The following is a 230,686-nucleotide window of genomic DNA, read 5'->3' as shown; positions in this document are numbered from 1 at the left end:
TAACATGCTTAGACATAATAAAAGGACTTACTAAATCTACCTTTAAAACTTGTTCAAAATCCTCTACTTCCATATCTTCGAGAGGTGTTCTCTTAATTATGCCAGCATTATTTACAAGGATATCAATGGCACCAACTTCCTTTTCAATTTTAGTGATGTTAGTTATCACTTTAGACTCATCTGTTACATCAAACAAATATCCAAAAGCATTTAAACCTTCGGCTTTATATTTTGCTATGGCCTTATCTAATTTGTCTTGCGAGGATGCTCCATTGATGACCAAAGTTGCTCCAGCTTTACCAAGACCCATTGCCATTGCCATTCCTAAACCATGAGTTCCGCCAGTAATTAAGGCAACTTTGCCTGATAAGTCGAATAATTGTATAGACATAATTGAATTATCTTAATTCGTTAATCTTGCAGACGTCCATATCTCCATAGTCTAAATTTTCACCTGCCATTCCCCAAATAAATGAGTAGCTAGACGTCCCAGAACCTGAGTGAATAGACCAAGGTGGTGAAATTACTGCTTCTCCATTTGCCATCCAAATATGACGTGTTTCTTGAGGTTGTCCCATAAAATGACAAACGGCTTGGTCTTCTGGTACTTCAAAATAAAAATAAACTTCCATACGTCTGTCGTGCACGTGTGCTGGCATCGTGTTCCAGCTACTACCTGTTTTAATGGTCGTCATACCCATTTGTAATTGGCAAACATCCACGACGCTGTTAACGATGTATTTTCTTAATGTTCTAGCATTTGCCGTTTCTGGTGCACCTAATTGTATAACTTCAACATCATTAGTTCCTATTTTTTTATTAGGAAACTTTTTATGAGCTGGTGTTGAGTTTAAGTAAAATTGAGCAGGATTATCTGATGATGTACTTGCAAACACCACGTCTTTATTGCCTTGACCTAAATATAGTGCTTCTTTGTGCTCAAGGTTGTAAGTTTCTCCGTCTGCTGTAATAATACCAGAACCACCAATATTAATTATGCCTAGTTCTCTACGTTCTAAAAAGAAACTGGCTTTTAAGGGGTCTATTGTGTCTAAAGCTACCGATTTGTTTATGGGCATAACACCTGCTGTCATAAACCTATCGTAATGCGAATAGACCCATTCTAGTTCGTCTTTTTTTAAAACGTTTTTAATAAGGAATTCATCACGTAATTCTTGGGTATTATAGTTTTTTACAGAATCTGGATTTGATGCGTATCTTGTTGTATATTTTGACATAATTATTTTAAATTGTAATCGATTACACAAATATATATAATTTATTTTAAAGCGTGAAAATTAAAAATAATTGATTTTTATTAATTCGTGCAGAAAAACTAATTTCTAGCCCACATTATATTCAGTATCAATTTAATAATATTAGAATAAATATTCAGTAAACTAACGTATTATTTTGAATTAAAATTTAGTAAAGATATAATGTATTCCATAAAAAAACCTCGAACTTAATATTCGAGGTTTTTAAATTAAAATATGGTTAAAAAGTTTTATCCATTCATAGAAATTAAAAACTCTTCGTTGTTTTTTGTTTGTTTAAATCGATCATTAATAAATTCCATAGCTTCAACAGGATTCATGTCTGCTAAGTATTTACGCATCACCCACATTCTTTGAATTGTTGTTTCATCTAATAGAATATCATCACGTCTTGTACTAGATGATGTTAAATCGATAGCTGGGAAAATACGACGATTAGATATTTTACGATCTAACTGTAATTCCATATTACCAGTTCCTTTGAATTCTTCGAAGATAACTTCATCCATTTTAGAACCTGTTTCGGTCAATGCAGTTGCAATAATCGTTAAAGAACCACCATTTTCTATGTTACGCGCGGCACCAAAGAAACGCTTTGGTTTGTGTAATGCATTAGCATCAACACCACCAGAAAGTATCTTTCCAGATGCTGGTTGTACAGTGTTATATGCTCTTGCTAAACGTGTAATAGAATCTAATAAAATAACTACATCATGTCCACACTCAACTAAACGTTTTGCTTTTTCTAAAACAATATTAGCAATCTTAACATGCTCGTGAGCCTCTTTATCAAAAGTAGAAGCAATAACTTCACCACGAACATTACGTTGCATGTCAGTTACCTCTTCAGGACGTTCATCAATTAATAAAATCATTTGATAAACTTCTGGATGATTTGCTGCAATGGCATTAGCAACGTCCTTTAGTAACATTGTTTTACCAGTTTTTGGTTGCGATACAATCATACCACGTTGTCCTTTACCTATAGGAGCAAACAAATCCATAATACGTGTAGAAATAGTCGCTTGCTTTTCGGCTATATTGAATTTTTCTTGTGGAAATAAAGGTGTTAAATGTTCAAACGCAACTCTATCTCTAACAACATTAGGATTCTGACCATTAATTTTACTCACCTTAATTAAAGGGAAGTATTTTTCACCTTCTTTAGGAGGTCTTACATGTCCTAGAACAGTATCACCTGTTTTTAAACCAAATAGTCTAATCTGGGATTGCGATACATAAATATCGTCTGGAGAGGTTAAGTAATTATAATCCGATGATCTTAAAAATCCATAACCATCTTGCATAATATCTAAGACACCTTCACTTTCGATAATGGCATCAAATTCAAAATCTGGCTCACGGTAACGATTTCTATTATCCTTATTGCCGTTATTTTTTTGATTGTTATTGCGATTTCCGTCCTTAGAGCGGTTTTGTCTATTATCGTTGTTCTGATTGTTGTTAGAACGTCTATTATCGTCTTTACGGTCGTTAGACTTATTGTCATTACCTTTTTTATTCTGATTGTCTTTATTAGACTTTTCAGTATGAGACTTGCGCTCTTGAGGTTTACGCTCTTGGGGTTTACGTTCTTGAGGCTTTGTGTTAGTTTCTTCTTTTTTATCAGAAAATTCTAAAGTCTTTTGTTCTTTGTTTTCTTTTGGTTTTTGTTGAACCCTTGTTCTTTTTTGAGGTGGTTTGTTTTGTTGTTTTGGTTCTGAAGGAGTTTCAGATTCCACCTTGCCTTTTATAGCATCTGGATTGGCAGCTTGGTAATCTAAAATTTGATAAACCAAGTCTAATTTTTTCTGTGTACGGTATTTTGGTACCTTTAGTTGTTTCGCTATGTCCTGCAATTCAGGAAGCTTCTTAGCTTTTAACTGTGAAATTTCAAACATTCGTATGTAGTATAATGTATTATAATGTTGATATTATTAATTCAATGTTTTCTAGATGATTTAAAAAAAGAAAAAAAGTGAAATTAATTTGGAAGATTAGAAAGATACAACTCAGTGCGTTATGCCTTTCTATTGCAATAATACGATTTTATTTTAAAACAATTTCTATCTTTTTAAAAAATAAACTACTAATTTTGCAATGCTTTTTTAGTAAAAGATATGATTCAACGGATACAAACACTTTATTTAATTTTAGCAGCTGGTATTTCAGCAGGTCTAATATTCGTGTTTCATTTATGGACAAACACTGAAGGTGCTAAAGTATTTGCTTTAGATAACTATATGTATTTAAGTCTATTTATGGGTTCTGCCTTGCTGTCATTAATTTCAATATTTAGTTTTAAAAATAGAAAGTCTCAATTTGTAATGGGACGACTTAATATCTTATTAAACTTTGTTTTACTAGGAATCTTTGTTTATCAATCTCTAAATGTATCTGGAGAAACTAACGTTTCTGAGAAAGGTATTGGGATTCTTCTTCCTATTTTTTCTATTGTGTGTTTAGTCTTGGCTAACAAGGCTATTAAAAAGGATGAAGATCTTGTAAAATCTGTAGATCGATTACGATGAACCTAAAATCTTAGTATATTAGTGTGAAAAACCCAGACGCTGCCGTCTGGGTTTTTTATTTTATCTTTTTTCAAATTCAATAACTTCCAAATCCTTTATTTGCTTTCCGTCAATTTTAAATCGTAGCATTGTTCTTACTTTATGAAATCCATGTTTGCCAGCGGCTCCTGGATTCATGTGTAATAAATTCAGTTTTTTATCTGGCATTACTTTAAGAATGTGAGAATGTCCAGTAATAAAAATATCGGGAGGATTAGATTGTAATTCTTCTCTAACACGATTATTGTATTTAGGAGGATAACCACCAATATGTGTAATCCATACATCAACTTCTTCGCATTTAAATCTATTATGAAGCGGAAATTCTGTTCTTACTTCGGCATTATCAATGTTACCATAAACTGCCTTTAAAGGTTTAAGCTTCTTAATACTGTCTGTTACTTTTAAATCGCCAATATCACCAGCATGCCAAACTTCATCTGCTTGTTTTACATACTTTAGTATAGCATCGTCTATATAACTATGCGTATCTGATAATAAGAGTATTTTTTTCAAATGTAAACGCTTTAGCGATTATTAGTTTAATTTTTTTGTAAACGTGATTCCTGCCTTATTCATAATCTATTAATTTTAAGTTAAGGTATTCATGAATCTTCGATTTCACAGGAATAAGCCTATCTTTGTGCTTTTACAAAAGTAAGATTTCTATTGCGATATTTCATTGAACTTTCATATAACGGTAAAGCGTATCATGGTTGGCAAATTCAGCCTAATGCTATTTCTGTACAAGAAGTTATAGAAAAGGCTTTGAGTACTATTTTGAAAGTTAAAATTTCTATTATGGGAGCTGGTAGAACAGATACAGGAGTGCACGCTTCTCAAATGTTTGCTCATTTTGATTTTGAAGGTAATTTTGAAGTCAATAATTTAGTAAATAAACTAAATTCTATATTGCCAAAAGACATTGCAATTGCAGCTATTTTTGAGGTTAAGCCCGAAATTCATGCAAGGTTTTATGCTAAAAGTAGAACGTACCATTATAAGATTTCAACTTCAAAAAATGTGTTTGATTATGATTTTGCTTATCTGGTACAATTACCTTTAGATCTTAAGGCTATGAATGAAGCTTGCAAAATCTTATTAGAGTATAAAGATTTTCAATGCTTTTCTAAAAGTAATACAGATGTAAAAACGTATAATTGTGATATAAAAGAGGCTTTTTGGACTCAGAATTCTAATCAGCTTATATTTACAATTACAGCAGATCGTTTTTTACGTAATATGGTAAGGGCTATTGTTGGTACAATGGTTAATATTGGCTTTGGAAAAATAAAGCCAAAAGATTTGCATAAAATTATTGCTTCTAAGAATAGAAGTGAAGCAGGGTTTTCAGTTCCCGCACATGGACTATATTTGGTTAATATTGTTTATCCAGATACAATTAAGAATTAATAAGTTAAAAATTTCCGTTTTCGCGGAAAGTGAGCATGGCAGAAGAGAAGAAAAAAATATTTGATGTTACGCTTTTTAAGCGACTATTACAGTACATAAAACCTTATCGTACGGTATTTGTTATTTCTCTATTTTGTGTTATTGGTTTGGCAGTGTTTGGAGCGTTAAGACCTTATGTGCTTCAACAAGCAATTGATACGCAAATCGCAGAAAAAAAGTATGATGGTTTCGTTATCTACATAGTTTTAATGCTTGCACTCCTTATTGTAGAAGTGATTTGTCAATTGTTATTTATTTATTATGCAAGTTGGTTAGGGCAATCGGTGGTTAAAGACATACGTGTTAAGTTATTTAACCATATGCTTAAATTTAAAATGACTTATTTTGATAAGTCTTCAGTAGGGGTTTTAATTACAAGAGCCGTAACTGATATGGAGCGAATTGCAGACATTTTTGGTCAAGGTCTTTTTATGATATTTAGCGATATTTTAAAAATGGCCGTAGTTGCCGGATTTATGCTATTTATGAATTGGAAGTTGACACTTATAGTGCTCGTAACTATGCCAATAATAGTCATTGCAACCAAGATTTTTCAAAAATATATGAAACGTGCATTTGAAGATGTACGTACGGAAGTATCTAACTTAAATTCCTTTGTGCAAGAGCGTGTTACTGGTATGAAGATACTACAGTTATTCACTCGTGAAACGACGGAGTATAAGAAATTTAAGACTATAAATGAACGTCATAAAAAAGGTTGGTTAAAAACTGTTTGGTATAATTCTATCTTCTTTCCTATTGCAGAATTTGTGTCATCATTGACCATGGGAGCAGTTATATGGATTGGTGGTTTAAATACTGTCGTAGGGCAAACAGCATCTTTAGGTGATTTAATTGCTTTTACCATGTTCATCCCAATGTTATTTAGACCATTGTATCAAATTGCAAATAAGTTTAATACGTTGCAAATGGGAATGGTCGCTGCAGACCGTGTCTTTAAAGTATTAGATACAAATTCTAATATTGACGATGCTGGTACCATTGAAGCCAGTCATTTTAAAGGTGATATAGAATTTAATAATGTAAGATTCTCTTATATTAAAGATGAAGAGGTTTTAAAAGGGATTTCTTTTCGGGTAAAATCTGGTGAAACTATAGCAATAGTAGGGGCAACAGGTGCCGGAAAATCAACTATTATAAATCTATTGAATCGTTTTTATGAAATTAATTCTGGCACCATAAGGATAGATGGTACTGATATAAAAGATACCACTTTAAGTTCACTTAGAAATCAAATAGCAGTGGTTTTACAAGATGTGTTCCTTTTTGCTGATACCATACTTAATAACATTACATTAAATAATGATGCTATTACGGAAGCAGATGTCATAAAAGCAGCTAAAGCTATTGGTATTCACGAATTTATTTCGAGTTTACCAGGTGGTTATCACTACAATGTAAAAGAGCGTGGAGTTATGTTATCTTCTGGTCAACGTCAGTTAATTTCATTTTTACGAGCTTACGTAACTAATCCAAGTATTTTAATTTTAGATGAAGCTACTTCTTCAGTAGATTCGTATTCAGAGCAGTTGATACAAGACGCTACAGATAAGATTACAGAAGGTAGAACCTCAATTGTTATAGCTCATAGATTAGCTACAATACAGCAAGCAGATAAAATTATTGTTATGGATGCTGGTGAAATTGTAGAAATGGGTACACACAAATCACTCCTTGAAAAAGAAAGTGGTTACTACAAAAATCTTTATGAAGTCCAGTTTTTAAAGGCTGAATCTGCCTAACTACTTTTTGGTTTAAAATTATTGAGATCAAAAGTGCCTGTAATTAAACCTATTACAAAAGATATTATTCCAAATATAATATAACAAATAATAAAAAGTACTAGGAACAAAAAGGTTTTTAAAATTGTTTCGGAAAAGCTTAATTTAAATAGGCGTTTGAGTAAAAAACAATGATATAGTAGTATTACTGGATAACTTAAAAATACAAATGAAATATAATAGTTTGGTATAATTAAGAGGATTAATTGACCAATAATTATACTCAGTATAGAATATAATGACATACTGTATAAATAAATTACAATATGCTCAGTAAGATTATACTTTTTATCATAAAAAACTATCCAAGACAAAAGAGCAAAAACAGGTATTATGGCAGAAAAAATTAACGAACTATATTCCATAGAGTCGCTAGTAGAGTAGTTGGCCAAGGCTTGCTGAGCAGCTTCATTCGAAAATATTTCGAGATTCATCATCCAAGCTTGCAAGTCAAAGTATTCTAGATAAAATTTCTTTATTAAAAAAATTGAAATACCAGCAAGAGTAAGAGAAAGACCAAAAAAACTAATAGGATTAACAAATCGTTTTCTAACACCTTCAACATAACTACTAATAACAGTTTCTGGTTTTGTGATTAAAGAAACTATGGTTCTTAATAACTTATTATCGTAATTAAAAAACGTCTCGCTTAGGTGTGTAAAAAGATTCTTTAGCGTTAATCGGTTTCTAATCACTTTTCCGCCACATTTTAAGCAGTAGTCGTCTTGTTCTTGTAATTCGGTTTGGCAGTTTTTACAATTCATTTATTAAGGTAAATTACCATTCCTATTATTAAACCAACTATTAGCATCATCAATATAAATGCAAAAATATAAACTAACATTACCAAAATAAATTTTGCTGTGGTTTCCCAAAAACCTTCTTTAAAAAGACGCTTTAAAACATACCAAAAATAGATAAAAGTAGGAATGGTGATTATTGTTGAAACTATTAAGTAATTTAATCCAAAGATTAAAAATAGGATACTTAAAATAGCAGTAATTATTATAATTTGAGCAGAGTAATATAAATTAAGCACCAAATGCTCAGTAAAATTATAGCGTTTATCACCTAAGAAATAATAAACAATCCAAGAGCCAATTGCAGAGAAAGGCACCATGACGATATATATAAGACCTTGATATTTGCTTGTGCTTTCAAAATCTGAGTTTAAAAAAGGATTGTTTTCATTACCAGGAGCCTCTGCAATTGTATTGAGAAATTCTGACTCAAAATCTAAAGCATCTCTAAAAAAGGTGGTCATTAGAAATACTTGGATACCTGCCAAAGTTAATGAGATGGCAAAATACTGTAGCACATCTATATATTTCTTTCTTGTACCATGAATGTATCCATCGATTACTTCTTCAGGTTTCTTAAAAAGGTCTATAAAAGTGCGTAAGAACTTGTTGTCAATAGATATAAATTGCTCATTTACTTGAGCGGCTAAGACTTTAGGAGTTAAACGATTTTGTATCACTTTTGCCCCACATTCATCACAGAATCTTTGAGTATTATTAAGTACTTTATGACAGTTTTTGCAATTCACTAGCCTAAATCTTCTTTTATTTTTTTTGTAAGCTCATCAGTATCTTTAAACATTACAAATTCACCACCTTTTATATAAGAAATTTGACCCGTTTCTTCACTTACACAAAGTGCTAATGCATCTGTTTTTTCAGTGATACCAACTGCAGCTCTATGACGTAAACCAAAACGTTCTGGAATGTTTTTTTCGTTATTTACAGGTAGAATAACACGTGTTGCTTTTACCACATTATTATCTATTATTATGGCACCATCGTGTAAAGGACTATTTTTAAAAAAGATACTTTCTATTATTGGTTGAGAAACGAGGATATTCATTTCATCACCTGTATTTGTAAGAAAATCTAAATTGTTATTACGTTCTATGACAATTAAAGCGCCAGTATTAGTAGCTCCCATTTTATTGCAAGCATTAATGATAGCATCAACATCAGTAGAAGTTTGGTCGTCGTTTTTAAGAAACTTAAAGTTTTTAAATAAGCTTTTCTTTCCACCTATATTGGTAGAGCCAACCATTAATAGAAACTTACGTATTTCTGGTTGAAAGACAACAATTAAGGCAATAATACCAACTTTCATAAAACCATCGAAAATGCTATAAAGCATATGCATTTCTAGGTAATCGGTCAATCTCCATGCAAAATAAATGATAAGAATACCAATAAAAATATTGATAGCCACTGTACCTTTTACAAGTTTATAGATATAATACAAAAGAATGGCAACTAAGAAAACATCCACGAAGTCTATAAATCTAAAATCCCAAAGTTGTAAGTTTTCCAAGTAGTAAGTGTTTTTGCTAATTTAGTAATTAAAGTTAATAAATGAATTCGTTGGTGTCAATAATGATTTTATCAGTTTTGATTTTTAGTAATTCTGATTTCAAGGAAATGTAGTCTTGAAAGCTTAATTTTTGATTGAAGTTTAGAATTAATTTAATTGTATCATTTTTTATGAAACCAGTTATGGTTTCTACTATTTCTTTACTTTTTGATTTCTCTTGAATAGATTCAGTAATAATTCCTTCAATAAAAATATCATTTTCGTTAATGTAGTGTATTTCAATATGATTTCTTGACCATAAATGACGTTTCCCAGTCCAATAGTTACTTGAGTCTTTTTTAGCATAATTCACATCCGTAAACTCCAAAAACCCCAAACTACCAATACTAGTATCATTACAAGTAAAATAATTCTTAGCATTTTCATTCTTATGCATTTTAGCATTTCGCTTTTTTTCTTGTAAGAATTTAATATGCGGAATGGCTTGTCTCAAAGTTAAACGCTTGTCCACATTAACCAACCAGTTGGTTGTACTGATTAAGTTTTTTCGGTTTAATAAGGCGGAATCTGGTTGTGTTTCATCATAAAAGATATAAGCAGGAGACACATCTAGAACTTCCGTGACTTCTGCATTTTCAATTTCGGGAAGTAATAACACACGTTCGTTATTACAGCTAAAACAGCATAAGATAAAAAGTAAATAGATATAACGCATAGTTTAGTTGGCAGTTAGTTGATTATAGAGTGTTATACATTCCATGGCCTCTTTTACATCATGTGCACGTAAAATGGAAGCTCCTTTCTGTAAAGCAACCATATGTAATGCAGTTGTTCCGTTTAAGGCTTGGTCTGGTGTTGCTTTCAAGGTTTTGTAAATCATGGATTTTCTAGATACACCAGCTAGCATAGGTTTATCTAACATTTGCAGTAATTCCATGTGATTAAGAAGTTCATAATTCTGTTCTGTGGTTTTAGAAAAACCAAAACCAGGATCTATAATTATATCATTAATTTTTTCGGCATGTGCATTAGCGATTCGTTCAGCAAAATAAGAAATCACTTCTTTTACTAAGTCGACATAGTTTGTTTGTTGTTGCATAGTTTTAGGATTCCCTTTCATGTGCATCATAATGTACGGGATGCCTAATTTCCCAATGGTAGCTAACATGTTATCATCTAGTTTTCCGGCAGAAATATCATTGATGAGAGCTGCTCCAGCAGTTATACTTTGCTCTGCTACTTTACTTCGAAACGTGTCAACAGAAATTAAAGTTTCAGGAAAATGTTTCAGGATAAACTCTACAATTGGTATGACACGTTTTAGTTCTTGGTCTACAGAAACGAAATCGGCACCTGGTCGCGAACTGTAACCACCTACATCAATAAAAGTAGCACCTTGTACTAGCATTGTGTCTACCTTATTAAGGATTTCTGATTCATCTTTGTACTTTCCGCCATCAAAAAAAGAATCTGGTGTTACATTAAGAATACCCATCACTTTAGGTGACGACAAATCTATCAATTCACCTTTGCAGTTTATTGTCATATTAATTGTAAAAAAAGTGTTTAGAAAACTTTAAACCCTAAACTTTGAACTTCTAATTTATTTATGCGAAATTTACGGAAATTTTAACGGAACTTAATGCAAGATACATCAAAACAATACGATGCTGTAGTGGCGAAATGTAGAGCGCTTTTTGTGAATAAGATGAGTGATTATGGTAGCGCATGGCGAATTTTAAGACTGCCATCTCTTACAGATCAAATATTTATAAAAGCACAGCGCATAAGAGGTTTGCAACAAAATGCTGTTAGAAAAGTAGATGAAGGAGAAGTAAGTGAGTTTATTGGTATAATTAATTATTGTGTGATGGCACTTATTCAATTAGAAAAAGGTGTTGTTGAACAGCCAGATATGAATACTGAAGAGGCAACTAAACTATATGACGAAAAAGTGGCTTTGACTAAACAGTTGATGCTAGATAAAAATCACGATTACGGAGAAGCCTGGCGAGATATGCGTGTGAGTTCGTTAACGGATTTAATCCTTCAGAAATTATTGCGTGTAAAGCAGATTGAAGATAATGCAGGCAAAACAATTGTTAGTGAAGGCATTGATGCCAATTATCAAGACATGATAAATTATGCGGTTTTTGCTATGATTCATTTGGGTGAAAGTTAATAAATTCCAAATCACAAAAACTAAATTCCAAGAAATTTGGGAAACGATAAGATTTATAATTTAGAAGAGAGAACCTTTGTTTTTGCAAGAGATTGTCGTTTTTTGGTTCGAGATTTAAAAAATACAATTTCTAATATAGAAGATGGTAAACAATTGGTGAAATCTTCAGGTTCTGTTGGCGCAAATTATATTGAAGGAAATGAAAAACTAGGAGATAAAGATTTAAAGTTTAGATTAAAAATCTCAAGAAAAGAAGCTAAGGAGAGTGAGTATTGGTTAAGGCTATTAAAAGAGTTAAACGAAAGCGAAAACGATAGGATTGAAAATTTAAGACGGGAGGCTAATGAAATTAGAAAAATACTCTCGGCTATTATTAATAAGTTAAAATAAAAGAAAAAGTTGAATTTTTAATTAATTGTTTGGAATTTAGTTTTTGATTTTTGGAATTTAATATTTATGAAATACTTAGTACACATAAGCAGACTTTTAGTAGGCGTTTTATTCATCATTTCAGGATTTATAAAACTGAACGATCCACTAGGGTTTTCTTATAAATTACAAGAATATTTTGGGTCTGATGTTTTAAAGATCGAATTTCTAATTCCGTATGCATTAGGCATTTCAGTTATTGTTGTTGTTTTTGAAGTCGTTTTAGGTGTATTCTTGCTTATTGGTTATAAGCCCAAATTCACTATTTGGAGTCTTTTGGCAATGATTGTATTTTTTACATTCTTAACGTTCTATTCGGCCTATTTCGATAAAGTAAAAGATTGTGGTTGCTTTGGTGATGCACTTAAGCTAACACCTTGGGAAAGCTTTACTAAAGATGTAATTTTGCTAGTTTTAATTCTCATTTTATTCTTTGGAATTAAACATATTAAGCCCATATTTTCAAAACTACCAACTACTATAATTGCATTATTGAGTTTTGTATTGTCTTTGTGGTTTGGCTATCATGTTTTAATGCATTTACCATCAATAGATTTTAGAGCGTATGCTATTGGTAAGAATATTCAAGAAGGCATGACTGTTCCAGAAGACGCTCAAAAACCTGTTTTAGAATACACTTGGACGTTTAATGTTAACGGTGAAGAACAAGAGTTTGTAACCAACGGAAGTTACCCAAAAGTAGATGGTGAGTATGTTGGTGTAGAAACGAAGACTATAGATGAAGGCTATATTCCTCCAATTCAAGATTTTTCAATCGAATCTGATGACGAAGATTTAACATCGCAATTTTTGGAAGAAGAGAATTTAATTATTGTTGCAATGTATGATATTACTAAAGGTGAAGCCGATGGTAAATCAAAATTAAAATCGTTTACTGACAACGCCATAAAAAAGGGCTACACTGTAATAGGTTTAACTTCTTCTGGATCTAATGATAAGCTGCAAATAAAAGAAGACTACAATCTTAATTTCGATTTTTATCTATGTGATGAAAAAGTGATTAAAACCATTGTAAGATCAAATCCTGGTATTGTAGTTTTAAAGAAGGGAACTGTAATGAATAAGACTCATTGGAACGATATCGATGATATAAAATTGTAATTTGATTAGGTACCTCTTAAATAAACTATTTTACGCCTTTATCACCTTAATTGGTGTCATTACTGTTATTTTCTTTTTATTTACCATACTGCCAGGTGATCCTGCAAAAATGATGTTGGGACAAAATCAAACGGCCGAACAGGTAAAAGCTGTTAAACAAAAATATGGGTTTGATAAGCCTCTAAGTACGCAGTTTTTGTATTATCTAAATGACTTGTCTCCAATTTCTTTTCATTCTAATACACCAAAAGATTATACGTATTTAAGTAAGAATAAATATTCGGCTGCAGAATTATTTACTGTTGGTAATACAACGACAGTAATTAAGGCTCCATATTTGCGAGAATCTTTTACTAAACAAGGGAAAAAAGTCACGGAAGTTATTGGTGAAACATTACCTAATACATTCGTTTTAGCGGTTTCTGCAATTATAATAGCGATTATACTAGGTATTATTTTCGGAATTATTTCTGCATTATACAAAGATACGTGGATAGATAAATCTATTCAAATTCTTAGTACATTAGGTATGAGTGTGCCATCCTTTTTTAGCGCAATACTCTTCGCATGGCTATTTGGTTTTGTTCTGCATAAATATACTAACTTAGAAATGACAGGTAGTTTGTACGAACTTGATGATTTTGGGGAAAAAATAACCATAAAATGGAAAAATTTAATTCTACCAGCCATCGTTTTAGGTATTAGACCACTAGCCGTTGTAATTCAGTTAATGCGAAATTCATTGCTAGAAGTAATGAACCAAGATTTTATTAGAACAGCAAGGGCAAAAGGATTAAGCGAGTATCAAGTAATAAAAAACCATGCGGTTAAAAACGCATTAAATCCTGTGGTTACGGCGATTTCTGGTTGGTTTGCTTCAATGCTTGCAGGTGCTGTTTTTGTAGAATATATTTTTGGCTGGAATGGCTTAGGTAAAGAAATTGTAAACGCACTTAATACATTAGATTTGCCTGTAATTATGGGAGCAGTCTTGGTGATTGCCATTATATTTATAACAATTAATATTTTTGTAGATATTATATATGCTTGGCTCGATCCTAGAGTAAAGTTGTCCTAATTATTTAAGTGTTATAAGAATTAAGAGCATATAAATTTTTTTATCCTCTTCTATAACGTTTTCGCTTATTTTTCATGCTTTTAGAGAAGTTAGGTATGTCTTTTTTACCTTATTTTTGTATTTCAAAATTTAATATTAATTAATAAAATTCCCTTTCCTTTGGAAAGGGTAAGGGATAGGATGAGAAAAAATATAGTAGCAGGTAATTGGAAAATGAACAATGATTTAGCGCAAACTGAAACATTGATTACCGACTTATTAAAGCAAACTAAAACTTCAGATGCTGAGGTTATGATAGCACCAACGTTTACGAATCTTTGGCATGCTTTTCAGTCATTAAGACAAGAAAATATAGAAGTTATTGCTCAGAATATGCATTTTGCAGAGAATGGTGCTTATACAGGCGAAATTAGTGCAAGCATGCTTAAAAGTATTGGTATACAAACTGTAATCTTAGGACATAGTGAAAGACGTGCCTATTTTAATGAGACAGATGCATCTCTTGCTAAGAAAGTTGATGCAGCTTTAGCTAATGATATGCGTACCATTTTTTGTTTCGGTGAAGAATTAGCAGACAGAAAAGCAGGAATTGAAGAAGCGGTTGTAGAAAGCCAAATAAAAAATGCACTATTTCATTTAGATGCAGAGGCTTTTAAAAATATTGTTTTGGCATACGAGCCAGTATGGGCAATTGGTACAGGCGAAACTGCAAGTCCGGAACAAGCACAAGATATGCACGCTTTTATCAGAAAAACGTTAGCTAATAAATACGGAAATGCTGTTTCAGATTCTGTTTCTATCCTATATGGTGGAAGTGTTAAGCCAAATAACGCCAAGGAAATATTTGGTAAGCCAGATGTGGATGGTGGACTTATTGGTGGTGCAGCTTTAAAGGCTGAAGATTTTTATGCTATTGTAAACGCGTTTTAATTGTCATTTTGAACGAATTGAAGTATCTATAGTTTAAACTTCGATTTCAATTGCAACTTTATATAAGGGTATTCCCTAGTTTTTAGAAACTAGAGAATGCCCTTAATTATTTGATTTTAATTGTAGTTAGCTTGCAATCAGCTATTTATTAATTAAAATCTTAGATTATGGAATCTTTAAAACTACTCACAATTTTCTTTTTATTATCAGTATCAATTTCATTTGCACAAGCACCTCCAAATGATGAGTGTGCTAATAGAGAAACGATAACAATTGGCACATCTGATTATATTCAATATAGCGTCTCAATGACAGATGCTACTGAAAGCCTAAATGCTTCCTGTGAAAATTCAGCAGATACAAATAAAGATGTTTGGTATGAGTTTGTAATGCCTTTAGATGGCATACTTTTTATTAGTAATTTAAATTCTTTAAACTACGTGTCTCTATACGATAGTTGTGGTGGTATGGAAATAGATTGCGGAAGTGATGAAACCTCATTCAGTGGTCTTACTTCTGGAACAACCTATATTCTAAGACTTTCATATAGATTTAATGGCAATGTAAATTTTAGAGTACAAGCTTTTGAAGCAGCAGCAAATGACGAATGTGCAGATAGAGAAACTATCTCTGTAAGCACATCAAACTATACGCAATATACTATAGATTCAAGATTAGCTACCGAAAGTATGGATGCTTCTTGCGATACTGCTACTAATGATAATTTAGATCTTTGGTACGAATTTGTAATGCCAGTAAATGGAAATATTGAAATAAAGGAAGCGCAACAATTTCAATATCAAACGTATACTTTATTTGACTCTTGTGGAGGTAGTGAGTTAGGTTGTGTTTATGATAGAGGTTTCTTTTTAAATCTAACAGCAGGTGACACATATATTTTAAGAATTAGTGATAGAGAGGATAGAGCTGGTCCTATTAATTTTAGAATTCAGGCATTTGAGTTTCTTACTAATAATGAGTGCGCAGATAGCCAAAATATTACAGTTGAAACTGCTAATTCTATTGACTATACTATAAATTTTAGAGCGGCTTACGAGAGTTTCAACTCTTCATGTGAAACAGAATCTAACGAGAATTTCGATTTATGGTACGACTTTATAATGCCTGTAAATGGAAATTTGAGCTTAAAACAGCTTGGCGCGGAAGTAGTAACGCTTTACGATGCATGTTCTGGTAACGAAATATCATGTAAAACAGGTGCGCAATTTATTTATGGATTAGCGTCTGGTGTTAGCTATAAATTGCGCTTTTCATCTACTGTATTAGTATCTAGAAATGTAAGAATTCAAGCCTTTGAAGAAGCATTAAATGATGACTGTATTAATAGTGAAATAATAACTGTAGAAACCGCAACTCCTTCTAGTTATACTATCGATACCAGGCGTGCTACGGAAAGTATCAATGCTTCTTGCGAAAATGCTGCTAACGACAACCTCGATTTATGGTACGAATTTGTAATGCCAGTAAATGGGAATATTCAGTTGACAGGTTTGGTCACTAATAAAGATTATAGTGTTTTGTTTAATAGTTGTACAGGGGAAGAATTAGACTGTATCTCTGGAAATGGTACTTTTTTTAATTTAAATTCTAATACAACGTACAAATTGCGCTTTGGGCAATCTACGTCTAATGCCATAACTAGAAATATGAGCATTCAGGCTTTTGAAGTATTAACTAATGACGAATGCTCTAATGCTCAATCTATGTCTGTAGAAACATCTCAGATTAATACTTACAGTGTTAACCTAGCAGCTGCAACTGAGAGTATAGATGCTAGTTGTAATTCGGCAACCTTTAATAACCTAGATGTCTGGTATAGTTTTACAATGCCTGTTAACGGAAATTTGCAAATCACTAATGTAGAAAGTAGTCAGAGTTTTTCAATATTTGATGCTTGTGGAGGCAATGAACTGCAATGTTTTACAAATGATGGCTCATTTACAGGATTATTAGCTGCAACAGATTATATTTTAAGAGTTAGTGAACCAGAAACACAATCTGGAGTTATTAATTTTTCGGTGCAAGCCTTTGAAGTTGTATTGAATGACGAATGTGCTAATGCCGAAAATATAACGGTAGATACCACGCAAACCAATACAGTTACCATAAATTTAGCATCGGCTACAGAGAGCCTTGATGTTAGTTGTGAGACTTCATCAAATAATAATTTAGATGTATGGTATCAATTTAGTATGCCAGTAAATGGCAATGTTCAAATATTAAATTCGGATAATGCACAACGATTTACACTATTCGATGTATGTAGTGGAAATGAGATAGATTGCTTTTCTGGAAATGGATTATTCTTAGATTTGGCCGCCAATACCAATTATGTGTTACGTGTTGCCGAAAACGATAGTACTGCAGGTTTAATTTCGTTTGATATACAAGCTTTAGAAAAAGCTATAAATGACGAATGTTTTGACGCTGTAATGTTATCAATTGAGTCTGCCGAACCAACGAGTTATAGTGTTAATATAGCTTCAGCTACAGAAAGTATAGATGCTAGTTGTGATACCGCTTCTAATACAAACTTAGATGTTTGGTACACTATAGAACCAACAATTGATGGTAGTTTGGTGATTACAGGCGCAGAGAATGGTGATGGTTTTTCATTATTTAATGCCTGTGAAGAACCAGGTACTGATGGAACATTGAATATAGAATTAGGTTGTTTTAATGGTAATGGAAGTTTCGATAACCTTATTGCAAATACAACCTATATCTTAAGAATTAAAAAGAACGTACTATTTCCGACACCAGTTAATTTTGATATAAAAGTAGTACCTAATTTAAATGTCTTAGATAATGAATTAGAGCACCTCATGGTTTTTCCTAATCCTGCGAAAGATTCAATTGTTATCAAAAATCCTACTGGAGCAGTATTAGAGTATGCAGAAATTTATGATTTAAGAGGAAGGAAAGTAAAAAGTATAAATCTCACACTGACAAATGAAAATATCCTTATTGATATTTCAGAATTACAAAGCTCAATGTATGTATTACTTATAAGTAGCGAAAATGGAACTATAACTAAACGTATATTAAAACAGTAGAGGGATTTTGTATCTTTAAATAATAGATTCTCTTATGACGCGAAATTGCATATTAACGTTTCTCTTTCTATTTACAGTGTGCACAATGTATGCTGTTCAAGAAAAGCCTACTGAAAGATCCGCAGATAGTATAGAAATTATCTCGCTACTAGATTTAGGATATAGTGAAGAAGCACAAACACCAAATAAAGCAATTGCAACATATAAAAAAGCCGCTAGATTAAGTGAGTCTAGCGGTTTTGATTTAGGTAGTTTTAGAGCTAACAGTTATGTAGCCATTGTGTTTAACGATTTAGCGGTTTATGATTCTGCTATATATTATAACCGTTTAGCATTGCCTTTTGCAGAAAAATTAAACTATAAAAAGGGGATTGCGGCCACTTATATTAATTTAGGAAATACCTACCAATTCTATGGAGAGTATGATAAGGTGGTGGAAAATTATATTAACGGAATTAACATTTTTAAAAGTACAAAAGACAGTGTAAATGCTTCAAGATCATATCAAAATTTAGCGTCACTTTTTAGTAGTATCGGTCAACATGATAAAGAATTAGAATATTTAAAATTAGCATTATTAACTAATCCTAATGAAAATATTGAGCAAAACGGCATGGTTTACGGAGATTTAGGATTGGCGTATTCTAAATTAGATCAATTACCTAAAGCATTGTCGTTTTTTCAGAAAGCAGATAGTGTTTCAAAAAAAGTTTCAAATAAGCGACTCGATTTTTTTGTAGCGAGAAATTTTGGAGAATATCACATGCTAAATAATACATACAATAAGGCAATTCCATTTTATCTTAAAGCTCTTCAATTAAATGATAGTTTGAATGAAAAATACTATAGAGCAGACTTGCTTCGAAATTTAGGTGAAGCATATTCTAAAACTTCAAATTTCACTCAAGCCACGACATATTTAGAACAAGCATTAGCATTTGCAAAAGCCAATAATATTAAAGAACTACAAGAAAAGATATATTTAGAATTAGCCTTGATGAATGCAGCACAGGGTAATTATAAAAAGGCTTATGAATACAAAAATTTAAGTGAAATATTTTCAGATTCATTGAAAAATGAAAACCATATAAAGCAAATAAATAGACTAGAAAAGCAATTTGAAACCAAAAATAAAGACAACGAAATTACGGTTCAGAAACTTAAATTAGAACAACAAGAAAGCCAACTTCAAAAAAGAAAGATGCAAACAAATTATGCAATTGCAATAGCTATTTTTTCTCTAATAACTATGATTGGTCTTTGGATGTATTATAAACAGCGACAAAGACGAAAAAACCAAGAGTTATTAGTCTTAAAGAATGAAGCTCAAATTAATTCCTTAGAGTCGTTAATTGAAGGTGAAGAACGTGAGCGATTTAGAATAGCTAAAGAGTTGCACGATGGTGTAAATGGTGATTTATCTGCCATAAAGCATAAACTAAATACATTGCTAGAACTTAATAATAAAACCATAAAAGAGGCAGTAGTTATGATAGATAAATCGTGCGAACAAGTAAGAGCAATATCTCATAACCTTGTACCACCTGCTTTAGAGAATTTTGATTTGCAAACGGCTACATCAGATTATTGTACTAATATGAATAATATACATCCACCAAAGATTACTTTTAATTATTTGGGTGATGACGTTGTACTCCCTAAGATTGTAGAAATTAATATCTTTAGAATTATTCAAGAGTTAGTAACCAACAGCATTAAACATGCTAATGCTAGTAAAATTGATGTACAATTGAGTATTAGAGATAATAGCATACAGTTAGCTGTTGAAGATGATGGAACTGGCTTTGACCTTGAGAATACAGAATCGGATGGCATAGGCATATCTAATTTAAAACATAGAGTATCGTTTTTAAATGGTGAGATGGATATTTCGTCTAATAGTGAAGGTACTTTTGTAAACATATTTATGGATAAAACTCGATTTAATGACTATTAAGGTATCAATAACAGACGATCATTTTGTTGTGCTAAAAGGAATAGAGTTCCTATTAGAAGATGAAAAACATATCGAAGTAATTTCTATTCAAGAAAATGGACAGAGCACCTTAGATGCATTAGTACAAACACAACCAGATATTCTGTTTTTAGATATTAACCTTCCCGATATTAATGGTATTGTATTAACAAAAACCATTACAAAGCTATATCCAAAAGTGCGGATCATAGCACTTACAAATCACGAAGATGTATCCTTTGTAAAACGAATGCTAGATCATGGTGCTTATGGTTATCTACTTAAAAATGCCCATAAAGAAGAATTACTCCAAGCCATAGATACCGTTTACAAGGGTGAGAAGTATCTTCAAGAATCCATTAAGAAAAAAATCCTAAATCAGTCTTTAGGCAGGCAAGAAGACGCTGCATTTCAACCAAAACTTACGCGTAGAGAAACGGAGGTTTTAAAAGCAATTTCCGAGGAATTAACAACTCAAGAAATTTCAGAAAAACTTTTTATTAGCCCAAAAACGGTAGAAGCACATCGTATGAATATTATGAGTAAACTAGGTGCCAAAAATAGTGTAGGGATAATTAAAATAGCCATAGAGAAGCAGCTATTGTAAATGCATATAAAAAATACAGATCAAGCATTAACTTTAAAAATTACCTTTAACTTTGTAGTCTAAATAGGCTACATGTCAGACTCAATATACATAGGATACGAATTTAAGATAGAACCATTACAACCAGGTTCTGAAATTCTAATTGCAGAACTTGGTTATGCTGGTTTCGAAAGTTTTGTAGAAACCGAAGAAGGTGTTACGGCCTACATACAAAAGGACGATTGGAATGACAATATCTTAGAAGATATTCAAATATTAAATTCAGATGAGTTTAAAATAACTTATGAGTTTAATGAAATAGAACAAACCAACTGGAACGAGGAATGGGAGAAAAACTTTAATCCAATAATTGTAGACGACCTAGTTTCCGTAAGAGCTCCTTTTCATGATAAGCCAGACACCAAGTACGATTTAGTTATAGAGCCCAAAATGAGTTTTGGTACAGGTCATCATGAAACTACACACATGATGATTCAGCATATCTTGAAGAATGATTTTAATGGAAAGTCTGTTTTAGATATGGGATGTGGTACAGGTGTCTTGGCAATCTTAGCAGAAAAAGTAGGAGCCACTCAACTAGATGCTATTGATATAGATAATTGGTGTTATCTCAATAGTCTAGAAAATGTTAAGCGAAATAATTGCAAGCATATTTCAGTATACGAAGGAGATGTATCTCTTCTTCAGAATCAAAAATACGACATCATTATTGCCAATATTAACAGAAATATATTGTTGGCAGATATACCTACTTACTCTAATCATCTAAATAAAAATGGAATCCTCTTTTTGAGCGGTTTTTATGTAGAAGATCTAGAAATCATTAAATCAAAATGTCTTGACAATGGACTTGTTTTTAATGATAAAATTCTAAAAAACCGTTGGTTAGCTGTAAAATTTATTTTAAGTAATGTTTAAAATTACAGTCTAAAAACTGATTATATCGTAATTTATTATGATAAATTATCATAAAAAATTAAAAATATGCGGTTTTCCCGTAATCCTATCTTATAGTTTCATCGTATATTTGATGTAAATAATATTATTTTAATTGTAGTGATTTTGTGTTGATATTCATGTTAATATTAGCCTAGAACAACCTACGCCTTAGTTTACGTAAGCGATTAAAACAAATCATTAATTTTAACACATTTAAAATGAAAAATACAATTAAATATTGGGCATTTGCCTTATCAATATTTGGACTTATGTTCACAGCTTGTGAAAAAGATAATGTACAAGATGAAACTCTCAGTTTAGAGGAAGAAGTTATTATAAATATGAATGAATTAGGGAGTAGAACCTTAATTACTGATACCGATTTAATTAATTCAATAAAATCCTTAGATATTGATGCAGGAATTGTGTCTGTTGGAGATTTTCACCTTCCAGATGGTGCAGTAGAAGAGAGAATCTATATTGGTAGTGATATTAGTTTTACAAGAAAGGAGTTAAATAAACTAATTGAAGCGCATTCTAGCTCCGAAAAACAATATAGAACGTTCAATCTAGTAACAGGCAATAATCAAACTATTAATATTTTAGGATATACAGGTGGAAGCCAAGCATTATCTAGTAAAGCACAAACAGCATTAACTAGAGCAGTTGCTAACTACAATAATATTAATAATATGACTTTGCAGTTTAATTTAACCTTTGGTACAAATTACCAAGCTGCAGATATGGTTGTATACGATAACTCTGTTAATACACCTGGTGGAACAGGTGGAGTTGCTGGTTTCCCAAATTCTAGTGGTCAGGCAAATAAATTTGTTCAGATTTATGGTATTGAGCAATTTTCTACTAACGTAAATGAACATGTAATTACGCATGAGATAGGACATTCTATCGGTTTTCGTCATTCAGATTGGTTCGACCGTTTAAGTTGTCCTTCTTCTGCACAAGGTAACGAAGGTTCTGGTTCAGATGGAGCAGTACATATACCTGGTACTCCAACAGGCAGAGATTTATCTTCTGTTATGCAAGCTTGTTTTTCTACAAGTGTAAGCGGAAACTTCAATAGTAATGATATAACAGCTTTACTAGCTATGTATCCTGCTAGTTCAAGTCCTTGTGCTGGAGTTTCAGAATGGCAAAGTGGTGTTAGTTATCCTATTGGTGCGCGTGTAACCTATTTTGGTAATTTATATGAGCGTGTAAGTGGTGGCTGGACATTTATAGGATCTTGTTAAGAGCTATCATTGCAAATAATTAATTTATCTTTAAAAGATTAATTTAAAATGGACTGTTTAAATATTTTTGAACAGTCCATTTGTGTTTTCTCAGTTTTAAGCCAATTAAATAATAAAATCCAATAAGCGTTGATATCTTTTTTTTTGAAAAGAAATGCTTGGATTAAACTCATAATTTAACAAACACATGTTAAAATTTAAGGAAACTATACAAAAATGGTCGCGCGTTTCGTTAAAATTTATAAATTAGTAAAGCTTTTATAAGTTTGTAAAATGTAATAGGCTTGTATTAGTAAGCTATTAACCGAGATTCCTCAAATCCGTTAAAACAATGACAAAAGAAAAATATTCTGAAGAGCTACTTCTTGAAGAAGAATTATTAAACCAAAATGAAATTGTATTATTTAATGACGACGTAAATACTTTCGATCATGTAATAGATACATTAATATATGCTTGCGACCATATGCCAGAACAAGCAGAGCAATGTGCAATATTAGTACATTACAAAGGAAAGTGTACAGTAAAAACTGGTTCTTACGAGGACTTAGAACCACGATGTTCTAAGCTTTTACAAGCTGGCCTAAGTGCTGAAATTATTTAACAAAAAAAGAGCCCACTCACAGTGGGCTTTTTTTTAATAAATTAATGACTATTTAGTCATTCTACCAACCGCACAACTTACAAAAGATTTTGCCTTTTTAGGTAATGGGTTGGCTTCACCAACAATTGGATATCCTAAATGAGATAATTTTTCTTTTACTAAGTCTATTTTAGTGTCATCAATTGCATTAAAACTTACTTCGTCGGTATCATTATTTACATTAACTTCAGAAATACCGTCGAGCTTCAATAGCTGAGTTACTATTGTATTTGCACAACCTCCACATTTTAGGTTTTGTATTTGTATGGTATTTTTCATAATTATAATGTTGATGGACAAACAAAATTTGTAGTTGGTAAATCTGTATTTTTTATTGCACCAAAACCACCAGCTATATCTATAAGCTTATCGAATCCTCTAGCTTTTAAAATGGAAGCTGCAATTACGGAACGATAACCACCAGCACAATGTACATAGTAGGTTTTGTCTTTACTAACTTCATTCATTTTGTCATTTATAAAATCTAGAGAGAAGTGTTGTGCATTTTCTAAATGCTGAGATTGGTATTCTCCATCCTTACGCACATCTAATATGTTTATATCAGCAGCTTTTGCTCTGCTGGCAAATTCTTCAGCAGAAATAGATTCTAAAGTTTCTATATCTCTTCTAGATGCTTTCCATGCGTCCATTCCGCCTTCTAAATAGCCTAGTGTGTTGTCATAGCCAACTCTAGATAATCTTGTTACGGCTTCAGCAGATTTTCCTTCGGGTATTACCAATATAATAGGTTGCTTAATGTCCGTGATTAAAGCTCCGACCCAAGGAGCAAAACTACCATTTAATCCTATAAATATTGAATTTGGGATGTGTCCTTTTATAAAGTCAGATTGTGGTCTTACATCTAAAACTAACGCAGATTCATGATTGGCTAAGGCTTCAAATTCTTCAGGACTTAGCGGAACATCACCAGTTTTTAATACGGTATCAAATGCATCATAACCCATTTTATTCATCATAGCGTTTTTTGCAAAATATTGTGGAGGTGGAGCAATACCATCGAGCACTTCTTTTACAAATTCAGCTTTGGTCATATCTGCGCGTAAAGCATAATTGGTTTTCTTTTGTTCACCTAAAACACCTACGGTTTCTTTACTTAAGTTTTTTCCGCAAGCAGAACCTGCACCATGAGCTGGGTAAACTATAACATCATCTGCTAGAGGCATAATTTTATTTCGAAGCGAATCGAATAACATGCCAGCTAGATCTTCTTTTGTTAAATCAGATTTTATGGCTAAATCTGGTCTACCTACATCACCTAAAAATAAAGTGTCACCAGAAAAAATAGCATGGTCTTTTCCATCTTCATCTATTAATAAATACGTAGCAGATTCTAAAGTATGACCAGGAGTATGCAAAACTTTTATAGTTACTTTTCCTAACTTAAGTTCTTCTCCATCTATTGCAGAATGTATATCATAATCTGTGGATGCTCCTGGACCGAAAACAATAGTAGCGCCACTTTGTTTCGCTAAATCTACATGGCCAGATACAAAATCTGCATGGAAATGCGTTTCTAAAATATATTTGATTTTAGCATTATTCGTTTTTGCCTTATCTATATATTGCTGAATTTCTCGTAAAGGATCGATTATAGCAACTTCCCCTTCAGACTCAATATAATAAGCTCCTTGTGCTAAACATCCTGTATATAATTGTTCAATCTTCATTTTTTTATTTTTTGAGTGATGCAAAGTTACAAAACTTCACTTTTTTGAAATGTGATAATTATCATAAAGCTTTTAAAAAAGTTCTTTAAATAAGATATAAACAGCCATAATTATAGTGAAATATCCAAACCCTCTTTTTAAACCTTTAGCGCTAATTTTTTTAGAAATTGCCAGACCTATAAAAATACCTAAAATAGAAATAGCAGTAAAAGATAATAGAAAATGCCAATCTATATCTAAAGTTTTTATATCTCCTAAAAAACCTATTAAAGATTGAATAGCTATTATAAATAAAGAAGTGCTTATTGCTTTTTTTATAGGTAGCTTTACAATGAGCACTAACGCTGGTACTATTAAAAAACCACCGCCAGCACCAACCAATCCTGCTAAAAGACCAATACCAATTGCCTGTGTGCCAATTGCGAAATAGTGGTTGCTATCAAATTTTTTAATTACAGTTTCATCTTGGATTTCTTTAGACTTTATCATAGACCAACCAGCCAATAGCATTATAACTGCAAATAATAGCATTATAAACAGTGAGTTGGTAAGTTTAAAACTACCAATAGAAAAGAGAATTTCTGGTAAATTAGGGATAACTAAACTCCGAACCATAAAAACAGTAATGATGGACGGAATTGCAAAAACAATCGCAGTTTTAAAGTCTATATAATTATGTCTTATGTTTTTTAGAGTACCAACTGATGCAGCACTACCAACTACAAAAAGAGAATAAGCTGTAGCTACTATTGGACTAAAATTTAAAAAATAAACTAATATTGGAACGGTTAAAATAGAACCACCTCCGCCAATAAGCCCTAGGACCAATCCAACAATTAATGCTCCAAAATACCCTAAAATTTCAGTCATTTCCATTTAATGAGGTAGTTTATCTTTTAGTATGCCATAAGTGTAAGTCCCTAGCAATGCAGCTGCAATAACTATAAGAATAGTGAATACGCCTGTACCTACTAAAATATACATAGGTCCTGGGCAAGCACCACAAAGTGCCCAACCGAGCCCGAAAATTGTGCCACCAATGATATATCTTGTAAAACCGCGTTCTTTTAAAGGTACGCTTAGTGGTGAGCCTTCAACTGTTTTTACCTTTATAAATTTAGAGAGTAATAATAACACAATACCTGTACCAACTGCCGTTCCTATAATACCATACATATGAAACGATTGAAACTTAAACATTTCAAATATACGATACCATGAAACTGCTTCGGATTTTACCAATACAATTCCGAAGAAAATACCGACTAAAAAAAACTTAATATACCTTCCCATAATTTAAAATAGTATTGGATAAATAAGATGAATCATAACTAAGCCTCCTAAGAAAAATCCAATTACAGCAATTAGTGATGGCAATTGCAAACTACTTAGGCCTGTAATGGCATGTCCAGAAGTACAACCACCAGCATAACGTGTTCCAAAACCTACGAGAAAACCGCCTATTACTAATATTAATAACCCTTTTATGCTAAAAGCTGCGTCCCAACTAAATAGTTCTGGTGGTAAGAGACTTTGTCCAATATTTTCAAAACCGAGTATTTTTAAATCTTCAACCGTATTTTGACTAAGTGCTATATCTGTAGGGTTAGATAAAAAATTATGTGCAATAAAGCCTCCAACAATGGCACCAAGTACTACAACTAAGTTCCATCTCTGACTTTTCCAGTCGAATTTAAAAAATGCTACACGTTTTCCTGCTCCGCCAATTGCACAAAGTGTTCTAAGGTTAGATGACATGCCAAAAGTTCTGCCAAAATATAGTAGCAAAAACATTACAATTGCTATAAGTGGTCCAGAAACATACCAAGGCCAAGGTTGTAGTATTATATATTCCATAGTTTTAATTTGATGCAAAAATAGAGCTCTAACGTATACTTAAGGTTACAAAAGTTACTAAAAGTCTAGAACTGTAATTTTATTTCTTCCTAATTCAATTTTATGTTCGCGTTCTAATTGCTTTAAAAGTCTAGAAATAACCACTCTAGAGGTGTTTAAGTCTTCCGCAATTTCTTGATGTGTAATTTCTAAGTTAGTTGATGCGGTTAGTTTTACATGATCTGTAAGATATTTAAATAATCGCTCATCCATTTTCATAAAAGCAAGCGTATCTATAGTCTCTAACATTTCATCAAAACGAACTTGATAGCTATTTAGGATAAAGCTTCTCCAACTCTCATTAGAATTAAACCACTTAGTCATATAAGCAATCGGTATCATAATGACTTTAACATCTTCATCTGCAATGGCACGTATTTTACTCATAGATTTAGCCATACAACATGTTAAAGACATTGCGCAGGTATCACCCGATTCTAAGACATATAATAGTAATTCGTGACCATCATTATCCTCTCTAAGCACTTTGATGTTACCTTCAATAAGTATTGGAATATGCGTTAGGTCTTGCCCAATATCAATAATAATATCGTTTTTTTTGAACGTTTTTAATTGTGCAATATTAGAAATATCATTGATGATGGTATCATCAAATAAATAACTAAATTGCTGAAGGGTTTCTTTAGAAATCATGACTCAAAAATAAACAATTACAATTTTGAAATAAATTGTTTGGTAGGTTTTTAATTTATGTAGTATATTTGCATCCCAATTAAAAGGCCTCGTGGCGCAACTGAATAGCGCACTTGATTACGGCTCAAGAGGTTACAGGTTTGAATCCTGTCGAGGTCACTAAACGGGAATTTTCAATATTATTTTGAAAGTTCCCGTTTTTATTTTCTCCTAACTTATCTGATAAACAGGCGATTTGAGCAAAAATAGAGTTCACTCTAAAAGTTTGAACTCTCTTGTTTTTGAAGTCATACCCTAAACCGTCTGGAAAGACCATATATTGAAGTTTTCTTTTTACTTCAATATCTCCTGAACTCCATAATAGCGGTAGATTGAGTGCATACTTCAATGCAATATTTATCGACTTCTTAAGGTTTGAACTATCGAAGCTATGTTTTGATAAATTTTTCTTTTTTTGATTAACTTCTGCTACCAACTTAGTTCTGAATCTATCATATTGAGACTTATTTATTTCTTCAAAAACATAACGTTCTTCTAAACGATCTAACTTCATTTCAATAGCGACTATACCACTTGATAGTTCTTTGGTCTCTTTAATGGCTTCTTCATTCATACTTACAAAAGTGTCGTAAACCATTTCCTTTAATGGTGCTACAAACTTCTTATCCTTTAGCTTGTAGGTCTCTAAAAGCTCTAAAAACTCTTGATGTAGTTTCTTAGCACTTCTATTCTCCTTACTTCCCTTACGACGATTCTTATAATAGTAGAGCCCTTTTTTCTTTACGATAAACCCTGTGTAAGGAGTTCCACAAGTTGTGGACTTCAGGAAAGTTTTTAGAGGCAGGTTTTCATCATCTACGCAGTATTTTCTGGTCTCAGTTCCTGTATTCAATAGGTTATGAATTTTAAGAAATAACTCTTTAGTAATCATAGGCTGATGATTGCCTTCAATAACTTCTCCTGGTATGAGGCTATTAACTATAAGTCCACAATAGAATGGATTTCTAAATAAAACGCTCAATCTCTTATCATTTATTTTAAGCCCTTTCTCCTGTAATTTATTTGCGATTTCAACGTGAGACATATTGCTGTTTGCTTTCCACAAGAAAGCCTGCTTCAATAGCCTTCCTTCTTTAGTAATAACAAATTTGGGAGTTTTTCCTTTTCCTGGATTGGCATTTGTGTAGCCAAACGGATATGCGCCTGTCCAATGTCCTTTGCGAAGTTTCTCTTGCATTCCAGACACAGATTTATCTCTTCTCAATTCATTATCAAACTGAGAAAACATATAATAAAGATTTTGTTGGAATGATCCTGCACTTGTAGAAGTATCGACCTCTTGGGTAGCTGATATTGTGACAATACCTTGTCTTTTTAACTGATCACTTATGTAAGCACCATTTGCTCCAGTTCTTGAAAATCTATCGTAAGAATAGACAATGATATAGCCTACGTTACTTCTTCGCTTTACATAATTAAGCATCTTTTGAAATTCCTTACGCTCATCACTTTTAGCTGACTCATAGGTTCCTCCGAAATATTCACTTACCTCAAGTCCTTTTTTATTTGCAAGCTCCTTACAGTACTTTAATTGAGTTTCTAAACTGGCGTTGTTCTCTGCTTGTTCTTTGGTAGATACTCTTGTGTATATAACAGCTTTACCATCTGTTCGTAATTTTTGTCCTTTACCTTTTTTGGCAAACTGATAAAATATTGTTTGGTCTTTCATATGCTTAACTACTATTTTGAAGATGCTCACAAAGTACTTTTGCAAATTCTTCTAATTGGTTTATTGTCTCTTCTGCTTTCTTATCTGAATAATCTTCGAAGCCATCAAACTTTTGAAGCCATTCAGCATCATATTTCTTAAAAGTAGGTTTTTCTTCTACTGCAATTGAGTTAGACATCTTATTTTTCTTATCAATCGCTCCATTACTTATTGGTTACAGTTGAATCTGAAATAGTGATCCTTATGATCTCGTGGTATAGCTTCGGTATTTCCGATGACTATACTCAGTTGCTTTAATTGGTTTACTTAACCTTTGTTTTTACTGTTCTGTTAATCAAGACGATTCTGCCATCGCTTTGCTTAATTTCAATATTCTGATAATCGTGTTGTTTAAGGATATCTACTATTTTAGTTCTGTCCTCAATACGTTCAACTCCTTCAATCATATCTATTCGACCGTCACGTTTTACGATTCTCAATGATTGAAACTTTTGATTTCTTGTCATTTCAATTAACCGAAGTTCTTCTGGACTAAAATCATCTAATGACTTTGAATCCTTCTCTTCTATAATTAAGCTCATTTCCTTTCGTTTAATAGCTCTCTCAATAAATCCACTTCTCTTTTAAGAGAAATATCAAGTTTCTCACGCGTTTCTTTAAGCTCTTCTCTTAGCTCTCCCATTTCTTCTTTAAATGAAATACGCATTTCTTTTATTTCTTCTGATTTCTCAATTAAAATACGTTCTAATTTTTCAGATGAAGATTTGCTCTCCACTTGTATTTTTGATATAATAGTCAAGAACTGTTTTACTCGTTCACCATCTATTTGAGATATAAAGTTGTTAATCATTGTATTGACTTCGACAACTTCTACTAAGGTGTTTTTTGAGCCAGCCTCAGCATTATTAATCCCTTTTATCTTTCCCTTACCCGCGTGAATGTTAGTAGCATTATTTCCTGTACTACTTATTCCGTTCTTCTTTACAGTAATATTTGTGATAGTTGGTGGCTGATATTGTAACGGTGTTTCATTGTAGAAGTAATTCATATCCACATTAAAACGCTTAGCAAAATTGATGAGAGCTAAATGCGGAATATGTTTGGATCTACTTCTTACTGCAGAAACTATACTTCTATTAGTGGGATATACCTCTTTGCCGATTGAGCTATCATTGTTGGGTTTAATGCCTAATTCAGAATTCACAGCAATCACTTCATCTACTGCATTTACAAATTTGAGATCTATCTCGTCATACTGGGGATTTTCTTTCATCTATATCTATCTATTTATCAATACGTTATTTACTTTATTGTTTTTAAAACAACATTATTTTAGATTATTATGTTAATTGAAATGCAATATTAAGTATATTTGGCATCAAATAAAGTATAAATGATGTTTTATTTGCATTTTATTTACAATATGTTGTCAATTAATTTATTAAATATTTAATTAATGTACCTAACAGAAGATATTAAAAAGGTGGTTCTCAGGATGGAGAAGCTTTATGATAGTCCCGTGAACGTCATAAAGAGCAAAACACAATTATCACGTCCCACGATTACCAAGTTTTTTAGACTACAATCTATCAGACCCAGTAGTGTAGAAATTATTTATGAATTGTGTCTTGATCTTATTGAAGAAAAAGAAGAAAAGCGATCTTCTATTAAGAAACGAACAGAGATACTATTCAACGAGGCTTAAAAATTAAGATGCTCAAACGGGCACTTCACTCAAATTACCAGTACAGACAGCAAAAAAGCTGATTACTGGCTATTGTCTCAACAATGGCCATCATACAATACTCAACCGCATTTAATGCTTTAGAAGGTTACGTTAACCAGCATAATGCAAGCACTAAAGACCTTTCTTCGCATATAAGACAGGCAATGATCTTAACCACTCAAGAGATCATCAAGATTTATTCTATATCCTTACTGAAGGCAAACAGTATAGCTGCGATAGATTTACAGAACTTACCTCCATTAAAGACGAATAACGTGCAATTGGCAAAACGTGCCAAAGCAAGCACAAGAACCATCCAGCGACATCTTAAACGCCTTATAGAAGCTAATATCATCACTAAAAAGATATGGCACGGTTCCAACTCTGGATACGAGCTTTTTATCAACCCAAACATCTTGTTAATAGGTGGTGCAAAAGCCGTTAATAAGCCTAAAAAAGCGCTTCAAACTGAAAAATCAAAAACTACTGATAATCAGTTTTTTAAAAATATTAAAACGACAACTTGTCCTCATACAGATACTAGTAACAATGGTTACATAAATAATATAATAATAGGCGTTGATAAGTTGAAGACTAAAGCGAGTTCGTCACCACTCACGAACGGTTATGAGTCACGCAACGCTACTAGTAACACTTTTACAGGATACACAGGAAAAATAGACCCCAAAAAAAATAATGATGCAGGGGAAATAGAGCGGAAATCACGAGCCACAGATCAAACCAGCGCCGAAATTTCAGGCGTTGATCAGGCTCGTTCCGCTTCCCTATCATTTTATGTCAAGTCCTTCTGGAAACTGGCGCGAAACACCATCTACAAGGATCATTATCTTACTCAAAGTCAAGAGGAAACCGCGCTGAAACTGCTCCATTTGTGGTACGAGCCTGTCTCTGACAAACAATTACAAAACGTTCACGAAGTTTATATAAGTCGCTTAGGAATTGTACAAAAATACCTTGCAAAAGACCCAACAAAACGATACGTCCAGCTTCCAGACAAATACTTTGACCCAAAAAATCCATCAGGTTTTACAGGAACGAGAATCTGGTACCAAAAGCAGAAGAAAAGAGAGTACGAGGTTCGGTTAAAACTGATTTTACAAGCCCAAATTCGTCGTTTTCTCAACAATGAGAAAAAAGAAACTGCAAAACAAAAACCTCGACTTGAGCTATTTAGATCTTGCGAAACCAGAATCAGCAAATTAGGTCAACCAGAGTTGTTGAACACTTTTCACGCTTCTGTTTTGAATCATTCTGCACACAAATATTTACAACTTAATACTTAAAAAATGAACCCATTTAAAAAAAATGATGCGTCTTTGAGCAAAAAACTCAAAGGTGCATTAACCGATTTGACGGTTGATATTTTTGGTTACGAAAAGATGGTAACTAAAAATATCACTAACCGCACCAACTACATTTCCAACAGACTTCAAATTCCAAAGGATCGACTCTACATCAGGATTTTTCAAAAAGATCACATCATACGCTCATTTCTCTATAACCAAAGTAAACCTGTAAGCGCTATACCTACACAAGAGCTCACATATTTCTTTATGGAAGAGCAATTGGCACAATTGGATAACGTACAAAATAAAGTAGCCTTCAGCATCAAACAATACCTGAAAGAGTTTGCAGAAGCGAATCGCATTGATGAAGAAAGCGTCCGTATTTGGATTCATCTCAAGGACGATAAAGTCCAGGTTAGGGCTTTTCAAAATGAAGAGTTCATCAAACAAATCCCACTTAATTCACTAATTAAATATTTCAAATAATGGCACAAAGTAAAGGATGGAAACTAGGACAAGATTCATTTACAAAAATGATTGTCTGGTTTAAAGACGGTAACGTAAGAACAATGTATTCAATAGATTGGAAGCATAAATTGTCAAGAACACGCAGCAAAGAAACTGGTATGGAACGTTTCAGAAAAAAGATAAAACAATATGGTCCGCTGGCTGGTACCATTGAGATATATGACAAAACAACTGGACAGCGTATCGCCAAGTTTTATGAAGGCATTGAGAAATCACTTGAAACTACGTAATGAGGACAATCAAAGAATTACAAACAAGGCTCAATCCTAAAAACATTTTTGACAAGCGATATAACATAGAGGCAGATGATAAAATTCATCTGCTTTATGTGAGTCCCAAACTCAATGCGACAGGTTATTACAGGATGATAACACCTGCATTAGAAATCAATAAAACAGATACGCATAAGGCGATTATTACCAGTATCGAGACTAATGACTTCTCGAGGAAGCTCTCTGATTTTGTAAATCAGCTGGATGAGCGTTTAATTGCCTGGGCAGATTACATTATTTTCCCTTCACTGTTTAGTGATGTCAGCTATTTGATGCAGGCCATTAAAACGCTTAATCCCTCGGTTCAATTGGTAATGGATTTAGACAGAAATTATTTTGCAATACCTGTTTCAATTCCGCTTTCGCGAAAGCTGAAAACAGAAAAGCTAAAGAGTCTTGAAAATAATTTGGGTCTCATGGATATCGTGACTGTTGCAAATGAAACTTTTCAAAAGTTCTTGCAGCGATTCATTGACAACCGCTTAGAAAATGCAAATACATTTGTGCAATACCTTCCCAGTTTAGTTTCGAGATATGGCTATGAAGAAATGCCACCATTATCTAAAAACGCATCTAAGAAACTGCGTATAGGTTTGATAAAACCAACCGAAGAAGACTTGCTATCTCTTAAGGAAGTTCTTTTTAAAATGAGAAAAACTTTTGGAGATCAAATTGAGTTTATTTACTTCGGGAAGCCCTATTCTGTATGGGAAGTAGAAAAACTTTTTAAAGATTATAAAGTAGAAATACATCCTACCGTTTCATTCTTAGATTATTTTGAAAAGTTGAACAGCTTACAACTCGATGGAGTTTTACTACCTGCTTTAGAATGTCTTTTTAATAGGCATCAAAACCATCAGCTTTTTATGGAGCTTTCAACGTTTGGGATTCCTGTAATTGCATCATCTCACTATCCAGTTAAGAAATGGATTAACAATGGAGAAAATGGATTTTTAGCGAGTGAAGCTCCAGAGTGGTTAGAAGCTCTTGAAACACTTGTGAAATATAACAAAGAGAAAAACTTTTCTTCTAGTCTCATAAAGAATATCTGGAATAATAACAGCTTTACAAAGACATCTATTGATAAAATAACTTCCTTATATATTTAATCAATCAATATCCCTGAACTTAAAATGAAAGTTTGGACTTGCAACAAAAAACTGGACAATTAGTTGAATGACTAAGCTGCTAGTTCATGATTATACATATCTAATTCAAATTCTTTGATAGTTTTGTTCCCTAAAAAGGAATGTCTTCGTTTATTATTGTACCATGTTTCTATCCACTGAAAGATAGATAATTCAGCTTCAGATTTTCGTTTATAATTGTGCCTATATACCCATTCTACTTTTAAGGATTTAAAAAAGGATTCTGCCACCGCGTTATCCCAACAGTTTCCTTTACGACTCATAGATTGCTTAACTAGGCCATCATAGTTTTTAATGATAGAGGTGAATTTTTGACTAGCATATTGTATACCTCTATCAGAATGAAAAATCAGAGGTTCCAGCAAAGTTGTGTTCTTTATAGCCATATTCCAAGCTCTTACAATAGTGTTGTCTGCAGTGAGGTCTTCACTTAAAGACCATCCAACCACTTTTCTGTTAAATAAATCAATAATTACAGTGAGGTATAACCAGCCTTGTTTGGTCTGAATATAAGTGATATCACTTACCCAAACTTGGTTTTTCTGCTTAACATCAAAGCATTGGTTGAGTAAATTAGGAGCTATTGGATAATTGTGGCTACTCTCCGTGGTTGTTTTAAACCTCCGCTTTCTTTTAGCAAATAAATAATTAGCTCGCATAATACGGGCTACTCTAGGTTTAGATACCTTATACCCTAATGCTTCCAACTCTGATTTTATCCTTGGAGCACCATAGCTTTGAAAACTAACATCAAATATGGTTTTAATAAGAGAGCTTATCTTTTGGTTTTCTATCCACAACTTACTTGGCCCCGATCGTAACCAGAAATAATAACCGCTTTTACTTACTTTTAATACTTTGCACATCGCCTCAACAGGAAACCTCATAAGGTGTTGTTTTATAAACCTATATTTTTCTTGTCGCTCACGGAGAAGATGCCAATCGCCTTTTTTAAAATATCACGCTCTAATTCAGCTTCTTTTAAAGCTTTTCGTAAACGGTCTATCTCCTTTTCTTCATCAGTCATTTTGGGCTTACCTCGACCTGGAAAACTGTTTTTACCGTAGTCTTTTAACTCTTTTCGCCATCGATAAAGCACGGATGGAATAATGTCTAAGTCTTCACATACTTGCCTTACATTGTCTTTGGCATAACTTAGTTCTACAGCTTTTTGCTTAAATTCTAATGTGTAATGTTTTGCTTTACTTCTCATAATTGCTAAAATAATAACTAGCAAACAAATTCTCTCAACTTAATGTCTAGTCTAATGTAGTAATTCCAGTTCTTCTATATTCAGTTCACTAAACTGCTTTTTGAAAGAATCAAGAGAATTTTCAAATTTTACTTTAGTCTCTTTACTATCTTTTTTTAAGGATGATAGAAGTTTTCCTAAAGTTTCTAAATTTTCCTCCTTTTGTTTTATTGTCCCTTTAGATGTCTTATGCTTTGATTCTAGCCTTTGATAATCTGAATATTTACTTGATACTTGTTTAGAAAAGGAAGATAATTGAACATCAATATCTTCATCTGTAATTAGAATCGGTATTTGTAATCTTAGATTTTCTAGCACATTAAATGAGGCAGTGAGACTATCCTTATCTTTTGTGATTTTTGAAGCAAGTTTTTTTGATATACTCATCCCTTCTTTCGAGGATTCATAAAGAGAAAAATCTTTCAAATCTTTATTAATATTCTTTAAAGCCTCAATCAAAGATGAATCATAGGAATCTCCCTGCTCAAATTTCTGAATCTCTATAAGTTCGGCTTGAATCGATGCAATTTCATTATTTAATGCTATCTGTTTTTTAGCTTTAGCATCCTTCATTTCAGAAGTGTCTGCAAAAATTTGATTTTCTTCAGAGTAAGGGACAAAAGTCTGTAGTTTGCCGACCTTAAACCAGTAACCAGAATTGACTTTATCTTCTCTAATATTTGCTTCTTCTATCAGAGTGATGTCAGTTGTAAATTGCGAGTCCCTTATTGGGTTATCAGGTTCTTTCCAAGACACTTTTTTAAGTAATCCAAATAGAACGGTTTCTTGTGCTTTCGTCAAATTATTCCCTTCTTTTACGATTTGAGCTATTAATGAACCTTCATCACCAGCATCTAAAATTCGATGTAGTGTTTGCAATTCATCCAAGCTCTTATTCTTTTCGGACTTATAGAGGTCTATTTTTTCAATTTGTGATTGAGTTTTACTTCTTAAATTTTCTATACTTTCATATTTATCTATTACGCCGTTTAAATTTTCGATTTTTTCAATAATTAAGTCGTTACCATAGTTATCGATATTTATGTCATAAATATTGGAATGATCAATAGTAGGCAGCTCTATTTTTTGAAGCGCGTCAAGGTTTTTTAATTGTTGCGATCTTTCTTTTAAAACATCCTTATACTCATTGAAAGGTTTAAGGGCTTTGGAAAAGGATTGATGTTCTTCTTCCATTGATTTCATTTCTTTTTTTACTTCTGGAAGTGCCTTTTTGAGTATATCGATTTTATTTGTTTCGTCCTTGATCTTTTTTTCTGTTGAATCATATTCAGAAGCAACTTTTTCATAGCTCTCATAGTTCAAATGATACGTTGCAGTGAGATAATTTATCTGCGCCGTATCTTTTAGTAGCTGTAGCTCTTTTAGGTTGCCCAATACTTTTTGTTTGAGCTCAATCGTTTTTATATCTTCATCAAGCTCATTGTACTCATCTATAAGTTTTTCTAGTTTCTCTTTGTTCGACTTGTATTTGGACTGTAGTGTTTCAAGGCTATTTTCAAATAAGAAATCTTTTAAGATTTTATCGCTTTCGGTATCTAATGAATTAGCTTTTGAAAAGGATTGTATCACTTTCGCGAAAGCGTCAAGGTTTTCATTGATGGCAAGATTAATAGGAATTAATTCATTTTTATATAAAAACTCATAGTAATCTTTTTTATCATCTAAGTCTGTAAAGGATTTTAAGTAGCCCTTTTTATTATTTCTTAAGTGTTTTGCAAGCTGCTGTATAGGTAGGAAATGACCATCTTTCAAAAAATCTTTGCTATAAGCTAGCTGATCAGCATTTAGAGAAAGTGCTTCGAGTTCTTTTTTATCATTTTCATTGTATGCCTGATTGAGAATCCAAAAGGATTTTAATGGCCTACTGCGCTTATTACCAATATTGGTTCCTATAGTTATAAACTCTCCTTCCTTAAATTCTATGTGGATAAATACATAGGCATCGTCAGTTTTGTAAGGTAAAGTGTGTATGTGCCTGTCTTTATTTTTGAAACTTTCTGTTCCAAAATTTATTTTGCTCTTTTGACCTATAAAAATGAGTTGAAATAAATCTGCGATTAATGATTTACCGATACCATTGTTTCCGGTAAAATCCGTTCTTACACGATGTAGTAAATAGTCCTGATTGTAATGCTGTCTAACTCCGACTGTGGATAAGGAAAAAATTCTTGGATATTCTATCATTGGATCTGACTAAGGTATTTCTCACTGAATTGAGTGAAGTTTGTAATTTCATCTTCATATAGTTTTTGGAATCTGATTATGGGCTCTCTCAATTCAAAATGAATTTCTTCACCATCTTCAATGCCTAAGTTAGTAATCCAACCTAACTTATTAAAGTCCCTTAAAACACTCTTAAACGGCTTAATCACTTTAATAGACCAGTCTCCCTCAGTATAATCATCTTGCACTTTATTGAAGAAAAGTTTTTTGTACAAAATGTTATTGTCACTTTCTTTAATCTCCTTTTTTATATCAACGAAACGTACTTCTTTTTTATTTTCAAAATATTTCTCGTAATACATATTGAGTAAAATAATGCCTACTAATGTTTGTTTTGGAGTTAATTTTTTGTGGCGAGAAGTATGAGAAAGTGCTCCTTTGGAATCTTCCGGATAGTCAACATAATAGTATTTAGAATTCTCTCTGGTTTCTATTATCAGCTCAAGACCATAGAGTTTTTCATAATAGAATGATAACTCGTTATAATAATCTTTAAGTAATTTATATAGATAGAAACGGTCTTTCTGTATGTGTCTTCCAGAGAGTAATTCTATGTTTAAGTCTGCAAAGTGCTCTTGTACATCAGAATTTTCTAAAAAAGTAAAATTGTGTTTTATCTTTTTATTATTTTCATCTTCCATAATGCTATATTTTCTGATTTTGAGGACTCTGGTAATTCTCTATCAATTTCAATTTTGTACTCATTATCTTGCCTCGCAAATGCTATAAGTTCAAATCCCACCTTAAGTGCAATAAGGGAGTCTTTCTCTTTTGCAGCGATATCATAAAAATGTTTACTAAAATCGATTTCTTCATTCTGAAGCAAACGCTCTTTAAAATGACTAATCCATTTTGCAGTATTTTCTTGTCTAGTTAATTCTTCATTAAGTTTAAGCATCTGCGAGTTCAGATGTTTCTGATTGATCTGAGGCTTAATCACATAGCTCTTTTGGATTCCAAATTCTTCGTAATATTCAAGCCCAATGTGTTTAAAACGCTCAGCTACCATAGACTTGATGGGGAATATCACAGGTAGTTTGACACCTTCTTTTTTTGAAAAGCTTGCTTGTTCCAATGTGAATTTTAAAAATCGCTTTAAATTTACTCTAATTACAGATTTGTTTTTAAAGTTATCTTGAACAGTAATTAGCTGCGTACTTGCATATGCAGACCTATCTAAAAGCTGACCTAATTTATATTCTACTTCGACAAAAAATTCATCTACCTTCTTTTTTATCGATACAGACGTATTATAGTCTTCCTTAAAAACTTTATGCGTTTCGCGTTGTTCGTTCGTTTTAAAATCAGGTAGGCTATTTTTCCTCTCAAGAAAATAAGTGACTACTTTTTCTATTTCCTCGTCTAGCCTATTACTTATGAGCAACGTGTCTTTTATTTCATCACTTTTAGCTGTGATTTTTTCAAATAAAACTGAAACATTTTCAGCTGTTTCAAGCGCTGAGTCCTCATCTTGGTTAATATATGCATTAAGCTCTTCGATAGCTCTGTTTACATAGTCTTTAAGTGATTCTAAATGGTCAAGGATTACGGTGCCACTGTTTCCTTCAAAATTAAATTCGTACCACCTATTAAAATCATCTATAGTAATAATTTCAATAGCTTCGAAATCTGCAAGCTTTTTGAATGTATCACGTAAGGGGAATTTAGCATAAGGACTATAAAGCCTGTTATCTATGAGTTTTATAAACTTTTGCGCAAAATCAGTCAATGCGTATTTAAAACGTTCCTCTCTGGGATGTTCTAAATAGTATTTTAGTAAACCATTTACAATTGCATCCGTATGAGGTGTAGCCTTTAAGTCCAACTCAGATGCTTCTTTTATACATCTCTCTATTTCTTTATAACTAAAATGTTTATCGATTTGCTTTTCAATAACTTTTTTGTGTAAAAGATAAATCGTTATGCCCTCAACTTTTTTAGGTATTAAGCTGGAGTATGATGAGTGTATGTCTGTTAAATCGAAATCTATAATTGGTTAATTTTAATGATTTTAAGCTTACTAAGTTAAAAGAAATTCATTATGATAGGCGTCTGACTAAGCATAAAAATTAAGATTATTATAGTATTCCTTGTTATCTTATGACATTAAGATTTGCAATCCATTATGTTACACGCAGTAAAAGAAATTGAACAATTATTTGAACAAGCTATTGAAACCAGTGAGTTCGATGTCGTACTCACGCTTATAAACTATAAGGGTATAAGTTCACAAAACCTTAATTCCAATTTACTAGAATTTTTTGATGCTATCCCTTTTTATACGAAGTTATACAGAGAACTAGAAGGCAAGGAAAAAGCGAGAATGGGTTTGCAGCTATATTCAACATTTTTTGAAAACAGTGATTTCTATAATATGATAGGTAGCCTTTGTCGTATCACGCTTGGGTATAAAGGATCTTCTTATCTTTTTTGGAAAACTCGTAAATACGAAAGACTATTAGGTATAGGGGAAAAGCAAGATTTCTTAATGGAATTGTTTGCAGATACCGAGAAGCAAAGTTTAATTAACTTTTACGAGACTGTTCATTTTAAGGAAATCAGAAATTCATTTTTTCATTCAGCTTATTCTATAGAAGAGAATGAATACGTTATGCACGATACAGAACCTATGTTAGTAGATGGGATGAATAAAATGTCTTTTGATATTCCATCATTCTTTTATCCCAAAGTAGAAGCAGTAATACTATTATTTGATGCTTTTAAAAAGTGCTATTGGGATTTGTGGAATGGGTATAATGAAGACAAGATTGTAGACGCTTATTTCCCTAACCCATGTAAGGCAACAATTATTGGTTTAGATGAAGGACTCAAGGGATTTAGAATAAAAGATTCTGTAAGCCTTTATGGTAAACTTCACGACTCTGGTATTTGGTATGATGAAGAATACAAATTCTGGTCAGGACGTAATATCCAAATGAATATGGCTCGTATCGAGGAAATAGAAATAGACGACCAGCTAAAACGTTATGAAAGCAAAGAGAACATTGTAAAAAACGATAAGGACTTCTTTAACCTTGTAGATATGATAAGAGAGAAACAAGATCCTAAAACTTTGCGTCGAGCAACAATTTTACTTCTTAAATAGGGTGATTTTAAAAAGGATCAAATGGAAGCCGAAGAAAATCCATACAAGAAGAAGAGCTTTCCTAATATAATATTACCCTATTATAGATTGGCTATGGAAATAGGAGGTCAATTTTTTAAAGATATTGATAAATTCAACAAAACCATCAAGTCTTTAGAAACCGATAGTTAAGGTAGTTTACACTGGTGCTTAAATTTATTAATGATGATTAGGGTTATATCCTGATTTAAAAAGTTCGAACTCTGTCCCATTTTTATTTACTCTTAAGTTATATGAAATTGAGTTGATTGCGCTAAAATTTAACTATTACTCAACCTCAACCAATATTTTGAATAGTATGGATAATTAAATTCCAACGATCTATAATAGTTTTTCCTTTTTTAAAGTTTCTTTAAGTATTTTATGTTTTTCCCAAAATTGCACTTCTATTTTCTCAATAGTTTCGTCGTATCTTGGATGATTCTGCAACTGGTTCAATAGAGGGTCTTCCTTCATAAATAAAAGCACCCAATATTGGAAACCATCTTGTGAACTAAATTTATCGTAGGCTTCTATAGCTTTATCTGGTATATTTTCATAAAGATACAGCATAGCTAAACTTGCCTCTCTGTAAATTGACTCATCTTCTTCCAAATAATCTTTATATTTCTGAATATATTTTTCTGCTTTATTAGGAAGACCCAATTTTTTATAGGTGTAGGCTATTTTTATGTTCTCTGCTGGATACAAGTCAATTTTATCAGTAGTAAGTATACTAATATATTTCTCGTAATAAACCAATGATTTTTCGTAATCTTCCTGAAAATAATATGTTTTGGCTAATTCTTGAGTGATATCAGCGCGAGTAGTATCTTTACGCCACTCTATGAGCATTTTTTTTCTTAAGGATTCTAAATCTTTATTATTCGCATAATCTATAAAATTTTTTAAGTAGGTACTATATTGATTTTTAGGATTATACTTCAGAGATTCTTCAATGTATTTTGAAGCCTCTTTAGCAAACCCATTTTGGACTAATGCATTACTCAGGTTTAGATAGATAAAACTTTTAGATACACTATCGTTAGCTTCAATATTTAATTTAATTCCTTTTAATGCATAAGTGAGATACTTTTTTGTATCTGGAACAACTCTAGCATAGATATCAGATAAAATTAGCACTACAGAAGAAGCATTTGGATTATAATCTAGTGCTTTTTCCAAGTAAGGTATCGCTAACCTAAATTCGTTTGCGTTTATATAATACAGCGCTTTTGCAATCAAAGATAATTCTGAAGTTGAATCATATAACAAGGAATTGTCTGCGTATTCATTTAATTTGTCTAAATATTTCTTTTCAATTTTATTTACATCTAAATAATAGTAGCAAATTGCAACCTGAGCATAAGCGAGTGCAAATTTCGAGTCGTTTTCTATCGCTTTTTCAAATGAACTTATGGCGGCTTGCAAACCCTCCTCTGTCTTTGTTTGTAGGGCTTCAAGTCCTTTTAAATAATAGTCATATGCTAATACGTTTTCTGTTGGTTTTTTATCTATTTGTTTTAGTTCTGCTGGTGTTACAGTTACTTCGATGGCTTCTGCAATTTTTTTTGCAACTTCGTTTTGTATGGAAAAAATGTCTGCCGTTTTATGGTTGTACTGTTCTGCCCATATCGGAGTATCCATTGAAGCATCAATCAATTGAATATTCAATAAAACTTGATCACCAGCACGTTGCCCACTTCCTTCAATCAAGTAATTGACATTAAGTTCCTGTGCTATTTCTAAGATGGTCTTATCTGTATCTCTATATTTTTCTACAGAGGTTCTGCTTATAACTCGAATATCTTCTATTTTTTGTAGATTATTTAATGTCGACTCCATAAGTCCATTAACAAAATACAGGTTATCAGAATCGCTACTCATATTCTTAAACGGCAATACTGCAATAGATTTCTTAGAGTTAGCATTCTCTTCATCACCGTTCGATACTTCTTTTTTTGGATAAAACGAGAATGCTGCTATCACTAAAACCAAGAAAATTCCAAATAGTATTTGAATTCGGTACTGTTGGAAAAACCCTTTTTCAGCAACTTTAATAGTGTCTTTGTTTTGGTTATCTTCTTCTACCTTTACTCCATCTTGTTCAAATTCTATTTGCTCATCTATTTTTTTTCGGGCTTCGCCTGGCGAATACCCATAATAGTCCTTAAAACATTTAGTGAAATAGGAATTATTACTAAAGCCCACCTGATAAGAAATTTCAGAAATAGTAAGTTCCGTTTCTTCTAAAAGTGTCATCCCTTTTTGGAGTCTGACTTCACGAATAAATTGACTAGCACTACCTTGTGTTTGCTTCTTAATTTTCCGCAACAAATTTGATCTACTCATATTCATGAGTTCAGCCAATTCTGAAACCCCAAATTGCTCATTAGAGATATTCTCTAAAATAAGAGCCTCAGCCTGTTCTATAAATTTTCCTTGATATGAGATTTTAGACATGTTGTTTTATACTAGTACAAATTTAGAAATTTATATTGAACCATTCTATGGTTTTAAGTTTGAAATTCTTTAGCAAAAAAACAGTTGCTTGCGTCATAATTTATACTTCTGCGTCATAATTTTCTACCTCTCATCAAACTTTATACATTAGGCTTCATACACATTATCAGTTGATTAGGGTGGTTTCGCATCTTTGTAGGAACAAAAATCAAGTTATAAATCGTTACAATTTAAAATTATGAAAAAACTTACGATTAATTCAATAAAAACGACCATTCAGATGTTATTCTTAACGCTTTTATTAACAAGTTCATGTGCGCAATCTGACAAAAAATCAAACTCAGATAATATTGCTAAAACTACAAAAATTGCAACCAAACCAAGTATAGATATTCACGGAGCTGTACTCACTGGAAACTTAGATGCAGTTAAGCAGCATATTGAAGCTGGGACGGACATTAATCAAAAAGAGGCTATGTCTGGTTCTACACCATTAATGACCGCAGCCACTTTTAATAAACCAGAAATTGCAAAAGTATTGATCAACGCCAAGGCAGATTTGTCTATTGAAAATAATGATGGTGGCACAGCTTTACATACAGCAGCATTCTTTGGACGTATTGAAATTGTACAATTACTTATTGATGCAAAAGCAGATAAATCAGCTCGCAATAATTATGGAGCTACAGCAAGAGAAACTGTAATGGCAGATTTTGCTCAAATGAAACCTATCTATGAAATGCTAATTCAACAATTAAAACCAATGGGGTTTGAATTAGATCTTAATGAATTACAAAAAGCACGTCCTGTTGTAGCAATGATGCTTCAATAAACATACAATACGATGACCACAGAAAGAAGATACGATATTGATTGGTTAAGAGTAATTGCTATAGGCTTATTATTGATTTACCACATAGCTATTATTTTTCAACCTTGGGCCATGTTTATAGGTTTTATAAGAAGCGAAGACGCTTTGGTAGGACTTTGGGAACCTATGACGATGCTCAATGTTTGGAGAATACCTTTGCTATTTTTTGTATCTGGAATGGGTTTATATTTCGCAATGAAAAAAAGAAATTGGAAGCAATTGTTTATAGAGCGAGGTAAACGAATTCTATTGCCCTTTGTGTTTGGAATTTTGGTAATCACTCCATTACACTTTTTAGTTTTTCAGAACTACTATAATATGCCACTGAGCTATTTTCCACATATGGGACACCTATGGTTTTTAGGAAATATTGTGGTCTATGTGATTGTGTTGTTACCTCTTTTTTTCTATCTGAAGAAAAACGAAAATGGAAAATTTGGAATGACCATTTCAAAAGTCATGACCTATGCTTTAGGACCGTTATCTATATCAGCATTTTTTATGTTAGAAATTGGTGTTGTTCAACCACAGTTATTTGAACTGTACGCTGAAACATGGCATGGATTCTTTATGGGTTTTCTTGCGTTCTTTTTTGGTTTTCTTTTCGTATACAGTGGTAGCGCATTCTGGCAAACCGTTTCTAAATGGAAATGGTTATATATAGTCATAGCGTCTGTCTTATTTGCTATTCGTTTCACTAGATTTGAGTCTATATCAAATATGTATATCACCAGCATAGAATCAAATTCTTGGATATTGGGTTTATTTGGAATAGGATATAGTTACTTTAATAAACCAAGTGCCTTACTAAGCTATTTGAGTGCAGCTGTTTATCCAGTTTATATTATTCACATGTTTGTCTTATATGCAGGTGCATTACTCATTCTGCCATTAGATCTTCATCCTATGCTAGAGTTTGTAGGAATTACCCTATTTACGTTTATAGTCTGTTTTCTCATTTATGAATTCATCTTAAAAAGAATTACAATCTTGAGACCTTTATTTGGTTTGAAATGGAAATTTAAAAGCGTCGTACAGAAAGAATTAAAAAGGATTTAGAATCTAACTCAAACTTATCTTTTCACTTAATAATAGTTATCAGTACATCAAAACAATAAAATATAATTCATCAATCAATCATCAATCAAAAAACGAACAATTATGAAATTTTCTAACGTACAATTAGATTTATTTACGCTCATGTACTTTTCCTTTTGAGATAGAGACATAAGCTTTACATTGTGTTATCATTATTTTAAAAGTCTTATTATGAGTTATTTAAAAATAGTATTTCAATTAATAAAAAGCCTATATCCAGTGCTAATCTTATTGCTAATATCTTGTAAGGAAAACTCCGTTTCATTAGCAGATCAACCAACCCTTGCAGATTATTACGAGAATTTTTTGATGCCAAACGTTAAATTTAGGGAAATGGGCACTTCTTCAGACACTTATGGAAAAGACATTTATTTTGAAAACATGGTTTTAACGAGAATGACTACGATCGCACAAAATCGTGAGGCTTATGGTAATGCCATTGAATCATTAAAGAAGCTAAAAGACACATATGCTGAATTACGAAATACAAATGAATAATTCAGAAAAAAATCGTGAGGCTTATGGTAATGCCATTGAATCATTAAAGAAGCTAAAAGACACATATGCTGAATTACGAAATACAAATGAATAATTCAGAAAAATTTGATATCGAGTGGTAAACATCAATTTAAAAAATCAAAAAACAAACAATTATGAAATTAATTAAAAGTAAAAAAAGGAATTAGACTTGCAATTGGCATAGTTTCAGGAGTATTATTAGGCGTATTAACCTCAAACATAGCTTTGTGGCTTCCCATTGGAATTACCATTGGCGCAGCGTTAGAATACTCAAAAAAAAAATTAATGTATTAACTAAGAATACGAAATAAATCATCAATCAAAAACAAACAATTATGAAATCTATTAAAAAACAAATCTTATCAAGAATGGCTTGTGTAGCCTTTACATTATTATCAAGTATAACCTATGCACAAAACACAAATTCAGAAACAACAACACAAAGGGATGGTTTCATCTTCGAATTCGTAGTAGGTGGTGGCATTATCAGCATAGAAGATAGTGCAGGTATTCAAACCTTTGACAAGGCTCAAGGAACCTTTGTTTTTCCAGATCTAAAGTTTGGCTATATGTTAAACGAAAGACTTGCTATTACTGCCTCTTTACCAGGAAACATCTACGAATTTCAGGACAATGACAGAAATTTTGGAGCATTTATCCCATCTGTACAGTATTGGGTAAAAGATCGTTGGTGGATTCATGGTGGAATTGGATTAGCCATAGACTCACCTGCACTATATGATATTAAAGACAATGTAAATGACGATTGGAATTTTGGTGCCGCTGTTATGGCAAGCACAGGTTATGAGATTTACAAAAAGAAAAATTTTGCGCTCAATATTCAGTCTAAATTGGTGCTTGGTAGTGTGTCTTTAGATGGAGGTGCGGATAGAGATGCCGTAATCTTTAATGTAGGATTAGGGTTCAGCTGGTTATAATGTTGAATTTGACTTAAACACGAATAGAAAACTAATTTTTAATTGAAACATTATGAAACGTACAATAATAATATTAGCGCTAATTATCTTTTCCACGACGATTGGTGTTGCTCAAACAACAAGTGTAGAAAAATCAACATTCGGATTACAAACTGGAGTTTTAGGAATCTGGGCATATAATGAAGCAAAACTATCAAATACTATAGCACTGAGAATTGAACTTGGTTTTGATTTTGGTATTTGGGAATCTACGTTTTACGATGATTATGATTCTCCATTTTTGCTAACACCTGTAATAGTTATGGAGCCAAGATTCTATTACAATCTCAAAAAACGCTCAGAGAACTCAAAACTAATTGAAGGAAATAGTGGCAATTTTATTGCTTTAAAAATGGGTTATCATCCAGAATTGGCGCTGTTCAATACTGACGATGCTCCTGTGGTGAGTGATTTTTCTATCATACCTACTTGGGGAATTAGAAGAAATTTAGGCAAACACTTTAATTATGAAGCAGGTCTTGGTGCCGGATTTAGCTACACATTTGCTAAACGTGCTGGTTATTTAAAGAACAAAAGTGAACTGGAATTAAATATGCACTTGCGAATAGGGTATAGGTTTTAGCAAAAACAATTATGAAAGCAATAAAATGTCTAAAATATGGCGATGTAGATAATCTGGTGCTAGGTAATGTTGAAAAACCAACACCTAAAGCTAATGAAGTACTTATAAAGATACGTGCTACTTCAGTTACCACAAGCGATGTTCTTATTCGGAGATTAAATGAACCTTTGATCTCTAGATTTATACTTCAACTCATATTTGGTTTTGGTCGTCCAAGGAATCCTGTGTTGGGAATGGTATCAGCTGGAATTATTGAGGCTAAAGGCAAGGAGGTGACAATGTTTGAAAATGGTGATGAGGTTTTTGCCTATGGTTCTATCTCGCCTACTAAACGTCGTTTTGGTTCTTACGCAGAATATATTTGTTTACCAGAAGTTTGGAATCTAGCCCTAAAACCTATAGATCTTAGTTTTGAGGAAGCTGCAGCAATCCCTTATGGTGGCTTACTTGCTTCTCACTTATTAAAAAAGACGAGCATAAACAAAGGCGACAATGTTTTAATTTATGGAGCGTCAGGAAGTATAGGTACAATGGCGATACAATTGGCGAAGTATATGGGTGCTCATGTTACAAGTGTATGCAGTAGTCGAAATTTTGAATTAGTAACCTCTTTAGGAAGTGATAAGGTGATTGACTACACAATAGAAAATGCTGAAAAACAATTAGAAACATATAAATATGTGATTGATGCTGTAGGCAATTCGAAATCATCGAAACTAAAAGAAATGAGCAAAAAAGCGTTGACTTTGAATGGCAAATATATATCCATTGATCATGGGACTCCATTAACTCCAAAAGAAGCTTTTTTGAATTTAAAAAGGTTAGCCGAACAAGAGAAACTTAGACCTGTTATTGATAGAGTATATTCTTTAGAAGAAATGGCCGAAGCTCACAAATATGTGGAGATGGGTCATAAAAGAGGAAATGTGGTAATCACTATTTAGTTGGACTATAGATAATCTCAATCCATAAATCATTAATAAAAAAACGAACAGCACATGTTTTTTAAATCACAAGAAGGTAAATCAAAAATTTTAAGTCTTTACAATCAAAAGTTGAATGAGCTGAATATTGAATATTCAGAAAAATTGATACAGAACCAATTTGGGGCTACTAATGTTATAATTACTGGGGACACTAAAAACCCTCCATTAGTGCTGATTCACGGCACAGGTGGTTGTGCACCACAAATTTTAGATTCGTTTCCAAATCTAAGCTCTAAATATTGTGTTTATGCAGTTGATGTCTTAGCCCAACCCACCAAAAGTGCTGAGAATCGATTAGATATGAAATCTTTGGATTATGGCAAATGGTTGGTTGAAGTCATTCAGAAGTTAGACCTTACGGCAGTAACATTGGTTGGGTTTTCATTTGGTGGATTTATTTCTTTAAAGACTTTAGAATTTGATGAAACCCTTATAAAAAAGGCGTACCTCATTGCGCCAGTTTACATCGTAAACGGTAACCCTTTTACAGGATTGTTTAAAATGTTTATACCCTTAAAGAAATTCACAAAAACGAATAAAAGTAAGTATCTCAAAAAAGTCATGAATGTCCTCTTTAGTGAAGCCGATGATTTTGCTTTTCAATTCATGGGGACTACGTTTCAAAATTGCAACATGGATTTTTCGCCGTTGCCGGTTATTTCAAAAAATTCAGCAAAAGAAATTAATACACCAATTACCATTTTCGCTTCAGAAAAGGATATCCTGTTTCCAGGCAAAAAAATGGTAAAACGCGCCGAAAGAGTTTTTCCGACACTAAGCGAAACAGTATTACTGGAAGGTTCAAAACATGTCCCGAATGCTAAGAATTTTAAAAAAATAGAAGATTTAATTATTGATAAAAACTAACATTGAAATGACACAAGAATTTAAATTTTCAAATTTTCCCAAATCCAATATAATTTCAATAAATGGAATTGAGTTAGAAGTATTTGAAGCAGGTAAAGAAAATATGGGTAATCCAATTGTACTTTGTCATGGCTTTCCCGAACATGCTTTCTCTTGGCGCTATCAAATACCAGCGCTTGTTCAAGCTGGTTATCATGTCATTGTTCCAAATCAAAGAGGATATGGTAATTCATCGCGCCCTAAAGAAGTAACGGCATATGATATAATCCATTTAACAGGTGATTTAGTAGCTTTACTTGATTATTACAACTACAGAGATGCTGTTTTTGTGGGACATGATTGGGGTGCAAATGTAGTCTGGAACTTGGCACTATTACATCCAGATCGTGCCAATAAAATTATAAATCTTGCCTTGCCTTACCAAGAACGAGGTGAAAAACCATGGATTCAATTCATGGAAGAGCTTTTTGGTGAAGAGTTCTATTTTGTTCACTTCAATAAAAAACCCGGAGTGGCAGATGCTGTGTTAGATAACCATGCAGAAAACTTTCTTCATAATTTATTTCGTAAAAATGTACCTCTAGCGCCACCAGAATCAGGAATGTTAATGATGAATCTTGCCAAAGCTGAAAAACCACTTGGTGAGCCTATTTTGAACGACGATGATTTGTCTGTATTTGTGACGGCCTTTAAAAATTCTGGATTTAATGGCGCTATTAATTGGTATAGAAATCTAGACCGAAACTGGCACTTAATAGCAGATATAGACCCAATCATCAAACAGCCTACACTTATGATCTATGGTAATCTAGATATGATTCCAAAATTTGAAAGGCTCCAGGATTTTGTTCCTGATTTGGATATGATTTGTTTGGATTGTGGTCATCATATTCAACAAGAATTACCACAAGAAACTAATCAATCAATTTTAAAATGGTTGACAAAATTTAATGGTTCACAAAGAATTGAAAACAAGAATGGTAATTTATAGAGAGTAGGATGAATTGAAATAAGCAATTTTGAAGGTCTCGCTTTCGCGAAAGCGGAAACTATAATAGGTATGAGTTACTTAAGAAACAGCTTAGAAAACACAGGATTTTAATTCCGAGTTTATAAAGTGTTAGATTTGCTAACTTTAAGTAGAGAGCTGTAGATCTCTGGGCATCAATAAATTAAATATAAAATTAATTAAAATAATAAAATGAAAAAACGATTAAAAATAGTATTAACAATAGGGCTACTTATTGTCTTTCAAGAAATATCGGCACAATCAAAGTTGATTCAATCGAGTGAATTTGAAACTGAAATTATTGATACCGTATATTCAGAGACATTGAAAGAATATCGAGAGTTTTGGGTTAAACTCCCTGAGAATTATAACCCAAATAGTAGTGTAAAATATCCTGTTGTTTATTTGTTAGATGGATTTTCTTTGAAAGAAAATTTAGAAGCAGTTTATGACAATTATTGGGGACATTATTTGCCTCATATGATTCTAATTGGAGTTTCTAACAAAACTGACAGGATACGGGACTTAACTACTTCACAGATTAAAATGAGACGTGGGCAGGCAATGGATAAAGAAACTGGCGGTGCTGAAAACTTTACCCAATTTATTGGAAGAGAATTAATCCCATACATTGACAATAAATATCCCTCTTCGCCTTACCGTACCTTAATTGGCCATTCATATGCAGGACTGTTTACGATACATATGCTGGTTAATCATAAACATCTCTTTCAAAACTATATAGCCATAGATCCAAGTTTGGATTGGGACGACCAAAAATTATTGAAGGAGGCAAAAGAAAAGCTGAGTTCAGAAAGTTATAATGGCAAATCTCTTTATGTGTCTTTAGCAGCAGAACAGCTACACATGTGGGATGAAGAAATAACCATGGAGAATATTATGGACGACACTTCAGAATTCACTTTGTTTACACGTTCAATCATTGACTTTTCAACTTTTGCGACCTCTCAAAAACAGAGTGGATTAAATTTCTCATGGAAGGTGTACAATGAAGATTTACATGGTACTGTTCCGCTCCCAACGATGAGAGATGGATTGATTTTTCTTTTTAAATGGTACCAGTTTCAATCTCCACAAAAATATAATAATCCTGAAACAAAAGTAGAAGAATTGGTTAAGCTATTGGAAAAACAAGAAGAAATCTATTCAACTCATTTCGGTTATCCCTTCCCTCCAATGATTGAGGAAATGTTTAGTGGCTATGGCTATATGAATTTACAAATGGGGCAACCTGAAAAGGCTTTTATATTTTTCAAATCGAATATTGATTATTATCCCAACAGCGCAAGTGCCTATAATTCAATGGCAGACTATTATGAAGCTCAAAATGATATTACTAATGCACTAAGGTTTGTGCAAAAAGCTGCTGAATTAAGTAATGACGAATACTATAAAAACAGAATTCAAGAACTAAAAAACAAATAACAAAGGCTAATATTTTGTTTAACCCGCATTATGCATTAGAACTTTGTGATGAGAATCAAAAACACAATAAATCAGGATGTTAGATTTGAAAAGCATAGCACCGCTATGGTTAGAGAAGACAACGAAACGAAGTGGCTGATTTGCAGTGTTTTTGGTTCGTAATAGATTTTCTAATTCATAATGCGGGTTTAAGTAATGCCAAAGTAGAAGTCTTATAGGAAACTACCAAGCAATCTGCCACTACTCCTACAATTTATCGTTAGCACTTATTTGAGAAAAAAATGAAACCATTAATAAAATTCATAGAAAAGAATATTTCAGGCAAAAAGGTTTTAGGACTTTTTATCTTGACCAATCTTGTTTACACCTTTATGCTGACTGTTACAATTCCCAAAACAATGAAATTCTCTAACGGAATGAAATTGTTGGATATGATGCCAACGGGATATGATTTGAATTATGTCAATGAATTATTCACTTCGCTTGGAGAAAATGGACGTTTGACGTATCTAACCAATCAAATACCTGTTGATATGATTTACCCACTGCTATTTGGACTTTCTTACTGTCTGCTAATGGGTTATTTCTTGAAAAAATTGAACAAATTAAATTCCCCATATAGTTATCTCTGCATAATACCAATAATTGCCGGAATTACAGATTATTTGGAAAATATCGGGATTATCACAATGCTAAAAATCTATCCCGAATTGAAAGAATCTGCAGTGTATACAACCAATATATTTTCAGTTATAAAAAGCATTTCAACAAGTATAGTTTTTATTGCATTCATAGTAATCTTAATAACACTTGGAATTAAAGTATTAAACAGAAAAAAAAGTGCTAACACCGTATAAAATTAATTGCTTGTATTAGCCAATTTACGAAAGTCCTCGCTGACTTTCTATCTGTGATTTATTTGTTAAATCAGGTGCTTAAACACGCAACTGACCTTATACAAAACCCTTACCAAACATATAAAACAAACTATGAAAAATTTGACATTTGTAATTTTATATATTCTTCTTTCAGGAGTACAAACCACATTTGGACAAAATGAAACAGATATTATAGTAGGAAGTAAGTTCGTTATTAAATCTAATATTTTAGATGAAGAAAGAACCTGTTTAATAAGTCTTCCTGATTCATACAATAATTCATCTGAAGTTGATAAAAAATATCCAGTTATCATATTATTGGATGGATATACTCATTTTAAAACAGCATCTGGAATAGTACATTTTATGAGTTCTAATAGGAATCGAAACAATTTAATGCCTGAAAGTATTATTATAGCCATAGAGAATGTTGACCGAGAACGAGATTTTACAGTTACAAAAATTAAGACCAAACGACCGAATAATATGGGAGGTGGAAGGAATTTTTTGAATTTCATTGAGAAAGAACTAATACCTTATATTGATAAAAAGTATAAGACAGAAGCGTTTAGAACTCTTGTTGGGCACTCTTTAGGAGGACTACTTACACTAAATTCCTATATGGATGAAAATAGCGTATTCAATGCTTACATTTCTATAGACCCAAGTATATGGTGGAATGAGGAGATGATGAAAAACAAAGTTGATTCTATTTCCTCAATATCATTAGATAAAAAACTTTATATCGCTACTGCCAATCAAGGAGAGGCTAATTACGAAAGGAATAAACAAAGACACGACTCTCTCTATACTTTAATAACAAAGAAATCGGATAAACCTCTAAATATCGAAATAGAATATTTTGAAAAAGAAAACCATCGCTCTGTACCATTAGTAGCTTTATACGAAGGGTTAAAATATATTAATCAAGAGGAATGATTTCGAAGCTGGTAATATCAACAAATACGTTTGGTAACACCGTATATAATTTATTGCTGGCTTTTTGCCTACTTGCGAAAGTCTTTGCGGACTTTCTTGGTCGGTAATTAGTTGCTTAAAACACGCAACAAACCATATACAAACACGTTGTGTGCCATTAGGGCAAAACTGTAACAATTAATCTTTTACAGAGTCCGAATTAGTATAAAATAATAAAAATAAATAATCTATGATTGCAAATACAGAACAGAAAAATTTAATTAAGACCGCTAGAATAACTGGCTTATGGTATTTAATGATGGCTATTACAGGAATTCTAGGGTTTATGGTCTTTCATTCTCAAATATTTGTGTCTGGTAATCCTGAACAAACGCTAACAAATTTAGTAGAATTAGAATCTACAGCAAGAATTAGGTTGCTATTAGAATTTGGTATAGTAATTTCTCAGGCTCTTACCGCAGTTTGGTTCTTCAAATTATTTAAAGATAATTATGAATGGGAAGCTTGGACTCTAGGTATATGGGGAATGGTAAATGCTTTAGCCATTATGATAAGTGCAATTTCAATCGCCTCAGCAATAGGTATTGCAAATTCAGAAATAAGTGCTATGGAAGACAAAGTTTTACTAATTCAGGTTTTTCAAAATATTATTTCGAATGCTTGGGGTATTGGTGGCCTATTTTTCGGGTTATGGCTATTTCCAATGGGATACATAGTTATCAAATCTAAAAGGTTGCCTGTTTGGTTAGGAAGAATAATTATTTTAGGTGGTATAGGCTATCTAATTTCTACAGTTATACACTACGCAGGAATTGATTTTAGCTTCAATAGATTTCTAACTCTACCTGCAACCATTGGAGAATTTTGGATGATAGGTTATTTACTAATTTTTGGCATAAGACCTAGCTATAAGTAATTGCTTTGCTCTCCTACTTCTGAAAATCCTCACGAATTTTTAGTTTGGTTTATACTTGCAACGTTAAGTGATTATTCACGAAACTACTCATAGCCGAAATCGTTGTGGGTAATGAGAAAAATTGAACTTTCTTGAATAAAAGTAAACAAAAAATGATTAATAAAAGTTTTGAAAAAGCAAAAGAGCGAAGCAAATTATTAGAAAATGATTTGTATAAGAATCCTCAAAAGTACCGCGTATTAACGGGAGATAGACCTACAGGTAATTTGCATCTTGGACACTATTTTGGCTCAATTATAAACCGATTAAAATTACAAAGCTTAGGAATTGAGACTTATATTTTAATTGCTGATTATCAAGTGTTGACAGATAGAAATGTTTTTAATGAAATTTCAAAATTCACCTATGAACTAACTTTGGACTATTTAGCCTGTGGATTAGACCCTGAAAATTATAAAACTCATATTTTTCCACATAGTCATATTCCTGAATTAAATCAACTAACTATTCCATTTCTGACATTAGTTTCCAGTTCAGAATTAAACAAAAATCCAACTGTTAAAGAAGAAATTACTGCTTCAGGACTGAGAAATATTAATGCAGGAATGTATATCTATCCAGTTCATCAAGCTGCTGACATTTTGTTTTGTAAAAGTAATGTGGTTCCTGTTGGAAAAGACCAATTACCTCATATAGAATTAACTCGGAAAATTGCAAAGCGCTTTAATACCAAATTCAATAAAAATATTTTTACAGAACCAGTTGCACTTTTTACTGATACCCCTACTATTCTTGGGTTAGACGGTATTCAAAAAATGAGCAAAAGTCGCAACAATTCAATTATGATAAAGTCAACAGCTGACGAAACAGCAAAACTAATAAAATCTGCCAAAACTGATTCAAGTCGTTACATATCTTACGACCCCGAAAACAGACCAGAGGTTTCCAACTTACTTAAGTTAGCTTCCTTATGTTCAGATAAAAGTCCATCCGATATTGCTCATAAAATTGGCGACCAAGGATCAGGAAAACTTAAACAGCTAACAGAAGAAGCCATAAACACATATTTTGAGCCTATTAGAAAAAAAAGAATAGAGCTTGAAAAAAATAAAGATTATGTCAGGGATATTTTGCTTAAAGGTATAAGTAAGGCGAGAGAAACAGCGATTGAAACGCTGAGCGAAGTCACTGAAGCAATGAATATGAAAATATAATGGCACCATAAAAAAAAACTACTCATCATGATAAAATCTATAGAAAATAAAAAACAAACCTGGATAACAATATTCTTATTTCTGGGTCTTGTATTTGCTCTTACTTCACCATTCCATTATGCAATAGTTAATTTATATCCATCACGAATATATGTTGGCGCTATCATGTGGTGTCCTGCAATAGCTGCATTTATTACCTTAAAAATAAGAGGTCGTAAGATTTCATCTCTAAATTGGAATTGGGGAAATTGGAAATATATACGAATGTCGTACGTTATCCCAGCCTTATATGGTATAATCACTTATGTGCTTATTTGGATTTTCGGTTTTGGAAATTTAGCCAATAGCGAAGACATTACAGAATGGGGAAAAGAACTTGGCTTATTTGGCATAGGCACTTTAAGCCCAACATCAATAACTATCATAGCTATAATGTTGTTAGCAACTATAGAGGTTATTAGAGCCTCTGCAACAACATTAGGGGAAGAAATTGGATGGCGAGGATTTTTCATCTATGAATTAAGAAAGGTTCTTTCATATACTGGTGTATCAATTTTTAGTGGATTGATTTGGTCTTTTTGGCATTGGCCATTGCTTGTTTACTATAGTAACAATGTCCTATTAGAATTTACAACGTTCACTGTCGTAATTGTTTCTATGTCACTTATTATGACGTATTACACGTTTAAATCTAAAAGCCTATGGCCAGCTGTAATATTTCACGCAGTAAGCAATGTATATATTCAAAAAATATTACCTGAATTAACCATTAAAAATGAAGGAACGGAACATTGGCTTGGCGAAAACGGAATTATGTTTGCAATTGTGACTTGTGTTTTTGGAATTTACTTTTGGAGAAAAGCAATTAAAGAAAAATTATAAATAAAAATACAGTGAGAAATACCGTGTATAATTGCTTGCCAGTTCGCTGCGCTCGTTTCATTGCTAGTTCTAGCCTACTTACGAAAGTCCTCGCTGACTTTCTATCTGCGATTTATTTGTTAAATCAGTTGCTTAAATACATAACGAATCATACACAATCACATTAAAGCCAATATAGACCAACATATGAAAACAAAAATCACAATCTTACTATCAGCACTAATTCTGATTTTGTCATGCCAACCATCAATCGAAGACACTGTTGATTTAAATGTTCAAAATTGGATTCATGGTTCTGAAAACTGTGAAGATAATATTGACCCACCAATTCAGGTCGTTAAGTATAATAGCAATACTTATATTTTACGCCAAAACAAGTGTACAAATTACGAAGCACCTTTTATGTTTCTGTTTTTTGGTGAAAACAAAGCGCTATTAATGGATACTGGAGCTACTCAAGAAGATGATATTTTTCCGATTTATGAAACTGTAAATAGAATTGTTAACGACTGGTCTAAAAAGAATGGAGTGGTCAAATTAATTGTTGCGCATACTCATAAGCATGGAGACCACTTTGCAGGCGATGGACAATTCAAAGGAAAACCGAACACTTCTGTAATAGACCTTGAGGTTAAAGATGTACAAGATTTTTTTAAGATTTCAAACTGGCCCGAAGAAATTGTAGATTATGATTTAGGAAATCGTATGATGAAAATAATACCAATTCCTGGACACCAAGCTTCTTCAATTGCGGTTTATGATACTTCGACTAAAATTCTCTTGACTGGAGACACCTTTTATCCTGGTAGACTATACATAAATGATTGGATTGCTTTTAAAATGAGTATTGAAAGACTTGTAAAATTCACCGACATTAATGAGGTTTCAACCATACTTGGAAATCACATTGAAATGACTCAAACAGCTGGTGTTGATTACCCCATGGGAACTATCTACCAGCCTAAAGAACACCAACTTCCGTTAAGTGTATTCACATTAAAAGAACTTTCAAGTGCTCTAACAAAATTAGGAGATACGCCGACAAAACAAATTCATGATAGCTTTATAATATATCCAGTTAATTAAAAATACTGACACTAACAAAGACGTATACAGCTCACAACTAATTAGATAAATGATATGGAACCACAAAAGAAATACTTTAATATTAAAATACTTGTAGAAATAGCAATTGTATTCCTAACTATATTGAGCATAAAACACCTTGCGGATTATTTCGACGTAATTGGTGCTGGCTCAATAGCAATTTGGTGTGGTATTATAGTTAGTACGATTTTCATGAAACAAAAAAAAATAAACTGGAAAGAGCTTGGGCCTAAGATTCCAAAAGGCACAAAAAATTGGATGATTAATATATTGATAGCACTTGGCACTGTAATACTAGTTTTTTCAATTATGGGACTAATTGTAAAACCAATATTGGAAAGCTTTGGTCTAACGAACCCAGCAGGTGTAGCTGATAGATTTGCCTTTTTTATGGGAAAACCTCTTGTTTTTATAGGTTACCTAATTACAGTTGTTTGGTTTGGTGCAGCCTTAGGTGAAGAATTGTTATTTCGCGGATATTTACTAAATAGATTGGTTGATTGTACTGGAAATAATACATTGGGAATAATTATAGCATTAATTATACATGCTGTAATATTTGGAATGTTACACATTTACCAAGGATTAGCAGGTGTTATTGCCACTGGTTGTATTGCCCTTATATTTGGTTCAGTCTATTTTATAATTAAGCGAAAACTTTTTCCTATAATAATTGCACATGGAATTATTAACTCCTTCAGCCTTATTGGATTATACCTAAATAATGGCGTTGTAAGTTAGAGATAAAGAATTGAATAAAACTTAAGCCAACAAAGATGGATATAAAAAAGAGGAATCCTCTACTGAGACTATCATGAAGAAAGACAATCTTTAAGTCATGAATTCTCTTGTCTTCAATCTGTAAATTTTCTTTTTAGTAATTTATCCAAGCCTCATATATTCCATAGCCTAAATTCTTAAAATTAATAACAAACGCTTATCTCTTCTTATTCGCGCTCATGTATTTCTTTTTTCTATTTTTAAAGAAAATACGTTGCTTTGCTGTTCATATGAGTTTAAGTTATACCAATAAAATATCAAAAACCCGTTTATATTGGCTTTGCCAATTGATGGGCTGGTGCTTGGTGTCAACTTATTGGGCATACACCGTATATACCAGAGATAATTATGGAATTTTTTATACATTTTTAAATTATGTTTTGGATGTGGCAATTGGAATATTCTTAACACATATGTATAGAATGTATGCTTTAAAAGCTAACTGGAGTCAGTTGCCAATTAAAAAGTTACTTATTCGTGTTATTCCAAGTATACTTTTATTAGCGCTTCTATATGTATTAATAAACAACTTAAAATGGTATGCGTATTGGACTTTTATTGCAGGCGAGGATAAAAATTTCTTTGAAGCCATCATGTACTGGGATCCAATTTTACTTACAGGACTGCGACTAATGTCTATTTGGATATTGGCGTATCACTTATATCATTACTATCAAAAAGAAGTGGTTACGGCAAGAGAGAATGCTCAACTTTCCTTAATCGCAAAACAAGCCCAGTTAGATAATTTATCAGCGCAATTGAATCCACATTTCTTATTCAACTCATTAAATTCTATTAAATCATTAGTCATCGAAAACCCAAACGTTGCAAGAAGAGCTATTGATTTATTATCAGATTTGCTGAGGTCATCCTTATATGAAAAAGACAAAGATTTAACACCTATTAAAAATGAATTGGCTTTAGTTTATGATTACATTGAATTAGAAAAGCTGCGTTTTGAGGAACGACTTCAACTAAAAACCAGTATTGAAGAAGGCGTTATTAATTATAAGATTCCTGCGTTAAGTATTCAGTTATTGATAGAAAATGCCATTAAACATGGCATTGATTTAATAGTTGATGGTGGTATTATTTACTTAAAAATTAAAAAGAAGGATAGCCATATTCATATTACAGTTGAGAATCCTGGAATAATTAATCAAAATAAAAGTGTTGGATTAGGTCTCGAAAATTTAAAAAAACGCTTAGAAATTCAATATAAAGGTAAGGCTGTTTTTAGTTTAACAGAGAATGAAAATAACCATGTCTGCGCAGAACTAATAATTCCAATGCATATAAACGATGAAAAGATATAAAACCATAATCATTGATGATGAACGTTTAGCGAGAGAAGAAGTAAAACGTGCACTAGAAAAACATAAAGAGTTTGAAATTATAGCTGAAGCTAGTCATGTAGATGAAGCCATAACTTTAATTGAAGACTTACAACCAGACCTATTGTTTTTAGATATTCATATGCCTGGGAAATCTGGGTTTGATTTATTGGAAGAACTAACCAATGTGCCTGACGTCGTTTTTACAACGGCCTATGATCAATATGCTGTAAAAGCGTTTGAGATGAATGCTTTAGATTATTTGGTAAAGCCTTTAAGAGATGAACGTTTTTCTAAAACTATTGAAAAGGTAAAGGAAGAATTGTCTAATAGGGTAAAATTAGAGCCTACCACCTTACCGATGCATCAAAAGATATTTATAAAAGATGGTGAAAAATGTCATTTTATTCCTCTCACAGATATTTATTTTATTGAATCTTTAGAAAATTATGCACGTCTCTATTTTGGTTCGGATAAAGCAATGATAAAGCGTTCTTTAAATTTATTAGCAGAAAAATTAGACCCTAAAGTCTTTTTCCGTGTGAATCGAAGCCAAATGATTAACATACATTACATCAAAGAGATTCACCCCTACTTCAATAATAAATTACAAATTATGTTAACGACTGGGAAAAAAGTAGAAGTGTCTAGCAGGCAGTCCGTTAAGTTTAAAAACTGGAATAGTTTATAAAGAGAAAATCGCTAAATTTTCTAACGTTCATTGACTTTTTATTACGCTCATGTACTTTTCCTTTTTTGATAGAAACAGACTTCTTTACTTTGTACTATAATTAATTTAAAAGCCATATTATGAAGTATTTAAAAGTAGTATTTAATATAGAAAGAATCGTATATCTAGTGCTAATTTCAGTGTTGATATCTTGTAATGAAAACACTGTTTCAGTAGCAGAACAACCTATCCTATCCGATTATACAGTTGGAGAAAAATGGACTTGGAAATATAAAGGCGTAACCACTGAAGGCGAAGTACGTTCAGAAGGGGAAGACACAAGAGAAATAGTTAATATGAATGGCGGTTTAGGTATGGTGATTGAAAAAGATACGATTCCAGTTTCGGACATTGTAAAGCCAGAAGAAAGCGAAACACCAAGATACAAATGGCCTTTAGAGGTTGGTAAAACGTGGCGATATGAAAAAAATTGGACAAGTCAAGATGGTACCACAGGAACACAAAGTCAAGATGCAAAAGTATTATCCTACAAAGAAGAAACGGTAGACGCTGGTACCTTTATGGCGTACACCATAGAATACAAGGGAACGGTTTCTAATTCTAGAGGATACAACGCACAAACAGATGAAGTTTGGTTGTATGCACCAGAACTAAAAAACTTTATTAAAATGACGCAAACTCAAGACGGCTTTTTATACAATGAAGAGTTAATCAAATATGTATACCCAAATAAGAAATAGTTCTGTTTGCTATCAATTTTCAAACGTAAAACAATGAAAAAATTAGTCCTGATATTATTTTTAATCTCAATTAGCGTTACTTCTTTTGCACAAGAATTGCCATTTAAAAAGGTGAAACTATCAGATTCAGTAGCGCTTGAAAACCAAATGCAGCAATTAGCAATACAATGTGACATTCAAAGTCTATCAGCAATAGACCAGTTTAAGTTCCAGTTAATAAGAGGTGAATATAAAGACGCCTTAACTTCAATAAAAAAAAGAATAGCAGAAACACCAAGAGATCAAAGTCAGTATTTAGATGTCTACAAGTATTATGTAGAGGCAAAGCTTTCTACGAACTTTAAAGATGCGTTTAAAAACTCTTACAGCAAATACATAAAGAATTCTGATGACATACAAGTTATTAACTTAGATAAGGCTCTGATAGTTAGAGATCCTACAGATTATTATGTGAGTAAATTTAATAATACGTATACTAGTATTAAATCAGAAAAAATAACACAGGCAACAGCTACGGATTTAGTAAAAAAATATTTTTTAAGCACTGTATTTTCATCAACTAGAGTTATTTATTTTGATGAAATTAAACAAGATCATAAACGCAGATATGTCATAAATGATAGTATCGTCATTCCTATGAAAGATGGTGCCGAAGTTTCAATGGTAGTAGTTAAACGCAAGGGAAATTCAACAGCTAAAAAATCTGCCATACTAGTGTCTTCTATTTACGCAGGCACCAATGAGGCCTCTGCCATGTTATCAGCTTCCAAAGGCTATATTGGCGTGATTGCCAATACAAGAGGAAAAAGATTGAGTCATAGCGACATAAAACCACTTGAATATGAACATACTGATGTGTATGAAGTCATTGATTGGATTAGTAAACAAGCTTGGTCTAATCAAAAAGTAGCCATGTTTGGAGGTAGTTACAATGGTTTTACACAATGGGCTTCTATGAAACACAATGTGCATCCTGCATTAAAAACCATTGTACCCATGGTTGCTATTGCACCAGGAATTGACTACCCCATGGAAAATAATGTCCTACACAATTATTCGTATTCCTGGAATTTTTATGTCACCAATAACAAGTTTTTAGATTTTGAAGCTTCAAATAATTTTAATCGTTGGAATAACTTAAAAAACACCTGGTACAAAACAGGCATTGCGTTTAACAAGTTAGATAGTTTAGATGGACAGACAAATACATTATGGAACACCTATATGCAACATCCTAGTTATGATGATTTCTGGAAAAAAATGATTCCATACAAGCAAGAATTTGCAAAAATTGACATTCCGATTTTAACCATAACAGGGTATTATGATGACTCACAAGGAGGAGCCATGTATTATTTCAATGAGCATTATAAATACGCAAAAAATCCGAATCATTATTTGTTAGTTGGGCCTTATGACCATTGGACTGCACAAACGAAACCCGAAGAAAGTCTAAGAAATTACAAATTAGACAAAGCTGCTTTAATACATATTGAAGAAGATCTAATTTATCAATGGTTTGATTATATTTTAAACGGAAAAGCAAAACCGAGTATTTTAAAAGATAAAGTCAACTTCCAAGTCATGGGTACGAATACCTGGATGCACAAACCAAGTTTAAGCGCCATGACCAATGATACTTTAACATTTCATTTAAGTGCTGATAAAACCAACGATTTTTATGCCTTAAAATCAAAAGCAAATAATTTAGAGATTCAAATGTCTGTTGATTTTAAGGATCGAAAGAGTATGACTAACACAGAGTATTATCCTTGGCCTTTGGAACGTGACCAAATCAATTTAAAAGATGGTTTAATTTTTAATTCTGAAGCGCTAAAGGAAGATGTAATTATAAATGGCTCTTTTTTAGGGAATCTTGAATTTTCAATAAATAAAAAAGATGTTGATTATTCTGTAATCGTATATGAATTGACTCCAGAAGGGAACTATTTTCATTTAAGCTATTATATTGGTAGAGCGAGCTATGCTAAAGATAGAGAACAAAGAAATTTATTGATACCGAATCAAAAGACGAAAGTGTCTTTCGACAATTCGAAACTAATCAGTAAAAAATTAGAAAAAGGGAGTCGCATTGTAGTGGTGGTTAATGTCAATAAAAACAATAATGCTCAAATTAATTATGGTACTGGAAAGGATGTTAATAAAGAAAGTATTAAAGATGCTGAAATTCCATTAGAGATAATTTTTACAGGAAACAGCAGTATTTCTTTGCCAATTTGGAACTGATTTCAATAACTGTTAGAATCTCATCTCTTAAGTAAAATAAAGTTTAAATGTGCCTTTATTTAAAGGAATAAGCGCAGATGTCATAAAGATGTCATAAGCTTGGCGCAAGTGCCAGTAAGGTTTGTATTTAATTTTGTCCCATGAACATTAAATACAAATCAATGAATAATTTTTTTACAACACTCACTTTTCTTTTCATTACATATTTTAGCGTTAGTCAGAGCTATGAATCAAAAATAGATTCCATAGTTGCTATAAGTTACAATCAAAACGAGCCTGGTATTTCAATTCTGGTAGCAAAAGAAGGAGCATCTATTTATAGTAAATCTTTTGGAAAAGCTAATTTAGAATTAAATACACCTTTACAAAAGAGTAGTGTATTTCAGATTGGTTCAATTACAAAACAATTTACCGCAGTTTCAATTTTAATGCTAGCAGAGCAAGGCAAACTGAATATTGAGGATAATATTGGAAAATACATTCCTGAATATGTCGAGATTGGAAAAGATATTACCATTCACAATCTATTGAATCATACTTCGGGAATAAAAAACAGAACACCTGTTGGTGACAAGGGTTTTATTTCTAAAACTAATATGTCACCTACAGAACTTATTGCATATTTTAAAGATGAACCTTTGGAGTTTAAACCAGGAGAGCGTTTTAAATACAGCAATGCCGGCTATATTATACTAGGGCGAATTATTGAAATCGTTTCTGGACAACCTTACAGTGATTTTATAGAACAACATATTTTTGATAAAATAGGAATGAAGAATTCATCCTGTGGAGATACGAAACAAGGTATTCCAAACCCTACTAAGGGTTATATCATTGAACAAAATGATTTTGTAAAATCAGATGATATCAATTTGTCTTTAGCATATTCCGCGGGAGCTATTTTATCTACCACAGAGGATCTTTTAAAATGGCAAAATGCATTACTTTCAAACACACTTTTAAAAGCTTCTAGTATAAAACAAGCTATGACACCAACCTCATTAAACAGTGGGAAAAGAGTACCTTATGGATATGGTTTTCGATTTTCGAAATTGGGGAATTCTCCTGTAATTGCCCACACAGGAAGTACGAAGGGGTTTACCAGTATTGCGCTGTTTTTACCTAAAGAGAAACTGTATATAACTGCATTAACCAACTGTAATTGTAAGAATGTAAATAACGTGGCGAAACAAGTTGCTGAATTATTTGTAAGTATACCAGATGATAAAATAACAGAGGCTAAGCATAATCAACCTGAGAGAAAATCAATTAATGTACCTTCTGAAATATTAAGTGACTATACAGGTACTTACGAGGTTAAACCAAATGTAAACCTTACTATAGGATTGGATAACACAAATCAATTATACTTATTAGCTCCAGGTCAAACTAAAAAGGTTGAATTATTTGCTGAAACTCAAAATCATTTTTTTGTAAAAATTGTAGATGCAGAAATCACGTTTAATAAAAATGAAGCGAATAATGTTATTAGCTTAACGATGAATCAATCTGGTCGTAAAATTATCGCAAAAAAGAATTAGGATGAAAAACAAGGAAAAAACATCTTTACAGCAAGCCATTTATTATGGTAAAGCACCCATCATAATTGCATTAATTTTAACTCCAGTTAGATATGGTTTAGAATTATTGGGATTGCCTGAAAATGCTATTTTTATTATCGGGCTACTTTGGCTTACCTTAGGGATTGCTATATATCTAGGTATTAAATTAGGTAATCAAAAACAAGCTTACAAGATTCTTTTATTAAGCTTACTTATTTACTCACCTATTTCAAGGATTCCAGTTGCTATACTTTGGTGGGTAGATACAAAATGGGAAATTGGCACTCATTATGGATTATATTATGATAATTTTGGGCAAGCGCTATTAAATCATGTGATTTATGGGTCGTTAGTTCAATTGGTTCCTGGATTTTTATTAGGAATAGTAACCATAACAATAATGAGGTACAGAAAAACTTTAACTAAAAACAAACCTTTAGAAAATGGATAATAACTATTTAGCTTTAAGAGTAAAAGAATTGAGAAACCAGAAAGGGATGTCACAAGAATTTCTAGCAGAAGAATCTGGTTTAAGTTTACGAACTATTCAACGCATCGAAAAAGGGGAATCAAACCCTACAGGTGAGTCATTGAAGCGATTAGCCAATGCCTTAAATGTAAGTCCAGATGAGTTGATAGATTGGTCCGTAAAAGAAGATAAAAAGTATTTAACGTATCTCAATCTCTCTGCACTGTTATTTCTGGTCTTTCCATTGCTAGGGGTTTTAATTCCATTTATACTTTGGACATCAAAAAAAGGTAAGATAAAAAATAGTAATAAGTTGGGTAAAGATTTAATCAATTTCGAAATCACGTGGACCATTCTGTTATTTTTTATCCCAATAGTATTGTTCACCATATCAAAAATTGGACTCACAGACCAAATAACGTTAAGTACATTTTTTATGGTTATTGGCTTTTTGTATGTCGCCAATTTAATTTTAATATTGATCAACACACTGAGAATAAACAATGAAAAAGAGGTGATATATAGTCCTCGATTTAAGTTTTTAAAATAAAAGGCAATGAATATCATCGTTAACAGCCATATAGTATCAACTCAAAAAATATAAAACTATGAAATACAAATGTCCGAAGTGTGATAATACCACTTATGAAATTGGAGAAATGAAAGCCACAGGTGGTACGTTGTCGAAAATATTTGTTACCAAACATATAAAGCAAACTATGAGAACTTTTACATTTGTGATTTTATGTATTCTTCTTTTTGGAGCACAAACGACGTTCGGACAGAATAAAACGGATATTATAATTGGAAGTCAGTTCATTATTAAATCTAGTATTTTAAATGAAGAAAGAACTTGTTTAATAAGTATTCCTGATTCATATAATGATTCAACTGAAGTGGCGAAAAAATATCCAATTATCATATTATTGGATGGATATACTCATTTTAAAACAGCATCTGGAATAGTACATTTTATGAGTTCCAATAGATACCGAAACAATTTAATGCCAGAAAGTATTATTATAGCCATAAAAAATGTTGACCGTGAACGAGATTTTACCGTTACAAAAATTAAGACATTAAATTAATTACTTCCATGCCATTTTGCCCAATCTTGCAGGTTTCCAAATAAAACGTTTTTTCCATTAGAGCCGTTGGTAAGGATAATAATACCTGATTTTGATTCAAAATCGAGCATAAAACCAGATTGCCATCCTTCATTAGAACCACCATGACCAGATAATGTAAAATCCCCAAAACGATTCATAATCATATAACCCATTCCGTAATTCCCTTTGGATAGTTCGGTAGGTTTTATCAAAAGAGCAATGCTTTCTTCTGACAAAACAGGATTTTTTGAAAATGATGCTTTTGCAAAAAGAATAAGATCATCTATTGTTGTATGCAAACCTGCTGCTGCTTGCGCATTAAAAAGGCGTAATGGGATTTCATTTCCTTCTTCATCATAGGCCTTTGCAGAATTTTTTAAAACCTTTTTACTAATATTAAAACTTGTTTGTTTCATTTTTAAAGGCTTAAAAATATGTTCTTTCATGTAATCCGCAAAAGATTTCCCACTAACGTCTTCAATAACTAATTGCAATATAGAATAACCACCACCTGAATATTTCCATTTGCTTTCTGGTTCCATAACGAGTTCTACTTTCTCATCTAGATTAGTAGTTCCGGATAACGATGCATCAATTGAAGTTAATTCATCTTTAGTTTCATAACCGTTGTAACCATGAACAGACAAACCTGCAGTATGTTGCAATAGATTCCTGATAGTTACTTTATCTGAATCAAATTCACTAGATGGTAATTTCCAATTCAAAAGATATTTTGAAGCTGGAGCATCTAAATTAAGTTTTTGGTCTTCTACCAATTTCATAATTCCCCAAGCTGTAAACATTTTTGATATAGAACCAATATTAAAGCCTGTTTTACTATTTACAATCTCGTTTTCTGATACATCAGAAAACCCATATTCTTTTTTAATAATAACGTCGCCATTTTTAATAATAGCCAATGCCAATCCAGGTACTTTATTGTCTTGCAATGCCTTTGGTGTAGTTTCATTTAAAGTTTTTAATAGTTCTTTCTCAGAACTCGTTTGAGCATTTACAAATAAGGTTGATAATGCGATTGTAATAATTGTAATTAAAGTTTTCATATGTATTTAGTTTTAAATTCGATGTAAACCTAGAGCTGAATATTCGTTAATTAGAACTATTTTGATGAAGCTAGCGTATCAAATGGTAATCAGCTCATTATGATATTTAAAGTACCTTTATCATTAAATTTGATACGTTTACAATATGAAAAGAGACGTTCATAAAATAAAAGCTGTAACCTTGAATATGCAATATAGATTTGTGTCAAAATCATAAATAAATTAAAATCATGACACATAAAAAACTTTATAAAGCAGCAGCAGTTCTATCTGTAATCATTATTATTTTGATGCTAATCTTAAGAAACGCTCAAAGCGAAATATTCGCAGTGCTTTCAAGTTCATTGGGTTTAGTAGTCTTTTACACCCTTTTGAATTATCTCTTTCAAACTGAAAAAATAAAATTTGGGACTTCTAACCTTCGATTAAAATATCTCTTTTTAGGAATAAGTATTCCGCTTTTAATATTTGCTATTGATGCTACTACAGATTTAGATGGAGGCTTTCTAAAGAATAGCGTAAGAATTCTTTTAGCAATTGCAGTTGCTTATTTAATTTTCTATTGGACCTACGAATACCGAAAAAGTATTCAAAAACTTAAAAAGGATAAATTAGAAGCCGAATTGATGCTATTAAAAAATCAAATAAATCCTCATTTTTTCTTTAACACACTTAACAATTTGTATGCCTTAATAAAAAAGGATGCTGATGCAGCTCAAGACTATGTCCTAAAATTATCAGATTTAATGCGATTCACTATTTACGATAGCGGAAAGGAAAACGTGCAGTTAAAAGATGAAATAGATTATTTAATAAATTTTATTGATTTACAAACTGCCAGATACCATAAAGACATTGATGTGAATTTTGAAAAATCAATTAAAAATCCAGAAACAAAAGTGGCACCTTTGTTATTCATTATCTTGCTAGAAAATGCTTTTAAACATGGCATTGAAAAAGCAACAGATAATGCATTTGTTCATTTACAACTTATTGAAGATGAAAATAAAATAAGTTTCACAGTTAAAAACAATTATGATGCTGAAGAATCATCAGAAGACAAAGGTATTGGGCTCAAAAATTTAAAAGATCGCTTAAATTTATTATATCCAAACACACATCAATTGTATAATAAAATTGAAGAAAACACCTATTCAACAACATTAGATATATATAAGAAATGATAAAATATATAATTGTAGACGACGAAACTGCCTCTCATGATAATATTAAAGATTATGCGAGTAATTTGTCTTATCTATCATTCCAAAAAAGTTGTTATAATGCTTTTGAAGCCCTAGACTATTTAAATAAGCATTCTATTGATCTTATTTTTTTAGATATAAATATGCCAAAGCTTTCTGGTTTAGAGTTTTTAAAAACACTTTCTAATCCGCCAAAAATTATCATTACTACAGCCTACAAGGAATTTGCCTTAGAAGGTTATGAATTGAATATTGACGATTATTTATTAAAACCATTTAATTTCAGTCGTTTTGTAAAATCTGTTAGTAAAGTTTCCGATGCATTATCAATTAAAGCCAGCCCAATACAAAATACGGAAACCATAGAAGACACTAAGATTTTTATAAAGGAAGATAAAAAATACTACCAGATAAAGTTAAAGGACATTCTGTTTTTAGAAGCCTATGGAAACTATGTAAAGATTAATATGGTTGATAAAGTGATTGTTTCTCATCAAACGCTAACATCCTTTACACATAATTTACCAGAGACACAATTTATAAGGATTCACAAATCTTTTATTATCTCAATAGATAAAATAGAATTAATTGAAGGTAATAGAATACATCTAAGGAATCACAAAATTCCAATAGGAAAAATGTATAAGCTTAATGTAAATCGATTAATAAAATAAAATCAATTTTGACATTAACCTGTAATAATTCCTAATTTAAGCCACCAACCAATAAAACAACACTATTGAGTAGCGATTTTTACAACACATCCATTTTACCATTCGCAGGAATAATTATCAAATTATGTCGAGCTTACACCAGTTCACAACAAGATTTTGAAGACTATTACCAAGAAGTGTGTTTACAAATCTGGAGGAGTAAGGACAATTTTCGCGAAGAATCGCAATGGAGCACTTGGGTGTATCGCATTTCATTAAACGTCTGTTTAACCTTACTTAAGAAAAAGAAAAACAATGTTCAGCATTTTGTGTCTGATTCTATAACTGCTGAAGAAACCGAAAACAACTACGCGTTTTCAGACGAATCTCTAAATTTATTATATGATGCCATAAGAAAACTATCGGAAATAGATAGAGCCGTTATCATGCTTTATTTGGAAGAAAAATCGCAAAAGGAAATTGCTGAAATTATAGGAACGAACCCAAATAATATTGGTGTACGTGTTAAAAGAATTAAAACTAGATTAAAAAAATTATTAGATGGAAAAATCAATTGAAAACATTTGGAAAGAAGGTTTTCTCAAGAGCGACGCACTAGTAGTCCCAAAAATAAACAATCTTTACAACCAAAAATCAATTCATATCATTGATAAATTTAAAAGAATGTTTAAAATAAATTTGATTGCCATTGTGGCATTCTCGTTTGCTTTTTTAGTCGTCTCTTTCATTATAGGAATTCCCATAACAGGTATCATATTTTTTGTTACTCTTTCAGTTCTTGTTGTTATTAATAAGAGGTTATTAAACGATTTAGAGAAAATCGATATAGGTATTAGCAGTTATCAATACTTAAAAGCATTTAACCAATGGATAAACAAACAGGTATCTATCAACAAGAGATTTTCAAGGTTTTTGTATCCAATTATATTCATGTCATTGGTTTTAGGCTTTTGGTTTAAAGATGCCGAAGGCATGCCTTTAGGTGAAAGACTTGTAAATGAAATACTTGTTGGTTTTCCAGATACCTATTTAATATTTGGAATCCCACTCATCGGAATTGTTATCGTGGCAGTCATCTTGGTTTTGCTATTCCTTGTTGGAGGTCGAATTTATAAATGGGATTTAAACATCGTTTATGGAAGACTATTCAAAAAACTAGAAGAATTGATGACAGATATAGAAAGTTTAAGAAGCTAAACACCTGAATATAAGGTGTTTTAGTGTGATTTTTTAAAATAAATAAATTTTTGGTGTAATATTTTTTGGTTTGGGCCACTAACCAAGAAAACAGTAAAAATTATGACACTATTAAATGCAATTAACTTTTTTGAAAGTTTAAAAACTGAATCCTCTAAAAAATCTGAAATTAAGATTTATACTCAATTTATTGAGATTCTTAAAAAATTAGAAAATAGAGCATTCACCGCTAATGAAATTCATTCTATAGAAATGGAACTGGATAGCTTAAAACTAAACTCAAATCCAGACAATAGAAAAAAAATCTTTAAAAACGCACTGAGTAAATTTGAGACCTATTTAAAGGACACCTTTTCCTTGACTTCTCAAGGATACTATACAAACCTGAGTGTAACTTTAGGAATGTTATTCGGAGTTATAGCTGGAATTCTAATAGGTGAGCGTTTTGAAAGGTCTTTAGGGATTTCCGTTGGCATTTGTATGGGACTATTTATTGGCGCATTAATAGGTCGCCGTAAGGATGCTCAAGCTAAAGAAGCTGGAAACGTGCTCTAAAGTAAATCTAACTAAATCTCTCTTCAAATAGCTTCGATTACTAAATTAGTAATACTATTTTTTAATACCACAAGGCTAACGAAAATTTGGCCTAGACATCACCAATCAAAATTTAACGAACATGAAAACATTAACAATTATCATACTTTTAAATTTACTCGCCATTACTAGTGCACGTTCTCAAGATATTTCAGGACATTGGAACGGAACAACCAAAAGAGGCGATAAAGAAATCACTTTTGTTTTTAATATAAAACAAGAAAACGCTACGTATTCAACTACTATGGATGTTCCAACGTTTAGAATTGCTGGCATCAAACCATCAGCTACAACTTTTACAAATGGAAAGCTAATTATTGATGGCTCTAATGTTGGAATGAACTATACAGGAGTTTTTAATACTGAAGCACAACAATTTGAAGGTATTTACAAGGAAGGTGGCATAGAAATGGTCCTAAACTTAAAAAAAGGAACTATAAAAATAGAGGATTCGAAACGGCCGCAGGAACCTGTAAAACCCTACCCTTATTATGAAGAAGAAGTCATTTTTAAAAATAATGAAGCCAACATAACATTAGCAGGTACTTTAACCTTACCCAATAAAAACGGAAAATTTCCAGTAGTAATTTTAATTAGCGGAAGTGGTCCACAAGACAGAGATGAAAGTTTTATGGGACACAAACCTTTTTTAGTATTATCAGATTATTTAACAAGACAAGGCATTGGCGTATTGCGTTTTGATGATCGTGGAGTTGGAGAATCTACAGGAAATTTTGGTAAAGCAACCACAGAAGATTTTTCCAAAGACGTTTTGAGTGCCATCGCATACTTAAAAACTAGAAACGATGTAGATATTAAAAATATAGGTTTGATTGGTCATAGTGAAGGTGGTATTATCGCACCTCTAGCGGCTAACAACTCTAAAGATGTCGCTTTTATGGTGTTATTAGCTTCTACCGGAATTTCGGGAACAGAACTATCTGTAATGCAATCTAAAACATTGAGAGAATTTCCTGTTAAAGATGAGGTGGCTTATGAAAAAAACACAAGAAAAGCGATTGCAATTGTAATCTCTAATAAGAGTAAAACAGAAATTAAAATCGAATTGACAACTCATTATAATGAGTTTTTAAGACCCATTTTAACATCATTAAACGTACCAGAAAAGAATATCAATGCATTTATAGAAAACCAACTTAAAACAAGTATACAACCTTGGTCACGCTATTTTTTACAATACAATCCTGCTGATGAAATTGAAAAATTACAAATTCCAGTGTTGTCATTAAATGGCAGTAAAGACACGCAAGTAAATGCAAAAATTAATCAAGAAGCTATAAGACAAGCACTAATCAAAGGCCAGAATAAAAATTATAAAATAGTGGAATTAGAAAACTTAAACCACTTCTTTCAGGAGTGTGAAACTGGAAAGATGGATGAATATAGAAAAATAGAACAAACATTTTCCCCAACAGCATTGAACGAAATAAAAAAATGGGTAATAGAACATCTGAAATAAGATATAAAATACTTGTAGTAACCTCTTGAGTAATTCATTGCTAGTACTCACCTACTCATGAAAATCCTTACGAATTTTCAGACTAGATTATATATTGACATGGCAATAGCAATTACCTCAATAATTGATTAATGTTTGTTTTATATAGCTTGCCAATAGGTACAACATGATCGCCCATATAAATTCTATTTCCTTCTACTCTAAAGATGTGCTTTTTTGCAACCGCAAATGATTTATGAACTTGTATGAAATCATTATCAGAAAGCAGTTCTATGGTATCCGATATTTTTTCTCGAATGCTGATAGTACTAGTACTCGTAACAACTTTGGTATAATTGCCTGAGGCTTCAATAAATAGAATATCATCTACATCTACCTGAATATGACTATTATTCTGTTTTAAAAAAATATGTTGTCCTTCAGGTTTTATAGTCTCTTTACTTTCTTTTCTTATTGTACTGGTATCAGAAGAGGTCACTTTATTAATAGCACTCAAAAAGCGTTCAAAACTAAACGGTTTTAACAAGTAATCAACAACGTTTAATTCGTAGCCTTCAATCGCAAATTCACTATACGCAGTGGTTACAATAACTTTTGGTGGAGATGATAAGGTTTTTAAAAATTGAAATCCTTTTAATTTAGGCATATTCAAATCTAAAAAAATGAGATCTATATCATGTTTGCTTAAGTAGTCAATAGCTTCTATAGCATCATAACAATCTGCTTTGAATTCTAAATTTGGTAGCATATCACAATAGCCTTTTATAATATCGTGTGCAATATGTTCGTCGTCTATAATGATATATGTAATCATAAGCCCTTAATATTCAATGTAGCGTTATAGATGGTATCTGTTTTGGAAATTGTTAAGGTATGCTTTTTTGGATATACCAATTCTAATCGTCGTTTTAGGTTTTTTAATCCAATTCCTGTTTCAGGGTTATCTTGTGTTTCATCAAAATTGTTTTCTATTTCAAAGGTCAATTCACTATTATGCGCTGTTAATGTGATATGAACATAAGCATTTTCTCTTAAATTTTCCACACCATGCTTAAAGGCATTTTCTAAAAGAATAATGAAAAGAAGTGGCATAATCTCATAATTAGTGTCGTTTGTTTCAATATTGAATTGTATATCAATCGCTTTATGATAACGCATTTTATGAAGTTCAATATAATTCTCGAGATAAGCTATTTCTTCAGACAGTAAAACCCTGTCTTTTTCGCCATCATAAATACTATAGCGCATCATATCAGAAAGTTTTAGAATGAGCTCTTGAGCTTTCTTAGAATCCTTATCCACTAATCCATAAAGGTTATTAAGCATATTAAAAAAGAAATGTGGATTCACTTGACTCTTTAAATGCATTAATTCTGTTTTTACTTTTTCATTCTTCAATCTTATTAGTGATTTGATTTGTTTAAATAGCCAATGTGCAATGGTAATAAACACAAGGATAAAGTACAATGCAATAAATTCTACAAACCCTTCTAGTTTTCCAAAAGTGTCATTAAAAATGACGATGGCTAAGCCTATAATAACCAGCGCTATTTTATATAACCGCTTGATAGTTTTCCTTTTTCTTTCTGGTATTTTAAAATTCATAATTCAATATTAATTAAATAAAACACCTCAGACAAATAAGTTGACAAACAGTATCTCATCAGTGACAAACAATCCTAAATGTGTTTTGAGGTGTCTTTATACCTTAAAAAAATGTGTTTGTCACTAATGCATGTGTTTGTGTCACTAACACTTTTTAAAGGCTAAAAACGCTTATATGTTTGTCTCAATCAATCAAAAAATGAACAGTATGGAACTCAGAATTGACAATCTATCAAAAACGTATTCAAACGGGATTAAAGCTTTACAAAACATTTCACTTGATATACCAAAAGGGATGTTTGGTCTATTAGGCCCAAATGGTGCAGGCAAGTCTACGTTAATGCGAACTATTGCAACACTGCAAGAAGCCGATTCTGGTTCCATTGTTCTTGGAGACATCGATGTCTTACAACAAAAAAATGAATTGCGACAGGTATTAGGGTATTTGCCGCAACAATTTGGCTTGTATCCAAAAATATCGGCAGAAGTATTACTCAATCATTTCGCAGTGCTTAAAGGCATCACCAATAAAAACGAACGTAAAGAATTAGTGAAAGCACTTTTGTATAAAACCAATTTATATGACGTGCGACAACAAAATCTGAAAGGGTTTTCTGGTGGGATGAAGCAACGATTTGGCATTGCACAAGCCTTACTTAACAATCCGAAGTTACTTATTGTAGATGAACCAACAGCAGGATTGGATCCTGTAGAACGCAATCGCTTTTACAATGTTTTAAGCGAGCTCGGAGAACATACTGTGGTTATTTTATCTACCCATATTGTTGACGATGTCAAAGAACTCTGCACAAATATGGCCATTATTAATCAAGGTCAAGTATGCTTAAAAGGGCAGCCGTTGCAGATACTAGAAGGCCTAAAAGATAAAGTCTATAAAAAAACAATCGAGAAATCAGAATTGAACCTATATAAAGAAAATTATCAGGTCATCAGTGAACGATTATTTCTTGGTAAACCAACCATTCATATAATAAGCGAGATCAATCCTGGAGATGGATTTACAGCCATTAATGCAGAATTAGAAGATGTGTATTTCTCAGAAATTTTCAATAGAACTAAAACTAAATCTATTTAATTATGTGGTATGAAATTTTTAAGTTCGAAATTCAATATCGAATTAAACGACCAGACACTTATGTATTCTTTTTATTTATATTTCTGTTTTCAATTGTTGGTGTAGATTTTATTTTTCAAGGTACTGAATTAGGTCTAATGAAAAGAAATTCACCCGTAGTCATAGCGAAAACAATGGGAGCTATAACCGGATTCTTTATGATTTTAGCCTCAATGATTATGGGCGTTTCTGTGTTGCGAGATTTTGAGTATGAGATAGAATCATTACTATTTTCTACACCAATCAAAAAAAGAGATTATTTAATTGGTCGGTTTTTAGGCGCATTTACTGTTTTGCTGTTTGTATTTACAGGAATTATTTTGGGTATGATGTTGGGTGAATTTATGCCCTGGAATAGTCCAGATGATCAATTGGCTTTTAATGCATTTGTTTATATGAAGACCTTTCTAATGGTAACGCTACCAACGTTGTTTTTTGGTGCATCATTGTTTTTTGTAACTGGAGCTTTAACTAGAAATTTAGTAGTTGTATACACTCAGGGTGTTATTTTGTTTGTGGTGTTTTTGTTAACCAAAGCAATTACTAATGATTTCTGGCAAGCTATTTTTGATCCATTTTCATTAACAACAACAACCTATATTACAAAAACTTGGTCGGTCTTAGAAAAGAGCACTCAAGAACTTCCATTTATTAGTGCCTTGTTATACAACAAATTATTTTGGGTTTTATTAGGTGTTATCGCATTAATCTATGGATATAAAAAATTCAATTTCAATCTGGTTAAAGAAAAGAAATCAAAACGAAAGCAAGTTCAAAAGCTGGTAGATAAAAGTACTAATTTAGTTGGTGATGTGATGATTCCTAAAGCTAAAAAACAATATGGTTTACAATCTAAATGGACACAATTAAAAGAGTTTTCGTGGTTTTATTTTATAAGTATTTTTAAACAACCATCATTTTGGGGAATAGTTATTTGCGGAATGATTATCATCTTAATCAATTCTGTAAATCTTGGAACGGTATATGGAGTTGATAGTTATCCTGCAACCTATTTTATAGTTGAGGAACTTCAGGAAACCTCTTATTTTTTCTTTATCATCATCCTTGTTTTTTATTCAGGAGAATTGGTGTGGAAAGAAAGAGGTGCGAAGTTGAATTTAATTTATGATGCTACATCCATGTCAAGTTTTGTAAGGTTAGCTGGAAAGTTTATTGGATTAAACATAATTTATGTCGTATTAATACTTGCTTTAATAAGTTCAGGGATATTATTCCAAACGCTAAGTGGCTATTATAACTATGAATTGCAAGTGTATTTTAATGGATTCTTTTTAGAAATTCTACCCCTATTATCCATTTTTACTTGCTTAGCGTTTTTCATACAATCTTTAGTGAATAATAAGTTTGTAGGTATCATTTTGGTGATTGTATTTAGTATTGTCAATGTAGCTATTGCCGTGTTGGGGTTTGATCATGATTTACACTTTTTTGGAGGAAGTTCCTTAGGTGCTTATTCAGAGATGAATGGTTATGGGCATTTTTTACAACCCTATTTACTCATTAAATTGTATTGGTTTCTTTTCGGAATCCTTTTATTAATCATAGGATCTTTAGTCGCTGTTAGAGGAAATGAAACCAATTTAATAAAACGAACAAGAATTGCTAAGTATAAGTTCAGCAAGCCACTCATAAAGTTTACTGACATCATTCTTTTTGCTTTTATAATTATTGGAGGGTTTATATTTTACAATACGAATATTTTAAATGAATATTGGAGCAATTCTGAAGCTACTGAATTTAGAGTAGCGTATGAAAAAGAATTGAAACAATTTGAATATATAACGCAACCAAAAATAGTAGACTTAAACTTACAATTAGAGCTATATCCTTCTAAACGAGACTACACAGTAGAAGGGTATTATATGTTAAAAAACACATCAATTGAAAACATAAAATCCATCCATATTCAAAAACTTCTCGAAGAAAATGTTACGATAGACAGTATCGCTTTCGAAGGTGGTTTTACGACGAATCATCAATATAAAAAGTTTGATTATTCAATTTTTAACCTGAAGAAAGCTTTACAACCTGGTGATTCTGTAAAAATGTATTTTAAGCAAAGTTTTACAACCAAAGGCTTTGAGCAAGGTCGTTCTAATACCAATATAGTTTACAATGGTACATTTTTCAACAATGAACAGTTTCCAACCTTGGGTTACAATAAAAAATATGAACTTCAAGATGAAGATGAACGACGAGATCATAACTTATCAAGGAGATCTAAAAAAGCTAAAATAGATGACCCTAAAGAATTAGTCAATGCAAGATCTGGTGGTGATTCTGATGGTATTAATTTTGAAATGATTATTGGTACATCCAAAGATCAAACGGCTTTGGTTCCTGGAGATTTATTGCAGGAATGGACAGAAAATAATCGTAATTATTTTCACTATAAAACAAATACCCCTATTATTAATTTTTACGCAATAGTTTCTGCTGACTATGAAATTAAAAAAGACAAATGGATGACAAGCAATAAGGGGATTACTGAGCCTGTCGACCTTGAAATTTATTTTCAAAAAGGACATGAATATAACATCGATAGAATGATGAAGTCTATGAAAGCTTCATTAGATTATTGTAGTAACAACTTCAGTCCTTATCAATACCAGCAACTACGTATTATGGAGTTTCCACGTTATGCAACATTTGCACAATCGTTTCCTGGAACTATTCCATTTTCAGAATCTATTGGATTTGTGTTAGATATAGATGACGAAAAAGATGTTGATATGGCTTTTTATGTGACTGCGCATGAAGTAGCTCACCAATGGTTTGGTATGCAAGTGGAAGCTGCAAATGTACAAGGACAATTGATGGTCTTAGAAACCTTATCTCAATATGCAGCATTGATGGTTTTAAAGCAACATTATTCCGAAGAAAAAGTGCAACAGTTTTTAGCGCTTCAAATGGATAAATATAAAGAAGGAATACAACAAGAAAGTAAAAAAGAACCATCTCTTACTCTCGTAGAAAATCAAGATTATGTCTATTACGCAAAAGGAGCAATCAATATGTACGAATTTCAAAAAGCAATTGGCGAAGAGAATGTGAATTTAGCATTAAAATATTTTCTTGAAGATTGGAATACAAAAAACGGCAAACTAAAAATGCAGACTGATAGATATGCGACAACTCAAGACTTACTAGAGTATTTCAGAGCAGTTACACCAAGCAATCTCCAGCATATCATCGAGGAGCTTTTTGAATCTGTGGGTGTATTAAAAAATCACTAAGGTTAAATAAATCAACTTCTCATAAAAGCATAAAACCTGTGCTTATTGTGGCAAACCATTAAAAATCTTACGTTAGCTAAGAAGATGATCAAACAAGCGGAACACATTTATAATAAAGAAAGAACATATCTAAGCTTAAAATAAAACGAACCACCATATGTTTAGATCAATAAGGAGAGGTATGCTACCATTTTCACAAAAGAATAAAGAAAATCTGCAATTTTTGACCTTCTAAAAATCCAGAAATTAACGCTAAAAAGGTTAACTTACTTGCGTATAATAAAGACATTAACAATTCATAAAACTTGAAAAGCATTTATGTCAATTTATGATAAAAACAAGTCTAGATTCTTTCAAAGAATAGTCGATATTGGCGCTGAGTACAATTTTTCTATAACTGAACTCAGATATTTACGTGTTACGAATATTGCATCTCTTTTAGGTGTAGTTTATAATGTAACTTGGATGCTAATTGCATTATTCTTGACAGACGCATTAATAATTTACGGAAGTAATACTTTTTTGGGATTAATGTTTCTAATGGCGTTAATTTTCAATTGGAAAGGGTTACGAGTCCTGGCTTCCGTTTGGCTTATTCTAGCATCTTATATGTCTGTTCTCTTATTTCTTTACTTGCTAGGGTTTTCCTCAGGAGTTGGAGTTGTTTGTTTCCTAATTATTATTCTGCCATATATGACTTTTCCTCGTAAGGCTAGGAATATAGCCCATGTCTTTAGTATTCTAGCTTGCCTAACGTTGATTGCTACAGTAATATTTCAATCAAATATAAAATCCCATTTTGGAGGATTAGATCCCTATATATCACAAATAGTTAATATCAGTATTACTGCATTGATTTGCTTCATACTAATAGCAAGTATGTCTATTTTAATAGATCAATCTGAGGAATCTTTAATGGTTGAACAGAAAAAATCAGATGATCTTCTGCACAATATATTACCCGCAAACATAATAAGAGACTTAAAAGAAAGCGGTAAAACAATTCCAAAAAGACACAAAAATATCACTGTCCTGTTTACTGATTTTGAAGGATTTACAAATCTTGTGGCGTCCATGTCAGCAATCACTTTAGTCAATGAACTCAATGATATTTTTGGTCGATTCGATGAAATTATGGAAGAAACGAAAGTAGAAAAAATTGAAACGATTGGTGATGCGTATATGGCAGCGTGTGGCCTTGAAAAAGAAACGATAAATCATGCTACTAACTGCATCAAAGCCGCACAAAAGATGCTATCCTATCTTGAGGAGAGAAATCAAAGCCATGTCATAAAATGGAGAATGAGGGTTGGTATACATTCTGGATCTGTAGTAGCAGGGGTTGTGGGCAAGAAGAAGTTCGCATACGACCTTTTTGGAGACACGATAAATACCGCCAGCAGGATGGAATCTGCAGGTGAAGTAGGTAAAATCAATATATCTTCATCCACCTATAAACTGATTAAAAATGAATTTTCGTGTATTTCTCGTGGAAAGATCCATGCAAAGGGAAAAGGGAAATTGGACATGTACTTTCTGAATCAAACTTAAAACGCATAAAATTAATCAAGAAAACAAATAGTATTTTTATGTTGCATATAATAGGATCATATTTCCAAACATAAACTTTGAAACCCTGAACTTTTCTGAACTGTGTTACGAATAATACTTCCTAAAAATGAGCAATAATTATAACTTTACTATCTATGCTTAATTCTAAAAAACGAAATAAAAAAATTATAATCAGGATAGCCTTGTTCACAGGTACTGCAATTTCCTTGTGGTTTGTGCCTTGGATTTTAGTGAAAGCTTGGATATTACCATTGCCAGATACTGTTCAAGAACAAGTTGACCAAGCAATAAGTCACGGTTTGGATGGTATGATTGTTTATGTAGATGAGGCAGGGAAACAACCAGAATTTTATACAGGTGGTTGGCACAATCGAGAACATAAAATACCTGCTAAACCCAATGCACTATTTAAAATAGCTAGTATTAGCAAGTTATATGTAGCGGTTTCCATTTCTAAGTTGGTTAATGATAACAGATTGTCACTAGATAAAACCCTTGCTGATTATTTCCCTGAATTGCTAGGTAGGATTGAAAATGCAGATAGAATAACTCTAAAAATGATGGTACAACATCGAAGCGGGATTCCAAATTTTACAGACAGTGGAGGTTACTGGGAAAACCCACCTGATAGTGCTGAGGAATCGTTAGCATTAGTATTGGATACACCCGCGCTGTTTGAACCAGGAGAAGACTATAGCTATTCAAATACAAATTATTTACTCCTTGGTTTACTTATTGACAATACGGTGGGGTATAATCATCATCAATATATCAAAGAGCAAATTTTAGTACCACTCGAACTGAATAATACATTCTTCTCGTTAAGCGAGGTAGATATAGAGGATGTGATGAGTGGTTACTACGTTGGCTATGAACCTGATTTAAAAGAGAAAGAATTCGGTATGCTGGCTACTGCGGAAGATGTTGGTATATTTTTGAGAGCATTAAACGATGGTTCTATATTCAAAGAACGAGAACGGAAAATCTATTCTGAAATTTATGAATATGAACATTCTGGATGGGTTCCAGGATATCAGAGCTTTACAGAATATCATAACAATATAGACACTGTAGTAATTCTTTTTAATAATACAACTGATGAGGATTTATTACTGTGGAATTTGTCAGAAATAATGATAAATAGAGTGGTTAGAATTGTTGAGGAAAATAGAGCAAAATAATACAGGCTTTAACGAATATCAATTTATAACGAGAACCACTTTATCCCTTGAGCATTATCAATTTCAACAACCATATATTTGATTTTTTTAGAAATTACTGTACGACAATGTGATTACAAAAATAAAATCAAAATTAACAATTCTAATAAACTCTTGGGTTCGAAGTAATAAGGGTGAGTTTTGATTTATATTGATTTTGAGATAATTAAGTCAATATCTTCCTTCAAAAAGTTTGAACTCTGTCCCTTCGAGGTCACGAATAAATAGTTACAAAAGAAAAAACGCCAAGCTTGCTTGAGCGTTTTTTTGTTGAAACTATTTTCAAATCGGAGCATAAAGGATGCGATAGCAATCCTTAATGAAACGATATGCGTTTAAAGTCTATATGAAACACCAAGCTTGCTTGAGCGTTTTTTTGTTGAAACTATTTTCAAATCGGAGCATAAAGGATGCGATAGCAATCCTAAATGAAACGATATGCGTTTAAAGTCTATATGAAGCGCCAAGCTTGCTTGAGCGTTTTTTGGTTGTATATATTTAATCCGCTATATCTCACAAACGTTAGATTTCAACTCAACAGTATTTAATGTTTTCCAAATGGTATGATCCGTATTCTGAGGTGAAAGTCTAAAAACAACTATAGAGGTTTGCTTTACTTTACAGAAATATTGTTGAGCAAGGATATTAATGTCTATCACTTTTCTTGTATGAAAACCATCAAAAAGGCTCATTTTACCCTTAAAGACTTCATTTTTGTCTTCAATGTCCTTTTTCGTAAATAAGACCTTTGGATCTGGGAAATCTGTGGACCAATGATTTGGTTTCATTAAACCATTAAAATAAGCATCAAAATTAGATTCAATATCGTTAATCGTTAATGGTGAATCTGCTTTGACACTCCAAGCTATTACTATAGACCAAAAGGCATCACTATCCTTATCGGACCAATTTTTATGAAAACGAATCTCTTCAAAACCTGTGAGTGTCATATCTGATGCCCAATCTATTGGGAACTTAATAATTTCTTTCGCCCAAGTGCTATCTGCTTTCAAAATAGACATTTGTTCTTTTTCTTGAGCGAAAACCATATGGCATACTGTTATGTATGTTAAAACCAATATTAATTTTTTCATAATAAATATTTCTTGTAAGATAATTGAGGTTGTAAAAACTATTGTCAAAAAAGTGTAAAAAAACTGTCAAAGAATAATAACCAACAAGTTTTTATGAAAAAGCCTTAATGTTAGCCACCTAACATTTTAACTCATTCTACTAGTTTAATTTTGTTTTTGAACATTAATAAATAACGAGCAATGATTAAAAAAACAGTTTTAGGATTATTGGCAATAGGTTTAATTGCCATGTCCTGTAGTAGTGATGACGACAACAACAGTGGGCCAACTATGGCAGATTTAACGCTTAATCTTCAAGGGTTAGAAGTTCTTGGTAGTGACTATGTTTACGAAGGATGGATAATAGTCGATGGATCTCCGGTAAGTACAGGTACATTTACAAGTGCAACATTTCCTCAAACGTTTTCTGTGGATGAGACACAATTAAATAATGCAACACGATTTGTATTATCTATTGAGCCAGCAGTTGATCCAGATCCTGCACCAGCAGACACAAAAATTTTAGTAGGTGATTTTAATGGTACTACAGCATCAGTAAACACAGCCATAGTAGGCGATTTTTCTAATGCAAGTGGTGCATTCTTCTTAAGAACACCTACTGATGAGTCTGGAACCAATAATGGAAATGACGAAAACGGAGTTTGGTTTGGTACACCAGGTGCTCCTCCAACACCAAATTTTGTTTTACCAACATTACCTGATGGTTGGGCTTACGAAGGTTGGGTTGTTGGTGACTCTGGACCATTGAGTACAGGTACATTTACTGCATTTGATGTTGCAGATACTTCTGCACCATTTAGCGGACCAGCTGGTGGACCTCCAGTACCTGGAGAAGACTTTTTTGAAAATGCACCAACTGGTGAAACATTCCCATTAGATGTTAGAGGAAGAACCGTTGTAATTTCTGTAGAGCCAGTACCAGATGATTCTCCTGCGCCATTCGCAATAAAGCCATTGGTAGGAACTGCCGGTAATGATACGGCACCAGCTACACATGCATTTGGAGCTAACTTAGGGTCTTTACCTACGGGATCTGTAACAAGGAATTAAATTGAGAAAGATAATTTGCCGCTAATGCGATAGATTAAATTGAGTTTTTTAAAAGGCTACCTTATGGTAGTCTTTTTTATTTGAGAGCATTTTTAGTAACATAAACACGCCAGCCAATTATAGCCATTTGTAGCTTAGTTGCTTTGCTAAGGTCTAACTGTTTTTTACTGTAAGAAGGTAATATAGCTTTATTTAATTTAGCTAAAGCCTTAAAGATGGTTTTCTTCATTTTGCTTAAGACAAAGACTTTTTTTGTCTTTTGTCACTCAGCTACAAAAATAATAAAACTTATTCTAGAACTAAGTTTTATTTGTTTTGGTTGGTTGTTTGGTTGGTTTTAATTTAGAATATTGAAAATATAATTTCAATAATCAATTTTGCTAATGTCATCATAATTTTTTGGTTTTAGGGTTAATATTATACTTCGTTTGTTTGATTGAGTTTTCAATATATATCAGGTGACAATAGTTCTCCAAACGAATTTGCATAAATCGACGAATTTGCATTTGTATTTATAAGTTAAATGATGACTTTAGTTTTAATATTTTGTGACTTGCCTCTATCAATGCTACTATTTGTAATAATAAAATATGTTTTTTGTTTCATTTTGTAACATTTATAGGGTGTATTTAGAATGATTTTTAGAATCGTAGAGGCATTTCATCTTTAAAATCTGTGTTTTTTGAGTTTTCATTTTTTTATGAGAATCAAAACATGATTAAAGTCATATGTTAAATGAATTATTTTTAGTAAATAATTTTAAGTTAACATAGCGATATATTATTAGGTTATCTTTGTGAAAAATTGAAAGATGAATAGAATCATATTACCCTTAGTTTTTTTAATATCTGCATTTAGTTGGTCACAAGATATTGTGATTAATGAATTAGACGCAGATTCACCAAGCACAGATACTGCAGAGTTTGTTGAGTTAAAGTCAATGACTCCTAACTTTTCTACGGATGGATACATTCTTGTGTTTTTTAATGGTTCTGATAGCGGTGGTGACTCAAGTTATATGGTTATTGATTTAGATGGTTATTCAACTGATAATAATGGCCTGTTATTAATAGGTAGTGGAGGTGTATCACCTTTTCCACAAGTATTGATTGCTGAAAATGTAATACAGAATGGAGCAGATGCTGTAGGGCTTTATTTAGCTTCTGTTGATGATTTTCCAGAAGGTACTTTAGCAACACAAACTAATTTAATAGATGCATTAGTTTATGATACCAATGATGCTGATGATGTTGGTCTATTAGCATTATTAGGTGAAACTAATCAATATAATGATAATGGTACAAATGCTAACCCTAAATCTATTCAACGTTTTGTTGACGGAATGGGTGTGGAGTCATTTTCTACAGTTACACCAACTCCGAGACGAGAAAATGATTGTTCTGGTATACCTATAAATCCTGTAGCTATTTCTGTAATGGAAACTCAATATGACGAAGGTGCTACATTCGAAATAACCTTTACAGCTGAATCTAATGTGACTTCAGATTTAAACTTTACGATTAGCTTAGATAATTATGGGTTTAATTCATCTGATTTTACAGGAAACTTAAACCTAACAATTCCAAATGGATCAAATTCTACAACGACAACAATTAGTTTAGTTGATGATGCAGCAGATGAAGGTGATGAGGTTATTCAAATTCATTTTTTAGATTTAGTTGAGCCAATAGTGCCATCTAACAACTATGTCGAAGTTAGAGTAGTAGATAATGATTTTACAATGGCACCTTGGGGAACACCCATACAACCAACTACAACTTTTGTGCAAAGTACGCAGCCAACAGGTTATTATGATAGTTTAGATGGTTTAGCAGGTAATGCACTGAGACAAGCCTTACAAGATATAATCGCAGATCCTACAACAGTAAGAGCGCAAACTTATGCGGATGTTATTGACATTTTAAAAGAAGCAGATCAAAATCCTGAAAATAGTAACCAAGTTTGGCTATTATATACTGAAGAAGGGAGACCTAAATTAGATTTACAAACAAGTTCTAATAATTCTGGTAAGTGGAATAGAGAGCATACTTTTCCACGCTCAAGAGGTGGTTTTTTTGATATAGAAGAAGATGAAATTGCGGACGGAATTGATGTCTTTTGGACTACAAAGGCAGATTCTTTAAGACACGGAAATTCTGATGCACATGCGCTAAGAGCGGCAGATGCTTCTGAGAATAGTTCTCGTGGCAATCAACATTATGGGCAATACGTTGGGCCAACAGGAACGTTAGGAAGCTTTAGAGGTGATGTTGCTCGTAGTGTACTTTATATGGAAATTAGATACAACGGATTGCAAGTTGTTAATGGTTTCCCTAATACTACAGGGCAATTAGGTGATTTAGTTACGCTTTTAGATTGGCATAGAAATGACCCACCAGATGATTTTGAAATGAATAGAAATAATGTGGTTTATAATTGGCAAAAGAATAGAAACCCATTTATAGATCAACCACTTTTAGTAGAATATATTTGGGGGACAAATATTGGAGATATTTGGATGCAGTCCTTAAGTACAATTGATAATGAGCAATTAGAGATTTCTATCTATCCAAATCCTACAACAGGTAGAATTTATTTCTCAGGTATAAATAACACTGCTAAAGTCGAAATTTTTTCTGTTGAAGGTAAACTTTTAAAGCAGTATCAATCTGTTGATAATTATATAGATTTAGATTTAGCATCAGGTTTATACATGCTAAATTTGATAAATAACAATCAATCAGTAATTAGAAAAATAATTATAGAATAAAAGTTTTCATGACTTTAATTGAAAAAGCCAAACTAAATGATTTTAGTTTGGCTTTTTCTGTTGATTGATTGATGAAAGCGAACTAGTTTTTCTTTTTGGTTTTTATAATGATGACTCCGTTTTTGCCTTTTTCACCATAGTTGTCGATAGCGCTTTTGTCTTTGAGAACCGTCATAGATTCTATGAGATCGGTCTTTAAATCTTTAAATTTATCGGGTGATACCTCTTTGCCATCAATGATATATAAAGGTTTTTTGTGCTCATCATCAGAGACAAAAATGCTTGTTTTGCTATCATCTAATTCGAGAATAAATGGACTGTCTTTATCGTCAACCCTAGTTACCCAAACTTTTTTCTTTTTTCCATTGACTATCATTGTTTCTTTTTCATCATTAGTATCTTCATCAACAATAATTTCTATAACTTCATCATTACCATCACCAGATATTACATGTACTTTACCGTTACTCTTTATTGTTTTTACCTTTCCATTGCTAGCCTTAGCTTTTGAAACATAAATTTTATCCTGTCCATGTTGGTGCTCATCATCAGATATAACATAAACATAACTTCCATTGCCAGATTTATGGATTTTGTGTTTGGCATCTTTAGATTTAAAAACAAAAGTATTTTCTCCGTGACTTGCATTACTGTTACCAATTGAAATACTATTTTTATCTGCATCGTATGCTATTTTTATAGAATCTATAGCTTCATCTGAATTGACATTATAACTAGTATTAGAATTTTTAGACTTCACTTCAATTTTAATTGCAGTAATCTCTCCCTTTTTATTGCGCTTTATTCCTTTGAATTTGGCTGTTAACCCTTCTTTTTTGAGTTGTTCTTTTATTTTGTCAATTTCGGAATCTGTAGAGTTTTTTGTTATTATTGATATTAAGATATCTCCATTAAATTGAAAAATTTTATCCGATTTTAAAGGTGTAGCAATGGCTATATTCTTGGTGTTTTTATTTGGTTGACTCTTTGAAGACTTTTTTGCTGGCGTTAAGGTTTTTTTCTTTTTGGTTTTATCATTTTTATTAAGGAATTTTTTCTTGTAATTTTTTAAGTCCTCTTTGCTCTGTAAACCTGAGTTTAAAATTGCTTTAAATGCCCTTTCTTGTAATGCTTCAATGGCTTTTTTGTCGTTTGTGTTGTCGTCAAAATGTAGTGTTGCGCCATTAATTCTGCCTACATAGCCACCACCTCTATCAAAAAGTTCTTTATAGATTATGAATGAATCTATTGGAGAATTAGAGTTACCACCACCATAACTGTGATTGTTTAACTTTAGAAATAAGCTGGTAAGTTCATCGGAGTTGTTTCTCTTTACTTTACTAAAAATTAGCGTGATACCTTTTTTCTCAAATTTATCAGACATAGCTTTTAGTTCCTGGTCTGTTGTGTTTTTTGTAACCACAAATTCAATAGTTTTTTTGTTTGCTATTGTATGGGATTCCGTTTCGACATAAATGGTTTCTGTATTCATACTCATTAATAAACCAGCTAAAAGCGGTAACATTAGTAAGTATCTCCATTGTTTCTTTTTGTTTGATCTCGATTTTTTTAACATAACGATGCGTTCTTTGATTAATGAATTATAAAAATTATTTGATAATGAAATATTATGATTGGCAACACTGGTTTTAAGCAACAAATGTTGATACGTTTTTTCATCTACAGAAGTAGATTGTGTTTTATTATCAGCTATATATTCTAAATTTTGCCGAACTTCTTTTCTGTAAAGCCAAATCAAGGGATTAAACCAAAATATAATACAGGCTAATTGTGTTAATAGTAAATCTATAGAATGTAATTGTTTAGCATGCACTTTCTCGTGCGTTAAGATGAGCTCAAGTTCATTTTCATTAAATGCTTCTGGGTTATAAACAATCCATTTAAAAAATGAAAATGGTGAAATTTTGTTTTTTACAATAACATAGGTGAAAAGTTCGTCCTTGTATTTTGGATTTTTAAGTAACAATAGTGCTAATGATCCAAATTGTAATATAAATTGAATTAAAAACACAACAAATCCTATGCTATATATAATTGAAAGAAGTTGAGTCCAATCGAAAGCATTTTCTGGTTGTGTGGTTATTTGGTTCGATGTTATTGCTTGAGTATATATGTCTTTAGTATGTATGACTTCTAAAGTAACAGCGGGTTCAATTGCTATGTAAATAGGTACAACAATAAATGGGAAAATTAGAGCTATTATTAATCCTATTAGTAGAAACCAACGGTTATGCTGAAAAAATGTTTCTTTCTTTAAAAACAGACTAAAGCATAAATAAAAAAGGATAACGACTACACTCGCTTTTATAAGATATTCCATGATTATGCTTTATTTTCTATTAGTTTAATAATTTCTTTAAGCTCATCTACACTTATCTTTTCTTCTTTTGCAAAGAAGGACACTACATTTTTATAAGAGCTATTAAAGTAATTCTCTATAGCAGTACTCATAAATTTAGTTTTATAATCTTCTTTAGATACAATAGGGAAGTACTGATGCGTTTTTCCATAAGCATTATAACTTACATAGCCTTTTTCTTCTAAATTTCTAATTATGGTAGAGAGCGTATTGTAATGTGGTTTATCTTCCTTTATCTCTGCCAACACATCCTTTACAAAAGCTTTTTCAAGCTTCCATAAAATGTGCATTATTTCTTCTTCTTTGTTTGTTAGTTTTTGCATTTTAATAAATTCTTTAAATCAAATCTATAACTATTTTTGTAGTTATACAACTAAAATAATAGTTATTTAACGAAATTTTTAGTTTTTAGTATCTATAAGAATGAAATGTTATCTTCGCGACTTTAATTAAAATGGGATTAAATAATTGAACAATAGATGAGTGTATTTCTTGTAATTGCAGGTTTAGCGTTATTAGTAGTTGGTGGGGATTTTTTGGTTAGAGCATCAGTTGCGCTTTCGTTTAGACTTAAAATTTCTAAACTAGTAATAGGTATGACGGTTGTGTCTTTTGCAACTTCTGCGCCAGAGCTACTAGTGAGTTTACAAGCTGCTATGGATGGCATTTCTGATATAGCATTAGGGAATGTTATTGGCTCTAATATTGCAAATATTGGTTTGGTTTTAGGGATAACGGCAATTATTTCTCCATTAGCGGTAGATAAAGATTTTTATAAGCTGAATTGGCCAATGATGATGTTGGCATCATTTGTTTTATACTATTTTCTTAAAAATGATGGAGTTTTAACTGCGGTTGAGGGACTTTTATTGTTTATAGCTTTAATTGTATTCTTAATTATTTTAATAAGAAGTTCAAGAAAATCGACAAAAGCTAATCTAGAGGAAGTAGATGATACACTTGCTCAAGTTTCGGATTTTAAAATAGTAATGTGGCTTCTAATTGGTGCCGCAGGATTGTATTTTGGTTCAGAATGGTTGGTTGAAGGAGCTAAGCGTTTGGCTAAAGCTGTTGGTATAAGTGATTATGCAATTTCTGTAACTGTTATTGCTATTGGAACAAGTGTGCCAGAGTTAGCAGCTTCAGTTATAGCTGCATTAAAGAAAGAAAAAGCAATTTCTTTAGGTAACTTAATTGGCTCTAATATTTTCAATATTGCTTCTGTATTAGGTTTAACAGCAATTATTAAACCTATTGTAGTAAATCCAGATACTCCTCAAATACTCTCTACTAATATCTTTTGGATGATAGCTTTTGCAGCAGTTTTAATTCCACTTATGATGATACCAAAACGATTTGAAATAGGTCGTTATAAGGGAATGCTATTGTTTGGAGCGTACATTGTTTTTATATACTTAACACTTAAATAAAAAACAAAAAAAAGACTTGTAACAGTTACAAGCCTTTTTTAGTTATTTGTAATTTCTAATTAAGAAATATTTGCACTCTTAACTGTCTTAATAATACGACCTGCAATTTTATAAGGATCACCATTAGAAGCTGGTCTTCTATCTTCTAGCCAACCTTTCCAGCCTTTTTCTACTGTAATGATAGGAATACGGATTGAAGCTCCTCTATCAGAAACACCATAGCTAAAATCGTCTATTGAAGCTGTTTCATGATCACCAGTTAAACGTTGATCATTAAATTCACCATAAACAGCAATATGTTCTTTTACTACTGGTCTAAATGCTTCACATATTTTTTCGTAAGTCTCTTTAGATCCACATGTTCTTAAAACAGTGTTAGAGAAGTTTGCGTGCATACCAGAACCATTCCAGTCCATATCTTTACCTAATGGCTTTGGATGGTATTCAATATAATAACCATACTTTTCTGTTAAACGGTCTAATAAATATCTTGCGATCCAAATTTCATCTCCGGCTTTCTTTGCACCTTTTGCAAATAATTGAAATTCCCATTGTCCAGAAGCAACCTCTTGGTTAATACCTTCAAAGTTTAATCCTGCCTCTATACACAGATCTGCGTGCTCTTCTACTAAATCTCTACCATGTGTATTTTTACCACCAACAGAACAGTAATACATACCTTGTGGTGCAGGATAACCACCAATAGGGAAACCTAAAGGTAATTGTGTCTTAGTATCCATAATAAAGTATTCTTGTTCAAAACCGAACCAGAAATCGTTGTCTTCATCTTCAATTGTTGCTCTACCATTAGAAACGTGTGGAGTGCCATCTGCGTTTAAAACCTCAGTCATTACTAAGTATCCATTAATTCTGTCTGGATCTGGGTAAATTGCCACAGGTTTTAATAAACAATCAGAAGATCCACCTTCAGCTTGTCTAGTTGATGATCCGTCAAAAGACCACATACCTAATTCTTCTATGGTACCTTTAAAGTTTTCGTGCTCTTCTACTTTGGTTTTACTTCTCATGTTTTGAGTTGGGAAGTAACCATCTAGCCAAATGTATTCTAATTTAATTTTTGCCATAATGAAATTTTGTTTATATAAAATAATGATACAAATATTGCTATTTTTTTTATGTAGTCAAAAAAAATAGGGGGTTTTAGATGAAATGTTATTAATTATTGTTAACAACCCTATTTTTTAGTGGGTAGCCATATAAATTTTAAATATTTCGTATTTTTGAAGCCAAATTTTAATAATATGTCAACACTTAGATTTCACGCCATAAAAGAATCATTAAAAAGAAAACCAATTAAGATAAAAGAGGAGAAACGACGCTCCGAAATTTTTGGTGAAAATGTATTCAATGAAGCAGCAATGCGTCAATATTTAACGAAGACCGCTTTATCTAGTATAATGGAAGCTGTTGAGAAAGGCACTAAAATAAACCGTGTAATAGCAGACCATATTTCAACAGGAATGAAAGAATGGGCAATTTCTAAAGGAGCAACACATTATACACATTGGTTTCAACCTTTAACAGGTGCTACTGCAGAAAAACATGATGCTTTTTTTGAAACTATAGGTGATGGAATGGCTATTGAAAAATTTGGAGGACATCAGCTAGTGCAGCAAGAGCCTGATGCATCAAGTTTTCCAAATGGAGGTATAAGAAACACATTTGAGGCTAGAGGTTATACGGCTTGGGATCCAACTTCTCCAGCTTTTATCTATGGTACAACTCTATGTGTTCCAACAGTTTTTGTGTCTTATACTGGCGAAGCATTAGATTATAAAACTCCGCTTTTAAGAGCGTTGCAGGCAGTGGATAATGCCGCTGTAGATGTTTGTAAGTATTTTGATAAGAATGTAAAAAAGGTTAACGCCTCATTAGGTTGGGAACAAGAGTACTTTTTAATTGATAGTGATTTAGCAGCTTCTCGTCCAGATATTGTTTTAACAGGTCGTACACTTTTAGGGCATTCGCCTGCCAAAGGTCAACAGCTAGATGATCATTATTTTGGTACAATACCTAATAGAGCTATGGCATATATGCGCGATTTGGAAAATGAATGTATGTTATTAGGTATTCCTGTAAAGACAAGGCATAATGAAGTAGCTCCTAACCAGTTTGAATTGGCACCTATTTTTGAAGAAGCAAATTTGGCAGTAGATCATAACTCGTTACTTATGGATATTATGCAGAAAATTGCTAAACGTCATAAGTTTAAAGTATTATTACACGAAAAGCCTTTTGCCGGAGTCAACGGTTCTGGTAAACACAATAATTGGAGTTTAAGCACTAATACAGGAGTTAATTTATTATCACCTGGTAAAACGCCCATGAGCAACCTTCAGTTTTTAACCTTCTTTATTAATACAATAAAAGCTGTACAAACCTATGAAGAACTTCTAAGAGCTGCAATTGCTTCTGCTAGTAACGATCATCGTTTAGGAGCTAATGAAGCTCCTCCCGCAATAATTTCAGTTTTTATTGGTCAGCAGCTTACTAAAGTGATGAATGAATTAGAAACTGTAACTAAAGGAAAGCTATCACCTAAGGAAAAAACAGATTTAAAACTTAATGTGGTTGGTAAAATTCCAGAAGTAATATTAGACAATACAGATAGAAATAGAACATCTCCATTTGCATTTACAGGTAATAAATTTGAATTTAGAGCTGTTGGTTCTACTGCTAATTGTGCCAACCCAATGACGGTTTTAAACACTATTGTAGCCAAACAATTAATTGATTTTAAAGCAGAAGTTGATGTGTTGATTGATAAGAAGTCAATGAAAAAGGATGATGCTGTCTTTAATGTATTAAGAGAATATATTAAAACATCAAAAGAGATTTTATTTGAAGGTAATGGTTATAGTGATGAATGGGAAAAGGAAGCTAAAAAGCGTGGATTAAGTAATAATAAAACAACACCAGAAGCTTTAAAAGTTAAGGTTTCAAAATCTTCAATAGAGCTTTTTGAAAGTCTAGGTGTTATGAATAAAGTAGAATCTGAGGCACGTTACGAAATTGAAATGGAAGAATATATTCTTCATATTCAAATTGAAAGTCGAGTTATAGGCGATATAGCACGTAATCATGTAGTGCCTACTGCTGTTCGTTATCAAAATATTTTAATTGAAAATGTAAATGGGTTAAAATCTATTTATGGAGATAAGTTTAAGAACTACGCAAAAGAGCAATTATCGCTTATTGAACAAATTTCAGGACACATTGAAGCGATTAATTCCTTGGTAACTTCTATGACTAATGAGCGCAAAACTTTAAATGAGCAGAATGATATTGAGAAAAAAGCAAAAGGGTATTGTGATATAGTTAGACCAATTTTTGAAGATATAAGATATCATTGTGATAAACTTGAGCTTATGATTGATGATGAATTATGGCCATTAACAAAATATAGAGAGCTTTTATTTACCAAATAATACTAGTACAGTTCTTAATGTTTGTTTCTAAACATGAAATTAATGTTATGACGTACGTATTTTTACGTATTTAAATTAGTTTAAAGTGCGTATTTAGTGTCGTTTATCGATGACTTAAGCTAGTTGTCGAAAAGACATTAATTACATGTTAAATAATTGAGTTTAGTACTTTTTACATTACGTTTATTGTTTATCTTTGTAGTGCTATTAATCAATATTTGTAAAATGAAAAAGTTACTACTTAGTGTAGCTATACTTGTGGGTGCAACTCTAATTCTTTCTCAAGATAATTCAGAAGATCTGAATAACGTTACTAAAGATGATGTTGTTAACATTCAATCCAAACTACAAGCAGAATCTTAAAAAATAAGATTACACTATAAAGGTATTTTTACCAGTTAGAGAAAAGATAAAATCGTTTATTCGGTTTTATCTTTTTTGTTTTTGTTAATTCTATAATCATAGATATTATTTCACAATTATTTTTCTATATTGTGAGCCTCCTCAAAATCTTCAATGAAGAAAACTTACCTTTAATTTAAGGTATATATGATTACTAAATTCCATACTATACTATTTGGTGTAGTTATGACCCTAACAAGTGTAAGTATTTCATATTCTCAAGAGGTAACTGATGAGAAGAGTGATAAATCTAATATTAGAAGGTTTTCTTTTTATAATTATAGAGGGTCTCATGCAATTGATTTAGCAGCTGGTTCTGCTATTGCAAATGCTGATTATCCAGATGCAGAATTCGAGTTATATTTTAGAGTAGGTTATAAACTACATATAACAAGTCACTTAAATATCAACTTTATTTACAATAAGTATAACGTTGCGTTTAAAGAAGTTTATAACGAAGGATATATGTCTTTTGATCTAAATTTAGAATTTCTATTAAGTCCTTACACCAAATTTACACCTTACTTGTATGCAGGTGGAGGTTACAACGCAAATAATTATTTTGATACAACCGCAACAAAGGCCCAAGGAGGTTTTGGATTTGAGTATATTGTTGCAGAAGGTGTAGGTCTTAAGCTTTTTGGTGAATATAATTATATGTTTACCGATGAATTAGAAGGGCTAATAGAAGGGGAATCCGATGATACATTTATGCGCATGGGTTTAGGGCTTAATATTTACTTTGGCGGTAATAAGAAAAAGGAAGAGTTACGCAAAAAGTTAAAAACTGTTATTAATTCCAATCCAATCCTTACTTATAATAAAACGCAATCCTTATTTTTGTAGGGCAAAAAATAAGATAAAAGTAGAATGAGTAGTTCGGTCAGTAAAAGATATGCACAGCGAGGAGTTTCTGCATCAAAAGAAGATGTACATAATGCTATAAAAAATATTGATAAAGGACTGTTTCCAAAAGCATTTTGTAAAATAGTGCCAGATTATTTAACCAATGATGAGGATTACTGTTTAATAATGCATGCAGATGGAGCAGGTACAAAGTCGTCATTAGCTTATATGTATTGGAAAGAAACTGGCGATGTTTCAGTATGGAAAGGTATAGCACAAGATGCCTTAATAATGAATATTGACGATTTACTTTGTGTTGGAGCAACGGACAATATTATGTTGTCTTCTACTATAGGAAGAAACAAAAATTTAATTCCTGGAGAGGTGATTTCGGCCATCATTAACGGTACTGAAGAATTAATAGAAGATTTAAAATCTTTTGGAGTAACTATTCATTCTACAGGAGGTGAAACTGCAGATGTTGGTGATTTAGTAAGAACAATTATAGTTGATTCTACAGTCACAGCACGTATAAAAAGAAGCGAGGTTATTGATAATGCAAATATTGCTGAAGGAGATGTTATTATTGGGTTAGAGTCTTTTGGGCAAGCTTCTTACGAAACCGAATATAATGGTGGTATGGGAAGTAATGGATTGACCTCTGCAAGACACGATGTGTTTTCTAAATACTTAGCAGATAAGTATCCTGAAAGCTTTGATGCATCTGTACCAGAAGATTTGGTATATTCAGGGCAAACTAAACTGACAGATTCAGTTGAAGATTCACCATTAGATGCAGGTAAATTAGTATTGTCACCAACACGTACTTATGCTCCAATTATAAAAGCCATTCTAAATAAGTTTAATAGTGATTCAGTACATGGAATGGTGCATTGTAGTGGAGGAGCTCAAACCAAAATTCTTCATTTTATAGATAACCTTCATATTATAAAAGATAATATGTTTCCAATTCCTCCGTTATTTAAACTTATTCAAGAACAATCTAAAACGGACTGGAAAGAAATGTATCAAGTATTTAACTGTGGGCATCGTATGGAATTGTATGTTAAACCAGAAGTGGCTGACAACATAATAGAAATTTCAAAATCTTTTAATGTAGATGCAAAAATTATTGGTAGAGTAGAAGCGTCAAGTGCTAAAAAACTTACCATAAAAAGTCAATACGGTACATTTATTTATTAATTATTATATAAATATGAAAACTAATTCTTGGTTTATCTTAAGCATATTTATTATTTGCTCTAGCCATCTATTTGCACAGCCAGATTCATTATATCTTTATAAGAAGAAAAAAAAGAAAGAAGCCGTAAAATTGGGGTGGCGAACAAAGAAAGAAGTCGGTTTAACGCTTAACCAAGTGTCTTTTACCAACTGGAATTCCGGAGGTACTAATTCTATTTCTGGAATTATTACAGGGAAAGCATCTGCTAAATACAAACAAGAAAAATGGTTTTGGAATTCAAATTTTAATATTCGTTATGGATTAAATAAGCAAGCAGATAAGGAAATAAGAAAAACAGATGATGTTATTGAGGTAATTTCTAATGTAGGCCTCGAAAAAGACCCAAAAAGTAATTGGTTTTATTCTGCTAAGTTTAGTTTTAATTCGCAGTTAGCAAATGGCTATAATTACCCAAATAGAGATGAACCTATTTCAGAATTTTTGGCACCAGGTTATATGTTTTTTGGTTTAGGAATGGAATATGGTAGACATATTGAACGTTTGTCTTTTTATGCATCTCCTTTTACCTTAAAGACCACTTTTGTTTTAAATGATGAATTAGCAAATAAAGGCGCTTTTGGTGTAGATCCTGCTATCTATGATTTGGAGGGCAATATTATTAAAGATGGAAAAAAAGTAAGACAAGAACTCGGTATTTTACTAACAAATCAATATCAAGAAGAGGTATTTGAAAATATAAAAGTGAACAGTCTTCTGCGTTTATATACGGATTACATTAATAGTTTTGGTAATATAGATATTGAGTGGGAATTGAATCTAGACATGAAAGTCAATAAATATGTAAAAGCAACATTAGGCTCACATCTTAGGTACGATAATGATATTAAAATTGAAGTTGAAAGAAACGAAATGACCAACGAAGAGTTTGTAATTGAAGGTCCAAAACTGCAATGGAAACAAATTTTAGGTGTAGGTGTTGTTGTAGATTTAGATAATATTATAAATGCTAGTGCAAAGCCTTAACTAAAGACTGCCTTCACTCAAATATTTGTAATCTTCGAGTTCTGTAAGTTTTTCAATCTTTTTTGTGGCTCCGTTTTTTAGCAAGTAGATTGTATCAGAAACTTCAATTATATGCTGATACAAGTGGTCTGAAATAATAATGACTTTATGTTCTTTTTCTTCGGCAATCATTTGTTTTACAGTTTCAATATGTAAAGGAGATAGGTGCGAAAAAGGTTCGTCTAAAAATACAATATCACTTTTCGTTTTTAAAATAATATAGGTTTCTACAATACGTCTTTCACCTCCAGATAAGGCTTTCAGTTTAGAACTTTTATAAATTGAAAATGCTTCAAAATTTTCAGTAAAAGAATCCCAATCTAATTGATATAATTTAAAAACAAAAGAGAGTTTTATTCCAGATGGAATAAAATTATATTGAGGTAGATACTTTGTTAAGCCTGTTAAATATAAAGGTTTTAAAAGCGGTTTGCTGTTAAGTCTAATTAGCTTGTATTTGGGTTTTAAATTTCCAAATGCAATATTTAGCAAACTACTTTTGCCACAGCCATTTCTACCTAAAATAGCTGTTACTTGTCCAGTTTCAGCCTTTAGGTATATGCCGTTTAAAATTCTTTTGTTTTTAAAGTAAAGTTCTACATTGTCTAATTCAAATATCATTATTTTGTTTATGTAAATTCCTTAAATAATATAAGGAAACCTATCGTTAAAATGCAGTCTACAATAAAAATTGAGGAAAATAGCTTCAAAGGCGATATTCCTAAATTTTTATAAAAGGTTAATTTTCGTTTGTTAGGTGTTTCGCTAACATAATACCACGCAAAAACCGTTAGAAATAATTTGGTAACTATTGCTGGCACTAGTTGAGGGTTAAAAAAACCTATAACTGCGGTGATAACAAAAGACCAAACTACAAACGGTTTATAAAATGCAAGTATAGCTAGGAGTCGCTGCATAATAATAGTGTAACGTATGTTTTAGCTATTTTATTTTTAAATGTTGATATGTACTTATAAGTGACGTTTTAAAATTCATAAATTATCGTATTTTTGAAATTCAATTTTTGAAGAGAGATGTTAGAGAAAATACAGATAATAAAGCAACGTTTTGATGAGGTAAATGACCTTATTATTCAACCAGATATTATCGCAGATCAGCAGCGTTACACTAAGCTGATGAAAGAATACAAGGATTTAAAACTCATTGTAGATAAAGGAGAAATATATAAAGAAGCCTTAGATAATATTTCGGAAGCGGAAGAAATTATTGCAGATGGTTCTGATGCAGAAATGGTAGATATGGCCAAAATGCAACTCGATGAATCTAAAGAAACCATTGATAAGCTAGAGGAAGAAATTCGTTTTATGTTGATTCCGAAAGATCCAGACGATGCTAAAAATGTAGTTGTAGAAGTTAGAGCTGGTACAGGTGGAGATGAAGCTAGTATTTTTGCAGGTGATTTATTTAGGATGTATTCAAAATACTGTAGCGATAAAGGCTGGAAAGTCGATGTTGTAAGTCAGAGTGATGGAACATCTGGTGGTTTTAAAGAAATTATTTTTGAAGTGTCTGGTGAAGATGTTTACGGTACTTTAAAGTTTGAAGCTGGTGTGCACCGTGTGCAACGTGTGCCACAAACCGAAACGCAAGGTCGAGTACATACAAGTGCCGCAACAGTAATGGTATTACCAGAAGCAGAAGAATTTGATTATGAATTAGACATGACCGAAGTACGTATTGAGCGTACTACATCAACTGGTCCTGGTGGTCAATCGGTTAATACAACCTATTCTGCTATTAAGTTACATCACGAGCCAACAGGAATGATTGTAAGTTGTCAAGATCAGAAATCATCACATAAAAACTTAGAAAAAGCCTTAAAAGTTTTACGTTCACGTTTATACGATTTAGAGTTAGCGAAACAACAAGCGGCAGATTCTGAAAAACGTAAAAGTATGGTAAGTTCTGGTGATAGATCAGCCAAGATTAGAACCTATAATTATCCTCAAGGACGTGTAACTGATCATAGAATTGGATTAACGCTTTACGATTTATCAAATATCATTAATGGTGATATTCAAAAAATAATAGACGAATTAATGTTAGCTGAAAATACAGAATTGTTGAAAGCTAATGACGATGTAATTTAAATTTGAGCCTCATTATGAGGCTTTTTTTATGAGCAAGAAAAATATCATATTTCTCATAGCAGCATTTATAGTGTTCGTGATTTTGTTTAGATGGTCAGGGGTTTTAAGAACATATAGTATATCTTCAACATCTAGTGAACCAAATTTAAAATTAGGAACTACAATTTTAGGTTCTAGCTTAAAAAGCCCAAAACGTTTAGACTTTGCATATTTTAAATATTCAGATAGTTTAGATGGTTGGACAATAGTGAAAAGATTAATTGCGATTCCAGGGGATACCTTAGAATGTAAAAACGGGTATTATTTTGTTAATGGAAAAAATATTGATGAAGAACTTGATTTAAGATTTCAGTATCAGATAATGCCTGAATATTATGATAAGTATATTAAAGATAAAGTTGAAAATCCAGAGCCCTATTCGCATTATAGTTCTGATACAATTAGGGTTTTTTTAGATGATTCATTTGTAAAAAACCTTCCAGTAGAATTAGAAAGATATTATTTCTCGGGAAGAGATAATTTATCTAAGGAAATTTTCATAAATAACTCTGATTGGACTTTCAATAATTTTGGACCAATTATATTACCGGAAGGAAAATACTTTTTTTCTGGAGATAATAGAGATAATTCTTATGATTCAAGATATAGAGGTTTTGTAAATGAAGAACATATACTTGGTACAGTTTTAATTAATTTTTAGATGACAACACAACAACTAGTAAACCAAATTAAACAAAAGAAATCCTTCCTCTGCATTGGATTAGACGTGGATTTAAATAAAATACCAAAGCATTTATTAAAAGAAGGAGATCCTATTTTCGCATTTAATAAAGCAATCATAGATGCAACACATCATTTATGTGTGGCTTACAAACCAAACACTGCCTTCTACGAAGCATACGGCCTTAAAGGTTGGCAAGCATTAGAAAAAACGATTAACTATCTCAATATAAACCATCCAGATATTTATACCATAGCAGACGCTAAACGTGGAGATATTGGTAATACAAGTACTATGTACGCCAAAGCTTTTTTCGACGATTTGGGCTTCGATAGTGTAACAGTTGCACCTTATATGGGAAAAGATTCTGTGGAGCCTTTCTTGGCTTTTAAGAATAAGCATACCATTCTGTTAGCCTTAACTTCTAATCAAGGTGCATTTGACTTTCAAACTAAAACAGTTGATGGTATAGAGTTATACAAGCAAGTATTAGAAACTTCTAAATCTTGGCAGAATTCAGAAAATTTAATGTATGTGGTAGGTGCTACTAAAGCTGAGTTTTTAGGTGATATTAGAAAGATTATTCCAGATAGTTTTTTGTTAGTACCTGGTGTTGGAGCACAAGGAGGGAATTTACAAGATGTTTGTAAATATGGAATGAATGATTCTGTTGGATTACTGATAAATTCTTCAAGAGGAATTATTTATGCGTCGCAAGATGAAGATTTTGCTGAAGCAGCGGCTAAAAAAGCTGAAGAGTTGCAGTTGCAGATGAAAGAAATCCTATCTAATTAACTGTTATGCCGAACTTGTTTTGGCATCTTTTTGTATGATTTTTAAAGACCAACTCAATAGAGAAATTCAAATTAATAAAACACCAAAACGAATAATTTCGTTAGTGCCTTCTCAAACCGAACTATTAGTAGATTTAGGTTTGGAAGCTTCACTTGTTGGTGTTACTAAGTTTTGTGTTCATCCTAAGCACTTAAGAATATCAAAAGCCGTAGTTGGTGGTACAAAGCAAATTAATATAGAAAAAATAAAAGCGCTTAAACCAGATATTATTCTGTGTAATAAGGAAGAGAACACTAAAGACATTATAGAGGAGTTAGAGGCTTTTGCGCCAATTCATATTAGTGATATTTATAACCTTAAAGATTGTTTTGAGCTTATTTCAATGTATGGTAACATCTTTAATGTTAAAACCAGAGCTTCTGATATTATTAAAAGTATTCAACAAGAGCGTGAAGCATATCAATCTAAAAATATAAAGAAAATAAAAGTCGCTTATTTTATTTGGAAAAACCCTTGGATGGTTGCTGCATCTGACACATTTATTAATATTATGATTAATGAAGCTTGTTTTTCAAATGTATTTGCAGATGAAACTCGATATCCAGAGATTGATTTAAATAATTCTAAATTGAAAGAGGCTGATCTTATTTTTCTTTCAAGTGAACCATTTCCATTTAAAGAAAATCATATTGCAGAATTACAAACTCAGTTTTTAAATAAAAAAATTAAAATTGTGGATGGAGAAATGTTTTCTTGGTATGGTAGCAGGCTACTCAAGTCTTATGAGTATTTTAATATATTACATCCATAAATAAAAAAATCGGCACCTAACTAAATGCCGACTTCTTAACTAACTAACTGTTTTAATCTTTTCTTTAAAACCTAACAAATGTCTCTTTTGCACTGCAAAGATAGACTGACTATGTGCAATCAATGTTATGTTAATATTAGCATATAATTAAATGTTGTTTAATAACTTAGTGCAAATCAAATTACTATGAAACATTTATTTATAGCAATTGTATTTTCAATTTTCACCTTATCTGTGACCGCTCAAAATACAAGTTGCAAATGCTGTACAGAAGAACATATAGCGTTCGATTTCTGGTTAGGTACATGGGAAGTTACTAATGCAGATGGTACTAAAGCTGGTAAAAATATAATTAAAAAAGTTCAAGGAGGTTGCATTCTACAAGAAAACTGGACAAGTGCTACGCTAGGTTACACGGGTACGAGTAATAATTTTTACAATTTAAAAACAAGGCAATGGGAGCAAATATGGATTGATAATCAAGGCGCTTCTCTTCATATGAAAGGCAATAAGTTTGGTAATCAAATGATATTACGAACCGATGATGAAATCAACTCTGAAGGTAAAGTGTTTTTTCACCGCATTACTTGGACAGCAAATAACGATGGTACTGTAAGGCAACTATGGGAAACCATAACTAATAAAACAGAAATCACTGTAGCTTTTGATGGACTCTATAAAAAGATAGACTAAAATTTAGTCTTGTAAAGCAAACACTTTTTTTAATAAATCTGTTGTACGAGAAGAAACTTTATTTCTAATTTCTTTTTCTTCTACAGCAATCATTGTATAAACACCTTTTAGAGCTTCACCTGTTACGTAATCTGTCAAATCAGGATTTACATTACTTGTAAAAGGTATGGCGTTATATTTACTAATAAGGTTAGACCAAATTTGATCTGCACCTACTTTAGCAAAAGAACTATTAATAACAGGTTGAAATTTGTTATAAAGTTCAGTTTGTGTTTTTGATGTTAAATATTCTGTTGCAGCATCATCATTACCTAGCAATATGTTTTTTGCATCATTAAATGTAATGTCTTTTACAGCATTAACAAAAATAGGTGTAGCTTCTTTAACGGCATCTTCAGCAGCTCTGTTTAAAACTTTAAGACCTTCGTCTGCTAAGTTGCCTAAGCCTATATCGCGTAAACCTTTATCTACTTTTTGTAATTCTTCTGGAAGTAAAATTTTTACCAAATCGTTTTTAAAAAAACCATCTTTTTGAGTTAGTTTGGTAACTTGTTTATCTATGCCTAAATCTAATGCTTCTCTAAGTCCAGAAGCTATATCAGCATTACTGAGTACTCCACCAGATTGCGGTATAGAATCAACTACTTGTTGTAATTCTGCACAGGCAGTTAAGTTTAAAACTATAAGTAGGGCGAAAATTCTTTTAATCATGACTTTGGGTTTTTATATCTTTAACAAAGATAAATTTTATAGATGAAAATATTCCAAATATCGTTCCTAATATGTCTTTTGGTAGTAATAAATTGTGATTCTGCTAAAGATGATTCAGTTACAAAACCAAATACTAAAAAAACACAAACTTTAAATCAATATATCACAGTTTTGGGTACAGCTCAAGATGCTGGTTACCCACAAATAAATTGCGAAAAAGCATGTTGTAAAGCTTATTATAATGGTTATGAAGATAAAAAGTTAGTGTCGTGTCTTGGATTGGTTGATTTACAGTCTAAACAAAAATGGTTGTTAGATGCAACACCAGATATTGTAGCGCAAACACATATATTAAAAGAAGAACATTTAAATAATAGTAAAGTGGTGGATGGTGTATTTTTAACTCATGCACATATGGGTCATTACACAGGATTAATGAATTTTGGAAGAGAAGCATTAGGAGGAAAAAGTATACCTGTTTATGCCATGCCAAGAATGAAAAATTATTTAGAAACAAATGGTCCTTGGAGTCAACTAGTTGCCTTGAATAATATAGAATTAAAAAAGTTGCAAAACGATTCTGCAATAATTATAAGTACTTCTTTAAAAGTAATACCGTTGTTGGTACCACATCGCGATGAGTATTCAGAAACGGTAGGTTATAAGATTGAAGGCAAAAACAAATCGGCATTGTTTATTCCTGATATAGATAAATGGCATAAATGGGAAAGAAACATTATTGAAGAAGTAAAAAAAGTAGATTATGCTTTTTTAGATGCTTCATTTTTTAGAGATGGAGAATTAGAAAGAGATATGAGTAAGATACCTCATCCTTTTACTACAGAAACAACAACGCTTTTTGAAAAAGAATCAATAGCAACAAAAAATAAAATTCACTTTATCCATTTTAATCATACTAATCCTGCGATTCGAGATAGTCATCATTTAAAGGATAGTATTCAGAATTTAGGTTTTAGATTCGCAAAACAAGGTGACAATTTTGAGCTTTAATATGCGTTAGTTGTTTTACAATAAAGTTAAATTGTTATTTTAGCACAGTATTTGATTAATACTAGTAAATTATATTTTTTCATTATGAATAGTTTTAAAATAAAACGCTTTTCATTAATTATAATTTGCGTCCTAACAGCATCTTATTCTTACAGTCAAATTAAGGTTTCAGAATTTATACAATATTCTAAAACTGCTTCAACAAATAACAATAAGCTTATTTTTATTGATTTTTGGGCAACTTGGTGTGGGCCTTGTATTACCGCAAAAGAGCATTTGGGTGTTTTGCAAAAGCAATTTCCTTCAGATTTTTATGTGGTATCGTTAACTCAAGAAAATCCGTTAACCGTAGAACGATTTCTAAAAAAGAAACCAACCGACTTAGCAATTGCTATAGATTATTATGGTGAAACTTTTAAAAAATATGGTGTACGAGCTTTGCCAGAAGGTATTTTATTAAATGCCGAAGGAAAAGTGTTATGGCAAGGAGGTGCACCAGATTTAAAAAAGGAGATTGTATCTAAGTTTTTACGCAAACAAACTACAAAAACATCGTTAGAATCGTTTTTTAATGTAGTTGCTGTAGACGAAGTTGTAAATTCTGAATATATTCCTAAAGAAGCCATGGAAATTAAACCAATAGCTACAAATAATAAGGATATAGAAGTTGTTGATAATGATAAATACCTAAGAATTAATGGTTCTCTAAAACAAATTATTGGGTATTTAGCGAGAATTTATAAGAATCAAATCGTTTTAGAAAAAGGCTTAGATACCAATTATGAAGTCTATTTTAAAAAACCGTTTAATTCTAACGATAACCTGGCTTATAAGCTTATAACCGAAATGAATCTTAATGTTGAGCGCAAGTACAGTAAAGGTGAGGGTATTAAGTTAGTGGTAGAATCTCCAAAGTTTTGGGATACAAATCAAATAGATTGGGGGAAAAATAATTCTAAGTATTTAATAGGTGATTCTCAAATTAAGGCAGATAATGTGTCTTTAAAGGATATGGCTTATCAATTGGCTTATGTTTTAGATATGCCAGTAATAATTCCTGATGATAATGAGCTAAGTTTAAGTTTACACGATTGGGATTTTCATTATAAATTTTTTCAGTTGATGCAAACAGATCTTGAAGATAATTTTGGGATAAAGGCAGACAAAAAAGAGGTTACTTTCCCAGTATATCATATACAAAAAAAAGCTCCTTAAAAAGGAGCTTTTTTAATCTTATAACGTAACGGAAATCTTAGTTACTTAAAATTCTAAATTCTGTACGTCTGTTTCTTTGGTGTTGTGTTTCAGAACAATCAACTCCGTTAGAACATCTGTTTGTTAAACGAGTTTCACCATAGCCTTTAGCAGATAATCTGCTTCTAGAAATTCCTTTAGATACTAAATAGTTAACTACTGAGTTAGCTCTCTGTTGAGATAAAGACTGGTTAAAGTCGTCGTTTCCTCTAGAATCTGTATGAGACATAATCTCAATACTAACAGGCTTATCATTTAAGATAGTTAATAATCTTTCGTCAATAACTTTCTTAGAATCGGCTGTTAATCTAGCACTTCCTAATTCGTAGTAAATTGGAATTGGAGTAGCATTTAATAACTCACAATCAACTTCTTCCCAGCTAGTAATACCACCTTTTTTATCTAAAACAGTTCTAGTAACTGTTTGGTATTGTGCAGGTACAGTGTTTGTTGTTGTAGTAGCAGGCGTTTCTACAACTCTTCTTTTAATTGTAGCGTACTCAGCAGGAATTTCAATTTCATCCATTCTTGCAGGAGTCTTAATTACTCGCTTTTTGTACGTTGCAGTTTGCTCAGGTACAGGCACAGAACTTGTACTTGCGTCAGATGATAAAGTTGTAAAACCAACACTTGTAGATTGTGCAGGATACTCAACAAAACATGCAGCAACACAATCGTCCTTGTTTACAGATGGACAATCTTCTAATACTTTGTATTCCCATCCTGAAGTCTTTGGATAGATTTCAAAAGTTCTAGAGTCATTACCAAAAGTAGCAGGTACAACTTTTAAATCATTACGGCTAGCTTGCTTTACGTAAGATACTTCTACTGTCTCATAAGTAGCAGGTACATACACAAACTTTTTTGCAGCCTCTTTTACTAAAACTCGATCTTCAACCGTTTTATAAGTTGCTGGTACAACCTTTAAATTGGTGTAAGCTGGATAAGTTTGAATTGTTTCTTCAACTTCTTTAAACTCATCTTTTGTAATACACTTTACGTAGCATTTTCCTGGCGTAGGATTTGTTGGCAAGTCTTGAGCTTGCGAAAATCCAATACCTGCTATAAAGCAGACTAATAATAATAGTTTTTGTTTCATAAGAATTAAAAAATTAGTTAATGGTTATAGTTTGTTTTTAACACAAGAAATTAACCTTGGCTGTTTTTTAAGACACATGAAGTTTAGTAAAAGTCACTTTTTACTTGAAGATATCAAGATTTTCACTCGTGTAAGCTTAATTGAAGGTGTGTTATTATTCTTAAAAACTAATTAATTATAAATAAAACGGTATTAGGAATTTATACCTATGACTTCTAAGAAAAGATTACAGTTTTATTGTTAAAAACCATAACTTTTCTATTCGCATGAAGCTTTATAGCATTGGACAAAACAATTTTTTCTAAATCTCGACCTTTAGCAATTAAATCCTTTATGGAATAAGAATGTGAAACATGTGCAACATCTTGTTCAATAATTGGTCCAGCATCTAATTCTTCTGTTATATAGTGACTAGTTGCACCTATAATCTTAACACCTCTTTTATGCGCAGAATGGTAAGGTTTGGCACCAACAAAAGCAGGTAGAAACGAATGATGTATATTAATAATTTTGTTTTTGTATTTATCGATTAGCATTCCAGAAACAATTTGCATATACCTAGCCAAAACTATAAAATCTATATTGTAAGATTCTAGGAGTTCCAATTGTTGTAATTCTGCTTTTTTCTTAGTTTCCTTTGTTACAGGTATATGGTAGAATGGAATGTTAAAGCTATCTGCAATAGGCTTTAAGTCTGCATGATTACTAAGTATAAATGGAATTTCTAAAAATAATTCACCCGAATTATAACGACCCAAGATATCATATAAACAGTGATCATATTTAGAAACAAAGATCGCCATTTTAGGCTTTTTTTCAGCAGAATACATGCGCCACTTAAATCTGAATTTATCTACCAAAGCATTTTTGAATAATTCCTTAAAACTTTCAATTGAAAAAGAATCGGAGCCAAATTCACATTCCAAACGCATAAAAAATATATTCTGTTCTCTATCAACATGCTGGTCAATATATACAATGTTACCATTGTTTAAGGCCATAAAATTGGTGACCGAAGCAATGATGTTTGGCTGATCTTCACAGTGAATTTGTAATGTAATTTTATTCATAAAATCTAACTTAAATGAAATGCCAAAATAAATTAAAATATGTTGCCACGTTTACTTTTTTTAACTTTTAGATAATTAATGATTATTGCTTAAAATTTTTGAATATTCCGTAAATTTGCCGCTCAAATAAGCTAGAATTTTACGAATGGAACAAGTCGCACCCTATAAACCAAAATATAAAGTACGTATAGTAACCGCAGCATCACTCTTCGATGGACACGATGCAGCCATAAATATTATGCGTCGTATCATCCAATCAACTGGAGTAGAAGTGATTCATTTGGGTCATGATAGAAGTGTAGAGGAAGTGGTGAACACAGCCATCCAAGAAGATGCCAATGCAATAGCAATGACCTCTTATCAAGGTGGACATAATGAGTACTTTAAATACATGTACGATTTGCTTAAAGAAAAAGGAGCAGGTCATATAAAAATCTTCGGTGGTGGAGGTGGTGTTATCCTTCCTGAAGAGATTAAGGAATTAATGGATTATGGAATTACCAGAATCTATTCTCCAGACGACGGACGCGAACTTGGTTTACAAGGGATGATTAATGATTTGGTTGAAAAATCAGATTACCAAAGCCCATCCTTAGTCCTTCCCAAAGAGAAGGAAATCACTCAAAGCCTTAAAGACAAAGATGTAAATACAATAGCACGACTTATTTCATTTGCCGAAAATCAACACGATAAATTCGAAGACTTATTTTCAAGCCTGAGTAAGAGTTCTTCCCCTTTGGGGAAGCTAGAAGGGGCTTGCCCAGTTTTAGGTATTACAGGAACAGGTGGAGCTGGTAAATCATCATTAGTAGATGAGTTGGTAAGACGTTTTCTAATCGATTTTCCTGAAAAAACAATTGGATTAATTTCAGTAGATCCATCAAAGCGAAAAACAGGTGGTGCACTTCTTGGTGATAGAATTAGAATGAATGCCATTAACTCACCTCGAGTTTACATGCGTAGTTTGGCAACACGTCAATCTAATTTGGCATTATCTAAATATGTCAACGAAGCTATTGAAGTTTTAAAAGCAGCCGAGTACGATTTAATTATTCTTGAAACTTCTGGAATCGGACAATCGGATACCGAAATTATAGAACACAGTGATGTGGCTTTATATGTGATGACTCCAGAATTTGGTGCTGCTACGCAGTTAGAGAAAATTGATATGCTAGACTTTGCTGATTTGGTAGCTATCAATAAATTCGATAAAAGAGGTTCGCTTGATGCCTTACGTGATGTGAAGAAGCAATACATGCGTAACAATAATCTTTGGGATATTCCACAAGACCAGTTGCCTGTTTATGGAACTATTGCGTCTCAATTCAATGATCCAGGAATGAATACGCTTTACAAAGCTATCATGGATAAACTGGTAGAGAAGGCAGATTCTCAATTAAAATCAACATTCGAGATTTCTAAAGAAATGAGCGAAAAGATTTTTGTGATTCCACCAAGTAGAACACGCTACTTATCTGAAATCGCAGAGAACAATCGTGCTTACGATAAAAAAGCGAATGAACAAGTTGAGGTTGCTCAGAAATTATACGGAATTTATAAAACTATCTGTTCTGTAGCTGTCATTTCGAACGACAATGAGAAATCTCACTTGAATAAATTTGGTATAGATCAAGAAGAGATTCTGAAACAAGTTCAGAATGACAATAAGGATTTTGTTAAACTCCTTATTGCCGAATTCGACCGTGTAAAATTAAACTTAGATCCATATAATTGGGAAGTTATTACAGGTTGGGACGAAAAAGTAAACAAATACAAAAATCCTATCTATTCCTTTAAAGTAAGAGACAAGGAAATAAAAATTGAAACACATACAGAATCGCTTTCGCATACACAAATACCTAAAGTGGCTTTACCAAAGTACCAAGCTTGGGGAGATATTTTAAGATGGTGTTTACAAGAAAATGTACCTGGCGAGTTTCCTTATACTTCAGGATTATACCCATTTAAAAGAACAGGTGAAGATCCTGCACGTATGTTTGCAGGAGAAGGTGGACCAGAGCGTACAAATAAGCGTTTCCATTACGTGAGTATGGGTTTACCAGCAAAGCGACTTTCTACTGCTTTTGATAGTGTTACGCTTTATGGAAACGATCCAGACTTGCGTCCAGATATTTATGGTAAAATTGGTAATGCAGGTGTGTCTATTTGTTGCTTAGATGATGCTAAGAAATTATATTCTGGTTTTGATTTGGCAAATGTAATGACCTCTGTAAGTATGACGATTAATGGGCCAGCACCAATGTTGTTAGGCTTCTTTATGAATGCTGCGATTGATCAACAATGCGAAATCTACATTAAAGAAAACGGACTTGAAAAAGAGGTTGAAGCAAAAATTGCTAAACTTTATAAAGGTAAAGAACGACCAAAATATAATGGCGAATTACCAGAAGGGAACAACGGTCTTGGCTTAATGTTATTGGGAGTTACTGGCGACCAAGTATTACCTGCTGACGTTTATGCTGAGATTAAAAAGAACACCATTGCTCAGGTAAGAGGAACTGTTCAAGCTGATATTTTAAAAGAAGATCAGGCACAGAATACTTGTATCTTCTCCACAGAGTTCGCATTGCGACTCATGGGAGATGTACAAGAATATTTTATAGAGAATAATGTACGCAACTTCTATTCGGTTTCAATTTCGGGTTATCATATAGCAGAAGCTGGTGCAAACCCAATTACACAATTAGCATTGACTTTATCTAACGGCTTTACTTATGTAGAATATTACTTAAGTAGAGGTATGGATATCAACAAGTTTGGACCTAATTTATCATTCTTCTTTTCAAACGGAATTGATCCAGAATATGCTGTTATTGGTCGTGTTGCTCGTAAGATTTGGGCGAAGGCTATGAAGAATAAGTACGGAGCTAATGCAAGAGCACAGATGTTGAAATACCATATTCAGACTTCTGGTCGTAGTTTACATGCTCAGGAAATAGATTTTAATGATATACGTACAACGCTTCAAGCATTGTATGCCATTTACGATAACTGTAATTCATTACACACAAATGCGTATGATGAAGCCATTACAACGCCAACGGAAGAATCAGTGAGGAGAGCCATGGCCATTCAGTTAATCATTAATAAAGAATTAGGTTTAGCTAAAAATGAAAACCCAATTCAAGGCTCTTTTATTATAGAAGAATTAACCGATTTGGTTGAAGAAGCAGTATTGATCGAATTCGATAGAATTACAGAGAGAGGTGGAGTACTTGGAGCTATGGAAACGATGTATCAACGTTCTAAGATTCAGGAAGAGAGCTTATATTATGAAACGCTAAAGCATAATGGTCAATTTCCAATCATTGGTGTCAACACCTTTTTAAGCAGTAAAGGTTCTCCAACTGTTATTCCGAAAGAAGTGATTAGAGCTACTGAAGAAGAGAAGCAATTTCAGATTAAGATATTAGAAAATCTGCATAAGGCTAATGATACTGAAGCTTTATTAAAAGACCTACAGCAAAAGGCAGTCAATAATGAAAATATTTTTGAAGCCTTAATGGATGTTTGTAAAGTATGTTCATTAGGTCAGATTACATCTGCGTTGTTTGAAGTTGGTGGACAGTATAGAAGAAATATGTAAGCAGGATTTCAATTTTGAAAAGTTTGCGCATTCAAAATTGTGAATATCGCTTATCCCGAACTTGTTTCGGGATCTCAGAGAACCATTTATTTATTTTAGTAAAATTGCATCTTTTTGAAGTATTAGTCGTCTATTCCTAAAACGAACTAATGACTAAATTACAGCTAAAGCAAGAATTTTACAATCAATTAAGTTTAGGTAAAATAGCTTTAAAGCAGAAAAGCTATTCTGAAGCTTTTTATCACTTTGAAAACGCTCATATTCTTGGGCAAAAACATTTATACAGGCATACCATAAGTCATTTGTGGATGCTGCTTTATGGTGTGGAAACTAGGAGTGTAAAAGAAATTATTGGACAAATTTTAAGAACAATTGCTTCAATTTTTTTTACCTTAGTATGGATTCCTGTAGGCAATACAGGTGGTGCAAACGTTTCGGCAATAAAACCAATGCCTATTAGAAATGAGCTGAAAAAATATTTTGACTAAATAATGCATCTTTTTAATGCTTTCTTCGTCTATTATATGAACATTAAAAAATCTTGAATTATGAAAAATAATAATGAATGTATGAAAAATAATAATGAATGTACTTGTAATTGCTCATCTTGTAAAGATGGTCAATGTAATAACTGTACGTGTGAAAATTGTACATGTACAAATTGTAATTGTTAACTTATTGCCAGTTTAAGTATTTAGAGAATCACTTAAACTGGCTTTAAATTTTTTGAAGAATGACAACAAATAAAGTTTGGAAAACCTATGCAGAAGACTTAAGATACTTTATTTTAAGTAAGGTTAAGGATGCCGTAATTACAGAAGATATATTACAAGACACGTTCATAAAAGTGCATACTAAATTACATACGCTAAAGGATGAAAGTAAACTAAAACCTTGGCTATTCTCAGTGGCACGATATACGTTATTAGATTATTTTAAAGCAACTAAGCATACACTTCAAGTTGCTGATTTAGAAATAGAAGCAGAGTCCTCAATTAAAGAACATACAGAACAAGATTGCCTTAGAGGGATCTTAAAAAACTTACCAAAAAAATATAGAGATCCTTTGTTTTTATCAGATATAAAGGGGTTGAAACAACAAGAGGTAGCCGACCAGTTGAAGCTACCATTGGCCACAGTTAAATCTCAAATACAAAGAGCAAGAAAGCAAATAGCTCAAGGTTTTATGGACTGTTGTGGCTTTGTTATGAATGATGATGGACATTTAGTTGGCGAAATACAAGACAAGGCAGATTGTAAAGTCTGTGGTTAATAGTATCTTTGAAGGAAATTGTTTTAAATGTCCTTTAAAAAACTACATCCTTTATTAAAAGAATCTTTAGAAAATGCGGGTTATGAAACCTCTAATGCGTTTCAGAAAAAAGTACTGCCAACTTTAAAAGGAGGAGCAAGTGCATATATTACTGCTCCAAGAGGAAGTGGTAAAACAACAGCATTGATAATTACCACCATTCATAAATTAAAAGCAGCCGCTTTTGAAGATTCTCCTAGAGCTATAGTTGTTGTTAAAGATAAAGTTGAGGCTTTAGCTTTAAAGGAAGAATTTGAAAGATTTACCCAAAACACAGATCTTAGAGTCTATGCACTTTACGACGAATATGATATTGAAAAACAAAAAACAGAAGTGTATTACGGACAAGATATTGTCATTGCAACTCCAACTCGTTTAAGTAAATTATATTTTTTAAACGGCATTCATTTAGGCGAAATCCAGTTATTTGCCATTGAAGATGCAGACTATTTAGGACGCAACAATGCTTATAATCATATATTACGTATATCAGAAAGTATAAATAAATGTCAGTTTGTAATTGTTGCTGATGAGATGAATTCTAAAATTCTCAATTATCAGAATTCATTTATGGTCAATGCACATTTAATACAACAAAAATAATTATAAAGTCATCATCCAACTACGTTGTAGTTTTCTGAATTTTCTTAACTCGTATCGCAACATGGGTAGATAGTCTTTACCATTACTATTAGAGCGTTCTAATCTTCTGCAATTACTGTATAAACGTGTCGTTAAAAGATCTAAACTTTCTAAATGCTTATGTTTTTTGTCAGAAAAACGCTCACGTTCAGCATTTATAATTTCAGGAGCTAAATTTGTTGATTGCTGCACTATGTCACCTGTAAAATAGATGTTGTTATCTTCAGTTCCATCAGGATTTAAATAAGACAAATCTTGACTAATATAAGTGGATATACTGCGTGAAAGCATGATAATATCCATTGCCTTTTTGTAAATAGGCAAGTCAGAAAAATGTGATGGAAGGTGATAACTCATTTTTTAATAGCAATGTACACGAAATTACACACTAGAAACTATATTTAACTTTATATATTAAAGTAAAATTGTATATTTACTTTAATTATTGTGTTATTATTACTTAATTACTTTAAATGAGTGTCGATAGTTTAAATTGGAAGATTTTGAAATGCTTACAAGAGAATGCGCGCATGTCTAATGTGGAGATTGGAAAGCGTGTTGGAATAAGTTCACCTGCTGTTAGTGAGCGCATTAAGAAGATGGAAGATGCCGAGATTATACAAGGATATACAACCTTAGTTTCTCCTTTTGAATTGGGTTATCAACTTAAAGCATTAATTACAATTCGCGCTTTTATGGGAATGTTAAAACCATTCCTAGAAAAAGTCAAAACTTACGATGAGGTTCTCAATTGCTATAGAATTACTGGTAATGAAAATATTGTAATGGAAGTCGTATTAAAAAACCAAAAACATTTAGAATCATTTATTGATCAATTAATAACATATGGTGAGTCTAAAACGCAAATTGTGCTGTCTCATGTGGTTAAACATAGTGAGGTAAAACCTTTAAAATAATCACTTTATTATGATGTGAGGAACATTTTCTAAATTCCAATCAATCACTAATCCTCCTGCTAATGACTCAGCAATTTTTTTTCCGTATAAATGTTCGGTTAAATATAGAGCAGCTTCAAAAGATTTAGCACCACCAGCCGAGGTAATATACTTACCATCGTGCACAAATAAGACATCTTTTCTTATGTCTAAACTTGGGAACATTGTTCGCATTCTATCAATATCACTTGGAAAAGTTGTGGAGACTACATTATTGAGTAAACCAGCTTTGGCTAAGACAAATGCGCCATCGCAATGCGAAGTGATAAATTGTGCTTCTTTATCTACTTTGCGGACAAAATCTAACATAGCGTCATCTTCTAAATCTGTATCTAAATGATGTTCGGCACTTGGTACAACCAGAATATCAATTTTTGGTATTGAATCATTCACATAATTATAATCTGGTAGTAAGCGCATGCCTTCAAAAGTAGTAATGGGTTGATCTGTATTTGCAACTGTAAATACATTCATCGCTTTAATGCTATCTCTAAAAATAGTATGCTGAAAAATATCAAAAGGAGCAGTGAGTTCCGTGTTGAATGTGCCATCCATTATTAAAAAGGCAACATTATAGCGGTTAGGCTCTAACTTCGGAAATACTTTAACAATAGCATCAGCATTAGGTTGATTTGATGGCTTTTTGTTTGAAGAAGTACAGCTTCCTAAAACAATTAATAGAATAAGTAATATTGTGTTTTTCATATTTTAGATTGTATATTTTTTGCTATGATCTTAGCGTGTATTCGAGAATTTTCTATAAACCATTTATGAGTTTCCATACCACCACAAACAACTCCTGCTAAATAGAGACCATTAATGTTAGATTCCATAGTTTCGGGATTATATGTCGGTATTTGCTTAACATCATTAGAAAATGTAATTCCAGAATGTTTTAGGAATTCAAAATTTGGTCTATAGCCCGTTAATGCGATAACGTAATCATTTGGAAGTGTTATTTCTCCTTCTGGAGTACTCACTATGATGTTATCTGGTTTAATTTCTTTGATTTCAGAATTGAAATATGCTTTAATACTGCCTTCCTCAATTCTATTGAGAATATCTGGTCGTACCCAGTATTTAACACGTTCTCCAATAGTTTCACCTCTAATTATCATTGTCACATTTCCTCCTTTTCTATAAATCTCTAAAGCAGCATCAACAGAAGAGTTACTTGCACCTACCACAGCAATATTTTGAAGAGTGTAAGGATGCGCTTCTTTGTAATAATGTGTAACTTTCTCTAAGTTTTCACCTGGTACGTTCAATAGCTTAGGGATATCATAAAAACCTGTCGCAATTATGACTTTTTTAGACTGATATATTTTTTTATCAGTTACTACTGTAAATCCATTACCATTTTGTTTTACAGTATCTACCTTTTCATATAAACTGATGTTTAGTTTATTAGATGTTGTAACTCTTCGGTAATACTCTAAAGCTTCATTTCTTGTTGGTTTTGGATTATTACTAATAAATGGAATCTCATTGATTTCTAATTTTTCTGAAGTAGAGAAAAACGTCATATTTAAAGGGTAATTAAACAAAGAATTAGTCAAAGACCCTTTTTCTATAACGGTATAATCCCAGTTATGTTTTTTACATTCTAATGCACAGGCAATACCTATTGGTCCAGCACCAATAATGATAACGTCTTTATTAATTTTATCCATTCAATTAATTTAATTTACTCTCCAAGGTGGATTTTTTCTGTTTTTTCCGGCATAGAAAATTATAAGCTTATGACCATCAGGATCTGTTAGATTAATATCTGTCCACAGCCAAGATTGTTCTGTAATTTCGGTATTAAAAGTAATACCTTTTTGTCTTAAGTCTAAAACTGTTTTTGAAAGATTATCAACTTCAAAATACAGTGTTATTTTATTTCCCTCAGGAAGTGAATCAACCTTGCTAATTGAAAATGTAGATTCTCCATCCGGACATTCTAACCTTACATACCTTGGTAATGCATCAACGATTAGTTTTAAACCTAAAGTTTTATAAAATTCAGTTGACTTTGCAACATCTAATGATGCTATTGTAACTTGATTTAGATTCATATTAATACGTGTTATAGTCTTTAGATACTTTTAATCGTTTAAATAAATAGATGGTAAGGAAACTTGCAATAATTAAAATGATAAACATCACATTCCATGTAGTTTCAAAACCATATTTGTCAATAATATTCATACTAGCGTTATGACCAATAATATGCGAAAATGAAAAGCTCATACTAAATAGTCCCATATACGTACCTTTTCGACCTTTAGGCGCCATGTCTAAAGCTAATGCACTAGCAAATGGTGAGCCTATCATCTCACCTAATGTCATTAAAATCATTCCGATGATTAGTATGCCAAACCAATGAGACATGTTTAAAATGATAATACTAAAAGCAAGTAAAATTATACCCCAAAAAGTAGCCATGGTCTTAGATAATTTAAGTCTCTCTAACCAACTAATTAATGGCATTTCTAGGATAACAATCATTGCTCCATTCAAAAACATTATCCAGCCAATTATATCTTCAGTTAATCCATATTCACTTTTATAAAATAGTGGTATGGTAGAGAAGTATTGCACAAACGCAATACTGTTAATAAGCATAATTAAAAATAGTAGTAGAAAAAGATTGTTCTTTAAAGGCCTAACACCTTCTTTTATAACAATTGGTTTTTCTTTTTTCTTATTAGCTTTTTTCGGCTTTAAGCCAAATAAAAGTATAAATGAAGCAATAACACAAGTTATACCATCTACCCAAAAAATTGAATTATAGCTTACTTTGGCAATTAGTAGACCACCAAGTACTGGGCCAATTGAGAATCCTAAATTTATGGCAAGTCTAATAAGACCTATATTACGTGTGGTATCTTTATCGTCACCATAAACATCTGCGGCCACAAATACACCAGGTCTATATACATCTACCGCAAACATTAAAACAAATACGCCAATACACATGCCAATATAGGAGCCTATAAATTGTAATAAAATAAAACCAATTCCTCCAAAAAATAACGATAGAACTATGGTTTTATAAAACCCTATTTTATCTGTTAGAATTCCTCCTATATAGTTCCCCAAAAGAGATCCAACTCCGTAGCAAGTCATAATCATACCTACTTGTGGTAAAGTAAAACCTTTATCGCTCACCAAATAAATAGATAAGAAAGGAATTACCATGGCACCTGCTCTGTTAACGAAGGTAACAAAAGAGAGAATCCAAATTTCTGGAACAAGTCCCTTAAAGGAATTTACGTAGTTGGCATAAAGTTGTTTCATGTTGGTCGTTGTTATAAAAATAAAAAGTCCGACGTTAACGTCGGACTTTTAAATATTGTTTAATAGTATATATGTATAGCTACAATAGATAATGCGTCCGAATGTATTCCGAAGAATTCACACAGGTTTGCTTTGTATATCTAATTACTTGTAACATTATTTTTACTTAATTATACTTCAAAGCTAAGATAAAATTTGATAAATCGTACTTTTGAATTCTAAAATAATTTGAAATGAAGAATTTGTTTTTACTTTTTATACTTGTTCTTTCTATTAGTTGCGCGCAAGAAAAGACAGTTTTGAGCGGAGAAACTAAATGGCAAAAGAAGATGAATGCAGATTTTAAAGACGCTTCAAAATCTCCTTTAAAAGATAAAGATAGAAAGACATTTACTGGTCTAGATTTTTTTAAGTTTGATTCTAATTTTGTGGTTAAGGCAATTTTAAAAAGAACTCCAGATTCTGAATGGTTTAACATGAAAACTACAGATGATAGACTTTCTAAAGAGCGTATTTACGGAGTTTTAAGTTTCAAATTAAAAGGTAGAAAATATGAATTAAATGTATATCAAGGAGAAGAACTAATGAAAACGGAAGGTTTTACAGACTATTTGTTTTTACCTTTTTTAGATGATACAAATGGAACATCAACTTACGGTGGAGGTCGTTATATAGATTTAAGAATACCTAATGGAGACGTAATAGAATTAGATTTTAACAAAGCTTATAATCCATACTGCGCATATGACGAAAAGTACTCTTGCCCAATTGTTCCGCGCGTAAATTATTTAGATATCGAAGTTAAAGCAGGAGTAAAGGCGTTTAAGAAATAGTTTTGTTAAAAGTTATCTTATCTAACACCTAACACCTATTTCACCAAATATATACCAGTAAAAACTGCTAAAAAACCAACCACAAAACTAGCAATTGTGTATAGCGCAAAACTGGTAAAGTCACCAGATTTTAAAAATACATGGTTCTCATAAGCAAAGGTCGAAAACGTCGTAAAACCACCACAAAAACCTGTAGCCAATAATAAAGTCTGATTCTGTGATAAAGTTTCATTTTTTGTAGCTAGTCCTAGTATAATACCAATAAGTAAACTTCCTATAATGTTAGCGGCAAATGTGCCATAAGGAATGCCCGTTTCAGAATTATTGAGCCATTTACCAATTATAAAACGCAGAACACTACCAAAGCCACCACCAAGAAAAACTAATAAGAGTTGTTTCATTTATTCTATACTCTAATAAGAGTTAACTGTCAGTTCGAGCGTAGTCGAGAACCAACTTAATTTATTTGCATCTCGACTATGCTCGATGTGACAGAAGAGAACTATTTCACAGCCACATAAATCTCAGTAAGCCATTCAGCAGGATTTGGTTGTTGCATAGGATCCGTAATATAGGTTTCTAACATTGAGCCACCTTCTACCATTTTCAGATTATTATCTGCGATGTATTTCATTGTGGCTTCCCATGCTTCTTTTAGATTATCGTAATTTCCTTTTAAAACTGTTCTAACAGCTCTAAAGGATTCTAACTTACCAGTTAAAATTCCAGGTTCGTTAGAAACTATTTTAGAGTTAGTAGGTACAGCACACGAAAAGATAACAGCATCATTTTCTTCATCCCATTTATGATATAAAATAAAAGGTGGTCCTGCCATAGTTACATTATGTGTCATGGCATAAGCACCAACTTTTGGTAACATGGCTTTCATGTTTTGTTCAAACTCACTGAACTTACAAGACGTTGTATTGTAAAGATAATAACCACCACTGTGTTGCGTTACGCCTTCAACATTAATACTATACACTTTCATTTCTGCTTGTACAACACTATCTAGTTTAAATAAACCACGTTCAAAATCTGGTCCTGTTGTAGACTCAATAGAGCCAGCAAAAGTGGTAAAAAGTTTGGTCATAAAATCTTGTTTACCCTCCATATGCCAAGTTACTTTAGTGCCTTCTTCCGAAGGTTCAAAAGTCCAATCAATATTTGCATTCGCTTCAAAAGGCTTTATAAATTCAATTTTTTGATTTATTGAATTGTTGGCAACAGTCTCTAATGTAGTCATTGATCCTTCTCCTAAAACTTCACCATTCCAACTGTAACTAGCATCTTTTCCAACGGTATTATCCGAATAATTAAGTGTAGCTTCTTTGTCTTGTTCTAACCACGGAGAAAATTCTGGCCATTGCTTAAAATCATTGACTTTATTATAAATAATACTTGCAGGAGCTTCAATAGTGCGGCTTCGGTTAAATTTATAATCGTTAGGTTGTACTGCAACGTAAATAGACAGTCCTATCACCAGTATAAGCAATAGTAATAAGATATATTTAAGGATTTTCATTGTTAGATGATATTAGATGTTTATCAAAGATAGCAATTTTATGATATGTGATATAAATATTACATTTGTGAGAATTCAATAAAAACTAATTTATACATGAAATTAAAATCAATATTTACAATCTTTCTTATTGCTGTTTTTGCTTTGTCCTGCAAAGATGATAGTAAACAAGCTGCAAAAGATGAAGCAAAAGTTACTGCTGAAACAAAGTTTGACTATAATGTAGAGCAATTCGCGGACATTAAAATTTTACGTTATCAGATACCAGGTTGGGAAAACTTAAGTTTAAAAGAGCAAAAATTAGTGTATTATTTAACTGAAGCTGGTTTGGCTGGTCGTGACATAATGTGGGACCAAAATTACCGACACAATCTTAAAATTAGACATGCTTTAGAAAACGTATACACTACCTATTCTGGTGATAAAACGTCTGATAATTGGAAAGCATTCGAAGTATATTTAAAGCGAGTATGGTTTAGTAATGGTATTCATCATCATTATTCTAACGATAAGCTTAAACCAGATTTTACAAAAGAATACTTAAATGAACTGCTTTTGGCAACTAATACAAAATTAGATGGTGCTGCCTTAGATGTTATTTTTAACGATGAAGATTCTAAAAAAGTAAACCAAGCAAAAGGCGTTGATAATGTAGCTTTGTCTGCCGTTAACTTTTATGGACCAAATGTTACCAATAAAGATGTAGAAACCTTTTATGGTAAAATGAAATCACCAGATCCTACTAAGCCTTTATCTTACGGATTAAATTCACAATTAGTAAAAGAAAATGGTGTTTTAAAAGAACGTGTATATAAATCTGGTGGTTTATATGGATCTGCAATAGATGAAATTGTAAAGTGGTTAGAAAAAGCACAAGGTGTTGCAGAAAATCAAGCACAAGGGGATGCCATTGGGTTATTAATACATTATTATAAAACAGGAGATTTACAAACATGGGACGATTATAATGTGGCTTGGACAGCTGCAACTGATGGAAATGTAGATTATATTAACAGTTTTATAGAAGTTTACAACGACCCATTAGGTTATAGAGGCTCTTATGAAACTATTGTACAAATCAATGATTTTGATATGTCAAAAAAAATGGCCGTACTTTCTGAAAATGCACAGTGGTTTGAAGATAATTCACCTTTAATGGATGAGCACAAAAAGGATAGCGTGGTAGGAGTGACTTACAAAGTGGTAAATGTTGCAGGTGAAGCTGGTGATGCCTCTCCAAGTACTCCAATTGGTGTAAACTTGCCAAATGCAAACTGGATTAGAGCTGCAGTAGGAAGTAAATCTGTGTCTTTAGGAAACATTATTAATGCTTATGCTAATGCAGGTAGTTCTGGTCGATTAAAAGAATTTGTGCATGATGATGAAGAGTTACAGCTCGAAGAAGAGTTTGGCGGTTTAGCTGATAAATTACACACTGCTTTGCACGAAGTAATTGGGCATGCATCTGGGCAGCTAAATCCAGGTGTAGGTGAGACCAAAGAAACACTTAAAAATTATGCATCTACTTTAGAAGAAGGTCGTGCAGATTTAGTTGGTTTGTATTATTTATACGACACAAAACTGCAAGATTTAGGCTTAGTTGAAGATTGGAAGAAAGTTGGTATGGCAGCTTACGATGGTTATATAAGAAATGGTTTAATGACACAATTAATTCGATTAAACCTTGGTGACGATGTTGAAGAAGCACACATGCGAAACAGACAATGGGTTTCTGCTTGGGCTTTTGAAAAAGGAAAAGCGGACAACGTTATTGAAAAAGTAACTAGAGACGGAAAAACATACTTTAATATTAACGATTATGAAAAGTTACACGAACTTTTTGGTCAATTATTAAGAGAAACTCAACGTATAAAGTCAGAAGGAGATTATGCGGCAGTTGAAGCCTTAGTAGAGGGTTATGGTGTAAAAGTAGATCAGGCAATACATGCTGAGGTTTTGGATCGTAATAAGCAATTTACATCTGCACCTTATAGTGGTTTTGTAAATCCGGTTTTAGTGCCAGAAATGAATGATGCTGGAGAAATTACTGCTATTAAAGTAACACAGCCAAAAGGTTTCCCTGAGCAAATGTTAGAATATAGTATAAACTATAGCAATTTACCTAAAGTGAATTAGTATTGAGACCTTTTTAGAAATTAAAAAGCACTTACATTTTTTGTAAGTGCTTTTTTTTGCAATTTTATCTCTAAAATTGCGTCGCTATCAATCAATCACAATCAACTAAAACATAATTAATAAGGAGGTCGTAATATTTGTTAATAACACTAATTAAATATTATAGCTTATTATTTTGGCATTACTACAGTGTCGATAATATGGATTACACCATTATCAGCAGTGACATCTGTACCTTTGATTTCACTATAATTTCCAGCAGCATCTTTTAACCATATTTTTCCATCTTTAGACATCACTGTGAGTATTGTTCCATTTAAGGCTTTAATCTCAACTTTTCCTTTACCTTTTTTTAATGCTGCAACAACATCGCTAGCCATTAATTTACCAGGAATCACATGATAAGTTAAGATATTTGATAAAGCATCTTTGTTTTCTGGCTTTAGTAAATTTGCTAAAGCGTCTTTATCAATTTTAGCAAAAGCATCGTTAGTTGGTGCAAAAACTGTAAAAGGTCCGTCTCCTTGCAAGGCTTCAACTAAATTTGCCGCTTTTAAGGCAGTTACTAAAGTTGAAAAATCTTCATTTCCTGCAGCTACATCTACAATGGTCTCTTGAGCAGCTACTGTGTTATTAAATGTTAAGGCTACGAATGTTGTTAAAATAAACATTAATTTTTTCATGATTTCTTTAAATTATTGGTTAAACTATTTATGCACTTATTTCGTTTTTGAAGTGCTTTCAATTATATTTACACAGTCATGTTTGCTCTGGATGAGCAATATTTTACTTTTAGGAAATCTTTAACATTAATGCAAAACGATAACACACTTATTCAACAATTAAAAAGTAAGGATGAGCGTGCGCTATCAATTCTATACGATAAGTATTCTGGAGCTATTTATGGGGTAATTATAAAAATGATACGCGATGAAGGCAAAGCACAGAATATTTTGCAAGATACGTTTATGACAGTTTGGGATAAAGCCGAAAATTATGATGCTAATAAAGGCCGTTTTTATACTTGGGTGTACCGTATTGCTAAGAACAAAACGTTAAATGTTCTGAGAAAATCAGATCCATTCATCCAAACAGATGATTTTAGTGTATATACTAATAAAAAAGAAGATATTAGTATAGATTCGGAATATTTAGAACTTAATGGTGCTGTGAAACAGCTAGAAGACCACCACAAAGAAGCGATTGAACTTGTATACTTTAAAGGATTAACACATAGAGAAGCTCACATAGAAATGGATGTGCCTCTAGGAACGTTTAAATCGTACGTGCGCCAAGCCTTGAAGCAGGTTAGAGAAATATACTCTAGGACTTTAAGTCTCATAATACTAATACTAAATGCGCTATGAAGATGGATAAGAAGACGCTGTTAGAAGATGGATTATTAGAGCAATATCTGCTTGGGCAACTCAACGCAAATGAGTGCGATCAGATAGAGAAAATACTTGCGTCTGATGCTCAACTTAGAGCTCAGTTCGATCAATTAGAACTAGATTTTGAAACTATTGGTTTAGAAAATGCCATTACACCTCCTACAGTAGTAAAAACAGAATTATTAGATACTATAAAAACGACTGAGAAGAAGGTTACAAAAGTCGTTTCTTTATCGAAAGAGCGTCCTAATAAAATGTATTTAGGAATAGCGGCAAGTATTGCTGCGTTATTGATGTTAAGTAGTATTTGGATGTTTTCGCAACTTAATAAGGTACAAGAAGAATTACAAATTGTAAAGTCCGATAATACAGAACTTAACTCCACTATTGAAAATTTAAACGTGCAATTAGAGGAAAGCAATGTGGCTTATAATGCCATTGCCAATCCAGATACCGAACAATACATTTTAAAAGGTAATGACTTAGCGCCAGATGCTAAAGTGGTAAGTTATGTTAACCATAATACAAAAACGGTAATTGTAAACTCCGAGCGTTTGCCAGAATTAGATGCTGAACACGATTACCAAATGTGGGCAGATGTAGAAGGAGAAATGATTAATATGGGCGTGATTTCTAAAAATAAAACCCTAATGGCAATGACGTACATTGACCATGCAGAATCACTTAATATTACCATAGAGCCTGCTGGTGGAAATGATCACCCAACCGTTGAGCGTTTAGTGACCAATGTGTACCTGAGATAATCGCCATGTTATAACTTATATTGAACCGAACCAACTAAATAATCTAAATGTTATTTAATTTTTGGGAATCTGTTTTTATTAAAAATTATGTAATTATTGAATATATGTAAAGTTTAAGCTTACACAATTTATTCTTTAATTGTATTTGGTTGAGAAGAGTGTGTAATATAAAGTATTCTAATTTGAGTTGTTATATCAATATAAAATAATATTATAAAACCTATATAAACAATGGATAATCGACAAAACTCAATAGAAATTAATAAGGAAGATTTTCAAAAAATGGGTTACCAACTCATTGATACCATTTCTGAGTTTTTAGATACTATTTCAGAGAAACCAGTGACCACATCTCAGTCACCAAAAGAATTACAAGATATACTAGGTCAGTCATCTCTGCCAAAAAAAGGAATACCAGCAGACCAATTATTAAAATCTACATCGAAATTATTGTTTGAAAATTCGTTGTTTAATGGTCATCCTAAGTTTTTTGGATTTATAACTTCATCTGCAGCACCAATCGGAGCACTAGCAGATTTATTAGCAGCTTCGGTTAATCCAAACGTAGGTGGCCAAATTTTGAGTCCGATGGCAACAGAAATAGAAAAGCAGACTATTAGTTGGTTGGCAGAATTTATTGGAGTCTCTCCAAGTTATGGAGGTGTTTTAGTAAGTGGTGGTAACATGGCAAATTTTACAGCGTTTTTAGCAGCAAGAACAGCGAAAGCACCGAAAAGCATCAAAGAGAATGGATTATCAAATACAACTAAACAAATAATTTCATACTGTTCTAAATCTACACATACATGGATAGATAAAGCCGCTATTTTATTTGGTCATGGTAGCAAATCGATACGTTGGATACCGACAGATACTTCCAATAAAATGGATATGGTGAGTTTAGAGCAAACTATAAAAGCAGATTTAAAGCTAGGACATCAGCCTTTTATGGTTGTCGGTACTGCTGGAGATGTAAGTACAGGTGTTGTAGATAATCTCGAGGCAATTGGGGCTGTTTGCAAAAAGTACGATTTATGGTTTCATATAGACGGTGCTTATGGAGTACCTGCGGCTGTTATAACCGAATTAAAGGAAACTTTTAAAGGGATAGAAAAAGCGGATTCAATAGCCTTAGATCCTCATAAATGGTTATATAGTCCGTTAGAAGCAGGTTGTACTTTAGTGAAAAACCCTAAACATCTCATAGATACTTATAGTTCTCATCCAGAGTATTATAATTTCAGTTTAACGGAAGAAGGAGGTTCTCTAAATTACTTTGAATATGGGCTTCAGAATTCTCGTGGTTTTAGAGCCTTAAAAGTTTGGCTAGCTTTACAACAAATAGGAAGGGATGGTTATGTAAAACTTATTAAGGAAGATATTGCCTTATCAGAGTACTTCGCGAAATTGGCTGAACAGCATGCAGAATTAGAAACTATAACTCAAAATTTGAGCATTACTACAATGAGGTATATTCCAAAAAACCTAAATCTTATTGGTGAAGAAAGAGATACGTATTTAAATACTTTAAATGAAACATTGGTAAATACAATACAGGCTGGTGGACAACTATTTTTATCTAATGCTATAGTCGACGAAAAATACTGCCTAAGAATCTGCATTGTTAATTTTAGAACAACAAAACAGGATGTCGAAGAAAGTATCGAAATCATTATTAATGAAGGTAAAAAAGCCCACAATGCCTTACTTTCAAATTAAGGTTTTGCTTTCATAGGTTATTGATTACTACAATATATCCTCTAAAGCAGGTCTCAAATTAGCATACTTAAAATGAAAACCTTCAGCTTCGGTTTTTTGAGAACTGACTCTTTGACTTTCAAATAATAAAATATGCATTTCACCTAGGACCAGTTTCATGGCAAATTTCGGAATGTTTGGTAAAATTAATGGACGTTTTAAAACGCTTGCAGCAGCTTTAGTTAATTCCTTATTACTAACAGGATTTGGTGCAACACCGTTATAAATACCTTCAAAATTATTTTGAACAGCAAATACGAAGAGTGATGCTAAATCTTTAACATGAATCCAACTTTGCCATTGTTTACCGCTACCAAAAGCTGCTCCTGCTCCATATTTTATAGGTTTAACTATTTCGGGTAAAGCACCTCCATCTTTTGCTAATACAAGACCAATTCTAATTTTTGCAACTTTACAGCCTAAAGCCTTAAAATCATCAACTGCGGCTTCCCATTGATACACTACTTTTCCTAAAAAGGATTCTGAAACTTCTGTATTATCTTCTTCATAATAGTTAACTAAACTTGTTGGATAAATACCAATAGCACTAGCAGAAACCACTTGGTCTATCTTATAATTGTGCGTTTTTATAGTATTTGATAAAAGCTGTGCTGTTTTAGTTCGGCTTTCTAGAATTTCTTTTTTATAATCGTCAGTCCAACGTTTAGAAATAGATGCACCAACCATATTTATAATGGTTGTAACACCTTCAAAGCATTTGTGGTCTATTAGATTTTCTTTAGGATTCCAGTAAAAGCCTTTGTAGTTAGCTTCTGTGCTGAGTTTAGATTTAGAAGTCGTGAGGTAATTAACCTTTTTACCCTCTGCATGACATTGTTTTACAATTTCCTGCCCTATTAATCCTGTCGCTCCTGTAATTAAAACTGTCATTTTTTGCTTTTTATGTAAAGATACGAAAGGGCAAAAGTGCTAAACGAGATTTTAGATTGGATTTAACGTTTAAAACGTTTTTTTAAATTGTTTTAACAATTCAACATCTTTTAGACCTGGTTCAATTTCAAATTTACTATTTACATCGATGGCATAACAATACTTAGATTCTTGTCTTTTTAGGAATGACTGAACATTTTTTACATTGTTTAATCCTATGCCACCACTCAAAAAATAAGGCTTAGTAGATGGATAATCCTTTAATACTTTCCAATCAAAGGTGTAACCATTACCACCTGGTAATTTTCCTTTGGTATCGAATAAATAATAATCGCAGACATCTTCATAGTCGTTTAAAACAGAAAAGTCAAACTCATCCTTTATTGAAAAGACTTTGATGATGTCTTTTTTTGTAGATTTTAAAAGTCTACATGTTTCTGAAGATTCGTGGCCATGCAACTGAATAGCATCTAGTTTATGTTTTTCAATTTTAGCTACAATAACTTCGACACTTTCATCTACAAAAACACCAACCCGTTTAATAGATTTTGGTAGCTCTGGAATTGTATCTTCAAAATTTCTAGGTGAGTTTTCGTAAAATATAAAACCAAGATAGTCTGGTTGCAGTTTTGCAACTTCAGCTATATTGAGTTTCATGCCACAGACTTTTAGCTTCATGATTCTAAGTTTTTAATAAAGTTTGCTGCACTATCTCCAGGTAGCTCTGTCTTCATAAAGTTTTCACCAATTAAAAACCCTTTGTAGCCATAAGGTTGTAATTCTTTTATAGCGTTTACAGTACTAATTCCAGATTCTGAAACCTTTACAAAGTCATTCGGTATTAGTTTACTTAGTTTTTTTGAAGTTTCTAAATTGACTTCAAATGTTTTAAGATTTCTATTGTTAACACCTAACATATCTAATGATGGCATAATAGATTTATGCAATTCTTCTTGGTTATGAACTTCGAGCAAAACATCGAGATTGAGACTTTTAGCTAATTCTGAAAATTGTTTAATTTCCTCTCTAGTTAGTATGGCGGCAATCAATAAAATAACATCGGTGCCATAGGCTTTGGCTTCAATAATTTGGTAATCATCGATGATAAATTCTTTTCTAAGAAGTGGTAGATTAGAACTCGCTCTGGCTACTATTAAATCGTCAAGAGAGCCACCAAAATACTTGCCATCTGTAAGCACTGACATACCACAAACGCCAGCTTTTTCATAGCCTCGTGCTACATCTTGAACGTTTAGACTTTGATTGATTACAGATTTAGATGGTGAGCGTCTTTTGTGTTCTGCAATGATTCCAGATTTACTATTTATTAAGTTTTGAGCAAGTGAATTTGTTTTGCGTTCAAATAAAACAGATTGCTCTAATTGAAATAATGGAATTATTGATTTACGTAATTCTACTTCCTTGCGTTTATCTATTACTATTTTGTCTAATATGTTCATCTTTATTTCTGTAAAGTAAATAATAGTTTGATTATATTGATGTTTAATAATGAGTTCTTGAAACTTGTTTGGGTGACACTACACACCACTCAACTCAATAAGTTTACTTAAACTCTCCTTTGCCTTTCCGTTCGCTAAAGATTCTTTGGCTATTTCAAAACCTTCTTTATGAGAAATTTGTTTTACCGTTGCTATTGCCAAACCAGCGTTTGCACAAACTACATCGTTTTGTGCTTCGGTGCCTTTCCCATCAATTATATTGGTAAAAAGTTTTGCTGCTTCTTTTACTGTATTGCCGCCAAAAATAGCCGTTTGTTCAATTTGAGAAACTCCTAAATCTTTAGGTTCAAATAATGTTTCTGTTGCGTTAGAAATTACTTTAGTTTTTCCTGTTAAAGAGATTTCATCGTATCCATCTAAAGCGTGGACGACAGCATAATTTTTATCAGTTTCTTGGTACAAATAACCATAAAGTCTTAATAATTCGAGATTAAAAACACCAACCATTTGGTTTTTAGGAAATGCCGGGTTTACCATTGGTCCCAACATATTGAAAAAGGTTTTTACGCCCAATTCTTTTCGTATTGGAGCTACATTTTTCATTGCAGGATGAAATAGTGGAGCGTGTAATACACAAATACCGGCTTTGTCTATACTTTGTTTTAAAAAGTCAAGGTCATTTGTAAATTTAATCCCTAAATATTCCATAACATTAGAAGAACCACATGCAGAAGATACTCCATAATTACCGTGTTTGGTTACATGAATTCCGGCTCCTGCAGTTACAAATGATGATAAGGTAGAGATATTAAACGTGTCTTTTCCATCGCCTCCTGTACCACATAAATCAATGGTATTGTAGTCATCTAAATCTACAGGAATACAAAGTTCTAAAAGTGCATCTCTAAACCCTCTAAGTTCTTCAATAGTTATACTTCGCATCATATAAACAGTAAGAAAAGAGGCTATTTGACTTTGATTGTACTTGCCTAGTGATATATTTACCAAAACGTCTTTAGCTTCCTCTGTTGAGATACTTTCTTGGTTGATTAATCTGTTTAGTAGTTGTTTCATGTTAATGCCTGCGAAAGCAGGTATCTTATTAATTAAACTTTAATTCATAATAATGTGTGGAATGACGACACTAATTATTCACCCAATTCTCCAATATCTTTTTACCATTTGGTGTTAAAACAGATTCGGGATGATATTGTACACCCTTTACGTCATACACTCTATGTCTTAAGGACATTATCTGTCCGTTTTCATCAAATGATGTGGCTTCTAAACTTTCAGGTAAATTTGTATTTACAACCCAAGAATGATATCTGCCAACTTCAAAAGTTTTGCCAAGTCCATCGAAGAGTTTTTCATCGTCCACAGAAAGTGTAACATTAGTAGATACACCATGATAAACGTCATCTAAATTTTGAAGAGAGCCACCGAAGACTTCACCAATAGCTTGTTGTCCTAAGCATACACCTAAAATGCTTTTGGTTGGAGCATAAGTCGCAATAATTTCTTTTAATAAACCAGCTTCATCAGGAATTCCTGGACCTGGAGATAACACTATTTTATCAAAAGCATTGACTTCGTCTATAGTGAGCTTATCATTTCTTTTTACAGTCACGTCACAATCTAAATCCTCTAAATAGTGAACTAAATTATATGTAAAACTGTCGTAATTGTCTATTACTAATACTTTTTTCATGTTTACTTCCTGCGTATGCAGGAATTTTTTTTAATTAAACTTCTTTTTTTCTGTTCATTTTGTCTTTAAACAAAACGAATCAAAAATTCAAAACGATATGTTAGGAAATTGCTAAAGCACCATTCGCTTTCAAAGCTGCATGCTTTAAGCTGTGCTTCGCAGTTCCGCTTCTACGCTCTTTATTTCTAAAAATCGTTGATTCCGACTGCGTCGAAAATTGGGATATTAACCTTTCCTCGTTTTGTTTCTTCCCAAATAATATTTTAATTTTTTCTTACTTCTTACTTCTTACTTCTTACTTCTTACTTCTTACTTCTTACTTCTTACTTCTTACTTCTTACTTCTTACTTCTTACTTCTTACTTCTTACTTCTTACTTCTTACTTCTTACTTCTTACTTTCAAATTTCCTTTGCCTGCTCAATCGCCTTTGTTAAAGCTCCAAGCTTATTATATACTTCTTGTAATTCGCTTTCGGGATTAGATTTGGCTACTAATCCTGCTCCTGCTTGCCAGAAGAGTTTATGATTTTTACTGAGAAACGTTCTAATCATTATTGCATGATTAAAGTTACCTTTAAAATCCATAAAGCCAATAGCTCCGCCATAAAACCCTCTACTTGTTTTTTCGTATTTTTCTATCAATTGCATTGCCATATGCTTAGGTGCACCACTTAAAGTTCCGGCAGGAAACGTATCTGCAACGACTTGCATAGTATCTGTGTTTTTATGAATGCTTCCTGTAACTTTACTAACCAAATGTATAACGTGTGAGAAAAATTGAACTTCTCTATAGTTTTCTACAGTAACATTGCTACCATGTCTGCTTAAGTCGTTTCTAGCTAAATCAACTAACATCACATGCTCGCTATTTTCTTTGTCGTCCGCAATTAATTTTTCTGCGAGCTCAGCATCTTTTAAATCATTACCAGAGCGTTTAAAAGTGCCAGCAATTGGGTGTATTTCTGCTTTACCATCACTAACAACGAGTTGTGCTTCTGGTGAGCTACCAAATATTTTAAAATTACCATAATCGAAATAGAATAGGTAAGGGGAAGGGTTGATACTTCTTAAGGCTCTATAGACATTAAATTCGTCTCCACTAAATTCTTGCGAGAATTGTTTTGATAATACTAATTGAAAAACATCACCTCTTGCACAATGCTTTTTTGCTAGTTCTACATGCTGTTTGTATTCGTCATCTGTAAGATTAGATTCAATAGTTCCTTTTGGCTTAAAATCGTAAGAAGCGTATTGTCTTGTTTGTATTAATTGAAGAATTTCATCAATATTATTTTCAGTATCAAAGCAATGCGCAAAAATGTAGGCTTCATTTTTAAAATGATTTATGGCTATGATGTTTTGATAAACGGCATAATAAATTTCTGGAATGTCAATTGCTCCATCTTTTTTAGATATTTCAATATCTTCAAAATATTTTACAGCATCATAAGCTGTATAGCCAAAAATACCGTTATTGATAAACTTAAATTCTTCGTTAGAATCTACTTTAAATCGTTGGGTAAACTTGTGAATTTCATCTATCACACCAACAGTATCAGCAAAATTACTTTTAGAACTACCATCTGGATAGGTTTGGTGAATTACATTTCCTTCTACCTTAATAGAAGCAATAGGATTACAGCAGATGTAAGAAAAACTATTATCGTTAGCATGATAATCACTACTCTCTAATAATATACTATTAGGAAATTTATCTCTAATTTTTAAATAGATACTAACAGGAGTAATGGTGTCTGCCAATATTTTTTTGTAATGTGTGTATAAACTAAATGTTTTCATATGTTTAAAATTAAAAAAGGCTTGTCGTGAATGACAAGCCTTTTTTTATATTATTACATACCAAGGGTTACTTCACGAACATGAGTTTGAGAAATTCCACCACCAAGTATTGTTTATTGTTGTTTTCATTTGAGTGTCAAATATAGAAATGAATTTTTGTATTTCAAACTTTATTTAAAAAAAGATTCCTGTAGTGATATTTATATATCTCAACAGGAATCAAAATCTAAATGTGCTATTAATTAATTCTAGGGTTATTAAAACTTTAGAGTTACATCTAGATCAAACTCATCATAAATTGCTTTATCTTTTAAAGTTTCTAAAAGTGATGGAGATTTATAAGTTATTTTATGTTTTGTTCTATCAATTTTAAGACTTGCTTTAGCAGAGTTTTCGGTAACTGTCATTGGAAACTCTATGGCTTCAGTAATTCCTTTAATTGTAATATTCGCTTTAACATTATATTCTTTACCATTTGCTGATGCAGATGTAATTTCTAATGTTGCTGTTGGGAACTCTTCAACACCAAAAAAGTCATCAGATTTTAAATGCCCATCTAATTTGCCTTTGTAATCGCCTTTTAAATCTGTAGTATTTATTGAGGTCATATCTATTGTAAATGTTCCACCAGTTAAGGTTTTATCATCAAATACTAAAGCACCACTTTTTAAGTTTATTGTTCCGGTGTGTTCTCCACCAACTTTATATCCTTTCCATACTACTGTACTTTCTTTAACTTTTATAGTTTTTTTAGAAAGGGTTGTGTAAGACATAAATGATAATGCTAATATTAATAACATTGCAATTTTTGATTTTTTGTTTTTCATAATTATTGATTTTTCAGTTTTATTAAAAGTTTATTTAATTGAATTAACTCATCTGGAGTTAAGTTTTTTGTTAATTTTTCTTCAGTAGAGTGTATTATTGGGTCAACTTTTTTTAAAGTTTTTAGCCCCAAATCTGTAATTACAATTTCTACCTTTCTTCTGTTAGTTTTGCATATGGTTCGTCTCACAAATTTTTTCTTAATAAGTTTATCTACTAGTCGTGTAGTATTACTCATTTTACTAATCATACGCTCTTGTATATCTTGTAAATTGATAGGTTTTCCTTTCTGACCTCTTAATATTCTTAGAACATTAAACTGTTCTAGAGATAAATCAAAAGGTTTAAGCTCTAATAATAAATCGTCTTTAATCCAAATGTTTGTAAGAAAGATGTTGATTACCGTCTCTTGAGATAATGGAAATTTTGCGTTGGATTTTAATATTTTATTTAATTCTTTCATATACAATTGTTGTATATACAAATGTATATATATTATCTAAATAATTAATTAATGTTTTGTTAAAAATTAAGAGTTGAAGCATTTGATTAATAAATTTATGATATGAAATATATGCCACTTTTAGTTTTAATGATTTTTATGTCATGCAAAAATGAATCAACAACTACTGAAGTTGCAGATTCAGAGACAGAAGGAAAGGAAGTTAAAGAAGAAAAAGTAATACCTAATCGTAAATTTAAAATTTATGATTATGATGGTTTAGAGCCTTTAATTAATAAGGTAGATGATAAAGTCCATGTTGTAAACTTTTGGGCAACTTGGTGTGCTCCATGCGTAAAAGAACTACCTTATTTTGAGAATATTAACGCAAAGTATAAAGAGGATGGTGTAGAGGTATTACTTGTGAGTTTAGACTTTCCAAAAGATTACGATTCTAAATTAATACCGTTTATTGAGAAACATCAATTACAATCTAAAGTAGTAGCTTTTGATGATACTGATCAAAACCGTTGGGTGCCAGCAATTAATAAAGATTGGTCAGGAGCATTACCGGCAACTATTATATATAAAGGTGATAAACGTCATTTTTACGAAAAATCATTTACAAAGGAAGAATTAGAAACTGAGTTAAAACAATTTTTAAAATAAATAAATCATGAAAAATTTAAAATTACTTGCAGTTGTATTATGCGTGTTTACACTTTCTGCTTTTACAACAATAACAGATGGAGACGGCTATAAAGTTGGTGATGTGGCTACAGATTTTAGTTTAGAAAATATAGATGGCAAAATGGTGTCTTTGGCCGATTATAAAGATGCCAAAGGCTATATTGTTATCTTTACATGTAATACTTGTCCTTATGCTGTAGCATATGAAGATAGGATAGAAGCATTAAATAAAAAATATGCTGATAAAGGATATCCTGTAATTGCAATAATGCCAAATAACACAGATGTTAAGCCTGGTGATAATATGGAAGCGATGCAAGCAAGAGCCAAAGAAAAAGGGTTTACCTTCCCATATTTAATGGATAAAGGACAAAAAATTTACCCACAATATGGGGCAACAAAAACACCGCATGTATATGTTCTTGAAAAAACAAAAAAAGGAAATGTTGTTAAGTATATTGGTGCAATAGACAATAATTACAAAGATGCGGCTGCAGTTACTGAAACTTATACAGAAGATGCTGTAGATGCCTTATTAAATGGTGGTGAGGTTAAAACAAAGACAACCAAAGCTATTGGCTGCTCTATTAAAGTATAATAACTGAAGTTCTCTTAGTTGGGGAATTATGTTAAAAATTGAATCCGAAGTGTAACACTTCGGATTTTTTTACGTCTATATCATAAGGAAATGTTAATTTTGCGACAAGTAATAAAGAAGATTATGGCAGATTTATCGCAAGAAGATTGGACAAAACAACTAGAAGAAGACAATAATTCAGTTGTTTTAGATGTGAGAACACAAGAAGAAGTTGACGAAGGAATTATTCCAAACGCACTTCATATAGATATTTATAAAGGTCAAGGTTTTATATATGAGCTTGAAGAGCTAGATAAAACTAAGAATTATTACGTGTATTGCAGGTCAGGTGGTAGAAGTGGTCAAGCCTGTGCAATAATGGCTCAGTTAGGTTTTAATAAAGCTTATAACCTAGTTGGAGGATTTAATGAATGGCAAGGAGAAGTTGCCAACCAAGAATAATTTAATTTAAAAAATTATGAAAAAGCTAATTGCAATTTGTTGCCTTTTTGTAGTAACGAGTTTTTATACTAGTTGTATAGATAGTAAAATTGAAAATGCAGAAGTTAAATTAGTAACTGCAGAGGAAATGGAATCTATTTTAGAATTAGAAGATGTACAATTAGTTGACGTCCGCACGCCAAAAGAACACGAAGAAATTCGCATTTCTAATTCGCAAAATATAGATTTTCAATCTCCAACTTTTGATGAAGATATTGAAAAATTAGATAAAGATAAACCCGTTATTTTATACTGTAGATCAGGAGGAAGAAGCGCGAAATGCGCTAAAAAAATGAAAGACGCAGGATTTAAAAAGATATATGATCTAGATGGCGGTATCTCAAAATGGAAACATTCCGACAAAATAAAGATTGAGGTAAAGTCTTAAAACATATACTAAACCGAACTATTAGTTCGGTTTTTTTATTCCTAAAAATTAATTGAATTTCTTAAGGTTTTTATAAATTAGGCGACAGTTAATCATTAATAAGAACACTTCAACTACATTTGTGTTTTAATGCTTTATTTATGACAATTAAGAAAGTTGTACTGCTTTGCCTGCTGGCATTTTGTTTTTCATTCAATTTATCTGCTCAAGAATTAGAACCTGTAAAATGGGAGACTTCTGTTGAAAAAATTTCTGATACTGAATATAACTTAGTTTTTAAGGCTGCAATTGAGAAAGGCTGGTATATGTATTCTCAAGAAGAACCTGAGGGTTTAGGACCATATCCAACTTATTTTGAATATAGAAATCAAGACGGTAATTACAAACTTATAGGCGAAACTTTAGAACCAAATGTAAAACCTAAATTTGATAAAGTTTTTGAGATCGACGTTAAGAAGTTTGATGGTGTAGCTCAGTTTAGTCAGCGCATATCATTGTTAAATAAAGAATTAAGCATTGTTGAGGTTAATGTAACTCATCAAGTATGTGATGATGCTAAATGTATTATGCAAGATTTTACGTTTAATTTCTCTTTAGATGGAACCGCAATAAAAGAGAAAGTTATTGAGATTGATGATAAGAGTAAGCAGTTATCTGAAGAACTTAATCTAAACGTTACGGGTTGGGATAAATACGAAAAACAATCAGTAGAAGGTAAAAGTTACTTTGGTATATTTCTACTTGGGTTTTTAGGTGGACTTATAGCCTTACTAACTCCTTGTGTTTTTCCTATGATTCCATTGACAGTTTCTTTTTTTACAAAAAGTTCTGGTGACTCTAAAAAGGGATTATTTAACTCAGTTTTGTATGGTCTATTTATCTTTTTAATTTATGTGTTGTTAAGCATTCCTTTTCATGTCATGGATTCTTTAGATTCTGGCATTCTAAATACCATTTCAACCAACGTTACTCTTAATATAATATTCTTTATCATTTTTGTAGTTTTTTCATTTTCATTCTTTGGTTATTTCGAATTGACATTACCACAGTCTTGGAGTGCAGCAATGGATAATAAAGCCAATAAAATAGGTGGTATAATGGGCATCTTTTTTATGGCGTTAACTTTGGCCATTGTATCCTTTTCTTGTACAGGTCCTATTTTGGGAGGCCTTCTTGGCAGTACTATGGCTTCAGATGCAAGTGCTATGCAATTAAGTATGGGAATGGGTGGTTTTGGACTCGCTTTAGCATTGCCTTTTACATTGTTTGCTATGTTCCCTAAATGGCTAAATTCTTTACCAAAATCTGGTGGATGGTTAAACACTGTAAAAGTGGTTTTAGGTTTTATAGAATTAGCTTTAGCACTTAAGTTCTTATCTAATGCGGATTTGGTAGAGCATTGGGGGATTTTAAAACGTGAAATCTTTATTGGTCTATGGATTATAATTGCGATTGGGTTGGCTTTATACATCTTCGGAAAAATTAGATTTCCACATGATAGTCCTTTACAAAAACTAAGTAAGTATAGAGTTACAACTGGAATATTATTAGTGGCATTTATTATTTACTTAATTCCAGGATTAACTAATACCAAACATGCCAATTTGAAACTTCTCAGTGGATTTCCGCCACCAATGTTTTATAGTTTGTATGATAAATCGTCGGATTGTCCTTTAGATCTTAATTGTTATAAAGATTTAGACGAAGGCATTACCGCTGCAAAAGCAGAAAATAAACCTATTTTATTAGACTTTACAGGATGGGCTTGTGTTAACTGCAGAAAGATGGAAGAACAAGTGTGGAGCACATCTCAGGTTTATGAAATGTTGCAAGATAATTATGTAATTATATCACTCTACGTAGATGATAAAAAAGAATTACCAGAAGCTGAGCAATTTCAATATCTAAGAACTAATGGAACCATAAAAAATATTGAAACTATTGGCGATAAATGGGGAACATTACAGACTATTAATTTTCAGAATAATTCTCAACCTTTTTACGTGTTATTAGATGAAAATATGCAATTATTAAATACAACTAACGCATACGAACCTAATGCCGATGCTTATTTTAATTGGTTAAAAGTAGGACTAGAAAATTTTAAAAATAAACCTAAATTTAAGTTTTAAAATACTTCTAAATATCGCCTACAAAAGGTTTAATCCATATTAATGTTGAACGAAATAAACTAAATTTTAGCTAACATTATTTTTAATAGGATTTACCTTACTTTTGATAGTTTATAGGTTTTCTTGAGAGTCTTTTTATGTATTGTAAAATATTTAAAATCAGTTACATTCGAAGAATTATATCACTTAAACAGAAGAACATTACATTACATCTAAAAATGTCACGTTTTTAAGTTTTTAATTTTTTACTTAAAGGTATTAAGTTTAATTTTATCGTGCTATTAATTAATGAATTAAACTTTTTGAACCTAAAAGGGTGCAATATCCCAATTCTAATCAATACAAATTAATTTTTATAATTTTTTGTATAGATTGGTTTATAATGATCCCAATAAATTTGGCGCGTACTATATTGAAAGCCATCAGGGATTTTATTAGGCTAGAAGTGTTTTACGACTTCTTACTTCATGTTTTTTATTTCTTACTTATAGCAGTTTATTTTTTACAAACCGTAACTTTTAATACCAAGTAATTACTGTTGCATAATGACAAATATTATACCCCAAATTTCATGAAAAGGATATTTTTTTTATTGTTTTTATTACCTTTTGCATTGAGTGCGCAATTTTCGATTTCTTCAACAACGCCTTCGAATAATGCATTAAATATAAGTGTTAATAGTAATATTTCTATAAACTTTAATCAAAATGTAAATGCTGCAACACTTACAAATGCAAGTATTACTATAACAGGTAATAATGGTCTTGTACTTAGTTTTTCTTCACCCGTAGTATCTGGTAACAATGTCATTCTTAATCCAAATAGAGACTTTTATCCAGGAGAGATAATTACTGTTACAATTACAACTGATGTAGAAAACACCTCTGGTGTTAATTTAAATAAAGCTTATACCTTTCAATTCAATACTGAAGTTTGTACCAATAGCCCAGGTCAATTTCCGCTTGGGGAAAATACAATTTCTTTAGCAACAGATGGTGCTATTAGTGTAACAGTTGGCGACTTAGATGGTGATGGTGACCTAGACATACTATCTGCTTCCTCTTTAGATGACCGCATAGCTTGGTATGCTAATGATGGAACAGGGAAATTTGGTGCTCAACAAACAATTACTACATCAGCAGATTATGCTCATAGAGTAACAACTGCTGATTTAGATGGTGACGGTGATATAGATGTAATTTCCGCATCCTCAGTCGATGACCGTATCGCTTGGTACGAGAATGATGGTTCTGGAAATTTTGGACCACAACAGACAATTACTACGGCAACTAATTTGGCTTACAATGTAATAGCTTCGGATCTAGATGGCGATGGTGATATGGATATAATATCGGCTTCTGCCTTTGATGGTCTAATAGCATGGTATGAAAATGATGGTGCAGGGAATTTTGGTGCTTTGCAAACTATTACTACTTCAGCACCTGGAGCTAGAAGTGTTTATATTGCTGATATAGATAATGATGGAGATATTGATGTACTTTCGGCTTCTTCTGATGATGATCGTGTAGCATGGTACGAAAATGACGGTTTAGGAAATTTTGGACCTCAACAAACTATTACTACACTGGCAGATAGAGCTTTTAGTGTTAAAGCAGCAGATTTAGATGGTGATGGTGATATGGATGTAATTGCAGCTTGTAGTTCTACATCTTCAGCAAGAGATTGGCGTATAACATGGTACGAAAATTATGGGTCTGGTACTTTTGGGCCTCAACAAACTATTTCTATAAATGTATTTCAGGCAAGGAGTGTATATACAGCAGATTTAGATGGAGATGGTGATTTAGATGTGCTCTCTGCTTCTAGTAGAGATGACCGTATTGCTTGGTATGAGAATGATGGTCTAGCTAATTTTGGGCCACAACAAACTATTACTAGTAATGCTGATGGTGCATGGAGTGTAGTTGCCGCAGATTTAGATGGCGATGGTGACATGGATGTAATTTCTGGGGACTATAATGGTGACCGTGTTGCTTGGTATGAAAACGCACTTAATGAAGATAGAACATTAGCAACATTAGAAGGAACAGATTTAGTTTTAAGTCCAACTTTTGATCCTAATATATCAAGTTATACAGCTGCAGTTTGTAACACAGTTTCCTCAACAACGATAAGTGCAACAGTATCTAATACTGGTGACACTATTGGAGGTTTAGGACTTATAAACCTAAATGAAGGTGCAAATGTAATAACCATCAGTGTTACTGACCAATGCGGTGGGACTGATTATTATACAATTGAAGTGACACGTGTTCCAATGTTTACACAACAAATTACTTGGAACGGTTCCGTATCTTCAGACTGGAATAACCCAAGCAATTGGACGCCTAATATTATGCCAATTGAATGTTTGGAAATAATTATACCAGAAACAATTAATCAACCTTTAATTTCACCTGGTGTTACAAATATAAAAGACTTAAATATAAATAGAGGGTCAAATTTAGAAATTCCAGTTGGTGCAACTCTTAATGTGAGTGAAGATGTAAACATGCATTCCGAATCAGATAAATATTCTGGCTTAATAGTAAGAGGGGCATTGTCTGTTGCCGGTAAAACAAGGTATCATAGATATACAAATACACAATCAAATGGAAATGATTTAATTGCTCCACCATTGTCTGGTCAAAGTTGGACCTCTTTTTTAACGAGTGATGCTTATTATAACGCTGACATAATCTATAATAATGGTGTGGATCCCGTTACGACCTATCTATTTGGGCCTTTTGAAAAAGGATCTACAGATGATTATGTATTGTATAATGATAATAGTTCTGCATTTTTAGAGTCTGGAAAAGGATATCGCTCAGCGACAAATACTCCAAATGGAGACCCATTAATTTTTACTGGATCAGTTGTTACAGGTTCTGTAAATAGTCCAATAGTAAATGAGATGACTGGAGATTTTCCAGAATGGAACTTAATTGGAAACCCATATTCTGCTTACATAGATGTTAGTGCTTTTCTAAATCATATAGGTACAGTTTCTGGAGTCACAAACCTTAGCCTATTAAGTGATTCTACAGCTGCCATTTATGGGTATGATGCTGATGATTCTGATTCTTCGGGCAGTGTTTGGACTTATGCCAACTTGGTAGAAGGTCCAGCTTTAATTGCACCAGGTCAAGGCTTTTTTGTGTCTTCAAAGTATGCTTCTGCAAATATTGAATTTACACCAGATATGCAGATTAAGGGGTCATCAGACGACTTTATCTTGGGCCGTTCAACAAATAACAATTATATAAAATTAAAAGCGGCAAACGGTTCTAAAACCTATTCAACATCATTTTATTTTCATAATAATGGAAGTCAAGGATTAGATAAAGGTTATGATGCTGCAGTTTTTGGAGGTACCATACCAAATTTCTCATTGTATTCTCATTTAGTAGCAGAAAATGAAGGTGCACCAATGGTTATACAAACCTTAAATACAGATGATATTGAAAATGTTGTTATACCAATTGGTTTAAAAGCAAATGTTGGAGAACAAATTACAATAAGTTTAGGTGATTATAATATACCAGATAATGTTTCAGTATTCTTAGAAGATAATGTTAATAATAGTTTTACTGAATTAAATAATACAGATTATATATTTACCCCAAACTCAACGCTAAGTGGTACAGGGAGATTCTATCTTCATTTTACGACTGGATTATTGTCGGTAAGCGAACAAAATTTTAATGAACTAAATATCTATACCAATCAAGTAAATCGTTCTATAATTGTTGAAGGAGTTCTAATAAATAAAACTCATGCTGTAATTTATGACATTCTAGGTAGAGAAGTAGTTAGACAAGATTTAAATACTGCAGTAAATAAAAATGTTATAAATGCTAAAACTTTAGGATCTGGTGTCTATATTATTTCTTTGGACAATGGCAATAGAAAACATGTTAAAAAGCTAATTCTTAAGTAATCTAATTGAGAATTTAAAGAAGGTTGTGTATTTAAAACACCAAACTAAATACAGAACCTTCTCTTTCTATACTCTTTACAATGATTCTGCCTTTATGAAGTAACATTATTTGCTTACATAAGCTCAATCCAATGCCACTTCCAGTAGCTTTACTAGTAAAGAATGGTACAAATATATTCTCTAATATATCCTGAGGTATACCAGAACCATTATCATAGACTTTAATAATTAAATCTCTATTTGAGTTCTGAGTAGCGATCACTTTAATTTCTGCATTTGCTTGGTCTTTAACAGCATCTACAGCATTAAGAATTAGATTAATTAAGACCTGTTCAATAAGGTGAGTATCTATGTCTAATTCTAATTTAGGTGGAGTTATATCGAATTCTATATTAATATTTTTTGCTTTTATAGATGGCTCCATAAGAAGTTGAATATTACCAAACAACTCAGATATTTTTATTCTTTGTAAATTTAGATTAGTAACCTTACTCAAGCTTCTATAGGTCTTAGCAAATTGTAAAAGACCTTCGCTTCTGTTTTTTATAGTTTTTATACCTGCGTTGAGATCTTCTAATTCAAGATGCGATTCGTTTGGTTGCTCTATGGCTAATTGTAAATTGCGTTGAAGTGTATCTGCAAGCGAGGAAATTGGTGCAATGGAATTCATAATTTCATGAGTCATGACACTTAATAACTTTTTCCAAGATTCAGATTCATTTTTGTTTAAGGTATTATCGATATCTTGAATAACAATTAACTTAAACGCATCATCATCAACTTGAAAAACAGTGTCAGAAATTAATATTTTAATACTATCATTTTGAAGCGCTATAGATATTGAATTTGGTTCTCTATGATAAGTTTCAAATACGGTATTGTATAATTCTGGTTTTCTGTTTTCAACAAATTTGATGTTTTTAAACGACGGTATATCTAAAATTTCACCAAAAGAATCGTTACTCCAAAGCACATTACCAGTTTCTAGATTATAGGCTATTATACCTATATCTACCATTTCTAAAATTTTTTGAAGGTATACATATTGTGCTTCATTCTTAGAATTGATTTCCTTTATTGTGCGGTTAATTTCATTAAACCCAGTGTACAAAAACCTAATGTCTTTAGGTCCTCTATCTTCTGGAAACCATCTCGAAAAATCACGATATTTTACAGCTTCGAAAAAGTCTTCCATAGCCACAAAACGACGTTTTACAAAATTGTATGTACTACCTATTAAATAAAGTATTAAAACCGCCAGTACAATGGAATATACTGTCTTTTCTAAGTAAATAGTGTAAATAAGACCTATGATAGCTCCAACAAGAAGAAGTATTCTAAAAAATAGTTTAAAGATGTATGTTCTATAGTTCATACTTCTCTAATCGTCTATATAAAGCTGCTCTTGTAATACCAAGTTCCTTGGCAGATTTAGAAACATTGCCTTTATTTTTTTCTAAAACGGTAAGGATGGCATTTTTTTCAATGTCATCTAAGTTTAAACTTTTGGTTTCTAAACTCGTTGAAGAGGTAGAACGTTCAATAGACGAAAACACCAAATCATCGGGTTTTAAAACCGAACCATCTGTCATAATCACAGCACGTTCTAAAACATACTGAAGCTCTCTTACGTTGCCAGGAAAATCGTGCTTCTTTAATTTTGAAATAAAACCAGAGTCAAAAGTAAAAGGGTTCTTGTTATACTTTTCGGCATATAAAGCAACAAAATGTCTTGAAAGTTCTGTAATATCAGTACCACGCTCTCTTAAAGGTGGTACGGTTATATCAACGGTATTAATTCTATAGATTAAATCTTTTCTAAACTTTTTCTCGTCAGCTAATGTTTTTGGATCTATATTAGTGGCACAAATGAGCCTAATATCAATTGGTATAGCTTCATTTGAGCCCAAAGGCGTCACTTGTCTGTTTTGTAAAACGGTTAATAATCTTACTTGTTGACCCAAACCAATATTACCGATTTCGTCTAAAAATAAGGTGCCACCATTTGCAGCCTCAAAACGTCCTTTTCTATCTTCTCTAGCATCTGTAAATGCTCCCTTTTTATATCCAAATAATTCACTTTCAAAAAGTGATGCCGTTAATGCACCTACATCTACTTTTACAAATGGCTTATCGCGTCTGTTTGAATTATCGTGAAGTGCTCTAGCAATTAAATCTTTACCTGTACCATTTTCGCCAAGTACTAAAACATTGGCGTCAGTTGGAGCTACTTTTTTAAGCTTCACAAAAACGTCGTTCATTACCTCGCTTTCACCAATAATTTCTACCGAGTTTGAGTTTAAACTTTTTGTTTTAGAAGTGTTAGATTTTTTGCTTTCTAATATCGTAGAAATGGTTTCAATCATTTTCTCATTCTTCCATGGTTTCATTAAAAAGTCCGAAGCCCCTTCTTTTAATCCTCTTATGGCTAAATCTATATCAGCATAAGCAGTCATAAGAATTACCGACGTTTCAGGTTTTTGTTTTCTAATTTTATTCAGCCAAAAAATACCTTCATTACCTGTATTGACTAACCCATTAAAGTTCATGTCTAGAATTATAATGTCGTAATTAGTACGCTCTATTTGCGAAGTAATATTACTAGGATTTTTTTCTGTTACAACCTCTTTAAAAAGCGGTTTTAATAGCAATCGTAATGCTGTTAAAACATCAACATCGTCATCAATAACTAATATTGTAGCGTTTTTTAGTACCATCAATACAATATTACGATTTTATCTTGGGCTTATAAAAATTACAAAACCTAAATTTTGGTAAGGCTTAAAAGTGTGCATTTTCGAACATAAAGTGTATCAAAATCGAACACTTTTATATTCGATTAAAAATACAACTATTTGATTTATAGGTGTTTGCTGTTTTGGCATCATCTTCACTATATAAACTGTATAAATCAAAAATTAAACATGGACGTTCCAATTCAAAAGAAAAAATTTTCAAATCAAAAGATAGCTCTTGCCTTAGGTGTTTTAGCCATTATAGCACTTATCGTATATGTGGTCTTTCAAACTTCAGGAGGCTCAAAATTAAATGTTGAAAAAGAACGAATTTCAATTAGCACAGTTAAAAATGATGTGTTTCAAGAAAACATTCCGGTTAACGGAATTGTATTGCCAATTACAACTATTTATTTAGATGCTCTAGAAGGTGGACGCGTTGAAGAAAAATTTGTAGAAGATGGTGCAATGCTTAAAAAAGGTGAGCCAATTCTACGATTATCTAATACAGATTTAGAATTAACTCTTGTTAATCAGGAGACATCAGTCTACAATTTATTAACGCAAATGCAGATCTCACAGAACGCAGCACGTCAAAACACTATTAATAGACAAAATCAATTTACAGATGTAGAAAATAATTTAATTGAAGCAGAACGCGTATATAAATTGAATAAACGCCTATATGAAAAAGGAGCCATAGGTAGAATGGATTATGAGTCGTCTCAGAATAATTTTGAGTATCAGAAAGAACGCATGAAGTTAGCAGAGCAAGTATTGTCTGAGGATTCAATATCATCTAAACTCGAAGTTAATCAGGCAAAAAATTCATACGCCAGAACACAAAGTGCCTTAGAACTCATGAGAAAAAAAGTAGGTGATTTAGTGGTGCGTGCTCCTATTGATGGTCAGTTAACATCGCTTGATGCCGAAATCGGACAATCAATAAATAAAGGAACACGATTAGGACAAGTAGATGTAACTACGGCTTATAAAGTTAGAGTAGATATTGATCAACACTATATTTCTAGAATTTATAATGGTCAAAGAGGCACATTCACCTTAAATAATAAGACCTACACGTTAGAGATAAAAAAAGTATTTACACAAGTAATAAATGGTCGTTTTCAAGTCGATATGAAATTTGAAGGTGAAGCGCCAGAGGGCATTAGAAGAGGGCAGAATCTTCAGATTCGTGTCGCCTTAAGTGCTGAAAAAGAAGCTTTATTGGTAGCAAAGGGTGGTTTCTTTCAAAAAACAGGAGGTAACTGGATTTTTAAAGTCAGTGAAGATGGCAATACAGCCTATAAAGTAAATATTAGATTAGGAAGCCAGAACACAGAATATTATGAAGTATTAGAAGGCTTAAATCCTGGTGATAAAGTTGTGACATCGAGTTATGATTCCTTTGGTGATACCGAAGAGTTGATTTTGAAGTAGAATCATGAGCCAAGATAATAGAGAAAAGAGTATAGATAAAAGAAATAATTTTTAACCAACAACTAATAGCTAAAGGCTAACAGCCAAAAGTTAAAAAAATATAAAAACGAATACAATGATACAAATTACGGACTTAGAGAAATTTTACAAAACTGAAGAAGTGCAAACAATTGCTTTAAATAAGTTGTCTTTTAATGTAAAGGAAGGTGAGTTTGTTGCCATTATGGGACCTTCAGGATGTGGAAAATCTACCTTATTAAATATATTAGGTTTATTAGATGATCCAGATGGCGGAAGCTTTATGTTTAACGGAACAGAAGTAGCAGGTTACAATGAACGCAAACGATCAGAATTACGAAAGCATAATATAGGATTTGTGTTTCAAAGCTTTAATCTTATTGATGAACTTACAGTTTTCGAAAATGTAGAATTACCACTTATATATACTGGTGTAAAACCAGTGGAGCGCAAAAAACAAGTCGAAGCCGTTTTAGAGAAAATGCAAATAATGCATCGCCGAAATCACTTTCCTCAGCAATTATCTGGTGGTCAGCAACAACGTGTTGCAGTTGCTAGAGCTGTAGTAAACAATCCTAAGTTAATACTAGCAGATGAGCCAACTGGTAATTTAGATAGCACCAATGGTAATGAAGTAATGGATTTATTAATAGATCTAAACGAAGCTGGTACAACAATTATTATGGTAACACATAGTGAACATGATGCTAAATACAGTCACAGAATTATTAGAATGTTAGACGGACAAAAAGTAACCGAGAACATATTAGCATAAAACGATTTTCATCAATCAATCAATCAATCAGGCAGAAAACACTTCAGTAAACATTAAATCAACCAACCAATCAATTTTACTGAAGTGTCGAAGCCAAATCAATCAAAAAACGAATAGTAATTCATAGAAACTATGCTTAAAAATTATTTCAAAATAGCGTTTAGAAACCTTCTTAAAAACAAGGTGTATTCTATTATAAATATTTCTGGATTAGCAATTGGTATGGCAGCTACCATGTTAATTGGGCTTTGGATATATGACGAATTAAATTATAACAACCACTTTAAGGATAAAACGACTATTGCACAAATTTTTCAGCACGAATCTTCTAATAATATTATAGAAACAAGTCCTGCGATTCCAAGACCATTAGAATTTGCTTTACGACAAGATTATAATGATAATTTTAAGCACATTATTATGTCCTCTTGGGAGCAGCCAAGATATTTAAACTTTGGCGAAACAACTATTTACAGAACAGGAAATGCCATGCAAGAAGGTGCGCCTGAGATGTTAAATTTAGACATCATTTCCGGAGAAAAAAATGGACTTAAGGAAATGAATTCTATAATGATTTCGGAGTCTACGGCTAAGACATTATTTGGATCTGAAACTGCTCTTGGCAAAATAATAAAAGTTAATAATGAAGATGATTTAGTTGTAACGGCTGTGTATAAAGATATTCCCTCAAACAACTCTTTTAGTGATATGGAATATTTAATTCCATGGAAATTCTATGTAACAACACAACCATGGTTAGAAAATGCTAAGGATTCTTGGGGAAATAATTCTTTTCAGGCGTTTGTTCAGATTAATGAGAACACAACAATGGAAGCGATTTCTGCTAAGATAAAAGATGTAAAAAAAATAGGTGATCCTAGTGAAGCAGAGTTTAACCCAGAAATGTTCTTATTTCCAATGGAGGATTGGTATTTACGATCTGATTTTGAAAATGGTGTACAGTCTGGTGGTCGTATTGAAAATGTATGGCTCTTTGGTATTATAGGCTTGTTTGTTTTATTATTAGCATGTATCAACTTTGTAAATTTAAGTACAGCCAGATCAGAAAAACGAGCTACCGAAGTTGGTATTAGAAAGTCTATTGGATCGCAACGGAGTCAACTTATATTTCAATTTTTAAGCGAATCTTTTTTAATTGTTTTGCTGTCTTTTGTAGTGGCTCTCGGTATCGTTTTATTATTCCTAAATGGTTTTAATAATTTGGCGAGTAAAGCGATTGAATTTCCATGGAGCAATATTCAGTTTTGGCTGGTCTCATTATTATTTGTTGTAATAACTTCGGTTTTAGCTGGTAGTTATCCTGCCTTGTATTTATCTTCTTTTAATCCGGTTGCAGTGCTTAAAGGCACATTTAAATCTGGTCGCTATTCCTCTTTACCTAGAAAAGTGTTAGTGGTAGCTCAATTTACTGTTTCTGCGGCACTAATTATAGGAACACTTGTAGTGATGAATCAAATACAGTTTTCAAAAGATAGACCAGTTGGTTATGAGAAGGAAGGATTGATACAAATTCCTGTAATGAGCTCAGAATTTTTAGGTAAGCACGAAGTAATGCGAACACAATTTATAGCTTCAGGTGGAGCCACAAGTATGACGACATTAAGTGGACCAACAACAGAAGTTTGGTCTAATCGAAGTGGCTATAATTGGGAGGGTAAGCCTGTTGGCTTTCAAGAGGATTTAGCTTACACAAATGTTAACTATGATTTTGTTGAAACCTTAGGATTGAAGTTGATAGAAGGAAGAGATTTTTCTCGCGAATTTGCAACAGATTCTAATGCAGTTATTCTTAATAAAACGGCTGTTAAGTATATGAATATTACCAATCCTATTGGAAAATATATAAGAGATTCTGATACTGAAGATCCTTTTACGCCTTTAAAAATTGTTGGTGTAATTGATGATATGATAGTGCAATCACCTTATAGTCCTGTAAAACAAGCTATGTATGTTTTTGAACAATATGGAAATATCGCTTATTACTGTCTAAGGCTAAATCCTAATAAAAGTACCAGTGATAATTTAGCACTAATTGAGGGAGTTTTTAAGAAGAACTTTCCAAACACACCATTCGATTATCAATTTGTGGATGAAGAATATGGTGCAAAATTTAGATCAGAAGAACGCATTGCTAGTTTAGCTAGAGTATTTACAGCGCTAGCGATATTTATTAGTTGTTTGGGCTTATTTGGATTGGCATCTTTTGTAGCGGAACAACGAACAAAAGAAATTGGAGTACGTAAAGTACTGGGAGCTTCAATTAGTCAACTGTGGTTATTACTTTCAAAAGACTTCATCACTCTGGTAGTAATAGCTTTATTAATCGCTTCACCAATTGCATACTACGTTATGGGTCAATGGTTGCAAAAGTTTAGTTATCGTACGTCTGTCACTTGGGATGTATTTGCAATTGCCTGTTTCGGAGCCTTAATTATCACATTAATCACTGTGAGTTTTCAGGCTATAAAAGCTGCAGCAGCGAATCCTGTAAAATCATTGCGCACCGAGTAAATCAATCAAAAAACGAACAATCATGATTAAGAATTATTTAAAAATAGCAATTAGGAATCTTTGGAAAAATAGAACATTCACAGCACTCAATATACTAGGACTTACAGCTGCTTTTGGTGTAGCTATTTTATTAGGAATGTATGCTGTCTTTCAATTGTCTTATGACCGTTTTCATGAAAATGGAGAGAACATTTTTATGGTATACTCAGAGGATAGTGTGCCAGATGGAGTAGAAGCTAATATTTCAAAATCAGAACCTTTTGCGGCAGCCTTAAAAGAAGAAACAACTGGTGTGGAAAAAATAACACGTTATGTTGGCGCTGGAGTGTTATTAAATCATAAAGACAAACAACTACGCATGAGTGGTGTTTATGTTGATCCTGATTTTTTTGATATGTTTAGCTTCCCAATAATTGAAGGAGATAAGCAAAACCCAATAACTTCAGAAACTTCTGTTGCTTTAACCAAGCATGCTGCACAACGAATATTTGGCGATAAAAATGCTATAGGACAAACCATATCTATCTTACGCGATGAGGAAATGGTTCCATTTACAGTAACAGCTATAGTTGAAAATTTTCCTGAAACCAGCTCAATGGGTTTTGATGTAGTCTTAAATTTTAAAAGTCAAGGTTATCACAGTTACGAAAGAGCAATTGGACGTTGGGATGTGGAGAATCATGAGGTGTATATGCAACTTGCACAAAATGTAAGTCCACAACAATTTGAAAAAAGCACAAAAGATTTTACACAATTACACTATAAAAATGAGATTGATAACGCTATTCGCGATGGCATTCAGCCCAATAGCAATGGTGATTATAGACAAATAAAATTGTTGCCCTTAACAGATATTCGGTTTGCTAATTTTAATCAAGGTCCTGTAATTGTAAGTCGCACAATGCCTTATTTAGTATTAGGAATTGCGATTTTAATTCTTTTTATCGCTTGTGTAAATTTTGTAAACATGAGTATTGCAAAAAGCGACCAAAGATTACGAGAAATAGGAATGCGTAAAACACTAGGCGCAAATCATAAACAATTATTTTTTCAGTTTTGGGGAGAAAGTATTTTAGTCTTTCTAATCTCAACAGGCTTAGGAATTCTGTTGGCTGTACTTTTATTGCCTCAGTTTCAGGTTTTATTTAGCACAAGAGCATCGCTTTCTGCCTTATTAGAGCCTTCATGGTTAGTGATATTAATAGTCAGTTTTATTGGTGTAACGTTAATTGCTGGTGGTTATCCTGCTATTTTAATGAGTCGTCTTGGTACTTTACAAAGTTTAAAAGGAAAGCTAGAAATTAATGGAAAAAATCATTTGAGAAATAGTTTAATGGTCTTACAATTTAGTATCGCCATTTTACTTATTAGTGGCACACTTGTGCTTTGGGATCAAGTAGAATTTATGAGAACTAAAGATTTAGGGTTCAATAAAAACCAGGTGATTGCTTTTCCTTTAAACGGAGCACGTAACGATCAACAAGCGCTACAACTACTTCGAGACGATCTTCAAAATAATGTAAATGTTTTGAGTGTCACAGCATCTAACAATATTTTAGGTTTAGGAAAAGATGGCTCTCGTTCTACAAGTGTTTTGGGTTTTGAATATAAAGGTCGTGGAGTAGAAACTCACATGTTGGTAGTAGATGCAGATTATATTGAAACATTAGATTTAACTTTAGTAGAAGGGAGGTCTTTTAGAGAAAATCTTGCTAGTGATAGTTTGTCGGTTATTATTAACGAAGCTATGGCAAAACAGTTGAATGAAGAAGATGTTTTAGCGTCTCAAATAGATTTAGACGATGCTGTTTATTCGGTAGTTGGTGTTGTTAAGAATTTTAATTTTCAAGAGCTCGATCAGCATATTGCACCAATGAGCTTATTTGCACTTCCTAATTGGAATTTAAGAAATGTTTACGTCAAGGTAGCTCCTCAAAATTTAGAACAGGCTTATACAGATGTGAAAGCGGCATGGAATAGAATAGAGCCTAATGCCGAATTTCAAGGCTCGTTTTTAAATGAAAATATAGATCGTACACTCCGTAGCGAACGTACCATGACAACAATGATTGGTAGTGGTTCTATTCTGGCCATTATCTTAAGTTGTATTGGTCTTTTTGCGATGTCATTACTTATTGTAGCGCAAAGAAGAAAAGAAATTGGAGTGCGAAAAATTGTAGGAGCAAGTGTGTCTTCTATCACTGTTTTACTTACAAAAGATTTTCTAAAATTAGTAATTATAGCTTTTGTGGTTGCAACACCAATTGCATGGTGGGCAATGCATCAGTGGTTACAAAATTATCCGTATCGTATTAATCTTAATATATGGATATTTCTTGGAGCTGGAGGAATTGCAATAGTTATAGCCATGTTAACCATAGCAAGTAAAACTATAAAAGCGGCAACATCTAATCCTGTAGATTCTCTAAGGGCAGAATAAATTAATCTAAAAAAAAACGAGCAGTTATGATTAAAAATTATTTCAAAATAGCATGGAGAAATATTATGAAGCATAAGGTGTTTTCTCTAATCAATGTTATTGGTCTTACAATTGGATTGAGTGCGTCTTTTGTTATTGGATTAATGATTTATTACGACTATACCTTCGATACATTTCATAAAGATGGAGATCGTATTTATAGAGTAGTTACGGATTTTCATTCGCCACAAGGAAACTTTAATAATCCAGGTGTAACCTTAGCTCTAGAAGAGGCGATAAAGGAAAATTCTAACTTTGATGTTGTTAGTGGATTCTATCAAGAGCGGCCTGCTAAAGTTGAAAATAAAGCAATAGATAAAGTTGTAAAATGGCCAAACTTTGTAATTTTTACGGATGCCAATTACTTTAAAATATTTGACTATAAATTTTTAGCTGGTGACAAAACAAACATACTTTCTCAGCCAAATAATGTGGTTCTTACCGAAAAACGCGCTGCAGAATATTTTCCTAATACTGCTCCAAATGAGATTATTGGTAAAACATTGGTGTATAATGATTCTTTAAATGTTACTGTAACAGGTGTAGTAGAGAATTTTAAGGAAAGAACAGATTTTGTTTTCGAAGAATTTATTTCTCATCCCACAGTATTACAAACACGTTTAAGAGAAGATTTTCTCAATAAAGAATGGGCAAATACCAATTCTAGTGCTCAGCTGTTAGTAAAAGTTAGTTCATCTGCAGATTTAGTTGCTATACAAAATCGTTTTGATGCTTTGGCAAAAGAGCATGAAGATGAGGATTCTAAGAAATATGGATTAACGCAAAAATTTGTTTTACAGCCCTTATCAGATATTCATTTTAATGAAGCCTATGGTATTTACGACTGGAGTAAAGGACAGGCAAGCAGGTCATTACTAACCAATTTAGCGTTAGTGGCATTATTTTTATTGCTATTAGGTTGTATAAATTTTATAAATCTCAACACAGCACAAGCCTCTCAGCGTGCTAAAGAAATAGGAATCCGTAAAACCCTTGGTAGCTCTAGAAAGCAACTTATTGGTCAGTTTATGGGAGAAACATTTTTGTTGGTTGTAATATCAGCCTTATTATCTTTTTTACTTTCTCGTTGGCTTATTAATGTGTTTTCAGATTTTGTACCAGAGGGTTTGAGTTTCGATCTGTTTAAAGCTCCAATAATTATTATAGGCATAGCAGTTTTATTATTGGTTGTAACATTTCTTTCAGGATTTTATCCAGCAATGGTACTATCAAAATTTAATGCCGTTTCCGTGTTAAAAAACCATTTAACCGTTGGAGACAAAAAAGTGAAACTGCGTAAATTCTTAACTGTTTTTCAGTTTTCAATAGCTCAGATATTTATCATAGGTACATTACTTGTTGGTAAGCAGATAAATTTTTTATTAAATAAGGATATGGGTTTTAAAACTGATGCTGTTGTATCCGTTTACAATCCAAGAGGAGAAGGGGAAATTTCAAAAAAAGAAATTTATGCCGAAAAATTGAAGGCCATTCCTGCCATTAAAGACATAAGTCTTGGCGGTCATGCACCAGCTTCAATGTCTTCAAATAGTTCTTCGATTTCTTATGTAGATGATAATAACGAAGTTAATACAGATTTACAATTTTTATTTGGTGATGCTAACTATGCTAATTTATTTCAACTTGAAATTTTAGCAGGAAGAGGCATTAGAAATGATTCAGTTAAAGAATTAGTAATTAACGAAACATGTAGAAAGAAGCTTGGTTTTACGTCTCCTGAAGAGGCTATCGGTAAAACGGTATTAATGAGTGACGAAAATATTCCTATAGTTGGTGTGATGTCAGATTTTCATCAGCGCTCTCTAAGGTCAGATATTAAACCAATGGCGTGGAGAGGTGATTGGTATCGTGCCAGATTTAGCCAATTCCAAGCCGTTCATGTTAGTTTTCAAAATAATGCAGAAGGAAATTTAAAAGAAACACTTTCTAAGATAGAAAGTGCTTATAAAACAGTCTATACAGATGTCGATGATTACAGAGTTGAATTTCTAGATGAGAACATTGAGAAGTTTTACAATAGAGAAAAGAGAATATCAAAGCTACTAAATTGGGCAACTGGTCTATCTATTTTAATTAGTTGTTTAGGACTGCTCGGACTTGTAATTTATACAACCAATAGACGTGTAAAAGAAATAGGTGTTCGTAAAGTTTTAGGTGCTTCATTATTACAAATTAATACCTTGTTGTGCAAAGAGTTTTTAGTGTTGGTTGCCGTGGCATTTATTATTGCCTCACCAATTGCATGGTATGGAATAGATAGTTGGTTGCAAGATTTTGCTTTTAAAACAAGTATCAGTTTCTGGGTCTTCTTAATAAGTGGTTCTGCAATGATATTTTTTGCTTTGTTAGTGATAAGTGTAAAAACGCTTCAGGCTGCAAACGCCAATCCCGTTAACTCATTACGTTCGGAGTAAAAAATGTAGTTAGTTGAAGTGTCCGATTACGAACAAAAACTGTATCGAAATCGGACACTTTTGTTTTTATCAACTTGTTTTATGTTGTTGATATTCAGAATATTAAATGTTTGGCATCATCTTCACTATATAACACAGTAAGTGAGAATAAAACATTTCATCAATCAAAAAACGAATACTTATGTTTCTTAATTATATCAAAATAGCATTTAGAACCTTATTAAAAAACAAAGGCTATAGTTTCCTTAATATTTTCGGGTTAGCCATAGGAATTACATGTGCAAGTTTAATTTTTCTTTGGGTTGAGGATGAACTAAGTTTCAACAAAAACTTTGATAAGCAAGATCAAGTTTACTATGTGCCAACTAACCAAAACTATGAAGGAGAATGGCGTACATTTTACTCTACACCTGGTCCATTAGCTCAAGATATGCTAAATGACATTCCTGGAATAGTTAAAGCCACCCGTTCTAGTCTCGAGGAGCGATTATTTGTTGTAGGTGATAATTCTATTACAAGAAGTGGACGTTATGCAGATGCAGATTTTTTAGAAATTTTTAGTTTAAAGTTTGTTGAAGGTAATAGAGAAGATGCATTTGTAAATCCTGAAGCTATTGTGTTAACACAAGAAACAGCAGAACAACTTTTTGGTAAGGATGAAAAAGCCCTCGGAAAAGTTGTAAGAGTTAGTAATAAGGATAATTATTTGGTTACAGGTGTTATAGAAAATCTTCCGAATAATGTGTCATTTCCCTTTAATTGGGTTGCACCTTTTGAGCGTTATAGAGATGGTGCAGAATGGATGACGGAATACGGTAGTAATTTTTCAGATACCTTTGTAGAATTAGCACCAGAGGCTAACTTTGAAACTGTAGATACTCAAGTAAGAGCATTAATTGGTACAAAAGAAGAAAACACAGATGATTATGCTTTTTTACACACTATAAAAGATTGGCACTTAAGATCTAAGTTTGAAGGTGGTGAAATAGTAGGTGGTCGTATAACCTATGTGCGTTTATTCACAATTATAGCATTTGTAATTCTATTAATTGCTTGCATTAACTTTATGAATTTAAGTACGGCTCGAAGCGAAAAACGTGCCAATGAAGTAGGCGTCCGTAAAGCTATGGGATCTGGGAGAGGACGATTAATTACACAGTTTATTTCTGAAGCGTTGATACTATCGATTATAGCTACAGTTTTTAGTGTAGTGATGCTGGCCATACTATTACCGCAGTTTAACCTCATCATAGATAAAAACTTAACCTTAGGATTGGCTAATCCAATGCATATATTAAGCCTTATTACAGTGGCAATTGTCTGTGGACTTTTGGCAGGTCTTTATCCAGCATTTTATTTATCGTCATTTAAACCCGTAGAAGTTTTAAAAGGCTTAAAAGTAACTGAAGGTTCAGCAACACTTATAAGAAAAGGGTTAGTTGTTGGTCAGTTTACAATTTCAATAGTATTTATTATTGTTACAATTTTAGTCTATCAGCAAATTCAATTCGCAAAAAATAGAGATTTAGGCTATAACAAAGATCAACTTTTGTCCATGCGAATTGACCTTGACTTTATTCCTAAATTTAATGTCGTACAACAAGAATTGATTAGAACAGGTTCTGTAGATAATGCAACGTTATGTAATTCTTCTCTTTTATCTGGTGGAAATAATGGGTCTGGATTTTCATGGAAAGGAGGAACAGATACCGAAGATGTTTTAATTTCTTTTAGAAATGTTACCCAAAGCTTTTTTGATACCACAGGAATGGAGATTATTGAAGGTAGAGGTTTTAGTGAAACTGTTGAAGCAGATAGTACATCTGTTTTAATCTCTGAATCCTTAGCAAAAATGATGGGTAACGAAAGCCCAATCGGAAATATTATTAGCAGAGGAGATGATGTATTGGAGGTCGTAGGTGTTGTAAAAGATTATGTTTATGGTGATATGTTTGATGCCAGTGATCCTGTACTTTTTATGCACTTTCCTAGTTACACTAGGTATATGTTTATAAAAACAAAAGCAGGAGTACCTATTAATGAAGCATTATCAGATATTGAAGCTGTAATGAAAACTCATAATCCAGCATTTCCATTTGAATATTCATTTATAGATGAAGCTTTTAATGAAAAGTTTAAAAACGAACAGTTGGTTGGAGAGTTATCTCAAATATTTGCCATATTGGCCATTCTTATTTCTTGCTTAGGTCTTTTTGGATTAGCAGCTTACACAGCACAGCAGCGACGAAAAGAAATTGGAGTACGTAAGGTTTTAGGTGCAAGCGTTTCTGGTATTGTAAAATTACTTTCTCAAGATTTTTTGAAACTTGTTTTAATATCTATTGTACTAGCAATTCCAATAGCTTGGTATTTTATGCAAGATTGGCTTCAAGATTATGCATATCGTATAGAAATTAATTGGTGGGTATTTATTATAGCTGGCGTTGTTGCGATCTTAATTGCTATGGTAACGGTAAGTTTTCAGGCCATTAAAGCGGCAATTGCAAATCCTGCTGATAGTTTAAAAACCGAATAAAAAACGAATAGTTATGATAAAGAGTTATATAAAAATTGCTTGGAGAAATATTAAAGGGAGTCCTCTTTTTTCATCAATTAATGTTTTGGGACTCACTTTAGGTCTTACAATAACGACGTTGTTATTTGCATTCGTTCAACATGAGAATAGTTTTAATTCTATGTTTTCTCATAAAGATCAAATTCATAGAGTTTTAGTTGAAACTGCTGAAAGTTATAACAATAAAACGTATGCAACAGCTCCTGCAATGGTTGCTCCAACGAGTATTGAGGAAATTCCAGAAGTTTTAGATGCAGTAAGATTTTTAAAACATGGTTTTGGTGAGGCTGCTTATATAAGTACAGGTTCTTCAGAATTTATTGAATCGTCATTATATTATGCAGATTCTAGTTTGTTCAAAATTTTCGATTTAAAACTAACTCAAGGAATTGCGAAAGAAGCTTTAACAAAACCAAATACAGCTATTGTGTCTAAAAGTACAGCTAATCGTTATTTTGGAACAGATCAAGTTATCGGAAAAATTTTTAAAGTTGATGATAGATTAAATATTGAAATAACAGGAGTATTTGACGATTTACCAGCAAATACCACATTAGATGCTAATGTATATGTTTCGTTTGCGACGAGCTTTTTTTCTAGGCAACCAACCTGGTCAAATTCAAGTTTAGAAACTTATTTGTTATTGGCTGAAGGAACAAATGTGAGCGCTCTAAAGTCGAAGATGCAAACTATGTTAGACAAATTTGTTGAAAAGGATGCGCAGTGGTACACCTTAAATGTGCAACCTTTAAACCAAGTGCATTTATATTCTAATCAAATTGAAAATGCTTATAGTTCTCGTAAAGGTTCTATAGAGCAGGTTAAGAGTTTAAGTTGGCTTGCACTTCTCATTCTTGTCATTGCATGTATTAATTATATGAATCTTACAACAGCAAGATCTCAAAAACGATCTCGAGAAGTAGGCGTAAGTAAAACACTTGGTGCTTCGGTATCTAATTTAATAACCCGATTTTATGCAGAAACAGGATTAATAACTGCAATTTCAATAGTTTTTGGAGTGTTATTAGCGCTATTATGCTTGCCATATTTTAACCAAATTTCGGGTAAAGAGATTCCTAGTTCTATGCTATGGTCTGGCACTTTTATAGTATCACTTATTGTTATTTGGGCAATTACAACTCTGTTGGCAGGATCTTATCCAGCAATATATATGTCTAATCTTTCGGCTAAAAAAATATTGAGCGGAGGTAAGATAGGTTCCTTCTGGGCAACACGCGTTAGAAAAGGATTGGTTGTGGCTCAGTTTGGTGCGTCTACCATATTAATTATTGGCGTGATTGTAATTTATAATCAACTAAAATATATTCAAGAAAAAGATTTAGGATTTAATTCGGAGCAAATTATGGCTATTTCCGTTAATGGCATTAACGAAGCATCTAATGTAGATTTGTTGAAGTTAGAATTGGGCAAATTACCTATGGTGTCTAATGCTGGTGCCGCACAAGGTTATCCTGGTAAAACAGTAAGCGGTAGAATGGTCCAAAATCCTTTAGAAGATGATGGCGGTTTGGCAGTACAAACTAATCGTATCGAGGCAAAAGCAATTGAGCTAATGGAATTAAATTTTGTGGCGGGAAAAAACCTTCCAGAGATAAAAGCCGAAGGCGATTCGCTTGTAGATGTTGTAATTAACAAAAAGATTGCAGATTACCTTGGGTATACTCCTGAGGAAGCCATTGGTAAACCTATTCAAATGTTGCCTAGTCATAATTCGTTTATTGTTGGTGTTGTAGATGACTTTAATTTTGCATCGTTACGAGAACCAATAGGAGCTTATGCTTTTCATAATTATTCTAGTGAGAGGAAAGAATATATGTTAGTTAAAATGTCTGTTACAGATTTGAGTCAAAATTTAATGAGCATAGAGAACAGTTTTAAAAAGATAGCACCAAACGTTCCTTTTGACTACAGCTTTTTAGATAAAAATATAGAGAAACTGTATTTAGAAGAAAAGCAAACGGCTTCAATCGGAATGATATTTTCATTACTCGCAGTTTTTGTAGCTTGTTTAGGCCTTTTCGGTTTAGCAGCTTTTACAGCAGAGCAACGCGATAAGGAAATAGGAATCAGAAAAGTCTTAGGTGCAACTGTAACCGGAATTGTAAAATTATTGTCTATTGATTTTATTAAACTAGTAGCAATTGCTCTAATTATAGCATTTCCGTTAGCTTATTATATTATGAATAATTGGCTTCAAGATTTTGCATACAGAATTACAATAAGCTGGCACCCATTTGTTTTTACAGCAATTTGTGCATTAGGTATAGCCATGATTACCGTAAGTTTTCAGGCGATTAAGGCTGCCGTTTCAAACCCAATAGATAGCTTAAAAACAGAGTAAAATAAAATTCATCATTAATCAGAAAAATAAAGAATTATGAAACTTATAAAAAACACATTAATAATTGCCTTGGTTTGTATTAGTCAAGTGATGTTAGGACAAACAAAGAAAGCTGTAGCATCTTTCAACAAAGTTATTATTAGTCCACATATTGAAACCACATTTGTACAAGGAGAAGAAGAGTCAGTTACAATTTTAGAAAATACGTTGTCTAATGATATCGTAAACATAGAAGTTAATAATGGCACACTTAGAGTTTATTTAGATGATGCTAAAACGACAACAAAGCATAAGAAAGTTGTAAAGAATGGAATGAAAATGAAAGAACCTATTTATAAAGGAAAAGTTCTAACTATAAAGGTGGTTTATAAAACTATCGATAATTTATCGTTAAGAGGAGAGCAAACAACTGTATGCACAAGTCTTATTGATGTAGATAAATTTGATCTTAAAATATATGGAGAATCTCAAGTAACATTCAATGATGTTAACATTAACAATTTTGATGTTGATGTTTATGGAGAGAGCCAATTAACTATCGCAAATGGAAGAATCGACAATCAACATATAACTGCTTATGGTGAGGGCGAAATCAACCTAGTTGAGGTGGATAACAAAACCTCTAAACTCAAAGCGTATGGAGAAGCACAATTTAGAATTCAGGCATCAGAAAGTATAAAATTTACAGCTTATGGAGAGGCTGAATTGTATTATAAAGGCAGTGCAAAAATTAATAAAGGATTGAGCTTTGGAGATTCGCAAATCAATCATATAGACTAAAAAAAACTGAAAATGACAAATACATTATTAAGCCTAAATGAGGCTACTCGTACTGTTAATTCTGGAAGTAATAAAGTCACGTTACTAGATAACATCGATTTACAAGTTAAGGAAGGAGAATTTATTTCGCTTATGGGACCTTCGGGTTCAGGCAAGTCCACATTATTAAATTGTATTGGTATGCTAGACAGTTTTACCGATGGTGGTTATACATTTTTAGGTGAGCCAGTTCATAGCATGAAAGAAAAAAACCGCTCTAAACTTTATAAAGAGTACATAGGTTTTGTATTTCAGGCTTATCACTTAATTGATGAGTTAAACGTTTGGGAAAACATTGAAACACCATTACTATATAAAAACGTGAAATCTTCTGAGCGAAAAGCGATGGTTGCAGATATGCTAGACCGTTTCAATATCGTTGGAAAAAAAGATTTATTTCCACAACAGCTAAGTGGTGGACAGCAGCAATTAGTTGGTATTGCAAGAGCACTTATCGGACAACCAAAATTGATTTTGGCAGATGAACCGACAGGTAATTTAAATTCTAAGCAGAGTACAGAAATTATGGAGTTGTTTTCTCAATTGAATAAAGAAGGAGTAACCATAATACAGGCCACACATTCTGAAAAGAATGCATCCTATGGATCAAGAATTATAAATCTACTTGATGGGAAAATAGTCTCAGAATAACAAAAGCATTATGATAAAAAAACAATTAATATTTGCCCTCGCTATTTTGATGGGTTTAGTAGGATACACTCAAAATTTAGATCAGAAAAGTTATTCTTTAGATGAGTGTATATCTATGGCACTAGAGAATAATCTCGATTTAAAGTCGGCAGATTTACGAGCAAATTCCGCTAAAGTTAACCACCAGCAATCAAAAGCTAATTTGTTGCCTAGTATAAATGGCAATTTTAATTTAGGAGTGAATGATGGTCGAAGTATAGATCCTTTTACAAATGATTTTATAAATCAGGAATTGACGTTTTCCAATATGGGATTGAGCATAGATATGACCATTTTTAATGGATTTAGATTATTAAATTCAGCCAAACAAAATAGCCTAAATAGAAAGGCTTCTGAGTTAGAAAAAGAAGCAGCGCAACAAGACTTAATCTTAAATGTTACTTTAGCTTATTTACAAGTTTTAAATAGTAAAGCGGTTTTAGACCTAACAAAGCAACGTTTAGAGACGACTAAAGAACAACTAAAAATTCAAAAGGATTTTTACGATAATGAATCTGGTAATCCTGCAGACTATGCAGATATATTAGGACAAATAGCTAGTGATGAAACCAGTGTTTTAAACTCAGAATCTAACTTAAATAATGCAAGATTAGCACTTGCAAGATTATTAAATCTTCCTGATTCTATTGAGGTTGATGCTGAATCAATTCTACTCGATTTTGAAAAATATAAACTTTCTGCAGACGAGGTTTATAATGAAGCACTTCAAAATTTGGCGACATTTAAAGCTAATGAATTAAGAATTGAAGCTGCAAAAAAAGGAGTTAGTGTGGCCAAGTCTCAGTTTACACCAGAGATTTCTGTTTTTGGTGGTATAAATACAAATTACTCTAGTGCAGCTCAGTTGTTTAATTCAACCGGAACAAGTATCGTCACAACTGGTGATTATGTGACCGTAGATGGTGATGATTTACCAATTATGACCGAACAAACAAATTTTGAGGCAGAAGCCATAGGTTATAAAGATCAACTAGATAATAATTTAAACACAGTGGTTGGAGTTGCTGTAAATGTTCCGCTTTTTAACGGGTTTAGAGCTAAAAACAATGTTGCGTTAGAAAAAATTAGAGTAGAGGAGTCAATTTTAGAATTAGAGCGCACGCATTTAGATATAAAAAATGCGATTGCTCAAGTTCATTTTGATATGGAAGCGGTTTATAACCGTTATCTAAGTTTACAAAAACAGGTGGAAGCCTACCAAGAATCCTACCGTATTAATGAAATAAGATTTAATAACGGAGTATCTAATTTTCTAAATTATGTAACAAGTAAAAATAATTTAGATAATGCTAAAGTAAATTTAGCTAATACTAAATATGAATATCTTTTGCGAGTAAAGGTTTTAGATTATTACAGAGGATTAACAAATTAAATTTGTTTTAAGCAGTTGTTTATGTAATTCATTATTAGTTCTATATCGTATTCTATAAGTTAAAAATCATCCTTTCTGTAGACTAAATTTTCAAGCTTTTAATAATGGCTCAACTACTCGGTTCAAAAAATTAATGTCCTTTCTATTTAAGTGAATAAAATTTATTCAGTGTCTCTTAACTTATCTGAATGTAGCTTTTTTAGTTTAGCTAATTTAGGATCAATTACGAAACTGCAATACCCATAATCTGGATTGTTTTTGTAAAAATCTTGATGCTCTTTTTCAGCTTCAAAAAAGGTGACAGCTTCCGAAATTTCAGTTACAATCGGATTTTCATAGTATTGCTCCAATTCCTTAACAATAATCTCAGCAATTTCTTTTTGCTTATCATTATGATAAAAAATAACCGAACGATACTGCGTACCACGATCTGCTCCTTGTCTATTTAAGGTCGTAGGATCGTGTGTAGTCATAAAAATAACCAGAATATCCTCGTATGAGATTACATTAGCATCAAAAGTAATTTGTACAACTTCAGCATGTCCAGTTAAGCCAGAACAAATTTCTCTATATGTTGGTTTTCCTGGTACTGTACCACCAGAATAACCCGATACTACATTTTCTACACCTTTAATTTCCTGAAATACAGCTTCAGTACACCAAAAGCAGCCACCACCAACTGTGGCAATTTGCATATTTTTCTCCATTAATTGATCTCCTTATCTAACGTCATAGACTCTGAATTAATACAATAACGTAATCCACTAGGTTCAGGACCATCTGGGAACACATGTCCTAAATGTCCGTCGCAAGTATTACACATTACTTCTACGCGTACCATACCAAAAGAAGTATCTCTATGGTATTTAATGGCATTTTCTTTAATAGGTTGTGTAAAACTTGGCCAACCAGTACCCGAACTAAATTTTATAGTAGAATCAAACAAAGGTGTATCACAACAAACGCAATTATATTTACCTTCATCATAAATACTACAAAGCTCTCCACTATGCGGTCGTTCTGTACCTTTTTGTCTTGTAATTCTGAATTGTTCTTGAGTTAATTGAGCCCTCCATTCGGCTTCTGTTTTTTCAACACGTCTCTCTGGTGTTGGGTTTCCGTTTACGGAAAAGTTGATAACATCTTTCCAAGTTAGCATACTGTTGTTTCCTTTCTTTCTGTGAGTTAATAATTAATTAAATAGGTCAGAAACAACCTCGTCATTAAAATCTATAATATCAATTTTAATTGAAGTTATTCGGTTTCTTTTCTAATTAATAATATGCTTTATAAAGATATGAATATAGTCGTAGTGTTTTTGGTTTTCTTACATTAATCTAGTTATAGAAAAACTTTTAATCAGTGTTATTTTAATATACGATCCATAACCCAAGCCGTATGTGTTGCCGTTGATCCAGTTGAAGGGTGAAGTGATTCATTTAATAAATGAGATTTTATATTCTGAACATGGTGAATTTGAATGTTTTCAGGGTTTTCAATATGGAAACTTTCAATTTTACCGTTAGAGTTAATGCTAATTGGGTTTTCATCAAAAACTGAGAACCCTATTTTTCCTTTATTGCCAAAAATTTGAACATGGTCTTCCCGTTTTTCGCATCCAAAATTCCAACTGCCAGATCCTGTAATACCAGAATTATGAATCCAGTTTCCTGTGACAGCATCCATTGCAGAATAGAGACCTTGTTGGTTAATAGAAAAGCCGTTAGCTTCAGAAATATCTCCTAATAAAAATGTAAATAAGTCTAACCCATGGGAAGCTAAATCATCAAAATAACCACCATAGGCAATAGCGCTATCAGTACGCCAATTATACGTTTTAGACAAATCTATTGAATTAGCGGGTTTGTTTAAAATCCAAGAGATATGCCTTATATCACCAATTTTATTGTCGTTTATCCAAGATTTAATTTTTGTAAATCTAGGTAAAGAGCGTCTGTAATAAGCGACAAAAAGAGGTAAATCTTTTTCTTTAAATGCTTTGTTAATGTTTACGCATGCTTCATAAGAAGTAGCCATAGGTTTTTCAATACAGCAAATCTTACCTGCTTTTGCAACCTTTAATGCGTAATACTCATGAGAATCTGGAGGTGTTGCAATATAAACAGCGTCAATTTCAGAATCGTTTATAAGTTCATCTGCATTCGTATAAAATTTAGGTACACTATGTCTATGAGCATAATCTTTAACTTTCTCAGCATCTCTACGCATAACAGCTACAAGATTAAAACCATTTGTTTTTTGGTACGCAGGACCGCTTTTTAGTTCTGTAACATTACCACAGCCAATAATTCCCCAGTTGTATGTTTTCATTGTGAAATTTATTCAAAAAGAGTTAGCAATTTAAGTTTTGATTGTTAAAGATATAGGTTTTGGGGATTAACTTCCTGGTAAAGCAGTAAAACTAAAATTGTATGGACCTATTTTAAACTAGTCTTTTATTCCTAAAAGCAATGCCTGAACCAGTTTTTAAATAGCGTTCAAAATCATATGTTTTTTGTTTGTTCTCAAATTGAAAGAGATTGATTAGCTCAACAGGTAACCTAGATTTTGTGTAATGAACTTCTCCTTTATTATGAGCTTTTAATCTGTTCTCAATGTTTGTTGTGTACCCTGTATAGAATGTATTGTCAAAACATTTTAAAATGTAAACAACGTAAGGTAATTTCATAAAGTTTGATTTTAATTAAAATTATGAAATTTTGTGAACACGTCCACCGAAGCTTTATTTAATGAAGTTGAATTTAACAATTAATGTCTATTCAAAATAAAAAAAGCTCTCTTTCGCACAAGGCTTCAGAGAGCGTAGGTGGAGTCGGAGAGAATCGAACTCTCGTCCAAACAAGTAACCAAAGAGCTTTCTACACGCTTAGTCTATTCTTAGGTTTTCGATTGTAAACTGGTTAAAGACAACCTACTTACAACTTAGCTTCTTAATCTCGAAAAGGCATCAAAGCGCTACCTAATCTTAGTCAATTTTTACGATGCTCCTAAAAGAAACGCCACTGACTAGGGCTTTTCGGGAACATAAAGCTTGCTCACCTAGTGAGCCGAGGCTTAATCTTACTGTAATTCAGATTATGCAGCTAAAGCGTAGTTATTCTCGCCGTTTAAAATTTGGTCTAGCCTTTTACGTGTTTCAATGCCATTACACGACGTGCTTACCATTTAATTAATCTCGCTGTCAAAACCAGTCGACCCCTTAATTAGATTACAAAACCAAGTTTTGCTGTATCGAATTAACCCTGAATAATTTTCAAGATTTCATCACTAAATGATATTCCTTTTCAATGGAAAAGGATGGCGAAGTTACCAAAAACTTTGCAAATGGTAACAAATCCAATTATTTTCGTGCAAAAATTATTCCATAGTATAAATTGACTCTTTTTGTCAGTCTAAAATAATCCTTACATGAAATTTGCCATAATAAAAGAACGTAAAAGTCCACCAGATAGACGTGTAGTATTTTCTCCAGAAACTTTAGCAGAGGCTAGAAAACAGTTTCCAGAAGCAGAATTTGTTGTGGAATCTTCGGATATTAGAGTGTTTCCTGATGAAGCATATGCTAAATTAGGGTTTACAGTTACAGATGATGTCTCTGATGCAGATGTTATGATTGGAGTAAAGGAAGTACCTATAGAGCATTTAATACCGAATAAAAAATATTTTTATTTTTCGCACACGATTAAAAAGCAACCCTACAATAGGAAGCTTTTAGTTGCTATGCTAGAAAAAAATATTGAAATGTTTGACCACGAAACTATAGTCCGCGAAAATAATATGCGTCTTATCGGTTTTGGACGTTATGCAGGTTTAGTAGGTGCATACAACGGTTTTAGAGCTTTAGGATTAAGAGATGGATTATTTAATCTACCTAAAGTTGAAACATTGGCAGATTTAGAAGCTGTAAAAGCAGAGTTAGACAAAATTACATTACCTAATATTAAAATTCTTTTAACAGGTACAGGTAAAGTAGCTCATGGTGCAAAAGAAATATTAGATCATTTACAAATAAAGCAAGTAAGTGATGCACTTTATTTAACCTCACAATTTACTGAACCAGTTTATGTAATGGCGGATGTAATGGAATATGCTAAACGCAAGGATGGTAAAGTAGGAGATAAGTGGGAGTTTTATAAAGATCCATCAGGTTACGAAAGTAATTTTATGCCTTATGCTAAAGAAACCGATTACTTTATTGCGGGTCATTTTTACGGAAATAATGCGCCTTATTTATTTACAAGAAATGATGCAAAATCACCAGATTTTAAGATTAATCTAGTCGCAGATATTTCTTGTGATATTGATGGACCTGTGGCGAGTACCATTCGCCCATCAACCATTGCCGACCCTTTTTATGGTTATAATCCACAAACAGAACAAGAAACTGCTTTTGATGCAAAAGATGCAATTACAGTAATGGCCGTAGATAATTTACCTTGTGAATTACCAAAAGACGCTAGTGAGGGATTTGGTGCTACTTTTTTAGAGCATGTGATTCCTGCTTTTTTTAATAATGATGAAAACAAAGTTTTAAAACGTGCTAGAATTACTGAAAATGGTACACTAACGGAAAGATTTAGTTACCTTCAGGATTATGTGGATGGGAAATAATACTAAAACTGCTTTAGTAACTGGAGCTGCATCTGGATTAGGATTTGAGTTAGCGCTAATATTAGCTAAGGATTCTTATGATCTTATTTTAATAGATATAGATTCCCAAAAATTAAATGAAGCAAAAACGAGTATTTTAGAACAATGTAACATTAAAATTACTTTGATGGTAAAGGATTTGAGCGTTGTAAATATTGCTCAAGAAATTTATAATGATATTGATAATACCACAATAGATGTTATTATAAATAACGCTGGTTTTGGTTTGTTTGGTAGTTTTTGTGATACAGATTGGGAGCGCGAATCTGAAATGTTACACTTACATATTTTAACAACAACACATTTAATAAAACTGTTTTTACCAGATATGGTAAGACGTGGTTCTGGTAAAATTTTAAATATATCGTCTTTGGCCGCATTTCAACCAGGTCCATTAATGGCATTGTATTATGCGTCTAAATCCTATATTTTATCTTTTTCACAAGCCATTGCTAATGAATTAAAAGGAACAGGTGTAAGCGCCACCGTATTATGTCCTGGTCCTACAAAAACGGCATTTCAGGAGGTCGTTTCTGTAGGGAATAATGACAATAAAATCACCTTTAATATGGCTTGTCCAAAAGATGTTGCGGTTTATGGATACAAAGCAATGCATAAGGGTAGAGTTGTAGCTATTCCTGGACTTTTTAATAAGTTTTTATCTATTTTACCAAGAGTGCTAACTCGTAATAGAACGACCAAAATTGTTAGACAAATACAGAATAAGAATAGGGATATCTAATTAATTAAGGATTTCGTTTCCAATATTACGAATAGATTCTTTTACCTGTGGTAATAAATCAAAATAGCCTTTTTGGTCCGGTGCATCAAATTCACTTGGGAGTAAATATGATATTAAAGCAATGACATCTTCTTCTGTTTTAGCTAGCTCATAATAACTATTTGTCATATCTATTAAGATAGATTCTTCAAAACCAGCATCAGTATAGAAATCTAACCATTGAGACTCCATTATTAAGACTAGCTTTTGAGTTGAATTTGTACGTTTAGATTTTATCAATTCTAATCGACTTAGATATTCAGTATCATTTTTTGGGTCAATAGTTCCGTAACGGTCAAAACCAACCCAATCAATATCATCAGTAATTTCTAATTGGTTAATTACATCTGGTGCTTCAATTACCATTAAAGGAATGTCTGGGAAACTCTGTTTAATACGAGCTGCTATCGTTGCTAAATCTTCCATGTTCATTTGGTTCCAAGCAGGTTCATCTACAAAATCAAAAGCAGCGACTAAATCAGTGTTTAGGAATTGGTTGTTTTGTGCCCATTCAGTGAATAAAGTTTCATAATTAAATAGTAATTCGTATCGAAAACCAGAAGGAGAACTTGAGTCGGCAATATTATTAATAAACAAACCTTGTAAATGAATAAGTACTTTGTTATTACCGAGGATGTTTGAAGATACTCTACTTTCTATATTACCTAAATCTGTAGGACACATGTCAATTAAATTCACAAAATCATCAACTTGATTTGTATAGTTGGTACCACAATCTGTTATGGCGAAACCAAAGTATTTTAAATGTGAACTGTCAGCATCACTACTATTATTTGATGTAGAGCATGTTTGAAATAAAATGCAAAATGTTATTAAAATTCTATAATTCAACCTTGTGTTTTGTTTAAAAATAGGACGATTATTTTAGTTTTAGGTTACATTCTTTGAATAAATTATATTCTTAAATATTAAATATCCAACTACCAAAAAGCCACCAAAGCCTAATGTAAATAACCAAGCACCAGAATTTTGAAATGGTGAAACTATAATATTAAAAACATCTGAAATTAAAACTTCTGGATTACTGATAATTTCCCAAGAGTTATATCTTAAAAACCGACCTAAATACACACCAAAACCGCATAAAAACATTATAAGTATTGATAATGTTGTAATTGGTATTTGTTTAAATTTTACTGCTATCAACTTTTCCATATCTCGTATAGAAAGATAAAATAAAAGTAAGCCGCTAAGAGCAAAAGACAGAATAACCATAACATCTAACCACAATAAAGTGTGATTTCCAATTCTAATATGAATTAAGTCCGTAACAATATATGGTGCATTTGGTAATAAAGCCAACCAAATGAAAAACCAAAACCCAAGTTTTAATTTACTTAAATTGGTTTTAGTATTTAGATACATTGTTATTATATATGGAATAAATGCCAAAAAGATATTCCAAACTAAAAAAAGATAGAAGAATGACTTATTAAGTTTCATACGTACCATTAACATTATAAGACTAAAACTTAATGTGGCAGTTACTAAAACTAGAGTTTTAAACTTTGATTGTATGGGTTTTTGTAATGTTTCCATAATGTTCAATTATTAAAATAGTTAAGATTCCTAGTGAATAGGCTATAATATCACTAAAGTGAAATGTAGTGCCAAAGATGAGTTTTGCTGTATGACTATTTTCTAAATTAAAGTAGGTTAAAAATGGAGTGAGTTGGAGGACTTCTATACTATAGGCAATAAAGAGAACGACAAAAGCTGAGGCCCTCACACTCAAGCTAGAGCATCCTCTTATAATTGCGTATAGTAAAATAACCACGAGATAATCGCCAAATGTGTAGCGAATAAACCCGGTTTTTATGATAAATGCGATTGCTAATTCTATTAGGAATAACGAATGTGCAAGCGCTAAATAGTTTTTGTTGAATTTTAGTTTCATGAGGTATCTTGTTATTGGATTTTAATAGGGTTACCTAAAAATTTGGGTTGTACATTAAAAACTAAATCAAAACTAGCTTTTGAGCGCGCTAAATATTCGCGTGCACGAGCCTTTCTACCACTCAAAGGATCTTTGGCATTAAAACCAACAGCTTTAATATTAAAATGATTTGCAATGTATATAGCACGTTGATTATGAAATTTTTGAGAGATAACCGTTACTTCAGTCTGACCAAAAATTTCTTTAGCTCTTACTACAGAATCTAAGGTTCTAAAACCAGCATAGTCTAAGAAAATTTTGTGAGCAGGAATACCTTTGGAGATTAAATCGTTTTTAAAGTCAGTAGGTTCATCATAATCTTTTCTTCCATTATCTCCGCTCACTAAAATGTACTCTATTTTACCAGCATTGAAAAGTTTTACGGCTGCATCAATTCGGAATTTATAAAACAGATTAATAGTTCCGTTTGCTGTATATTTTCCAGTACCTAAAACCAAACCAACCTTATTTTTTGGAATAGTATTTACATCATCGTAAACAAGATTGCTGGTTTTATAACTTATCCAATGGTAAGTGCTAAAGACACCAATGCATATAAGGACAATGAGTACGAGTGCAATTTTAAATTTTTTCATAGTGAGGAAAGGTTGAGATTATACAATTGAGACTTAGAGAAAATGGCTGTTCTAAGGTCTTTAATAGATACGTTTAAAAGTTTTTTATAATCGAAATGATGAAAAGGGTTGGCTCGTTTACCTGTTTTATAAGATGTATAGTAATACTTGTAATAATCTGGTAGAATAGTAACTCCAAGGATTATAGCTCCATATAAATATGGGCTGCGTTTTCCATTGCCATAACAAAAGCATTGTAAAGCGATTTCATCTTCTACTTTTGTACTGTAACCACAAAGCACATGGTAACAATCGTGACGTTCTACTTTCGGGATCAATTCAAAATTATTTTTGTCTAAAAATTCACCAAGATGTCTTCCAAAAGTAGGTTCCGGTAGCTTTAATAATTCAGCTTTAGTGATGTTCCAAGATTTATGCTTTTTAAACATAGACGTATAGATGCGTTGCGAATGCTCAAACAACCAAATGATAAGTTGCTTTCTTAGTGCTTTTATTTTATAAAATAGGGTGTTCATGGTAGATGGGATTGATTTGGTTCAACGGCAAAATTTTTCTTCTTTTTTATTCTAGATTTCATCTCATTTCTCCAAATTGATAAAGCTATAATGTAAACAGCAGAGAAATAGTAAATAGCTAACAGACTCTTATTGAATTTTATAATAAATGCTATACATATTATGGATAAAATGATGATGTAATAAGGGAAATAAACTTTAAAAATGTGTTGCTTGTCATTTGGGTTTTTTGAAGACCAAAACATGCAGGATATGCTAATTCTTACAATAACAAATGTCATTAGTCCTGTAAAAAATATGCCAAATAATATTAAAGCTATCATCTTATTTAGTTTCAAGTTTTAAATTGTCGTACTGTAATTCTTGCCAAGAATTTGTTCTCAGTTCATAAACATATTTGTTATACTTATCTTCAATACGTTTAATGGAATCCTGTCCTAAAACTTTGGTTTCTGCTTGTTCTTTTAATAAAAAGGTGTTGTTGTTAGACAGTTCTATGAGATAATTAAAATCCATAGACTTGGCGTAGTTGAAATTGTAATTTGTAATATGGTAATCCCAATTTATAGTACTAGATATAATTAAAACTATAAAAGCAGCTTTGGTATTTAAACGTAGCAAGTACCAGATGTTTTTTATTTTATTAATTTTTACTAATGTTGTTATAAGACCAGTAACTGCAAGCGTTAAGTAAACTAATACACCGATTCTTTTGTAAGTGAGGCCATAGTAGTAAATGTATTGTCCATTTTTAGCGGTAATACTTAGTACTAAAACGATGTTTAGGATAATCCAAGTAAAGGCTAGCTGTTTTAATGTTTTATTGTCCTTGTAGAAATTAATATCACCTCTAAAAACATATAACAAAATAATAATGGCAATAACAATTGAGGCTATTAAAGCATTAATACCACTATGTACTTGAGACGAAAAAACGGATGCTCTTACATCGTCATTTGTAATTAAAAAAGTAATATCAGTAATTAGGAATAGTAGAATTAAGGCATTTAATAATGAAATGAGAATAACACCTAATTGATTTTCTTGTTTCAATTTCGGAATTGAAAATGCATTGGTTTTACTTAATGAATTTCCGGTTTTTAAATCAATCTCAGTAGCTGGTTCAACTTCTATAGGTTTATGAATATTTGACAATAAATAGTAACCCAATCCGGCGAACAATAACCATTGAACGTTTATAAAGCTTAAATCTATGCTTGCAATTATTTTACTAAATAAAGGGTTCCCGTTTTGATATAAACCTATAAATATGATTAGAATTATAGATGGAATAAAAATGATTTTAATTAAATGTATGTAGTCTACGTTCTTTTTTGGCTCGACCTCTTGAGTAGCTTCATTAAAAGTGAAATTGCGATGAAATAAACCAGCAATTGTGGTATATAGGCCGTTTAGCCAATTGATGTAGATTGAAGATTTATGTTGGGAAAGTAAACCAATTAAAGTAAAATACGTTACAAAATTTGCGATAACAGAGACTAAAGAATCATGAAAAAAAACAGCTAAACCAGTCATGAGATACAAACTAGCGTAAAGTAGGGTTCTTTTATTTTTAAAATCGTCTTTGTTGTTTACATAAAGAACACTAATGGTAATAATGCTAAACAAGAATAAGTTAAGTCCAATACGCTTATCATAGAATAATGTACTGAATAAAATGGCTCCGATAAATAATAATAATTTTTTCATATTTGGGTTATTAAAAGTACTTTGTATTTCAAAGTAAAAGATTAAAAAAAATGACTATGTTTTCTTTATTAGTTTTTCAAGGGCTTCAATATGTTTTTTAAATTCTGCTTTCCCCAATTTTGTTGCACTATATCTTGTATTTGGTTTTCTTCCTATAAATTGTTTTTCAACTAAAATATACTCTGCTTTTTCTAGAGCTTTTGTATGGCTTGCTAAATTGCCATCTGTGGCACCTAATAACTCTTTTAGCATATTAAAATCTGCAAATTCATTTACCATTAGAACAGACATAATACCTAGTCTTATTCTATGGTCAAATAGTTTATTTATGTTGTTTATTATACTCATAATACTTTCTGCGAAGGCAGAAATTTCATTTCTCTAATAAGAATTGTTAAACTTACCATTAATCAAAATAGTATCATTTAAAATTCTAATATTAATCACATCTTCAATTTGATACCCATTAGTATAATATCCAAATCCTTGTGAAACAATTTGATTTGTTCCTGATTTTTTGAAGGATAAATAATACCTTCCATCAGATTTTACTTCATCCATTAATATGCTATGATTTACAATATCGCCTTTTTTTAAGGCAATTAATTTCTTTTTAGAATCTGGTATAATACTCAAAGAATCAATATCAAAATCACTGTCATTAGTAATTGTAAACTTTCCTTTGTTTAGACTGCATGATATTGTAATAAGAAATATTACAGTTAATAAAAGACTGCTACTTTTTTTCATCTTACTTAGTATCATATTTAAAATGCATCCAAGTACCATATACAATGTGCATAATTCCGAAACCTGCTACCCAAAGCCAAAATCCATAACCTGGATAATAACTGGCTATTAGTCCTAAAATAATTTGAATATATCCTAAATATTTAATGTCTCCTATACTATATTTTGAAGCACTTACTAAAGCCAATCCATAAAAAATAAGCATTAAACCACCAGTTTGTCCATACCTTCCTTGATTTAAAATAATCATACAGTAAAGCCCACCAACAATAAGTGGAATGAGAAAGTTAAAGAGCAATCTGCGAGAGGTGATGTCCCAAATCTTTTCATTATTCTTTTTTGCTTTTCTTGTGGTGAGAATTATACCTGTGATGGCACTAAGTACAGCTATCATTAAAAGTACAGCCATACATGTCCAAAATACCCAACCATGAAATATAAATAATGTTCCATCGCTGTAATTCATTACTAAATAATAAGCAATAGCAGCTCCAATTAACGCATAGATACCAGCTAAGATTCCAGATAAACCACTTAATGAAATAAAACGAGACGATTTATTCATTAAATTTTTAATCTCGCTAATGTCTTTTAAATAATCTTCGTTGCTCATAATAAAAAGTACTTTGAAATACAAAGTAAAATAAAATATTCGGTTTCAGCAAATAAATTTTATGGATTTGATTAAATTTATGTTTTAATAATTAAATGAACTTAAGATTATGATCGGTTTACTTTTAACAATAGCTAATATTTCTGGTGGAGTATTACTTGGACTAGCAACATTAGATAAATGGGATGGCGAAAGCAATTTTTTTAATAAGATAGCAGGTGTATTGGCACCTTTTCAAACTGTAATAGGTGGAGCTCTTATTGTATTAGCAATATTAGTATTTTGGAGTGGAGTCCTTTACAATATAGTGAGTATCCTTGGTGGAATTTTATTACTTACACATGTTTTTGGTAAAGTGCCAGCATTAGAAGCTAGTTTAAGGAAATTATCTTCTAAACTAATGCCTTTTAAAGCGATTATTGGTATTGCGTTAATTGTAATTGGATTAATTAGACTGTTCTAAAACTTATTTTGAATCCTGCCGAAGCTTATATACTAAAACAACCAGAACCGTATAAATCTATATTACTTCAACTTCAGACTATAGTTGAAGCGGTAGCTCCAAATACTGAATTGTTGTATAAATGGAGACTTCCGTTTTATTACTGCAATGGTATTCCGTTATGTTACTTTAATCAATCTAAAGATTATGTGGATTTGGCCTTTTGGCATGGAGAACGCTTTGAAGAGTACAAGGAGCATTATGTTACAGAAAATCGAAAAACAGTAATGTCGTTACGTTACAAGTCGGTTGATGATATTGATGATAAAGTTATTGTTTATGTCATTGAGCAACAATTAAAAATTAACACTAATCCATTTAAGTTAATACTAAAACCTAAACAATCAAAAAGGTAAACACTGCTATAAGCCTAATAATCTAATGTTAGCTTTATGTAATCGCTTGTTTAAGTTAATGCTTAAAGCTAGTCTATGATTAGAAATACTACGGATTGAATTTTTAAAACTAATTCCATAGCCATAAGTAAGGTTAAACATACCTCCAAGACTTGCTCCAACTTCTGGTAGAATTCTAAATTCAGATTGATGGTTTTTAAAATAGTTAAGCGCAGATAATCTAATTGAGAAAAAAGTTAGAGAAATTTCATAGCCTAATTTTGGTGCTATAATAAATTCGTCATTTCCATTAAAATTAGTTTCTAGACCAATTCTTAAACCTTCAACTCCAACAATTGGAAACATTTTTGGAGGAAAATCGTCACTTATTTTACCAATTATAATATTAAATTCAGTAAAAATTTCTTTTTGAATAAAAACTCCAGGAGATACAATTACCTCAAACTTAGTTGGGGCTTTTGGTATTTCATTTTCACCAGATTGAGAAAAGCAAAAACAACTTAGTAATAAAAATACTATTACAAGCTGTCTCTTAATCATTATAAACTTTTAATTGTTTTACGGATAGCAACTAAATTACTTAATAATCCTTCTAAATTATCTAAATGCAGCATGTTAGCACCATCACTTTTAGCATTTGCAGGATCAAAGTGGGTTTCAATAAATAAACCATCAACATTATTTACAACTCCAGCTCTGGCAATCGTTTCAATCATATCTGGTCGTCCACCAGTTACACCAATACTCTGATTAGGTTGTTGTAACGAGTGTGTTACATCTAAAACCGTTGGTGCATATTGGCGCATCGTTGGGATGCCTCTAAAATCTACAATCATATCTTGGTAACCAAACATAGTGCCTCTATCTGTAATCCAAGCTTTATCATTACCAGCATCCTTCACTTTTTGTACGGCATGCTTCATAGCTTCAGGACTCATAAATTGTCCTTTCTTTAAATTGACTACCTTATCTGTTTTTGCAGCGGCTACAACCAAATCGGTTTGGCGGACTAAAAATGCAGGTATTTGTAACACATCAACATATTCTGCCGCCATTGCTGCATCAGAAACTTCATGAATATCAGTGACCGTTGGCACATCAAAAGTTTCAGAAACTTTTCTAAGAATTTTTAAAGCTTTTTCATTTCCAATACCTGTAAAGCTATCAATTCTGCTTCTATTAGCTTTCTTAAAACTACCTTTAAACACGTAAGGAATTTCAAGTTTGTCTGTAATAGAAATAACTTTTTCGGCAATACGTAATGCCATATCTTCTCCTTCAATGGCACAAGGGCCGCAAAGCAAGAAAAAATTATCTGATTCGGTATGTTTTAATTTTGGAATAGTAATCAAAGTTTTAGACTTAAATATTAGGTGACAAAGATAGTATTAATCTTGATTACTTTTTAAGTTGATGAGTTTGTTAAATTTAAAAGATTAAGTCTTGATTCTTTGTTCTGAAGGCACAACAGTCTAACATCTTTTTCAAAATACCTTTCTTATGCTATTTCTAACAATCCAGAGCGACATTAAAAAATTAACTACAACCAAAAATCCTCCATAAAAAAGAAATTTCTTAGCAGAAACTGTCCAATTTATAATATGAAATAAATCGGTTAAATAAGCTAGTATAAGATAAGATGATAGGCAAACAAAAACGATTCCTAACGAGAAATTTAATTTTCTGTTTGGTTTAATTAATTGCCACAAAAAAGGAATGCCAAATAATAAAATTGGATATGCAGAAATTCCTTCACTTTTGTTGAGGTCAGTAAACCAATAAATAATTATTGATAAAAAATATAAATATGGTACAAACTTAGTGTACTTGCTAATTGTTTTCATCTGTTATTAGTTTAAGGGTTTAGATGTAAACAGCCCAATTAGCGATTGATTTTAAAAGGATAGGCTTATTACTATTAATTAGTTCTATAACGTAAGTTACAAACTCTAGTTGTTTAAAAATGAAATTATAACATTTAATTAACGCAATACCGATAATAAGACGTACCTTTGCGCGCTTAAAATCAGCATCAGTTATGGCTAATATTAAAAACATTGCAATTATTGCACACGTCGATCACGGAAAGACCACTTTGGTAGATAAAATTATGTATCACTGCCAGTTATTTCGTGAAAATGAAAATACAGGAGACTTAATTCTAGATAATAACGATTTAGAACGCGAAAGAGGAATTACAATTACCTCTAAAAACGTTTCTGTTGTTTATAGAGATACTAAGATAAATATCATTGATACACCTGGTCACGCCGATTTTGGCGGTGAAGTAGAGCGTGTATTAAATATGGCTGATGGTGTTTTACTATTAGTTGATGCTTTTGAAGGCCCAATGCCACAAACACGTTTCGTATTACAAAAAGCAATTGACTTAGGTTTAAAGCCTTGTGTGGTTATAAACAAAGTTGATAAAGAAAACTGTACACCAGATGAGGTGCACGAAAAAGTTTTCGATTTAATGTTTGAATTAGGTGCTGAAGAATGGCAGTTAGACTTCCCAACAGTTTACGGTTCTGCTAAGAATAACTGGATGAGTGATGATTGGAAAAATGAAACTGAAAACATTGAGCCATTATTAGATATGGTTATAGAGCATATTCCTGAACCAAAAATTGAAGAAGGAACAACGCAGATGTTAATTACGTCGTTAGATTTCTCTTCATTTACAGGTCGTATTGCAATTGGCCGATTAACAAGAGGTGGTCTTAAAGTAGGTCAGCAAATTTCTTTAGTTAAGAGAGATGGTTCTATTGTAAAGAGCAAAATTAAAGAATTACATACGTTTGAAGGTTTAGGTCGACTGAAGGTAGAAGAAGTACAGACAGGTGATATTTGTGCTATTGTAGGTTTAGAAGGTTTTGAAATTGGTGATACAGTTGCGGATTTCGAAAATCCTGAAGGATTAAAAACCATCGCAATCGATGAGCCAACAATGAGTATGCTATTTACAATTAACGATTCGCCTTTCTTTGGTAAAGACGGTAAGTTTGTAACCTCTCGCCATATTAAAGATAGATTAACCAAAGAATTAGAAAAGAACTTAGCGCTAAGAGTTGAAGAAACTGATAGTGCAGATAAGTTTATGGTATTTGGTCGTGGTGTATTACACTTATCAGTTTTAATCGAAACGATGCGTCGTGAAGGTTATGAATTACAAATAGGTCAACCACAAGTAATCATCAAAGAAATTGATGGTGTAAAATGCGAACCTTTTGAAGAAATGACTATTGATTTACCAGAGCACGTTTCGGGTAAGGCTATTGAAATGGTAACGATGCGTAAAGGTGAAATGCTTAGCATGGAGGCTAAAGGAGATCGTATGGTATGCGAATTTATAGTACCATCTCGTGGTATTATTGGTTTACGTAATCAATTATTAACGGCTACTGCTGGTGAAGCTATTATGGCTCACCGATTTGTAGATTACAAACCACTAAAAGGTGGAATTCCAGAACGTCAAAACGGATCGTTAGTATCTATGGAAAATGGGCAAGCGATTCCTTATTCTATTGATAAATTACAAGATAGAGGTAAGTTTTTTGTAGATCCAGGTGAAGATATTTATGAAGGTCAAGTAATTGGTGAAAACTCTCGAGGAGATGATATGACGGTTAACGTAACGAAGACTAAAAAGTTAAGTAACGTACGTTCTTCTGGTGCAGATGATAAGGCTAAGATTGTACCTGCTATTAAGTTTTCTTTAGAGGAAGCTTTAGAATATATTCAAAAAGACGAGTATGTTGAGGTAACACCAAACCACTTAAGATTACGTAAAATTTGGTTGAAAGAAGTAGATCGTAAACGTAATAAAAGCCTTTAAGACTTTACAGAGTCATAAATTTAAAAAGAGAAATACTGAAAAGTGTTTCTCTTTTTTTTTGTCATAATTTTTTTTTTGATAACTTTAAATTCCTTAAATAGATTTAATTTTTGTTGACCAACAAATAACATTTTACCCTTAAAAAATGTTGTAATGAACTCTTTGAGCTCATAATTCAAAATCTGAATTATTAACAATTAAATCTAATATATTATGAGAAATTTAGTTTTATCATTAAGCACTTTAATGCTTTTTAATTTTGTACATGCTCAATGGACAACAGATAGTTCTGGTGCATTATTTACAACGCAAACTTTGAGAATTGGAGAGTATAATACTGGAAAAAACCCATATAGAATGTGGTATGAACCTTCGGCAGACCACTTTTATTTTGCAATGAAAAATAACACTGATAAGAGTGTTTTTAGTGTGAGTTATAATGATGCATCTACCTATATGGCTTTAAAAAATCGATTAGGGTCAGACTTGTTTAAAGTTGGTATTCTCGGAAGTGATACCTCAATGTTTTTGCATATGCCTTATTCAGATTCAAGATTAGTAATAGGTAGTACTGGAAGTTATTTGCTAAGTGAAGGACATAAGCTAGTTATTAAAAATGGAAGCGCAAAAGTTGAAGGAAACTTCTTTTCTACTGGAAGTATAGGTATAGGGACCATGTCTTTCGTTGATGGGGCTGATACTTACAAATTATCTGTAGAAGGCAAAGTCAGAGCTCATGGAGTCAAAGTTTATACGGATTGGGCTGATTATGTATTCGAGGAAAGTTATAAACTACCAACTCTTGAAGAGGTTGAGAAATATATTAAAGAAAATGGACATCTAAAAGATATTCCAAGTGCTGAAGAGGTTGAAGAGAGCGGTATTGATTTAGGCGAAATGAATAAACTCTTGCTGCAAAAAATAGAGGAACTAACACTTTATACAATTGAGTTGAAAAAAGAGATAGAGGTATTGAAATCTAAAATAGATTAGTTATGAAGGTTAAGATATTTATTTTAATACTACTAATTTGTTTTTCAGATGTTTTTGCTCAGGAAAATTCAGTGTTTTTTGCGGAGATACCTAATTCAAAATATATACCTGAGATTTCTCATGATGCAAATGGAAAACTTATGGGTTCGACAAAAACAGGGAATAAAAGTTTAGACAACCTTATTAACTCTTATAAAATTTATGATGTTAACAGAGTGTTTAAAAACTCTAATCAAGTTTCATTACAGAACATTTATATGATTATTTGTAATGACTTAGCATTAATGGACAATTTGTATAACAACTATAAAACTTACTATCCTAGAGTAGAGAATGCAACTGGTAAAACGCTATTAGATCCAAATGATTTTGGAACTAATGGAGGGTATACTGTCGATGACCAAGAAGAGTTAAATTTTATTAGAGCTAAAGAAGCTTGGGACATAACTACGGGTTCATCAGATATTATAATTGGGGTTGCGGATACCAATTTTATGACAAATCACGAGGATTTGATAAACACATTAACAGTTGCAGTTAATGCAAGTTCAAATAATATTAATGGTCATGATCATGGGTCAAGAGTAGCTTCTAATGCAGCAGCAGAAACAGACAATTCTAAAGGCATTGCTGCTATAGGACATCAATCCTATATATATGGAGGAGTTGGTCTTAATGCAAGTGTGTTAGATGATCTATCACAATTGGATAATGTAAAAGTTGTAAATGCAAGTTGGTATGATAATACATCTACAAATCCACCAACAATAACTAATACTCTATATGCAGATATTAACGATAGAGGTGTTGTTACAGTTGCTGCTGCGGGTAATGGTGGTGGTTTTGATGCTACAAAGTTTTATTATCCAGCCTCTCATAATAATGTTATTTCTGTATCTGCTATAGGTCATAAAGATATAACATTTGATTATGGTGATGGAGTTACCTATCAAGTTTTTCATAACGGACATGATAGAATAAGAAATGGGGTGTCAAGCCCTTTTCAGCATAACGACTCCATAGATATTGTAGCCCCAGGTTATCATATATCTGAAGTTAAAAGATTAGGGACTAATGTAACGAATGGATATGGTTTCAAGGATCAAGGTACTTCATTATCAGCGCCAATTGTAGCAGGTACTATAGCATTGATGTTTGATGTAAATTATTGTATTGATCCAAAAGAGGTTGAAACTATTTTGAAATTGACAGCTATAAAAATAGATACCTTACCCCAAAACTTATCATATCATGGGAAGTTGGGAGCAGGCAAACTTGATGCGTATAAAGCTGTAAAAATGGCAAAAGATATGGCAGAACCATATGGCACAGTTGAGGTGAAAAACAGGATTTTATATAGACCTTGGTTTTATAAATTAGTAACGGCACCTTATGAAATAAAAATGGATAATAATGATGTGTCTGCTCAAGCAAAAATAAAATTTAGAGCTAGAAATAATATTGAAATATTGAGTGGAGATTATTATCCAAGTTCTGGTGGTTATATTGATCTTAAGATTGATGAATCCATTGCATTAAATTGTCCACCAGCACCAACAATGGCTAAACGAGGATATAACATAAATATCAATAATATAAAAGAAGAAAAAATTTATTTTGAAGTTTTTCCTACCTTGATTGAGGATGGAACAGAGATCGTTAATTACGCTTTAAGTAAAAATAGTCAGGTAGATATTAAAGTATATAATTTATATGGTATAGAAGTTTATGACAAAAAAAGAATTACAGCTAAAAAGGTAAAGTTAAACCTGTCTAAGCTAACTGAAGGAATTTATGTAATTAAAATATTTAATAGTAAAGGAAGCATTTTGCATACTCAAAGAGTAATTAAAAAATAGATTATTATTTAAGAACATAAAAAGATGAATTGAAGAATGATTAAAGAGAAATACTGAAAAGTGTTTCTCTTTTTTGTTTAAATAAGAGGATTTTGTTTCTAGCTTTAGATAAGATGCTTATTAAACTTGGTCTTAAGCTCAATAAAAACTTTAATAAATGAAACTCCCAAAAGTTTAGTTTTTTATTTACTTTGGTCTCAAACTAAAAAACAAACACCATTTTTTCAGTAAAAAAATATCAGCCTAACTTACAGTCCGAGTGGGATAGTTTTGTAAAAAAAGCAAAGAACGCCACATTTTTGTTTCAGAGAAATTTTATGGACTATCATAGCGATAGGTTTAAAGATTTTTCTGTAATGATCTATAAAGATGAAGAATTGTATGCTTTGCTTCCTGCAAATGTGGTTGGTGATAGAGTGATTTCTCATCAAGGATTAACTTACGGAAGTTTCGTGCTTCAGGATAAAGCAAAATTATTTCATGCTCTCGATGCTTTTAAGGCCATGCTTGCCTTTTATGAAGCTGAAGGTATCAAAGAGCTAGAGATAAAAGTGATCCCAACATTTTATAATAAAATGCCTGCCGATGAGCTCGACTATTTTCTTTATAAAGCGAATGCACAATTATTAAAAAAAGAGGTGTTAATGATTGTAGATTATGCTCATAAATTACCTTTTCAAAAAAACAGAAGAGAAGGCGTAAATAAGGCATTACGCGCTGGTCTAGAGCTTAAAGTAGATGCTAATTTTAAAGATTTTTGGAATAATGTTTTAATACCTAATTTAAAAAATAAACATGGCATTAATCCAGTTCATTCTTTAGAAGAAATAGAATTACTAGCTTCTCGTTTTCCAAATAATATTAAACAAGTAAACATTTATAAAGGTGATACAGTTGTAGCAGGCACTACTGTATTTTTAACAGAAACAACTGTGCATCCTCAATATGTGTCTGGTAATGCAGATAAAAATGCTTTTGGAAGCCTCGATTTGGCTTATGATTATATTATTAACAAAATGTGCGATGATAAGCGATATTTCGATTTCAATATTTCGAGTGAAGACAATGGTAGCAAAATTAACGATGGGCTAATTTTCTGGAAAGAAAGTTGCGGAGCAAGAAGTTATACTGCAAATACATTTGTTGTTGAAACGAATGTTCATAAAACTTTAGAGATACCTCGCGTATAGCAGTGGTCTTAGTTTTTAAAAATGGTACTATAATTATTATACTCTGAATTTCTTATTTATCTCGGAGTGTTTTTATATATATATTTACCTTTTATAATCATTTTATTAATTTTTGAATTCAAAAGTATGCAATGAATCAATACTTAAATAAGTTACCTTATTTTACATCATTAATGCGAGTTCCACAATGGATTAAGAATCTATTTGTTTTTCTTCCCATGTTTTTTAATAAACAGTTTGTGTCTTACGATAGCCTTTTACAAGCAAGTATTGCTTTTATTTCATTTTCATTAATAGCAAGTGCAATTTATTGCTTTAATGATATTGTTGATATAGAGTTTGATAAAAAACACATTAAGAAAAAAAATAGACCAATTGCCTCTGGTTTAATTTCTAAAAGAGAAGCTCAAATATGCATGTTTATTTGCATAGTATTGGGTTTTTTAACGTCGTATTTTTTTAATGGTTTAGGGTTGTTTTGGGTAATACTTAGCTATTTTATAATCAACATATTATATTCACTAATGTTTAAACAAATCGTTGTTGTTGATGTTGTTTTTATAGCTGTTAGCTTTGTGTTAAGGTTAATAGCAGGAAGTGTTGCTACTAATACGAGACTTTCTCATTGGATAATAATAATGGTAGTTCTATTAGCTCTTTTTCTTGCTTTTGCTAAGCGACGAGATGAATTGATTATTTATTTAGAAGAAAAGGTGTTGGTAAGAAAAAACATCGACAAATATTCGCTTAAACTTTTAGATGCTACTTTAAAGATTTTGGCATTATTAATAATTATATTGTATTTAATGTATTCATTTTCTGAAGAAATTAAGATGCAATTCAATAGTGAATATATATGGCTTACATCTATCTTTGTAGCTTTAGGATTGTTTAGATATGGTAGGTTAATTCAACTGAGACATAACTATGTCAATCCGACAAAAATATTACTTAGAGATTTTCCTTTGCAACTTATTGTTATTGGTTGGATTACAAGTTTTTATATTATTATATATACATAATTTTTTGTAGTGAATTTATTTCTGAAAGTAAAAAGAGTTTATACAAACTATCCATTAGCTTTAACAATAAGTTTTGTCTTAATTGTTTTGTTTTTGTTGGCTTTACAGGGTTTTGATGTTGTAGATGAAGGTTGGTATATGACATTTTACCAACAGTTTTACAATCATCCTGAAACGGTGGAATATAATTTTGCGTTTTACTTAACGGGTATTATTGGCGGATTGTGGTATGAACTATTTCCAACAGGTGGTATTTTGTCATTTCGCATTCTAGCAATGTTGTGCATGGTTTCGACTTTTGTAGTTTCATATAAAATACTTTCTAAGTATATGCCTAAAAATTATGCTATTATAGGATTATTGATGATTCTCTTTGTTAATGATTTTGGCTATGTGGCTTTTTATTACAATCAATTATCGGCATTTTTTGCAGTGCTTATCATTTACTTTTTGCTTAAAGGAATTAATGAAAAACATAAATTATCATTGCTAATTGCAGGCGGCTTAACAGCAATTAATGTATTTTCTAGATTACCAAATATTACATTATTTGCCTTTAGTCTTGTTTTTCCTATACAACTATTATGGACTAAATCAATAAAAGCAAAATATTGGCTTAACCAATTGCTTGTATATGGCTGTGGTGTAGTAATTGGTTTTGGTATTATCTATATGGTATTAGTTGCACTCGGTCATACACACATAATGCATAATGCTATTTTAGGTATATTGGATAAAGGTCAAAACACAGGGAGTAATCATAATTTTTCGAAACTTTTACTGGTTTATATAAAGGAGTATGGTTTAATAATTAAGTCATTTTTGAAATTAATAATAGTATTTGCAATTTTATCTTCAATAGGTAAAGTATTATCTGGGGCTTCTAAATTTATAGGGTATATTCTTGGGGTGATTCTATTTGCTTGTGTTTTTAGAATTAATGCTATTTATTCATTATATGCATTAGGAATTATAGGATGTTTAAGTTTACTTTTTTTAAATAAAGTAAAGCCTAATTATAAAACCTTATGTCTTCTAGCATTAATAATGATGTTGTTCTTACCCTTAGGTAGTGATGGTGGTATTCATAATGCTGGTTATGTGTGTGTTTGGCTAGCATTCCCAATATTTTTTTATGCTATAGAATTTATTAATGATGCTTTTTTTAATTTAGAAGCTAATAATTTTTCATTAAGAAAGATGAAATTACTAAGTGTTGTACCATATATGATTGTCGGCTTTTTTATACTTAAAGCGTACAATATTTCTTATGAAGCTTATTTTGATAAAGGAAGTAGAATTTATAAAGTTTTTTCTGTAAAAAATGATTTAGCTAAAGGTATTTATACTACTAAAGAAAGAGCGCAAATTTTTAATGAGTTATTATCCGAGCTAGAAAAATATATTAGTAGAGACGATTATTTATTGGCCTATGATAAAATTCCAATGGTGAATTTTTTAACACAAACAAAGCCTTATATGTATATTTCTTGGGTGTGGGTATATGACGGTGTAATGTTTAAGAAACAATTACATAGAGCAGAAGAAGAGATAGGTGTTTTACCAGTTGTGGTACAACAAAAATTTGAAACTATTGGTACGTTTTCTGAACCTGTTTTAGATTATTTGTCAGAAGAAAAAGAAGAAAGTTATAGGTATAATAAAGGACGTGTTATTGCTATGAATGATTTTTTACGTCGTAATCATTATGAAATTGTATGGAGTAATCCCTACTTTAATATATACAAGCCAAAAATTAGCAATTATTAGTTATGAATCATATTGTAGCCTTTGATTTTGATGGAACGTTGACAAAAAAAGATTCCTTTATTGAATTTATAAAATTCTCTAGAGGCAAGACTATATTTTATTTAAGTCTTCCTTATATTATTGTAGTTTGGAGCCTGTCAAAATTAAAATTGATAACAACACATAAGGCCAAAGAAAAAATTTTCACCTTTTTTTTTAAAGGAATATCTAAGATAGAATTTGATAATTTATGTGATGATTTTATATGTCAAATAAATAATATACTACGTGATGACTCTAAATCTATAATAAAAGATCATCTTATAAAGGAAAGAAAAGTGCTTATTATTAGTGCATCAATTGAAAACTGGATACAACCTTGGGCAACAGCTATTGGAATTGACTCTGTACTGGCTACTCAAATAGAAATAAATAGTAATGGGGAGTTGACAGGTAGATTTAGTTCACTTAATTGCAATAAGGAAGAGAAAGTAAATCGATTATTGCAGGTGTTTCCTAATATCAAAGAATTCCACCTTACAGTTTATGGTGATACTCAAGGGGATAAAGCGTTGATGAAAATTGCAGATAAAGTATTTTATAAAACCTTAAGTTAAATACCGTATTGCGGCAAGATTTATCTTATAGTTAAATAAATCTCATATTTTAGCATTATATAATTTCGGGATTTTAATAGAATGAATTATATATTGTATGATTAAATTTCTAGACTTACATAAAATCAATAATCGTTTTAATGATAAATTCAAGGATGCATTCAGTAAATCCTTAGAAGATTCCCGTTTTATATTGGGTAATAATGTTTCCAAGTTTGAAAATGAATTTGCAGCTTATTGTGGTACTAAATATTGTGTTGGAACGGCAAATGGATTAGATGCACTCACATTAATTTTAAAAGGTTATGTACAACTCGGTGAATTAAAAAAAGGGGATAAGGTTATAGTCCCAGCAAATACGTTTATTGCGACAATTTTATCCGTTTTACATGCTGATTTAGTTCCAGTTTTAGTGGAACCAAATCCTGAAACATACAATTTATCTACAGTAGAGGTTAGGGATAATCTTAACGATGAGGTTAAGGCTATTATCATGGTGCATTTATATGGTCAATTAGCAGATGTTGAAGGTTTAAAACAACTCGCAAATGAATACAACTTAATTTTAATTGAAGATGCTGCACAAGCTCATGGAGCTATCGCAAATTCCAAAAATCAAAAACAAAATTCCAAAGCTCAGACACAAAACACAAATTGTGATGGTTCGATTTCAACTTCAACTTCAACGTCGTGTTCTTTCAGAGCGGGCAACCTTTCTCATGCCGCAGCTTTTAGTTTTTACCCAAGTAAAAATTTAGGAGCGCTTGGAGATGGAGGTGCAATAACAACTAACGATTCAGAATTATTCGAAACTGTAAATCTGTTGCGTAATTATGGAAGTAAGGTTAAGTATAAAAATGAAATTATTGGCTATAACAGTCGTTTAGACGATATGCAAGCTGCATTCTTAAGCATCAAACTAAAGTCCTTGGATAAGGATAACCAAAGACGAAGAGAAATAGCCAAGGCTTATTTAGATGGTATTAATAATTCAAAATTAAAAATGCCCATCTATAATGGGTCTCAAAATCATGTGTTTTATGCTTTTGTAGTTGAGGTAAATGATAGAGAAGGTTTTACAAAATTTTTAAACCTAAATAACATTGAATGGCTGATTCATTACCCAATTCCGCCGCATAAGCAGCAAGCCTTAAAAGCATTTTTACATTTTAGTTTACCTTTAACCGAAAAGATTCATAAAAGAATAATAAGTTTGCCAATCAGTCCTGTTATGACTAATAAAGAAGTACAAACTGTAATTGATGTCCTAAACACCTACTAATTGAAAAAGTTTTTTAACTATATAAACAGCGAAGTACTTGTAAAGTCTGCGAGTTTAAATACAGCTAATATTAGTATTAAGATTTTAGCAGGTATTTTAATCTCTAAATTTATTGCGGTTTATATAGGTCCTCAAGGTATGGCACTTATTGGTAACCTAAGAAATTTTTTAAGTGCCATACAGTCTGTTGCTATTTCTGGGCTTTATAAAGGTGTAGTTAAATTTATTAATCAATTTAAAGAAGATACGGTTGCCCTCACTAAAATCCTTTCCACAGTTTTTTATTTTGGATTTTTCTCGTCAGTATTTCTAGCTTTTATGTGCTATTATAATGCGCAACTTATTAATGATTTAATTTTTTCTACAAACTATAATTATGCTTATGTCATTGAGACGTTAGCATTAGTATTACCATTTTATGCGCTTAATATGTTTGCATTCTCCATCATGAATGGGTTTTCTAAATATAAAATTTTATTGATAATTAATATTATAGGACAAATCTTAGGGCTTTTAGTGACCTTAATTTTAATTTATCAAGAAAACATTGATGGTGCTTTAGTTGCTGTTGTTATAACACCTGCACTTAATCTGCTTATAACCATTGTAGGTATTGCTTTTAGAAAAAATTTAGTGAATTCAATAAAAATTACTAATGTTAGTTTATCCGTATTAAATAAATTAAGTCCTTATATGATCATGGCCTTAGTTAGTGCAATTGCTTTACCTATTGTAATGATTATTATTAGAAATTATTTAATTTCTGAAATTGGGATTAAAGCTGCTGGCTACTGGACCGCCATAACACGTGTCTCAGATTATTACCTCATGTTTATTAATTCTTTAATGGCACTCTATATTTTACCGCGTTTTGCTGAAATCAATTCGAAAAAAGAATTTAGAAAGGAAATATTTAGTTTTTATAAAACTGTTATGCCTGTATTTTTAGCGCTATTGCTTATAATTTATCTTAGTAGATCGTTATTGGTAAATCTATTGTTTACAGAAGACTTCAGGCCAGTAGAGGACTTGTTTGGCTATCAAATTTTAGGTGATATTTTGCGTGTGCTTTCTATGGTAATAGCCTATCAGTTTTTAGCAAAAAAGATGTTTATGCACTTTATTATATTAGAGATATTTTTATTTGTCATTATGTATTTCTCAAGCATTTTTCTAATAGACGAATTTGGACTTAAAGGAGCAGTAATGGGTCATTGCTTGAGTTATTTTCTGTACTTCGGAATAATATTATTAATATTTGGTAGTTCATTATTCGGTGTACTTACAGAAGAAGGTTTAGACGACCATTAAAAAGATATACGTGAAGCTTCCAAAATTTATTAGTAATAATATAGTGCTTAAGATTACTTCGCTTAATGCTGTAGTTATTACTATTAGATTAATTATTTCTGCATTTATGCAATGGCTTTTGGCGACGATGGTTGGTGCTGCTGGTATTGCTAATATCGGAACGATAAGAAATGTAATGTCAATGCTTACAAGTACTTCTACATTGGGCACATTCAATGGAATTGTAAAGTATGTCGCAGAATTTAAAAAAGACCAACCCGAGCTTTCTAAGTTATTTTCTACTGTTACCGTTTTTTCAATAATTGGGTCGTTTTGCTCTGCAGTAATTCTATTTTTTGGTGCATCGTATTTATCAAATTATCTGTTTAATTCTACAGACTTTATTTATATTTTTCAAATCTTAGCTGTAATTGTTCCTTTTATTGCTATAAACAGAGTAGTTAGTGGTGTTGTTAATGGTATTTCAGATTACAAAAGGTATGCTAAAATTGAACTGATTAGTTATACTCTAGCCATTGCAGCCCTTGTTTTTGGACTTTATTATTCAGAGTTAAAAGGTGCGCTTATTGCTATTGCTATTGCGCCTGTAATTCAGTTAATAGTATTAGCAATGGTTTTTGGTAAAACATTGAAAGCCTATGTGCCATTTAGCTCGTTAAGCCTAAACTTAAGTTATAAAAACAAGTTGTTGGCATTTACATTAATGTCATTTATTTCCACAATATTATTGAATTATATAGAACTAGATGTAAGGACTTTAATATCTGATGAGATTAACATTGACGAAGCAGGTTATTGGACGGCTATTACTTTTATCTCAAGAAACTATATGGTATTTGCTACTGGATTATTCACTTTGTATGTTTTACCAAAATTTGCCAGCATACATACTAAACACGATTTTAAAAACGAAGTCATTAATATTTATAAAACCATTTTACCCATTTTTGCACTAGGTATGATTTTGGTTTTTCTTTTAAGAAATTACATTATTAAGTTTATTTATCCAGAATTTACAGGAATGGAACCCTTATTTAAATGGCAACTATTGGGTGATTTTATAAGATTAGGTGCCTTGGTGTTGTCTCATCAATTTTTGGCAAAACGCCTGGTTAAAAGTTTTATAATTACTGAAGTAATCTCGTTAGGTCTGTTTTTTATACTTTCAAAGTTATTTATACAACATTATGGAACAGAAGGTGTTGTAATTGCTCATTTTGTAAGGTATATACTCTATTTTATAATTGTTGTTTTTGTTATTAGAGCATATTACAACACTGTAATTTCAAAAAAGTAAATAATTTTTATAAATGTTTCTGCCACGTTTTTAAATATTGCTCAGCAACATACTTGTGGTTATGGTAAGTTTCTACAAACTGCCTAGCATTAATTGAAATATCAATAATTTTTTCAGGGTTTGTAATCAGCCATTCTAGTTTATTGGCTATACGTTCTGCATCTGGTAAAGCGTTAATTGCAACAGCGTCATCAATAAGATTATAATAGTCTAGCCATTCTTTTTCGGCACCAGTAAATACAACTTTACCCATCGCCATAGCTTCTAAGGCATTGAAACCTTGGTCGAAAGCATAGACTTGGTCTAACATTATATGAGCTTCATTATATGATTTTATGTATTCATTATAAGGCAAACTTCTTACGGTTACAACTTTTATTTTATCAGAATATTTGCGATTTATTATAGATAAAGCTTCTTCAAAAATATCACTACCCTTTTTGTAATAACTATGTGAATTAATACCATGAAAAATCACAATTTTATCTTCAATTTTCAATTTTTTAAATTCTAATTCTTCTGTATTTATTGGATTAGGTATTAACCCTAAATATTTAGGATGATTTTTTAATGGTAAGTGATAATCTAAATCTGAAGCAATAACACCTTCAATCGATTGATAAATATGGTTATGAAGTTCTATAAAATCTTGTTGTAAAAATTTTAAACCATAATTGCTTAAAAATTGATGTTTTCCATTTAAATATGGAGTAAGAATTGAATATCTTGGTTTGCCGTCGTGTGCATATTTTATACTTATATAATCAGCACCACATGATAAGAGAAATACTTTTTTATTCCAAGTTGAAATTAAATCGAAAATATCTTTTTCAATGGATGCTGTGCATCCAAAAGAAGCTTCATTAATAAATTGCACAATATCAAAGTCACTAATTTTAGGTTTTAGCTTAATGATTTGTTTCTTAATTTGGAGCGATTCGAGGTCAATTTTTGTCAACCTATAAATTATATTTTTAAATTTTTTTAAAAAACCTTTTGTGTATTTTTTATGTATTGGTAAATCCACATCATAATTCTTAAAGCCATCTTTTGTAGCAACTATTGTTACGTCATGGTTAAGCAATATTAATCCTTCTTTTAAAGAATTATGAAGCCTACTATATTCACCAACCAATAAAATCTTCATTAAACTCGTTATATTTGTTTCAAAGATACTAGTTAATGCCAAAAGCTAATAACAAAAAGATTTGTATTGTAGTGATGTCTTTAGGCAAGGGAGGTGCAGAACGCTCATCTGGTTTATTATCCAAAATGCTTTTTGGGGCTGGTTATGATGTTTATGTGGTAAGTGTGCTTAATAATATTGAGTTTCCCTACAAAGGAAAATTACTCAACTTAGGTGAGCTTAAAGATAAAAATGATTCGTTATTAGGAAGATTAAAAAGGTTACATGTATTAAAAAAATACCTTAAGGAGCATAGTTTTGATTATGTCATTGATAATAGAACTAGAATAGGTACAATAAAAGAGATTATAATTTCGCAATTTATCTATAATCCAAAAAATACTATTTACTGTATCCGTAGTTATAACCTTGGTCTGTATATTCATTCCAATAGATTTTTAGGACGATTGATGTATGGAAATGCTTATATAATTGTTGGTGTTTCTAAAGCTATTGCTAAAAAAGTAAAAGAAAATTATAATTTGAGTAATGTAACTTCAATTTATAATGTTGTTTCATTAGAAGAGAATATTATAAAGGATAATACAAATGAAAAGTATATTTTGTTTTTTGGTCGTTTAGATGATGATGTAAAAAATCTTTCTTTATTGTTAAAGGGATATTCAAAATCAAGTTTACCAACTCATAATATTAAGCTTAAAATTTTAGGAGAGGGAAAAGATTTAGAAAAATTAAAAAAGCAAGTTGAAACTTTAAAATTAGCTTCAAGAATTGAGTTTTTAGGATATAATCCAAATCCTTCGGCAGTGGTAGAGTCTGCTTTGTTTACTGTATTAACAAGTAGGTATGAAGGTTTTCCTAGGTCAATCATAGAATCTCTTGCAATTGGTACTCCAGTGATATCTGTAGATTGTAAATCTGGACCAAATGAAATAATTCAAAATAAATCTAACGGACTATTAATTGAAAATAATAATCCTGATGCATTGGCAGAAGCCATGAACCGATTTATAGAAGATAAAGAATTATACTTACATTGTAAACATAATTCTAAAAATAGTGTTGCTCATTTTACTAAAGAAAATATAGTAAAAGAATGGCAATCCATATTAAAGTAAATCCTAACATGAATACAGTAGATAACGTTAATTTAGTAGATATCCCTAAAGTACATGATGAGCGTGGATTTTTAGCGGTTATAGAAAAAGATGTCATTCCTTTTGCTATAAAACGTGTTTACTATTTGTACGATGTGCCAACTGAAAGTAGCAGAGGAGGACATGCTCACAAAGAGCAACAATCTGTAATTATTGCTCTAAGTGGAAGTTTTGAGGTGGTTGTAGATGATGGTAAAACTAAAAAAAGAGTAATGCTTAATAAGCCTAACCAAGGTTTATATATTCCTACACATATTTGGAGGGAAATTGATAATTTTTCTTCAGGTGCTGTATGTTTGGTTTTGGCTTCTACAGCTTATGATGAAGCTGAATATATACGTGATTATAGGGTCTATAAAAATCAATTATTTGGATAGTATAATTTTTCTCCTTTAAGTGATAATATTTTAAGCAAAAACTGTAATAACCATTTAGGACTTTTTAATAAAATTTTTCGCCTTGTATTTAAGCTTTTTATATCAAGGTGATTGCGATAATAATTGAAACTTTTTTTATCATTTTGTAATTTGCCCATAATAGCCATTGAATAGCGATTTCGATCTAAAAAGGTTTTTAAAAATTTATCCCCTTTTTCTTCATTTAAATATTTATCAAATTTTGGCTTTTTACTAAGGTCAAAAGTAGTGTTAGATAAGCTTAATGGATTATAATTATAAAGAACTAATAGTTTGTTAATAAAGACGACGTCAAAAAATAATCCAAAACGAATCCACATATCTACATCTTCACCTGAAACTATGGATGTATCAAAAAGGCCAGTTTTTTTTAAAATGGATTTATTAAAGACAATACTAGAACTTGTTAAAATAGAATATTTTTGACTTGCCTCAAAAAAGTTATGTATACCATAAAGCTTATCTTGTTTAAAACTATAATTTAAAGGCACGATTTTATGACCATAGTTTTGGGCAACATGAACTGTGAAAATTTTTTTATCTGGAAATTTTAAAATGGCTTTGTGTAAACATTCAAGATAATCTATTTTCCAAGTGTCATCTCCGTCCAATAAAGCAATATAAGCAGCTTCTGCCTTTAATATACCAAAGTTTCTAGCTGCTGATACGCCTTGATTTTCTGTGGTGAAAACAGAAATTCTATTATCCGTAAAACCTTTTAAAACTTCTAAACTATTATCTGTGCTACCATCATCTACTATAATAATTTCAAAATCCGTAAAAGTTTGGTTAACAACACTTTTTAAAGTTTGTTCAATATAAGAGGACTTATTATAAACCGATATGACTATAGAAAAAAATGGTTTCATATGGTTTTTGCATTTAAATCAAAATAACACATATAAGAGATTCTATATAATTGTAAAATTTTAATTGAAGGTTTACTACTTGTTAAATTACGTTTTAGTAAGTTTTTAAAAATTTTATAAAAACCAGAAGCTATATAGTTTAATTTATAACGTTTCAATTTTTTAAATAATTTAAGTAAATCATTTTGATGATTATTTATTTTATTTTCTCGATATAGGGTTATTAAGGTTTCTGCAGCCTTTTCTTTCTTTTGAATGTATAAAACACTTTCTTCAATACCTATATGATAAACTTCGTTATCTATGTGATACACTTTTATTTGATTACTTTTTAATGAAGCTCCAAAATAATTGTCAAGCCCATAACCTTTATAATCTATTTTAGAATTAATAAGATTAAAAATTTTTCTCTTAATCAAAAAATTAGCTGAGATAGTTACCTTGTACGGTTTTAAGTTACGGATTTTGGCAGGTACTTCTTCATTAGATTTCCCATACGTCCAACGTAGCATAAAATTTGGCTTCGGCTTTATGGTATTATATGCAAAACCCCCATAAATTACATCATAATTACTGTTGAGTACATCTAAGTAGTTTTTTATATAATTTTCAGATTTAGGAATTACATCAGCATCGATAAATAATAAATATTCATATTTTGCTTTATTACAAAGTTCTTGTCTGGCAGCTACTCTTCCAATATTATGTTTTAAACTGATTAATTCTAAATGAGATAAGGAACTTATAACTTTATTTATGTTTTCTTGAGAAGAACCATCTTCTAAAACAATAATTTCAAATGGAACTTTACAATCACTTATTTGACCGTGAATGTCTTTAACCAGATCAGTAATATTATAATTATAAACAGGAATTAATACTGAAATCATAAAGCATTTAGTCTGAGGTTAAAAATACATTTTTTAATTAAAAACGTTAAATTGCAGCAATAAAAATTCTACTAGTATGGTGATGCCGAAAACGGAAGATGTTTCTAATCTTATTTACAATAAAATTTATAGTGAAAAGGCAAATCTTATAGAGCAGTTTAAAAACTCTAAAGAAAAAATTGGTTTTTTCTATATAGATGATTTATTACCAAAAGAGATTGCAGAGGCGTGTTTTAAAGTTTTTCCGAAATCATCCGAAATGCGTTGTTTAAAGAGCCTCAGGGAATTTAAATATGTTTCTGCTCAAATGGATAAACATCATAAATTATTAGAAGATGTGTTGTATGCATTTCAGGATAAAAAAGTGGTAGATATAATTGGTGAAATTTGCAGTATTAATTCACTATACGCAGACGAATCACTTTATGCTGGTGGTATTTCCTTAATGGCTCAAAATAATTTTTTGCACCCTCACTTAGATAACTCGCATGATGCAGAGCGTTTAAGATGGCGTGTTTTAAATCTTTTGTATTATGTAACACCAAATTGGGAAACGGAAAATGGAGGTCATTTAGAATTGTGGCCCAATGGACCTAAAAAAGAAGCGGTTACAATAGAGAGTAAATTTAATAGGTTAGTAGTTATGGCAACGCATGATTTGTCTTGGCATTCCGTAAATAAAGTAACTGTAGATAAAAGTAGATGTTGTCTTTCTAATTATTATTTTAGTGAGTCACCATTGAGAGAGAAAGATAAATTTCATGTTACAAAATTTAGAGGAAGACCAGAAGATACGTTTACTAATTTCGTTTTAGATCTAGACTCAAAAGTGAGAATGTTACTTCGTAAAGTATTTAAAAAAGGAGTGCGTAAAAACCCACATGTGTATAAGAAGTAAGAACAATTTTAATTTTTCCTTGCTACGATTACGGTTTCGTTTTTTAGACCTAAATAAAAATCATTTTCATAAATCTTAGTTTCAACCATAAAACCTACTGATTCTAGTCTTTTTTTTAAACCGTTAATAGAGTAAATTCTAACATGGTCTTCTTGCCCAAATGCCTTTTTTCGTTCTTTTGGCGTTGTAATTTTTATATCTTCATAAATATCACCTTCTTTAAAAGGGGTTTGTATATAGCAGCTTCCTGAGGGTTTTAATACGCGATATAATTCCTTCATTGCTGCTTGGTCATTTTCTATATGCTCTAATACATGGTAACATATAATAAAATCAAAGAAATTAGACTCACGTGTTATAGATGTAATATCATAGTTATGATCAGCTAAGAATTCATTTTCAAAATCAGAACCAAAATAACTTAAGCCTTTTTGTTTTTTTAACTTTTCAAATAGGGAACGTGGTGGTGAAAAATGCAAAACTTGTCCGCTTAGTAAATTGCTTTTTTCCAATTGAAGGAACAATCTTCTTGTTCTACTACGACTACCACATCTTGGACATAGTAAATCGTTGTTTTTTAATTCAATGAATTGCTTTAGTTGAAAGTTGCAGATGTTGCATTTGTGCTTTTTGCCTTTATACTTAATACTAATGAGTTTTCTTAAAAAAATCTCATTTTTACGTAAAACTTGCTTAGGGATTATAAAGTTTGCAACTTTCTTTAAGCTTTTATACATAGCCGTTAGCTCTTTCGTTGTACAACCTCAAATACCTTATTCTCATCACATTTTAAAGTTTTACTAGGATATTTTAGGAGTAAAGCATAATCGTGTGTAGCCATTAAAATAGTATTACCATTTTTATTAATGTCTTGCAAAACTTCCATAACCTCAATACTGGTCTGAGGATCTAAATTACCGGTTGGTTCGTCAGCTAAAATAAGTTCTGGATCGTTTAATAAAGCACGTGCAATAGCAATACGTTGTTGTTCGCCACCAGAAAGCTCATGAGGATATTTAAAGCCTTTTGTTTTCATGGCAACTTTATCTAAAACATCATCAATACGGTCTTTAATTCGGTCTTTTTCTTTCCAGCCAGTCGCTTTAAGAACAAATTCTAAATTACCAATAATTGTACGGTCTGGTAACAGCTTAAAATCCTGAAAAACAATACCCAACTTTCGCCTCAGAAATGGTATGTCACTCTCTTTCATGGTTCTGAGATTAAAATCCACAACAGACCCTTCACCTTCAGAAAGCTCTAAATCACCATAAAGTGTTTTCATAAAGCTACTCTTACCACTTCCTGTTTTACCTATAAGATAAACAAAATCTCCCTTTTGCATTTCAAAATTTACATTTGAAAGCACCATGCTCTCTCCCTGGTATATCGTTGCATCTTTTAGTTGTAGAACCGTTTCAGACATATTTATGGCTTAAAATTTGATAAGTGTAAATGTATTATTAATAAAATCAAATATCAAATCAACATTAAATAGATTAACGCAGAATTTTTTTATTTAATGTGTAATCAATTTTAACATTTAATAAGTCGGTTTATAATTATACAGAATTTCTATCGTTATAGATTTTGTATTGAATTATATTTGAATCATCAATAAAATAATCAAAAAACGAAGCTAATGCTATTATTAAAAAGACAAGTCCTCATCGTTTTTCTTTTAGTTTCATCACTTGCTATAGCGCAAAAATCGGCTATATATACTAGTGATTTACAAGATTATCAGAAAGCATTAACCTTATACAACAATAAGCAATATAAAGCGGCTCAGTCCTTGTTTGACGATATTGAGTACAACACAAGTGATGTTACCATAAAATCAGATTGTGCCTATTACATAGCTAATTGCGCTGTACGATTAAATCAGAATAACGCAGACGATTTAATTGCCGATTTTGTTGAAGAGTATCCAACAAGCACCAAACGAAATACTGCATTTTTAGATGTAGCGGACTATTATTTTGAAAATTCAAAGTATGCCTATGCTCGCAAATGGTATGATAAAGTAGAAGAGCGCAGCATTGCACGTTCAGAACGCGATCGATTTAATTTTAATTATGGTTATAGTTATTATGCTACAGGAAGTAAAAAAGAAGCGACCAAGTATTTAAACCGTGTCGTTAATTCTCAAGAATATGGTTCACAAGCCAAATATTATATTGGTTATATGGCGTATGAAGGTGATGATTACGATACAGCCAATGAATATTTTGACCAGGTTAGCGATAACGAAAAATACAAAGAGAAACTATCGTATTACCAAGCCGATTTAAACTTTAAATTAGGGAAGTTTGAAAAAGCCATAGAATTAGCAGAAGAGCAATTACCAAAGAGTAGAGGTGATGAAGAATCTGAATTATCTAAAATTATCGGAGAAAGTTATTTTAACCTTCAGAAATACGCTGAAGCCATACCATATTTAAAAGCATATAAAGGTAAAGGTGGTAAGTGGAATAATACCGATTACTATCAATTAGGCTACGCGCATTACAAACAAAATGATTTTGAATCGGCTATATCTGAGTTTAATAAAATTATAGATGGTAATAACTCTGTAGCCCAAAATGCATACTATCATTTGGGTGAAAGTTATATCAATCTAGATAAAAAACCAGAAGCATTAAACGCCTTTAGAAATGCATCACAAATGGACTATGATGTGCAAATACAAGAGGATGCATGGCTAAATTATGCTAAAATTAGTTATGAGATTGGAAATCCATATCAATCTGTTCCTCAGGTTTTAGCTGGTTATTTAGAGAAATATCCAGAGACAAGTTACAGAGAAGAAATTGAAACGCTGTTGATAGATTCTTATATCACTTCTAAAAACTATAATGAGGCTTTAGATTTGTTAAAAGGAAAAAACAGTTTCGAAAATAAAGTAGCGTATCAAAAAGTAGCTTTTTTTAGAGGTATTGAGTTGTATAATGAAACTAAGTATAGAGAAGCTTTAGACTTATTTAATAGTTCGTTAAAAGAGCCTAGAGAACCAGTGTTTGTGGCTAAAGCAACTTTTTGGAAAGCAGAAACAGAATATAATTTAACCAATTATAACGATGCTTTAATCGGGTTTAAGCAATTTAATGGTTTAGCAGAATCTTCAGACTTGCTAGAAAATGACAATTTAAATTATAATCTAGGCTATACCTATTTTAAGTTGAAGGATTATGCAAATGCTTCAAACTACTTTCAAAAGTTTATAGATAAAAATTCTAATGACAGACTTCGTAGAAATGATGCTTATTTAAGAGTTGCAGATGGTTATTTTGTGTCTAGTAAATATCAAAATGCAATTAATGCTTATGATAAAGCGATTCAAATTAACGAGATTGAAACAGACTATGCGTCTTTTCAAAAGGCAATGAGTTATGGTTATTTGGGTAAAAACTCTACTAAAACTTCAGAGTTAAAAACATTTATAGATGGCTATCCTAAATCAGCTTTACGAGATGATGCTATGTACGAGTTAGCAAATTCTTATGTAAAATCTGGAGATACAGATAAAGCGATGCAAATGTACGACCGATTAAATTCAGAATACAGACGCAGTGCATTTACATCTAAAGCATTATTGCGCCAAGGTTTAGTGTATTATAATGGAAATGATAATGAGAGCGCATTAAATAAATTTAAAAAAGTAGCTAAGGATTTTCCAGGTTCGGGTGAAGCTGTTCAGGCCGTCTCTACGGCACGTTTAATTTATATAGATTTAGGTCGAGTAGATGAATATGCACGTTGGGTAAAATCGTTAGATTATGTTGAGGTTACAGATGTAGAACTAGATAATACCATGTATTTAGCGGCAGAAAAACCATATTTAGATAACGATACTGATAAAGCTATCCGACAATTTAATAAGTATCTTAATCAATTTCCAAGAGGTATACATGCTTTAAAATCTCATTTCTATTTAGCGCAGATGTATTACAAAAAAGACTTGTTTGATAATGCGCAACCACACTATGAGTATGTAGTTGATGCTTCTAAAAGTGAATACACAGAGCAAGCTATAGTGAAATTATGCGAAACTTATTTAACTAATTCTAACTGGTCTAAAGCAATTCCTATTTTACAGCGTTTAGAAGGTGAGGCTGATTATCCTCAAAATGTGGTGTATGCACAATCTAATTTAATGAATGCCTATTACCAAACTGAAGATTACAGTAATGCTGAGGTTTATGCTGAGAAAGTTTTGGGTAACTCTAAATTAGATAAAAAAGTAATGAGCGATGCTAAAATTATTATTGCACGTTCGGCTATTAAGACTGGTAACGAAGCTAAAGCAAAAGACGCTTATGCAGATGTAGAAAAAATTGCAACTGGTAGTGTTGCTGCTGAAGCATTATTCTACAATGGATATTTTAAAAACAAGGAAGGTAAGTATGAAGCCTCTAATGCCACCATTCAAAAATTAGCGAAAGATTATAGTAGTTACAAATACTACAGCGCTAAAGGTTTGGTAGTAATGGCTAAAAATTTCTATGCTTTAGGAGACGCTTTTCAAGCCACCTATATATTAGAAAGTGTGATATCGAATTTTCCAGATTTTGATGATGTTGCACAAGAAGCAAGAACTGAGTTAAATAAAATAAAAGCTGAAGAAGCAAAAACAAATTCATCAATCGAAACAGACGATAATTAGACCCTTTTTTGGTCACTGAGCAGAGCTCAACTGAAGAATAAACCTTAATAATCGTCAAATATTTGTAATCAAAATATTAAATATGAAAATCAAGTTTTTAATTTTTATAATCACCATAACAAGTTCTTTAAATTTTGTATTTGCCCAAGAACGAACAAAGGACACCATAGACGACCAAGTTGTAAATGTTGTAAAACCATATACACCTACAATATCTGATGCCTTTAAAATAAAAGACACTCCGCAATTAAATGATTCTAGTGTGGTTAAGAAAAAGGAAGTGAAATACAATATTTTTTCTATACCTGTAGCCTCCACCTTTACTCCTGCTAAAGGAAAAGCAGCAAAAGTTGATAAAGCAAAATTTGTGAAACTTTACGATAATTATGCGTCATTAGGCGTAGGAACTTATACTTCTGTTTTAGGTGAGGTCTACCTAAACCATGAGTTAAATAGTGGTGAAAATGTTGGTGGTTATTTTAGTCATCATTCTTCCGCTGGAGGCATTGAAGATATAGAATTAGATGACAACTTTTCTAAGACAAGTTTAAACGTTCATTATTCTCAAAAGCTAAGAGATTTTTCTTGGAAAGTAGATGCAGGTTTCGATTTGCAAACTTATAATTGGTATGGTTTGCCATCAGATACATTTACACAAGATCAAATAGATATGATTGATCCAGGGCATTCTTTTAATAGTTTTTATGTTGGAGGTAAATTAAAGTTCGATGATGCCATTATAAAAGATGGTAGTGTACGTTTTAGACGCTTTGGAGATAACCAGAACTCTGGAGAAAATCGTTTTGTAGCTAAAACAAGTTTCGATTTACCAATACAAGGAGAAACTATTAATACCGAATTTTCCATAGATTATATTGGAGGAAGTTTTGATAGAAATTATAATGTAGATGAAGAATTAAGGTATGGTAATGTAGCTTTTGGATTAGCACCATCATACCGAATGACTCAAGACGATTTAACTATTGATTTGGGTGTAAAACTGGTATATCTAAATGATACAGAATTTAGTAATAACAAATTCTTTATTTACCCAAATATTGAAGCATCCTATCGATTAGTGGATGAAATAGTTATCGCTTATGGAGGGCTTAAAGGAGACTTAATTCAAAATTCATATTACGACTTTGCTAATACAAATCCTTTTGTGTCACCAACATTATTTGTGTTACCAACAAATCAACAATACAAAGCTTTTGTTGGCTTAAAAGGAAAATTATCTAACAATGTGAGCTATAACATTAAGGGGAATTATTATGCGGAAGAAAGCAAAGCTTTATATAGAATTAATGAGATTTCGGATACGCAAGAAGAAGATTATCAATACAGTAATTCTTTTGGAGTCGTATACGATGATGTAAAAACATTTTCGGTTGCTGGTGAATTAAGTATAGACGTAAATAGAAATTTCACGTTGGGTATTAAAGGAGAATATTTTAATTATAACGTTGATGAGCAAGCTGAAGCTTGGAATCTACCAGACGTTACAGGATCTGTCTTTTTAGATTATCAAATTTCAGAAAAGTGGTATGCTGGCGGTAGTCTGTATTATGTTGGTGAGCGTAAAGATAGAAGTAATTACACAGGCACTTTACTAAATCTAGAGCCAACGAATTATACATTAGATAGTTATTTAGATGCTAACGCGCATTTGGGTTATAAAATCAATGAGCAACTTTCAGTTTTTGGTAAGGTTAATAACATAGCGAATCAAGATTATAACAGATGGGCAAATTTCCCTGTGCAGAGTATCCAATTCTTAGCAGGTGCTACTTATCAATTTGATTTTTAACACGTAGAGTATAGCTAAGCTTTCTTGTTTTTAGCTAGCATCTGTAATTCAAGATATTTTAAAGCATTCCAAATCGGAATGCTTTTCTTATTTTTACAATAATTAATAATTCTGTCTGGTCGAGCGTAGTCGAGACCTTAATTTTAAATAATATATAGCATGAAAAAACTACTCTCAATTGTAACTCTTATCACCATTCTTTCATGTCAAACAGACAAACAAGAAGCAGACTTAATAGTTACAAATGCAAATATTTACACCGTAGATGAGGCTTTTAGTAAAGCTGAAGCATTTGCTGTAAAAGATGGGAAAATAATTGAGGTAGGAAATAGCAGTGACATTGAGGATAAGTATGAAGTTAAATATGCTATTAATGCAGATGGTAAAACCATTGTGCCTGGATTAATAGATGCACACTGCCACTTTTTAGGTTTAGGGTTCAATGAACAAGCCGTGGACTTAGTCGGAACAACAAGTTTTGATGAGGTTGTAAAGCGGGTTTTAGATTTTCAGAATAAAAGAAAAAATGATTTTATATTAGGAAGAGGCTGGGATCAGAACGATTGGGAAGAAAAGAAGTTTCCAAATAAAAAACTATTAGATAAACTATTTCCTAATACGCCAATTGCACTAACACGAATTGATGGTCACGCAATTTTATGTAACCAAGCGGCTTTAGATATGGGTAATGTTACTGTAAACAGTAAAGTTGAAGGTGGAGAAGTTGTTATTGAAAATGGAGAACTCACAGGTGTATTAGTAGATAATGCAGAATTTTTGGTAATGGAGCATTGGCCAGAATCAACACGAAAAGATGCTGTTAATGCTCTTTTAGAAGCTCAGAAAACATGTTTTGATTTGGGCTTAACAACTGTTGATGATGCTGGATTAGGACAGTATGCTATAGAACTCATTGATAGTTTGCAAAACACTGGTGATTTAAAAATGCGAGTGTATGCTATGGTTTCAGCCTCAGAAGACAATCTAGATTACTTTTTAGGTAAAGGAATCATAAAAACAGACCGACTTAATGTACGATCATTTAAGTTTTATGCAGATGGAGCATTAGGTTCGAGAGGTGCAATGCTAAGAAAACCTTATTCGGATAAACCTGGGCATTTGGGTTTAATGGTTACAGATTTAGAAACACTGAATAAGTCTGCTGAGCGCATAGCAAACTCAGATTATCAAATGAATACACATGCTATTGGAGATTCAGCAAATCATGCTGTACTGCAAACCTACAATAAAGTATTAAAGGGAAAAAGCGATAGACGTTGGAGAGTAGAACATGCGCAAATAGTATCTCCAGAAGATTTCGATTTATATAAAAATGTAATGCCATCGATACAACCAACTCATGCAACAAGTGATATGTATTGGGCAGAAGATCGCGTAGGTGAAGAGCGTATAAAAGGAGCTTATGCCTATAAGCAATTATTAAAAGCTTATGGAAAAGTAGCTCTTGGTACCGATTTTCCGGTAGAGCGCGTAAGTCCGTTTTTAACCTTTTATGCGGCTGTTGCCAGACAAGATTTAGAGCAGTATCCTGAAGGAGGTTTTCAAATGGAAAATGCCTTGAGTAGAGAAGAAACGTTAAGGGGAATGACGATTTGGGCGGCCTATTCTAATTTTGAAGAAAACGAAAAGGGAAGTATCGAAGTGGGTAAGTTTGCTGATTTTATTATGTTAGATAAAGATATTATGACGGTTGATGCTAATGAGATTCCTAATATTAAAGTGCTGAAGACTGTAGTTGGAGGTGAGGTGCAGTAATATTTAGTATAAAAGGTTTAAACAGTGTTTTACTAAGTGAAATTCTGTGAAACTCCGCGAATCTCAATGTAACAACTCAAGAAATCCTAGCCAAATAATCAAAATGCTCACCATCCATAACCTTCTCACATTTTAAGCCAACCGTTTGGCAAGCCGTATTTAAAGTTTCAAAATCGATATATAACCATTTCATTGGTGCTTCTTGTTCACCTTTATAACTGATGAAATAATTGAGTTCACCAAAATAGCGTTCGGAGTAATATTCATCATACATATAAGAAATATCAGAGGAATCTATTAAGATTTGGCCATTAGGATTCAAGAGCGATTTTAAATGCTTCAAGTAATTAGAAACTTGAGCTAATTCTTCAAAAATTCCTGTGCCATTCATTAATAATAGAATAGTGTCAAACGATTGAGTTTCCTCTAAAAGAGGCTTTAATTCAGTATTTAAAACACCACGTTGTTTAGCAACTTCAATTGCGCCTTTGGAGCTGTCAATGGCTTTAACTTTAAACCCTTTTTGTTGTAAATACAAACTATGACTTCCGGCACCACAACCAACATCTAAAATAGTTCCTTTTGTTAGTTGTAGAGCTTTTTGTTCGATTTTTGGCATTTCAAAATAATCTCTAAATAAATAGGGAAGTGGTAATTCGTCTTTATCAGAAATGTTGGTCCAAGTAATAATATCTTCAGAATAATTTCCTGATTGGTAATCTAATAATGCTTTTCCGAAGATATCCTTATTCATATTTTTTGTGTCATTTTGAGTGATTTCGATTTTATCGAAATTGTATCGAGAACTTTAGTTAAATTTGTTTTATGCAAGACCAAATCAATAATCTTCCAAAGCTCGCCAAAGATAAGCATAAGGAAAACAAAACCTTTTTTGCTAAGCTAAAAAAGAAGCCGCCAAAGCAGTTAGATTATCTAATGCAAGAGTTGCACGAAGAGGAGTTTGAAAGAACCGATTGTTTAGATTGTGCCAATTGTTGTAAAACCACAGGGCCTTTATTTACAGATAAAGATATACAACGTATAGCAAAGTCATTTAAAATGAAAGCACAACAGTTTATTGAAACTTACTTACGTCTAGACGAAGAAAATGATTACGTTTTACAGTCCGTACCATGTACGTTTTTAGGTGCAGATAATTTTTGTTCTATTTATGAAGTGAGACCAAAAGCTTGCAGAGAATTTCCGCATACAGACAGAAAGAAGTTTCAACAAATATCTAACCTAACATTAAAGAATGTGGCTATTTGTCCGGCTGCATATAATATTGTTGAAGAAATGAAAAAACGAATTCAATTGTAATATTTGGATTCGGAATAATTTTTGATGAGATATTGAATAAAAAAATAACATGAAAAACCTCTTCTTAAAATCTCTATTTATACTATTTGCGGTCAATATTTCATTTGCTCAAGCTTGGATGACGGATTTAGATATCGCTCAAAAACTAGCTTTGGTACAAAACAAAATGGTACTTATGGTTTGGGAAGGGGCTACAGAGTATCCTTATCCAATATTTGTGGATGATGATAAAGGAAACCTTGTATATATTGAAAATTTATTTACAGACGAAGAGGTGAGTCCACTTATTTGGGAACATTTTGTGCCAGTTATTGTTAGTGAGGATAAATATGGGCTAATGTATTATGAAGTTAAGGGTAAACGTAGCCAGAGATATATTGATAAATTTAATGACAACTCTATTAAAATTATGGATGTCAATGGAAACATTTTAAATATATCCAATTCATATTCTGAGGATATACAAAACATTACAAAAATTATTCAGAAATATAGTTTAAGTACAACATTTATAACTCCAGAACTAAAAGGTTACCAAACCGAAAAATCATTTTATTCTGCCTATTATTTGGCTTCAAAATATTTAGATTTTTCTATGTATGTAAATGAAAACCTAAGGTCAGACTTATTGACTTTATCGAGCGTTTATATTGATGAAGCAAAAGCCTTAACAAAAAAGGAAATTAAAGAAGATCAATTACTATTGCAACAACGATGCGACTTGCTAGAACTGCAGCAATATTTATTGTTAAAACGCCCCAAAAAAGTATTGAGGCAATTGAAGAAAATGGATGCAGAAAGCATTCAGAATAAAAATAGAACATTTATTGCTTTTTTATATTACACTGCCTATAGTATTTTAGAAAATGAAAAAAACACTAAAATATGGAAGGTTGAAGTTTCTTCAGTAAATTTGAAAAAAGCACAACTCATTATTAATCTTAATTCTTAGATCTATTGGAGAGTATAATAACTTATTTCGAGACTATTCCTTCATCGCATAGAAGCCTTATTTTAGTTGGTGGTCTCACATTTTTTTGGCTTTTAGAAGGAGGTGTGCCTTTATTTAAGTTTAAATACAAAAAATGGAAACATGCCTTACCAAACCTCTTTTTTACACTAACAACAATAATTATCAATTTTGCATTGGCGTTTTTATTATTAGCTACCGCAGATTGGGTAAAGGCTAATGATTTTGGTATTATTAATTGGTTTCCAGAGATGCCACTATGGTTATATGCTTTGCTGGGACTTTTGTTGCTTGATTTTTTTGGAGCCTATCTCGCACATTTTGTTGAGCATAAGGTAAAACCGCTTTGGATGGTGCATTTGGTACATCATACAGATCATAAAGTAGATACAACCACTGCCAATAGGCATCACCCAATAGAAAGTCTTATTAGATTTGCGTTTACATTGCTTGGTGTTTTCGTAGTAGGTACACCAATAGCTTTAGTGTTTTTGTATCAGTCTATGTCTTTAATATTTACTCAATTTACACATGCTAATATCAAAATGTCTAAAGGTTTAGATAAAGCATTGAGTTATGTTATTGTATCGCCAGATATGCACAAAACACATCACCATTATAGATTACCTTATACAGATTCTAATTATGGTAATATATTTAGTATTTGGGATCGTATATTTGGAACCTACATGTATATGGAAAGAGAAGATTTGGTGTATGGTGTTGATGTATTTCCAGATGAAATAAAAAATAGTAGTATAAAAGAATTGCTAAAACAACCTTTTCAGAAGTATGAAAAACCAACACTTTCTGCAGATGTTGAGAAATAGTTCATTTATTATTTTAATTACTCTGTTTATGAGCTGTAATTCAAAAAAACAAATAGACATACAAGGTCATAGAGGTTGTCGAGGGTTACTTCCAGAAAATTCTCTACTAGCGTTTCAAAAAGCTATAGATTTAGGAGTAAACACCTTAGAATTAGATATAGCAATTACAAAAGATAATAAGGTTGTGGTTTCTCACGAGCCTTATATGAATCCTACAATTTGTCTTAATCCAAAAGGTGAAGAAATCCCAGATTCGTTAAAAATGACATATAACCTTTATGAGATGACTTATGAGGAAATAAAAGCCTTTGATTGCGGTACTAAATTTCATCCAACCTATCCAAAGCAAGAAAAGTTTAAAACCTACAAACCACTTTTAGCTGAAGTTTTTGAACTAGTAAAATTTAATAATTCTAATGTTAAATTTAATATTGAAGTTAAATCTGAACTAGCATATTATGGTGTTTATACACCACAGCCAAATGCTTATGTTAAGATAGTTTTAGATGAAATAGAAAAACATGGAATGTTTAATCGTGTTAATTTACAATCTTTTGATATTGAAATTTTAGAGGAAATAAAAAAGCAATCTCCAACTATGGTAGTTGCTCTTTTGGTTGATGAGAATGAGAATATCTTAACAAAAATGAATAAGATGTCTTATAAACCAGATATTATAAGTCCTTATTTTAAATTATTAACTGAAGAAGCAATTAATGCGCATCGAGTTAAAGGTTTTCAAATTATTCCATGGACTGTAAATAAGGAAGAAGACATGAAACGACTGATATCGTGGCAAGTAGATGGTATTATAACAGACTACCCAAATACACTGATTGAAATCCTTAAAAAATAGAGTTATTAACAGACTTGTTAACAAAAAATACCATTCCTCTAATATTTTTGCAGTTGGTAGATGTTCTGCAAATTTTGAATTAAAACCAATTATGTTTACTACGGATTGATTAATTAATGTTGAGTTAAAGTAATAGAGTTTAACTTAAGTTTCTACATGCATTGAAAAATTTAATCCGTATCTGTCTCGTTCTAATCCTCGTATTTTTATTAAGCTTTACACTTCAAGCACAAGAGGGATATGCAAAACTTGAAAAAAATAGAAATATACAAGCTAAAGGTTTATTACATTATTTAAATAAAACTAAAGACACACTTATTCTTAAAAGTGACAAGAAGATTAACTACTTATATTCTATAAATAAAGAATACGGAAGAGAGCTAGATTTTCTAGTAGATACTACATATTATAGGCTTCCTTTAAATAAATTGTCTAAAGGAAAACATGTATTTGTAGCTATACAGTCACCAATGCGAATCGTTTTCGTGGTTAGAATTTTAAAGGATATTCCTAAAGAAACTCCAGAGGAAGTTATTGCTGAAGATATTGTTGCTGTTGAGCCTGTAAGGGTAGTGCATGCAAACAACGAATAACTAATTGTAAATTAAATACTTGCTTCGTGTTTTTTTATAAGCGTTTAAACCATCTTGCCAACTCGCTTTAATTTCAGTTTCACTTAAACCAGCTTCTATTTGTTTTTGTAATTTTTCAGTGCCAGCATGTGCTGTAAAATTATGGGTATTAAAAACTTTAGATTTATCAGTAGCATGGTTGTACGCATCCATAATATATTTTAAAGTAAAATGCCTTTCGGCTTTCACTTTAGATAAATCTACACCATAACAAATTTCATTTTGGTGTTTAGGATATTTTGCGCCGAAATTAGCGATAGGAGTATAACTAAACTGATAGTGGTTCTTATCTAAAAACGGTGAACCATAACGCTGAAACTGAAACTCAGTACCTCTACCAGCATTAATATCTGTGCCTTCAAACAAACCTAAACTAGGGTATAAAATTATCGACTGATCGTTTGGTAAATTAGGTGATGGTCTAAGTGGTAAACTATAAGATGAATCATGTGTATAATTCTCTATTTCTATAATTGTAATATCGCAGGTTACACCATTGGCAAGCCAAGATTCACCATTAATCATTTTTGCGTATTCGCCTAAAGTCATACCATGAACTAAAGGAATAGGATGCATGCCTAAAAAGCTGCTATGTTCCTTTTCTAAAATAGGACCATCAATATAATTACCATTAGGATTCGGTCGGTCTAAAATTATAAGTGGAATATTTTGTTCTGCACAAGCTTCCATAACATAATGTAATGTAGAAATATAAGTGTAGAAACGAACACCAACATCTTGTATATCAAAAACCATGATGTCAATGTCTTTTAGTAGTGCGTCTGTGGGTTTTTTGTGTTTACCATGAAGTGAATAAATAGCTAATCCTGTATTGGTGTCTTTACCATCTTTTACCAACTCACCAGCATCTGCAGTGCCTCTAAACCCGTGTTCTGGGGCAAACACTTTTTTAATGTTTATTTTGAGTGATAATAAAGAATCAATTAAATGGGTATAAGATATATTCTCTTCGCCCTCTTTAAAAATAACTGAAGTCTGATTAGCCACTACACCAATACGTTTTCCTTTAAGAAGTGGTAAATACTCTTCCGTTCTATTAGCTCCAACAATAATTTTTTTGTCTTCTTGAATTGTGGTGTCATTCTGAACTTGTTTCAGAATCTCATTATTTGAAGACATATCATTCTTAGTTTTAGAACCACAAGAAAGGACTACCAAGACTAATAATAAAACTGTATTTTTGAAAACCTTAAAACACATATATCGGTTTGAATTTTGAGTTGTTTATAGCTAAACGTATAATTGGCAATAAAACGTATAAAAGTAGTGTTTCGGCACCAATTATTAAAATTGGTATTGCTGCAATTGCTATTGGTATTATTGTAATGCTTATTGCCATTGCTACAGGCTTTGGTTTGCAACAAAAAATTAGAGACAAGGTTGTAGCCTTTAATGGGCATATAGAAATCACCAATTACGATACTAACGCCTCAGACGAGTCGCAAGTACCTATCTCTATAAACCAAGAGTTTTACCCAAATTTTAAAACTATTGAAGGTATAAAATTTGTACAAGGAGTGGCAAAAAAGTTTGCCGTTATAAGGACTGAAACCGATTTTGAAGGAGTTGTTATAAAAGGAGTGGGAGCTGATTATAATTGGGAGTATTTTCAAGAGTTTTTAATTGATGGCCGTTTACCAAACTTTAAAGGAAAGCGAAATGAAGAGATTTTAATCTCTAAACATTTAGCAAACAGGTTAGGATTTAAAGTAGGTGATAAATTTCAGACTTTATTTGGTGAGCAATTAGATAAATTACCGAATATTATCAATTATGAAATTGTAGGGATTTACAATTCGGGTTTTCAAGAATTAGATGAAAAATTCTGCATTGCAGATATTAGACATATTCAACGGCTTAATAAATGGGAGGATGACCAAATAGGTAATTTTGAAGTATTTATTGAAGACTTTAAAGCGCTTGATGAAAAACAAAATGAGGTCTATAAAGAAATACCTTCATTATTAAACGCAACACCTATTACACAAAAGTTTTATACAGTTTTTGAGTGGATAAAGATTTTTGATAACAATACTTATGGCATTATTGCTATTATGATTATCGTTGCAGGTATTAATATGATTACAGCATTGTTAGTACTGATTTTAGAACGTACAAGCATGATTGGAATTCTTAAAGCTTTGGGTAGTTCTAATTGGACAATAAGAAAAGTTTTCCTTTACAATGCTTCCTATTTAGTTGGTCTAGGTTTACTTTGGGGAAATATTATTGGTTTAGGTTTATTATTTGCCCAGAAGTATTTCAAACTATTTCCTCTTAATCCAGATACATATTATGTAAGTGAAGCTCCTGTTTATATCAGTTGGGATTATATTGTATTATTGAATATAGGTACATTTGTAGCCTGTTTATTGATGTTACTAATTCCTTCAATTATTATTTCTAAAATTTCTCCAGTTAAGGCAATTCGCTTTGATTAAAAAAACATAACCAATATTTAACTTTCTACTAATTACTTTATACTTAAATTTGCATCGCAAAATTATACTATGGACTACGCAGAAAATATATTAGGTACAATAGGGAATACACCATTGGTAAAAATGAATAAACTAGTGGAAGATTTACCATGTTTAGTACTCGCTAAATACGAAACTTTTAATCCAGGGAATTCAGTAAAAGACCGTATGGCTTTACAAATGATCGAAGATGCCGAAGCAGATGGACGATTAAAACCAGGAGGAACAATTATTGAGGGAACCTCTGGTAATACAGGAATGGGATTAGCATTGGCTGCTATTGTTAAAGGTTATAAATGTATTTTTGTTATAAGCGATAAGCAATCGAAAGAGAAAATGGACATCTTAAGAGCCGTTGGAGCTGAGGTTGTAGTTTGCCCAACAGATGTTGAGCCAACAGATCCAAGAAGCTATTATTCTGTATCTAAGCGATTAGGAGAAGAAACACCTAACTCTTGGTATGTTAACCAATATGATAACCCAAGTAACGCAAAAGCGCATTACCAAAGTACTGGCCCAGAAATCTGGAAACAAACAGATGGTAAAGTCACTCATTTTGTAGTAGGTGTTGGTACAGGAGGTACTGTTTCAGGTGTTGGTAAATATTTAAAAGAGCAGAACCCAAATGTTAAAGTTTGGGGAATAGATACTTATGGTTCTGTATTTAAAAAATACCATGAAACAGGTGTATTTGATGAAAATGAAATTTACCCGTACGTTACAGAAGGTATCGGTGAAGATATTTTACCAGAAAATGTAGATTTTAGTATCATTGATGGATTTACTAAGGTAACCGATAAAGATGCAGCAGTTTATACTCAAAAATTAGCTAAAGATGAAGGTATGTTTTTAGGAAATTCTGCAGGTGCAGCTATTAAAGGAGTGTTGCAATTAAAAGAACATTTTAAGCCAGATGATGTAGTGGTTGTGTTATTTCACGATCATGGTAGTCGTTATGTTGGTAAAATGTTTAATGATGATTGGATGCGCGAAATGGGTTATATTGATTAAATTTTATCTGCAATTATTGTCAAAGATAAAAGTGAAACTTAAACATATGAAGCCAAAAAATCCTGATGATGTCATCAGGATTTTTTTATGCAATAAATTAAGATATAATTATTCTATTTTATGTCTATTCTACAACTCTAACCCAATTTTCAGTAATAACATCGCCATTATCTTGTTCAATAAAAAGCTGAATGTTAAGAGGGTTTAAAAAATAGCGATGTGTTCTTGTTTCATCAGTACTAGACGTAAAAGTAATGGTGGCGTTTCTATTATTCAATGCAAAATTCCCGTTACTATTCTCATCTGACATAAGCTGATATTTACCTTTATAGTTATTAAGGCTATTATCATCAGTAATAATTAATTGTTCAGTATTAATTTGTAAAGAATTTACATCATTTAGAATTCTGCTTTGTAAGGTCCACTCTCCCAATAATGCATCAATAGCAGATATATTTACATCAGGATCATCAGTTTTATCGCAACTTATTACAGTATTAAAAACCATTAATAATAAAAGTAGCTTTCTCATAAGTCTCGTTTTTATTTTAAAGTTAAGAAAAAGCCGTGAAGTATAAAAATGAAGTAATTATGTCAATAAACATTAAATAGGCTTTAATATTTAAATATACTGCAATTAATACAGCATTATTTTATTAATATAATTTCTTGTCAGTGAGTTTTATAGTGACTAAAATTTGCATATTAGATAAATATTTATATATTTGGTAAACCAATCTGGTAAACCAATTTTATCGTGAGAATTCACTCTGTATTATTTCCGTTGATTATAATTACATTTTTTAATAGTAATACAAAAAGTGAGCCTAGCGTTAATTCTAATGATTTTGATAATTCTGACAATGTTAATATGACTCTATCTATTAACAATGCAGAAGTATTTTCTTATGTAAAAGACTATAACTTATATATATAAATCACTAACTAAAAAACAATCATTATGAAAACAAAATTACTTTTTACTTTATTATTAGTTTCTGCCTTTGGGTTTTCCCAATCGTTTAGTAATATTCCAACAGGATCAGGTATATATTTTAATAAAGTGATAATAAGTCCTAATGGACCCGATTTAACAAATGAGTTAATAGAAATTAGAGGTACAGCCAATGCTGTAATTCCAAATGATTTGTGGTTGGTTGTTGTAGAAGGAGATCCTAATGCAGGTAATTACGGAAAAGTAACAGATGCAATGAATATTGGTGACGGCACAAGAACATTTGGTGCAAATGGCATTTTTGCTATCGTTTGCAATTATACGGACGAAAACACGGCAGTTGTTACAACAAATCCTTACGAATCACTAATGCATGCTGATGCTAACGTATTAGTAATAGAATTAACAGGTAATGACGTAACAGGTGGTAGCAATAGTAATACATCTACTCAAACGCCAGATATTGGTTATGATGGCAACTTTGCCGATGCTACAGGTTCTTTTATGTTAATTTCTGCTACTGATCCAGATGGTGCTGTTATAGATGCAGACTTAGATGGAAATATTGATGCTACTGGAGATCATACATCTTGGACTTTATATGACTCAGTGGCATTTATGGATGATGATTTAGAAAGTGGCGGAATTGAAAGAGCTTATGCTCAAATAGTTTTTGCGCAAGAAAACAGCACAATTGGCGCAAGCCAATCTGTAACAGCAGGTGCTACTTTAATAGATTTTCCGTTCAACACAGATGCACATATTATAATTAGACAAGGTGCGAGTACTGGTTACACAATTAACGATTGGGCAATTGGAGATACAAGTGGAGATTCACCAAATTGGGAATTAGATTCCGATACGCTTCCAGCAGCTTTTGAAGATTGGGCTGGTATTAATACTGTATATGGAGCTTTAAATCCAACAGCAGCGACATTATCTACAGAAAGTTTAGAAATAAATGATTTCAAAATTTATCCTAATCCGGCAAAAGATTATATAACAATTGAATCTAATGTTCAAATTTCTTCTGTTCAGGTACACGACATCTTAGGAAAAAAAGTTATTTCTCAAAATGAGATAACTAACAACCGATTAGATGTTTCAAGTTTAAATAATGGTGTTTATTTTATAAAAGTTAATGCCAATGGAAATACGATAACTAAAAAAATAATTATTGAGTAGTCTAAGTTTAGTTTATCTTAAAAAGCCTTTTAGTTTTAAAAGGCTTTTTATGTATTTTCATAATTATAAAACAATTAACTCTAACATCAACGACCTTTCTATGAAAAAGAATTTATTTTATCTCTGTCTATTTTTAATAATTTCTTCCTGCAAAACGGATTTAAATGGTAATCTAACTAAGGTGTCCACTTTAGAAGAATTAAACACTGCTATTAATAATGCAAAACCAGGAGATCAAATTGTTTTAGCAAACGGAACATATAAAGATGCTGAGATTAAGTTTACAGGAGAAGGAAAGGATGGTGAACCTATTACCTTAAAAGCAGAAACACCAGGAAAAGTATTTATTGAAGGAGAATCAAGTCTTGAAATAAGCGGGAATTACTTAGAAGTTAATGGTTTATTTTTTAGAAACGGACATTCACCAAAAGCTAATGTCATAGCATTTAGAACCAATGAAAAGGATGTCGCTAACCATTCGAAAGTGACTAATTGTGTGATTTTAGATTTTAATAATTTAGAGCGCGACCAAGACAATCTTTGGGTACAACTTTACGGAAAACATAACGAATTAAGTAACTGTTACATTGCTGGTAAAACCAATGGCGGACCAACCGTTAGAGTAGATTTAAAAGGTAATCAAAGCATAAGAAACTATCACAAAATTATAAATAACCACTTTGGTCCACGACCACGAAAAGGTGGTGCAAGAGGAGAAACTATTCAGTTAGGAAGTAGCTTTACATCTATGAGTCCGAGTAATACATTAATTGCAAATAATTTATTTGAAGAATGTAATGGTGAGGTTGAAATCATTTCAAGTAAAACCAATTTCAATATCATTAAAAACAATGTGTTTTATAAAAGCGAAGGTTCAGTAGTTACAAGACATGGCAACTATGTTGCTGTAGATGGTAATTATTTTATTGGTGATGGTGAAAACGATCAATATGGTGGAATCAGAATTATCAATACTGGTCACTGGGTGACGAATAACTTATTTTACAAAATAAAAGGCAAGAATTTTAGAAGTCCGATTGCAATTATGAACGGGATTCCAAAATCGCCTTTAAACAGATACAATCAGGTTACTGATGTTGTTGTGGCGTACAATACATTTGTGGATTCCGATTCGCCATGGCAATTTGGTGTTGGTACAAATATTTCGCAAGCTGATGTATTACCACCATCTGAAATCCGCTCAGCAAGACCTTTAAGAACTGAAGTTGTAAATAATGTTATTTATAATTCTAAAGGTGATCCAAACCCAATAATAGAGCATGATAAAGCTGATGGTGTCACCTTTGCCAGTAATATTATTGATAACAATGGTGTAGAAATTAAAAACAGTTATGGTTTAATTTCTAAAGAATTAACGTTAACAGATATTGGTACTGATCTTTCGGTTCCAACTTCTGGTTTTGATGATGTTGAAGAGTATAATGGTTTTGACTTTGAAACGATTACTGAAGATTTATTAGGGAATTCAAGAAGCAAATCCAATCAAATTGGAGCGATTTTAAATGTAGAAAACATCAACTTAAATCTCTTAGATAAATCAAAATATGGTGCAGATTGGTATTCAAATGAAGTTGAAGCTAAAGAACCTATTACGCATACAGTTTCAAATGCTTCAGAATTAGTCGCCAAACTTCAGGAAGCCGAAAGTGGTGATATAATCGACTTAAGCTTTGGTGTTTTTACTATTGATGAATCTTTAATTATTGATAAATCAATTACAATTAAAAGTTCAGGAGATGGTAAAGCACAGATAATTTTTTCAGGTAAAGAAAATACACCACTATTTCAGTTAAGTCCTTATGGTAAATTAACACTTAAACAAGTAATTCTTGAAGGAAATAATTCCAATTATGCCTTTGCGAGTTTAAAAAAGAATATGTCTAATCACTTTGGACTTAATGTTTCTGAATGCGAAATCAGCAATTTTAATTATGTTCTAAGGGTTTATAAACAAGCCTTTTCAGAAGAAATCACATTCAAAAACACTTCTATCGCAGATTGTGAAAATGGGATTGAATTATCCGAAGAAACTAACGACAGAGGCGATTATAATACTGAATATCTCACCATAGATAATTGTAATTTCAATAACGTTAAACAAAACGTGGTAGATTATTATCGAGGTGGTTATGATGAGTCTACTATTGGAGGAAATCTTTTAATAACTAACAGCACTTTTACAAATTGTGGTGAAAAAGAGAAAAATAAAAGACTATTTAACCATAATGGAATTGTAAATGTAAATATCAACAACAATACATTCAAAAACAATAAGGTGCAATTTGTCTCAATTCTTTGGGGAGCAAAAAATAATGTAGAGTCTAATAATACAATCATCAATTCTGGAGAAATTAAAACAGAAGAAAACTTAGTAATGACGCTGATGTATTAACCGGTTCCTGTGAATCAGGAATCTCATGAACTACAATAAAACGTATAAAATGAAAAAATCTCTAATTATAATAATCACAATTTCAACACTTTTTTCATGTAAAAATGAAGCAAAAAAAATGGATGCTGGTGCTGAAGTTAAAAATGAAACAACTGTAAAATATCCAAGTGATGTCATTCCGTTTATGGACAAATGGAAAATTCTTTTGGGTGATGGGACTTATGTAGACAGCTTAGTCAACTATCAAAAAGATGATTTCTTTTATGTAGAAAACGACGGTCAAACAGATTGGGTTGTCTATAAAACACCTAACTCTGGTATTACTTCCAAAACTTCTAGTAATACAAGAACTGAGTTAGGTGAAAAAAAACATTGGATTCCAGAAGAGGGTGGAAAGCTAACAGGAACACTTAAGGTTCAGCATGTATCCACGACAGGGCATGCTAATGTTTCGTCATCATTTTCTGTGGTCGTTGGACAAATTCATAGTGACGAAGGTCATGAAAACGAACCTCTTAAAATCTTCTATAAAAAATTCCCAGGCCATACGAAAGGGTCTGTGTTTTGGAATTATGAAATCAATACTGAAGGTGATAATTCTGGACGTTGGGATTATTCTACCGCAGTTTGGGGTTATGATTTTTCGGTTAAAGGACCAGATGAAACCACTAATCCTGAAGAGCCAAAAGACGGCATAGCTTTAGGTGAAGAGTTTAGTTACGAAGTTAACGTGCACAAGGGTATTATGTATTTAACGTTTACAAGCGAAGGTCACGACACAAAAACCTTTACTAAAAGTTTAATCAAATCCGATTTTTCTACACAAGAAGCAATTCCACAACAGATTATTGATGTGTATGCTTCTAGAAGAACGCCAGGTATAGAACGAGAAATTGCTTATGCTGGTGAGATTAATTATTTCAAACAAGGTGCTTATAATCAGGCTAACGGAAAATCTACTAAGTCTGAAATCTATGGTGGCGATATCGCAAAGCAGTACGAAAACGGAAGCTATGCTGAGGTTTGGTTTAAAAAAGCAACTGTAGGAGAATCTACTGAACCTAACAAATAAAGCATTGAACAAAGCCATATTTATAATGGGAGTTTCAGGTTGTGGAAAAAGCACAATTGGAGAAATGCTAGCCAAAGAATTAGATATTCCTTTTTTTGATGGAGATGACTTTCATCCAAAAGCTAATATTAAAAAAATGTCTAACGGTCAACCTTTAAATGATGATGACCGACAAGGTTGGTTAGAGGCCTTAAACAAGCTAACAAAAAAGCAAATAGCTAAAAATAGTTGTGTTATAGTTTGCTCTGCGTTAAAGGAAAAGTATAGAGAGACACTAAGTGTAGATATTAATCAAGAAATTAAATGGGTGTATTTATCAGGCTCTTTTAATCAGATTTACAATAGAGTAAATAAGAGACCAGATCACTTTATGCCATCAGATTTATTGCAATCTCAATTTGATGCTTTAGAAGAACCTAAAAATGCATTAAAGATTGATATCAGCTTAACACCTGAACAGATTATAAAAAAGATAAAAACGGATTTATGAATACTTCAGAATTTGGATTATTTGGTTTAGGAGTCATGGGAAAAAGCCTATGCCGAAACTTAGCTAACAACGGTTTTAAAATAGCAATGTTTAACAGACATGTTGATGGTGTTGAAGTTGATGTTGCCAAAAACTTTAAAGCTGAGCATCCCGAATTATCTGAAGCTGTTGCTTTTGATGATATTTCAGCATTTGTAAACGCATTAGAAACACCAAGAAAAATCATGCTCATGGTAAATGCAGGTAAAACAATAGATTATGTTATTGAAGATTTGCTGCCTCATTTGTCTAAAGATGATATTCTAATTGATGGTGGAAATTCAAATTATAAAAAAACAAAAGAACGCTTCGAGTATTTAAAATCTAAAGGCATTCATTTTATAGGCACAGGTGTGTCTGGTGGTGAAGAAGGTGCTCTAAAAGGACCATCTATAATGCCAAGTGGAGATCTGGAAGCTTATAATAACGTAAAACCTTTTTTAGAAAAAATTTCAGCAAAAGACCAAAATAACTTACCCTGTTGTACTTATGTTGGACCAGAAGGTAGTGGTCATTTTATTAAAATGGTACACAATGGTGTCGAGTATGTTGAAATGCAATTACTGGCTGAAGTTATTACTATTTTGGAAGCTACAGGTCATAACTTAGATGAGATTGCTAACATTTTAGAAACTTGGAAAAATACGGCAAATAGCTATTTATTAGAAATAACTATTGATATTTTAAGAACAAAAGAAGGCGATGATTGGCTGGTAAAAAAAATACTGGATAAAGCAGGAAATAAAGGCACTGGAAACTGGACAACTATCGCCTCGGCAGAATTGGGTGTGCCAAGTACATTGATTGCTGCGGCTTTATTTGCCAGATACACCTCTTTTTATAAAGAGGAACGTATTCAGTTAAATTCTAATTTTAAAGGCGGCACTGTTTCAGATTTACAGCTGTCTTCAACCGAAATTTTAGAAGCCTATCAGTTTGCAAGAATTATCAATCATTACCAAGGGTTTAAACTCATTGCTGAAGCTTCAAATAAATTCTCATGGAACTTAAATTTAAGTGAAATTGCTAGAATCTGGACAAACGGTTGCATCATAAGATCAACATTAATGGAAGCACTAGTTGAAGTCTTCAAAGAGACAACGAATATATTAACCAACTCGCAATTAATAGCATCAATAAAACACTACAAACCATCTGTTAAAAAGGTAGTGTCGCAATGTGTGCTTAATGATATTACAGCATCATGTTTGGGAGAATCAATTCAGTTTTTTAACGGGATTACTACAGTAGATTCCTCTGCAAATATCATACAGGCGCAACGTGATTATTTTGGAGCGCATACATACAAAAGAAATGATGATGATGGCGTGAAAAGTCATCACACCATTTGGAATAAAACAAACTAATATTATGGAAACAACAACACCGAAGACATCGTTACTTAAAAAAATTATTGCCATAGTATTAGGGTTTGGTCCTGGTATTTTTGCCATAGGTTATACCATAGGTACAGGTAGTGTGACGTCTATGATTGTTGCAGGAAGCAAGTTCAATATGCAACTGCTTTGGGTGCTTTTATTAAGTTGTATCTTCTCTGGTGTACTTATGTTTGCTTATGGAAACTACGGATTGATAACAGGTGAAACAGCACTCTACGGATTTAAAAAGCATTTAAAATATGGTAAAGCTTTAGCCATATTAATCATTATAGGTATCACCTTTGGGCAATGGAATTCCTTAATGGGAATTCTTGGGATTTCCTCAAATATCATTTATGAAATCTTAAATGTAAACTTTGATGGTTTGGCAGATTATAAATATCAAACCGTTTTAATAACAGCCATTATCATCATCATTACATTCTACCTGTTAATGCTCGTTGGAAAGTACACGTTTTTTGAAAAAATATTGGTCATTTTTGTTACCTTGATGGGATTCTCATTTATACTCTCATTATGTTTTGTGCAACCACTTCCAATGGATGTTGTAAAAGGATTAATACCAACCATTCCAGATGTTCCTGGTGGTAAAATGCTAGTAGCTGCTTTTGTTGGTACGACAATGGCTTCAGCAACTTTTTTATCTAGACCCTTATTTGTAAAAGGAAAAGGGTGGACGATTAAAAACTTAGATCAACAAAAAAAGGATTCTATTACAGCTACGATTTTAATATTTATAATTAGTGGCGTCATTATGGCAGTCGCTGCAGGTGCTTTATATTATCAAGGTAAGGAGGTGAGTCAAGTACTAGATATGGCAAATACTTTAGAGCCAGTAGCTGGAAAATGGGCGGTTACTATTTTCTTTTTTGGAGCTTTAAGTGCAGGTTTATCTTCTATTTTTCCGTGTTTATTAATAGCCCCTTTATTAATTGCCGATTACCAATCTGGTGAATTAGATACCAATTCAAAACAATTCAGAATTATAACCTTTATCGCTTGTTTGGTGGCTTTAATTGGTCCAGCTTTTGGTGCCAACCCTATTGAAGTTCAAATTCTTTCTCAAGTGTTTAATGTATTTGTATTACCAGCCGTTGTATTGGGAATCATTTTAATGGTAAACAGTAAAAAAATAATGAAAAACTATAAAACAGGGTTAGGTGTTAACATCGGACTTTTTGCAGCACTGTTCTTTTCATTAGTCATTTCATATAACGGGATAGTTGCACTAACAGAATATTTCTAAAAAATTAAAACATAAAATTAAATAATACCACCATGAATAAAAAAATAAGCACAATAGCACTTTGTATTTTATGCGCCATTTTTACACTGCATAGCTGTAAGAATTCAGCTGAAAAATTAGAGGAAACAACTGAAGAAAAAGCGACTGAAAAAACAGTATATGCCAGTGATGTCATTCCGTTTTTTGATCATTGGAAATTAATCTTAGGTGATGGATCAAATGTTGGAATTGCCAATAACTTTGAAAACAAGGATTACTTTTATACTACTAACGACGGTGAAAATAATTGGGTGGTTTTTAAAACACCTAATGGAGGAAATACACATGGCACCTCAAATAATACAAGAACCGAATTAGCACAAACCAAAAAATGGTATCCTAAAACAGCAGATGATAAATTAACAGCAACCTTAAAAGTTATGAATGTATCTGCTACTGGAGATGCAAGAGTTGCGGCTTCACATGCGGTTGTTGTAGGGCAAATTCATAGTGCAGATAAACATGAAAACGAACCTTTAAAAATTTTCTACAAAAAGTTTCCAGGTCATACCAAAGGTTCTGTGTTTTGGCATTATGAAATCAATACAGCTGGTGATGATAATTCTGGACGCTGGGATTTTTCTTCAGCAGTTTGGGGACATGATTTTTCAGTAGTTGGTGACACAGAAAACACCTATCCAGAAGAACCAAAAGATGGGATTGCTTTAGGTGAAGAATTTAGTTATGAAGTGGTAGTTAAGGATGGTGTTATGACATTGAAGTTTACAAGTGAAGGTCATGAAACCAAAACGTTTACTAAAAATTTAATTGAATCAGAATACACAACAAAAGCAGACATACCAGAGCAAACGCAAAAGTTATTTGTGCCTATTGGTCAAGATGGTGTGGAGCGAAAAGAAGCTTATGCAGGTGAAGGCTGTTTTTTTAAACTTGGTGCCTACAATCAAACTAATGGTAAATCACCTGAAGTGAATAGAAATTGGTGTTCTGGAGCTGAAACGCATGGTGGCGATGTTCAAAAACAATATGCCGACGGAAATTATGTTGAAGTTTGGTTTAAAACTGGAAGCATTTCAGTAAGTGACAATGCGGTATCTAACGAAGGGTATTTCAGCAAAAATGATAAAGTAAAATAAAAAATAGATTATGATGAATAATAAGATAGCAGGAAAAAATGTACTTATCACAGCTGGTGCACAAGGTATTGGTGAAGCAATTACCAAACATTTTATAGATAGTGGTGCTAATGTTGCCATTCACTATTTTTCTAGTGCAGATACTGCTAATACATTGGTTGATTATGCAATAGGCAAAGGGCAAAAAGCGGTTGCTATAAGTGGTGATTTAACAAAAGAATCGGATGCTAATACCTTGGTTAAAAAAACTGTTGAAACCTTAGGGAGCTTAGATATACTTATCAATAATGCAGGTTCATTAGTGGCTCGTAAAATGTTGGATGAATTGGAAGCTGACTTCTGGCATAAAGTTATGGATATAAATATGACATCTTTGCAATTTGTAACTCGAGCTGCTGCACCTCATTTAGCAAAAAACGAAAACAGTAGTATTGTTAATTTGGCATCACTTGCAGGACGAAAAGGAGGTCATCCAGGTTCATTAGTGTATGCTACAAGTAAAGGAGCTATACTAACCTATACACGTGCACTTTCTACAGAGCTTGGACCAAAGGGTATTCGCGTTAATGCGGTTGCGCCTGGTTTAATTTTAGGAACGTCATTCCATAACACACATACCACAAAAGAATCTGCTGCCAAAACTATTGAAGGGATACCTATTAATCGCGCAGGAAATGCTGACGATGTAGCAAGAGCAGTTTTATATTTAGCTTCAGAATATGATGGTTTTATTACTGGAGCAACCCTCGACATAAATGGTGGTGTTTATAATATGTAATTAATAGCTTGTTTGTATGTAATTGGAATTTAGGTGTATACCGTTTATTGTTCATTAATCTAAATACTAATTCAATAAATAAATTCATCTAAAATTTCAAAAAAATATCCTTATATTTGGTAAACCAATCTGGTAAACCAATTTAAAATATGTTAATTATGAAGAAAATTACTTTTTATTTAATGTTAGTATTTTCAATATCAGTTATTGGGCAAACAACCTATAATATTACGGATCCTGAGCAATTAGAAGATAATACATATGTTGCCGGAGATGAGATTATTTTAGCAAATGGTGTATATAATACCGATGAGCGCATTGATTTTATTGGCAACGGTACACCTTCAGATCCAATTATTTTTAGAGCTGAAACACCTGGTGGAGTAAAATTTACTGGTGGCTTACAAATGAATATTGGTGGTGACTATGTTATTGTTGATGGCTTCCATTGGCAAGGTGGTTATGGTGCTAGTAATTTTATTCAATTTAGAAATGGGACAGATTATGCCAATTATAGTACCATTCAAAATTGTGTTATTGATGGTTTAGCAATACATCCAGACGATGTGGCTGATGATATAGCTAATAATTCAATTACAAAACATAGATGGATAGTTCTTTACGGAACTTATAACACCGTAATTAATTGTTCTTTTATGAATAAAGCGAGTGCAGGTGCTTTAGTTTTAGCGGAATATTATTATAATTCTCAAAATGATCCTTGTGCTATAGTTGGCCATAACATCAGTAATAATTATTTCTTTAATTACGAAAAAATAGACAATACCTTAAGTAATTCTGGGGACAGCGAAACTATTCGTATAGGTTCTAGTGATACTCAGAATGTAAGTAGTGATGTTGTAGTAAGTAATAATTATTTTGTTGAGGCAGATGGTGAAAATGAAATCATAACCAATAAAAGTAAAGGCAATGAATTTATTAATAATACATTTAGAAGGTGTAGAGGATCTTTGGTGTTGCGTCATGGTTCTGATGCGACGGTAGATGGTAATTACTTTTTAGGTGAAGATGTAGAAGGTACAGGTGGTATTAGAATTTCAGACAGTAACCATATAATTACTAATAATTACATTCAAGATTGTATAACTGTAAATAGTCAAGCAAAATGGAACAATGGTATTACATTTTTAGGAGGAAGTGCAAGTCATGCTGTTACTTGCATGTCTACAAATACATCAAACGGTTATCAATTTACCGAAAATCTTAACCTTTCTAATAATACAATTATAAATACTAATGCGCCTTTATTTTATAATGCAGATAAAGGAACAACTGATCCAACAGGTACAGTTTCAAATAACTTAATTTATTTTGCAGCAGGAGACCCAAATTTGTCTGATGTCATTTCAGGTGATACTCCTACCTCTTATGCTGATCTTGGTACGTCATTAACTTATATAGATAATGTTTATACAGGAACAACTTTAGGTGAAACTAATGCAGGTTTTTCTGAAGAGAATGGAATTACAGCGACCGCAGATGGGGAAATATTTACATTTTCTGGATCTGGCTCTTCAGGGAAAGGTGCAAATATGGGAACATATGAACCAATAACAGATGATATGGTTGGTTACGGAATAGGTGCTTGTTTTGTGGATAATTTAGGTGCTAGTATTATCGATGGCGATTGTACTATTGAAGTGCCCGAATCTTTAACTGTTGGTAACTTGCCAAATTTTACTTCAGATGCTGGTAGTAATGATGTATCTGTGAATGCTAATGTGAGTTGGACAGCCGTTTCTAATGATGCATGGATATCTATTGATATTAGTGCTGGTACTGGTGATGCTGTAGTGTCCGTTTCTGTTACCGAAAATACAGATACAAATAGCAGGGCAGGTACTGTAACATTTAGCCAAGATCCAGGAGGTGACGATATTGTAAGAACTTTAAATGTTATACAAGATGGTGCTGATTTAACAGATTTGTACGATCTTATAAATGACGTACCAGGAGGTGGCCCAGTTTCAGTACATTCTTTTTCTCAACAACAAGTAGAGCCAGAAAACAATAGGTTTAATTACGCCACAAATACGTTAGATAAGGTTAGTGATTCGCATTGGACAGCACAAGATGGTGCTATTCTGCCAGATGATTATAAAGGTGATGGTGAGTATGTTATTTTCGATTTAGGTAATGAATATGACCTTGATTTAATACAAATTGCAACCGACGATAAAGATGATCCATACGGTTTACAAATATGGGTATCAACTACCGGAACCGATCCTTTAGATTTTACATTGCTATTGCCAGCATCTTCCGATGACCTATTAATCACAACAACTACAGGAACTGATGAAGGTTTTGACCAATATGAAATAACAACTAACGCGCGTTATGTAAAATTAATGGGCTTTGGAAGATTTAACTCAGCTGGTACGTCAAGAGTAAGTGCCTGGAACAATATTACAGAAATAGAATTTTTTGGTAATCAAGTGTTATCGGTAAATGAACTTGATTTAGAAAATAGCATATCATTTTATCCAATGCCTGCAAAAGATAAATTGTATATTAAAAATCTGAATAATCAGACAATTGATGTAATTAAAGTATTTAGTTTAGATGGTAGAAAGGTTATTGAAAAAATTGTAAATTCTTCTTCCAATGAATTCATTATTGATACATCGGCATTATTCGGTGGTGCTTACATTGTTAACCTATCAAATTCAAATCAAGCTATTTCTAAAATGATTGTAATTTCAAATTAAATTGATGACACAAATTATGAGAATAAAACTTAAAATACCTTTCAAATTAGTAATTATAGCAATTGTTTTTGCATTTTATTCTTGTAAAAAAGAAAACACAACTTATTCAGAAAATAAGGCTCAAACCGATGTGTCTCAAGAGCATCCGAAGCTTATTTTAACAGCTCAAGGCGTAAAAGATATTAGAGCACAATTAGGTAGCATTCCAATTTTTGATCAAACCTTAGAAGTTGTTAAAGCAGAAATTGATGCCGAAATTGAAGCAGGTATAGAAGTGCCTATTCCCAAAGATTATTCTGGTGGTTATACACATGTTAGGCACAAGCGAAATTGGTTTGTATTACAGCAAGCAGGTTTGTTGTATCAAATTTTAGATGACGAAAAATATGCTAAATATGTAAAAGATATGCTGATGCAATATGAAGCATTGTATAAGACATTGCCATTGCATCCAAAAACTAGATCGTATGCAAGAGGTAAATTATTCTGGCAATGTTTAAACGATTCTAATTGGTTAGTTTATGTTAGTCAGGCGTACGATTGCATTTATAACTACCTGTCAGAAGAAGAACGTAATAAATTAGAAACTAATTTATTCAAACCATTTGCAGATCACATCTCAATAGATAGTCCGCAGTTTTATCAGCGTGTGCATAATCATAGTACATGGGGAAATACAGCTGTAGGTATGATTGGTTTGGTAATGGATGACCAAGAATTGATTGATCGTGCTTTGTACGGAATTAAAGACTTAAAATTAGATGCCACAAAAAAGGATGATGATGGTGGCTTTTTAAATAAAGACGGAAAAGCTGGTTTTTTAGCCAATATTGAAGAGCCTTTTTCACCAGATGGTTATTACAATGAAGGGCCATACTACCAACGCTACGCCATGTATCCGTTTTTAATTTTTGCAGAAGGGTTACATAACGTAAAGCCTGAGTTAAAAATATTCGAATATAAAGAAGGCGTATTAATGAAATCAATAAATGCCTTATTAAATCTATCGGATGCAGATGGTGATTTTTTTCCACTTAATGATGGTCAAAAAGGTATGTCGTATTACAACAATGCTTTAGTTACAGCAGTAGATATATCATATCATTTTGGTGACCAAGATCCAGGTTTGTTAAGTATAGCTAAAGAACAAGATCGTGTGCTATTAGATGATTCTGGTTTGGCTGTAGCATTAGGAATTAAAAATGGAAAAGTAGAACCATTTACTAAAAAATCTATTAATCTCTCAGATGGACCAAACGGAACCCAAGGAGGTGTTGCTATTTTAAGAAACGAAGCTATTGAACTAGTTTTTAAATACGCAGCACAAGGTTCTAGTCATGGACATTACGATAAGTTATCTTATTCTTTATATGAAGATGGTGAAGAAATTCTTCAGGATTACGGTTTATCTCGCTATGTTAATATCGAGCAAAAAGGAGGAGGTAATTACCTAAAGGAAAATAAAACTTGGGCAAAACAAACTATAGCACATAATACAGTAACACAAAATGAAACATCTCATTTTAATGGTAAGTATGAAATAGGAAGTCAGCATCATTCAGTTTTAAATTATTTTTCATCAGATAATCCAAATGTGCAAGTCGCAAGTGCAAAAGAAAGTAACGCCTATCCAGGAACAGAGTTATTGCGTACTATGGCAATTATAAAAGACGAAGATTTTGAAAAACCATACATGCTAGATATTATGAAGGTGACTTCAAATGAAGCAAATCAATACGACTTTCCTTTTTATTATTTTGGTCAAGTTTTACAAACAAATTTTGATTACAATTCACCAAAAATATTACAACCATTAGGCGCAAAAAACGGTTATCAACATTTGTACTTAGAAGGTATAGGAAATGAATTAGATGAAAATACAAAGTTTTCATGGTTCAGTAATAATAAATTTTATACACTTACAACGATTACGAATAATAAGGATGAGATATTGTTTACGAGAATTGGTGCCAATGATCCAGAATTTAATTTACGTCGCGATCCAGCTTTATTACTTAGAACAAAAAATGAAAAAAACAAAACATTTGTTTCTTTGATTGAAACCCACGGAAGTTATAGTCCAGTAACGGAGTCTGCAAAAAATTCTAACAGTAGTATAAAAGAAATTAAGATGGTTTTAGATACCGAAGCATATACAGCAATACAAATAACAAATATAAAAGGTAATACAAAACTGTTTATAACAGCAAACATAAATGCTTCAGCAGAAGCAAAACATACTTTAAAAATTAACGATAAGAATTATGAGTGGTCAGGTTCTTATTATTTTAAATAAAACAAAACAATAATACTTATGAAAAGATTTAGTGAAAAATACATTATTACAAAGGACATGGAATGGGAAGAACTTGGTGGAGGTGTATCAAGAAAATTCTTAGGTTATGATAACCAAATTATGATGGTACGAGTGAAATTTGAAAAAGGTGCGTTAGGATCTCCACATCAACATTTTCATACACAGGCAACTTTTTGTGTGTCAGGTAAGTTCGAGTTCGAAATTGATGGTGTAAAACAAATCGTAGAAGCAGGAGATGGTGTGTATATAGAGCCTAATTTGTTGCATAGTGCGGTTTGTTTAGAAGAAGGAGAACTTATTGATACATTTAGTCCTGTAAGAGAAGATTTTTTAAGTGGTGATGGTGTGTCTTATTTTGGTGACAAAGAATCCTAAATAAAACGTTAGACTAATTATGTGTAAAATTTAAAAGTTTAACATTATTATTAAATAAAAAAAACCTCCGTTGAAGAAACGGAGGTTTTTTTATTCTTTACTGTTTTAACATAATTGTATACCATTTTAACACATAAAATTTACGAAAACGTTGGAATTAACAAAATTTTATATATATTTGGTTTTCCAATCTGGTAAACCAATTTGGTAAACCAGAAAATAAACATTCTAAAACGGCCCCTTTTTTAATGTTTTTAACAGAACCTACAATTATATAAGTATTCAATTAATTATATATAACTAACAAATTTAATCTAAACAATGAATTATGAATCTAAAAGTTAAACTCACTACAATTGTTGCACTTCTTTTTAGTGTAATGATTTTTGCTCAAGAGAGCTATACCATAAATGGTACGGTGAAATCTGCTGACACTATGCCCATTCCAGGTGCAAATATTTTAGTTGTTGGTACTACAAATGGAACCTCAACAGATTTCGATGGTAAATTTCAAATCGAAGTTAAAAAAGGTGATGTATTGCAGGTTTCTTATGTAGGCTATGTAACTAAAACGATTGTTATTGATAGTCAGCAAAATTTAGATGTAGTATTAGCCGAAGACAATGCTCTAGAAGAAGTTGTAATTGTAGGTTATGGTACACGTAAAAAATCACACAGTACAGGAGCAATTGCGCAATTAAAAGGTAAAGATGTCGCTGCTGTACAAGCAACGCGTGTTGATGAGGCATTAGCAGGTAAATTATCTGGTGTATTAGTTCAAAACCAAAGTGGTGAACCTGGTGCAGATTTAAAGATACAAGTAAGAGCAGCTTCATCTATTTCTGGTGACTCTGGTCCTTTAATTGTAGTAGATGGCTATCCAATTTCTGGAAATTTAGCGACCGTAAACCCAAATGATATTGAGAGTTTGGAAGTATTAAAAGATGCAGCCTCTGCAGCTATTTACGGTACATTAGGTGCAAATGGTGTTATCTTAGTAACTACTAAAAAAGGAAAATCTGGTAAAGCTAAATTTAGCTATAATACATATATTAGTTCTTCAAAAAAATACCGCGATAATATTTTAAAGTCTGGTCCAGAATGGGCTGCTTTTTCAAGACAAGAAATTGCTGCAGGTAATTGGGATCTTTCTCAAATTGATCCTGCATTTGTAGAATATAGATTAAGGGCTTATGAAAATTCACCTGGTGCAATTAGTCCGGAAGATTGGTTGTTTAGAACAGGTACTACTTCTAATCATGATTTTAGTGTTAGTGGTGGTTCTGAAAATGTTAACTATTTTGGTTCAGTAGGATATCAAAATGCTGAAGGTGTTGCAATAACACAAGGCTTCGAAAGAGTTAATGCGCGTTTAAATGTTGACGCTAATTTGGGTGAAAGATTAACAGCTGGTATAAGTTTTAATGGTTTTACATCTAAAAGAGACATCTTAGCTCATGATATGAGGGATTTATTAAGATCTTATGGTGTTCATCCTGTTTATCATACTGCTGCGTCAATTGCTTTTGTTCAGTCTTTAGATGTTGAAGCTCAGAATTTAGGTCTAGCTGCATTTGATAATGGATATAGAGGAGGTGTTGGACCAAGTAGTATTTATGATTTAGTTCCTGGTAATAGAGTTGATGACTGGCATTATGGTAGAGCCAACAATGGTATTGGTGGATCTGGTGATGCTGGACCTGCACAAAAATTGGATAATGCAGACCAATGGGAGAGAACTTATTTTGCTAACGTTTCAACTTATTTACAGTACGAAATTTTAGATGGATTAAACGCAAAAACTATTCTTGGTGCGGATATGAATGATACTCAAAATTATTATTATCAAGGATTAGCTGCAGACTCAAGAGCACGTACTGACCAGACGGATTTAGATCAAACAGATTTAAAAAGGTCAAGTATGTTAAGTATTACAACATTAGATTATTCTAAAGTTATAGGGAAGCATGATATTTCGGCTGTTATAGGTTATGAATTTCAAAATACATATTTGCAAGGAACTGCTTTAAGAGGTACAAATGTTCCTTTTAGTGATATTATTAATTATAATTTATTAGAAGCTGCAGATATTACTGTAACTGAGAGAGACGAGACAAGAACAAGAAATAGTGTTTTTGGTAGAGTGCAATATGCGTATGATGATCGTTATTTAGCGTCATTCTCTGTAAGAAGAGATGGTGATTCTCGTTTTGGTGCTAACAATAAATTTGCAACTTTTCCTGCATTCTCTTTAGGTTGGAATGCGCATAACGAAGAATTCTGGAATTCTGAACTTGTAAGTCTTTTAAAACTTAGAGTTAGTTCAGGATCTTTAGGTACAGCTTCGTTCTTAGGATCGTATGACTCACTTAGTCTTTTAAATCCAGGTGCAACCATATTTGGTACAGGATTTTTATCTTCTGCCAATATAGATAACCCAGATTTAACTTGGCAAACAAATACAGAAACTAATTTTGGTTTGGATTTAGGATTTAAAAATAATCGCTTCAGATTTAGTGTAGATTATTATACGTCTGATATTGAAGATATGTTATTTGGAATTTCACAGTCTTACACATCAACTGGTCAAAATTCTCGAATTATTAATGGAGGTGATATGACAAGTTCTGGATTAGAATTAGAGCTCTCTGCTGGTTTAATTCAAACAGAAGATTTTAGTTGGAGTGTAAATGCCAATTTATCAACTGTAGAAACAGAAATAACAAGTTTAAATGGTTTAGCTGAATTACCACAAGTACAATATGGTCAGAGTGGTAGAGGCCCTGTTTTTAGAAATTATGTAGGTGGTGAACTAGGTGAAATGTGGGGATTAGAAACTATTGGTGAAGTTGAGATGTTATATTTAGAAGATCCAACAAGGCACCCAAATAATACTAGTGGTGAATCTTATGTGGTTGACCAGAATAATGATGGTGTAATTAATAGTGATGATTATGTGAAAATCGGACAAGCAACTCCAGATTTTTATTGGGGATTCAGTAGTTCAATGAATTACAAAGATTTTGACTTATCATTTCAATTTCAAGGATCTCATGGAGCTGAGGTGTATAATATAGACCCGCTTTATTACGAATCTCAATGGTCTGGTAGATTGGTCGATAGCTTCGATGCTAACGATGATGGTATAGCTGATCATAATGGTGAACATTATATTGGTAACAGAAGACAAACAGATTCTGGTATTCAAGATGCATCATATATCGCTTTAAGAAATTTAACTTTAGGTTACACACTTAGACCAGAATGGATAAGTAAAGTTGGTATTAGCTCAGCAAGAATATATGCAGCTGCGACTAATTTGTTATACATTATGGGAGATGATTACACTTCATATAATCCTGAAGGTGTAGAGACTACAAATACTGGTTATGCAGGTCCAACAACTTATGGTGTTCAAGTTGGTGCTAGTCCAATTGTAAGAAGCTTTACTTTAGGTTTAAATGTTAATTTTTAAATAAAAGA

The 230,686-nt window shown here is 32.1% G+C and carries 214 protein-coding genes, 1 tRNA gene and 1 other RNA gene (1 of these 216 running past the window's edge); 136 read left to right on the top strand and 80 right to left on the bottom strand.

Annotation, left to right across the window (positions count from 1 at the left end; genetic code table 11):
* From H8K90_RS01295 to rho, 3 genes are all read right to left on the bottom strand, one after another.
* Nucleotides 1-391, bottom strand: the 5' portion of a protein-coding gene (locus tag H8K90_RS01295) for a gluconate 5-dehydrogenase (protein ID WP_186844132.1). Its footprint begins 404 nt before the window's first position; 391 of the gene's 795 nt are visible here — the first part of the coding sequence; its start codon is at nucleotides 389-391; its stop codon lies off the left edge, out of view.
* Between the two features lie 7 nt (nucleotides 392-398).
* Nucleotides 399-1,238 (bottom strand): 5-dehydro-4-deoxy-D-glucuronate isomerase, encoded by an 840-nt coding sequence (gene kduI, locus H8K90_RS01290; protein WP_186844131.1) that lies wholly within the window; start codon nucleotides 1,236-1,238, stop codon nucleotides 399-401.
* Nucleotides 1,239-1,507: 269 nt separating this feature from the next.
* Complete coding sequence (rho, locus tag H8K90_RS01285; RefSeq protein WP_186844130.1) at nucleotides 1,508-3,178, bottom strand: transcription termination factor Rho; 1,671 nt, start codon at nucleotides 3,176-3,178, stop codon at nucleotides 1,508-1,510.
* Between the two features lie 219 nt (nucleotides 3,179-3,397).
* On the opposite strand from rho, the gene H8K90_RS01280 reads away from it, so the two are divergent.
* Nucleotides 3,398-3,808: a DUF4293 domain-containing protein gene (locus H8K90_RS01280; RefSeq protein WP_186844129.1), complete on the top strand. Its 411-nt coding sequence runs from the start codon at nucleotides 3,398-3,400 to the stop codon at nucleotides 3,806-3,808.
* Nucleotides 3,809-3,868: 60 nt separating this feature from the next.
* Here H8K90_RS01280 and H8K90_RS01275 read toward each other — a convergent pair whose 3' ends face one another.
* On the bottom strand, nucleotides 3,869-4,363 hold the full coding sequence (locus H8K90_RS01275; RefSeq protein WP_186844128.1) for a metallophosphoesterase family protein: 495 nt from the start codon (nucleotides 4,361-4,363) through the stop codon (nucleotides 3,869-3,871).
* 153 nt (nucleotides 4,364-4,516) lie between these two features.
* Between H8K90_RS01275 and truA the strand changes: the two genes are divergently transcribed.
* Nucleotides 4,517-5,260: a tRNA pseudouridine(38-40) synthase TruA gene (gene truA / locus H8K90_RS01270; protein WP_186844127.1), complete on the top strand. Its 744-nt coding sequence runs from the start codon at nucleotides 4,517-4,519 to the stop codon at nucleotides 5,258-5,260.
* A gap of 35 nt (nucleotides 5,261-5,295) precedes the next feature.
* Entirely contained in the window at nucleotides 5,296-7,062 is a 1,767-nt protein-coding gene (locus H8K90_RS01265; RefSeq protein WP_186844126.1) for an ABC transporter ATP-binding protein, read from the top strand.
* On the opposite strand, the gene H8K90_RS01260 is transcribed toward H8K90_RS01265, so the two are convergent.
* The 5 genes from H8K90_RS01260 to folP all read right to left on the bottom strand — a co-directional run bounded on the left by H8K90_RS01260 (nucleotide 7,059) and on the right by folP (nucleotide 10,978).
* Entirely contained in the window at nucleotides 7,059-7,865 is an 807-nt protein-coding gene (locus H8K90_RS01260) for a DUF3667 domain-containing protein (protein ID WP_186844125.1), read from the bottom strand. The genes H8K90_RS01265 and H8K90_RS01260 overlap by 4 nt on opposite strands.
* Complete coding sequence (locus tag H8K90_RS01255; protein ID WP_186844124.1) at nucleotides 7,862-8,581, bottom strand: DUF3667 domain-containing protein; 720 nt, start codon at nucleotides 8,579-8,581, stop codon at nucleotides 7,862-7,864. The genes H8K90_RS01260 and H8K90_RS01255 overlap by 4 nt, the downstream gene beginning before the upstream one ends.
* A gap of 68 nt (nucleotides 8,582-8,649) precedes the next feature.
* Complete coding sequence (gene cdaA, locus H8K90_RS01250) at nucleotides 8,650-9,432, bottom strand: diadenylate cyclase CdaA (RefSeq protein WP_186844123.1); 783 nt, start codon at nucleotides 9,430-9,432, stop codon at nucleotides 8,650-8,652.
* A gap of 34 nt (nucleotides 9,433-9,466) precedes the next feature.
* Entirely contained in the window at nucleotides 9,467-10,147 is a 681-nt protein-coding gene (locus H8K90_RS01245; protein WP_186844122.1) for a hypothetical protein, read from the bottom strand.
* A 3-nt stretch (nucleotides 10,148-10,150) separates the two neighbouring features.
* Nucleotides 10,151-10,978 carry a dihydropteroate synthase gene (folP, locus tag H8K90_RS01240; RefSeq protein WP_186844121.1) on the bottom strand — a complete coding sequence of 276 codons (828 nt, stop codon included), beginning with the start codon at nucleotides 10,976-10,978 and terminating at the stop codon, nucleotides 10,151-10,153.
* A gap of 96 nt (nucleotides 10,979-11,074) precedes the next feature.
* On the opposite strand from folP, the gene H8K90_RS01235 reads away from it, so the two are divergent.
* From H8K90_RS01235 to H8K90_RS01185, 11 genes are all read left to right on the top strand, one after another.
* The gene (locus H8K90_RS01235) at nucleotides 11,075-11,614 is read left to right on the top strand and encodes a DUF1599 domain-containing protein (RefSeq protein WP_186844120.1); all 540 of its coding nucleotides are present in this window, start codon (nucleotides 11,075-11,077) and stop codon (nucleotides 11,612-11,614) included.
* Nucleotides 11,615-11,650: 36 nt separating this feature from the next.
* Entirely contained in the window at nucleotides 11,651-12,004 is a 354-nt protein-coding gene (locus H8K90_RS01230) for a four helix bundle protein (protein ID WP_186844119.1), read from the top strand.
* Nucleotides 12,005-12,070: 66 nt separating this feature from the next.
* Nucleotides 12,071-13,165: a BT_3928 family protein gene (locus H8K90_RS01225; protein ID WP_186844118.1), complete on the top strand. Its 1,095-nt coding sequence runs from the start codon at nucleotides 12,071-12,073 to the stop codon at nucleotides 13,163-13,165.
* 1 nt (nucleotide 13,166) lies between these two features.
* A complete protein-coding gene (locus H8K90_RS01220) occupies nucleotides 13,167-14,243 on the top strand; it encodes an ABC transporter permease (RefSeq protein WP_186844117.1) in 1,077 nt (358 codons plus the stop codon).
* Between the two features lie 180 nt (nucleotides 14,244-14,423).
* Nucleotides 14,424-15,173 (top strand): triose-phosphate isomerase, encoded by a 750-nt coding sequence (gene tpiA / locus H8K90_RS01215; protein ID WP_186844116.1) that lies wholly within the window; start codon nucleotides 14,424-14,426, stop codon nucleotides 15,171-15,173.
* 167 nt (nucleotides 15,174-15,340) lie between these two features.
* Entirely contained in the window at nucleotides 15,341-18,250 is a 2,910-nt protein-coding gene (locus tag H8K90_RS01210) for a T9SS type A sorting domain-containing protein (protein ID WP_186844115.1), read from the top strand.
* A gap of 85 nt (nucleotides 18,251-18,335) precedes the next feature.
* Nucleotides 18,336-20,207: a tetratricopeptide repeat-containing sensor histidine kinase gene (locus H8K90_RS01205; RefSeq protein ID WP_186844114.1), complete on the top strand. Its 1,872-nt coding sequence runs from the start codon at nucleotides 18,336-18,338 to the stop codon at nucleotides 20,205-20,207.
* On the top strand, nucleotides 20,197-20,832 hold the full coding sequence (locus H8K90_RS01200) for a response regulator (RefSeq protein WP_186844113.1): 636 nt from the start codon (nucleotides 20,197-20,199) through the stop codon (nucleotides 20,830-20,832). Before H8K90_RS01205 ends, H8K90_RS01200 begins: the two co-directional genes overlap by 11 nt.
* Nucleotides 20,833-20,904: 72 nt before the next feature.
* Complete coding sequence (gene prmA, locus H8K90_RS01195; RefSeq protein WP_186844112.1) at nucleotides 20,905-21,750, top strand: 50S ribosomal protein L11 methyltransferase; 846 nt, start codon at nucleotides 20,905-20,907, stop codon at nucleotides 21,748-21,750.
* 239 nt (nucleotides 21,751-21,989) lie between these two features.
* The gene (locus tag H8K90_RS01190; RefSeq protein ID WP_186844111.1) at nucleotides 21,990-23,024 is read left to right on the top strand and encodes a M57 family metalloprotease; all 1,035 of its coding nucleotides are present in this window, start codon (nucleotides 21,990-21,992) and stop codon (nucleotides 23,022-23,024) included.
* 331 nt (nucleotides 23,025-23,355) lie between these two features.
* Nucleotides 23,356-23,628 (top strand): ATP-dependent Clp protease adaptor ClpS, encoded by a 273-nt coding sequence (locus H8K90_RS01185; RefSeq protein ID WP_186844110.1) that lies wholly within the window; start codon nucleotides 23,356-23,358, stop codon nucleotides 23,626-23,628.
* 48 nt (nucleotides 23,629-23,676) lie between these two features.
* On the opposite strand, the gene H8K90_RS01180 is transcribed toward H8K90_RS01185, so the two are convergent.
* The 6 genes from H8K90_RS01180 to H8K90_RS01155 all read right to left on the bottom strand — a co-directional run bounded on the left by H8K90_RS01180 (nucleotide 23,677) and on the right by H8K90_RS01155 (nucleotide 27,905).
* On the bottom strand, nucleotides 23,677-23,946 hold the full coding sequence (locus H8K90_RS01180; RefSeq protein ID WP_186844109.1) for a heavy-metal-associated domain-containing protein: 270 nt from the start codon (nucleotides 23,944-23,946) through the stop codon (nucleotides 23,677-23,679).
* 2 nt (nucleotides 23,947-23,948) lie between these two features.
* Nucleotides 23,949-25,355, bottom strand: a complete 1,407-nt coding sequence (locus H8K90_RS01175) for an MBL fold metallo-hydrolase (RefSeq protein ID WP_186844108.1) — start codon at nucleotides 25,353-25,355, stop codon at nucleotides 23,949-23,951.
* Nucleotides 25,356-25,427: 72 nt separating this feature from the next.
* Nucleotides 25,428-26,231: a sulfite exporter TauE/SafE family protein gene (locus tag H8K90_RS01170; protein WP_186844107.1), complete on the bottom strand. Its 804-nt coding sequence runs from the start codon at nucleotides 26,229-26,231 to the stop codon at nucleotides 25,428-25,430.
* Entirely contained in the window at nucleotides 26,232-26,648 is a 417-nt protein-coding gene (locus H8K90_RS01165; RefSeq protein WP_186844106.1) for a DUF6691 family protein, read from the bottom strand.
* 3 nt (nucleotides 26,649-26,651) lie between these two features.
* Nucleotides 26,652-27,212: a YeeE/YedE family protein gene (locus H8K90_RS01160; protein WP_186844105.1), complete on the bottom strand. Its 561-nt coding sequence runs from the start codon at nucleotides 27,210-27,212 to the stop codon at nucleotides 26,652-26,654.
* Nucleotides 27,213-27,269: 57 nt separating this feature from the next.
* Entirely contained in the window at nucleotides 27,270-27,905 is a 636-nt protein-coding gene (locus H8K90_RS01155; protein WP_186844104.1) for a Crp/Fnr family transcriptional regulator, read from the bottom strand.
* A gap of 85 nt (nucleotides 27,906-27,990) precedes the next feature.
* Here H8K90_RS01155 and H8K90_RS01150 point away from each other — a divergent pair.
* Nucleotides 27,991-28,064 (top strand) — tRNA-Arg (locus tag H8K90_RS01150).
* Here H8K90_RS01150 and H8K90_RS01145 read toward each other — a convergent pair.
* From H8K90_RS01145 to H8K90_RS01130, 4 genes are all read right to left on the bottom strand, one after another.
* Nucleotides 28,030-29,634: a recombinase family protein gene (locus H8K90_RS01145; protein ID WP_186844103.1), complete on the bottom strand. Its 1,605-nt coding sequence runs from the start codon at nucleotides 29,632-29,634 to the stop codon at nucleotides 28,030-28,032. The genes H8K90_RS01150 and H8K90_RS01145 overlap by 35 nt on opposite strands.
* A gap of 4 nt (nucleotides 29,635-29,638) precedes the next feature.
* Complete coding sequence (locus H8K90_RS01140) at nucleotides 29,639-29,812, bottom strand: hypothetical protein (protein ID WP_179022108.1); 174 nt, start codon at nucleotides 29,810-29,812, stop codon at nucleotides 29,639-29,641.
* 124 nt (nucleotides 29,813-29,936) lie between these two features.
* On the bottom strand, nucleotides 29,937-30,215 hold the full coding sequence (locus H8K90_RS01135; protein WP_186844102.1) for a hypothetical protein: 279 nt from the start codon (nucleotides 30,213-30,215) through the stop codon (nucleotides 29,937-29,939).
* Nucleotides 30,212-30,907 (bottom strand): hypothetical protein, encoded by a 696-nt coding sequence (locus tag H8K90_RS01130; protein ID WP_186844101.1) that lies wholly within the window; start codon nucleotides 30,905-30,907, stop codon nucleotides 30,212-30,214. The genes H8K90_RS01135 and H8K90_RS01130 overlap by 4 nt, the downstream gene beginning before the upstream one ends.
* 515 nt (nucleotides 30,908-31,422) lie before the next feature.
* Here H8K90_RS01130 and H8K90_RS01125 point away from each other — a divergent pair.
* The 4 genes from H8K90_RS01125 (at nucleotide 31,423) to H8K90_RS01110 (ending at nucleotide 34,576) form a co-directional block, all read left to right on the top strand.
* Entirely contained in the window at nucleotides 31,423-32,664 is a 1,242-nt protein-coding gene (locus tag H8K90_RS01125; RefSeq protein ID WP_186844100.1) for a replication/maintenance protein RepL, read from the top strand.
* Between the two features lie 3 nt (nucleotides 32,665-32,667).
* A complete protein-coding gene (locus tag H8K90_RS01120; RefSeq protein WP_186844099.1) occupies nucleotides 32,668-33,153 on the top strand; it encodes a hypothetical protein in 486 nt (161 codons plus the stop codon).
* Nucleotides 33,153-33,425, top strand: coding sequence for a hypothetical protein (locus tag H8K90_RS01115; RefSeq protein ID WP_186844098.1), 273 nt, complete (start codon nucleotides 33,153-33,155; stop codon nucleotides 33,423-33,425). The genes H8K90_RS01120 and H8K90_RS01115 overlap by 1 nt, the downstream gene beginning before the upstream one ends.
* A 98-nt stretch (nucleotides 33,426-33,523) precedes the next feature.
* The gene (locus H8K90_RS01110; protein ID WP_315970262.1) at nucleotides 33,524-34,576 is read left to right on the top strand and encodes a glycosyl transferase family 2; all 1,053 of its coding nucleotides are present in this window, start codon (nucleotides 33,524-33,526) and stop codon (nucleotides 34,574-34,576) included.
* Between the two features lie 71 nt (nucleotides 34,577-34,647).
* On the opposite strand, the gene H8K90_RS01105 is transcribed toward H8K90_RS01110, so the two are convergent.
* From H8K90_RS01105 to H8K90_RS01090, 4 genes are all read right to left on the bottom strand, one after another.
* Nucleotides 34,648-35,852 (bottom strand): IS3 family transposase gene (locus H8K90_RS01105; RefSeq protein WP_186844097.1). Its coding sequence is split into 2 segments (ribosomal slippage): nucleotides 34,648-35,570 and nucleotides 35,570-35,852, totalling 1,206 coding nucleotides; the frame shifts between segments, so codons are not numbered across the junction.
* 27 nt (nucleotides 35,853-35,879) lie between these two features.
* A complete protein-coding gene (locus H8K90_RS01100) occupies nucleotides 35,880-38,072 on the bottom strand; it encodes a hypothetical protein (RefSeq protein ID WP_186844096.1) in 2,193 nt (730 codons plus the stop codon).
* Complete coding sequence (locus tag H8K90_RS01095) at nucleotides 38,069-38,752, bottom strand: condensin complex protein MksE (protein ID WP_186844095.1); 684 nt, start codon at nucleotides 38,750-38,752, stop codon at nucleotides 38,069-38,071. Before H8K90_RS01095 ends, H8K90_RS01100 begins: the two co-directional genes overlap by 4 nt.
* Nucleotides 38,725-39,936, bottom strand: a complete 1,212-nt coding sequence (locus tag H8K90_RS01090) for a hypothetical protein (protein WP_186844094.1) — start codon at nucleotides 39,934-39,936, stop codon at nucleotides 38,725-38,727. Before H8K90_RS01090 ends, H8K90_RS01095 begins: the two co-directional genes overlap by 28 nt.
* A 300-nt stretch (nucleotides 39,937-40,236) precedes the next feature.
* Between H8K90_RS01090 and H8K90_RS01085 the strand changes: the two genes are divergently transcribed.
* Entirely contained in the window at nucleotides 40,237-41,217 is a 981-nt protein-coding gene (locus H8K90_RS01085) for a hypothetical protein (RefSeq protein WP_186844093.1), read from the top strand.
* A gap of 21 nt (nucleotides 41,218-41,238) precedes the next feature.
* Nucleotides 41,239-41,388 (top strand): hypothetical protein, encoded by a 150-nt coding sequence (locus H8K90_RS01080; protein ID WP_186844092.1) that lies wholly within the window; start codon nucleotides 41,239-41,241, stop codon nucleotides 41,386-41,388.
* Nucleotides 41,389-41,577: 189 nt separating this feature from the next.
* On the opposite strand, the gene H8K90_RS01075 is transcribed toward H8K90_RS01080, so the two are convergent.
* Nucleotides 41,578-43,698 (bottom strand): helix-turn-helix domain-containing protein, encoded by a 2,121-nt coding sequence (locus tag H8K90_RS01075; protein ID WP_186844091.1) that lies wholly within the window; start codon nucleotides 43,696-43,698, stop codon nucleotides 41,578-41,580.
* A gap of 238 nt (nucleotides 43,699-43,936) precedes the next feature.
* On the opposite strand from H8K90_RS01075, the gene H8K90_RS01070 reads away from it, so the two are divergent.
* From H8K90_RS01070 to H8K90_RS16930, 24 genes are all read left to right on the top strand, one after another.
* A complete protein-coding gene (locus tag H8K90_RS01070) occupies nucleotides 43,937-44,530 on the top strand; it encodes an ankyrin repeat domain-containing protein (protein ID WP_186844090.1) in 594 nt (197 codons plus the stop codon).
* 12 nt (nucleotides 44,531-44,542) lie between these two features.
* On the top strand, nucleotides 44,543-45,628 hold the full coding sequence (locus H8K90_RS01065; RefSeq protein WP_186844089.1) for an acyltransferase family protein: 1,086 nt from the start codon (nucleotides 44,543-44,545) through the stop codon (nucleotides 45,626-45,628).
* Nucleotides 45,629-45,838: 210 nt separating this feature from the next.
* Complete coding sequence (locus H8K90_RS16935) at nucleotides 45,839-46,165, top strand: hypothetical protein (RefSeq protein ID WP_246457472.1); 327 nt, start codon at nucleotides 45,839-45,841, stop codon at nucleotides 46,163-46,165.
* Between the two features lie 356 nt (nucleotides 46,166-46,521).
* Complete coding sequence (locus H8K90_RS01055; protein WP_186844088.1) at nucleotides 46,522-47,124, top strand: hypothetical protein; 603 nt, start codon at nucleotides 46,522-46,524, stop codon at nucleotides 47,122-47,124.
* A 52-nt stretch (nucleotides 47,125-47,176) separates the two neighbouring features.
* Nucleotides 47,177-47,746 (top strand): hypothetical protein, encoded by a 570-nt coding sequence (locus tag H8K90_RS01050; protein WP_186844087.1) that lies wholly within the window; start codon nucleotides 47,177-47,179, stop codon nucleotides 47,744-47,746.
* Between the two features lie 11 nt (nucleotides 47,747-47,757).
* Nucleotides 47,758-48,690: an NAD(P)-dependent alcohol dehydrogenase gene (locus tag H8K90_RS01045; protein WP_186844086.1), complete on the top strand. Its 933-nt coding sequence runs from the start codon at nucleotides 47,758-47,760 to the stop codon at nucleotides 48,688-48,690.
* A 54-nt stretch (nucleotides 48,691-48,744) separates the two neighbouring features.
* On the top strand, nucleotides 48,745-49,599 hold the full coding sequence (locus H8K90_RS01040) for an alpha/beta fold hydrolase (protein ID WP_186844085.1): 855 nt from the start codon (nucleotides 48,745-48,747) through the stop codon (nucleotides 49,597-49,599).
* 7 nt (nucleotides 49,600-49,606) lie between these two features.
* Nucleotides 49,607-50,590 carry an alpha/beta fold hydrolase gene (locus tag H8K90_RS01035; RefSeq protein ID WP_186844084.1) on the top strand — a complete coding sequence of 328 codons (984 nt, stop codon included), beginning with the start codon at nucleotides 49,607-49,609 and terminating at the stop codon, nucleotides 50,588-50,590.
* Nucleotides 50,591-50,800: 210 nt separating this feature from the next.
* The gene (locus H8K90_RS01030; protein ID WP_186844083.1) at nucleotides 50,801-52,054 is read left to right on the top strand and encodes an alpha/beta hydrolase-fold protein; all 1,254 of its coding nucleotides are present in this window, start codon (nucleotides 50,801-50,803) and stop codon (nucleotides 52,052-52,054) included.
* Nucleotides 52,055-52,335: 281 nt separating this feature from the next.
* On the top strand, nucleotides 52,336-52,911 hold the full coding sequence (locus H8K90_RS01025; protein WP_186844082.1) for a hypothetical protein: 576 nt from the start codon (nucleotides 52,336-52,338) through the stop codon (nucleotides 52,909-52,911).
* 132 nt (nucleotides 52,912-53,043) lie between these two features.
* Nucleotides 53,044-53,871, top strand: a complete 828-nt coding sequence (locus H8K90_RS01020) for an alpha/beta hydrolase (protein WP_186844081.1) — start codon at nucleotides 53,044-53,046, stop codon at nucleotides 53,869-53,871.
* Between the two features lie 229 nt (nucleotides 53,872-54,100).
* Complete coding sequence (locus H8K90_RS01015) at nucleotides 54,101-54,787, top strand: DUF4386 domain-containing protein (RefSeq protein ID WP_071339919.1); 687 nt, start codon at nucleotides 54,101-54,103, stop codon at nucleotides 54,785-54,787.
* A 131-nt stretch (nucleotides 54,788-54,918) separates the two neighbouring features.
* The gene (gene trpS, locus H8K90_RS01010) at nucleotides 54,919-56,001 is read left to right on the top strand and encodes a tryptophan--tRNA ligase (protein WP_222611298.1); all 1,083 of its coding nucleotides are present in this window, start codon (nucleotides 54,919-54,921) and stop codon (nucleotides 55,999-56,001) included.
* Between the two features lie 27 nt (nucleotides 56,002-56,028).
* On the top strand, nucleotides 56,029-56,883 hold the full coding sequence (locus H8K90_RS01005; RefSeq protein WP_186844080.1) for a CPBP family intramembrane glutamic endopeptidase: 855 nt from the start codon (nucleotides 56,029-56,031) through the stop codon (nucleotides 56,881-56,883).
* A gap of 186 nt (nucleotides 56,884-57,069) precedes the next feature.
* Entirely contained in the window at nucleotides 57,070-57,969 is a 900-nt protein-coding gene (locus H8K90_RS01000) for an MBL fold metallo-hydrolase (RefSeq protein WP_186844079.1), read from the top strand.
* A 54-nt stretch (nucleotides 57,970-58,023) separates the two neighbouring features.
* A complete protein-coding gene (locus H8K90_RS00995; protein WP_186844078.1) occupies nucleotides 58,024-58,731 on the top strand; it encodes a CPBP family intramembrane glutamic endopeptidase in 708 nt (235 codons plus the stop codon).
* A gap of 269 nt (nucleotides 58,732-59,000) precedes the next feature.
* The gene (locus H8K90_RS00990; RefSeq protein ID WP_186844077.1) at nucleotides 59,001-60,086 is read left to right on the top strand and encodes a sensor histidine kinase; all 1,086 of its coding nucleotides are present in this window, start codon (nucleotides 59,001-59,003) and stop codon (nucleotides 60,084-60,086) included.
* On the top strand, nucleotides 60,073-60,795 hold the full coding sequence (locus H8K90_RS00985) for a LytR/AlgR family response regulator transcription factor (protein WP_186844076.1): 723 nt from the start codon (nucleotides 60,073-60,075) through the stop codon (nucleotides 60,793-60,795). The genes H8K90_RS00990 and H8K90_RS00985 overlap by 14 nt, the downstream gene beginning before the upstream one ends.
* A 119-nt stretch (nucleotides 60,796-60,914) precedes the next feature.
* Nucleotides 60,915-61,535, top strand: coding sequence for a hypothetical protein (locus tag H8K90_RS00980; protein ID WP_186844075.1), 621 nt, complete (start codon nucleotides 60,915-60,917; stop codon nucleotides 61,533-61,535).
* Between the two features lie 33 nt (nucleotides 61,536-61,568).
* Entirely contained in the window at nucleotides 61,569-63,782 is a 2,214-nt protein-coding gene (locus H8K90_RS00975; RefSeq protein WP_222611297.1) for a CocE/NonD family hydrolase, read from the top strand.
* A 161-nt stretch (nucleotides 63,783-63,943) separates the two neighbouring features.
* Nucleotides 63,944-65,323 carry a serine hydrolase gene (locus H8K90_RS00970; protein WP_186844074.1) on the top strand — a complete coding sequence of 460 codons (1,380 nt, stop codon included), beginning with the start codon at nucleotides 63,944-63,946 and terminating at the stop codon, nucleotides 65,321-65,323.
* A gap of 1 nt (nucleotide 65,324) precedes the next feature.
* Nucleotides 65,325-65,795 carry a hypothetical protein gene (locus H8K90_RS00965; RefSeq protein WP_186844073.1) on the top strand — a complete coding sequence of 157 codons (471 nt, stop codon included), beginning with the start codon at nucleotides 65,325-65,327 and terminating at the stop codon, nucleotides 65,793-65,795.
* Nucleotides 65,788-66,363, top strand: coding sequence for a helix-turn-helix domain-containing protein (locus H8K90_RS00960; protein WP_186844072.1), 576 nt, complete (start codon nucleotides 65,788-65,790; stop codon nucleotides 66,361-66,363). Before H8K90_RS00965 ends, H8K90_RS00960 begins: the two co-directional genes overlap by 8 nt.
* Nucleotides 66,364-66,421: 58 nt before the next feature.
* A complete protein-coding gene (locus H8K90_RS16930; RefSeq protein WP_246457469.1) occupies nucleotides 66,422-66,901 on the top strand; it encodes a zinc ribbon domain-containing protein in 480 nt (159 codons plus the stop codon).
* Here H8K90_RS16930 and H8K90_RS00950 read toward each other — a convergent pair.
* Nucleotides 66,898-67,986, bottom strand: coding sequence for a serine hydrolase domain-containing protein (locus tag H8K90_RS00950; RefSeq protein WP_100818301.1), 1,089 nt, complete (start codon nucleotides 67,984-67,986; stop codon nucleotides 66,898-66,900). The two genes, H8K90_RS16930 and H8K90_RS00950, sit on opposite strands and share 4 nt — an antisense overlap.
* A 230-nt stretch (nucleotides 67,987-68,216) precedes the next feature.
* On the opposite strand from H8K90_RS00950, the gene H8K90_RS00945 reads away from it, so the two are divergent.
* The 6 genes from H8K90_RS00945 to H8K90_RS00920 all read left to right on the top strand — a co-directional run bounded on the left by H8K90_RS00945 (nucleotide 68,217) and on the right by H8K90_RS00920 (nucleotide 73,136).
* Nucleotides 68,217-69,170 (top strand): sensor histidine kinase, encoded by a 954-nt coding sequence (locus H8K90_RS00945; protein WP_052823525.1) that lies wholly within the window; start codon nucleotides 68,217-68,219, stop codon nucleotides 69,168-69,170.
* A complete protein-coding gene (locus tag H8K90_RS00940) occupies nucleotides 69,167-69,865 on the top strand; it encodes a LytR/AlgR family response regulator transcription factor (RefSeq protein WP_044633815.1) in 699 nt (232 codons plus the stop codon). The genes H8K90_RS00945 and H8K90_RS00940 overlap by 4 nt, the downstream gene beginning before the upstream one ends.
* A 65-nt stretch (nucleotides 69,866-69,930) precedes the next feature.
* Nucleotides 69,931-70,422 (top strand): RNA polymerase sigma factor, encoded by a 492-nt coding sequence (locus H8K90_RS00935; RefSeq protein ID WP_186844071.1) that lies wholly within the window; start codon nucleotides 69,931-69,933, stop codon nucleotides 70,420-70,422.
* Nucleotides 70,406-71,062, top strand: coding sequence for a hypothetical protein (locus H8K90_RS00930; RefSeq protein ID WP_186844070.1), 657 nt, complete (start codon nucleotides 70,406-70,408; stop codon nucleotides 71,060-71,062). The genes H8K90_RS00935 and H8K90_RS00930 overlap by 17 nt, the downstream gene beginning before the upstream one ends.
* A gap of 102 nt (nucleotides 71,063-71,164) precedes the next feature.
* Nucleotides 71,165-71,617: a hypothetical protein gene (locus H8K90_RS00925; RefSeq protein WP_186844069.1), complete on the top strand. Its 453-nt coding sequence runs from the start codon at nucleotides 71,165-71,167 to the stop codon at nucleotides 71,615-71,617.
* A 121-nt stretch (nucleotides 71,618-71,738) separates the two neighbouring features.
* On the top strand, nucleotides 71,739-73,136 hold the full coding sequence (locus H8K90_RS00920) for an alpha/beta hydrolase family protein (protein WP_186844068.1): 1,398 nt from the start codon (nucleotides 71,739-71,741) through the stop codon (nucleotides 73,134-73,136).
* A gap of 112 nt (nucleotides 73,137-73,248) precedes the next feature.
* Here the strand turns inward: H8K90_RS00920 and H8K90_RS00915 are convergent, their stop codons facing one another.
* Together H8K90_RS00915 and H8K90_RS00910 are read right to left on the bottom strand one after the other, a co-directional pair.
* Entirely contained in the window at nucleotides 73,249-73,950 is a 702-nt protein-coding gene (locus H8K90_RS00915) for a LytR/AlgR family response regulator transcription factor (protein WP_186844067.1), read from the bottom strand.
* Nucleotides 73,947-74,741 carry a sensor histidine kinase gene (locus H8K90_RS00910; RefSeq protein ID WP_186844066.1) on the bottom strand — a complete coding sequence of 265 codons (795 nt, stop codon included), beginning with the start codon at nucleotides 74,739-74,741 and terminating at the stop codon, nucleotides 73,947-73,949. Before H8K90_RS00910 ends, H8K90_RS00915 begins: the two co-directional genes overlap by 4 nt.
* Nucleotides 74,742-74,949: 208 nt before the next feature.
* Between H8K90_RS00910 and H8K90_RS00905 the strand changes: the two genes are divergently transcribed.
* The 4 genes from H8K90_RS00905 (at nucleotide 74,950) to H8K90_RS00890 (ending at nucleotide 81,886) form a co-directional block, all read left to right on the top strand.
* Complete coding sequence (locus H8K90_RS00905; RefSeq protein ID WP_186844065.1) at nucleotides 74,950-75,837, top strand: ABC transporter ATP-binding protein; 888 nt, start codon at nucleotides 74,950-74,952, stop codon at nucleotides 75,835-75,837.
* 2 nt (nucleotides 75,838-75,839) lie between these two features.
* A complete protein-coding gene (locus tag H8K90_RS00900) occupies nucleotides 75,840-79,133 on the top strand; it encodes an ABC transporter permease/M1 family aminopeptidase (RefSeq protein ID WP_186844064.1) in 3,294 nt (1,097 codons plus the stop codon).
* A 318-nt stretch (nucleotides 79,134-79,451) separates the two neighbouring features.
* Nucleotides 79,452-80,684 (top strand): adenylate/guanylate cyclase domain-containing protein, encoded by a 1,233-nt coding sequence (locus H8K90_RS00895; protein ID WP_186844063.1) that lies wholly within the window; start codon nucleotides 79,452-79,454, stop codon nucleotides 80,682-80,684.
* A gap of 155 nt (nucleotides 80,685-80,839) precedes the next feature.
* A complete protein-coding gene (locus H8K90_RS00890; protein ID WP_115816073.1) occupies nucleotides 80,840-81,886 on the top strand; it encodes a serine hydrolase domain-containing protein in 1,047 nt (348 codons plus the stop codon).
* 545 nt (nucleotides 81,887-82,431) lie between these two features.
* On the opposite strand, the gene H8K90_RS00885 is transcribed toward H8K90_RS00890, so the two are convergent.
* Nucleotides 82,432-83,019 carry a hypothetical protein gene (locus H8K90_RS00885; RefSeq protein ID WP_186844062.1) on the bottom strand — a complete coding sequence of 196 codons (588 nt, stop codon included), beginning with the start codon at nucleotides 83,017-83,019 and terminating at the stop codon, nucleotides 82,432-82,434.
* Between the two features lie 180 nt (nucleotides 83,020-83,199).
* Between H8K90_RS00885 and H8K90_RS00880 the strand changes: the two genes are divergently transcribed.
* Nucleotides 83,200-84,069, top strand: coding sequence for an anti-sigma factor (locus H8K90_RS00880; protein WP_186844061.1), 870 nt, complete (start codon nucleotides 83,200-83,202; stop codon nucleotides 84,067-84,069).
* A gap of 76 nt (nucleotides 84,070-84,145) precedes the next feature.
* Here H8K90_RS00880 and H8K90_RS00875 read toward each other — a convergent pair whose 3' ends face one another.
* Nucleotides 84,146-84,298 (bottom strand): SsrA-binding protein, encoded by a 153-nt coding sequence (locus H8K90_RS00875; protein ID WP_186844060.1) that lies wholly within the window; start codon nucleotides 84,296-84,298, stop codon nucleotides 84,146-84,148.
* A 582-nt stretch (nucleotides 84,299-84,880) separates the two neighbouring features.
* Between H8K90_RS00875 and H8K90_RS00870 the strand changes: the two genes are divergently transcribed.
* The gene (locus H8K90_RS00870) at nucleotides 84,881-86,839 is read left to right on the top strand and encodes an endonuclease (protein ID WP_186844059.1); all 1,959 of its coding nucleotides are present in this window, start codon (nucleotides 84,881-84,883) and stop codon (nucleotides 86,837-86,839) included.
* 82 nt (nucleotides 86,840-86,921) lie between these two features.
* Here H8K90_RS00870 and H8K90_RS00865 read toward each other — a convergent pair whose 3' ends face one another.
* A complete protein-coding gene (locus H8K90_RS00865; protein ID WP_186844058.1) occupies nucleotides 86,922-89,180 on the bottom strand; it encodes a M56 family metallopeptidase in 2,259 nt (752 codons plus the stop codon).
* Between the two features lie 2 nt (nucleotides 89,181-89,182).
* A complete protein-coding gene (locus H8K90_RS00860) occupies nucleotides 89,183-89,542 on the bottom strand; it encodes a BlaI/MecI/CopY family transcriptional regulator (protein WP_186844057.1) in 360 nt (119 codons plus the stop codon).
* A 156-nt stretch (nucleotides 89,543-89,698) separates the two neighbouring features.
* On the opposite strand from H8K90_RS00860, the gene H8K90_RS00855 reads away from it, so the two are divergent.
* Complete coding sequence (locus tag H8K90_RS00855) at nucleotides 89,699-90,649, top strand: calcium/sodium antiporter (RefSeq protein WP_186844056.1); 951 nt, start codon at nucleotides 89,699-89,701, stop codon at nucleotides 90,647-90,649.
* 59 nt (nucleotides 90,650-90,708) lie between these two features.
* Here H8K90_RS00855 and H8K90_RS00850 read toward each other — a convergent pair whose 3' ends face one another.
* Nucleotides 90,709-91,734, bottom strand: coding sequence for a glutamine synthetase beta-grasp domain-containing protein (locus H8K90_RS00850; RefSeq protein ID WP_186844055.1), 1,026 nt, complete (start codon nucleotides 91,732-91,734; stop codon nucleotides 90,709-90,711).
* A 177-nt stretch (nucleotides 91,735-91,911) separates the two neighbouring features.
* Here H8K90_RS00850 and H8K90_RS00845 point away from each other — a divergent pair, with 177 nt between their 5' ends.
* From H8K90_RS00845 to H8K90_RS00825, 5 genes are all read left to right on the top strand, one after another.
* Nucleotides 91,912-94,098: a glutamine synthetase III family protein gene (locus tag H8K90_RS00845; RefSeq protein WP_186844054.1), complete on the top strand. Its 2,187-nt coding sequence runs from the start codon at nucleotides 91,912-91,914 to the stop codon at nucleotides 94,096-94,098.
* Between the two features lie 225 nt (nucleotides 94,099-94,323).
* Nucleotides 94,324-94,461, top strand: coding sequence for a hypothetical protein (locus H8K90_RS00840; RefSeq protein ID WP_186844053.1), 138 nt, complete (start codon nucleotides 94,324-94,326; stop codon nucleotides 94,459-94,461).
* A gap of 186 nt (nucleotides 94,462-94,647) precedes the next feature.
* Nucleotides 94,648-95,346 carry a Curli production assembly/transport component CsgG gene (locus H8K90_RS00835; protein ID WP_246457467.1) on the top strand — a complete coding sequence of 233 codons (699 nt, stop codon included), beginning with the start codon at nucleotides 94,648-94,650 and terminating at the stop codon, nucleotides 95,344-95,346.
* A gap of 24 nt (nucleotides 95,347-95,370) precedes the next feature.
* Complete coding sequence (locus tag H8K90_RS00830; protein ID WP_186844052.1) at nucleotides 95,371-96,549, top strand: AIR synthase related protein; 1,179 nt, start codon at nucleotides 95,371-95,373, stop codon at nucleotides 96,547-96,549.
* 13 nt (nucleotides 96,550-96,562) lie between these two features.
* Nucleotides 96,563-97,573: a DUF3078 domain-containing protein gene (locus tag H8K90_RS00825; RefSeq protein WP_186844051.1), complete on the top strand. Its 1,011-nt coding sequence runs from the start codon at nucleotides 96,563-96,565 to the stop codon at nucleotides 97,571-97,573.
* Here the strand turns inward: H8K90_RS00825 and H8K90_RS00820 are convergent, their stop codons facing one another.
* Complete coding sequence (locus tag H8K90_RS00820; RefSeq protein ID WP_186844050.1) at nucleotides 97,574-98,233, bottom strand: ATP-binding cassette domain-containing protein; 660 nt, start codon at nucleotides 98,231-98,233, stop codon at nucleotides 97,574-97,576.
* A 413-nt stretch (nucleotides 98,234-98,646) separates the two neighbouring features.
* Here H8K90_RS00820 and prfA point away from each other — a divergent pair, with 413 nt between their 5' ends.
* The 5 genes from prfA (at nucleotide 98,647) to H8K90_RS00795 (ending at nucleotide 102,743) form a co-directional block, all read left to right on the top strand.
* Nucleotides 98,647-99,723 (top strand): peptide chain release factor 1, encoded by a 1,077-nt coding sequence (prfA, locus tag H8K90_RS00815; RefSeq protein ID WP_186844049.1) that lies wholly within the window; start codon nucleotides 98,647-98,649, stop codon nucleotides 99,721-99,723.
* 28 nt (nucleotides 99,724-99,751) lie between these two features.
* Complete coding sequence (gene lepB, locus H8K90_RS00810) at nucleotides 99,752-100,423, top strand: signal peptidase I (protein WP_261799345.1); 672 nt, start codon at nucleotides 99,752-99,754, stop codon at nucleotides 100,421-100,423.
* Entirely contained in the window at nucleotides 100,424-101,239 is an 816-nt protein-coding gene (pyrF, locus tag H8K90_RS00805) for an orotidine-5'-phosphate decarboxylase (RefSeq protein ID WP_186844047.1), read from the top strand. It abuts the gene before it with no gap.
* A 34-nt stretch (nucleotides 101,240-101,273) separates the two neighbouring features.
* Nucleotides 101,274-102,050 carry an ABC transporter substrate-binding protein gene (locus tag H8K90_RS00800; RefSeq protein WP_186844046.1) on the top strand — a complete coding sequence of 259 codons (777 nt, stop codon included), beginning with the start codon at nucleotides 101,274-101,276 and terminating at the stop codon, nucleotides 102,048-102,050.
* A gap of 186 nt (nucleotides 102,051-102,236) precedes the next feature.
* A complete protein-coding gene (locus tag H8K90_RS00795; protein WP_186844045.1) occupies nucleotides 102,237-102,743 on the top strand; it encodes a hypothetical protein in 507 nt (168 codons plus the stop codon).
* 3 nt (nucleotides 102,744-102,746) lie between these two features.
* Here H8K90_RS00795 and H8K90_RS00790 read toward each other — a convergent pair whose 3' ends face one another.
* Nucleotides 102,747-103,454 carry a DUF4197 domain-containing protein gene (locus tag H8K90_RS00790; RefSeq protein WP_186844044.1) on the bottom strand — a complete coding sequence of 236 codons (708 nt, stop codon included), beginning with the start codon at nucleotides 103,452-103,454 and terminating at the stop codon, nucleotides 102,747-102,749.
* Between the two features lie 42 nt (nucleotides 103,455-103,496).
* Between H8K90_RS00790 and H8K90_RS00785 the strand changes: the two genes are divergently transcribed.
* On the top strand, nucleotides 103,497-104,465 hold the full coding sequence (locus H8K90_RS00785) for an MBL fold metallo-hydrolase (protein WP_186844043.1): 969 nt from the start codon (nucleotides 103,497-103,499) through the stop codon (nucleotides 104,463-104,465).
* An 84-nt stretch (nucleotides 104,466-104,549) separates the two neighbouring features.
* Nucleotides 104,550-105,680, top strand: coding sequence for a TlpA family protein disulfide reductase (locus H8K90_RS00780; RefSeq protein ID WP_186844042.1), 1,131 nt, complete (start codon nucleotides 104,550-104,552; stop codon nucleotides 105,678-105,680).
* A 37-nt stretch (nucleotides 105,681-105,717) separates the two neighbouring features.
* On the opposite strand, the gene H8K90_RS00775 is transcribed toward H8K90_RS00780, so the two are convergent.
* Together H8K90_RS00775 and purU are read right to left on the bottom strand one after the other, a co-directional pair.
* Entirely contained in the window at nucleotides 105,718-106,818 is a 1,101-nt protein-coding gene (locus H8K90_RS00775) for an OmpA family protein (protein WP_186844041.1), read from the bottom strand.
* Nucleotides 106,819-107,033: 215 nt separating this feature from the next.
* Nucleotides 107,034-107,888, bottom strand: a complete 855-nt coding sequence (purU, locus tag H8K90_RS00770) for a formyltetrahydrofolate deformylase (protein ID WP_186844040.1) — start codon at nucleotides 107,886-107,888, stop codon at nucleotides 107,034-107,036.
* 145 nt (nucleotides 107,889-108,033) lie between these two features.
* On the opposite strand from purU, the gene H8K90_RS00765 reads away from it, so the two are divergent.
* The 4 genes from H8K90_RS00765 to H8K90_RS00750 all read left to right on the top strand — a co-directional run bounded on the left by H8K90_RS00765 (nucleotide 108,034) and on the right by H8K90_RS00750 (nucleotide 113,410).
* Nucleotides 108,034-111,495 (top strand): methylmalonyl-CoA mutase family protein, encoded by a 3,462-nt coding sequence (locus H8K90_RS00765; protein WP_186844039.1) that lies wholly within the window; start codon nucleotides 108,034-108,036, stop codon nucleotides 111,493-111,495.
* Between the two features lie 149 nt (nucleotides 111,496-111,644).
* On the top strand, nucleotides 111,645-111,983 hold the full coding sequence (locus H8K90_RS00760; RefSeq protein WP_186844038.1) for a DUF3703 domain-containing protein: 339 nt from the start codon (nucleotides 111,645-111,647) through the stop codon (nucleotides 111,981-111,983).
* Between the two features lie 245 nt (nucleotides 111,984-112,228).
* Complete coding sequence (locus tag H8K90_RS00755) at nucleotides 112,229-112,768, top strand: sigma-70 family RNA polymerase sigma factor (protein ID WP_186844037.1); 540 nt, start codon at nucleotides 112,229-112,231, stop codon at nucleotides 112,766-112,768.
* Nucleotides 112,769-112,795: 27 nt separating this feature from the next.
* Nucleotides 112,796-113,410: a DEAD/DEAH box helicase gene (locus tag H8K90_RS00750; RefSeq protein ID WP_186844036.1), complete on the top strand. Its 615-nt coding sequence runs from the start codon at nucleotides 112,796-112,798 to the stop codon at nucleotides 113,408-113,410.
* Here H8K90_RS00750 and H8K90_RS00745 read toward each other — a convergent pair whose 3' ends face one another.
* Nucleotides 113,411-113,806, bottom strand: a complete 396-nt coding sequence (locus H8K90_RS00745) for a hypothetical protein (RefSeq protein WP_186844035.1) — start codon at nucleotides 113,804-113,806, stop codon at nucleotides 113,411-113,413.
* A gap of 116 nt (nucleotides 113,807-113,922) precedes the next feature.
* Here H8K90_RS00745 and H8K90_RS00740 point away from each other — a divergent pair, with 116 nt between their 5' ends.
* Nucleotides 113,923-114,366 carry an Lrp/AsnC family transcriptional regulator gene (locus H8K90_RS00740; protein WP_186844034.1) on the top strand — a complete coding sequence of 148 codons (444 nt, stop codon included), beginning with the start codon at nucleotides 113,923-113,925 and terminating at the stop codon, nucleotides 114,364-114,366.
* On the opposite strand, the gene H8K90_RS00735 is transcribed toward H8K90_RS00740, so the two are convergent.
* From H8K90_RS00735 to H8K90_RS00720, 4 genes are read right to left on the bottom strand one after another with little or no spacing between them, the layout of a single operon-like run.
* On the bottom strand, nucleotides 114,367-115,110 hold the full coding sequence (locus tag H8K90_RS00735) for a DJ-1/PfpI family protein (RefSeq protein WP_186844033.1): 744 nt from the start codon (nucleotides 115,108-115,110) through the stop codon (nucleotides 114,367-114,369).
* Nucleotides 115,107-116,078: a YpdA family putative bacillithiol disulfide reductase gene (locus H8K90_RS00730; RefSeq protein ID WP_186844032.1), complete on the bottom strand. Its 972-nt coding sequence runs from the start codon at nucleotides 116,076-116,078 to the stop codon at nucleotides 115,107-115,109. The genes H8K90_RS00735 and H8K90_RS00730 overlap by 4 nt, the downstream gene beginning before the upstream one ends.
* Before the next feature lie 9 nt (nucleotides 116,079-116,087).
* Entirely contained in the window at nucleotides 116,088-116,465 is a 378-nt protein-coding gene (locus H8K90_RS00725) for a VOC family protein (RefSeq protein ID WP_186844031.1), read from the bottom strand.
* 1 nt (nucleotide 116,466) lies between these two features.
* Nucleotides 116,467-117,690: an MFS transporter gene (locus tag H8K90_RS00720; protein ID WP_186844030.1), complete on the bottom strand. Its 1,224-nt coding sequence runs from the start codon at nucleotides 117,688-117,690 to the stop codon at nucleotides 116,467-116,469.
* A gap of 233 nt (nucleotides 117,691-117,923) precedes the next feature.
* Here H8K90_RS00720 and H8K90_RS00715 point away from each other — a divergent pair, with 233 nt between their 5' ends.
* Nucleotides 117,924-118,523 (top strand): DUF1684 domain-containing protein, encoded by a 600-nt coding sequence (locus tag H8K90_RS00715; protein ID WP_186844029.1) that lies wholly within the window; start codon nucleotides 117,924-117,926, stop codon nucleotides 118,521-118,523.
* 35 nt (nucleotides 118,524-118,558) lie between these two features.
* On the opposite strand, the gene crcB is transcribed toward H8K90_RS00715, so the two are convergent.
* Nucleotides 118,559-118,924, bottom strand: coding sequence for a fluoride efflux transporter CrcB (gene crcB / locus H8K90_RS00710; protein WP_186844028.1), 366 nt, complete (start codon nucleotides 118,922-118,924; stop codon nucleotides 118,559-118,561).
* Between the two features lie 101 nt (nucleotides 118,925-119,025).
* A complete protein-coding gene (locus H8K90_RS00705) occupies nucleotides 119,026-120,048 on the bottom strand; it encodes an SRPBCC family protein (protein WP_186844027.1) in 1,023 nt (340 codons plus the stop codon).
* Between the two features lie 96 nt (nucleotides 120,049-120,144).
* Here H8K90_RS00705 and H8K90_RS00700 point away from each other — a divergent pair, with 96 nt between their 5' ends.
* On the top strand, nucleotides 120,145-122,184 hold the full coding sequence (locus tag H8K90_RS00700) for a dipeptidyl-peptidase 3 family protein (RefSeq protein WP_186844026.1): 2,040 nt from the start codon (nucleotides 120,145-120,147) through the stop codon (nucleotides 122,182-122,184).
* A 170-nt stretch (nucleotides 122,185-122,354) separates the two neighbouring features.
* Here the strand turns inward: H8K90_RS00700 and H8K90_RS00695 are convergent, their stop codons facing one another.
* Complete coding sequence (locus H8K90_RS00695) at nucleotides 122,355-122,867, bottom strand: fasciclin domain-containing protein (RefSeq protein WP_186844025.1); 513 nt, start codon at nucleotides 122,865-122,867, stop codon at nucleotides 122,355-122,357.
* Between the two features lie 129 nt (nucleotides 122,868-122,996).
* On the opposite strand from H8K90_RS00695, the gene H8K90_RS00690 reads away from it, so the two are divergent.
* From H8K90_RS00690 to H8K90_RS00680, 3 genes are all read left to right on the top strand, one after another.
* Complete coding sequence (locus H8K90_RS00690; protein WP_186844024.1) at nucleotides 122,997-123,551, top strand: RNA polymerase sigma factor; 555 nt, start codon at nucleotides 122,997-122,999, stop codon at nucleotides 123,549-123,551.
* 2 nt (nucleotides 123,552-123,553) lie between these two features.
* Complete coding sequence (locus H8K90_RS00685; protein ID WP_186844023.1) at nucleotides 123,554-124,339, top strand: anti-sigma factor; 786 nt, start codon at nucleotides 123,554-123,556, stop codon at nucleotides 124,337-124,339.
* A 231-nt stretch (nucleotides 124,340-124,570) separates the two neighbouring features.
* Nucleotides 124,571-126,058: a pyridoxal phosphate-dependent decarboxylase family protein gene (locus H8K90_RS00680; protein WP_186844022.1), complete on the top strand. Its 1,488-nt coding sequence runs from the start codon at nucleotides 124,571-124,573 to the stop codon at nucleotides 126,056-126,058.
* 27 nt (nucleotides 126,059-126,085) lie between these two features.
* On the opposite strand, the gene H8K90_RS00675 is transcribed toward H8K90_RS00680, so the two are convergent.
* The 8 genes from H8K90_RS00675 to H8K90_RS00640 form a co-directional block, all read right to left on the bottom strand.
* Entirely contained in the window at nucleotides 126,086-126,988 is a 903-nt protein-coding gene (locus H8K90_RS00675) for a TIGR01777 family oxidoreductase (protein ID WP_186844021.1), read from the bottom strand.
* A gap of 69 nt (nucleotides 126,989-127,057) precedes the next feature.
* On the bottom strand, nucleotides 127,058-127,666 hold the full coding sequence (locus H8K90_RS00670) for a phosphoribosylanthranilate isomerase (protein ID WP_186844020.1): 609 nt from the start codon (nucleotides 127,664-127,666) through the stop codon (nucleotides 127,058-127,060).
* Nucleotides 127,663-128,448, bottom strand: a complete 786-nt coding sequence (gene trpC / locus H8K90_RS00665; RefSeq protein ID WP_186844019.1) for an indole-3-glycerol phosphate synthase TrpC — start codon at nucleotides 128,446-128,448, stop codon at nucleotides 127,663-127,665. Before trpC ends, H8K90_RS00670 begins: the two co-directional genes overlap by 4 nt.
* Before the next feature lie 78 nt (nucleotides 128,449-128,526).
* A complete protein-coding gene (gene trpD, locus H8K90_RS00660; RefSeq protein ID WP_186844018.1) occupies nucleotides 128,527-129,522 on the bottom strand; it encodes an anthranilate phosphoribosyltransferase in 996 nt (331 codons plus the stop codon).
* 70 nt (nucleotides 129,523-129,592) lie between these two features.
* Nucleotides 129,593-130,159 (bottom strand): anthranilate synthase component II, encoded by a 567-nt coding sequence (locus H8K90_RS00655; protein WP_186844017.1) that lies wholly within the window; start codon nucleotides 130,157-130,159, stop codon nucleotides 129,593-129,595.
* A gap of 399 nt (nucleotides 130,160-130,558) precedes the next feature.
* The gene (locus H8K90_RS00650) at nucleotides 130,559-131,959 is read right to left on the bottom strand and encodes an anthranilate synthase component I family protein (protein ID WP_186844016.1); all 1,401 of its coding nucleotides are present in this window, start codon (nucleotides 131,957-131,959) and stop codon (nucleotides 130,559-130,561) included.
* 257 nt (nucleotides 131,960-132,216) lie between these two features.
* Nucleotides 132,217-132,786: a YceI family protein gene (locus tag H8K90_RS00645; protein ID WP_186844015.1), complete on the bottom strand. Its 570-nt coding sequence runs from the start codon at nucleotides 132,784-132,786 to the stop codon at nucleotides 132,217-132,219.
* Between the two features lie 2 nt (nucleotides 132,787-132,788).
* The gene (locus H8K90_RS00640; RefSeq protein ID WP_186844014.1) at nucleotides 132,789-133,247 is read right to left on the bottom strand and encodes a MarR family winged helix-turn-helix transcriptional regulator; all 459 of its coding nucleotides are present in this window, start codon (nucleotides 133,245-133,247) and stop codon (nucleotides 132,789-132,791) included.
* 102 nt (nucleotides 133,248-133,349) lie between these two features.
* Between H8K90_RS00640 and H8K90_RS00635 the strand changes: the two genes are divergently transcribed.
* The 6 genes from H8K90_RS00635 to H8K90_RS00610 all read left to right on the top strand — a co-directional run bounded on the left by H8K90_RS00635 (nucleotide 133,350) and on the right by H8K90_RS00610 (nucleotide 141,454).
* Nucleotides 133,350-133,895, top strand: a complete 546-nt coding sequence (locus tag H8K90_RS00635; RefSeq protein ID WP_186844013.1) for a TlpA family protein disulfide reductase — start codon at nucleotides 133,350-133,352, stop codon at nucleotides 133,893-133,895.
* A gap of 7 nt (nucleotides 133,896-133,902) precedes the next feature.
* Nucleotides 133,903-134,514 carry a thioredoxin family protein gene (locus tag H8K90_RS00630; protein ID WP_186844012.1) on the top strand — a complete coding sequence of 204 codons (612 nt, stop codon included), beginning with the start codon at nucleotides 133,903-133,905 and terminating at the stop codon, nucleotides 134,512-134,514.
* 123 nt (nucleotides 134,515-134,637) lie between these two features.
* Nucleotides 134,638-134,955, top strand: a complete 318-nt coding sequence (locus H8K90_RS00625) for a rhodanese-like domain-containing protein (RefSeq protein WP_186844011.1) — start codon at nucleotides 134,638-134,640, stop codon at nucleotides 134,953-134,955.
* A gap of 16 nt (nucleotides 134,956-134,971) precedes the next feature.
* Entirely contained in the window at nucleotides 134,972-135,382 is a 411-nt protein-coding gene (locus H8K90_RS00620; protein WP_186844010.1) for a rhodanese-like domain-containing protein, read from the top strand.
* Between the two features lie 140 nt (nucleotides 135,383-135,522).
* A complete protein-coding gene (locus tag H8K90_RS00615) occupies nucleotides 135,523-137,514 on the top strand; it encodes a protein-disulfide reductase DsbD family protein (RefSeq protein ID WP_186844009.1) in 1,992 nt (663 codons plus the stop codon).
* A 571-nt stretch (nucleotides 137,515-138,085) separates the two neighbouring features.
* Entirely contained in the window at nucleotides 138,086-141,454 is a 3,369-nt protein-coding gene (locus tag H8K90_RS00610) for an FG-GAP-like repeat-containing protein (RefSeq protein ID WP_186844008.1), read from the top strand.
* A gap of 31 nt (nucleotides 141,455-141,485) precedes the next feature.
* On the opposite strand, the gene H8K90_RS00605 is transcribed toward H8K90_RS00610, so the two are convergent.
* Nucleotides 141,486-142,829: a sensor histidine kinase gene (locus tag H8K90_RS00605; protein ID WP_186844007.1), complete on the bottom strand. Its 1,344-nt coding sequence runs from the start codon at nucleotides 142,827-142,829 to the stop codon at nucleotides 141,486-141,488.
* Complete coding sequence (locus tag H8K90_RS00600) at nucleotides 142,819-144,171, bottom strand: sigma-54-dependent transcriptional regulator (RefSeq protein WP_186844006.1); 1,353 nt, start codon at nucleotides 144,169-144,171, stop codon at nucleotides 142,819-142,821. Before H8K90_RS00600 ends, H8K90_RS00605 begins: the two co-directional genes overlap by 11 nt.
* Before the next feature lie 207 nt (nucleotides 144,172-144,378).
* On the opposite strand from H8K90_RS00600, the gene H8K90_RS00595 reads away from it, so the two are divergent.
* The 10 genes from H8K90_RS00595 to H8K90_RS00550 all read left to right on the top strand — a co-directional run bounded on the left by H8K90_RS00595 (nucleotide 144,379) and on the right by H8K90_RS00550 (nucleotide 161,707).
* Nucleotides 144,379-145,629 carry an efflux RND transporter periplasmic adaptor subunit gene (locus H8K90_RS00595; RefSeq protein ID WP_186844005.1) on the top strand — a complete coding sequence of 417 codons (1,251 nt, stop codon included), beginning with the start codon at nucleotides 144,379-144,381 and terminating at the stop codon, nucleotides 145,627-145,629.
* 115 nt (nucleotides 145,630-145,744) lie between these two features.
* The gene (locus H8K90_RS00590; RefSeq protein WP_186844004.1) at nucleotides 145,745-146,422 is read left to right on the top strand and encodes an ABC transporter ATP-binding protein; all 678 of its coding nucleotides are present in this window, start codon (nucleotides 145,745-145,747) and stop codon (nucleotides 146,420-146,422) included.
* Between the two features lie 132 nt (nucleotides 146,423-146,554).
* Complete coding sequence (locus H8K90_RS00585) at nucleotides 146,555-148,954, top strand: ABC transporter permease (protein WP_186844003.1); 2,400 nt, start codon at nucleotides 146,555-146,557, stop codon at nucleotides 148,952-148,954.
* Between the two features lie 22 nt (nucleotides 148,955-148,976).
* The gene (locus tag H8K90_RS00580) at nucleotides 148,977-151,394 is read left to right on the top strand and encodes an ABC transporter permease (RefSeq protein WP_186844002.1); all 2,418 of its coding nucleotides are present in this window, start codon (nucleotides 148,977-148,979) and stop codon (nucleotides 151,392-151,394) included.
* Nucleotides 151,395-151,420: 26 nt separating this feature from the next.
* The gene (locus H8K90_RS00575) at nucleotides 151,421-153,868 is read left to right on the top strand and encodes an ABC transporter permease (RefSeq protein WP_186844001.1); all 2,448 of its coding nucleotides are present in this window, start codon (nucleotides 151,421-151,423) and stop codon (nucleotides 153,866-153,868) included.
* 181 nt (nucleotides 153,869-154,049) lie between these two features.
* Complete coding sequence (locus H8K90_RS00570) at nucleotides 154,050-156,404, top strand: ABC transporter permease (RefSeq protein ID WP_186844000.1); 2,355 nt, start codon at nucleotides 154,050-154,052, stop codon at nucleotides 156,402-156,404.
* A gap of 13 nt (nucleotides 156,405-156,417) precedes the next feature.
* A complete protein-coding gene (locus H8K90_RS00565) occupies nucleotides 156,418-158,805 on the top strand; it encodes an ABC transporter permease (RefSeq protein WP_186843999.1) in 2,388 nt (795 codons plus the stop codon).
* A 36-nt stretch (nucleotides 158,806-158,841) separates the two neighbouring features.
* Nucleotides 158,842-159,585, top strand: coding sequence for a head GIN domain-containing protein (locus H8K90_RS00560; RefSeq protein WP_186843998.1), 744 nt, complete (start codon nucleotides 158,842-158,844; stop codon nucleotides 159,583-159,585).
* A gap of 12 nt (nucleotides 159,586-159,597) precedes the next feature.
* Nucleotides 159,598-160,275 (top strand): ABC transporter ATP-binding protein, encoded by a 678-nt coding sequence (locus H8K90_RS00555; RefSeq protein ID WP_186843997.1) that lies wholly within the window; start codon nucleotides 159,598-159,600, stop codon nucleotides 160,273-160,275.
* Between the two features lie 10 nt (nucleotides 160,276-160,285).
* Nucleotides 160,286-161,707 (top strand): TolC family protein, encoded by a 1,422-nt coding sequence (locus H8K90_RS00550; RefSeq protein WP_246457464.1) that lies wholly within the window; start codon nucleotides 160,286-160,288, stop codon nucleotides 161,705-161,707.
* A gap of 161 nt (nucleotides 161,708-161,868) precedes the next feature.
* On the opposite strand, the gene msrA is transcribed toward H8K90_RS00550, so the two are convergent.
* The 5 genes from msrA to ssrA form a co-directional block, all read right to left on the bottom strand.
* Nucleotides 161,869-162,414, bottom strand: coding sequence for a peptide-methionine (S)-S-oxide reductase MsrA (gene msrA / locus H8K90_RS00545; protein WP_186843996.1), 546 nt, complete (start codon nucleotides 162,412-162,414; stop codon nucleotides 161,869-161,871).
* The gene (msrB, locus tag H8K90_RS00540; protein ID WP_186843995.1) at nucleotides 162,414-162,866 is read right to left on the bottom strand and encodes a peptide-methionine (R)-S-oxide reductase MsrB; all 453 of its coding nucleotides are present in this window, start codon (nucleotides 162,864-162,866) and stop codon (nucleotides 162,414-162,416) included. Before msrB ends, msrA begins: the two co-directional genes overlap by 1 nt.
* A gap of 206 nt (nucleotides 162,867-163,072) precedes the next feature.
* Nucleotides 163,073-164,038 carry a Gfo/Idh/MocA family protein gene (locus H8K90_RS00535; protein WP_186843994.1) on the bottom strand — a complete coding sequence of 322 codons (966 nt, stop codon included), beginning with the start codon at nucleotides 164,036-164,038 and terminating at the stop codon, nucleotides 163,073-163,075.
* Between the two features lie 112 nt (nucleotides 164,039-164,150).
* Nucleotides 164,151-164,396 (bottom strand): GIY-YIG nuclease family protein, encoded by a 246-nt coding sequence (locus H8K90_RS00530; protein ID WP_186843993.1) that lies wholly within the window; start codon nucleotides 164,394-164,396, stop codon nucleotides 164,151-164,153.
* Between the two features lie 136 nt (nucleotides 164,397-164,532).
* Nucleotides 164,533-164,927: a transfer-messenger RNA gene (gene ssrA / locus H8K90_RS00525) on the bottom strand.
* Nucleotides 164,928-165,136: 209 nt separating this feature from the next.
* Here ssrA and H8K90_RS00520 point away from each other — a divergent pair.
* Nucleotides 165,137-166,339 carry an NAD(P)-dependent oxidoreductase gene (locus H8K90_RS00520; RefSeq protein ID WP_186843992.1) on the top strand — a complete coding sequence of 401 codons (1,203 nt, stop codon included), beginning with the start codon at nucleotides 165,137-165,139 and terminating at the stop codon, nucleotides 166,337-166,339.
* Nucleotides 166,329-167,120, top strand: a complete 792-nt coding sequence (locus H8K90_RS00515) for an SDR family NAD(P)-dependent oxidoreductase (protein ID WP_186843991.1) — start codon at nucleotides 166,329-166,331, stop codon at nucleotides 167,118-167,120. Before H8K90_RS00520 ends, H8K90_RS00515 begins: the two co-directional genes overlap by 11 nt.
* Here the strand turns inward: H8K90_RS00515 and H8K90_RS00510 are convergent, their stop codons facing one another.
* From H8K90_RS00510 to H8K90_RS00465, 10 genes are read right to left on the bottom strand one after another with little or no spacing between them, the layout of a single operon-like run.
* Nucleotides 167,121-168,011, bottom strand: coding sequence for a hypothetical protein (locus tag H8K90_RS00510; RefSeq protein ID WP_186843990.1), 891 nt, complete (start codon nucleotides 168,009-168,011; stop codon nucleotides 167,121-167,123). It abuts the gene before it with no gap.
* Nucleotides 168,012-168,050: 39 nt separating this feature from the next.
* Nucleotides 168,051-168,719, bottom strand: a complete 669-nt coding sequence (locus tag H8K90_RS00505) for a DUF1361 domain-containing protein (protein ID WP_186843989.1) — start codon at nucleotides 168,717-168,719, stop codon at nucleotides 168,051-168,053.
* Nucleotides 168,682-169,077, bottom strand: a complete 396-nt coding sequence (locus H8K90_RS00500; RefSeq protein WP_186843988.1) for a ribosomal maturation YjgA family protein — start codon at nucleotides 169,075-169,077, stop codon at nucleotides 168,682-168,684. The genes H8K90_RS00505 and H8K90_RS00500 overlap by 38 nt, the downstream gene beginning before the upstream one ends.
* Before the next feature lie 11 nt (nucleotides 169,078-169,088).
* Entirely contained in the window at nucleotides 169,089-169,712 is a 624-nt protein-coding gene (locus tag H8K90_RS00495; protein ID WP_186843987.1) for a SanA/YdcF family protein, read from the bottom strand.
* Nucleotides 169,709-170,227, bottom strand: a complete 519-nt coding sequence (locus H8K90_RS00490; RefSeq protein WP_186843986.1) for a Coq4 family protein — start codon at nucleotides 170,225-170,227, stop codon at nucleotides 169,709-169,711. The genes H8K90_RS00495 and H8K90_RS00490 overlap by 4 nt, the downstream gene beginning before the upstream one ends.
* On the bottom strand, nucleotides 170,224-170,550 hold the full coding sequence (locus H8K90_RS00485; RefSeq protein ID WP_186843985.1) for a hypothetical protein: 327 nt from the start codon (nucleotides 170,548-170,550) through the stop codon (nucleotides 170,224-170,226). Before H8K90_RS00485 ends, H8K90_RS00490 begins: the two co-directional genes overlap by 4 nt.
* A 1-nt stretch (nucleotide 170,551) precedes the next feature.
* Entirely contained in the window at nucleotides 170,552-171,937 is a 1,386-nt protein-coding gene (locus tag H8K90_RS00480) for a DUF4153 domain-containing protein (RefSeq protein WP_186843984.1), read from the bottom strand.
* 54 nt (nucleotides 171,938-171,991) lie between these two features.
* A complete protein-coding gene (locus H8K90_RS00475) occupies nucleotides 171,992-172,285 on the bottom strand; it encodes a winged helix-turn-helix domain-containing protein (RefSeq protein ID WP_186843983.1) in 294 nt (97 codons plus the stop codon).
* Between the two features lie 33 nt (nucleotides 172,286-172,318).
* Nucleotides 172,319-172,687, bottom strand: a complete 369-nt coding sequence (locus H8K90_RS00470) for a hypothetical protein (RefSeq protein ID WP_186843982.1) — start codon at nucleotides 172,685-172,687, stop codon at nucleotides 172,319-172,321.
* A 1-nt stretch (nucleotide 172,688) separates the two neighbouring features.
* Nucleotides 172,689-173,300, bottom strand: coding sequence for a hypothetical protein (locus H8K90_RS00465; protein WP_186843981.1), 612 nt, complete (start codon nucleotides 173,298-173,300; stop codon nucleotides 172,689-172,691).
* A 109-nt stretch (nucleotides 173,301-173,409) separates the two neighbouring features.
* Between H8K90_RS00465 and H8K90_RS00460 the strand changes: the two genes are divergently transcribed.
* Together H8K90_RS00460 and H8K90_RS00455 are read left to right on the top strand one after the other, a co-directional pair.
* Entirely contained in the window at nucleotides 173,410-173,763 is a 354-nt protein-coding gene (locus H8K90_RS00460; RefSeq protein WP_186843980.1) for a hypothetical protein, read from the top strand.
* Nucleotides 173,764-173,771: 8 nt separating this feature from the next.
* Nucleotides 173,772-174,158, top strand: coding sequence for a DUF1801 domain-containing protein (locus tag H8K90_RS00455; RefSeq protein WP_186843979.1), 387 nt, complete (start codon nucleotides 173,772-173,774; stop codon nucleotides 174,156-174,158).
* 6 nt (nucleotides 174,159-174,164) lie between these two features.
* Here H8K90_RS00455 and H8K90_RS00450 read toward each other — a convergent pair whose 3' ends face one another.
* From H8K90_RS00450 to H8K90_RS00440, 3 genes are all read right to left on the bottom strand, one after another.
* Nucleotides 174,165-174,698, bottom strand: coding sequence for a hypothetical protein (locus H8K90_RS00450; RefSeq protein WP_186843978.1), 534 nt, complete (start codon nucleotides 174,696-174,698; stop codon nucleotides 174,165-174,167).
* Nucleotides 174,698-175,501, bottom strand: a complete 804-nt coding sequence (kdsA, locus tag H8K90_RS00445) for a 3-deoxy-8-phosphooctulonate synthase (RefSeq protein WP_186845231.1) — start codon at nucleotides 175,499-175,501, stop codon at nucleotides 174,698-174,700. The genes H8K90_RS00450 and kdsA overlap by 1 nt, the downstream gene beginning before the upstream one ends.
* 141 nt (nucleotides 175,502-175,642) lie before the next feature.
* Nucleotides 175,643-176,002, bottom strand: a complete 360-nt coding sequence (locus H8K90_RS00440; RefSeq protein ID WP_186843977.1) for a hypothetical protein — start codon at nucleotides 176,000-176,002, stop codon at nucleotides 175,643-175,645.
* Nucleotides 176,003-176,196: 194 nt separating this feature from the next.
* Here H8K90_RS00440 and typA point away from each other — a divergent pair, with 194 nt between their 5' ends.
* The 10 genes from typA (at nucleotide 176,197) to H8K90_RS00390 (ending at nucleotide 189,316) form a co-directional block, all read left to right on the top strand.
* Nucleotides 176,197-177,996, top strand: a complete 1,800-nt coding sequence (typA, locus tag H8K90_RS00435) for a translational GTPase TypA (protein ID WP_186843976.1) — start codon at nucleotides 176,197-176,199, stop codon at nucleotides 177,994-177,996.
* A 213-nt stretch (nucleotides 177,997-178,209) separates the two neighbouring features.
* Nucleotides 178,210-178,989 carry a hypothetical protein gene (locus tag H8K90_RS00430; protein WP_186843975.1) on the top strand — a complete coding sequence of 260 codons (780 nt, stop codon included), beginning with the start codon at nucleotides 178,210-178,212 and terminating at the stop codon, nucleotides 178,987-178,989.
* A 2-nt stretch (nucleotides 178,990-178,991) separates the two neighbouring features.
* The gene (locus H8K90_RS00425; protein ID WP_186843974.1) at nucleotides 178,992-180,848 is read left to right on the top strand and encodes a S8 family peptidase; all 1,857 of its coding nucleotides are present in this window, start codon (nucleotides 178,992-178,994) and stop codon (nucleotides 180,846-180,848) included.
* Nucleotides 180,849-181,165: 317 nt separating this feature from the next.
* Entirely contained in the window at nucleotides 181,166-182,038 is an 873-nt protein-coding gene (locus H8K90_RS00420) for a GNAT family N-acetyltransferase (RefSeq protein ID WP_186843973.1), read from the top strand.
* Nucleotides 182,039-182,169: 131 nt separating this feature from the next.
* Entirely contained in the window at nucleotides 182,170-183,060 is an 891-nt protein-coding gene (locus H8K90_RS00415; protein WP_186843972.1) for a UbiA prenyltransferase family protein, read from the top strand.
* A gap of 9 nt (nucleotides 183,061-183,069) precedes the next feature.
* Entirely contained in the window at nucleotides 183,070-184,830 is a 1,761-nt protein-coding gene (locus tag H8K90_RS00410; protein WP_186843971.1) for a glycosyltransferase family 39 protein, read from the top strand.
* A gap of 2 nt (nucleotides 184,831-184,832) precedes the next feature.
* A complete protein-coding gene (locus H8K90_RS00405; RefSeq protein ID WP_186843970.1) occupies nucleotides 184,833-185,426 on the top strand; it encodes an HAD-IB family hydrolase in 594 nt (197 codons plus the stop codon).
* A gap of 97 nt (nucleotides 185,427-185,523) precedes the next feature.
* Nucleotides 185,524-186,708, top strand: a complete 1,185-nt coding sequence (locus H8K90_RS00400) for a DegT/DnrJ/EryC1/StrS family aminotransferase (protein WP_186843969.1) — start codon at nucleotides 185,524-185,526, stop codon at nucleotides 186,706-186,708.
* Complete coding sequence (locus tag H8K90_RS00395; protein WP_186843968.1) at nucleotides 186,709-188,019, top strand: O-antigen translocase; 1,311 nt, start codon at nucleotides 186,709-186,711, stop codon at nucleotides 188,017-188,019. It abuts the gene before it with no gap.
* 10 nt (nucleotides 188,020-188,029) lie between these two features.
* On the top strand, nucleotides 188,030-189,316 hold the full coding sequence (locus H8K90_RS00390) for an O-antigen translocase (RefSeq protein ID WP_186843967.1): 1,287 nt from the start codon (nucleotides 188,030-188,032) through the stop codon (nucleotides 189,314-189,316).
* A 7-nt stretch (nucleotides 189,317-189,323) separates the two neighbouring features.
* Here the strand turns inward: H8K90_RS00390 and H8K90_RS00385 are convergent, their stop codons facing one another.
* Nucleotides 189,324-190,463, bottom strand: coding sequence for a glycosyltransferase family protein (locus H8K90_RS00385; protein ID WP_186843966.1), 1,140 nt, complete (start codon nucleotides 190,461-190,463; stop codon nucleotides 189,324-189,326).
* 35 nt (nucleotides 190,464-190,498) lie between these two features.
* On the opposite strand from H8K90_RS00385, the gene H8K90_RS00380 reads away from it, so the two are divergent.
* The gene (locus H8K90_RS00380; protein WP_186843965.1) at nucleotides 190,499-191,581 is read left to right on the top strand and encodes a glycosyltransferase; all 1,083 of its coding nucleotides are present in this window, start codon (nucleotides 190,499-190,501) and stop codon (nucleotides 191,579-191,581) included.
* Nucleotides 191,560-191,997 carry a sugar 3,4-ketoisomerase gene (locus H8K90_RS00375; RefSeq protein WP_246457461.1) on the top strand — a complete coding sequence of 146 codons (438 nt, stop codon included), beginning with the start codon at nucleotides 191,560-191,562 and terminating at the stop codon, nucleotides 191,995-191,997. The genes H8K90_RS00380 and H8K90_RS00375 overlap by 22 nt, the downstream gene beginning before the upstream one ends.
* On the opposite strand, the gene H8K90_RS00370 is transcribed toward H8K90_RS00375, so the two are convergent.
* Both H8K90_RS00370 and H8K90_RS00365 read right to left on the bottom strand, forming a co-directional pair.
* Complete coding sequence (locus tag H8K90_RS00370) at nucleotides 191,982-192,905, bottom strand: glycosyltransferase family 2 protein (RefSeq protein WP_186843964.1); 924 nt, start codon at nucleotides 192,903-192,905, stop codon at nucleotides 191,982-191,984. The two genes, H8K90_RS00375 and H8K90_RS00370, sit on opposite strands and share 16 nt — an antisense overlap.
* The gene (locus H8K90_RS00365) at nucleotides 192,902-193,795 is read right to left on the bottom strand and encodes a glycosyltransferase family 2 protein (protein WP_186843963.1); all 894 of its coding nucleotides are present in this window, start codon (nucleotides 193,793-193,795) and stop codon (nucleotides 192,902-192,904) included. The genes H8K90_RS00370 and H8K90_RS00365 overlap by 4 nt, the downstream gene beginning before the upstream one ends.
* A 76-nt stretch (nucleotides 193,796-193,871) precedes the next feature.
* Here H8K90_RS00365 and H8K90_RS00360 point away from each other — a divergent pair, with 76 nt between their 5' ends.
* Nucleotides 193,872-194,693: a 2OG-Fe(II) oxygenase gene (locus H8K90_RS00360; protein ID WP_246457458.1), complete on the top strand. Its 822-nt coding sequence runs from the start codon at nucleotides 193,872-193,874 to the stop codon at nucleotides 194,691-194,693.
* Between the two features lie 8 nt (nucleotides 194,694-194,701).
* Here H8K90_RS00360 and H8K90_RS00355 read toward each other — a convergent pair whose 3' ends face one another.
* Both H8K90_RS00355 and H8K90_RS00350 read right to left on the bottom strand, forming a co-directional pair.
* On the bottom strand, nucleotides 194,702-195,430 hold the full coding sequence (locus tag H8K90_RS00355) for a class I SAM-dependent methyltransferase (RefSeq protein ID WP_186843962.1): 729 nt from the start codon (nucleotides 195,428-195,430) through the stop codon (nucleotides 194,702-194,704).
* 5 nt (nucleotides 195,431-195,435) lie between these two features.
* Entirely contained in the window at nucleotides 195,436-196,119 is a 684-nt protein-coding gene (locus H8K90_RS00350; RefSeq protein WP_186843961.1) for a cell division ATP-binding protein FtsE, read from the bottom strand.
* A 216-nt stretch (nucleotides 196,120-196,335) separates the two neighbouring features.
* On the opposite strand from H8K90_RS00350, the gene H8K90_RS00345 reads away from it, so the two are divergent.
* From H8K90_RS00345 to H8K90_RS00335, 3 genes are all read left to right on the top strand, one after another.
* The gene (locus H8K90_RS00345; RefSeq protein ID WP_186843960.1) at nucleotides 196,336-199,359 is read left to right on the top strand and encodes a tetratricopeptide repeat protein; all 3,024 of its coding nucleotides are present in this window, start codon (nucleotides 196,336-196,338) and stop codon (nucleotides 199,357-199,359) included.
* An 82-nt stretch (nucleotides 199,360-199,441) separates the two neighbouring features.
* Complete coding sequence (locus tag H8K90_RS00340) at nucleotides 199,442-201,169, top strand: TonB-dependent receptor (protein ID WP_186843959.1); 1,728 nt, start codon at nucleotides 199,442-199,444, stop codon at nucleotides 201,167-201,169.
* Nucleotides 201,170-201,328: 159 nt separating this feature from the next.
* On the top strand, nucleotides 201,329-202,945 hold the full coding sequence (locus tag H8K90_RS00335) for an amidohydrolase (RefSeq protein WP_186843958.1): 1,617 nt from the start codon (nucleotides 201,329-201,331) through the stop codon (nucleotides 202,943-202,945).
* A 76-nt stretch (nucleotides 202,946-203,021) separates the two neighbouring features.
* On the opposite strand, the gene H8K90_RS00330 is transcribed toward H8K90_RS00335, so the two are convergent.
* A complete protein-coding gene (locus tag H8K90_RS00330) occupies nucleotides 203,022-203,699 on the bottom strand; it encodes a class I SAM-dependent methyltransferase (RefSeq protein WP_186843957.1) in 678 nt (225 codons plus the stop codon).
* 71 nt (nucleotides 203,700-203,770) lie between these two features.
* Here H8K90_RS00330 and H8K90_RS00325 point away from each other — a divergent pair, with 71 nt between their 5' ends.
* The 5 genes from H8K90_RS00325 (at nucleotide 203,771) to H8K90_RS00305 (ending at nucleotide 207,514) form a co-directional block, all read left to right on the top strand.
* Nucleotides 203,771-204,265, top strand: a complete 495-nt coding sequence (locus H8K90_RS00325) for a YkgJ family cysteine cluster protein (RefSeq protein WP_186843956.1) — start codon at nucleotides 203,771-203,773, stop codon at nucleotides 204,263-204,265.
* Nucleotides 204,266-204,314: 49 nt separating this feature from the next.
* Nucleotides 204,315-205,217 (top strand): hypothetical protein, encoded by a 903-nt coding sequence (locus H8K90_RS00320; protein ID WP_186843955.1) that lies wholly within the window; start codon nucleotides 204,315-204,317, stop codon nucleotides 205,215-205,217.
* Between the two features lie 5 nt (nucleotides 205,218-205,222).
* Complete coding sequence (locus H8K90_RS00315; protein ID WP_186843954.1) at nucleotides 205,223-206,065, top strand: sterol desaturase family protein; 843 nt, start codon at nucleotides 205,223-205,225, stop codon at nucleotides 206,063-206,065.
* Nucleotides 206,066-206,093: 28 nt separating this feature from the next.
* Nucleotides 206,094-206,921, top strand: a complete 828-nt coding sequence (locus H8K90_RS00310) for a glycerophosphodiester phosphodiesterase family protein (protein WP_186843953.1) — start codon at nucleotides 206,094-206,096, stop codon at nucleotides 206,919-206,921.
* Nucleotides 206,922-207,082: 161 nt separating this feature from the next.
* Complete coding sequence (locus tag H8K90_RS00305; protein ID WP_186843952.1) at nucleotides 207,083-207,514, top strand: hypothetical protein; 432 nt, start codon at nucleotides 207,083-207,085, stop codon at nucleotides 207,512-207,514.
* Here H8K90_RS00305 and H8K90_RS00300 read toward each other — a convergent pair whose 3' ends face one another.
* A complete protein-coding gene (locus tag H8K90_RS00300; RefSeq protein ID WP_186843951.1) occupies nucleotides 207,515-208,774 on the bottom strand; it encodes an exo-beta-N-acetylmuramidase NamZ family protein in 1,260 nt (419 codons plus the stop codon).
* Nucleotides 208,775-208,782: 8 nt separating this feature from the next.
* On the opposite strand from H8K90_RS00300, the gene H8K90_RS00295 reads away from it, so the two are divergent.
* Both H8K90_RS00295 and H8K90_RS00290 read left to right on the top strand, forming a co-directional pair.
* Entirely contained in the window at nucleotides 208,783-210,015 is a 1,233-nt protein-coding gene (locus H8K90_RS00295) for an ABC transporter permease (RefSeq protein WP_186843950.1), read from the top strand.
* Nucleotides 210,016-210,084: 69 nt separating this feature from the next.
* Nucleotides 210,085-211,065, top strand: a complete 981-nt coding sequence (locus H8K90_RS00290) for a PLP-dependent cysteine synthase family protein (protein WP_186843949.1) — start codon at nucleotides 210,085-210,087, stop codon at nucleotides 211,063-211,065.
* A 124-nt stretch (nucleotides 211,066-211,189) separates the two neighbouring features.
* Here H8K90_RS00290 and H8K90_RS00285 read toward each other — a convergent pair whose 3' ends face one another.
* Nucleotides 211,190-211,597: a hypothetical protein gene (locus tag H8K90_RS00285; protein WP_186843948.1), complete on the bottom strand. Its 408-nt coding sequence runs from the start codon at nucleotides 211,595-211,597 to the stop codon at nucleotides 211,190-211,192.
* 225 nt (nucleotides 211,598-211,822) lie between these two features.
* On the opposite strand from H8K90_RS00285, the gene H8K90_RS00280 reads away from it, so the two are divergent.
* The 13 genes from H8K90_RS00280 to H8K90_RS00225 all read left to right on the top strand — a co-directional run bounded on the left by H8K90_RS00280 (nucleotide 211,823) and on the right by H8K90_RS00225 (nucleotide 230,678).
* Nucleotides 211,823-212,002, top strand: coding sequence for a hypothetical protein (locus tag H8K90_RS00280; protein WP_186843947.1), 180 nt, complete (start codon nucleotides 211,823-211,825; stop codon nucleotides 212,000-212,002).
* 24 nt (nucleotides 212,003-212,026) lie between these two features.
* Nucleotides 212,027-213,205 carry a T9SS type A sorting domain-containing protein gene (locus H8K90_RS00275; RefSeq protein ID WP_246457455.1) on the top strand — a complete coding sequence of 393 codons (1,179 nt, stop codon included), beginning with the start codon at nucleotides 212,027-212,029 and terminating at the stop codon, nucleotides 213,203-213,205.
* Nucleotides 213,206-213,305: 100 nt separating this feature from the next.
* Nucleotides 213,306-215,618, top strand: a complete 2,313-nt coding sequence (locus H8K90_RS00270; RefSeq protein WP_186843946.1) for a chondroitinase-B domain-containing protein — start codon at nucleotides 213,306-213,308, stop codon at nucleotides 215,616-215,618.
* A 49-nt stretch (nucleotides 215,619-215,667) separates the two neighbouring features.
* Nucleotides 215,668-216,690: a polysaccharide lyase family 7 protein gene (locus H8K90_RS00265; RefSeq protein WP_186843945.1), complete on the top strand. Its 1,023-nt coding sequence runs from the start codon at nucleotides 215,668-215,670 to the stop codon at nucleotides 216,688-216,690.
* A gap of 4 nt (nucleotides 216,691-216,694) precedes the next feature.
* Nucleotides 216,695-217,180, top strand: a complete 486-nt coding sequence (locus tag H8K90_RS16925; RefSeq protein ID WP_246457450.1) for a gluconokinase — start codon at nucleotides 216,695-216,697, stop codon at nucleotides 217,178-217,180.
* A complete protein-coding gene (gene gndA / locus H8K90_RS00260; RefSeq protein WP_246457446.1) occupies nucleotides 217,177-218,586 on the top strand; it encodes an NADP-dependent phosphogluconate dehydrogenase in 1,410 nt (469 codons plus the stop codon). Before H8K90_RS16925 ends, gndA begins: the two co-directional genes overlap by 4 nt.
* Before the next feature lie 4 nt (nucleotides 218,587-218,590).
* Entirely contained in the window at nucleotides 218,591-219,865 is a 1,275-nt protein-coding gene (locus tag H8K90_RS00255) for an Nramp family divalent metal transporter (protein WP_186843944.1), read from the top strand.
* A gap of 32 nt (nucleotides 219,866-219,897) precedes the next feature.
* Nucleotides 219,898-221,001: a polysaccharide lyase family 7 protein gene (locus H8K90_RS00250; protein WP_186843943.1), complete on the top strand. Its 1,104-nt coding sequence runs from the start codon at nucleotides 219,898-219,900 to the stop codon at nucleotides 220,999-221,001.
* A gap of 10 nt (nucleotides 221,002-221,011) precedes the next feature.
* A complete protein-coding gene (locus H8K90_RS00245) occupies nucleotides 221,012-221,779 on the top strand; it encodes an SDR family NAD(P)-dependent oxidoreductase (RefSeq protein ID WP_186843942.1) in 768 nt (255 codons plus the stop codon).
* Nucleotides 221,780-221,937: 158 nt separating this feature from the next.
* On the top strand, nucleotides 221,938-224,511 hold the full coding sequence (locus tag H8K90_RS00240) for a chondroitinase-B domain-containing protein (protein ID WP_186843941.1): 2,574 nt from the start codon (nucleotides 221,938-221,940) through the stop codon (nucleotides 224,509-224,511).
* A gap of 16 nt (nucleotides 224,512-224,527) precedes the next feature.
* Nucleotides 224,528-226,807: an alginate lyase family protein gene (locus tag H8K90_RS00235; protein WP_186843940.1), complete on the top strand. Its 2,280-nt coding sequence runs from the start codon at nucleotides 224,528-224,530 to the stop codon at nucleotides 226,805-226,807.
* Between the two features lie 18 nt (nucleotides 226,808-226,825).
* A complete protein-coding gene (locus H8K90_RS00230; RefSeq protein ID WP_186843939.1) occupies nucleotides 226,826-227,203 on the top strand; it encodes a cupin domain-containing protein in 378 nt (125 codons plus the stop codon).
* Between the two features lie 328 nt (nucleotides 227,204-227,531).
* Nucleotides 227,532-230,678, top strand: coding sequence for a SusC/RagA family TonB-linked outer membrane protein (locus H8K90_RS00225; protein ID WP_186843938.1), 3,147 nt, complete (start codon nucleotides 227,532-227,534; stop codon nucleotides 230,676-230,678).
* The last annotated feature ends 8 nt before the right edge of the window (nucleotides 230,679-230,686 follow it).

Origin of the sequence: Winogradskyella echinorum, from assembly GCF_014297365.1 — a bacterium.
Lineage (GTDB): Bacteria > Bacteroidota > Bacteroidia > Flavobacteriales > Flavobacteriaceae > Winogradskyella > Winogradskyella echinorum.
This window is presented reverse-complemented; position numbering and strand designations above follow the sequence as displayed.

Bases quoted from the DNA above. Each gene is read 5' to 3' on its own strand.
- kduI (WP_186844131.1), bottom strand. From the start codon at position 1,238: ATGTCAAAATATACAACAAGATACGCATCAAATCCAGATTCTGTAAAA.
- rho (WP_186844130.1), bottom strand. From the start codon at position 3,178: ATGTTTGAAATTTCACAGTTAAAAGCTAAGAAGCTTCCTGAATTGCAG.
- H8K90_RS01280 (WP_186844129.1), top strand. From the start codon at position 3,398: ATGATTCAACGGATACAAACACTTTATTTAATTTTAGCAGCTGGTATT.
- H8K90_RS01265 (WP_186844126.1), top strand. From the start codon at position 5,296: ATGGCAGAAGAGAAGAAAAAAATATTTGATGTTACGCTTTTTAAGCGA.
- H8K90_RS01260 (WP_186844125.1), bottom strand. From the start codon at position 7,865: ATGAATTGTAAAAACTGCCAAACCGAATTACAAGAACAAGACGACTAC.
- H8K90_RS01245 (WP_186844122.1), bottom strand. From the start codon at position 10,147: ATGCGTTATATCTATTTACTTTTTATCTTATGCTGTTTTAGCTGTAAT.
- folP (WP_186844121.1), bottom strand. From the start codon at position 10,978: ATGACAATAAACTGCAAAGGTGAATTGATAGATTTGTCGTCACCTAAA.
- H8K90_RS01235 (WP_186844120.1), top strand. From the start codon at position 11,075: ATGCAAGATACATCAAAACAATACGATGCTGTAGTGGCGAAATGTAGA.
- H8K90_RS01225 (WP_186844118.1), top strand. From the start codon at position 12,071: ATGAAATACTTAGTACACATAAGCAGACTTTTAGTAGGCGTTTTATTC.
- tpiA (WP_186844116.1), top strand. From the start codon at position 14,424: ATGAGAAAAAATATAGTAGCAGGTAATTGGAAAATGAACAATGATTTA.
- H8K90_RS01210 (WP_186844115.1), top strand. From the start codon at position 15,341: ATGGAATCTTTAAAACTACTCACAATTTTCTTTTTATTATCAGTATCA.
- H8K90_RS01205 (WP_186844114.1), top strand. From the start codon at position 18,336: ATGTATGCTGTTCAAGAAAAGCCTACTGAAAGATCCGCAGATAGTATA.
- H8K90_RS01200 (WP_186844113.1), top strand. From the start codon at position 20,197: ATGACTATTAAGGTATCAATAACAGACGATCATTTTGTTGTGCTAAAA.
- prmA (WP_186844112.1), top strand. From the start codon at position 20,905: ATGTCAGACTCAATATACATAGGATACGAATTTAAGATAGAACCATTA.
- H8K90_RS01190 (WP_186844111.1), top strand. From the start codon at position 21,990: ATGAAAAATACAATTAAATATTGGGCATTTGCCTTATCAATATTTGGA.
- H8K90_RS01185 (WP_186844110.1), top strand. From the start codon at position 23,356: ATGACAAAAGAAAAATATTCTGAAGAGCTACTTCTTGAAGAAGAATTA.
- H8K90_RS01180 (WP_186844109.1), bottom strand. From the start codon at position 23,946: ATGAAAAATACCATACAAATACAAAACCTAAAATGTGGAGGTTGTGCA.
- H8K90_RS01175 (WP_186844108.1), bottom strand. From the start codon at position 25,355: ATGAAGATTGAACAATTATATACAGGATGTTTAGCACAAGGAGCTTAT.
- H8K90_RS01170 (WP_186844107.1), bottom strand. From the start codon at position 26,231: ATGGAAATGACTGAAATTTTAGGGTATTTTGGAGCATTAATTGTTGGA.
- H8K90_RS01165 (WP_186844106.1), bottom strand. From the start codon at position 26,648: ATGGGAAGGTATATTAAGTTTTTTTTAGTCGGTATTTTCTTCGGAATT.
- H8K90_RS01160 (WP_186844105.1), bottom strand. From the start codon at position 27,212: ATGGAATATATAATACTACAACCTTGGCCTTGGTATGTTTCTGGACCA.
- H8K90_RS01155 (WP_186844104.1), bottom strand. From the start codon at position 27,905: ATGATTTCTAAAGAAACCCTTCAGCAATTTAGTTATTTATTTGATGAT.
- H8K90_RS01145 (WP_186844103.1), bottom strand. From the start codon at position 29,634: ATGAAAGACCAAACAATATTTTATCAGTTTGCCAAAAAAGGTAAAGGA.
- H8K90_RS01140 (WP_179022108.1), bottom strand. From the start codon at position 29,812: ATGTCTAACTCAATTGCAGTAGAAGAAAAACCTACTTTTAAGAAATAT.
- H8K90_RS01135 (WP_186844102.1), bottom strand. From the start codon at position 30,215: ATGAGCTTAATTATAGAAGAGAAGGATTCAAAGTCATTAGATGATTTT.
- H8K90_RS01130 (WP_186844101.1), bottom strand. From the start codon at position 30,907: ATGAAAGAAAATCCCCAGTATGACGAGATAGATCTCAAATTTGTAAAT.
- H8K90_RS01125 (WP_186844100.1), top strand. From the start codon at position 31,423: ATGGCCATCATACAATACTCAACCGCATTTAATGCTTTAGAAGGTTAC.
- H8K90_RS01120 (WP_186844099.1), top strand. From the start codon at position 32,668: ATGAACCCATTTAAAAAAAATGATGCGTCTTTGAGCAAAAAACTCAAA.
- H8K90_RS01115 (WP_186844098.1), top strand. From the start codon at position 33,153: ATGGCACAAAGTAAAGGATGGAAACTAGGACAAGATTCATTTACAAAA.
- H8K90_RS01100 (WP_186844096.1), bottom strand. From the start codon at position 38,072: ATGATAGAATATCCAAGAATTTTTTCCTTATCCACAGTCGGAGTTAGA.
- H8K90_RS01095 (WP_186844095.1), bottom strand. From the start codon at position 38,752: ATGGAAGATGAAAATAATAAAAAGATAAAACACAATTTTACTTTTTTA.
- H8K90_RS01085 (WP_186844093.1), top strand. From the start codon at position 40,237: ATGTTACACGCAGTAAAAGAAATTGAACAATTATTTGAACAAGCTATT.
- H8K90_RS01080 (WP_186844092.1), top strand. From the start codon at position 41,239: ATGGAAGCCGAAGAAAATCCATACAAGAAGAAGAGCTTTCCTAATATA.
- H8K90_RS01075 (WP_186844091.1), bottom strand. From the start codon at position 43,698: ATGTCTAAAATCTCATATCAAGGAAAATTTATAGAACAGGCTGAGGCT.
- H8K90_RS01070 (WP_186844090.1), top strand. From the start codon at position 43,937: ATGAAAAAACTTACGATTAATTCAATAAAAACGACCATTCAGATGTTA.
- H8K90_RS01065 (WP_186844089.1), top strand. From the start codon at position 44,543: ATGACCACAGAAAGAAGATACGATATTGATTGGTTAAGAGTAATTGCT.
- H8K90_RS16935 (WP_246457472.1), top strand. From the start codon at position 45,839: ATGAGTTATTTAAAAATAGTATTTCAATTAATAAAAAGCCTATATCCA.
- H8K90_RS01055 (WP_186844088.1), top strand. From the start codon at position 46,522: ATGAAATCTATTAAAAAACAAATCTTATCAAGAATGGCTTGTGTAGCC.
- H8K90_RS01050 (WP_186844087.1), top strand. From the start codon at position 47,177: ATGAAACGTACAATAATAATATTAGCGCTAATTATCTTTTCCACGACG.
- H8K90_RS01045 (WP_186844086.1), top strand. From the start codon at position 47,758: ATGAAAGCAATAAAATGTCTAAAATATGGCGATGTAGATAATCTGGTG.
- H8K90_RS01040 (WP_186844085.1), top strand. From the start codon at position 48,745: ATGTTTTTTAAATCACAAGAAGGTAAATCAAAAATTTTAAGTCTTTAC.
- H8K90_RS01035 (WP_186844084.1), top strand. From the start codon at position 49,607: ATGACACAAGAATTTAAATTTTCAAATTTTCCCAAATCCAATATAATT.
- H8K90_RS01030 (WP_186844083.1), top strand. From the start codon at position 50,801: ATGAAAAAACGATTAAAAATAGTATTAACAATAGGGCTACTTATTGTC.
- H8K90_RS01025 (WP_186844082.1), top strand. From the start codon at position 52,336: ATGAAACCATTAATAAAATTCATAGAAAAGAATATTTCAGGCAAAAAG.
- H8K90_RS01020 (WP_186844081.1), top strand. From the start codon at position 53,044: ATGAAAAATTTGACATTTGTAATTTTATATATTCTTCTTTCAGGAGTA.
- H8K90_RS01015 (WP_071339919.1), top strand. From the start codon at position 54,101: ATGATTGCAAATACAGAACAGAAAAATTTAATTAAGACCGCTAGAATA.
- H8K90_RS01005 (WP_186844080.1), top strand. From the start codon at position 56,029: ATGATAAAATCTATAGAAAATAAAAAACAAACCTGGATAACAATATTC.
- H8K90_RS01000 (WP_186844079.1), top strand. From the start codon at position 57,070: ATGAAAACAAAAATCACAATCTTACTATCAGCACTAATTCTGATTTTG.
- H8K90_RS00995 (WP_186844078.1), top strand. From the start codon at position 58,024: ATGGAACCACAAAAGAAATACTTTAATATTAAAATACTTGTAGAAATA.
- H8K90_RS00990 (WP_186844077.1), top strand. From the start codon at position 59,001: ATGAGTTTAAGTTATACCAATAAAATATCAAAAACCCGTTTATATTGG.
- H8K90_RS00985 (WP_186844076.1), top strand. From the start codon at position 60,073: ATGAAAAGATATAAAACCATAATCATTGATGATGAACGTTTAGCGAGA.
- H8K90_RS00980 (WP_186844075.1), top strand. From the start codon at position 60,915: ATGAAGTATTTAAAAGTAGTATTTAATATAGAAAGAATCGTATATCTA.
- H8K90_RS00975 (WP_222611297.1), top strand. From the start codon at position 61,569: ATGAAAAAATTAGTCCTGATATTATTTTTAATCTCAATTAGCGTTACT.
- H8K90_RS00970 (WP_186844074.1), top strand. From the start codon at position 63,944: ATGAATAATTTTTTTACAACACTCACTTTTCTTTTCATTACATATTTT.
- H8K90_RS00965 (WP_186844073.1), top strand. From the start codon at position 65,325: ATGAAAAACAAGGAAAAAACATCTTTACAGCAAGCCATTTATTATGGT.
- H8K90_RS00960 (WP_186844072.1), top strand. From the start codon at position 65,788: ATGGATAATAACTATTTAGCTTTAAGAGTAAAAGAATTGAGAAACCAG.
- H8K90_RS16930 (WP_246457469.1), top strand. From the start codon at position 66,422: ATGAAATACAAATGTCCGAAGTGTGATAATACCACTTATGAAATTGGA.
- H8K90_RS00950 (WP_100818301.1), bottom strand. From the start codon at position 67,986: ATGAAAACTTTAATTACAATTATTACAATCGCATTATCAACCTTATTT.
- H8K90_RS00945 (WP_052823525.1), top strand. From the start codon at position 68,217: ATGACACATAAAAAACTTTATAAAGCAGCAGCAGTTCTATCTGTAATC.
- H8K90_RS00940 (WP_044633815.1), top strand. From the start codon at position 69,167: ATGATAAAATATATAATTGTAGACGACGAAACTGCCTCTCATGATAAT.
- H8K90_RS00930 (WP_186844070.1), top strand. From the start codon at position 70,406: ATGGAAAAATCAATTGAAAACATTTGGAAAGAAGGTTTTCTCAAGAGC.
- H8K90_RS00925 (WP_186844069.1), top strand. From the start codon at position 71,165: ATGACACTATTAAATGCAATTAACTTTTTTGAAAGTTTAAAAACTGAA.
- H8K90_RS00920 (WP_186844068.1), top strand. From the start codon at position 71,739: ATGAAAACATTAACAATTATCATACTTTTAAATTTACTCGCCATTACT.
- H8K90_RS00915 (WP_186844067.1), bottom strand. From the start codon at position 73,950: ATGATTACATATATCATTATAGACGACGAACATATTGCACACGATATT.
- H8K90_RS00910 (WP_186844066.1), bottom strand. From the start codon at position 74,741: ATGAATTTTAAAATACCAGAAAGAAAAAGGAAAACTATCAAGCGGTTA.
- H8K90_RS00905 (WP_186844065.1), top strand. From the start codon at position 74,950: ATGGAACTCAGAATTGACAATCTATCAAAAACGTATTCAAACGGGATT.
- H8K90_RS00900 (WP_186844064.1), top strand. From the start codon at position 75,840: ATGTGGTATGAAATTTTTAAGTTCGAAATTCAATATCGAATTAAACGA.
- H8K90_RS00895 (WP_186844063.1), top strand. From the start codon at position 79,452: ATGTCAATTTATGATAAAAACAAGTCTAGATTCTTTCAAAGAATAGTC.
- H8K90_RS00890 (WP_115816073.1), top strand. From the start codon at position 80,840: ATGCTTAATTCTAAAAAACGAAATAAAAAAATTATAATCAGGATAGCC.
- H8K90_RS00885 (WP_186844062.1), bottom strand. From the start codon at position 83,019: ATGAAAAAATTAATATTGGTTTTAACATACATAACAGTATGCCATATG.
- H8K90_RS00880 (WP_186844061.1), top strand. From the start codon at position 83,200: ATGATTAAAAAAACAGTTTTAGGATTATTGGCAATAGGTTTAATTGCC.
- H8K90_RS00875 (WP_186844060.1), bottom strand. From the start codon at position 84,298: ATGAAGAAAACCATCTTTAAGGCTTTAGCTAAATTAAATAAAGCTATA.
- H8K90_RS00870 (WP_186844059.1), top strand. From the start codon at position 84,881: ATGAATAGAATCATATTACCCTTAGTTTTTTTAATATCTGCATTTAGT.
- H8K90_RS00865 (WP_186844058.1), bottom strand. From the start codon at position 89,180: ATGGAATATCTTATAAAAGCGAGTGTAGTCGTTATCCTTTTTTATTTA.
- H8K90_RS00860 (WP_186844057.1), bottom strand. From the start codon at position 89,542: ATGCAAAAACTAACAAACAAAGAAGAAGAAATAATGCACATTTTATGG.
- H8K90_RS00855 (WP_186844056.1), top strand. From the start codon at position 89,699: ATGAGTGTATTTCTTGTAATTGCAGGTTTAGCGTTATTAGTAGTTGGT.
- H8K90_RS00850 (WP_186844055.1), bottom strand. From the start codon at position 91,734: ATGGCAAAAATTAAATTAGAATACATTTGGCTAGATGGTTACTTCCCA.
- H8K90_RS00845 (WP_186844054.1), top strand. From the start codon at position 91,912: ATGTCAACACTTAGATTTCACGCCATAAAAGAATCATTAAAAAGAAAA.
- H8K90_RS00840 (WP_186844053.1), top strand. From the start codon at position 94,324: ATGAAAAAGTTACTACTTAGTGTAGCTATACTTGTGGGTGCAACTCTA.
- H8K90_RS00835 (WP_246457467.1), top strand. From the start codon at position 94,648: ATGATTACTAAATTCCATACTATACTATTTGGTGTAGTTATGACCCTA.
- H8K90_RS00830 (WP_186844052.1), top strand. From the start codon at position 95,371: ATGAGTAGTTCGGTCAGTAAAAGATATGCACAGCGAGGAGTTTCTGCA.
- H8K90_RS00825 (WP_186844051.1), top strand. From the start codon at position 96,563: ATGAAAACTAATTCTTGGTTTATCTTAAGCATATTTATTATTTGCTCT.
- H8K90_RS00820 (WP_186844050.1), bottom strand. From the start codon at position 98,233: ATGATATTTGAATTAGACAATGTAGAACTTTACTTTAAAAACAAAAGA.
- prfA (WP_186844049.1), top strand. From the start codon at position 98,647: ATGTTAGAGAAAATACAGATAATAAAGCAACGTTTTGATGAGGTAAAT.
- lepB (WP_261799345.1), top strand. From the start codon at position 99,752: ATGAGCAAGAAAAATATCATATTTCTCATAGCAGCATTTATAGTGTTC.
- pyrF (WP_186844047.1), top strand. From the start codon at position 100,424: ATGACAACACAACAACTAGTAAACCAAATTAAACAAAAGAAATCCTTC.
- H8K90_RS00800 (WP_186844046.1), top strand. From the start codon at position 101,274: ATGATTTTTAAAGACCAACTCAATAGAGAAATTCAAATTAATAAAACA.
- H8K90_RS00795 (WP_186844045.1), top strand. From the start codon at position 102,237: ATGAAACATTTATTTATAGCAATTGTATTTTCAATTTTCACCTTATCT.
- H8K90_RS00790 (WP_186844044.1), bottom strand. From the start codon at position 103,454: ATGATTAAAAGAATTTTCGCCCTACTTATAGTTTTAAACTTAACTGCC.
- H8K90_RS00785 (WP_186844043.1), top strand. From the start codon at position 103,497: ATGAAAATATTCCAAATATCGTTCCTAATATGTCTTTTGGTAGTAATA.
- H8K90_RS00780 (WP_186844042.1), top strand. From the start codon at position 104,550: ATGAATAGTTTTAAAATAAAACGCTTTTCATTAATTATAATTTGCGTC.
- H8K90_RS00775 (WP_186844041.1), bottom strand. From the start codon at position 106,818: ATGAAACAAAAACTATTATTATTAGTCTGCTTTATAGCAGGTATTGGA.
- purU (WP_186844040.1), bottom strand. From the start codon at position 107,888: ATGAATAAAATTACATTACAAATTCACTGTGAAGATCAGCCAAACATC.
- H8K90_RS00765 (WP_186844039.1), top strand. From the start codon at position 108,034: ATGGAACAAGTCGCACCCTATAAACCAAAATATAAAGTACGTATAGTA.
- H8K90_RS00760 (WP_186844038.1), top strand. From the start codon at position 111,645: ATGACTAAATTACAGCTAAAGCAAGAATTTTACAATCAATTAAGTTTA.
- H8K90_RS00755 (WP_186844037.1), top strand. From the start codon at position 112,229: ATGACAACAAATAAAGTTTGGAAAACCTATGCAGAAGACTTAAGATAC.
- H8K90_RS00750 (WP_186844036.1), top strand. From the start codon at position 112,796: ATGTCCTTTAAAAAACTACATCCTTTATTAAAAGAATCTTTAGAAAAT.
- H8K90_RS00745 (WP_186844035.1), bottom strand. From the start codon at position 113,806: ATGAGTTATCACCTTCCATCACATTTTTCTGACTTGCCTATTTACAAA.
- H8K90_RS00740 (WP_186844034.1), top strand. From the start codon at position 113,923: ATGAGTGTCGATAGTTTAAATTGGAAGATTTTGAAATGCTTACAAGAG.
- H8K90_RS00735 (WP_186844033.1), bottom strand. From the start codon at position 115,110: ATGAAAAACACAATATTACTTATTCTATTAATTGTTTTAGGAAGCTGT.
- H8K90_RS00730 (WP_186844032.1), bottom strand. From the start codon at position 116,078: ATGGATAAAATTAATAAAGACGTTATCATTATTGGTGCTGGACCAATA.
- H8K90_RS00725 (WP_186844031.1), bottom strand. From the start codon at position 116,465: ATGAATCTAAATCAAGTTACAATAGCATCATTAGATGTTGCAAAGTCA.
- H8K90_RS00720 (WP_186844030.1), bottom strand. From the start codon at position 117,690: ATGAAACAACTTTATGCCAACTACGTAAATTCCTTTAAGGGACTTGTT.
- H8K90_RS00715 (WP_186844029.1), top strand. From the start codon at position 117,924: ATGAAGAATTTGTTTTTACTTTTTATACTTGTTCTTTCTATTAGTTGC.
- crcB (WP_186844028.1), bottom strand. From the start codon at position 118,924: ATGAAACAACTCTTATTAGTTTTTCTTGGTGGTGGCTTTGGTAGTGTT.
- H8K90_RS00705 (WP_186844027.1), bottom strand. From the start codon at position 120,048: ATGAAAATCCTTAAATATATCTTATTACTATTGCTTATACTGGTGATA.
- H8K90_RS00700 (WP_186844026.1), top strand. From the start codon at position 120,145: ATGAAATTAAAATCAATATTTACAATCTTTCTTATTGCTGTTTTTGCT.
- H8K90_RS00695 (WP_186844025.1), bottom strand. From the start codon at position 122,867: ATGAAAAAATTAATGTTTATTTTAACAACATTCGTAGCCTTAACATTT.
- H8K90_RS00690 (WP_186844024.1), top strand. From the start codon at position 122,997: ATGCAAAACGATAACACACTTATTCAACAATTAAAAAGTAAGGATGAG.
- H8K90_RS00685 (WP_186844023.1), top strand. From the start codon at position 123,554: ATGGATAAGAAGACGCTGTTAGAAGATGGATTATTAGAGCAATATCTG.
- H8K90_RS00680 (WP_186844022.1), top strand. From the start codon at position 124,571: ATGGATAATCGACAAAACTCAATAGAAATTAATAAGGAAGATTTTCAA.
- H8K90_RS00675 (WP_186844021.1), bottom strand. From the start codon at position 126,988: ATGACAGTTTTAATTACAGGAGCGACAGGATTAATAGGGCAGGAAATT.
- H8K90_RS00670 (WP_186844020.1), bottom strand. From the start codon at position 127,666: ATGAAGCTAAAAGTCTGTGGCATGAAACTCAATATAGCTGAAGTTGCA.
- trpC (WP_186844019.1), bottom strand. From the start codon at position 128,448: ATGAACATATTAGACAAAATAGTAATAGATAAACGCAAGGAAGTAGAA.
- trpD (WP_186844018.1), bottom strand. From the start codon at position 129,522: ATGAAACAACTACTAAACAGATTAATCAACCAAGAAAGTATCTCAACA.
- H8K90_RS00655 (WP_186844017.1), bottom strand. From the start codon at position 130,159: ATGAAAAAAGTATTAGTAATAGACAATTACGACAGTTTTACATATAAT.
- H8K90_RS00650 (WP_186844016.1), bottom strand. From the start codon at position 131,959: ATGAAAACATTTAGTTTATACACACATTACAAAAAAATATTGGCAGAC.
- H8K90_RS00645 (WP_186844015.1), bottom strand. From the start codon at position 132,786: ATGAAAAACAAAAAATCAAAAATTGCAATGTTATTAATATTAGCATTA.
- H8K90_RS00640 (WP_186844014.1), bottom strand. From the start codon at position 133,247: ATGAAAGAATTAAATAAAATATTAAAATCCAACGCAAAATTTCCATTA.
- H8K90_RS00635 (WP_186844013.1), top strand. From the start codon at position 133,350: ATGAAATATATGCCACTTTTAGTTTTAATGATTTTTATGTCATGCAAA.
- H8K90_RS00630 (WP_186844012.1), top strand. From the start codon at position 133,903: ATGAAAAATTTAAAATTACTTGCAGTTGTATTATGCGTGTTTACACTT.
- H8K90_RS00625 (WP_186844011.1), top strand. From the start codon at position 134,638: ATGGCAGATTTATCGCAAGAAGATTGGACAAAACAACTAGAAGAAGAC.
- H8K90_RS00620 (WP_186844010.1), top strand. From the start codon at position 134,972: ATGAAAAAGCTAATTGCAATTTGTTGCCTTTTTGTAGTAACGAGTTTT.
- H8K90_RS00615 (WP_186844009.1), top strand. From the start codon at position 135,523: ATGACAATTAAGAAAGTTGTACTGCTTTGCCTGCTGGCATTTTGTTTT.
- H8K90_RS00610 (WP_186844008.1), top strand. From the start codon at position 138,086: ATGAAAAGGATATTTTTTTTATTGTTTTTATTACCTTTTGCATTGAGT.
- H8K90_RS00605 (WP_186844007.1), bottom strand. From the start codon at position 142,829: ATGAACTATAGAACATACATCTTTAAACTATTTTTTAGAATACTTCTT.
- H8K90_RS00600 (WP_186844006.1), bottom strand. From the start codon at position 144,171: ATGGTACTAAAAAACGCTACAATATTAGTTATTGATGACGATGTTGAT.
- H8K90_RS00595 (WP_186844005.1), top strand. From the start codon at position 144,379: ATGGACGTTCCAATTCAAAAGAAAAAATTTTCAAATCAAAAGATAGCT.
- H8K90_RS00590 (WP_186844004.1), top strand. From the start codon at position 145,745: ATGATACAAATTACGGACTTAGAGAAATTTTACAAAACTGAAGAAGTG.
- H8K90_RS00585 (WP_186844003.1), top strand. From the start codon at position 146,555: ATGCTTAAAAATTATTTCAAAATAGCGTTTAGAAACCTTCTTAAAAAC.
- H8K90_RS00580 (WP_186844002.1), top strand. From the start codon at position 148,977: ATGATTAAGAATTATTTAAAAATAGCAATTAGGAATCTTTGGAAAAAT.
- H8K90_RS00575 (WP_186844001.1), top strand. From the start codon at position 151,421: ATGATTAAAAATTATTTCAAAATAGCATGGAGAAATATTATGAAGCAT.
- H8K90_RS00570 (WP_186844000.1), top strand. From the start codon at position 154,050: ATGTTTCTTAATTATATCAAAATAGCATTTAGAACCTTATTAAAAAAC.
- H8K90_RS00565 (WP_186843999.1), top strand. From the start codon at position 156,418: ATGATAAAGAGTTATATAAAAATTGCTTGGAGAAATATTAAAGGGAGT.
- H8K90_RS00560 (WP_186843998.1), top strand. From the start codon at position 158,842: ATGAAACTTATAAAAAACACATTAATAATTGCCTTGGTTTGTATTAGT.
- H8K90_RS00555 (WP_186843997.1), top strand. From the start codon at position 159,598: ATGACAAATACATTATTAAGCCTAAATGAGGCTACTCGTACTGTTAAT.
- H8K90_RS00550 (WP_246457464.1), top strand. From the start codon at position 160,286: ATGATAAAAAAACAATTAATATTTGCCCTCGCTATTTTGATGGGTTTA.
- msrA (WP_186843996.1), bottom strand. From the start codon at position 162,414: ATGGAGAAAAATATGCAAATTGCCACAGTTGGTGGTGGCTGCTTTTGG.
- msrB (WP_186843995.1), bottom strand. From the start codon at position 162,866: ATGCTAACTTGGAAAGATGTTATCAACTTTTCCGTAAACGGAAACCCA.
- H8K90_RS00535 (WP_186843994.1), bottom strand. From the start codon at position 164,038: ATGAAAACATACAACTGGGGAATTATTGGCTGTGGTAATGTTACAGAA.
- H8K90_RS00530 (WP_186843993.1), bottom strand. From the start codon at position 164,396: ATGAAATTACCTTACGTTGTTTACATTTTAAAATGTTTTGACAATACA.
- H8K90_RS00520 (WP_186843992.1), top strand. From the start codon at position 165,137: ATGAAATTTGCCATAATAAAAGAACGTAAAAGTCCACCAGATAGACGT.
- H8K90_RS00515 (WP_186843991.1), top strand. From the start codon at position 166,329: ATGGGAAATAATACTAAAACTGCTTTAGTAACTGGAGCTGCATCTGGA.
- H8K90_RS00505 (WP_186843989.1), bottom strand. From the start codon at position 168,719: ATGGAAACATTACAAAAACCCATACAATCAAAGTTTAAAACTCTAGTT.
- H8K90_RS00500 (WP_186843988.1), bottom strand. From the start codon at position 169,077: ATGAAACTAAAATTCAACAAAAACTATTTAGCGCTTGCACATTCGTTA.
- H8K90_RS00495 (WP_186843987.1), bottom strand. From the start codon at position 169,712: ATGAAAAAATTTAAAATTGCACTCGTACTCATTGTCCTTATATGCATT.
- H8K90_RS00490 (WP_186843986.1), bottom strand. From the start codon at position 170,227: ATGAACACCCTATTTTATAAAATAAAAGCACTAAGAAAGCAACTTATC.
- H8K90_RS00485 (WP_186843985.1), bottom strand. From the start codon at position 170,550: ATGATAGCTTTAATATTATTTGGCATATTTTTTACAGGACTAATGACA.
- H8K90_RS00480 (WP_186843984.1), bottom strand. From the start codon at position 171,937: ATGAAAAAATTATTATTATTTATCGGAGCCATTTTATTCAGTACATTA.
- H8K90_RS00475 (WP_186843983.1), bottom strand. From the start codon at position 172,285: ATGAGTATAATAAACAACATAAATAAACTATTTGACCATAGAATAAGA.
- H8K90_RS00470 (WP_186843982.1), bottom strand. From the start codon at position 172,687: ATGAAAAAAAGTAGCAGTCTTTTATTAACTGTAATATTTCTTATTACA.
- H8K90_RS00465 (WP_186843981.1), bottom strand. From the start codon at position 173,300: ATGAGCAACGAAGATTATTTAAAAGACATTAGCGAGATTAAAAATTTA.
- H8K90_RS00460 (WP_186843980.1), top strand. From the start codon at position 173,410: ATGATCGGTTTACTTTTAACAATAGCTAATATTTCTGGTGGAGTATTA.
- H8K90_RS00450 (WP_186843978.1), bottom strand. From the start codon at position 174,698: ATGATTAAGAGACAGCTTGTAATAGTATTTTTATTACTAAGTTGTTTT.
- H8K90_RS00440 (WP_186843977.1), bottom strand. From the start codon at position 176,002: ATGAAAACAATTAGCAAGTACACTAAGTTTGTACCATATTTATATTTT.
- typA (WP_186843976.1), top strand. From the start codon at position 176,197: ATGGCTAATATTAAAAACATTGCAATTATTGCACACGTCGATCACGGA.
- H8K90_RS00430 (WP_186843975.1), top strand. From the start codon at position 178,210: ATGAGAAATTTAGTTTTATCATTAAGCACTTTAATGCTTTTTAATTTT.
- H8K90_RS00425 (WP_186843974.1), top strand. From the start codon at position 178,992: ATGAAGGTTAAGATATTTATTTTAATACTACTAATTTGTTTTTCAGAT.
- H8K90_RS00420 (WP_186843973.1), top strand. From the start codon at position 181,166: ATGGACTATCATAGCGATAGGTTTAAAGATTTTTCTGTAATGATCTAT.
- H8K90_RS00415 (WP_186843972.1), top strand. From the start codon at position 182,170: ATGAATCAATACTTAAATAAGTTACCTTATTTTACATCATTAATGCGA.
- H8K90_RS00405 (WP_186843970.1), top strand. From the start codon at position 184,833: ATGAATCATATTGTAGCCTTTGATTTTGATGGAACGTTGACAAAAAAA.
- H8K90_RS00400 (WP_186843969.1), top strand. From the start codon at position 185,524: ATGATTAAATTTCTAGACTTACATAAAATCAATAATCGTTTTAATGAT.
- H8K90_RS00385 (WP_186843966.1), bottom strand. From the start codon at position 190,463: ATGAAGATTTTATTGGTTGGTGAATATAGTAGGCTTCATAATTCTTTA.
- H8K90_RS00380 (WP_186843965.1), top strand. From the start codon at position 190,499: ATGCCAAAAGCTAATAACAAAAAGATTTGTATTGTAGTGATGTCTTTA.
- H8K90_RS00375 (WP_246457461.1), top strand. From the start codon at position 191,560: ATGGCAATCCATATTAAAGTAAATCCTAACATGAATACAGTAGATAAC.
- H8K90_RS00370 (WP_186843964.1), bottom strand. From the start codon at position 192,905: ATGAAACCATTTTTTTCTATAGTCATATCGGTTTATAATAAGTCCTCT.
- H8K90_RS00365 (WP_186843963.1), bottom strand. From the start codon at position 193,795: ATGATTTCAGTATTAATTCCTGTTTATAATTATAATATTACTGATCTG.
- H8K90_RS00360 (WP_246457458.1), top strand. From the start codon at position 193,872: ATGGTGATGCCGAAAACGGAAGATGTTTCTAATCTTATTTACAATAAA.
- H8K90_RS00355 (WP_186843962.1), bottom strand. From the start codon at position 195,430: ATGTATAAAAGCTTAAAGAAAGTTGCAAACTTTATAATCCCTAAGCAA.
- H8K90_RS00350 (WP_186843961.1), bottom strand. From the start codon at position 196,119: ATGTCTGAAACGGTTCTACAACTAAAAGATGCAACGATATACCAGGGA.
- H8K90_RS00345 (WP_186843960.1), top strand. From the start codon at position 196,336: ATGCTATTATTAAAAAGACAAGTCCTCATCGTTTTTCTTTTAGTTTCA.
- H8K90_RS00340 (WP_186843959.1), top strand. From the start codon at position 199,442: ATGAAAATCAAGTTTTTAATTTTTATAATCACCATAACAAGTTCTTTA.
- H8K90_RS00335 (WP_186843958.1), top strand. From the start codon at position 201,329: ATGAAAAAACTACTCTCAATTGTAACTCTTATCACCATTCTTTCATGT.
- H8K90_RS00330 (WP_186843957.1), bottom strand. From the start codon at position 203,699: ATGAATAAGGATATCTTCGGAAAAGCATTATTAGATTACCAATCAGGA.
- H8K90_RS00325 (WP_186843956.1), top strand. From the start codon at position 203,771: ATGCAAGACCAAATCAATAATCTTCCAAAGCTCGCCAAAGATAAGCAT.
- H8K90_RS00320 (WP_186843955.1), top strand. From the start codon at position 204,315: ATGAAAAACCTCTTCTTAAAATCTCTATTTATACTATTTGCGGTCAAT.
- H8K90_RS00310 (WP_186843953.1), top strand. From the start codon at position 206,094: ATGAGCTGTAATTCAAAAAAACAAATAGACATACAAGGTCATAGAGGT.
- H8K90_RS00300 (WP_186843951.1), bottom strand. From the start codon at position 208,774: ATGTGTTTTAAGGTTTTCAAAAATACAGTTTTATTATTAGTCTTGGTA.
- H8K90_RS00290 (WP_186843949.1), top strand. From the start codon at position 210,085: ATGGACTACGCAGAAAATATATTAGGTACAATAGGGAATACACCATTG.
- H8K90_RS00285 (WP_186843948.1), bottom strand. From the start codon at position 211,597: ATGAGAAAGCTACTTTTATTATTAATGGTTTTTAATACTGTAATAAGT.
- H8K90_RS00275 (WP_246457455.1), top strand. From the start codon at position 212,027: ATGAAAACAAAATTACTTTTTACTTTATTATTAGTTTCTGCCTTTGGG.
- H8K90_RS00270 (WP_186843946.1), top strand. From the start codon at position 213,306: ATGAAAAAGAATTTATTTTATCTCTGTCTATTTTTAATAATTTCTTCC.
- H8K90_RS00265 (WP_186843945.1), top strand. From the start codon at position 215,668: ATGAAAAAATCTCTAATTATAATAATCACAATTTCAACACTTTTTTCA.
- gndA (WP_246457446.1), top strand. From the start codon at position 217,177: ATGAATACTTCAGAATTTGGATTATTTGGTTTAGGAGTCATGGGAAAA.
- H8K90_RS00255 (WP_186843944.1), top strand. From the start codon at position 218,591: ATGGAAACAACAACACCGAAGACATCGTTACTTAAAAAAATTATTGCC.
- H8K90_RS00250 (WP_186843943.1), top strand. From the start codon at position 219,898: ATGAATAAAAAAATAAGCACAATAGCACTTTGTATTTTATGCGCCATT.
- H8K90_RS00245 (WP_186843942.1), top strand. From the start codon at position 221,012: ATGATGAATAATAAGATAGCAGGAAAAAATGTACTTATCACAGCTGGT.
- H8K90_RS00240 (WP_186843941.1), top strand. From the start codon at position 221,938: ATGAAGAAAATTACTTTTTATTTAATGTTAGTATTTTCAATATCAGTT.
- H8K90_RS00235 (WP_186843940.1), top strand. From the start codon at position 224,528: ATGAGAATAAAACTTAAAATACCTTTCAAATTAGTAATTATAGCAATT.
- H8K90_RS00230 (WP_186843939.1), top strand. From the start codon at position 226,826: ATGAAAAGATTTAGTGAAAAATACATTATTACAAAGGACATGGAATGG.
- H8K90_RS00225 (WP_186843938.1), top strand. From the start codon at position 227,532: ATGAATCTAAAAGTTAAACTCACTACAATTGTTGCACTTCTTTTTAGT.